This window comes from Bacillus cereus group sp. MYBK220-1, assembly GCF_051916445.1.
Taxonomy (GTDB): domain Bacteria; phylum Bacillota; class Bacilli; order Bacillales; family Bacillaceae_G; genus Bacillus_A; species Bacillus_A cereus.
The window spans coordinates 57,672-288,357 of the sequence record NZ_JBQAGQ010000003.1 but is presented as its reverse complement, the minus strand read 5'-3'; the positions used below and the strand labels follow the sequence as shown (position 1 = coordinate 288,357).

The following is a 230,686-nucleotide window of genomic DNA, read 5'->3' as shown; positions in this document are numbered from 1 at the left end:
CAATGCGATCAATCGCTTCCCAACTTAAATGATGTTCAATTCCTTCTACATCATTGTAAATTTTACTTTCATCCACACCGATAATACGCATAAATTGCTCTAGCAAGTCATGACGATATACGAGACGTTCTCCGATTTTTTTACCTTTTGTTGTTAATACAAGCCCTCTATATTTTTCATAAATTAGATATTCATCTTTGTCTAATTTTTGCACCATTTTTGTTACAGAGGATGGATGTACACTAAGCGCTTCAGCAATATCAGATACGCGGGCGTAACCCTTTTCATCAATCAACAAATAAATTTGTTCAATATAATCTTCCATACTAGGGGTAGGCATCGGTTTCCTCCATCCAAGTTCATTTTGCTTATTCCGTACGAAGCAATCAATAAAATGATACACCAGAAAGAATAACGTGACAAGTTGAAAACGAGCCTAAATATATAAAACAAAAAAGAATCTGTATTTGCATACAGACCCCCCTTAAGTAAAATATTGTATTTCTGCATTAGGAAAAAACTCATTTATATAACCTCTTATCGTTTCTTCCAATACTGCTGCATCATCCTTTTTATATACATATTTTCCGATGCCATATCGTCCCCATTTATACTTCCGCTTCTCTTCATCCATTTCAAGCTTCGTATTTGGATAACGCTCTTGAATAACCTTTTTCGCTGGTTTTGTAAAACGATGCTGAATTAATTCAAACGTTAAATTTGGTATCGTCATATCCTTCAGCGCATTGTACAGTCGCTCAAATAGTTCACGGTATCCTTCTTCCCATCCTTCATGCATATAAAGTGGCGCAACTATAAAACCAAGTGGATAACCCGCGCCTGCTACTTTACGAGCAGCTTCAATTCTTTCTTCAAACGGTGATGTCCCTGGTTCAAAATTTTTAATTACATACCGTGAATTAATACTAAACCTGAAACGCGTTTTCCCATTATGTTTTGCATCTAACAAATGATCAACGTGCGAATATTTCGTAACGAAACGCAAACGCCCATGCTCACTTTCTCCAATAAATTCAATCGCCCTCTTTAATGCATGTGTTAAATGATCAATCCCAACGATATCTGATGTACAAGCAGCTTCAAACCTTGTGATTTCAGGTGCTCTTTCATCCATATATTGCTGTGCCTTCTCAAATATTTCATCAAGATTCACATACACGCGAACGTAAGGCTTACTCCCAAGTGTCGTTTGCAAATAACAATAATGACAATGTCCCATACATCCTGTTGCAAGCGGAATTGCATATTCAGCTGACGGTTTTGAAGTATCAAACTTTAATGTCTTCCTCACCCCAACGACAAGCGTTGCTTTTGCATTACGATACTTTTGTAAATCATTTTCACCCGGCAAATTCCGAATTTGATTATGGGATGTCGTTTCACGAATTTCTAATCCCATCTTCGTAAACTTCTCATAAAGCTCTTTTCCAAGTGGATATTCAAGTGCCTTCGGTTCAAAGTACACGAGTTTTGGCATAAATGGTTTCATACGCTTCCCTCCTCTCGTTAGTATGGGAAACATTGAAAAATTAACACTCATTAAAGTTTTCCACTTCAGTAACTTGCGTTGCAAGTTACTGAATGTTATAATCCGGATAACAGCTACCTTGCAACGCAAGTTACCTGAGTAAAAGGTGGTGAAATCATGCACAGCCAAATGTTAAAAGGTGTACTAGAAGGTTGTATCCTATACATCATTTCACAAGAAGAAGTGTACGGATATGAACTGAGCACAAAATTAAATAAACATGGCTTTACATTCGTAAGCGAAGGAAGCATCTATCCGTTATTATTACGTATGCAAAAAGAAAAATTGATCGAAGGCACATTAAAAGCTTCCTCACTCGGTCCAAAGCGAAAATATTATCACATAACCGATAAAGGATTAGAACAACTTAAAGAATTTAAACAAAGCTGGGGAATGGTTTCTACTACGGTAAATAACTTATTACAGAGGGAGTGATAGGGATGAATGCACAAGACATGATTGAATTGAATAATAAAAAACGTGAGCTTCTAACTTCCGAAAACGAGGCTGCTTATGGTGATATGTTAGTATATCTTCGAATATCAAACGTACCCGAGCAACAAATAGAAGAACTGTTACTAGAAATATTAGATCACCTCATCGAAGCACAAGCAGAAAATAAAAACGCTTATGACATCTTCGGAGATAATTTACAATCTTATTGCGATGAACTTATATCAGCTTTACCAACTCAAACAAAGTTAGAAAAAGCCTCTTTAATTGGATTTTCTATTAGCTTACTTCTTGCTATACAGTTTGGCATAAATGCAATTATTTCATTTTTTATGTTTTTCTTTGAAAAAAACAATACATTATCAAGTCCGCCTTTTAGCATCCTTGGAACTACTTTGTCCGTTTCAATAATTATACTAGGTATACTATTTATTTTATATTTATTAAAGCGTTACTCCTTTAATCAGAAAATGAATTGGAAAAGAAGAATTCTATTTGGATTCGCATTTGCTACTCCATTTTGTTCCGCTGTATTCTTAAATATTTATTTCCAAAAGCAACCTTACCTCATTTATCATCTAAACTTTTGGCAAAATGCTTTAATTGCTATCTTATTTTTTATTTTATATAAATTACTATATAAAAAATCAAATTTTTAACAGCCCTTCAAAAGGCTGTTTTTTCTTCTGTCTAATTTTACAAATTGAAAAATTTCATAAAGAAAATAAGAAAAATGCAAAATAATTAAAGTTAATTGTTGACGTGATGCTTTTATTATCGGTATCATAAATCTTCGTGAGCAATTATTTTTCGTTATACGATTTTTTTATTATTACTGAATTTTTGAGAGGAGAAATTAGATGTCAGTTAAGAAGAAAACGCAAGTACGCACCGGCAAAATGGTACGTGAACTAATGTTAGCAGACGAAGATGTAAATGCTTCGCTAATTATGGTATATAGTGAAAACGGTGTAAACGCAGAAATTAAAATCGAGGGCTTAACGCCGAAATGTAACGAAGAATTATTTTTGAGCGGAAACGTGGATTGGAACAAGAGTGTTATTTATAAAATTGTTGATTTCACTGGAAACGCTGAAGTTGGTAAAGTTACATTAACAGCGATGAACAAAAACAATGTGTCTCTAGAAATTGAACGCGTTATGTGGAGTAAAGAAAATAAAGAAGCTGCCGAGCAAGAAGAAACACAGGTAGAAGCAGCACCGAAAAAAGAAGTAGTTGTAGAAGCTCCAAAAGCAATTACACCTGCTCCTAAGCCTGTTACGCGTGTGGAAACACCTGCTATGGCACCTAAGCCTACTCCGGTACCGACACCGAAGCCAGTAAGCGTAGAAGCAGCTGTAGAACTAGTTACTCCAGCGCCTGTGAAAAAAGCAGTCCCTACTCCAGTTACAAAGCAAGAGACAGCACCGGTTGCTCCTGCAAAACCGAAGCAGCCTGCTTTGACTGAAACAAATTCAAAACTACAAGAAAATTATGTTAAACTCGTGAAAAAGACAATTGAAGTTTGTCAAGATTACGAGCTTGGCATCGACATAGATGATTCTATTGAAAGCTTAAAAGAAGAACTACAAAGCCAAGGTATTAGCGTTACATTTGACAAAGAAATTATGGACGTTGTAAGTCGCCTTCGTTCTTTACAAGATAAAGGAATCAAAGTAGAAAAAGTACTTAATTTACTATAAAAAAATAAGAGGTGGCAATTGCCATCTCTTATTTTTTATAATTCCACTCATTACTTTCATACTTTTCTTTCGCTAACGTTTGAACTTCATGTAACTGTTCTTCTGTTAATTCATATGGAACAAGTTCTACATCCAATCCTTTTTCAAAGCCAACTTCAAACGCTTTAATTAACTGTTCTATCGTAAATGTACGGTCTGTTAATTCATTAATTGCTACTGCTTTAGAAGAGAACATACTCTTCATACGTTCCTTCACACGTTCATTTGGGAATAAAAATAGATCATATAGTTCATCTAAATCAATTTCTAATGGAATCGATCCATGCTGTAAAATAACACCTTTTTGACGTGTTTGAGCACTACCAGCAATTTTTCGTCCTTCCACTACAATTTCATACCAAGATGGTGCATCAAAACATACGCCTGAACGTGGATTTTTTAAATTTTCACGATCTGCTTCTGTTTTTGGAACTGCATAATAGGCTTCTAACCCTAATGCCTTAAAACCATCTAATAAACCTTGCGAGATAACACGATACGCTTCTGTAACTGTTTTCGGCATATTCGGATGATCTTCAGACACAATAACACTATACGTTAACTCTTTGTCATGTAGTACACCCCTGCCGCCTGTTTGACGACGAACGAATCCATATTTCTTTTCGTTAACTACATCCATATTAATATCTTTTTCAACACGTTGAAAATACCCAACTGTTAATGTTGGTACTTCCCATTCATAAAAACGAATTGTTGGTGGCATTTTCTTTTCACTTTGCCAATTTAATAAACATTCATCTAACGCCATATTAAATGCCGGTGAACATTGACCAGAGTTAATATAACACCATTTTTCTTTTCCCATCCTGCACCTCATATAACCAATTATTTTTCACATTCTCTAGTCTACCAAATTCGACAAAATTTGTGAAAGAATACGAAATTTCTTCTTATATGCAAATGAATCTGTTGCATAAATACATAAGGGCATTATAATATTGAAAGTAGGATAAGAAAAAAGGGAGCGATAGAATCGTGTCAACAACTTGGATTATTTTATTAGCCGTAATCGTAGCATTTATCGGCTACACTGTATGGATGTACTTCTATCAGAAAAAATTAATTAAAACTCTTACAGAAGAAGAATTTCGCGCTGGCTACCGTAAAGCACAGCTTATCGATATTCGTGAAGCAGACGAATATAACGCAGGGCATATTTTAGGTGCACGTAACATTCCGTTATCACAAATTCGCCTTCGCCATAAAGAACTTCGTCAAGATCAACCTGTTTACTTATATTGCCAAAGCGGATTCCGTACAGGTCGTGCAGCGCAATACTTAAAAAAACAAGGCTACAAAGATTTCTACCAATTACAAGGTGGATTTAAATCTTGGACAGGCAAAATTAAAAAGAAATAATAACATACAAAAAACTAGCTGAATAAATCAGCTAGTTTTTTCATTTCATCTTATTCGCAATGTATAATAAATTCTGCTTGATTACCTTTTCATCGTTCTCTTCTACATTCCGATACAGCAGCTGATATTCAATTCCTTTCTCTTTCCATATAAGCGTAGCAAATTCGTCACCACGTTCATAATCATCTTTATTTTTAAAATAAGCAGACGTTCCATTATTCAGTTTCATTTGTTCTTGAAATCGCTTCTCTTCCATAAGATCCGGAAAACTATAAGGAAAGTTCGCGACATTTAACTCAATATACTCATTTCTACCTGGCTCCTTCTGTTTATATTTAATCGTTAAGACAGCGTTCTTTTTCCCAAGCGTTCTTACTTCACCCTTCACATCACTTGTAATGTCGTACGGTAAAAACGTTGGAACTTTAAACTTCACCGGAAAATATTTTGGAAGTTCCTTTAGCGGAATAGGATCCGTAACACGATCCATAGCTCCTCCCGTTGTTCCCACAAAGTGTTTTTCTTCTTGCATCGTTTGCTGAAACGAACACGAACTAAGTACGAAACTAGAAAACACGAAACAAATGATTCTTTTTTTCAATTTGTTTCCGCCCTTTCATACCGCTCTCTTAACGAACGAAGCGTTGATATTCTCTTCATATTCGCTTTGTCACCAAACTCCACCTTTGAAAACTTTCCACGTTATTCTCACACATTTTGACAACACTTTTTGCAAACAAAAAAGACCCCTATCATTCTTACGCCCAAATGAAAAGGTTACGCGAATAAAAAGAAGTCTTATTAATACCATAGTTTGTGAAAAGCTTTTCAGGTCAAGATTTTTTCTTTCTTATTATTTTCCCTTTATAATAAGGGAAAGAGGTGATACATATGGCCAATATAAAACAAATTGCTAAAACTGCTGGTGTATCGATATCAACTGTTTCTCGTGTCCTGAATAATCACCCTTACGTAAAAGAAGAAAAGCGTAAGCGTGTTCTAGATGCTGTTGAAGAATTAAACTACGCAAAAAATATAAATGCTGTCCATTTAATAAGAGGGAAAACATATACAATTGGCGTTATGCTTCCTTTCATTAACCTCCCCTACTTCAGTACGATTATTGAAGGAATCGGAAACGAAGCGTTATTAGCTGGGTATCATATTAATTTATGTCAAACGAATTACGATAGCATTGAAGAAATTCGTGTTCTTGAAATGATGAAAATGAAACAATTTGATGGGATGATTATTTGCTCCCGAACGAGCTCTTGGGAACAAATCGAACCTTTTGCAAAATTTGCCCCTATTATTTCATGTGAAAAAATGAAGCATCCCCTCATTTCATCCATCTACGTAGATCATTATGAAGGTTTCCGTCTTGGTACTGCCTATTTACTAAGTAGAGGCCATGAAAAAATCGGAATTTGTTTAGCAAGAAAAACAAGTGTAAATTCCATGGAGCGCGAAAAAGCGTTCGCCGATACACTTCGTAACGAAGGCAAAACGTTGCATCCTGAATGGATTTTCCACCAATGCTATACAATGCAGGACGGAGCACAAATACTCCATCGTATTTTAAATATGAAAGATCGTCCAACGGCTATTTTCACAGCGAACGATCAAGTTGCAGCTGGTTTATTAACAGAGGCTCGAAAACATGGTATTCGAGTACCTGAAGACCTTGCTATCCTTGGATTTGATAATCATGAAATTTCAAAGGCATTAGAAATTTCCACAATTGAACATCCCGGTCTCGCAATGGGCTCACATGCTTTTTCTTTATTCCATAAGCAGATCCAAAGCGAGCAAATTGTCGGCAGTGCAAAAGAACTTTCATTCCATTTAATTGAGCGAGAGACTGTCTAAAAAGAGCGTTACTTATAACGCTCTTTCTCAGCTCTTCACCTATTGACTTTATATTTCCCATCTCATATAATGAACCTAACGAACGGTAGGTAGGGGATGAAAATGACAGCAAACCGCATTAAAGCTGTAGCACTTTCTCATTTCGCACGCTACGGCTATGAAGGAACTTCATTGGCAAATATTGCTCAAGAAGTTGGGATTAAAAAACCATCGATTTACGCACACTTTAAAGGAAAAGAAGAGCTATATTTCATATGCTTAGAATCTGCTCTTCAAAAAGATTTGCAGAGCTTCACAGGCGATATCGAAAGCTTTTCCAATTCGTCCACTGAAGAATTGCTTTTAAAATTATTAAAAGGGTATGCAAAACGATTTGGTGAAAGTGAAGAATCAATGTTTTGGTTACGAACTTCTTATTTTCCGCCTGATGCATTTCGCGAACAAATTATTAATAAAGCAAATGTACACATTGAAAACGTCGGAAAACTTTTATTCCCTGTATTTAAAAGAGCAAGCGAACAAGATGAGCTGCATAACATTGAAGTAAAAGACGCCTTAGAGGCTTTTCTATGCTTACTCGACGGTCTTATGGTTGAACTACTATACGCAGGTTTAAATCGTTTTGAGACACGTTTAGACGCTTCTTGGAAAGTATTTTGGCGCGGACTTTCAAACTGACGGATTGCTCCTTTGCAATGCGTCGTTTTTAAGCCCTTTACCTAACGACTGGTAGGAAGGAGAAATGACATATGGCATGGATTTATGTAATCATCGCTGGTATTATTGAAATATTTTGGGTGATTGGACTAAAAAAAGCAGAGGCACCACTTGAATGGGCTGGTGTTGCTCTATTAATTACAATTAGTTTCGTCTTATTATTTAGAGCTTATAAAGATTTACCTGTCGGCACTGTATACGCAGTCTTTACAGGAATCGGAGCTGGCGGAATCGTTCTTACAGAGATTTTCATCTTCGGAGAACCTTTCTCTATCGTAAAAGTTTTATTAATCGGTTTAATCTTCTTCGGAGTAATTGGTTTAAAACGAGTAACAGAAGAAAAAGAAGCGAAGGAGGCCGCATAAAATGGCTTGGGTATTTTTAATTCTAGCTGGTATTTGTGAAATTATTGGTGTACTCTTTATGAAAGTAGCCACTGAAAAGAAAGGCTGGGCACCAAAAGTTATTTTAATCGCTAACTTCGGCGTAAGCTTCTTCTTCTTATCTCTTGCGATGAACACATTACCGATGGGAACTGCTTACGCAATTTGGACTGGAATCGGAACTGCTGGAAGTGCACTTCTAGGCATTCTCATTTTCCGAGAATCAGCGGATTGGCGTCGTCTTGCTTTCTTAAGCTGTATTCTATGCGGCGCTGTTGGCTTAAAACTATTAAGCTAACGTGAGGTGAATGTCATGTGGAAAGAACAAGGAAAGAAAATATTAGCATGGATCACACTTGGTATCGTCATTCTATTACAAATAAGTTTTCATATAATAGAATCATTGTTTCATAAAGTATTATCCATTCTCACATTCCTTCCTAACATGACACTTGAAATTATATCGATTGTTTGGTCCATTATCGCCTCCATTGCAATCGTCATTATATGGAGTATCGCCAAACTATGGAATAAGTTATTTAAAAAGGACAGTATTTCTGAAAAAGAATAACTGTCCTTTTTTATATTCATTCAGACTTTCTGTAGAAGTTACATGTGATAAGACAAAACAGACCAATTATGGCAATACTTATACCACCCCCTTTATGTAAACTTGGAAATAACAGTGGTATATCCGAGTAAACATTTGCTAATATGAGGCCGATTGAAAATAAAAATATTCCTATTCTATATAACCATTTTCTTTTGTTCATCATTCTCCCCTCCTAACATTTTTCATATACTCCTTTCTTTTGGACATACTACCTAAAAAAGGAGTGGATAATATGCAAAATTCTATACATAAGCAAATTCTATTTTTATTTTTCCTATTTCTTATTCTCGTTATCGTTTTCAGCTTTATATTACATACTCCAAAAGATGTTGTACCGAGTAACCTCTCTGTTTATAAACTTTTACTTTCCTATTGTCGTTATTGAAGAAGGTGCCTTTTATAGGGCACCTTTTAAAATTCTCTCTTCTCATACAATTTCACTGAAACGAAGATAGATATTATAAACATGCATATTGAACTAATGAATAACACGCTGTTATATAGTTGAATTTGTTCTAGGTTGATTCCAAAGAAAATAGAAGAAACGGCCATAGGTGCTATTAATATAAAAATCGCAATAAAAATAGTTTTTTTATAGGCCAACCAAAACGATATCGGTAAAACAAAGCTTAAATACACTAAAATAAAGCTAATACTAGCAACCATTGTCGTTTCAATAAATTCAAATAGGTTAACCCCATTCTTCATTCCCATCGTAAAACAACCGACCATTACACTTATAAAAAGAATAATAATTGCTACTATATATTTTGCAAATACAATATGTTTTTTCAATATTGGTAAACTATTTACTATAACTTCACTCTCATTTTTACTATCTGCTTCAAATGTTTTTACTGTTGCCCCAACTGTAATAATTACTGACATAATTATGAACAGATTTTCCGTATCTGTTAAGGCCATATAAAAGAAAACAGGATACAGTATGTACCAAATTAAAAATTTCCATTGAATGATGAAATCTTTTAAAATTAGTTGCTTGATCATGTATTGCACCTCCTAATATGAAAATGTCCCTTCTATAACTCTGCCTGCTGAAACATTTTCATTGAGAGGAACATTGATATGAATATACTCACTAATACTCCAATACTAAGAACACCCATTGCTGGTGTAGCCTCTTGAGAGTGAAGTACTTTTAACATAATTGTTTTATCACCAAAAATATTGCACATAAGACCAATCATACCCATTAAAGGAAAAAGCATAATCAAATTCAAGACAGTAATAACTTTATATCCCCCAATGTAATTAGTCGGTATCGTTACTGCACAATAAATCAAAGTTGCTACTATCGCTGAAAACACTGCATATCCAGGCATGACTATATCCCTGTCCAATAAAATATTTCCTAATATTACGACTATAAAAGTTACACTTAAACCAGCCATAATAAATAATGTGCTTGAAATATATTTAGCTATAATTATCTCTTTTCTCGTTATAGGTAAACTCACTAATACTTTTTCCGCTTTACTTTTCTCGTCATAATAAAAAGAAATATATATAATCGTACTACATGTTATAAATATTCCTATTGCAATCCCCATTGGTTCGACGGAATTCTTAAAAATAGATAAAATAGGGATTAAAAAATAGAAAGGAAACATCTTCTTCTGTAAAAAAAACTCCTTCAAAATCAACTGTTGCATATGAATTCTCCTCTCTATAAATCACGCGTTTCATAAATTTTAATTGTAAGAAACATAGAAGCGATATAGGCACTAGCTAATATCATTCCTCCAACCGTAAATACACCAATATGTACTGGATTCATAATCCACTCACTGAATGAAGATGTTGTTTCATTCAGCCCATCACTAATAAATATCCAAAGAAGTACACCAATCCCCATTGCTGCCGCTGATACTATACTTCTCATGCCCTTTGATTTTGTACCATAATAACTAGGAAAAAATGTCGCCACAAATACTACAGAATAAATCACTCCACTTACCACTACATACCATGGAATTTCAATATAAAAATTAGGATGGTATACACCAATATCATCAATAACAGCAATACCTCTTAAAAGGAATACAATTATCATAGTTGAAACCATGGCACCGACAATAAATATTGCACAGGAAATATATCTAGCAATAATGATATCCTTCCGACTTACTGGTAAACTATTTATAATAATGTCACTTTTATTTCTTTCATCCATAAAGGTTAACGTCATAACGGAGGAGAGGGTTATAAATAGACAACTCATCGGAAATAAAAATTCACCACTTGGCTCTAACATAAAAAACAAAAGAGGCATAACAAAATTCACTAACCACATTACCCGAAAAAAGAACAAATCTTTATATACAAGCTGACGCATAAGCACCTCTTCCTTTCGCGGTGTAAACGATAATATCATCTAATGTAGGCTTTTCTAGTACAACCTCATTTCCAAACCAATCTATGATTGCTTGTTTATCATTCGCTAAACCTTCAAAACCAAACTTATTTTTTCGTAATCCAACAAATAGTTCTTTTCCTTCTCGGTCTAATAAATCATTACTTCCTTTTACGATTACGTAGTTCTCCATTAAGTCTTCTTTTTCACCAGTAAATATAATTTCTCCATCATTGATGAACGTAACATAATCTGCAATGCGCTCTAAATCTGTTGTAATGTGCGTTGAGAATAATACGGATACTTCATCTTCCATTACAATTTCTTGCAACATATCAAGTAATTCACTTCGAACAACTGGATCTAACCCTGCTGTCGGTTCGTCCATAATAATAAACTCTGCGTGGTGCGAAAGTGCGATGGCAATCGCAAATTTCATTTTCATTCCTTTTGATAATTCTTTAATTTTTTTATACTTCGGAACTTGCAATCTATGCATATACGATTGATACTGCTCTTCGTCCCACTTTTTATATAACGGTGCAATAATACGCTTCATTTGTTCACACGTTAAATCTTCGTAATAATGATTTTCATCATATACAAAGCCGATATTTTGTTTTATTTCCTTTTCAGCTTTCTTATTGTCCTTGCCAAAAATTTTTATATCTCCGTTATCTTTTTTAATTAAATTCATAATCATTTTGATTGTCGTACTTTTCCCGGCCCCATTCGGTCCGACAAACCCCATAATATATCCGCGTGGTAACGTAAAACTTATATTTTTCACTGCGAAACCTTCATAACTTTTACAAACATTTTTTAACTCTAACATCTCTCTCATTCCCCCTTATATAAAAACGCAATCATCTGCTGTAATTCTTCAAGTGAAAGCTGCAACGCTTTACTTTCATTCACAATCTCTTCCGCTTTACTTTCCAATAGGCGAAGCCTTTGTTCTTTTAATAGTTCATTATTTTTACGTGAAACATAAGTCCCCTTCCCAGCAACAGTTTCTATATATCCTTCTTTTTCAAGCTCCTCGTATGCACGCTTCGTTGTAATGACACTAATTTGTAATTCCTTCGCTAAGCTACGAATAGACGGTAATTGATCTCCACCCTTTAAACCGCCATTTAAAATAAGCTGGCTTAATTGTTTTCTTATTTGCACATAAATAGGGTCTTGGGAAGAATTCGAAATAATAATATTCATGTTTTCCTCCAGTGTGTGTATATACTGTATATACCTTATATATACAGTATATACACATCATCCTATTTTTGGCAAGAAAAAAAGACCAACATTTTCCTGTTGGTCTTTCGTATATGTATCACTTTTCAAAGCGATCTAACATCTCGTCTCTCATTCCGAAACTTACTACTGCAATTCCTATATACATAAACAGAAGGAATGCCGGATGAACCGTGTTGTACCAGCTGCTGTCAACGATTAAGTAAATCGTTAATGCGACAACAAGAACAAACGCTAAGATAAACATATAAAAGTGTCTTGTACTACCCATGATAAACTCCTCTCTTCTCACTTCACCATTCAACAGTTTATTTTATCGAATAATTCGATATGACTCAAGGTTAACTTTCTGTTATGTAATCAAGTTCCACCTTTACAATGTCCTCACATGCTATTGAAATGATTGTTCCTTGTTTATCAATCGCCGTCACTTCTCTATTATCCATTACACGATTTGCTACTCTTTCTAATACTTTCCCTTGGTCTCGATAGCAAAATTCTTTTACATCTTTAATTGTTTCTCCATTTTCTAAATGGTATACCATTCTATAACATCGATATCCCACACTTTCACCCCCGTCTTGTTCGTTTTTTCACATATACATAAAAATGAGTAATCTTTGCCTCATCACATCTTCTTAATTTCAATAAAATTCTAACAAAAATAAATACTTTTATCAAACCGACTTTTTCAACAAAACTACCTATAAAACTACAACTTTACACCATTAGGAAACAAAAAACATATTTTTTTAACATTTTCTTCACTATTTCTGCATAAAGTGAAACTTTAATCAGTGGGGATTTTTGTTCATCCCCACTGATTATTAGTTGAACCAATCGGGCATTAACGGACAGTTTATCTCCCACCTGGCTTCTTTGCACCAGCTAAGTTTTGAGTTGGGAGTTTACTGTCCGTTAATGCGGGACAAATTCTCCATACAAAAAAAGAACCCGCCTCAGCGAGTTCTTCCTTTGTTATTTTAATCAAACTTGTACAGGAGCTAGCTTCGCATAACGTAAAACTGGTTTACGTGCAGCCATCGTTTCGTCTAAACGTTTAATAACTGTCGTATGCGGTGCTTCTTGTACAACTTCTGGATTTTCTTCTACTTCTTTAGCGATTTGAATCATCTTATCAATGAAACCATCTAATGTTTCTTTTGATTCTGTTTCTGTCGGCTCAATCATAATACATTCTTCCACATTTAATGGGAAGTAAATTGTTGGTGGATGGTAACCGAAATCAAGCAGACGTTTTGCAATATCTAATGTACGTACACCAAGTTTCTTTTGACGACGACCTGATAATACAAATTCATGCTTACAATGTCTATCGAATGGAAGATCGTAGAATGGCGCTAATCTTCTCATCATATAGTTCGCATTTAATACAGCATACTCCGTTACTGCACGCAAGCCATCTGGACCCATAGAGCGAATATACGTGTATGCACGAACGTTAATTCCGAAGTTACCATAGAATGGTTTCACACGACCAATTGCTTCTGGACGGTCGTAGTTGAAGTGATAACCATTTTCCGTTTTCTCTAAAATCGGTTTTGGTAAGTACGGAATTAAATCAGCTTTCACACCTACTGGACCAGAACCTGGGCCACCACCGCCGTGAGGACCTGTAAATGTTTTATGAAGGTTTAAATGCACAACGTCAAATCCCATATCTCCTGGGCGTGCTTGGCTTAATACCGCATTTAAGTTTGCACCATCATAGTATAATTTACCGCCTGCATTATGGACGATTTCTGCCATTTCTAAAATATTTTCTTCGAATAGCCCTAATGTATTAGGATTTGTTAACATAAGTGCTGCTGTTTCTTCGTTTACAACACGTTTTAAGTCTTCTAAGTCAACAAGGCCATTTTCATTTGATTTTACTGTAATTGTTTCAAAACCAGCTACAGTTGCAGATGCTGGGTTCGTTCCGTGAGCAGAGTCAGGCACAATTACTTTCGTACGGTTAAAGTCACCATTCGCTTCATGGTATGCACGAATTAACATTAAACCTGTCCATTCTCCATGTGCACCAGCTGCTGGTTGTAAAGTAACAGTATCCATACCTGTAATTTCAATTAAATGCTCTTGTAAGTCGTACATTAATTCCATTGCACCTTGTACTGTCTTTTCATCTTGCAACGGATGAATATTTGCAAATCCTGCGAAACGAGCTACACTCTCATTAATTTTCGGATTATATTTCATCGTACAAGATCCAAGTGGATAGAATCCAGAATCAACACCGTGGTTACGGTTTGAAAGTGCTGTATAGTGGCGCATAATATCAAGTTCAGATACTTCTGGTAGCTCTGCATCTTCTACTCGAATATAATCGCTCTCAAACACATCTTCTAGTTTCACTTCTTCTACATCTAATTTGGGTAAGCTATATCCTATGCGTCCTTCTTTACTCACTTCAAAGATAAGTGCTTGATCTTGGTTCTTCATTGGATAGCCCCCATTTCGTTTACAAGTGTGTCAATTTCCTCTTTTGTACGAAGCTCAGTTACTGCTACAAGCATATGGTTTTCATGCTCTTTATAATCACGGCCTAGATCATAACCACCGATAATATTCTTTTGTAATAATGCATCGTTTACTTCTTTCACTGGACGTTTGCAATCTACAACAAACTCATTGAAGAATGGTCCAGCAAATGTTACTGTGAAGCCTTTCGCTTCAAATTGACGTTTTGCATATTGTGCTTTAGAAATATTTTGACGTGCCATTTCTTTCACACCTTGTTTACCAAGTGCCGTCATTGCAACAGAAGCTGCTAATGCATTTAACGCTTGGTTTGAACAAATATTAGACGTCGCTTTATCACGGCGAATATGCTGTTCACGTGCTTGTAACGTTAATACAAATCCACGTTTACCATCTGAATCTACAGTTTGTCCAACAAGACGTCCTGGAATTTTACGCATAAATGCTTTCGTTGTTGCAAAGTAACCACAGTGCGGTCCACCAAACTGCGTTGGAATACCGAATGGTTGTGCATCACCGATTACAATATCAGCACCAAATTTCCCTGGTGGTGTTAATGCGCCTAATGATAATGGATTTGAAGAAACGATAAATAATGATTTTTGTTGATGAACGATTTTTTCAATATCAGCTAATTTTTCAACTTGTCCGAAGAAGTTTGGATATTGAACGATTACACAAGCAACTGTATCATCTACTTCACTTTGTAATACGTCTAAATCTGTTACACCATCTTTATGATTAATTTCAACAACTTCAAGATTTTGACCTTTTGCATACGTTTCAAGTACTGCTCTTGATTCTGGATGAACCGCGCTAGATACAAGAATTTTCTTTTTGCGAGTATGGCCAGCTGCTAACATTGCCGCTTCAGCTAAAGCTGTACCCCCGTCATACATAGAAGAGTTTGCTACATCCATTCCTGTTAATTCACAAATCATTGTTTGGAATTCAAAGATTGCTTGTAATTCCCCTTGTGAAATTTCCGGTTGGTATGGTGTATAAGCTGTATAAAATTCTGAGCGAGAAATAACATGATCTACAATTACTGGAGCATAATGATCGTATACGCCTGCTCCTAAGAAAGAAGCGTATTCTTTTAAGTTAGCATTTTTACTAGCCATTTGAGATAGCTCTTTTAAAAGCTCTGGCTCTGATTTTGCTTCTTTAATTTTTAAATCCCCTTTAAAACGAACACTCTCTGGAATATCAGAGAATAATTCATCGATCGTTTGAACGCCGATCGTTTGTAACATTTCTTTTTTGTCTTCTTCTGTCATTGGAAGATAACGATGCAACATGAAATCTACCCCTCTCCCCGTTACTTTGAACGTTTGTAAAATGGTGTTGGAACAACTACTGCTTTGACGCGTTTATTACGAATTTCAATTTCTACTTCTGTATCAACTGCTGCGTATTTTACATCAATTAGTGCTAAACCAATGCTTTTCTTTAACGTTGGAGATTGTGTACCACTCGTTACTTCCCCAATTTTTTCTTCACCAATAAATACAGGGTAATGCGTACGAGGAATTCCACGTTCGATTACTTCGATGCCGACTAATTTACGAGGCGCACCGTTTTCTTTTTGCTCTTTTAACGTTGCTTTTCCAAAGAAGTCTGCTTCTTTATTTGTTTTTACCGCAAAGCCAATTCCAGCCTCAATCGGTGTAATATCTTTTGATAATTCTTGTCCATAAAGTGGTAATGTTGCTTCGAATCGAAGTGTATCACGAGCACCTAAACCACATGCTTTTAAGCCCTCTTCTGCTCCAACTTCAAGAAGTTTCTCCCAAAGTTTTGCAGCATCTTCACTCTTACAGTAAATTTCGAATCCATCTTCACCTGTGTAACCTGTACGAGATACAAGTGCTGGAATTCCGTCTACAAGAATATCGTTTTTAAATTTAAAGAACTTAATTTCTTTCAAATCTTCTGACACAACTTTTTGTAAAATGCCTTCTGCTTTTGGTCCTTGAATTGCAAGCTGTGCAACTTCACTAGAAACATTGACTACTGTCGTATCGCCAATTACATGACTTGCTAACCATTCGTAATCTTTCTCGATATTTGATGCATTGATTACTAATAAATAGTCTTCTTCACCACGTTTGTAGATTAATAAATCATCTACTGTACCACCATTTTCGTAGCACATAGCTGTATATTGTGCGCCCCCTACCTTTAAGGTAGATACGTCATTTGTAACAACACGTTGTAAAAATGCTAAACTATCTACACCTTTCACTTCAACTTCTCCCATATGAGACACATCGAACAAACCTGCAGCTGTACGTACAGCTTCGTGTTCTTCTTTAATGCTTGAAAATTGAACTGGTAATTCCCAACCACCGAAGTCGATTGTTTTCCCACCATACTTCGCGTATACATCAAATAACGGTGTACGTTGTAATGTAATCATGCTCTCTCCCCCTTATGCTTTGACAAATCAATAAAAGTTGCTTCCCTTTTCTAAACATTTTCATTCTGAAAAGATAGGATATACGGAATCTCATTATATTTTTTTATGAAAGCGTAAATAAAAAATCACTTTCTTGGATAAAATACGAAAGATTCCACACATTTCACACCATTATCCTAACATCATTCGCTATATTTCATCAATATTCTAGCATAAAAAATAATTTAGAATTTTTTATGTTAAAACACAATAAATACAGCTTTTGAGATTTAATACTTTATTATTGTCTATCATATAGCCTTTAATAACGATAATTATGCCTTCTTTTAAGGCAAATCATCATACATTAAAAAATAATTACTTTAGTTTATAAAAGGTGGGAGAGTTGTAATGAATGTCGATATTTCCGTAGATCGGACATGGCAAAACAATTTTTTAAATAGAATTGACGAAGATGGTCCTTGGACAAACTGGGATTTATATCACTTAGCTTATGAAACAGAAAAATCGTTACTTGTTCCTACTTTTGATGGACTACAAGCACCGAAACATTTATCCCATTTCACACCGCTTCCGCATCAATTAGAAGTCGCTCAAAATGTGATTGAACAAATGAACGGTAAAGCGATTCTAGCAGATGAAGTAGGCCTTGGAAAAACAATCGAAGCTGGACTTATTTTGAAAGAATACATGGTCCGCGGGCTCGTGAAAAAGGTACTTATACTTGTCCCAGCTTCTCTCGTATCACAATGGGCATACGAACTGAATACAAAGTTTTTCATTCCAGCTGTAGCCCAAAAGAAAAGCTATTCATGGGAACAAGCCGATGTGATTGTCTCCTCAATTGATACTGCAAAACGTTCACCGCATCGTGATATCGTTTTGAACTTAGAATATGACCTTATTATTATCGATGAAGCACATAAACTTAAAAATAATAAAACAAAAAACTATGAATTTGCACAGCGATTAAAAAAGAAATTTTGTTTATTACTAACCGCTACTCCTGTTCAAAATAAGATTGATGAAATTTTTAACCTTGTTTCTTTATTAAAACCAGGACATTTAGGCAATCAATCCAACTTTGAAGAATATTACGCTTCCAAAAATCGCTCAGCCGAATCAGATGAAGACTTAAAAGCTCTCATTAATAAAGTAATGGTGCGAAATAGACGACATAATACCGGTATCGATTGGCCGAAGAGACATGTACGTACAATTTTTGTTGAGTTTAATGAACAAGAACAAGCTCTATATAATGATATCGAAAATTGGCGAGGACAAGACGCCTTCACATCTGCTTTCTCATCGTTAACTTTAAAACGGGAAGCATGTAGTAGTCGTGAGGCTGTTTACTATTCATTGAAAAAGCATGTAGAAAAAAGACAGAAAGAAAACGAACATTATATAAAAGATCCACATATCGATGTGCTAATGGACAAAATTAATCATATTCCTTTCAACTCAAAAGCAAATAAAGCTCTTGAGCTTATAAAAGAAATTGACGATAAAGTCGTTATCTTCACAGAATATCGAGCGTCACAAATGTACTTACAATGGTTTTTACAACAACACGGTATTTCTTCCGTTCCATTCCGCGGCGGGTTTAAACGCGGGAAGAAAGATTGGATGAAGGAGCTTTTCCAAAACCACGCACAAGTATTAATTGCAACTGAAGCTGGTGGTGAAGGGATTAACTTACAGTTTTGTAGCCATATGATCAATTATGATTTGCCATGGAATCCAATGCGTCTTGAACAAAGAATCGGGCGTATTCACCGTCTCGGTCAAAAGAATGATGTTCATATTTATAACTTAGCTACAAAGCATACTGTTGAAGAACATATTCTGAAACTGTTATATGAAAAAATCAACTTATTCGAGCGTGTTATCGGTGAACTCGATGAAATTTTAACGAGAATTAATATGAAAAACATCGACGCGCACATTCAAGAAATTTTCGCGCAATCAAAAAGCGAAGGTGAAATTAGAATTAAGATGGAAAACTTAACATCTATTATCGACTTTGCGAAACGAAATGAAGCTGAGGTGCAGGGCTATGCAGCAACATGAAATTCATAATTACTTATACAATTTCTTTGAGGCGAATAACTGTGAAATTTTAGAACGTTCTCCTCATTTATTAGATGTACAGTTAACAATTGAGATGGATAAATTATTAATGAATCGCCCTTTTTATTGGCACTATCTTGAGAAAACAGGAGGCGTACCGAATCCGATGCGCCTTACTCTTATTACAAATCCAGAAAATGAAGAAAATGATGGTGAGCTTATTCACTACGGTTCACCACGTCTACATCAAATTTTCCAAACGACAAAAGAATTAGGCTCATACATACGTTTATATGAGGATGTAAGACATAATGGAGCAACACATACACCGCTCCACCCTTGGCTCGGTATTAATATAAAAGTTTCCTATCAATGTGATCGAAAAAAAGACATCCTTCACTCGATTGGTATTCATCTCATTTCTGGAACAATGATGGCAAACTTTCATGAAACATTAACAAACATTAAACTTACACCAAAAATACCTGATTTTTGTTTTACGCTCTCGCCCATCATTAAACCTCAAAGTGGTTTACAACGCATAGAAGACGCTTTAAAAAATATAATTGCAGAAGATGACCATACGTGGGCAAAAGAAGCAAGAGTGCGTTGGAATCATGATTTAGACCTTTTAAACCGTTTTTATGAAGAAAGTGACGAACTTCCTGAGAGCTATGAAATTGAAAAACAAGCTCTGCAAGAACAGTATGAACCACGTATTACAGTGCAAATTATTAACGGTGGACTCTTTTATGTTACCGCGAATCATTTTCTATCAAAATAAAGCTCCTTCTGCTTTAGAAGGAGCTTTATTTCGAGTTACTCTCTATCCTCATTACGCTCTTGTTGTTTTTGCTTTGCCATGCGTTTTTGATACGCACGATCCTTCGCGCTCACATGATTTGCATCAGTTGGAAGATTTTCTTTCGAACGTCCAATTCCATTGCTCATCTTTCCCACTCCTTTTTACGTTTTTCAGAATACATGTTTATTTTCAGCTAGAGTGACAATCCTTATACAAAAAAATAAGAGCAGCCATTGGCCACTCTTACTCGCTCACATATTTTTGAAACATATCATGGATGCCTTTATTTACTAGGTTCGAGATCTGCTCGTCAGATTTATTCGGATAACGATCACGCAATCTGATAGATGCCTTCACCATTAAATTTTCTAATACAGAACGGCCACCTTCTCCATAAATAATTTCAGCATATTTAACAAGCCTTCCATCCTCTACTGTTGCTGGATTATGATTGAAGAAAAATTTACTCATTGTCTCCACCTCTCTCTTTTGATAACGTTTACATTTATATAGATTATTTATGTTATTTATTTCACAATATTGTATGCATGTATATTTAATTAGTTTCATTATAAAGCAACATATCGATAGTAAATATGTGATTTTCCGTCCATTTTGTGAACAAATTAAAAATGAAAGCGTTTCCTTTATTATATACTAAAAAAACTTACTACGCTAGGGGCAATTTTTTTCAATCTACTAACCCCTCGAAAATTGATATATTTTTTCTTTTCCCATTAAACCCTTATACAATTTTCAGAAATTATATTATAAAATATATGTATGACTTAAGGAGGCTTTGTATGAATCAAAATAAAAAAGCTATATTAGATCTTGTCTTTTATCTCGTAATCCCATTCCTCATTTGGAAATTTGCAAAACCTTATATCGATCCTTATTACGCGATGTTACTTTCCTCTGTTCCGGGGATTATTTATACACTGTATACCTTTAAAAAAGAAAAACAGTTTAACGTGACAGGGTTCTTTATTTTAATTACACTCATTTCTAATACAACGGTAGATTTATTATCTGGGTCAGCTGAACGAATGTTGTGGAATGATGCATATTATCACATCGTACTCGGTATTATCGTCATCTGTACAATTTTCATAAAAAAACCACTCATGTTATATTTCGCTGCGGATATTGCAGCGCTGCAAGGCCATGACCGCGATAAAAGTCGTGAGCTTTATCGTGATAGTCGTATATATCCAGCACTGCAATATTTAACGTTATTTTTCGGGCTGCAATTTATATTAAAAAGCTTTTTAAAAATTTATTTCATCTCTGTTTTTGGTGTAGATGGCTATGGTGAAATGAGAGCGATTATGACCGCTGTAGGCTGGGGCATTTCTATTTGTATCGGAATAGGATTTGTATGGGTGAACAATAAAATACATGCCGTTACGGAAGAACAAGAATCCGTGCAGTAAATAAAAATCCCCTAGTGTAATACGACACTAGAGGATTTTTGGTTTGCTAAACATATGACTAAAATTCAACTTGATTTTTTTCTTTTACTTTTTACATTTCGGTAAAACAAAGCAGCACTCAGCGGCATAACACCAAACCACTTATTCATAAATGGCTCTTTTTCAGCACGGCGTTGTTCTTTCTTTTGTTTTCGATCTTCTTTTGGAGCATCCATATACGACACAAACTGCTGCGTCACAAAGCGAACATAATCATTAGTAGACATATTATCATCACCTCTACTTGATTAGTATGTCCACTTTTTTATACATTAATCTTTTCCTTTAATTCATTCATAATTTGCTTTACAGACTTATTCGTCGTATCAATATGTATATGAGCCTCTTCATAATAAGCTCGGCGTGATTCAAATTTCGTTACAAATGCATCTATATCTTTCTTTTGAAATAGTGGACGTGTCGTATCTTCACGAAGCCTTTCTGCAATTACATGCGGATCGCAATATAAATACACGACAGTTCCGTTCTCTTTCATCCACTTGCGATTTTCCGCTCGTTCAATAATTCCCCCACCAGTTGTAATAATGACATTATGGACTGGTAGCGCACGTAACATTTCGCTTTCATATTCCCGAAAAGCCATTTCGCCTTCTTCGGCAAAAATATTTCGAATTGCCTTCTCTTGCTTCTCTTCGATTTTTTGATCAGTATCTACAACATCCATTTGAAGTTCTTTACTTAACGCTTTTCCAATTGTTGTTTTCCCTGCTCCCATGTAGCCGGTTATATATATAGATTTCATTTTCTGTCCTCTCAATCGTCATTTATTAATTGTTATTATAACGAAAGATGCTACTTTGTTTAATAAAAAAACGTTTTGTTCTTATACTATGAAGAACAAAACGTAACACTCGCTTTTACTTATAAGTACCTCTTCTCACCCACTGCGTTGCAATCCATTTCTCACCTTTCGTTACAGGTGCTCCTCCGTGTAACGTAAGCTCATTTAGTGATTGATCTTGATAAAAATACTCAAAGTATACTGCCATTCCCTTTCTAGGGTGTACAGAAAGATTTAATTTCGGGAAGTATGTTTCCCCGCCTTCTTCTACATCATTTAAGTACATTACAAGCGTACTAATACGATTGTTAGCAGCTGATCTACTATGTTCCGCAAAATAATCATAGTGGGCTTTATATTGTTGATCCACTTCATAATTTAAAATGTGTAATCCTTCACCATGCGACGCAGGAACATTCATGATAGATGAAATTCGTTTTTCAATCTTTGAAGTAAGTTCATTGTCTTCCAAAAATGCACCGCTACTTGTTCGAATATCATTTACATCACGTGATGAACCAATTTTAGAACGCTCCATTTTATTTTTAGACATTTCAATCAATTCACCACACTCTTCATCACTTAGTACATTTGCTAATACGACAATAAGAGGTTCTTCGAATTTTGAAATAATGTGTATTTCTCTATCTTCTGTCATAATCGTATTTCCTTTATGATCAAAAATAGTTTGTTCCTTATTTTCACCTATTTGATTGTTGTTTGTCATTTCCCTATTCTCCCTAAAAATAATGATTGGATAGCATGAATATATCATATTCTTTCTACCTTTCTCTTTTTTGAGAAAATTTAAACTTTTAATCATTATATTTATCCATTTCTTCTAAAAAATCAATTCAATTTACAATAGAAAATCCTGGTTTATCTCCATATATTTCACATATTATCCTTCTATCCAATCCACTATTTTTCCATCCTTTTTTCTATACCGAAAACTCACCGTATAGAAAGCTTCCTGTTTGAGTGTGCACTGCAACGTAACGAGAATTAAATCATTTTCAAAGACATAATTTCCACTCGCTTCTCCCTTTTCATACTGAAAGAAAAATGTACCTTCTTTTTCTTTTTGCTGTAAATCTTTTTTTATATCTGTAATAGATCGGTTAAGTAATTCATCCAATAAAAACTTTTGTTCTATTTCTATATAAAAATTTTTATCTGTAAACAACATATTTGTTTCGTATATAAAAAAAGAAGTTAATAAAATAAGAAAGATAATAGTTCCAGGCATTGTAAATCCATTTTGCTTTCTCATACGTTTATTCCTATTTCGCTATATCGCATAACTACACCTTCATATATTTTCCCACTAGTATCTTTTACATTTATAATGAGTACATGAGGTGTTAGTTTGTAAGAAACTGTTCCAATATTTTGTAAAACAACTTCCCTCCCGCGCCTATTTACCTTTCTTATAAGACGACTATTCTCTTTTTCATACGATACTTCACTCCCATTACGCGATCGGAATCGTAAAATACTTTCTCCATTTTCAAATGCTAGCTGTTCTCCAGATGATACTTCACGAAACTCCAATTGCATTTGCCCTAAATACACATCCCACTCCCAATCATTTAATCCTTTTGACTGTTTATTTCCCATTTCAATGAAATGTAGGCGGGGAAGGAGCAAAAAAAATATTGATAATAGAAACAGACATACAATCATTTCTATTAATGAAAAACCAAATTCTAATTTATTTTTTCTCCTACATAAAAGCATTGTTCCATCATTCTGTCTTTCACATCTCTCCACATGGTACAAACTTCATTGCCTCCCCAATATGTGTAATACACAATTCCATTTATATTCTTTTCTATTATTCGCTTTTCTTCATTTCCATACATATATATAGCTGCTTCTTTTTTTAATAATCCAGATGCCTTATAACGAATTTGTATATTTTTTCTTTCTTGCATAACTAATACTGTTTGCGGTAGTAGTAAAGATACAGCCATCATTAAAACACTTAACGATACAATCATTTCAGCCATTATGGATCCTTTTTGACATTTCACGATACGTAAATCTCCCTCTTCCAAGCTGAAATACAATTTCATATTTATAATTTCTATACGAAATTATAATCGTACCACCTCTATTAATATTTCCACTTGGATTATATGTCATCGGATTTGGAAACGTATGCAAATCAATTTGTATATCTTCTTCATACTCTCGCTTGACGATATAATACTTTGTACCTGACTCTTTTATAGCATACATATTTCTATCTTTATGCCAACGTAATGTATAGTGCTTTTGACGGTTTATCGCTAATTGCTGCATATACAAAATATCATTTGAAAACTGCCTCAAAAATTGTTCAACTTTTTGTCGCTCGTATAAGGAATGCACGCTAAAATACGTAACTATACTTAATACAGAAATAGCAAATAAAACGAGTAACATTTCTAAAAAAGTAAACCCCTGTTGTTTCACAATGCCCTAATTGATACTGCGCCATCATCTGAAATATGAATAGATTCGCCATTCGGGCACTTATCAGTTGTAATATACTTTTCATCTGTCAGTTCTTTTAACGATGGAATTTTATTATGTTGTAATTGATATACTTGTATTTGCGCTTCTATAGCTTTCACGTAAGCTGCACACCCTTTTCCTTGGACCGATGAGCGCTGTGTAACTACATTCGGAATAATTAATAGTAATAATATAGTTATGACAACCATCACTAATAGCATCTCTAACAGAGTAAATCCTTCCTCATTCTGCATACAAATGCCCCCTAAATAGAATTCATCATTTGAAACATCGGCATAATCATCGCTAAATACATAAGGACAACGATTCCTCCAATACATGTAAATAAAATAGGCTGAATGATAACTAACATATGTTTAATTTTCCGTTCCATCTTTTCCATAATAAGATCGCTATAGTCACCTAATTCAATCCCTAAATTGCCGTTTGCTTGTCCATGCGTAATAACATAAGAAAGTTCTTTCTCGTAATACCCACTTTTAGCAATGATAGATTGTAACTGTTCTCCTCCAATTAATTGTCTTTCAATCCGGCTCGCTTCATATTTAAAGAACGGATGATATCTTTGCTCCATCATTATTGTTAAAGCTTCACATACTGATAGTCCACCATTTAATAAACCACTCAACTGAGTAGCAAAATAATGTGAATGCTTTAAAATAAGAAATGTTTTGATGAGGGGAATACGAAGCATAATTTTTACCTGTCTAATATGTGGAAGTTTCCTAAAATACAACATGTATAAAATACCTCCAATAATAACAGTTAAAATAGCGACTAAAATAATGTAAGGTAGCAGTTTTATTGCACTTAAAATTTTTTCTGTAAGTAGTGGTGTATTAGAACCGAACGAACTATAAACTATTTCAACCTGAGGTAATAAAATGAGTTTAAAAATAAAGAGCATGATTAGTAGAAAAAACATCAAAAACATAGGATACTGCATTATTTTCATCATGTCTCTCCTATACTTATCTTTCTTATAAAGAAGTGCACTTCCTTGTTGCAAAGCAAAAGAAATATCACCATGTTGCTCGGCATAAAATAAATAACTTAACATGTCCTGATGAAACTTTAACTGATGAAAAGAATCGTGTAGACTTTTCCCATCTTTTAACTCCTCAATCATGCGCTGCAATTGTACTTTCTTTTCTACAGGTAATTGAAACTGTAAAAATTCTAATGCTTGTAAAAGAGAGTAGCCTTTTTCTAATAATTCTCCTAAACGTTTCAACAATACTACTTGATCACTTAAACTCCAAGTTTTCTTAAACATAAACATCTTCTTCTAAAAAACCTAAAGCATATCCTTTTCGTATTGATGATTCTAAAGTCTCATGTTTGTAAGTAACACATTCTCCATCAGCTTCTTTAAGCGCTTGTTTTAACTCATATCCATATAGTAGCTCATAAATGCTAGCCTGCCTTACTTGCCTCATTGATTTACATAAAGTTGAGCACTTTCCTCTGCAAAACGGACACTTCAATTCGACAAGTCGCTGTGCAGCTACAGCCAATAAAGACTGTTCAATCTCTTGCCTCGTTATACCATAATCCATGAAACGAATGATTGCTCCTTTCGCATCATTCGTATGCAGCGTTGTCATTACTAAATGTCCTGTCAAACTTGCTCTTATAGCTATTTTTGCTGTTTCTTCATCACGGATTTCACCGACTAAAATAATATCTGGATCATGACGTAAAATAGCCTTTAATCCTGTTTCATATGTGAGACCCGCTTTTTCATTTATTTGAATTTGTAATACATCGTCACTTCTTTTTTCAACCGGATCTTCAAGTGTAATGATGCGACGTGTTTTCTTTTTTCTAATTACCTCTAATAATGCATACATTGTCGTCGTCTTCCCAGATCCAGTCGGTCCAGTAAACACAAGTAGCCCCTGTGAATAGCGTAAAAACGAGAGTAGTTTTGCTGCCGTACTTGGAAATAACGAAAGATGTGATAAGGGCTGAACAGATGCTTGTAAATGAAGACGAATAACAAGACTTTCTTGATATACTGTTGGAAGTGTGGAAAGGCGTAAATACACTTCTTGTCCATCAATTTGCAAATACAACGAACCATTCTGTGGCTTCCGTTTCTCGCCTATGTCCATAGATGCTAAAAATTTGAAATGTGAGACAAGTTTTTCTCCAAACTCCTTTTCAATACACTGTATCGTCATTAAATCTTTTCCTATACGTAGTTGCACCGCTACATCCTTCTGCCGGGGCACAATATGTAAATCTGACGCTTGTACCCTACACGCTTCTTTTAAAATTGCATTCGCAAAAATTTCAATCCCATTCATCACTTTTCCCTCCTCACTATGTATATAGCATGAAAACATGCGCAATAAAAATTTGGACTTTTGTATTTTCAATAGAGGAAAAAGGAAAAATATGTTTGTGAAATTATGAACAATTTCCGAATTATTGTCTGAAATTACCTATACTCATGTTTATCTGTATTATAATGTTATTATCTTGGATAAAGTGATAAAGGTGGAGATCCTCATGGAACAAGCTTTAAAAATTACAGGTGTATTATCTGACCCAACTCGTTATTACATTTATAAATATATTTCGCAAAAACATAGTTACGTAACGGTACAAGAAATTGCAGATGAGTTTGACATTCATCCAAACGTAGCGCGTTTACATTTATCTAAATTAGAAGATGTTCATATGCTAAAATCGGAAACGAAGAAAACTGGAAAAGGCGGACGACCGAGCAGATTGTATGTCTTATCTGAAGATGTTATCCAATTACAATTTCCATTCCGTGATTATCAATTGTTAGCAAGAATCGCATTTAATTCTTTACTTAGCCTTGGCGCTGCTGGTGAGAAAGCGCTATACGAAACAGGAAAACAATTCGGAGCTGAATTAATGCAACAACATATGCAACGTTTAAATGTGAGTGAAGATGCTTTAACAGTGGAACAAAAAGTTCAAATTGCAAAAGAAGCTTTCTCAACAGCTGGCTTATCACCTGCATTTGAATTAAGTGCAGATGGAACAAAAATTTTCTATGATGTACACAATTGTCCATTTAAAGAAGTTGCTGTTCATCATCCAACTGAAATTTGTAACATGCACGGAGATATGATGAAAGGAATTTTTGAAATCCTATTCCCTAACATGGAATTAACTCGAAATGATAGTCTATTAGATGGATGTAAATCTTGTAATTATAAACTAACAATTTAATTTTTCATATAAAAAGAAGCCAATAATAATTGGCTTCTTTTTATATGAACGAATATTTACAATAGTAAGAAAAATAAACTATAATGAGGTGAGGTTTACTTTTTTTAGAAAAGGAGGGAGATGGCATGGAGCGCATGTTTCGCGTTCTCGGCTTTTGGACTGGAATTTTCTCGGTCATGTTTTATGTAGGGGATATGCAACCGGCCGCACTACTATTTTTAGGACAAACAGGTTTCTTCGTACTTTTAAGCTATTTAAAATTAACAGAGCGTATGTATATATACGTATTTGGGGCATATTTAACTGTTTTCTTCATAGGATTTACATACTACACGACATTCTTACTTGTGCCTGGGGCTGGACATTAAAAGATGGCATTTTGCCATCTTTTTTTTAATTCCGGAATTTCCTAGTTGACTTATAGGTTTTATTACCTTATATTCTATATAACAGATTGGAATTAGGGGGAATCAACATGAATACACTGCTTGTCGGAATTAACGTTGCAGTCATGCTCATCTTAGTTGGCGTATTATATTATATGCAACGTAAGCATGTATCTTTTAATAAACGTGTATTTACCGCTTTAGGAGTCGGAATTTTATTCGGTCTTATATTACAATTTATTTATGAGCCAACTTCTAAAGTAATTATTGAATCAAATACTTGGTTTGGCTTAATCGGTAACGGTTATGTAAAATTACTTCAAATGATCGTTATGCCACTTATTTTAGTATCTATTATTTCAGCATTTACAAAATTACAGTTAACGAAAAATCTTGGTAAAATTAGTGGCCTTATTATCGGTATTTTAATTCTTACTACAGGAATCGCTGCAGCTGTCGGTATCGCTGCAAGTGCAGGATTTGATGTATCTGCAACAGGCCTACAACAAGGTGATGCAGAATCTGCTCGTCTGAAACTAGTTGAAGAAAGATTTACTTCTATTGAAAAGACAACAATTCCAGATAAATTATTAGAGCTATTGCCTACAAATCCGTTTCTTGATTTAACAGGCGCTCGTCCAACATCAACAATTTCTGTCGTAATATTTGCAGCCTTTATCGGCATTGCCTTTATAGGTGTAAAACGAAAATACCCAGAACAAGCAGAGCTATTTAAGAAAATGCTTGATGCTGTATATGCAATCGTAATGCGTATGGTAACATTAATTTTACGCCTTACTCCATACGGCGTATTAGCTCTTATGGCAAAAACAGTTGCTGGTAGCGATATAAATGCTATTTTAAAACTTGGTAACTTCGTGTTAGCCTCTTACGTAGCACTTATCGTAATGTTTATCATTCACTTATTATTAATTGCATTGTCTGGTTTAAATCCAATTCAATATTTGAAAAAAGTGTTCCCTGTACTAACTTTTGCATTCACATCTCGCTCTAGTGCTGGTGCGATGCCATTAAATATTGAAGCTCAAAAAGAAAAGCTTGGTATTTCCGAAGGAATTGCAAACTTCGCAGCTTCATTTGGGGTATCTATCGGACAAAACGGTTGCGCAGGTATTTATCCAGCAATGCTTGCAATGATGGTCGCTCCAACTGTAGGAATTGATCCATTACAACCACAATTTATTTTAACTTTAATCGCTGTTGTTGCTATTAGCTCATTCGGTGTTGCTGGAGTTGGTGGCGGCGCAACATTCGCAGCTTTAATCGTACTATCTACAATGAACTTACCAATCGGTATTGTTGCTCTAGTTATCTCGGTTGAGCCATTAATCGATATGGGGCGTACAGCTCTTAACGTAAGTGGCTCTATGACAGCAGGTCTTATTTCAAGTAAATGGCTTGGTGAATTAGATCAAGATACGTACAATCAAGATGATACAAAAACTGGTGAAATTGCTTCATAATGAAAAAAAGACGCTAACATACAATTGTCAGCGTCTTTTTTATTCCGTTCCCTCTTTATAGATTTTATCTTGAGAATTATCACTCTAAGTATTCTTCTAGTTGCTCTTTTAACTCTTCCTCAATCTCATAACAAGATTCATCAGCGAGTTCCCCTACTTTCTTACTCCCCAAAATGTTTGATTGAATTGGCATTCCTAAAAAGATTCTTTCACATTTCCAAATTGGAATATTGTGAAATCCAATCATCTCTTTTTCTTCATCTAATATAGCTATAGCAACTGATGAATAATAACCGACCTCAAAGGCATTCTCTTTTTCTCTTACAAATCCCATATCTAATTCCATGTGTTTTTTTATGTATAAATGCGAATACTCTTTATACAGTTTAAGTGATATTCGCTCTATTTCCTTCTCCATACATTGAATGTTCTCTTTTAACTCCAACGTAAACTCCTGTTCTTTATATTTCATTTTCGCCTCCTTAAACATAGAAAAAGAGAATACAATAACATATCCTCTTTCCTCAAATATATTTCATTATCTCACAGCCCGTCCTTTTCACAAATAACCATTTTGTTCGCACCATTTATGAAATTGTCCTACGTCTACTCCAACTAACACGATATCCTTTAGCTCTACATCAATGATTTGTTCTCCAATTACAATAGCAAACTGCGATGCTAATTTTGTCTCGTTTTTCTTTACAATTCCAATTTGGTTCCGATGCGGTCCATCTTTTATATATGCTTTTTGTCCTACAATATCAAAGTTCAAGATTCTCACCTCTTTTACTGCGCTCAAATTGGAAATACGATCTCCACCTCGGAAAATTTCCTTTCATTGCACTATTTCTCTATATATATGACAAAACAATAAAAGAGTCCTTCCTTCTTTACAATTATTTTTTCTTTGTTTCATTTTTGTGATTGAAACGTAAAGTTTATAATAAAATACACTTGGAAGCGCTTTCTATGTAATTTTTTATGTTATAATATATAAGTAGAACTTCGTAAAGAGGGTTAAAAAATGAATACAAAAATGATTAAAAAAGTAGTTGAAGCATTAAAAGTATATGGCTTTCAGGATGTATCATTCTGTGACAAAACGAAGCAATTTTTATTTCATAACGAAACCGATATTATGAGCGGCTATGCAGAAATAACATATAGTAGTCAATTTGAAAAATTCAACGTACAAATTCATCCAATTGAAACGCATCACCAAGCAGAGTTACAAGAGATTGAAAGACATATACAAGCTTGTATAAGAAAAGTGGAATATTTAAACGCACTTCTTACCGGGCAGACAAAACTAGATGATAAAATTATTATTATGTAAAAAAAGAACGTGATCCAATCACGTTCTTTTTTCATTATACGTTCATCTTTTCCTTTAGTTGTAATCCTGTAACAGATTCTAATACATCCATCGATTCTCCAAATGTCATATCAAAAATTGTCTTGTCCTCTATGTATGGAAACTGTCTGAAACGCTTTTCTAACACCTTCACAGCATCTGATGTAAAGTTTGCACTATCAATGCCAAATTCTGTTTCAAGAAGAACGATCCAATCTAACACATGAAAACCTAATCCATTGACGAATGAAATCAATTTTTCTTCTGGGTTTGAAGATAAGAATACTTGGCGTTCCATCTCACTAAAAAGTTCTTCTCCTAAGATTTCAGCTAACTCATCATCATGTTCACGTTCAACAAGTTCTTCGTAGCCGTAATCATCCACAAGCTCTTCTACTTCTTCACTATCCTGACAAAGCAATTGACTAAGAAGTGCCTCTTTCTTAAATTCACTATTTTGTACGACTTCTAAAAAGCTCGTTTCCCATCCATTTTCTAATTTCATATTATGTACTCCTTTATATACGTTTCTTATCATCACTGTACCCAAAAGATCACTTTTATAACCTTTTAGGTAGTTACTATTATTTCACATGATTCATAACATAAGATGCAAACTCAGCTACATCTCCTTCAAAAATATTTATTTCTGGCAAGTGATAGAACGTTGTTTGGAGCGGGTTTCCTGCATGATATACATATATCGTTTTCTCTAGTGCAATCGCCATTCCAAACTCTGTATGGCTCCCGTTTCCGCCATCTAATATAAGTAAAAATACATCCGCTTCTTTTACAGCATTTTGTTCTGCCTGACCAATTTCTCTTAATTGTTCTTCATTCGCTGCTCTTTCATTTTTGGTCCAATCATATGTATGGTGCCATCCTGCATGTTTCAGTTCATTTGCTACGGAACGTACAAGATGTTTATTTTGGAAACCTGAGGCGATATAAAAATTCATTTATATACACTCCTTCATTATGTATGGGGAAACTCCTTTTTAGCGTTATTTGTTATAGCTACAATAAAGAACAACTTCAAAAAAAATCCCCATCTTTAAAACTTATTTGCGTTTAAATGATGGGATGCTTCATGGTCTTCTTTTATTTTTTGTTTTTTATAACTTTCATCAGCTAACATTTCTAGTTCAGCTGTTATCTCTGACTTTTCAAGCTCTCTTTCTTGCGAAAATTTCCTTGAAATATAAACAATAACACTACCAACGTACAACACAAAGCATATAATAAGTGCAGTATTTTCATAGAGACTTAGCTCCAACACAGTCACTCCTAATCCATTCGTATTTTCACGCCTCATTAATTGGAATTTCCCTATTAACCCATTTGTTATCCCGCTATTTGAGGGCAGTAAGACTCCCTCCTCAAAATTCAGTAACAGTAAAGAAGTTAGATGTGGGATGCACCCAACTGATTAAAGTTTCACTTTATTGTAACATAAAAATATCAATTCTTGGAATCTTTCACCCTACTAAAAGAGGCATGATTGTTTCATCATGCCTCTGAAATATTTTGAATGATTGTTTTAATTGCTTCTTTTCCATTATATTTTTTTAGTGCTGTTTTATACTTCTCATTATTTTGACTTAATTCTTCGACATACTTTATAAGAGATTTTACATTTACATCTTCTTCATATAATACGGAGGCATATCCTTGTCTTTCAAAGGACTCTGCATTTAATATTTGATCTCCACGGCTTGCAAATTTCGATAATGGAATTAAAACCATCGGCTTTTGTAATGTTAAAAATTCAAAAATTGCGTTGGAGCCCGCGCGTGAAATAACAAAATCTGTTACCGCTAATATATCTGGCAGTTCTCCATGTACATATTCAAATTGTCTATATCCTTCTTTATTTTGTAAACTTTCATCAAGGTTACCTTTTCCGCAAAGGTGAACAATTTGATATTTTTTCAGAAGTTCTGGTAACGCGGATCGAACCGTTTCATTAATTTTTTTTGCGCCCAAACTTCCTCCCATGATTGTAATAACTGGCTTTTTACGTGAAAAGCCTAAAAATGCTAAACCTTTTTCACGATTTCCCTTTAGTACTTCTTCACGTACAGGAGATCCTGTATAAATTACTTTTTCTTTCGGTAAATGTTTCGCAGCTTCTTCAAATGTAACAAATATTTTCGAAGCAAAACGAAGCGCAATTTTGTTTGCTAGTCCTGGCGTCATATCAGATTCATGTAATAAAACTGGTACTCTATTTAGCCATCCGCCAATTACGACTGGTACAGATACGAAACCGCCTTTTGAAAAAATCACATCTGGTTTTAGTTTTCGAATTCTTACATACGCATCCATAACCCCCTTCATTACAAGAAAAGGATCTTTTATATTTTTTAAATCAAAATAACGACGTAGCTTTCCACTCGAAATACTATAGTAGGGAATGCCTTCCTTTTCTATAATCGTTTTCTCAATACCTTGGTGAGAACCAATATAAGAGATATCCCAGTTGTCTTCCTGTAAATATGGGATAATGGCTAAATTAGGTGTTACATGTCCTGCCGAACCGCCACCTGTAAAGACTATTTTCTTCATACGTCTCCCCCTTCTAGACTATAATACACTAAAATATCTTGCCTCAGGGTGAGAAAATACCATAGCCGTTACGGACGCTTCTGGCTCCATCATGAATCCTTCTGTTAATGAAATACCTATTTCCTCTGGATGAATTAAGCGAAATAGCTTTTCTTGATCTGCAAGTTCTGGACACGCCGGATAACCAAATGACACTCGTATTCCTCTATATTTCGTACGGAAACGTTCTTCCATCGTCAGTTCAGGTGAGTCCGGAATGCCCCAGCGGTCACGAATGAGCATATGTGTTTTTTCAGCAAGTCCTTCCGCTAATTCAAGCGCTAACGATTGAATGGCATGACTACGTAGGTAATCACCTTTCGCCTTCCACTCTTCAGCAATATCCCGAACTCCTTCCCCAACCGTAACAGATAAGAAAGCAACATAGTCCATCTCATCTCCTATTGGGCGCAAATAATCACCTAAAGTACGATAGGGAGCCTTTCCTTGTCTAGGGAATGTGAAACGCTCTATAACACGCGTATGATCTTCTGGATCATATATTACAATGTTTTGTCCGTCGCTTTGCGCTGGGAAAAATTGATACACTGCTTTCGGCTTTAACCAAGATTGTCCTTCCTGCAATAATTCATCTATTAAATCATTTAATTCATGTGCTCTCTTATCTCCCTCTTTCAAAAGCTTCTTCACATTTCCTTTTAATCCAAGGTGATGCCCAAGTAGCATTTGTCTATTCAGAAATGGTGCGAGATGAAGGGCGGGAACATCTCGTAATACAATTCGTTTTGTTGAATCAGGCACCATAACCTCTGATTTTGGTAATGGCTCAATTACTGCTGGAATTTCTACTTTCTTCTCCTCTTTTTTTACGATATGAAGATGACGTTCTTTTTTATCCTGCTTCATCTTCTCACGCTCTTCTTCTTTTTGAAGCTTATTAATAATATCGAGCCCCGTCATCGCATCACTCGCATAACAAACGAGTCCTTTATATGATGGTGAAATCCGATTATCTGTAAACTTTCTCGTTAACGCTGCACCACCTACAACAATGGGCACATCAATATTTGCCGCTTTTAAATCTTCAGCAGTCGTTACCATTTGTTGCGCTGATTTTACTAATAAACCTGAAAGGCCTATAATGTCCGGCTTCTTTTCTTGTACTTCTTGAACAATTCGATCCGAACGTACATTAATTCCTAAATTAATAATCTCATATCCGTTATTCGCTAAAATAATTTCAACGAGATTTTTCCCAATATCATGCACGTCACCTTTTACAGTTGCTAACAATACTTTCCCTTTTTTCGCACTATCACTAGATTCCATATGTGGCTCTAAATAGCTTACAGCGGCTTTCATACTTTCGGCACTTTGCAATACTTCAGCAACAATAAGTTCATTATTATTAAATAGTCGTCCTACCTCGTCCATCCCTGTCATAAGCGGACCGTTAATAATATCAAGAGGTTTTCTTCCTTCTTCAAGTGCAAGACTTAAATCCTCGTGTAATCCTTGTTTCGTACCTTCTACAATATAATTTGCTAGTCTTTCATCAAGCGTTAACGTTTCTTGCACAACGACATCTTTCTTTTTAGCAACTCGGTAAAAGTTTGTAAATTCTTCTAACGTCTCTTTCGTCGTTTCAAACAGTAATGCATCTGCAAGGCGTTTTTCTTCCTCTGGAATCGACGCATAGCGTTCTAATTTTTCCGTATTCACAATCGCGTAATCTAATCCTGCTTTCGTAGCATGGTATAAAAAAACTGAATTTAATACTTCACGTCCAGCCGGTGGTAAACCAAATGATATGTTACTTACACCTAAAATCGTTAAACACTCTGGTAACGCTTCTTTAATAAGGCGAATTCCTTCTATAGTCGCTGCCGCTGAGCCAATATATTCTTCATCACCTGTCCCTACTGGAAACACAAGTGCATCAAAAATAATATCTGACGGGCGTATCCCATACTTCTTTGTAAGTAATTCATAGCTTCTTTTCGCAATTTCTATCTTTCGTTCCGCACTAACCGCCATACCGTCTTCATCAATTGTTCCTACAACTATAGCGGCACCATACTTCTGAAGAAGCGGTGTCACTTTTTTAAATCGTTCTTCTCCATCTTCTAAATTAATTGAATTAATAACAGCTTTTCCTTGAATATAAGTAAGAGCTCGCTCCATCACATTTTCATCTGTTGAATCAATCATAATCGGTACTTTTAAAACTTTCGTAACTTCTGCTAAGAAGTTTTCCATATCTTCTATTTCATCGCGATCAGGATCTGCCATACAAATGTCAATAATATGAGCATTTTTCTTCACTTGCGCTCTTGCCACTTCAGCAGCCTCTTCAAATTTCCCTTCTGCTACTAAGCGTTTAAATTTACGTGACCCAATAACATTCGTTCTTTCACCTACAAATAACGGTCTCATAGACTCATCATATTGCAGTGCTTCTAATCCACTAATTCCATGTCCTTCTCTCTCATGATGGTCACGAGGCCTAAGAGATGCTAGCGCGGATTTCATTGCTTTTATATGTTCTGGTGTCGTGCCACAACAACCACCAATAATATTAACCCATCCTTCTTCAGCAAATCGCTTCACCTTTTCAGCAAGAGAAGATGGAGATTCATGGTAATGTCCATCTTCATCAGGAAGACCTGCATTTGGATAACAAGAAATGTAACACTCCGATAAATCAGATAGTGAACGAATATGGTCCCTCATAAACTCCGGACCAGTCGCACAGTTTAACCCAACAGATAATGGTTTCATATGTTCTACTGATAAATAAAAAGCTTCAATTGTTTGCCCAGCCAGAGTCGTTCCCATTGGCTCAATCGTTCCTGAAATCATAATAGGAACCGTTTTTTTCAGTTCTTCAAAAGCGGCTTGAATTCCAATATAAGCTGCTTTCACGTTACGCATATCTTGACTCGTCTCAACGAGTAATACATCAACTGCTCCTTTTAATAATCCTCGTGCCTGCCTTGTATAAGCCTCAATCAATTCTTCAAAAGTCACACCACCTGTAACACTAATTGCTTTCGTTGTTGGTCCCATCGCTCCCGCAACATATACTTCCTTCCCGCTTTCTTTAACAGCTTGCTTCGCCAAAAGTGCTGCCTTTTCATTTAGTTCTTCATCTAAATGAGACAGATCATAATCACTTAGTACAATATTCGTTGCCCCAAATGTATTTGTTTCAATAATATCCGCTCCAGCTTCAATATAAGCTTTATGAATCTTTAAAATAACGTCTGGTCTTGTTTCCACTAAATATTCATTACAGCCCTCGTACTCTTCTCCTCCGAAATCTTCAGCAGTTAAATCCTCTTGCTGAATCATTGTCCCCATTGCACCATCTAATATTAAAATGCTATTTTTTAATTTTTCTTCTATACACTTCATCAATTAATACCTTCTTTCACTTCTTGCTTTTCTCTTACATATTTAACAAGATGTTCTGTAATTTCATACTTTAAAAATGGTGTAATAAGATAAATACCATTAAAATATTTCATCGCTGCGTCGACCAATTCTTGTGAAATGCGGATCCCTTCCTCAATTGCTGCCTCTTTCGTTTCATGTCCATCCATTCTCTCTCTTATTTCTTCAGGAAGAGTAATACCCGGCACCTCAAAATGAAGAAAATCTGCATTCCGCTTACTTACTAACGGCATAATTCCAATAAAAATAGGTTGTTCCAAATGCTTTGTCGCTTCATACACTTCTTCAATTAACTTGATATCGTAAATTGGCTGAGTTAAAAAATACTCCGCTCCAGCATCTATTTTTCGTTCCATTCGCTTAACCGCTGCTTTTAAGTGCCTTACGTGAGGATTAAATGCGCCGCCTACAGAAAACCTTGTCGCCGGTCCAATTGATTTCCCTAAAATTGAACGTCCATCGTTCATTTCTTTAATCATTTTAATAAGCTCAATAGAGGATAAATCATATACAGAAGTGGCACCGGGAAAATCACCAACGCGCGCTGGATCACCAGTTAAAGCTAACACTTCTTCCATCCCTAACGCCGATAAACCTAACAAATGTGATTGTAGTCCAATGACGTTATGATCTCTACACGTTAAATGCGTCAATACTGGGATATCATGCTTCGTTAATAACGCACCCATCGCCATATTAGAAACACGAGGCGATGCTAATGAATTATCTGCTAGAGTAATAGCATCTGCTCCCGCTCTTTTTAACGCTCTTGCTCCTTCAAAAAAACGCTGTGTATCTAACGTTTTCGGTGGATCTAATTCCACTACAACTGTCGTTTGTTTTTTCGCTTTCTCTGCTAGAGTGACGTGAGCCTTCGAACGTTTCTCATGCGTATGAACGACTTTCGGCCTTTGAATCGTGTCTTTTTCTATTACAGGGGTAATATTCGCAACAGCGCGCTTCATACTTTGAATATGTTCTGGAGTCGTACCACAACAACCACCCAATAACCGAATACCTTGCTCAATAAATCTCGGTGTCATCGCTTCAAAATAAGCTGGGCTTCCCTCATATACGTAACGTCCATCCACATAATTCGGGAGGCCTGCATTTGGGTATGCTGATAAATAGCCATTTTGAGGAATCGATATCATTTTGAAAGCTTCCGTCATATGAAGCGGCCCTAGTTGACAATTCAACCCAACAACATTTGCACCGTAATCTATAAGTTGCTTTAATATTTCATTGACATCATTTCCATTTTGAGTCGTACCTGCTTCATGTAACGCTAATTGCGCAACAATTGGAATATTCGTTTGCTTACGCAATACTTTAACGGCATGAAGTAATTCAAATTCATCGTAAAAAGTTTCTAATAGTAATCCATCAACCTGTTCTTCTAGTAAAGCCCCTGCCTGTTCAAGTAACATAAACTCTCTTTCCATATCAGTCGTTGTAACAGCTCCGATATGTTTCATACCACCAATTGTTCCTAAAATTGCATTTTTATCTGTCACAGATGCTTTCGCCAGTTTTACTGCCGCTCTATTAATTTCTGTAACTTGATTTTCTAAACCATACATACGTAATTTCGCCTCATTTGCTCCATACGTATTCGTTTGAATTACATCTGCTCCAGCAGCTACATATTGTTTATGAATCGATATAATTAAGTCTGGATCAGATACATTCAATTCTTCAAAGCTACTTTGCAAACCATGTGAATGCAATAACGTCCCAACCGCACCATCACCTATTACAATTCCTTTTGATAATAAATCTAGTAATTTCACGACTCTCCCTCATTTCTATCAATATAAAAACCCCCTCTTCACTTTGAAGAGGGGGACATAATCGTTCCTCCTCTTATTATGCAAAACATTCGTTTTGCAGGTATTAGCACCGTTTCAAACATTTCGTTTGAAGGTTGCCGGGTTTCACAGGGCCTTTCCCTCCACCGCTCTCAATAAGAGTTGTCTTTATTATTTTATTTATGTAGCTAAAAGGAAATGCGTTCCCCTTTTAACAATGTTTGTTAATTTTTTAATAAATTTAGCATGCACAAAAGTAAAAGTCAATGACACTTGCGGAAAAATAAAAATTATTTAAAATAAAGTTGCAATTCAGTTATATTTTATTGTAAAGTTAAAAACATAATAAAAATTTCATACGAACATTCTTATCTAGAGAGGTAGAGGGACTGGCCCTGTGACGCCTCAGCAACCATTAACATTTTGTTAATAAGGTGCTAATTCCAGCAAATTGTGAAAGATTTGACAGATGAGAAGAAGACTCTATTCAAACCGAAAGCCTTCTTCTTAGAAGGCTTTTTTTATTTTATATTCACTTAATGTTTCAATTTAAAAAGGAGGAATTTTCACATGTCAACAATCGAAACAAAACTAGCACAAATCGGAAATCGCAGTGAAACTACAACTGGAACGGTTAATCCACCAGTTTATTTCTCAACCGCTTATCGTCACGAAGGAATTGGTAAATCTACTGGCTTTGACTATTCACGAACTGGCAATCCAACTCGCGGTCTTTTAGAACAGGCGATTGCAGACTTAGAATATGGCGAACAAGGTTATGCCTGTAGTTCAGGGATGGCGGCTGTTCTCCTCGTCCTTTCTCTATTCCGCTCTGGAGACGAACTTATTGTATCTGAAGATTTATACGGGGGAACGTATCGATTATTTTCTGAGCATGAAAAAAAGTGGAATGTTCGATGTAGATACGTAAATACACAGTCTATTAAACAAATTGAGCAAGCTATCACAACTGAAACGAAGGCTATTTTCATAGAAACTCCAACTAATCCATTAATGCAAGTTACTGATATTGCTGCTGTCGCAACTGTAGCGAAAAGGAACGGACTACTTCTTATTGTAGACAACACTTTCTACACACCTTATATACAGCAACCATTAACAGAAGGTGCTGACATTGTACTTCATAGCGCAACGAAATATTTAGGGGGACATAACGATGTACTAAGCGGGCTTGTCGTTGCAAAAGGAAAGGAACTTTGCGAGGAAATCGCTCATTATCATAATGCATCAGGTGCAGTTTTAAGCCCATTTGACTCATGGTTATTAATTCGCGGTATGAAAACGTTAGCGCTTCGCATGAGGCAACATGAAGAAAATGCGAAAGCAGTTGTTGCGTATTTAAATGATGAGGACGGGGTGACAGATGTATTTTATCCAGGAAGAGGTGGCATGATCTCATTCCGCCTTAAAGATGAAGCTTGGATTAATCCATTCTTACAATCTTTATCCTTAATTACATTTGCCGAAAGTCTTGGTGGTGTAGAAAGTTTAATGACTTATCCAGCAACGCAAACACATGCTGATATTCCTGAAGAAATTAGAACAGCAAACGGCGTATGCAATCGTCTTCTTCGATTCTCAGTTGGCATTGAAAATAGTAACGATTTAATTCAAGACTTAAAGCAAGCCATTAAACTCGTAAAAGAAGGTGTAAGAATATGAGCTATTCTATAGATACACTCTTACTACACAACCAATATAAACACGACTCGCAAACAGGCGCTGTGAACGTTCCTATTTATAATACATCAACTTTTCACCAGTTTGATGTAGATACGTTCGGAAAATATGACTATAGCAGGTCAGGAAATCCAACTCGTGAAGCTCTTGAAGATATCATTGCTTTATTAGAAGGCGGAACAAAAGGATTCGCCTTTGCATCAGGCATTGCAGCGATTTCCACTGCATTCCTCCTTCTTTCACAAGGTGATCACGTACTCATTTCAGAAGATGTGTACGGAGGCACTTACCGAGTGATAACTGAGGTACTCTCCCGTTACGGTGTTTCACATACATTTGTTGATATGACCAATTTAGAAGAAATAAAACAAAACATTAAACCAAATACAAAGCTCTTTTATGTAGAAACACCTTCTAACCCACTTTTAAAAGTGACAGATATTCGCGAGGTTTCTAAACTCGCAAAATCTATTGGCGCTCTTACTTTTGTTGATAATACATTTTTGACACCACTATTCCAAAAACCACTTGAACTTGGAGCTGATGTCGTTCTTCATAGTGCTACAAAATTTATTGCTGGTCATAGTGATGTTACTGCCGGATTAGCAGTAGTAAAAGATTCAGAACTCGCTCAAAAGCTTGGATTTTTACAAAATGCATTCGGTGCTATTTTAGGACCTCAAGATTGTTCTCTCGTACTTCGCGGTCTAAAAACATTGCATGTACGCCTCGAACATTCAGCTAAAAATGCCAATAAAATCGCACATTATTTACAAGAGCACTCTAAAGTAAAAAATGTCTATTATCCGGGATTACAAACTCATCTCGGATTTGATATTCAACAATCTCAAGCAACATCAGCTGGAGCGGTCTTATCGTTTACTTTGCAGTCAGAAGATGCACTCCGCAAATTTTTATCAAAAGTAAAATTACCTGTTTTTGCAGTTAGTTTAGGAGCTGTAGAGTCAATTCTTTCTTATCCAGCAAAAATGTCACATGCAGCACTGTCGCAAGAAGCTCGTGATAAAAGAGGAATCTCTAATTCATTACTTCGGTTATCAGTCGGTCTTGAAAATGTTAACGATTTAATATCCGATTTTGAAAATGCCCTTTCTTATGTAGAAGAACCTGTAAATGCATAGAGAAAAAGAAGATATGAGATTAGGTTTTCATATCTTCTTTTTATGCGGTTTAGTTATATTCATTTGAATTTCTTCTTTTCTTATAGTCCATAAAAAATAAAAGTATATCATCTATTTCTAAATAATGGATTAATTGATATATTAAGAAATAAAAAGGGGTGAAAATAATGGATACTTGTGCAGATATTTTAATCGTTATCGATTTACAAAATGGCGTATGTTATAGCGAGGAGCATTTATTTGATTTACAGAACTTACTAACAAAAGTAAATAAAAGAATTTCTTCATATAGAAAATTAAATAAACCAATCCTTTTTGTTCAACATTGTGATGATGATTTAGTACCCGAGAAAGAACTTTGGGCTATTCATACCGATCTAGATGTTCAAGAACAAGATTTTTTTGTAAGAAAAACACATGCAAATTCATTTTATAAAACAAACTTAAAAGAAATTTTAGATCAATTATCTGTAAATCGCATTGAATTTTGTGGCGCCCAAACAGAGTACTGTATGGATGCAACGATTAAGTTTGCCCACGGACTAGGATACGAAAACTTTATGGGACAGAAAACAACCTCTACGTTGAATAATCCTTTTATGTCCGCAAAAGAGACAATTGATTTTTATGAGAACATATGGAATCACAGATTTTTAACGTTGCTAAAAGATGAATTTTAGAATAAATGACTAATGACTTGATCATCCTAAGATTTATCAGCCGTAATCAAATATTTCATTATCACCATAAAGAAGCGAATGACATTCAGCTTCTTTTCTTTTAACCTGTTTTATATTCTATATATATCATTATAATTCCTTTGTCATATTATTTTAAAAATTTCGTATATTCATTTGAAAGAATAAGAAAATCATGATAAAATTGTGTTACAAATATATCTATATCTTTCAATTTTTAAAACGCATCGAAATTTTCACCCAAAAATGTCATTTTACAAAAACATGCTAATTTACCTATTTTATTTACATCCGGGTCTCTTTTCTTACAATTTCTTTACTTTAGGACTTTTTTTCTGCAACAACTATTTTCTTTTCTTTAAATTTTTGGTATGTATAGTATGGTATAATAGCTCACACGGAGGTGGAAAAGAACATGTTAGAAACCTTTCAAAAAGAATTAGAACTATATGAAAGTAATGCAGAATTATTAAAAGTGCTAGCTCATCCTGTTCGTTTATGTATCGTAAAAGGATTAATCGAGCGCGGTCCAAGCAACGTTTCTACAATGTATACTGGCTTAAACATGCCACAATCTACAATTTCACAGCATTTAGCAAAATTAAAAAGCGCTAAAATCGTTTCTAGTGAAAGAAAAGGATTGGAAATTTATTACAAAGTAGAGAATGAAACAATCATTCAACTCGTTCGTGTATTATTAGGTTAGGGACTAATAATCGCAGAAAAAGAACGTATTCTATATTTTTTATCTCATATCTTTAATATAAATATATATCATGAGAGGAAATATATAATACTACATAAGTCGTATTAAAAAACAAGACACAGTATATACTGTGTCTTGTTTTTTATATTGTTACATACTGATCCAAATGTAAATGTTGCATATCTTTTGTATGTATAACAACATCAAACGAACTCCCTACTCCTCCATTTAAAATCATAGAACGAACTGCTCGATTTTGTTTTTGCGTTTCAGAAAAAGGATTCGTATCTTGATGGCTCGTAAGCTGTTCTAATATCCCTGCAGCTAACAAGAACTCAGATTGTTTCTTATGCCATACTGCACTCATTCCTTGCATACTAAACATCTCCTTTAGCTCGTCCCAATGAACATGAGTAGTAAGATCCATTTCACCTGGATGCGCTAGTGGGTTACGCATTAGCTTATGCTGATAATATCCTCGCAAACTTCCTTCGCGGTGTGCTGGATGCATCCATTCTTCTTTTGTGTATCCGTAATCAACTGTAATACATATACCTTTTTGAAACCATTTCGAAATTTCTTTTATATACTCCTCCATAACAATTGGTACTTCAAAACGTTGCCCTTCAGCAATATGAATATTATATTTCAATAAATAGCGACCAATTCTTTTATTTAACGGCCTACATACTTCTGAAAGGTTTCCTTCCTCTGTATATGTAATACGTACTTCATACAATATACCATTTCTTTTCTCAATTACTTCAACAGGAAATGCATCAAACAACTCATTCGAAAAAAGAATTCCCTCGAAAGAATCTCCCATTTCACTATAGGAGGTATAGTACGATACATTAGAAAATGAGCCAAGTTGCTCCTGCTGTAATTTCCTATGAAAAGGGCTCACTTCAATCATTGAATAGTTTAAATTAATAAAGGTGTTTGGAGATAATTGCTTCCATTCTTGTAAAACATCATAGGCAAACTTCCCTGTTCCCCCACCAACCTCACAAATATTCGAAGCAACTTCACCATTTTCAACAAGACGAATAAAAAGTTTAGCAAAAGTTTTTGCAAAAACAGAGGATACATTGCTACTTGTAAAAAAATCCCCTTGTCTTCCAATCTTTTCACGTTCTTTCATATAATATCCATGCCCCTCCGTATACAATACAAGGTTCATATACGTACTATATGAAATTGAATAATCCTTTTCTTTCCCCATCCATTCTCTTAAAATGAGCTCCATTCCCATAATGACTCCTTATTGTAAAAACGGATTATTTTCTTTTTCAAAGCCAATGCTTGTTTCTGGACCATGTCCACATAACACCGCTGTTTCATCTGGTAATACAAATAATTTCTCTTCAATACTTCCAATTAATTCAGCAAAACTTCCACCAGGCAAATCTGTTCTTCCAATGCTCATTTGGAACAATACATCTCCTGAGAATACAGCATTCGCTTCTTTAGTATAATAAGAAATACTTCCTGGAGAATGTCCTGGTGTCTCAAAAATTTCAAAATTAAATGATCCAATTGTTAATGTACCTTCTGCATCAATAATATGATCCGCTGGTTTTGCTGTAATACTGCGGTTCATCATAAAAATTTGAGAGCCGTTTACAGTTGCATCTCCTAACCAATCTGCTTCTTCTTTATGTACGTACACAGGAATATGAAAAGCGTCTCTTACGGCATCAACAGCACCGATATGATCAAAGTGAGCATGTGTTAATAAAACAGCCAATGGTTTTAATTGTTTTTCTTGTAAATATGTAACGAGCTTTTCACCTTCATGACCAGGGTCAAAGATAATGCACTCTTTTTGATCGTTCATTAAAATATAAGCATTTGTTTGTAATGGGCCTAACGGCATTTGTATCCATTTCATATGAAAATCTCCTCCAGTTATTAAACTTACTTTTAATGATACAACATTTCTTTCTCTGAGGAAAAGAAAGGATGCTATCTCGACAATCATTTTTAAAACATGTACAATATAAAAGAGTAAATATTCCAAAAACTCATAATAAGAAATGGGTAGACAGAGGAGGATATTGTATGGGCCTTGTTATTATTTTTACACTTGTCACTCTGTTAGCTGTATTTGCTACGCTTAGAACACTTCGTGAAAAAAACTTTTTCGCGAGCGGCTTTGCAATTGCAACTGTACTCGTTTTCGGATGGTTTACGATCATGACTGTTCTATATAACGGGTATCCACCAGCAGCTTAATTCGTTTACACTTTATTCTTCATCGAGATTTTACACAAAAAGAGGAAGGGTTCCCCCTTCCTCTTTTCATATTTCACAACTTATATCATCTTCGCTTCGTATTTGTGCTTTTTTACAAGCCAAGCTCCTCCGATAACACCTGCATCATTACCAAGTGTTGCAATAGCTAACTTCGTGCTCTTTACAGCACGTGAGAAAGCGTATTGCTCGAAATAGCGTTGAATTGGTTCTAATAACGCATCTCCAGCTTTAGACACGCCTCCACCAATAACAATTTTCTCTGGGTTCAATGTACTAGAAAGGTTCGCTACAGCTAATCCTAAATAAGAAGCTACTTTTTCTACTACTTCACCTGCTAATTCATCACCTTGTCCAAGTGCTTCAAAGACATCTTTTGATGTAATACGTCCTTCTTCAGCTAACATAGAACGCAACATGCTCTCTTTATTAGTCTCTTGTATTTTTTGCATAGCAACACGTACAATACCTGTCGCAGATGCTACTGTTTCTAAGCAACCAGACTTCCCGCAATTACATGGGAAAGCATTTTCTGTAACGACTGTAATATGTCCAATCTCACCAGCAGCACCACTCACGCCGTGTACAATCTCACCATTGGCGATTACACCACCACCAACGCCCGTACCAAGTGTCATACAGATTAAATCTTTTGCACCTTCACCAGCACCTTTCCACATTTCACCAAGCGCTGCTAAGTTTGCATCATTATCAATAACAACAGGTAATCCTGTTTCTACTTCTAATAAATCTTTTAGCGGATAGTTTTTCCATCCTAAATTAACCGCTTCATAAATCATTCCAGACGCCACATGTACAGGACCAGGAGCTCCCATACCAATACCAATTAATTTGCTCTTCAATTCGCCTAATTCTTCTAGCTTTTTATCAATTGCTTTCGCAACATCAAGTGTAATATGTTTTCCTTGCTCACCTGTATTCGTAGGGATTTCCCACTTATGTAAAATTTCACCGTATACATTAATAAATGCTAATTTAATCGTTGTACCACCAAGGTCAACACCAACTAACCATTTCTCTTCCATGTTGCTTACCTACCTTTATCTAATTCTTATTTAGCTCTTTTTGAATTTCTTGCTTCAATAAAAATAAAGCTGTTTGATAGTCTTGTGGATCGATTAGCTGTGATTGATTTAATTCACGCAATTCATCTTGCATTAATTGTAAATCTGCAATTCGATCTCCCGTATAAATAATCGTACCAAATTTCTTTAGCAATTGCTGAATATCATAAATAGATACCATTTCATCACCCTCTATGCTCACTTACTATAAAAAATTATAATAAGAAAACGTTCACATATTTTATTATAATCAAGAAGAAAAAGTCTCGTCAATTTTTATTTGTCTATACAAGCTTATTTATAAGCAGTGTTCCTTTTTCTGTAATAATTTTTTCTATGTTTTTATCAAATGGCTCTACTGGAATGTGTTTTACCATTTGAAAATCATACGCTAATGACAGCGTTTTCCCTTTATAATGCACGAGATAACGATCATAATAGCCACCGCCGTACCCAATTCGCTCTCCTCGTTCTGTATAAGCTACGCCCGGCACAATTTGAAGATCAATTTCATCCATATTCACTTCTTCCGTAAGCCCAGGAATCGGTTCACGTAAATTCATATACACCGTTTCTAATTGATCAAAATTATTAATTTGCCGGAAGGACATCGTTCTAGTTCCTTTATTACACTTAGGAACTACAACTTTCTTTCCTTCTTCCCAAGCTTTTTCGATAATAGGATATGTATTCACTTCATTTTCCATTGAAAGAGTAATTCCAATTGTTTTAGCTTCAACCCACTCTTTTTGCGCATACAACGAAAATGCAATCTGTTCTGATAAAGTTGTATACTGTTCTTCTGATAAAGAATTCATGTGTTCTATTATTTGTTTACGTAAACGTACTTTCTCTGCTTTCACACATTCTCCCCCTTACAGTGACACTTTACTCTATGCTGATAGTGTATCACTTTTAACATAGGAATCGAATAAAAAAAAGAAACAGTAGGAAAATATTCCTACTGCTTACTTTGTTTCACGGTGTAACGTAGACTTCTTGTCACGCTTGCAATACTTTTTAAGCTCGATACGCTCAGCGTTGTTACGTTTATTTTTCTTTGAGATATAGTTACGATCTCCGCATTCTGTACATGCTAGAGTAATATTCACACGCATTCTTATTTCCCTCCAGTACTAATAACTTAAATCAGACTATACTATAATACCACTTTTAAAATAAAAATTCTACACCTTTTGATATTGTCTAATTTTTTCTATAAGATTTTTCATATTTTCCCTTGCTATTACTGGGTTTCTAGCATGTGAATACACCAAAAATTTTGGTTGTTTTGTGTCAGAAACGATATAAGACCACTCTTTTTCAGTATATTTGAACTGTACTCCTTCAAATATACCTTCTTCCTTCCTTTCTATATCATCCAATAATTTCCTCATAATTTCCCCTTTTTCATTCCATGAACATACCACTTCATCATAAAGTAAATAGAGCGGAGGTGATTGCTCTACTATGCTGAGAAACGTTTTTCCTTGCAATGCTATTAGCTCGAATAATTTTCCAATCCGATATAAAATATCTCGCTTCCACCTTACTTGAAACGACTTTCTTTCATCCTGCGTATAAAATAGAAGATAACATTCTCCTAACTTCAAAGACATTGGGTAAATATTTCCTGTCGATTCGAGTAAGAAATCTGGAATATCTACCTCTTCCAAATCTGTACCTTGGTAAATATTACTATGTTTATCGTATAACTCGAAATGATTTCCTTGCTCAGAAAACATAAGAGCCATATTCGCTTTACTTGATTTCATCAAAGCTTTCACATGATCTTTTTGTTCGCTTGCATAAATCCATGTAACTGTACAACCAAGTCTTTGCAGAAAGAGCATGAGTAAATGTTGCAACGTATCATTTCTCTTATTAATAAGAAGATGAAACTTCTGCATCTGTATTTTCTCGATATCAATATGCTCCAATATAACTTCTATATACTCATTCATAGAAACATGAACGAGCTTATTACGCCCCATTTCTTTCTCATGCACGTAATAAAACAATTCGGACATATATACTTGTTCTATCTCTTTTTGCTGCTTATACGTTAACGGCATGCCAGCTTGACCGTATAACTTTATAACAATCTCATTCTCATTCTCCACTTGAATGAAAACACCACCTGCACACTTCAACTGGTGAACACTATATTGAAAAAGTGACTCGTTCATTTCTTTACATTCCATCGTATGAATCCCTATACCATGAATAGCATGTAAAAATAAATTTTTATAAGAGGTTGTTTCTATATTTTCTTGACTTCCAATTAATATACTTTCTCCTTTTTTAAAAAGAGAACCATACGCCATCGCAATCTTCACGATAAACTGGGGAGTAATTTCAACATTCCCTCTTCCTACAATGCGGCTTTTTTGTAACCACCCTGCACTCATTTCACTCTCTTGAATACCAGCCGCTCCTACTATCGAATGACTATCAATCGCCTTATAAGGCCATAGTTTTCCTTTTTGCTTAATTACCGTACTTCTTCCGATATGACAGTGATCCGCTACAACACTTTTTTGAAACAGTGTAACATCATCTTCAACTATTGTACGCTCTCCTATTGTCGTTTCTAATAGTTCACAATACTTCCCAATGTGGGCATTTGCAAAAACAATACTTTTTTGAAGATGAGAATAATTTGAAACGATACTATTTTTCCCAATAATAGAATATGGCTCAATTACAGCTCCTGTACCAATCTTTGCTCCTTCTCCAATAAAAGAGGGGCCATGAATTTTCGTCCCTTTACCAATCGTCACCCCTTCTCCCATCCATACCATCGGTAATACTTCTGTATAAGGAATAGGTACTTGTAACTTTTTCGTTAACAAATCAAATTGTGCTTGTCGATATTGATTAAATGTGCCGATATCTAACCAATAACCTTCTGACAAATATGCGAATAACACATTTTTGTTTGCCAATAACGGAAACACATCATGACTGAAATCAAAAAATTGCCTAGGCGGTATGTAAGAAAAGATTTCTGGCTCCATAATATATATGCCTGTATTCACAACATTAGATACTACCTCATTCCAGCCCGGCTTTTCTATATATCGTGTAACCTCCTGGTCTTTATTCATTACAACCAATCCAAATGAGAGTGGATTTTCTACTTCTTTCACAAACATTGTTACCATTCTTTTCTTTTGTTCATGAAACCTAATTCCTTCTGATAATTGAAAGTCAGTTAATGCATCCCCGCTTATCACAACAAATGTTTCATCTAAAAATTGTTCTGCTTGTTTAATACTCCCTGCTGTGCCAAGCGGAGGAGAGTCTTCAAAATAATACAAGTTAACTCCCCATTTACTACCGTCACCAAAATATTGCTTAATGGTCGTACTCATATATTGAACAGTAATTGCAATTTCACGAATACCATGCTGGCGTAGTAACTCAATATTATATTCTAAAACTGGTTTTTCTAATAATGGTAACATCGGCTTTGGAGTATTACATGTTAATGGTCTAAGGCGCCTTCCTTTTCCTCCAGCTAAAATAACCCCCTTCATATACTTCAGCCTCCACTTATATAATGTTCAGTAACTCCATATACCATATGTATATTCCCTATCCCACATGAACTAGCAGCATAAACTTGATTAGTTAAACACATCCTCATTTAGAAGACTATATAATTAAATTTCTAACCTATAAAAACGTACATTTCAAACAACAAGAAAGCGCTTACTATAAATTGGTAAATAATACTTATTAACAACAAACATATATACTAATTTTTCCATTACATTATGATACATCTTATCATCATAAACTAAAGGAAACAACGAGCTTTTTTTGTCATGTTTTGACTAAAAAAAGCAGGTGATTTCTCATCACCTGCTTTTTTTCCTACTCATTCAATAAATAATGCTTTCCTTTTACCAAATAAAAGACATTTTCAGCAATATTTGTAATATGATCTGCTACACGCTCAATATATCTCGCGACAAATGATAATTGTGTAATTTGCGTAATTGCTTCTGGTTGTTCCGGAACTGAAGATATAAACTCACGAATTGCTTTTCCATATATTTCATCAACGGAATCATCCATTTCAGCAATTTGTTTCGCAAAAGTTAAATTTTCTTGTTCATATGCTTCTAACGCTAAATGCAACATCTCATTTGCAACCGCAAACATTTCATCTAGGTTGTGCAAACTAACAGCCACTTCTTTTTCCCCAAGACGAATTGTAGCCTTTGCAATATTAACAGCATGATCTGCAATGCGCTCTAAATCTGTCGCTGTTTTAATTGAAATAAAAATCCTTCTTAAGTCACTTGCTACAGGTTGCTGCTTCGTAATGAGCATAAGCGCAAGATCGTTTATTTCCTCTTCTAAATTATCCATGCGGTAATCACCATCAATGACCTCTAACGCTTTCTCTACATCCCTTGTATGCAGACCTTCCATAGCAATCAATAAAGCCGCATTTGCTAATTCTCCAAGCTCAATCACCTTTTGCTGTAACGCTTTTAAATCACCTTGAAACTGTTCTCTTACCATTTTTCTTCCCCCTCAATATTATGTGCCATTATATAAAAGTGAAACTTTAATCAACCCTCATCAATCGGGATTTGATAGGCAGCAAGATCCCCTCCCTAACTTCTTTGCATTCGCTAAATTTTAAGGTGGGGGTCTTACTGCCCGCAAATAGCGGGGTAAATCTCCTACATAGCCTCTTACGCTTGTAATAAACCTTAAGATAAGGAGAAGTATTACTTCTTTATTAACAGTAAGATAAAATAAGAAATGCCCTCTGTTAAGAGGGCATTTGCTCTTAGCTTTGAAACGATATCAACCAAAGCGACCTGTAATATAATCTTCTGTACGCTTATCTGAAGGAGTCGTAAATAATTTGTTTGTATCTGTATACTCCACAACTTCCCCGCTTAAGAAGAAAGCTGTTTTGTCTGAAATACGCGCTGCTTGTTGCATATTATGCGTTACGATAACAATACTAAAATCTTTCTTTAGCTCTTGAATCAATTCTTCTACTTTTAATGTTGAAATTGGGTCTAATGCCGATGTTGGCTCATCCATTAAAATAACGTCTGGCTCAATAGCTAAGCAGCGTGCGATGCATAGACGCTGTTGCTGTCCACCAGATAAACCGTATGCATTATCGTGCAAACGATCTTTTAACTCATCCCAAATCGCTGCTCCACGTAAACTTTTTTCAACAATTTCATCTAATGTCTTTTTGTCACGAATACCATGGATTTTTGGACCGTATGTTACATTCTCATAAATAGATTTTGGAAATGGATTTGGCTTTTGGAACACCATTCCTACATGCGTTCTTAATTCTTCAACTGGATATGATTTATCAAATATATTGCGTTCTCTATACTCAATTACACCTGTAGTTCGAACGATCGGTACTAACTCTACCATGCGATTTAATGTTTTTAAGTAAGTTGATTTACCACAGCCACTTGGACCGATAATGGCTGTAACTTCATTCTCATGAATACTTAAATTAATATCTTTTAAAGCATGGTCTTCCCCGTACCATAAATTTAAGTTTTTCGTATCAAATACTACCTTCTTTGGCGCAGTCTCGATTTTCTCTTCGTTTTTCACCTGTACATTTACTACTGTTGCTACCATTTGAATTCCCCTTTCATCCACTTCCAACTTATTTTCGATTTCGTAACCATAAAACAAATATATTGATAAATAGCAACAAACCTAACAAAACAATCATCCCAGCTGCTGCTACATACTGAAATTCTTCTTGTGGCCTACTCATCCAATTAAAAATTTGAATTGGTAGAACTGTAAATCTATCAAACATACTAAATGGAACATAATTTGCAAACGCAAGTGCCCCAATAACTAATAGTGGTGCAGCCTCTCCAATTGCTCTTGATATCGCTAACGTACAGCCCGTTATAATCCCTGGGAAAGCATATGGCAATACAATTTGATACATCGTTTGCCACTTCGTAGCACCTAATCCGTAAGAACCCTCTAATAAAACACTTGGTACTGATCGAATTGCTTCTTGACTCGCCACAACAACTGTTGGTAAAACGAGTAGACTCATCGTCAATGCTGCTGCAACTATACTCTCTCCTAAATGAAGAGCATATACAAAAATAGTTAAACCAAGCAATCCAAATACAACAGATGGTACTCCTGCTAACGTTTGATTATTAATCTCTATTATTTTTTTAAATAGAGATTCCTTCGCATATTGCTCTAAATAAAGTGCTGTTCCAACTCCAAATATAAAAGAAACAGGTATAACAATACTCATAAATAATATTGTCCCTGACAAAGCTGCAGCAATACCAGCTTCTTTCGGATTACGTGAAGCGAAATTTGTAAAGAAATCTATTGAAAGATAACTTATACCTTTTTCAACAATTTGAAACAGTAACAAAAACAAAATTACGATTGAAAATAAAATTGCTATATAAAATAACAATTTGTAAATTCGATCTTTTAAAAAGCGTGATGCCATATTTTTTTGTATTTTTTTATGATTCAACATTCGCATATTATGTCATCCTCCTAAAACGGCGCATAATTGACTGCGAAATGATGTTCATAATAAAGGTAAACAAAAATAACGTTGCGCCTACAGCATACATGCTGTAATACGTAATCGTTCCATGCGGAGCATCACCTAAACTTACTTGCACAATATAGGCTGTTAACGTTTGAATAGAATGTGTCGGATCAAGCGATACATTTGGTGTGGATCCTGCTGCAATTACAACAATCATCGTTTCACCAATCGCACGAGAAGCTGCTAATATAATTGCTGCCATAATCCCTGTAAAAGCGGACGGAAACACCACTTGTTTTACCATTTCAAACCGCGTCGCTCCGAGTGCTAATGAAGCTTCTTTCGTCCCTTTCGCCACAGCTCTCATCGCATCTTCAGATAGAGATGCAATTGTAGGCATCATCATAAATCCGATAACGATTCCTGGACTAATCGCATTAAAAAACTGTAAATCTGGTATAATCCTTTGTAAAAGCGGTGTAACAACTGTTAATGCAAAAAAACCATATACAATTGTCGGGATACCTGCTAATAGCTCTAACATCGGCTTTAATATTTTCCGTGCACTATTTGAAGCATATTCGCTTAAAAATACGGCACACGCTAAACCGATAGGAATTGCTACAAACATAGCAATTGCTGTTACAAGGAACGTTCCACATATAAGTGGTAATATACCGAATTTAGGGTCTTCAAAAAATGGTAACCATTCTTTCTCCGTCAAAAAGGAGTATAATGATATTTTTTGAAAAAACATGATTGTTTCATTAGAGAGCGTAAAAACAATGCCAAGTGTCGTCACAATAGAAACACTAGCAATTATTTTTAGTAATAAAGGTACTATTCGATTGATTCGCTGCGTTTTTTTTCTTTGTTTTGTATTTCTTTCAATCAAATGTTGTACAGAAAATGTAATTTGACTTTTGTCATTATGAGCCAAAGATGAAAACCCCTTTCCACCCTGACATTACCTTTTTATTTCTGTTAACATACGCAGCTGTTCATTGTATTTTTCTTTTTTTAATTTTACATACCCGACCTCTTCAGCGAGGTTACCGACATGCTGAATCATAAACTCAACATAGTTTGCTACATTCATTTTATTTCGGATAGATGCATTATTCACATAAGTAAGTAGCGGCCTAGATAACGGCTTATACTTACCTGATTGAATGGTCTCTTTCGTCGGAAATACACCATTTACTTTTATTGCTTTCACCTTATCTCGATTAGCCATATAATAAGCATATCCTACAAAAGCAATGGCATGTTTATCATTCATTACCCCTTGCATAATAACTTGATCATCTTCAGACAAAGAGACTTTTTTTACAATGCGATGATTTTGTAAGATGACATTTTGAAAATAATCATACGTACCAGAGTCTACGCCTGGTGCATAAAACTTCACTTGTTCACGTGGCCATGTTGAATGAATTTGTGACCATCGCTTCTCTCTTCCATCTTCACTCCAAAGTAGTCGTAACTCGTCTACTGACATATCGTCTACCCATGTATTATGGCGATTCACAACAATCGTAAGACCGTCGTTAGCAACCTCAAAAGGTGTGAACTGAATAGAGTTTTTCTTCATTTCATTTTTCTCGACTTGTTTCATTACTCTCGAAGCATTATTTATATCTACTTCTCCTTTACTGAAACGATTAAATCCTCCCCCAGTTCCAGAAATACTGATGGAAATTTTCACGTCTGGATGCACCTTTGTATATTCCTCCGCTACTGCTTCTATAATAGGAAAAACCGTTGAGGATCCATCAACTCTCACTTCTCCCGTATCATTTAAAGCAAATGCAGTAGACATTTCAAAACAGAGGAACCATATTGATAATACGAAAACTTTAATCGGTGTACGCATCCATTTCACGTGTTCTTCCTCCTAGAAGTAACCGGAAATAACAGGATTACAGATATAAGAATACTGCTAAACTATTAATTCGGTTTTAATTGTTTGTAAAAGTTTTGTAAAGTTCCACATAAATCAACATACGGTACAATTTTAATTCAGTAGTAGCTATTCATTTCCTCTGAAGATTTCCCTATAAAATATTTATCCCCTATCCCACCATATACAAGTATCATTTATACGGCCGCGTTTTTTTCAATGTTGTATACTTGTCCACATTTATTACACGATATGCATAAACCATAAAAAAAAGCACACTATCTTTTCAGATAGTGTGCTTTTTTACAACTTTTTTATTCATCATCTTGCTCTTTATTTTTATTGTCTTTATCATCTTTTGGAGCTTCACCATTTACTTCTTTGTTTTTCAAATCAAAGTAAGCGTCCATAATTTCACGACCAATATATCCATTAATACCAGTCTTATCATCATGTACCCACGGAACGACAACAGAGAATGCTACTTCTGGATCTTCAAGTGGCGCATAACCTACTAATGTTAAGTTATATGTTTCCACACGTTCACCGTTTGCCTTTCTACCAATCTCTTTATCTCCGCCATACACAGTTTGCGCGGTACCTGTCTTCCCTGCCGCTTTATATTTTGCACCTGTAAAGTATTTTGTAGCTGTACCACCTGAATCATTATAAACTTGTCTAAATCCTTCTTGAACACGTTTAATTTGCGATTCTGGCATATCAACACGATTTAATACTTTCGGTTCCATAGATTGAACAACTTTCCCAACTTCATCCGGTTTCACTGCCGGTTGACGAATTTCTTTTACAACTTGTGGTTGCATACGATATCCGCCATTGGCAATCGTCGAAATATATTGCGCTAATTGAAGCGGTGTATACGTATCATACTGTCCAATTGATAAATCTAGTAAGAAACCTGGTTGACTACTTCTACCCATCTGACCAGCAGATTCATTCGGTAAATCAATTCCTGTTTTTACACCAAGTCCAAACTGTCCGAAATAATAACGCATCGTATCAAATGCTTTTTGAGGTATATCTAACGTACCACCTCTCACATACTGAACACCGGCGATATTCATCGCTGTTTTAAACATATAAACGTTAGAAGACATTTTTAAAGCTGTAAGGTCATTAATGTATCCCATCGTTTTCCAAGACGACTTCGTAGGTGTACCTTTTAATTTAATTGGTTCATCCAATTGCACCGATCCTGGTTGAATCGCACCAGTTTGATATCCAGTAAGTACTGTTGCACCTTTTACAGTTGATCCCATCGGATAAGAACTTGTCATGGTACCTAATGCAAAGTCATTTACTTTCGTTTGACCATCTTCGTTAACTAATTGTTTCCCCGCCATAGATAAAACTTCGCCATTTTTTGGGTTCATCATTACAACGAATGCGCGATCTAAAAGAGGTTCGCTTCCTTTAAACCTCATTAAATTCTTCGCAAGAATATCTTCCACGCGCTTTTGTAATTCCATATCAATTGTTAAGTTCAGGTCATTACCACTTTGTCCTTTTGATACATTAATCGTTTCTAAAATATTACCGTTTTTATCTGTAACATTTCTAACTTCTGCTTTCGTACCGTGTAGGCTATCTTCATACTGTTGCTCAAGATAACTTTTTCCTACTCGGTCATTTCGATTATAATCACGAACAAGATAGTAATCTAGTCTTTCTCTAGGTAAACCTTCATCAGATGTCGACACCCCACCAAGTACACTTCGGAATAAATCATCGTACGTATATTTTCGATCCCAATCAACATTCGTATCTACACCTGGTAATGCTGCTAAGTTTTCACTAATAATCGAATATTCCTTTTCTGTAGCATCCTTTTTAATAACTTGAGGTGTCATTGCATATCCGCCATCCATCTTACTCTTAATCGCTAGTATTTCTAGATCTTTTGCGGATAATTGATTAACCTCTTCTTCTGTTACACGACTTCGCTGGCGCTCGTCTAATTCTTTATCATCAATTTTTTTATCTTTAAACTCTTGACGATCTTTATTCGTAATTTTTTCTTTAGCTTCCTCTTTATGCATAGCAAGCCAATAATCCTTTTTATCGCGATCCGTTAATTTATCTGTCGGTACTTCAATCAAATCTGCTAGCTTTTTCGCTGTTTCTAAGCGATCTTCTGCAGTTGATCCTTTCATTTTTGTAAATGTAATAGTACGAATGGCTACATTATCTACTACAGCTCGCCCATAACGGTCAAATATTTTCCCACGCGGTACAGGATTACTTATCGTTGAGTTTTCTTTCTTCTCCACTTCATTCTTATATTCTTCACCACGAACAATTTGTACATATCCGAGCCTTACAATAACCGCGGAGAACATTAAAAACACGCAGAAAAACAGCACGTTTAACCGAAAAGGAACGTGGGTCTTTTTCTTATTTTGCTTCTGTTTCTTGCTCATACAAACCCCCTCTACCAACAGCTATGTAATGTGAAAGGGACACCTTCATACAGGTGTCCTCACTGCTGTCTTACATCTTTTTCTATTCTAGCATAAAACAAACGAGAAGTTAACCTTCTGGTTCAGTTTGGTTTTGCGCGTTCCCTTGCGTTACAACACTTGCTTTACTCGCATTTCTCTCATCATATTTGACATTTTTAACTGCAAAATAAATAAGAAAATGTCCAGCACCTAAAATACATAATAAGTAAGGTAAACTTTTTTCAGGTGGAAAGAATAGTACAGCACATAAAAAACTTAAAATGGAACAGATTCTTCCGGCGTTTAACCACAGCTCCCGAACAACGACATATTCCACACGCCATTCTCTCGCATTTTTCGCTCTACCAATTACGTCATATGTCATTGATCCGTACGGAACAAGTAAAATAGGATATGCAATTGCAATACATGCCGCATAAATAAGTAATTTCGTGTATGTAACATTGAAAATAACTAAAAAGACGACAGCATATAAAATAATGCCTCCAAGTAAAATTGCTTTTTTTCGCCACTCCTTCTTTAACATACGAGCAACTAAGTAATAACATACAAAGGATACAGCAGAGTTCACTAAACTGTATTTCCCTAATGCAAACTCACTATTAGTTGCTAAATAAACATATACTGAAATGACAAAAATAAACGTTCCTTCTCTCAATCCTTGGAAAAAATGAGCTCGTGTAATCTTTCCCCAATTTTTATCAATCCGTCGTTCTTTCAATACTTGCACGATTTCATAACGCCCTTCACATTCTCTTTTAGATAAAAAGAAGCTTAAGACGACAGCAATTGCAAATAGAACTAATGAAAGAAAGAATATAACAGTATAGCCACTCCATTTCTCCATACGTGAAATTGTGTATCCTGCTGCTATCGGTCCAATCATTCCAGAGAAGGATGTAAGAAGTCCAAGAAACCCATTAAAGAAATCTCTTGTTTCTGGTTCTGTAATTTCAAATGTCAATAAGTTAAAAGCCAACCAGTAAAAACCGTATCCTACTCCTAAAAGAGCCCCCATTAATAAAATATACTGAGAAGCACTTTTCCCTGCTACTAAGACAACAATAAAAAAAATTGCGAGCGTCCCTACTCCTATTCGTAATAAAATCGAACGATCGATACGTTTCGCTAATTTTCCCCCTACAAGAAATGTGAGAGGCTGTAATACCACGCTGGCTAAATTATACAAGCCAAGATTCACATAATTTTGTGTTTGTTTCCATAAATAAATATTTACAAACGTATTCGATAAAGAAATTGCGAGCGTGTATAAACCTCCTATAAGGAGCAATAACACTAAATCCCGATTCACTTCAACGTCACCAATTATATGTTTCCATTTCATACACAACTCTCCTTTACTTCATGTTCTAGTCTTCCAAAGACAAGCCCAATTATGTAAAAGGAAAGCATAGAAAAAAGCTAGGAGCTCTCCCCTAGCTTTTTCTATATTATTACGATTATTTTGCTTCTTGGTAACGTTTTTCAGCAGCGTTCCAATCTACAACGTTCCAGAATGCGCCGATGTAGTCTGGACGACGGTTTTGGTAGTTTAAGTAGTAAGCATGCTCCCAAACATCTAAACCGATAACTGGAGTTTTACCTTCAGTTAAAGGAGAATCTTGGTTTGGAGTGCTTGTTACTTCTAACTCACCATTGTTTACTACTAACCAAGCCCAACCAGAACCGAAGCGAGTTGCGCCAGCTTTTGCGAATTCTTCTTTGAATGCATCGAAGCTACCGAATTTTGCTTCAATTGCAGTTGCAAGTTCACCTACAGGTTGTCCTCCGCCGTTTGGAGATAGGATTGTCCAGAAGAATGTATGGTTAGCATGTCCGCCACCATTGTTACGTACTGCTGTACGGATTGCTTCTGGTACTTCGTTTAAGTTTGCAACTAATTCTTCTACGCTTTTGTCAGCTAATTCTGCATGACCTTCTAAAGCAGCGTTTAAGTTTGTAATGTACGTGTTGTGATGTTTTGTATGATGGATGTTCATTGTTTCTTTGTCAAAGTGAGGCTCTAAAGCATCATACGCATAAGGTAAATTTGGTAATTCGTGTTTTGCCATTGTTATATTCCTCCCAGTTTATGTATTGCCACTTAAGTGACATACAACTTCATTCTACCCTAATTGCCATAGGGTGCAAACAAATAAATCACATTGTCTTGCTATCATTAAAGTAGCAAAATTCCCACTTCTTTTCAATTAAAATGCTCATATATTCCGTAAAAAAAGCTTCCTTCTACAAGGAAGCTTCCTGCTAACATAATAAACATGCGAAATGGATATGGACCCTGTAGGACTCGAACCTACGACCGGACGGTTATGAGCCGTCTGCTCTAACCAGCTGAGCTAAGGGTCCACAATTATGTATGTAACAACATATCAAATAAAGGAATTCCTATCGGATATGCTCTTTAAGAAATGTAAGATAAATTTACCATATAGAAAAGAAAAGTGTCAATTGTATTTTTCTTATTTAAAAGAAGAAAGTTAATAAAAGAAATTTAGTTATCTCCACTATATGTAAATATAATATATCTTGAGATTCTCTAGATTCCTACGTTACAATGATTTTATACATACATAAAGGAAGTGAATCTATGTCCATATTTACCCAATTCGTAAAAAGCATATACTCGCCTAAAGATATGGCGCTATTCCGTTTTCAAAAAATCGGTAAAACCATTTTGTATATTATGCTACTTTGCTTAATTACTACTATTCCAAGAACTTTTTTGTACGGTAGTTTTATCCAGGATGGTGTTGGCATGGTAAATCAAGTCATCGATAAAGATTTACCTGATTTTAAAATCGAAAATGGCGAACTAAAAGCTGATATTGATCAACCTATTGAAAAAGAAGAAGGAAATACACTTTTCGTATTTGATCCAAATTCAACAGACCTAGAAAAATATCAAAATAAAACAGGTTTATTTGTTTTAAAAGATAAAGTAGTCTCTATGGGAAATGGTCAAACACAAACGTATTCTTATAACGATTTGTTAGGTGCATCTCTTGAGAAAAAAGATCTACAAGAATTTATTTCTTTATTCGATAATATTTATCCAATTTTATTATTTGTTATTGGATTCTTAGTGTACCTATTCCAATTATTCATAACTTTTGTAGGCGTGACTTTACTTGCGTTCATCGGTTCTGCTATGAGCGGTCAACGTAAACTATCCTATAAACAAGTTTGGACACTAACTGCATACAGCTACACAATTCCAACAATCTTCTTTATGATTATGGATGCATGCAAGATTGTCGTACCTGGATCAACATTCATCTATATCGCAGTTGTTTTAATTGTTCTGTACTTAACAATTAAAGAAGTTCCAAAACCGAAAGAAAAATAAGAACGAAAAAAAATGCCTAAATAGGCATTTTTTTTTTGGACAAGCATATATTCCTAGCAAAGGAGTGAAGAATATGAAGAGATTAGGTATATTCCTATTCGTGCTTGTTCTCGGTTATATATTTTATTACGATATAAAAATCGGTACTTTACCGATGTTAAGTTCATATAAAAAAACAACTGCTGCTCAAACAATTAAAAAAGAAAACACAGACAGTCAACAAAATAAAGCGAACAAAACAGAAAAAGAAACGGATGTATCTTATAAAACAATTGAAGTAAAAACTGGTGAGACAGTTCTTTCTATTACAGAACAAATTAACAAGAAAAAAATTCCTTCCATAGAAAAAGTCATTGACGACTTTAAACAATTAAACAAAAGTACATCTGCTACAAAAATACAAATTGGAAAGTCTTATAAATTCCCGTTATATCAATAAGCTATCACTTAATCCTTGTCAATTACATAAAGGCGCTGATACAATAGTAAAAGTGAAACCGAGTACTTCGGTTTCTATAGCCCTATATCACGTATACTATCATTGATATGAGGGACTAAATAAGAAACTTCTTTTATAAGGAGAGCGATCTATTCGTGAATGAAATGACTCATCGTACAAAAACACGTCCAGTTAAAGTCGGTAATTTAACAATCGGCGGTAATAATGAATTAATTATACAAAGTATGACAACAACAAAAACACATGATGTTGAAGCAACAGTTGCTGAAATCAAGCGTTTAGAAGAAGCCGGCTGTCAAGTCGTCCGCGTTGCCGTTCCAGATGAACGCGCAGCAGATGCTATTGCTGATATAAAAAAACAAATCAACATTCCACTTGTTGCTGATATTCATTTTGATTATCGCCTTGCTTTAAAAGCAATTGAAGGTGGCATCGATAAAGTACGTATCAATCCAGGTAATATTGGTCGTCGCCATAAAGTAGAAGCTGTTGTAAATGCAGCAAAAGAGCGCGGTATTCCAATCCGTATCGGTGTAAACGCTGGTTCATTAGAGCGACACATTTTAGAAAAGTACGGGTACCCAACTGCAGATGGTATGGTTGAGAGCGCGCTACATCATATTAAAATTTTAGAGGACTTAGATTTCCACGATATTATCGTATCTATGAAAGCCTCTGATGTTAACTTAGCAATCGAAGCATACGAGAAAGCTGCTCGTGCTTTTGATTATCCATTACATTTAGGTATTACAGAATCTGGAACATTGTTTGCCGGAACTGTAAAAAGTGCTGCTGGTCTTGGAGCAATCTTAAATAAAGGCATCGGAAATACACTACGTATTTCATTAAGTGCTGATCCAGTTGAAGAGGTAAAAGTTGCTCGCGAATTATTAAAATCATTCGGTCTTGCGTCTAATGCAGCAACACTTATCTCTTGTCCAACTTGTGGTCGTATTGAAATCGATTTAATTAGCATTGCTAACGAAGTGGAAGAATACATCTCTACACTTCAAGTACCAATTAAAGTTGCAGTACTTGGTTGCGCTGTAAATGGCCCTGGTGAAGCTCGTGAAGCTGATATCGGTATTGCCGGTGCACGTGGAGAGGGATTATTATTCCGTAAAGGGCAAGTCGTTCGTAAAGTGCCAGAAGAAACAATGGTAGAAGAACTGAAAAAAGAAATTGACGTAATTGCTGCTGAAATGGCTGCTGAACGAGAAAAAGAAAAAGAGACACAAGAACAATAAAAAGAAGGTTGCCACAATATTTGTGAGCAACCTTCTTTTCTACGTAAAAAAGCTCGTCAGTTATATAACCGACGAGCTTTTACTTTGCACATTTTGGACAACGACCATATATTTCAAACTTATGACCCGTTACTTCATAACCGGTAAAATCTTTATTCATAAAATCCATTGGGCAGGAAGTAATCTCTTTCGTTCCCCCACAATCCAAACAAATAAAATGATGATGATGTTCCATAATAGAACAAGTAAAACGAAAATGTTTTTCACCATTTAATTCCGTTTGTTCTAAAACACCAATCTCAGCAAAAACTGTTAAGTTACGATAAATCGTATCAAAACTAAGCCCTGGATAATCGTCCTTCATATGCTCTAAAACGTCTTTCGCAGTTAAATAACGATTATGTGCTGCAAATAATCTGAGCATCTCTTCTCTTTTTCCAGTATGTTTGTATCCTTTTTCTTTCATTAGGCGTAAAGCTTCTGTTAGATTCATACCTATCCCTACTTTATGCAGTTTTTTTCTTCTTCCATAAAATCGCACCGATTAAAATAAGAACTGCTATCATAACAATTGTACCACCTGGCGCTAGATCAAGTTGATACGAAGCAAACATTCCACCAATTACTGCAATTTCACCAAATAAAATGGAAAAGAAAATTGTTTGTTTAAATCCTTTAGCAATACGAATACTTGCTGCAACTGGTAACGTCATTAATGATGATACAAGAAGAACTCCCACTACACGCATTGATACTGCAATGACAAGAGCAACTAATATAATGAAAATAAAGTGAATCCATTTCGCTCTTAAACCAGTTGATACTGCGTATTCCTCATCAAATGATAATAGAAACAGCTCTTTATATAATAAAATAATTGTCGCAACAACAACAATTGCTACAATCCCAATAATAATTAAATCTGTACTTGTTACAGCACTGACACTACCAAATAAATAACTAAATAAGTCTGTGTTAAATCCATTTGCAAGTGAAATGAAAATAACTCCAACCCCCATCCCTGCCGAAAGGATAATTGGAATTGCTAATTCTTGATAGTGCTTATATACAGTTCGTAACTTTTCGATTAGTAGCGCTCCACCAATCGAGAAAATCATCCCCATATATAAGGGGTTTAAAAATCCACCTGTAAAAATGGTTTTTTCAAGTAATAAACTTGCTGCAATACCCGATAACGTCACGTGACTTAATGCATCCGCAATAAGAGATAAACGACGAATAACAACAAACACACCAATTAGCGGTGCAACAAGTCCAATTAAAATACCAGCGTATAAAGAATTACGTAAAAAGTCATATTGTAAAAAATCTTGTATCATTATATCCTCCCGTGATGCTCATGTTCGTGTTCTAAACGATGAACATGATGTCCATATAAGACGGACATTTCTGCATCTTCTAACTCTCGGAACTTCTCTACATTTCCATGGAAATGTAGATGTTGGTTTAGGCATGCAACATGTGTTACTTTTTCAGTAACAGCTCCCATATCATGAGTAACAAGAATTAATGTGATCCCGAGCCTTTTGTTTAAATCCTCTAATATTTCGTAAAAACTTTCCACATTTTTCACATCGATTCCAACAGTAGGCTCGTCCAAAATAAGCAATTCAGGATCACTAACGAGCGCACGAGCAATAAATACACGCTGTTGCTGTCCACCAGAAAGCTCTCCAATGTTACGACCTTGAAACTCACTCATCCCTACATCAGCAATTGCTTTTTCTACCTTTTTCTTATCCTCTTTTGTGAAAAAGCGAAAAAGCCCTTTTTTCGAAACAAGTCCCATTGACACAACTTCAGAAACAGTTGCTGGAAAACCAGAATTGAAACTATTTGCCTTTTGGGATACATAACCAACTTTGTTCCATTCCTTAAACTTCTTACTATCAACGCCAAACACGCGAATGCTTCCTTCTTTTGGCTTTAAAACACCTAATAAACACTTAAGTAAAGTTGATTTACCTGAACCATTCGGTCCCACTAAACCTAAAAAAGCTCCCTTCGGAACTTGCAAATTAATATTTTCTAACACATTCCGATCTTCATATCGGAATGTTAAACCTTCAATTTCTAATATATTATTCATAGCATCTCACCTATTTTAATTCAGAATGATTCCGATTTATATCTATTTGAATTATAGTACAGCTTATTATAGTTGTAAACCAATCTGCCTAAAATATATCTATTTTTTCAAGAAACCTTACTATTATAACAAAAAGCAGAGAAAAATTCTCTGCTTCCGAAAAATATTCCTATAAACTTTTTAGTGAATAGCCGATTTAAACTTACCACCATTTGTCTCTTGCGTGCTCATAATCGTAACAAATGCATTTTCATCAATTTCATGCACAATTGATTTTAACTTCGTCACTTCTAGACGCGTTACAACTGCATAAATAACTTCTTTTTCTTTATCCGTGTAACCACCTTTCGCTACAAGCTTTGTAGTTCCACGGCCAAGACGATGCAAAATCGCGTTTGATACTTCCTCATATTGATCAGATACAATTAAAACCGCCTTCGTTTCATCTAGCCCTTGAATTACTGTATCGATCGTTTTAAATGCGATATAGTACGTCATAACAGAATACATCGCTTGTTCCACACCAAACACAAATGCTGCCCATGCAAAAATAAATAAGTTCACAAACATTACGAATTCACCAACAGAGAATGGTAATTTCTTCGTTAATAAAATCCCCATAATTTCAGTTCCATCTAGCGATCCACCATGACGAATTACAAGTCCTACACCAAGACCTAAAATAAGACCACCAAACACTGTCGCTAAAATAGGTTCTGTTGTAAATGGTGGTACCGCATGTAACGTTGACTCAATGAAAGCTAACGCTACAATACCAAATGTCGAAGATAACATAAATGTTTTTCCAATTTGCTTATAACCGGAATACATAAATGGGATATTGAGAACAACGACTAAAGTAGAAAAACTTAACCACCAAATGTTAGGAGTAAGATAATCTAATATAAGAGAAATACCAATAATTCCACCATCAATAATTTTATTTGGCATTAAAAATAGTTCAATTGCTACCGCCGCGCATGCTGCTCCAAAAATAATCATAACTAAACGATAAATGAGATGAATAACACTTTCTTTTCGATGTTGCTTTTGCTCCATAAGTCCTCCCTTTACTCTTTTTCTGTAGTTTTGTCCTTATATTATAACATACGCTTCTTTTCCTCATGAAAAAGAAACTCCACACGAATATGTACAAGCTATATGCTCATATATTTCGATAGAAGAACGCGTGAAGGAGGATAATAAGATGAACCTCATTAAACAAATTGTTAATAAAAAATTAAATCATATTTCTACAAAAGAGCTATTAAAATATAGCAAAGAATATGAAGTTCCCATTACAGCCGCACAAGCTGATCAAATCGTTTTACTTATGAAGGGTAAAAATATTAATATTTACGATAACAACGAGCGACTAGAGCTTTTAAAACAAATCGCAAAAGTAACTTCCCCTGCCACTGCCCAACAAGTAAATACATTATTTCAGCAACTACTAAAATAAGGAGGGGATTTCCCCCTCCTTATTGCGCTTTAATTTTTTCAAGAAGCCCTTCATCAAAAGTGCCGTTTTTCAGCATTTCGATTTCCAATTTGTATGGTGGCTTCTTATCTTTTTTATCTTCCCCTACATACGGTGTTTCAAGAATTTTTGGTACATGCATTAACTGTGGATGGTGTACAATGTGATGCAATGCTTTATACCCAATGTGACCAAATCCAATGTTTTCATGACGGTCTTTTCCTGCTCCGCGTACATTTTTACTATCATTAATATGAAGTACTTGTAAACGATCTATACCAACGATCTTATCAAATTCGTTTAATACGCCGTCAAAGTCATTTACAATATCATATCCTGCATCGTGCGTATGACACGTATCAAAGCATACAGATAGCTTTTCATTATATTTTACACCATCAATAATCTTTGCAATTTCTTCAAAGCTACGACCGCATTCTGTTCCTTTTCCTGCCATCGTCTCTAACGCAATGTTAACCGTCTGTTCTGGCGTTAATACTTCATTAAGCCCTTTAATAATTTGTTGAATACCAGCATCTGCTCCAGCACCAACGTGCGCTCCTGGGTGAAGAACAATTTGTTTCGCTACACCTAATGCCGATGTTCTTTCAATTTCCATGCGAAGAAAGTCTACGCCTAATTGGAATGTTTCTGGCTTCGTCGTATTCCCAACATTAATAATATACGGCGCATGGACGATAATTTCCTCAATTCCGTTCAGCTCCATATGTTTTCTTCCTGCTTCTATGTTCAATTCTTCAATTGGTTTTCTTCGTGTATTTTGCGGTGCACCTGTATAAATCATAAACGTTGTTGCACCGTATGAAACAGCCTCTTCACTTGCTGCTAATAACATTTTCTTACCACTCATGGAAACATGAGATCCAATCTTTAACATACAATCACCTCTTCAATATACAATAGATATAATGATAGCATAATTTGTAGAAATATGTAGTGAATTGTTTGTTCACAAAAGACGCACTACACAAATTCATATGACTATTTAGACAGACTATACTCTTCATTTAAATTAGCGGGATTAAAAAAAGATAAGGGAAACCCCTTATCTTTTTTTATTGCTATATTTTCTCTTCACTTTGTCACGTTCTGTTGCAAGTTTACGTTTATAGTTTGGTTTTACTTTTTTCGGTTTTTTAATAACTTTCGTTGCCATAACATCAAGTTCGTCATTTGGTTTTTTACGGCTCTTACGACGACGACGCTCACCTAAATCTGCCCACTCATCTCCACGTAAATCTACATGTTTAAACTCGATATGACGTTGTTTTTCTAAGCTATCTAACGCTTCTTCGTTTGCTGGATCATAAATCGTCACTGCAATACCAGAATGACCCGCACGTGCTGTTCTTCCAACGCGGTGAACGAAGAAATCTAAATCTGATGGTAGCTCATAGTTAATAACATGGCTAATCCCTTCAATATCAATACCACGTGCTGCTAAATCAGTCGCAACAATATATTGGAATTCAAGGTCACGAATTTGTTTCATCATTTTTTTACGATCACGTGGTGATAAATCCCCGTGAATTCGTCCAACTTTTAAGCCACGTTCCATTAATCCATCAGCAACTTGGTCTGCCATCTTTTTCGTATTCGTGAAAACAACTGCTAAATACGGTTTAAATTGAAGTAGCATTTTATGCACTAAATCAATTTTATTACGATGTTTAGAAGGCACTAAATAGTGTTCAATGTTTCCAGCTGCAACTTGTTTTGGATTGATATGAATATGCTCTGGATTCTCCATATATTTCTTCAAAAACGGTTTTAGTTTTTGAGGAATTGTTGCAGAGAAAACTAACATTTGCAAGTTTTTAGGCATGCGTGCTGCAATTTTGTCTACATCATGAATGAATCCCATATCAAGCATTAAGTCTGCTTCATCGACAATAATCGTATTTGCTTTATGAACAAATAACGCTTGTTCTTCAACTAAGTCTTTAATACGTCCTGGTGTCCCAACTACGATATGAGGTTGTTTTTTCAATTTCTCAATTGAACGTTGTTTATCAGTTCCACCAATTAAACAACGTGCTGTAATCATTTGGTCTTCCGCACAAAACTTTGTTAATTTCACGATTTCTTCGTAAATTTGTTGTGCTAACTCACGAGTAGGCGCTGTAATAACAAGTTGTACTTCTTCACGACTTGCATTAATTCTGTTTAATGTAGGAAGTAAGTATGCATGTGTTTTCCCAGAACCTGTTTGGGATTGTCCAATTACACTTACACCTTTTTTCACGACCGGGAAAATTTTCTGCTGAATTCCTGTCGGCTCTGTAAAGCGTAGTTCACGAACTGCATCTATTAAAAATGGTTTAAAATCATACTGTGTAAAAGTTTGTTGTGTCATAAGTTACACCTTCTTTCTAAAATTTCTACTGCGCGCACAAATCAGTCAAGTCTACATTATATCGAAATCTACAAGTAAAATCCATCTTTAGTTTAGGTTTTCACTTCAAAAACTAACCTTCTTCCCTTTTATTGCATATTGTATGTGTATATACCTAACTGAAGAAAGGAGGATTTCTCACATGTTTCCGAAATCCCCTACAAGGCAAATGTATCCGAATCCAGGGCAGCAACCTTATACACCATATCCAATTCCACAACTACCACCAATGGCACAAAAAAAGAAAGGTTTTCTTGCTAAGCTTTTTAAAAAACACGATCCAACCGAGCCGTTTATGCAAATGGTTCCACCTTACCGACAAATGGAAGGGCAACCAATGATGCATCAGCAACCACCGCAGCAATATCATCAGCAATATCCGCAGCAATACCAGCAACAATATCCGCAGCAACATCCACAATATCAACCATACATGCAGCAACATCCTGAGCAAATGATACCGCCTCAAATGTATGAATCAAATGAAACGCGCGGCGGCGCAACTACAACTACAACTACAACTGCGGCAACAGCAAGCAGTGGCATCGGCAGTTTTTTTTCGAACTTAATTTCGAATCCAACTAATATGATAAATAACATCGAAAAAGTATCCCAAGTCGTTCAATCTGTAGGTCCTGTCGTCGAACAGTATGGTCCTATTATGCGTAGTCTACCAAGCATTGTTAAAATCCTCACCTCTGGAAAAAGCACGGAAGAAAATCAAACGGAAAATGTAACAGAGCCAGTTGAGGTAGAAAGTCCGCCTCCTGCACCTCAAAAAAAGAAACGAAAACGAAAGAAAATAGTGATTGAACCTGTAATAGAAAAAGAGTTACCGAAAGAACCAGTTCAACAAACAGCAACAAAACCAAAACTATATGTGTAACAATCCTTTGTTTTCTATCCACTCCTCCTTTATAATGTAAAAGACTATGCACAAAAGTATCCCTTGTTTAGAAGGAGAGGATTACTCATATGAAAATTGTTAAAATTTCCCCTCGTGGTTATTGCTACGGTGTTGTCGATGCAATGGTAATTGCACGTAACGCCGCATTAGATAAATCATTGCCGAGACCCATTTATATTTTAGGTATGATTGTTCACAATAAACATGTTACAGACGCTTTTGAAGAAGATGGAATCATCACATTAGACGGTCCAAGTCGCTTAGAAATTTTAGATAAAATTGATTCTGGTACTGTTATTTTCACTGCACACGGTGTTTCTCCAGAAGTTAAACAACGCGCAAAAGAAAAAGGTTTAACAACAATCGATGCTACTTGCCCAGATGTTACCAAGACGCATGACCTTATCGAAGCTAAGAAAGCGGAAGGGTATCATGTCATTTATATCGGTAAAAAAAATCATCCAGAGCCAGAAGGCGCAGTTGGTATTGCACCTGACATCGTTCACCTTATCGAAAGAGCCGATGATTTAAAAACATTAGAAATCCCAACAGATAAAATTTTAGTAACAAATCAAACAACGATGAGCCAATGGGATGTTCAACATTTAATGGAGGACATTCAAAAAAAATTCCCAACAGCAGAATTCCATAAAGAAATTTGTTTAGCAACTCAAGTTCGCCAAGAAGCTGTCGCTAAACAAGCTGATGTTGCAGACTTAACAATTGTTGTTGGTGATCCGAAAAGTAACAATTCAAATCGCTTAGCACAAGTATCACAAGAAATCGCGGGTACAAAAGCATATCGCGTTGCTGATGTAAGCGAAATTCAATTAGAGTGGCTACAAGGTGTAGAAAACGTAGCTGTTACAGCAGGTGCTTCTACTCCAACGCCAATTACGAAAGAAGTTATCGCTTTCTTAGAGCAATATAACCCAATGAATCCCGCTACATGGGAAAGAGTTCGAAAAGTACCGTTACAAAAAATATTACCTCGCGTGAAAGTGAAAAAAGAACAATAATAAAAACCGTTGCTTGCATGAGCAACGGTTTTTATTTTTCTTATACAAATATAAATGGATCTGTATGTAACTGCGAAGCATGAATGTGTACATTGAGTTTCTTTGCATCCACTTTTTCTTGTAATTGCTTTTGTACACCTTGTTTCATTACTTTTTCAACATTATGTCCTGGGTCAACTATATTTAAACCGAGCATCATCGCATCATGAGCAACATGATAGTACATGTCACCAGTTACATATACATCTGCTCCTTTAAATTTCGCTTGGTTTATATATTTATTACCATCTCCACCAAGTACAGCTACTTTACGCACTTTATCGTCTAACTTACCGACAACTCTTGCGCCCTTCACGTCTAATGATTGTTTCACATGTTCTGCAAATTGACCAAGCGTCATTTCTTCTTGTAAGTATCCTATTTTTCCTAGGCCTAACGTTTCACCTTTATTATCAAGCGGATACACATCGTATGCTACTTCTTCATAAGGGTGCGCCGTTACCATTGCTTTAATCACTTTCCGCTGTAATGAAGCTGGAATAATCGTTTCGATTCGCACTTCTTCTACACGTTCTAACTGTCCAGTTTCCCCGATATAAGGATTTGTCCCCTCTTGAGGTACAAATGTGCCTGTACCCTCGCTACTAAACGTACAGTGGCTATAATTGCCGATATGACCAGCACCTGCGTCTCCTAATGCATTCCTTACTTCTTCTGCATGAGTGACTGGCACAAACACAACAACTTTTTTCATTTCTTCTGCATATGTCGGTGCCAAAACTTCTGTATTTTGCAATCCTAACGCCTCAGCAAGTAAATCATTTACCCCGCCCTTAGCAACATCCACATTTGTATGCGCTGCATAGATTGCAATATCATTTTTAATACACTTTTCAATAATTTTCCCATACGCCTTATCTGTATGAATCGCTTTTAACGGGTTAAAAATTAAAGGATGATGAGCAATAATGACATTTGCCCCTAATTGAATTGCTTCATCCACAACTTCTTCCGTTACATCTAACGCAATCAATACGTGCCGCACGGGTTTATTAAGCGCTCCAATCTGCAGGCCAATCTTATCTCCTTCCATCGCCAAATGCTTCGGATACATACTTTCAAATAAAGAAATAATTTCATGGCCATTTGGAATTTTACTCATGATAAAACCTCCCCTATCATTTTCATTTTCGCTTCTACTTCCCCACGCTTCGCTTTTGTTTCTTCAGAATCAGCTGCACGTTCTAACTGTTTTAAAATATTTTGGAAGTTTTTTAATTCTCCTTCCCATTTTTCAACGAAGGCTTCACTTTTTTCTGTTATTAAAAATGGTCCCATAAACAATTCAGCTTGTTTATTTTCAGAGTAAGGCGCTGCAACATTTCCTCGCTCCCCTACTAAAATTTCGTAAATTTTCCCATCTTCTTTTACGATTTTTTCATGGATAAGCTCCCAACCATTCTCAATAAACCATTCACGAATATGATGCGCTGCAATATTAGGCTGTAAAATTAAACGTGTTACACCTTCTAATTTTTCTTTACCACTTTCTAAAATGTCACGAATTAACGCTCCGCCCATTCCGGCAACCGTAATTACATCTACTTCTCCTGGTGCGATAACAGCTAATCCATTCCCTTTACGCACATCTACTTTATCTTGTAAACCACTTTCAGCTACAGTTGCTTGCGCAGAGCGAAATGGTCCATCTACGACCTCTCCTGCAACTGCTTTTGTAGCAATATTATTTATAATTGTATAACACGGTAAATACGCATGATCCGATCCAATATCAGCGACTGTAGATCCTACTGGTATTTCACGTACAACTTCTTCTAATCGTTTTGAAAGCTTTACTTCATTCATGTATTTCCATTACTCCTTCTCTTGTCAGTCTGTCTCCATGATAATGAATTTATAGTAGTTGTTGCAAGCCCATAACAACAATTCACTGCTCTATCATTCATCGTATTTTAGAAAATATAGAAAAACAAGCCCTTTGCATAAGCAAAAGGCTTGTCATACGGAACTTTATTTTTTCTTCGATAACCAATCAGCTACTTTAGCGGCTTGATCAGCTGGAACTATATTGGCAGGCATATTGCCTTTTCCTTTCGAAAGAATTTCTTTAATTTCATCCTTTGAAAGTTTCCCACCAATTTTTTGCAAGTTAGGTCCAACTGCCCCTTGTAACTGATCACCATGGCAGCTCGTACAGCTTTGCTTCACAATATCTTCTGGTTTTGATGCCGTTTGTGCTGGCTTCCCGCCATTTTTTGCATCAGCTAACTCTTTAGATTTATTTAGCCCCTGAAATGAAAATACAAACATAACGATAATACCCAATGCTGCAATAAGAGCGAACGGAATCAGCGGATTACGTTTCATATCTCTTCTCCCCCCTCTATATCCCTAAATAGTTAGATGATTCAGTCATTTCCATTGTACTTGAAAACGCTCTATCAGAAAAGAGTAAACTACCACTTGTTAAAAATATTCCATAAATTCAGTTTATTGTTTTTTATTGTCATATCGCTTATTATTTCGATAATTATTAACGTTTCTCATCATATTTTTCGCTTTTCTACATATATTTTTGTATAGAATAAACAAAATTAATCGAAAAATCGAAAAATGAGCATTTGCAAATCAAAAGACAATTCTGTAAAATAAATTACAAGAAATTGTAATCGTTGCCGACAACTAAATTTTAACAAAAATTAACAAAATAAAAAAGTTTACTTCACAATGGTGAAGTAAACTTAAAAAATAACCTATTCTAAGAAATCCTTAAGACGCTTACTACGGCTTGGATGTCTTAATTTGCGAAGTGCTTTTGCTTCAATTTGACGGATACGCTCTCTCGTTACGCCGAATACTTTCCCAACTTCTTCAAGCGTACGAGTTCGTCCATCATCTAAACCGAAACGAAGACGTAGAACATTTTCTTCACGATCTGTTAGCGTATCTAACACATCTTCTAATTGTTCTTTTAGCAATTCATAGGCTGCATGGTCCGCAGGCGATGTTGCTTCTTGGTCTTCAATAAAGTCACCTAAATGGGAGTCATCTTCTTCACCAATTGGTGTTTCAAGAGAAACTGGCTCCTGTGCAATTTTTAAGATTTCACGTACTTTTTCTGGAGCAAGATCCATTTCTTCACCAATCTCTTCAGGAGACGGTTCACGACCTAAATCTTGTAATAATTGGCGTTGTACACGAATTAACTTGTTAATCGTTTCAACCATATGAACTGGAATACGAATTGTTCGCGCTTGGTCTGCAATGGCACGTGTAATAGCTTGGCGAATCCACCAAGTTGCATACGTACTAAATTTGAAACCTTTACGATAATCGAACTTTTCAACAGCTTTAATTAGACCCATATTACCTTCTTGAATTAAGTCTAAGAAAAGCATACCACGGCCTACATAGCGCTTTGCAATACTTACTACAAGACGTAAATTTGCTTCTGCAAGACGACGTTTCGCTTCTTCATCGCCTTCTTCAATACGCGTTGCAAGTCGAATTTCTTCTTCTGCAGATAGTAAGTCTACACGACCAATTTCTTTTAAATACATACGAACAGGATCGTTGATTTTAACCCCTGGTGGTACACTTAAATCATTGAGGTCAAACTCTTCTTCTGTTTTTGAAATTTGGCGATTATTAGGGCCTTCTTCGTTGTCATTATCACCAACTAAGTCAATGCCTTGTTCACCTAAATATTCATAGTATTCATCCATTTGATCGGATTCAATTTCAAATCCATTCATGCGTTCTGCAATCTCTTCATATGTAAGAACGCCACGTTTTTTTCCGAGCTCAGTGAGTTGTTCTTTCACTTGCTCAAGGGTCATTTCAGTTTCAATTTGTTTAGAACGAGCTGGTTTGTCAGCCATCTGTTCCCCTCCTTACGCGAGATACAAACATTCATTATACTAAAACTTTATCAAAAAAGCTATTTTCTCGCTTTTTGATTTTGTAAATATGCTACATAATATTTAGCAGCCTCTACAGGATCTGTTTTTTCCATTTGTTTCACTTTAAAGATGATCTCCATCTTTTCAAGTTTTTCCTGATGCCGTCTAAGCGTCTCCAAATGGCCTTGTAACACTTCTTCTGTGTATTCTGGATTAATAAATTCATCCGTCGAAATATCAGTGATAATATTTTTCAACTTTTCATCAGAGAGCCAACTTAAAAATGTTCCGACTGAAGGTTCATTTCCCTTTTCATAATATGCGTATAGTTCATATAAAATCCCTTTATGTTCTTCTGTATGAAAATCTTCTATATGGGATTCCATACGAACAGCTACTTCTGCACTTTGCAACATATGGTAAATAATTTCTCTTTCCGCTCTTTCAAAACCTGTTAACTTCGGTTTTGTTTGAACGACTTGAGACGGTTTAGCAACCTGCTTTATTTGTTTTTGCTGTACCTTTTGTTCTTTGCGATATTGGTGCAATTGATTCAAAAGTGTTTCCATTGAATACGAAAATTCTTGCGATAATGACTTCAAATATGACTCTGCCTGCATCGCATCTTGTAACAACGATAACTCTTTTAAAACACTTTTCACATATTCTTCTTTGCCAGACTCATCTTGCAAATTTTTCCCTAAACGCAAATAATTTATTTTAAAACCAACAAAACTCACACTTGATTTCACAAGATTTTCAAAAGCAGTAGTCCCATATTGTTGCACATATTCATCAGGATCAAGCTTATCTGGCAAGGATGTGACTTTCACTTGGCAACCAACTTTTAGCAATAATTGCCCTGCTTTCATCGTCGCTTCTCGCCCTGCTTTATCACCATCATAGCAAAGAACAACAGTTTCAACGTTACGTCGCAGAAGTTTTGCTTGTTCTTCAGTTAAAGCTGTTCCCATTGTCGCAACAGCTTCTTCCACACCACTTTTTACCGCAGCTAGTACATCGGCATATCCTTCGAAAAGAACCACTTGCCCACGCTTTCTAATAAATGGTCTTGCTTGGTGGAAGTTATACAACAATTTACTTTTGTGAAAAATCGGTGTTTCAGGACTATTTAAATATTTCGGAGTGTCATCTCCTAACGCCCTTCCACTAAACGCTATCACCTTACCTTGTAACGTATAGATCGGGAACATAACTCTTCCACGGAAGCGATCATAATGACTACCATCCTTCTCACTTCTTATTAGAAGGCCAGCTTGTTCCATAGTAGACAGCGATAAACCTCTTTTTTGTAAAATTTTCGTCGCTGCATCCCAAGCAGGTGATGCATAACCAATTTCAAACTTCTCAATCATCTCTTTCGTAATACCACGGTTTAATAAATATGAAAGTGCTTCATTTCCCTCTTCCGTATTTACTAATAAATGATGATAATACTTTTTCAATAATTCATGAGCTTGTTGCATGATGACAGTGTCATCAGATATGTCTTCTTGTTGTCCTTGTCCTGATGTGTACTCTGCAACCGCAATTCCATTTCTTTCGCCTAGCTTTTGAACAGCCTCGGTAAACGCCAGTCCTTCCATTTTCATTAGAAAGGAAAATACATTTCCACCTTCTCCACATCCGAAGCAATGAAAAATTTGCTTATCAGATGAAACAGAGAATGAAGGAGAATTCTCACCATGAAATGGACAAAGGCCGAAATAGTTACGCCCCTGTTTTCTAAGTTGAACGTATTCACCAATGACTTCTACAATATCGGATGATGTCCGAATCTGTTCAACAACTTCTTCGGGAATTCTGTTCCCCATAACTCCATCTCCGTGTCGTATGTTGTATTCGATATAAATTAAAAAATTCCTTTATAATTCGACAATATTTTTCTAAACTTGTTAGAAAGTGTTGCCGATTACATTGTATAAACGATTTTGAACCTTTCCTATAGGTCCTTTATCTGCATAAATCGCATATACATACTTGCTATATAAAATTGTATACATTTGCTCATCTGTTACAAATGTATCTCTTAGAAACAATACATATACACCTTTTTACAAGAAGAGTAGCAAGCCACATATACTGTTTGATCTTGAGATCTGTAACTTTTTCATGTTGATCCATATAACAATCAACTCCATTTTGTTCAGTATCTACAATGATCCAATTGCCTTGCTATTTCCTTAAAGGATGAGCATATGATGCGACAAACAAAATTCCGACATGAAATTCCGCTCCAACTTGCACAATTTCAGCCTTCACGGGATATACATCTACACCAACTAATATGTTGTTGATGTTTTGCATATTTCTGTATTCTACATCCCTTCTGTGAATCCTTCCATAATGTGCGTTTTCTTGTATAGATTTTGTCGATTTAACGTAATTACATGTCTTTTTCGTAAATCCTATCCCTAGTTTATTCTGAAAAATTAAAGTCTAAACGTAAAATATAGGTTTTTATCACAATTTTTTATTATAATATATTTTCTTCAACTACGCTACATATCCCTTTATTTTTTCATCTTACATTTCAGGATGACAAACTCACACCTTGAATATACTAAAAGACAAAGGAGTATAAGTATAACCATTACACTACAATCTATTACAAAGTCCATAGGTACCATATTTCACACGAGCGAAAAAAGCACATTCACCTTTGGTAAATGTGCTAAAACATTTTTTGGTTTTGCACTGCATTCACAATAATATTTGCTGTTTCTTCAATCGCTTTATTCGATACATCGATTACTTGGCAATTTATTCTACTAATTACTTCCTCAAAGTGATCAATTTCTTCTTGAATACGATTAATATTTGCATATGTTGCTCCATCACTTAATCCAAGTGATTTTAATCGTTCTTTTCGAATATGATTTAACTTATCTGGCGTAATTTTCAAACCGAAACATTTTTCTTTTGCCACTTGATATAGTTCTTCAGGTGGGTCAACTTCTGGCACGAGTGGTACATTCGCAACTTTCAAGCGTTTGTTATGAGCTAAATATTGGGAAAGTGGTGTTTTTGATGTACGCGAAACACCGATCAACACGATATCTGCTTTTAAAATACCTCGTGCGTCTCTGCCGTCATCATATTTCACAGCAAACTCAATCGCTTCAATCTTTTTAAAGTATTCTTCATCTAACCTACGAACAACACCTGGCTCATATCTCGGCACTTGCCCCGTAATTTCTTCAATTTGATCAATAAGAGGGCCGATAATATCGTATGCCTCTACCCCTTCTTTTGCAGCCTCTGTTACTAAATACTGGCGCATATCAGGCTTAACTAACGTAAAACATATAAGTGCTTGATTACTCTTAGCAATCGAAATCACTTCTTTTAATGTCCCTGTATCTTCTACATACGGTACACGTCTAATATCAGGAGCAAACGGGAATTGCCCCATTGCTGCTCGAACAACCAAATCAGCCGTTTCCCCTACAGAGTCAGATACGACATATACGATTTTATTATCCATTACATTACCTCACTTTAAACAAATTACACTTATTCGTTATTTACTAAATTTACAAACGCACGTGTAATATTTGTTTTTGTAATTCGCCCAATCACTTCTAAACCTTGTTTCGTATCTTTTACAACTGGCATTGCATCAATCTGTCTTTCTATTAATTCCATCGCAATATCATATAAAGAATCCTCTCTACGACACATTGCAATGTTTGGCATCCTTGTCATGATAATATTAACCGGAAGAGAGGTTAAATCCTGCTTTCCTAAGCTCGCTCTTAATAAATCTTTACGAGACACAACACCAACTAATAGAGTCATCTGGTCTACAACGAACAATGTACCAACGTCCTCTAAAAACATCGTACAAATTGCATCGTATACGGAAACATTTTTATCAATTACAACCGGTCTAGATTGATAATCTTGTACTTTAATTTTCTTAACAGCTTCAGATAATAGCTGCCCCCCAGTTTTACCCGTATAAAAATAACCTACGCGTGGACGCGCTTCTAAATAACCAGCCATCGTTAAAATTGCTAAGTCTGGTCTTAGCGTCGCACGTGTTAGACCCAATTGTGCTGCAATTGATTCCCCTGTAATAGGACCGTGATCTTTTACAATCTGAATGATATGTTCTTGCCGTTTATTCAGCTCTATGATAATCACCACCTTTAATGCACAACGAAAAAAGTTATACTATCTCTTAAATATTATATACTAAATATGCTATTCGAAAAAGAAAGTATGTAAAAAGGACCGTATACGGCCCAAAATTATATTTGAAACTTATCAAGTTGTTCTAAAAAACGTCTTGATTTCAAATAAATTCCGCAATATTCATCATAATATGTATTCAATACTAAACGCATTTGTTTTTTTGTGCTATCCTTTACCGATACATTTCCGAGCCTATGTAAATCGAAATGGAAGAAAAGACGTAATAATTTATGAACAGCTTCTCCTACCGGTATACGATATGGGTCTTGCTCTGCATGACGTGAGCACAGAAAACCGCCTTCCCTAACGGAGAAGGCGACAAAGTCTGTTTCTTGATGACAAATCGCACATGTATCAAAGTACGGGCGCATCCCTAATACCGGAAGCATTTTCGTTTGATAAATTAATGATAATACTTCTGGATCAACACCCTCACACATATAATGCAACGTTTGATATAACATTTCAAATAAATACGGATTATGTTTTTTATCTTCTGTTGCTTTATCAGTTAACTCAACAATAAATGATGCATAAGCAGTTAAAAATATATCCTCGCGAATTTCTTTCATAGTTGAAATAATCTCGCCTTGTTGCAATGTTCCAAGCCCAGATCCCATTTGAATTAGAAAATGGCCATGTGTCATTAATTGCGACACAGATGCTAATCGGCTTTTCGGTTTTTTTGCCCCTCTTGCCATTGCACTTACCTTACCAAGTTCTCTTGAGAATATTGTAACAATCTTGTTCGTTTCTCCGTAATCTGTCGTACGGATAACGATGCCCTCAACTTTTTGAAACATGTTCGTCACCATCCAAGGTTTGAACAAAACGGGTCAAGAAATTGGAGAGTCTAGATGCGCTAGCTCCTCTTCATGTTGATCCATCTCATCGTTTACGTCTTTTTCCATTTCTTTCAAAAGCAAGTACGTTTCAATGCTTCCTGTTTTGGAGAAAAACTTCCAGGTAAAATCTAGCATAAGAATCCACCTTTCTCAATAAGCGTAGCCTATAAACCAATTTCCTTTGTTGTTATTAAATTGACCCATTTTGTCCATTTTCATGTGAGAAAAATTTTTCCTAATTTATCAAAGTTCATAAAAACCAATAATCAGTGGATGAACCAACCATCCACTGATTACAACTTTACTCTATTTTAGTACTCATCCTCGCGGAAACCTAGGTCACGAAGCTGAGACATTTTATTACGCCAATCTTTTTGCACTTTTACCCATACTTCTAAAAATACTTTAGAACCAAGTAGCGCTTCAATATCAAAACGAGCTCGCTTACCAACTTCTTTTAACATTTTTCCTTGTTTTCCGATGATGATTCCTTTTTGTGATGCACGTTCAACAACAATCGTTGCATTTATATAAACTGCCCCGCCCTCACGCTTTTGAATCGCATCGATAACAACAGCCACAGAATGCGGCACTTCTTCACGTGTTAAATGTAGTACTTTCTCACGAATAAGCTCTGCAATAATAAATCTCTCCGGATGATCCGTTACTTGATTATCTGGATAGTATTGTGGTCCTTCTGGTAAATACTTTTTAATTGTCCCAATTAAAGCGTCCACATTATTACCGTCTAACGCAGAAATTGGTACAATCTCTGCAAACTCATGTAGTTTACGATATTGATCAATTAACTCTAGTAATTGCTCTGGATGAAGTTGGTCAATTTTATTAATTACTAAAAATACTGGTTGTTTTGTTTCTTTTAATTTCTCAATGATGAATTCCTCACCACGACCAAATCCTTCAACTGCATTAACCATAAACAGAACGATATCAACTTCTTTTAATGTCGTTTGCGCCATCTTTACCATGAAGTCGCCTAATTTATGTTTAGGTTTATGTATTCCTGGTGTATCAATGAAAATAACTTGTGCATCATTTTCTGTATATACACCTTGAATTTTATTACGAGTCGTTTGTGGCTTATCACTCATAATAGCAATTTTCTGGCCGATAATACGGTTTAAAAATGTAGATTTTCCAACATTCGGTCTGCCAATAATAGAGACAAAACCTGATTTATAACCTTTTCTATTCATGTAAATCCTCCGCTAAAAATGCTCCTGGTAACAATTCTCCGACTGTCGTCTCTTGAACGTCACCATGTAAGTTTGATAAGTATACTTTCGTATCCTGTTTACATAATTCTACCATAACTTGTCGACATGCTCCACAAGGAGGTACTGGACGCTTTGTATCTGCTACAACCGCAATGGCTACAAATTCGTTATCTCCTTCAGAAACCGCCTTAAATAAAGCTGTTCTTTCAGCACAATTACATAAGCCATATGATGCATTCTCAACATTACATCCACGATACACTTTTCCATCGCGCGTTAATAATGCTGCACCTACTTGAAATTTAGAATATGGTACGTACGCTTGTTTACGCGCTTCGATTGCTTCTAGAATTAATTGTTTACTATTCATATTCCCGCATCCTTCCTGTTCACAGCTGAAGAGATACACTCTCTCATTAAAGGCCCTTACGGCACTTCCAAAGCTTAATAAAAGCTTCGGAATGCAACTATACCATATACGGTAAAAAGATAATAGCACCAATTATAACAGCTATAATTGCAAACAATAAAACCGCTCCTGCCGCAACATCCTTTGCAATTTTTGCAAACGGATGAATATCGGCAGTCGCTAAATCTACCGTTTTTTCCACAGCCGTATTTACCATCTCTAAACTCATTACACTCCCTATTACAATAAGTAATATCATCCACTCTATTTTCGTAATATGGAAATAAAAGCCGCAGCATATAACAATGACTGCGGCTAAATAATGGATTTTCATATTTCGTTCATGACGAAAACAAAAGAATATACCAGCTATAGCATATCTAAAACTATCTATAAGTTTTCCTTTTTTCATCGTCCTAATCCAAAAGCTTCTAAAATTTCTTTTTGTCTTCCGAACATTTCTTTTTCATCTTCTTCTGTCATGTGATCATAACCAAGTAAATGTAAAAAGCCATGTAACGCCAAAAATCCAAGTTCACGATCGAAAGAATGTCCGTACTCTTCAGCTTGCTCTTTCGCCCTTGGAATAGAGATAATAAGATCACCTAACATGCGCGGCATCTCTACACCAACAATTTCCATTTCTCCTTCTCCCATCTCTTCCATAGCAAAGGATATTACATCTGTAGGTTGATCTTTATCTCGGTAATCACGATTAATTTCTCTAATGCGCTCATTATCTACAAATGTCACCGATACCTCCGCACCAGCCTCGATATTTTCCATTTGAGCTGCTTTTTCTAACACTTCACGAATTAAACTCATATACTCTTCTTTTACTTCTTCTGTTTCATCAATAAAATCAATTAACAAACTCATTCTTTCTCCTTTTCTTCCGGAGGTTCCGGATATGTAATACGCGAATGGAAAATACCATTTAACGTTTCACACAACGTTTTTCCAACGATTTGTAGTTCCTTAAACGTCAAATCACATTCACTAAATTGACCGTCTTGCAGTCGATCTTTAATAATACTTTGCACCAAATTATTAATTTGTTCTGGCGTTGGGTGATTCATAGAACGTACCGCAGCTTCTACACTATCAGCAATACCAACAATTGCCGATTCTTTCGAAGTTGCTTTTGAACCTGGATAACGGAACATTTCTTCTGTATATTTTTCTTTATCTTCTTTAATAGCTTTATAATAAAAATATTTCAGTAACGTTGTACCGTGATGTTGCCCAGCGATATCAATAATTTCTTGTGGAATATGATATTCTTCGAGCATTCTTACTCCATCCGTTACGTGAGCAATTATAATATCTTTACTTGTTACAGGATCTAATTTATCATGCGGGTTTTCAATTCCCATTTGGTTTTCAATAAAGAATTGCGGTTGTACTGTTTTTCCTACATCATGATAATATGCCCCTACACGCGCTAATACACCATTTGCCCCGACTGCTTCACAAGCAGCCTCAGAAAGATTCGCTACCATTACACTATGATGATATGTCCCTGGCGCTTCTAACAAAATTCTGCGTAAAAGTGGATGATTTGGGCTTGATAATTCCATAAGCTTCATACTTGATACGATTCCAAGTCCACTTTCTAAATATGGTAAAATCCCCATAGCCAAAACGGATGATATAATCCCTGAAAGTGAAGCCATTAATAATTGCGTACCAATTTCAAGAGGCGAAAAATTCCCATTACGTAATAATAAGAGCGCCGCCAATACGACTACATTTAATACAGAAACGAGTATACCAGCTTGTAAAATCATTGTACGACGATTTTTTTCTCGCAAGAAAATACTAACCGATAACGAACTTAACAATACGTAAATCCCTACACTATAATTTAATGTACTCGTTACTCCTTCATTAAACATAATACTTCCGCATACAGAAAAAATCATACTCGTTAAAAAGACAAATCGATCACCAATCATTAGTTTTACAAGTATTGTTCCCATCGCAACTGGGACAACATATGCAATCCCTGCGTATTCAAGTTTTTGAAACAAACTAATGATTTTCATTAAGACGATTGTGATAGACAAAATTGTAATATACGCTAAAACATACGGTCTATCTTCTCTTTTTCTCTTTAAAAATAATTCAAATTGTTTATGCATAAAGTATAGTAACACACCAATGAGTACCGCTAATCCAACATAAGGTTGAAAGCCGTTCCCTTTTTCTAACAAACCAACTAATTTCAACTGATTATACACATCACTTGAAATTGTTTCACCTTCTCTAACAAGAACTTGTCCTTGAAGAATATAAACAGGTGGAACTAAATCTTCCTCTGCTTTTCTCTTCTCTTTCGTTAAGATTGGGTCATAAAAATAGTTAGCTGAAATTGCATATCTTCCTAGCGCCTTAATTGATTCTTTTAAACCATTATCAACATTAACACTATTCATCTCACTTACATATCGTTCTTTCGCATCTTTCAATTCGTCCATTTTAATATGCTCAGTCATGATACTATTAATCGCTGTGACCGCAGCATCTTTCGCTAATACTAATTGGCTCGGATCTGCATTAATCAAATTCAGTAAGTTTGAATCAGATAACTCTTTCGTTAAGTCAGCGGGTAGTTTCTTTTTTAACTTGTCCACTTTCTCAGCATCAGTCATCTTTTTTTGATCATCCGGTCCAACAGCTTTAATCTCTTGCACCACTTCATCCACTTTAGCAAAGACGTCATTCACAATATCAACTTTGTTTTGTTTATACTCACTTTTATATGTATATTGATCTTCAACTTTTGTAGCGGCTTCTTTTTTCTTTTTATCCGTTGTAACTTTATCTTCAATTTTTATAGGAGAATGGATTGTCTTTTTCGCAATAGAATACATATTAACATCTAATTGTTCTGGTTTTACATTATTCATAAGCGCAAAAAACAGCACTGCTCCTAACACAACGTAAGAAATCCAACTTAGTTTTTTCGAATGTTGTAAATTACGAAACCACTTAGAAATTTCTTGAGATCTTGACATGATTTCAATACCTTCTCCTCTCCAGAAATAAAGTGAAACTATTTATAGCTTTCATTTCTTCTACCAAACGATACTTTGAGGCAATATTTTATACACTAGTACCAATAGTTTATTTTCCTTATCTTTCATGATAGTAAAAAATATGACGTTCGCCAACCTTATCATACAAAAAGAAATGATCCTGACAAATAGGATCATTCCATTTTATCATATGCCTCAATAATACGTTGCACCAATGGATGTCTCACAACGTCCGTTTGTTCTAATGTAATAAATGACAGACCTGATACACCAGATAAAATATTAGCAGCTATAGATAGCCCTGATTTTACCCCTTTTGGCAAGTCTACTTGTGAAGGGTCCCCTGTAATAACCATTTTAGAACTAAAACCTAATCTTGTTAAAAACATTTTTATTTGAGCACCCGTTGTATTTTGAGCCTCATCTAAAATAACAAATGAATCATCAAGCGTACGCCCCCTCATATAAGCAAGCGGAGCTATTTCAATTACTCCTCGCTCCATCATACGCTGCGTATATTCTTGTCCAAGAATATCATGTAAAGCATCATATAACGGGCGTAAGTATGGATCTACCTTCTCTTTCAAATCCCCTGGTAAAAAACCTAAATTTTCTCCAGCTTCTACAGCAGGTCTTGTTAAAATAATTTTCTTTACATATCCTTGTTTTAAAGCCCTCACAGCCATTACTACAGCTAAATATGTTTTTCCAGTTCCTGCAGGCCCTATCCCAAAGACAATATCATTCTTCTTCATCGCATGAATATATCTTCTTTGCCCCATTGTTTTTACACGAATGGATTTACCTTTTGCAGTCTTGAAAATTTCTTCCTCATATAACTCTTCAAATTGAGCAATTTTCCCTTGTTGTGCAAGCTGAATCGCATACGCAACATCTCTCTCTGAAATTGATATACTTTTACGAATTACAACAAGTAATTGCTGTAAGATTTTTTCTACGAGTGCCACCGTTTCAACTGCCCCAGATACATGAACAGTTTCTCCTCTAGTTACGATCGATACATTCAGTTCTCGTTCAATTACTTTTAAATGCGCATCATTAACTCCAAAAAGAGCGATTGCTTCGTTAGCATTTTCCAATTGTTGGTTCATTTCTACTAATTGTTCTGCCATTACTCAGTCTCCTTGAATATCGGATTCGGATATTGGTTGTGGCTCTGCAATATTTTCAACCACAGTATAATGCAATGTGACTTTTAGTTGATCCGCCTCAACCTCTTTACTCAAAATCTTATCACTTACAATCATAGCATGTTCATCCAATTTTTTCTTTAGTTCTTTTTCGGCCATCTCCTTCGCTACTTTCAGCGCTTGCTTTTCTGTATATTCTCGATTCGCTTCTTCTTCTTCTCTCACAACATCTTTTTCATATGCAATCGGCAGTGTAAAACCAAATAATTTCACATCATGCTTTACACTTTCAGTACGAGAGCGTTTATACTTATCATGCTGAAATCCCCATATTTTTATTTTCGTATCCCCGAATTTAAGAAAATGTTCATTGTATACATTACCAGTATACACTTGGAATTGCGTCTTTAACGGGACATCCACCTTAGATGTATACCACGTTTCGCCATATACAATACCTTTCGCTGAAACAATCGTCGGACTTTCCTCATTACCATATATTCCCGATACGAGAATCTGTCCTTTTTCTACATGATCATTTTTCAGTACAACCGGCTTTCCAACTTCTACAAACGTTTTTGTAATAATCGCTTCTTTTTTTGCTACTAAATTTTGTGGCCTTTGTTCCTTTTCTTTCTTCGGTTCGTTTTTTTCAACAATTTTAAAATGATAAGTCGTTCCCCTTACTTCTAGTCCCGCCCAAGTAATGGCATTAATATTATCTGTCAAATGGCGTTGCACATCTTCTACATTCGGCATTTGAAATTGTAGTTTCCCTTTTTTAATACCCATTTTATCCAATTCTTTCATCAATATATATTCTGTTTCAGGTTTAGCTCCTGTAATTTCAATTTTCCAAACCATATTTGACATTGCAATCACACCAAAAAAGAAAATTAAAAAACCAATTAAAAATCCACTGTTTTTAATTAAACGTTTATTCCAAAAAGGAAAACCATAACGTCCAATAAAATATAATTTACATTCATTTTTTCTATAAATTGGTTTTATTTTTTTCACATCGCGTAACAACATACAAAAAACTAACGTTTCATCAGCTATCTTTTTAACATCCCAAACTAATAAATTCCTCCGTACACATTCATTAACAAACCGTTCCGCTCCTCTACCTTCAATTCGCACTTTTACATATCCAAGCCACTTTATAAACCATTTATTTTTCATTTACCACCTTCACTACCTTTCTAAAAGTAGATATACTACTTTTTATTTGAAGCATTAAAATAGCTCGTACTAAAATAAAACAGAGTAAAACTGTAATCAGTCTCTATCAACGGAACTTTTACAGGATAAAGAAGAAAAACTTCACAAATGGAAGTTTCACTTCAATCACCTTTTTTTTCATTTTCTAAAAATGTTACTTGCTCAATTATCCCCTCGAGTAAAAGCTCTTCTGGAAGAATCGTTTTAATAACAAAGGATTGTCCTTTAATTAATAATTGACCGTGTTTTAAAAGCAATCGCACTTCTTTATCTGAAAACACTAATAACCCCCGATGATTTTCTATATAAATATGTATTTGCCCAACAAGAGTAATCCGAGGTAGATCCATTAATACATCCACTGGTAGGTCTACTTGTTTTGTCAACCAATTTTTCATTTGTTCTAATTTCTTCATCTCGAAAGACCCCCTCTCATCCCATATATATGTATTTCTTCACAAGTGCCTATCGTGTTATAACGACTTCACTAACATAACTATATTCTGCAAGAGTTCATATCATGTTAATTAAAACAGTCGCTATATGAAATCATATTTGTCAGGACAATGATGGATCAGAGGATGTTACCTTTAATAATAGAAGTATTAATACAAGAATATGCGCCCCTACAGGATATCAGTACAAGTTACATTAAGAAATTGAGCCTAGCAAGAAGTTGGAAACTTGAAAAAACCTGTTACAATTCGTTCTGGACGTGACATACTGACCATAGAATAAGTAGTTGTCATTCATTAGACAAATGAGATAAAATCCGAAAAAGGAAATTGCTCCACTCTGAATTTTGCGGTGTAAGTAAGAATATTTTATAGGTGGTTGTTATATGAATTTCAAAAAAATATTAGGATTCATTAAAAAACAAAAAAATGAATTAATAAGCGAGGAAATACGAAAGGAAATTGGATTTAGTCAAGAAATTTTGAATGTTATAAAACAAGTTACTAACAGCAGCATCCAGCCCTTTTATGCAACTGATTCAAAATCTAAAATAGCCGGAGTCTCTTTCGTTACCTTTGAGGATTCTGCTGAACAGCAAGTTATAAAACTTCAATCTGAGGTTCAGAAACTTGGATACTTAGCTTTTATTTGCGAAAGAAGTTTTAGTCAAGGAAGTAAGAGTGAGTGTAGAATTGCAATTACACAAGGAAATGACCAATTTGATATCCTTACAATCCAACAAACAAATGGCGTTAATTACGAAGTTAGCAATATAGATGTTATTTTTAAACTAAGAAAATGGAATGATCGCTATCCTTTTATCATAATCGGTGCAGATCATGACTGGGTTGATGCCATTTTTAGCGCGTTACCTACAGACGAAGAAATGCAATCTTTCGCGCAAGAAATGTATGAATTTTGTCCAGATATAGTGGAACAAGGAACAGAAAGCATTGAGGAGTTAGTCGAAGAAATTAAGAAAACGAAAAAGCTTTTTTTATGGTGGGATTAATCATAACTAAGGCCGTTACCTTTTTTTACATACCAGAGGCGTTTCTATCACTTACAGAAACGCTTTTTAAGCAATATAGCGTTTTTCCTTAATAAGAACAATAAAAAAACGTCTCATACGAAATGAGACGTTTTTTTATGCTAATAGCTGGATAACCAGCTTATTCACAAGTGATCCGTCTGTTTTACCTTTTACTTTCGGCATAACAGCAGTCATCACCTTACCCATATCTGCTTTAGAAGTCGCACCAACTTCAGAAATAACTTGCTTGATTACATCAACTAGTTCTTCTTCAGTTAATTGCTCTGGCAAATATGCGCTTAAAATCTGAATTTCACTTTGCAGTTTATTAACAAGGTCTTCACGACCAGCTTTTTTAAATTCAAGGAGGGAGTCCTTATACTGTTTTACTTCACGAGCTAAAACTGTTATTTCCTCTTCTTCAGTAAGAGTATGTTGCAGTTTAATACCTTCATTTTGTAAAGCAGCCTTAACCATACGAATAACGGTTAATTTTTCTTTTTGTTTATTCTTCATCGCTTGTTTCATATCATCGTTTAAACGACCGAGAAGACTCATAACTTACACCCTCTCTTAGAATTTACGCTTTCTTGCCGCTTCAGATTTCTTCTTACGTTTTACACTTGGTTTTTCATAAAACTCGCGCTTTCTTGCTTCAGCAAGTGTACCAGTTTTAGAAACCGATCTTTTAAAACGGCGAAGTGCATCCTCCAAAGACTCGTTTTTACGAACGACTGTTTTTGACATTCTCTTTCCCTCCCTCCGAAACATCACACTTACATACTAACTTCAGCATGCAAAAAGAAACACTTCTTCAGCATGTCTTTTACGATTATAATACATTTTATCACTTCAGGTCAACTATTTGGCAGAATAAAAGAAGAATAGAAGCATTTCCTTTTCAAAAGTTATACAAATAGCTAGTATCCTTCTTTCATGAAGACAACTATATTTTTATCATTTCAACTTTTTTCATACAGGGATGCACGAAATGCCTCTCCACCTTCTAGTACTTAACCGCTTCAAATAAAGAAAGCATGCAAACCGTTTCCGGTTGCACGCTCTTTTTTATGCGCTTGCTGATTCTTTTTTCACATCATCTTCAAGAACACGAACAAATTGCGCTTCGTTATATGGATAACCAGCTTTCGTAATTTTCACTTTCACTAGCTTACCAATTAATTCTTCTGATCCTTCAAATACAATTTTCAAGTAGTTATCTGTATACCCTACATATAACCCTTCACGGTCGCCGTCTTTAAATTGCTCTTCTGGAATGATTTCAAGCACTTCACCTTCAAACGCTGATGCATATTCTTTCGCTAATTGATTAGATAGCTCAATTAAACGATGAACACGATCATTCTTCACATCTTCAGGAACTTGATCTTCCATGCGTGCTGCAGGTGTTCCTGTACGTTTTGAGTAAGGGAACACATGTAACTCAGAGAAGCGGTTCTCTTTAATGAAATTGTATGTTTCCATGAATTCTTCTTCTGTTTCACCTGGGAAACCAACGATTACGTCAGATGTAATCGCAAGGCCTGGTAACGCTTCTTTCAAACGATCTAAACGCTCTTGGAAGAATTCCATCGTATATTTACGACGCATACGTTTTAATACAGTATTAGAACCAGATTGCAACGGAATATGCAAGTGACGTACAACTACTTCAGATTTATCTAACACTTCAATTACTTCATCTGAAATTTGACTCGCTTCAATAGAAGAAATACGAAGACGTTTTAATCCGCCTACTTCCGCTTCCATATCACGAAGTAATCCAGCTAAGTTATAATCTTTTATGTCTTCGCCGTATCCACCTGTATGAATACCCGTTAATACGATTTCTTTATAGCCTGCATCCACTAATTGTTGCGCTTGTTTAATAACTTCTTTTCCATCACGAGAACGCATTAAACCGCGCGCCCAAGGAATGATACAGAATGTACAGAAGTTATTGCAACCCTCTTGTATTTTTAAAGACGCACGTGTACGATCCGTGAAATAAGGTACATCAAGTTCTTCGTACACACGTGTTTTCATAATATTGCGGACAGCATTAATTGGTTGACGCTCTTTACGGAATTCTTCGATGTAACCTAACATCTTTTCACGATCCTGTGTACCAACTACAATATCTACACCTGGAATCGCCATAATTTCAGCTGGAGATGTTTGTGCATAACATCCCGTTACGCAAATAACTGCATCTGGATTTTGACGCACAGCACGTCTGATTACTTGACGGCTTTTTTTGTCCCCAGTATTCGTTACTGTACATGTGTTAATAACATATACATCAGCTTTCTTTTCATATTCTGTTCTTTCATAACCACCTTGTTTAAACAATTGCCAAATGGCTTCTGTTTCATAGTGGTTTACTTTACAACCTAACGTATGGAACGCAACAGTTGACATTGATCATCACCCCATCAATTCAAAATGATACGAAGCAGCACTTAACGCGTATAACGGCGCCGTTTCTGTTCTTAAAATTCTTGGTCCTAAACTACATGGTACAAATTTATGTTCACGAAGCGCTGTAATCTCTTCCTCAGCTAAACCGCCTTCTGGGCCAAATACAATCAATAGCTTTTGACCTGGTTTCATTGTCGTTAAAGCTTTCGCAAAATTAGATTTCTCGCCTTGTTTTGCTTCCTCTTCGTAAGCAACAAGACAAGTATCATACTCACCACTCATTGAAAGCAATTGCTTAAATGATGCCGGAGCATGTACTTCTGGAATTTCACTTCTATGTGATTGTTCCGCAGCTTCTTTCACAATTTTTCTTAAACGCTCAACTTTTTTATCAGCTTTTTTCGCATCCCATTTTACGATAGAGCGAGATGCTTGAAATGGTAAGAATGCAGCTGCCCCAAGCTCAGTTCCTTTTTGAAAAATTAACTCTAGCTTGTCTCCTTTTGGCAGTCCACTTGCAATCGTCACGAAAACAGGAAGTTCACTTGACGCCTCTACCCATTCTACAATAGCCGTATTAATAAATTCACTGGTAATTTCATCAATTGAACATACTGCTGTTTTTCCATTTACACAGCAATAAATATGATCACCAGCTGACATACGCATCACTCTTGCGATATGATGTACGTCATCACCTACAATGCGAATACTTGTCTCATTTACATATTTCTCTTCTACAAAATAACGTTGCATATAATCACCTTAGTAGAGTTTCGTTCCTTTCGTAAGTCAACACTTACGAAAAGAACGAAACGTTATCATTTTTCATATAACAAACGGCAAGTCCCTCACCTTATAGTGAGAGACTCCCCTTTTCATTATAGACTAAAATCTATATTACGCATTTCGTGCAATAATTGCTACCCAATCTTCCATTCGTAACACTTCTTCAATTGTAAATCCAGCTTTTTCTAGCGCCTCAGAAATTACTTTTTCCTTCGCAGCAATAATGCCCGATGTAATAAATAATCCACCTGACTTCACAACTCTTGCTGCATCTTCAGGGAATAATAGAATAATTTCTGCTAATAAGTTAGCTACGATTAAATCAACTGGACCTTCAATACCTTCTAAAAGACTATTTTGTCCAACAGACACGATATCATCTGTTTTATTTAAACGTACATTCATTTCTGCACTTTCAACCGCAACCGGATCTAAATCATACGCTTGAACAGAAGACGCACCTAATTTTGCTGCTGCAATACTAAGTACACCAGAACCTGTTCCTACATCAATAATATTGTCACCTGGCTGTACTGTTTTTTCTAAAGCACGGATACACATCGTTGTTGTTGGATGAGTTCCTGTACCAAACGCCATACCCGGGTCTAATTCAATGATTTTTTCATCAGGAGAAGATGGTGTATATTCTTCCCAAGTCGGTACGATTGTGAATGTATCAGAAATTTGTACTGGATGGTAATATTTTTTCCAAGCAGTAGCCCAATCTTCTTCATTGACTTCGTTAACGGTAATATTTCCAGTACCAATTTCGATGTCGTAAGATGGAAGCACATCAATAGATGATTTTACACCTGCAATCGTTTCATGTAAAGAATCCGTTTGCGGGAAATACGCTTTTATTAATACACCTTCCGCCGGATATTCATCTGGGTTCAATGCATAAATTTCACCATATTGTTGCTCGCGCTCTTTCGTTAACTCCGCTGGATCCTCAATCGCAACTCCACTAGCACCAGCTTCATGTAAAATATGAGAGACAGCTTCTACTGCTTCTTCTGTTGTATGAATACTAATTTCTGACCATTTCACAATTTACCAACTCCATTTTTTATTTCCATTATTCCCCTTTGAAAGCACGTTTAAGCTTTCCGAATAAACTATCATCCTGCTCTTCTTGTCCTGCAAATTCACGTAATAAATCTTTTTGCTGTGAAGTCAATTTCGTCGGTACAACAACACGAACGACTACATATTGATCTCCTTGGCCGTATCCACGTACATTCGGAGCACCTTTTCCTTTTAAGCGGAATTCTGTTCCAGTTTGTGTTCCTGCTGGAATTTTCAGCTTCACTTTACCATGAACAGTAGGAACTTCCACTTCATCACCAAGCGCCATTTGCGCAAATGTTAATGGCATTTCGCAAATAATGTGATCTCCTTCACGCTCGAAGAATTCATGATTTCTTACATGAACGACAACATATAAGTCTCCTGCTGGTCCGCCATTTACGCCGGCTTCACCTTTTCCAGACACTCGAATTTGTTGACCATTATCGATACCCGCTGGAATTTTAACATTGATTTTTTTACGTTTACGAACTTTACCTGAACCGTGACATGTCGTACATTTTTCTTTAATAATTTGTCCAGTTCCTGAACAATGACCACAAGCTTGACGGTTTACGATACGACCAAACGGTGTGTTTTGTTCAACACTCACTTGACCAGAACCTGAACAATGTTTACATGTTTCTTTTGAAGTTCCTGGTTTTGCTCCACTACCTTTACATGTATCACATGGATCTTCTACTGGAATTTCCACATTTAATTCCTTACCAAAAATAGCTTCTTCAAAATCTAAAGTGACTTGATATTGTAAGTCAGCACCTTGGCGCGGAGCATTTGGATCACGACGTCTGCCGCCGCCACCGCCAAAGAAAGAACTAAATATATCTTCAAAACCGAAGCCACCGCCGAAGTCTCCTCCGCCGCCAAATCCACCGAATCCTTGATTTGCACCAGCATGACCAAATTGATCGTACTGCGCACGCTTTTGATCATCACTTAACACTTCATATGCTTCTTGTACTTCTTTAAACTTTTCAATTGCATTTTCTTCTTTGCTTACGTCTGGATGGTATTTTTTAGCCAAACGACGATACGCTTTTTTTATTTCATCTGTTGAAGCGCCCTTGCTAAGTCCAAGGACCTCATAATAGTCTCGTTTACTCATAAATTTACAACCCCCGAATCTTTCACATAAACGTAATTTTAACACCGAAAGAAAGTGCTTTGCAACAAAGTTTCCTCACTTACAGTATGCAAAGCGAAAAACTTAAGATCCTCACACATCGCTTCTCATTCGTGAAAAAAGCCAAAGTCAAGGCACGCTTGACTTTGACTTTTTGTCATCTTACTTATTATGTTTACAGTTGAATTACTTGTCTTCTTTTACTTCTTCAAACTCAGCGTCAACTACATTGTCTTTCTTCGCGCCAGCGTCTTGTGCACCTTGCGCACCTTCTGCTTGACCAGCAGCTGCTTGAGCTTGCTCGTATAATTTAACAGTTAATTGTTGTACGATTTCTTGTAAAGCATCTTTTTTCGCACGAATTTCTTCAAGCTCGTTTTTCTCAATTGCAGCTTGTAATGCTTCTTTCGCTTCTGTTGCTTTTGCAACTTCAGCTGCATCTACTTTACCTTCTAAATCTTTTACAACTTTGTCTGTTTGGAATACAAGTTGGTCAGCTTCGTTACGAAGTTCAACTTCTTCCTTACGTTTTTGGTCAGCGTCAGCATTTGCTTCCGCTTCTTGTACCATACGTTCTACTTCTTCATCAGAAAGACCTGAAGAAGATTGGATTGTAATAGCTTGCTCTTTGCTTGTTCCTAAGTCTTTCGCACGTACGTTAACGATACCGTTCGCATCAATATCGAATGTTACTTCGATTTGTGGAATACCACGTGGTGCTGGTGGAAGGTCAGTTAATTGGAAACGACCTAACGTTTTGTTGTCAGCTGACATTGGACGCTCACCTTGTAATACGTGAATGTCTACTGCTGGTTGATTATCAGCAGCTGTCGAGAATACTTGTGACTTACTTGTTGGAATTGTAGTGTTACGCTCAATTAATTTCGTGAACACGCCACCCATAGTTTCAATACCTAAAGAAAGTGGAGTTACGTCTAATAATAGAACGCCTTCTACATCTCCAGTAAGTACGCCACCTTGAACTGCAGCACCTAATGCTACAACTTCATCAGGGTTTACACCTTTATATGGCTCTTTACCAGTTTCACGTTTAATAGCTTCTTGTACAGCTGGGATACGAGTAGATCCACCAACAAGAATAACTTTATCTAATTCGCTTGGAGCAAAACCAGCGTCTTTTAATGCACGACGAGTTGGCTCTAATGTTCTTTCAACAAGACCTGCTGAAAGCTCTTCGAATTTCGCTCTTGTTAACGTTAATTCTAAGTGTAATGGACCAGCAGCTCCAGCACTAATGAATGGTAATGAAATTTGAGTTTGTGTTACACCAGAAAGATCTTTTTTCGCTTTTTCAGCTGCATCTTTCAAGCGTTGAAGCGCCATTTTATCTTGGCTTAAATCAATGTTATTTTCTTTTTTGAACTCAGCTACTAAGTGATCGATGATAACTTGGTCAAAGTCATCGCCACCAAGACGGTTGTCACCAGCAGTTGAAATAACTTCGAATGTGCCGTCTGCTAACTCAAGGATAGATACGTCAAATGTACCGCCACCTAAGTCATATACTAAGATTTTTTGTTCTTCGTCTTGTTTTTCTAAACCGTAAGCAAGTGCTGCTGCTGTTGGCTCGTTAATGATACGCTCAACTTCTAAACCAGCGATACGACCAGCATCTTTCGTTGCTTGACGCTCTGCATCGTTGAAGTATGCAGGTACTGTAATAACAGCTTTCGTTACTGTTTCACCTAAGTATGCTTCAGCAGAAGCTTTTAAGTTTTGTAAAATGATGGCAGAAATTTCTTGAGGTGTATAATCTTTACCTTCAACTTCTACTTTGTAGTCTGTACCCATATGACGTTTAACAGACATGATTGTATTTGGGTTTGTAATTGCTTGGCGCTTTGCAACTTCCCCAACTTGACGTTCTTCATTTTTGAAAGCTACAACAGAAGGTGTTGTACGGTTCCCTTCTGGATTTGGGATAACCTTTGGTTCTCCACCTTCCATAACAGCTACACAAGAGTTTGTTGTACCTAAGTCAATACCGATAATTTTACTCATGGCGAATCCTCCTAGTTTTATGTAAATTATTGATTTACTTTTACCATTGATGGGCGAATCACACGGTCTTTTAATTTATAACCTTTTTGGAATTCTTCCACAACCGCGTTTGATTCAAATTCACTATCTTCCACTTGCATAATAGCTTGGTGTTCATTAGGATCAAACTGTTTACCAACAGCTTCAATCACTTCCACACCTTCTTTAGTCAGCGCTTCTAACAATTGACGATGCACCATTTCCATACCTTGTAACAAGGATTTCGTTTGCTCATCAGTCGCTTCCACTTGCATTGCTCTTTCAAAATTATCAAGAGCTGGCAAGATGTCTGAAACTAGACTTTGTGCTCTATATTTTTCAGCAGCCTGTTTATCCATTTGGACACGGCGCTTATAATTTTCAAAATCAGCTTGTAGACGTAATGTGCGACCTTCCGTTTCCGTTAGTTTCGCTTGTAACTCATCTACTTTTTCTTGTAAAAGAGCAGCCTCACTTTTTTCTTCTACAGTTTCTTCACTGTTTTCTGGCGTGACAGCTTCTTCAACTTGCGCTTCTTTTACTTCTTCTACCACTTGTTCGTTACGCTCTTCCACAATATTCACCTCCTTAAAAGGTATTAGGTATCATGCATAGCATGATTACCTAAGCATTATATATTACACACAGCAATGAAAATTTCATCACTTGAGCGAATGTATTACTCTCATTTACTTTTTAAGCCCATCAGTAAATTGTCTCGTAAATAACTGTAACAAACTAATTACACGAGAGTATTGCATTCTCGTAGGACCTAAAATAGCAATTGTTCCAAGTTGCTCTTCGCCGATCGAATATGTTGCAGAAATTAAACTACAATCCTCCATAGCCGTCGAAGAGTTTTCCCTACCAATTTTCACTTGAATCCCGACTTGTTTATGACGCAAAATGTCATAAAATTCGGCTTCATTATCAATCATGGTAAGTAAAGATCTAACCTTTTGAATGTCATGGAACTCTGGCTGCGAAAGCATATTTGCTTTTCCTCCAAAGTATATCTTTTCCGATAACGGAACTTGAAATGTACCATCCAACATTTTTATTGCACTATCGTAATTATGAACATACCCACGTAAAACTGTAACAATTTCCTTAAAGATTTTATTATGAAGTTCTTCCATCGGTACGCCAGATAGCTTTTCATTTAAAATATTAACCATTTTTTCTAAATCTGATAAATCAACAGATTCCGGAACGGTAATCGTTTTACTTTGTACATGCCCTGTATCGGTTACAATAATAGCGACTGCAGTTTGACGATCAAGCGGCACAATTTGTACATTTTTAAGTTTATTTGTACTTAACTTCGGTCCAAGAACAATTGCCGTATAATTCGTAAGTTCTGATAAAATTTGAGCAGATTGCTGTGCAATTTTTTCCGCTTCAAAAATTCTTTCAGCAAATAAATCTTTAATTTGTACAATTTCAGCGTTCGGTAAGTTTTGCGGCGCTAAAAGATGGTCTACATAAAATCGGTAGCCTTTCTCAGAAGGAACACGTCCAGAAGAACTGTGCGTTTTTTCAATAAAGCCTAATTCTTCTAAGTCCGCCATTTCATTTCGAATAGTAGCTGAACTAAATGTGATTTCATCTTTTTTAGCCAACGTTCTAGACCCAACGGGCTGCGCTGATCCAATAAAGTCATCAATAATTGTTTGTAAAATTAAGAGCTGACGTTCCGTAAGCATCTCATCATCACCTCTGTTAGCACTCTTTGTCTTTGAGTGCTAAATCTATTAATAACTTACCAAAATTGACATTCAATTGTCAACGGAAACGTCACGAAATAATGAAACTTTTTCACGCCTATAGAACATTTAATTAGTCAATCAAAAATGATTGGAATACTTCATTCCCTAATAATTTTCCTTTTCGCGTTAAACGCACATGTCCATCTTCCTCTTCAAGCAATCCCTGCTCTTGGTTGCTTTGTAACTGCTTCGCGAAAACTTGATCCATCTCTACATTAAATTTATTGCGGAACGCCGTTTTAGAAACACCTTTTGTTTTTCGAAGCCCTAAGAACAGCTCTTCTTCCATTCTTTCTTTCTCCGTCACTTTGTGAACATCTAAATACGGAAATCCTGTTTCATCAATTTTATTAAAATATTGCTTCAGGGGACCAACATTTTGAATACGTTCTCCGTTCACATAACTATGAGCTCCAGCTCCAAATCCATAATACTCTTCATTATTCCAGTATGTGAGATTATGTCTACTTTTATTGTCACCTTTTGAGAAATTACTAATTTCATACTGGTTATAACCGTGTTTCTCCATTTCATCCATTACTATTTCATACATTTTCGCTTCATGGTCTTCACCCGGAAGACGTAATTTCCCTTTGTTCATTAAGTTATAAAACACTGTTTTTGGCTCCACAATTAATGAATATGCCGAGAAATGTTGTACACCAAGCGTAAAAGCAATATCTAATGTTTCTTTTACATCTTCTATCGTCTGTCCTGGCAAAGCATAAATAATATCTACATTAATATTTTTAAAGCCTACTTCCTGTGCCTCTCGAATCGCGAGGAATGCATCTTTCCTCGTATGCTTGCGCCCGATCTTCTCAAGAAGTTCATCACGGAACGTTTGCACACCAAAACTAATTCGATTTACTCCACCTTCTAGCAGTACATTTAGCTTCTCTTTCGGTAGATCTCCTGGATTCGCTTCAAATGTTAATTCACAATTCGGGGCGAACGGACGCAAATGACGATTAATAATCTCGAGTAATTTTTTTGTCTGTTCCATATTTAACGCTGTCGGAGTTCCCCCACCCACAAAAATCGTTTTCATACTATCAAATGGAACTTTTTGAACCGTATTTATTATTTCCTTCTCTAAATAATCTAAATATTGATCAACCGGTTGGCGTTCAATAAACACTTTATTAAAATCACAATAGTGACAAATGTGCTGACAAAACGGAATATGAATGTATGCAGCTTGTACCAAATATAACTCCTACCTTTCTAAAAAGAAAACCTCCGCACTCCGGAGGGTTCTCTACTTCTCTAACGTATTACGAATTTGTTCCATTCGCATTTTTCCCCAATCATACATCATTTCAACGATCGGTAAAAGTGACATGCCTAGTTCCGTCATATAATACTCAACGCGAGGAGGAATTTCGGGATATACTGTCCGATCAACAATCCCATCTTCCATTAACTCTTTTAATTGGTTCGACAAAACTTTATGAGAAATGCTTGGGAATAACCGTTGTAATTCACTGAAACGATGCGGCCCTTCCACACCAAGATGCCACAGTATCACAACTTTCCACTTTCCACTAATAATAGAAAGCGTCAATTCCTTTTCACAATTAAAATTACCATTTTGTATTTTATCTTGAATATCTTTTCGAATATTTTCGGACATTAACAATCTCCTAACTCTATATGAACTAAAAAGCTCTCTCATTATTGTAAATGAGAGCTGCTCAGATGTCTAAAAAGTAATTATACAGAAAAAAGAAGCCGCACAAACGACTTCTTTTTTATTTCAAATATTAGTTGTCATCCATTTTCAGTACAGCCATGAATGCCTCTTGCGGTACTTCTACAGAGCCAACAGACTTCATACGTTTTTTACCTTCTTTTTGCTTATCAAGAAGTTTACGCTTACGAGAAATGTCACCGCCGTAACATTTTGCAAGTACGTTTTTACGCATCGCTTTAATTGTAGAACGTGCTACAACTTTATTTCCGATAGTCGCCTGAATTGGCACTTCGAACTGTTGTCTCGGAATTAATTCTTTTAATTTCTCTACGATTACTTTACCACGGTCATACGCTGAATCACGGTGTACGATAAATGATAAAGCATCCACTTGTTCATTATTTAAAAGAATATCCATTTTCACAAGTTTAGATGGTTTATAGCCAATTAACTCGTAGTCAAATGATGCATACCCTTTCGTATTTGATTTCAATTGATCAAAGAAGTCATACACGATTTCTGATAACGGGATTTCATATGTTAATGTAACACGCGTTTCATCTAAATATTGCATATCAATAAACGTTCCACGTTTACCTTGGCAAATCTCCATTACAGCTCCAACATAGTCATTCGGAACCATAATTGAAGCCTTCACAAACGGCTCTTCTACACGATCGATAGACTGTGGATCTGGCATATTAGATGGGTTATCAACAATAACATCTTCACCGTTAGTTAAATAAACTTTATAAATAACGCTTGGCGCTGTTGTAATTAAGTCAATCTTAAATTCACGTTCAATACGTTCTTGAATGATTTCCATGTGAAGAAGTCCTAAGAAACCACAACGGAAACCAAATCCTAGCGCTTGAGATGTTTCTGGTTCAAACTCAAGGGCAGAATCGTTTAACTCTAATTTTTCTAATGCATCACGTAAATCGTTATAACGAGCAGAGTCAATTGGATACAGACCACAGAATACCATCGGGTTTAACTTACGGTAACCTGCTAACGGCTCTGCAGCTGGACGTTTCGCATGTGTAATCGTATCACCAACGCGTGTGTCACCAACATTTTTAATCGATGCTGCTAAGAAACCTACATCACCTACCGTTAACTCGTCACGTTGCGTAGTTTTCGGTGTAAATACACCTACTTCTGTTACTTCAAATTCTTTACCCGTTGCCATCATACGTACTTTATCGCCAACTTTTACTGTTCCATTTACAACACGGATATAAGCAATTACACCGCGGTATGGATCATATAAAGAGTCGAAAATCATACATTGTAACGGCTCTTCTGAATCACCCGCCGGAGCTGGTACTTTTTCAACAATTTGTTCTAAAATTTCTTCAATACCAATTCCAGCTTTCGCAGAAGCAAGTACCGCTTCTGATGCATCTAAACCAATTACATCTTCTACCTCTTGACGTACACGTTCTGGATCCGCACTTGGTAAGTCGATTTTATTAATAACTGGTAAAATTTCTAAATTATTATCAAGCGCTAAGTATACGTTTGCTAACGTTTGCGCTTCAATACCTTGCGCTGCATCTACTACAAGAATCGCGCCTTCACAAGCCGCTAAACTACGAGATACTTCGTACGTAAAGTCGACGTGTCCTGGTGTATCAATTAAATGAAGAATATACTCTTCACCATCTTTTGCTTTATAGTTTAATTGTACTGCGTTTAATTTGATTGTAATACCACGCTCACGCTCTAAATCCATAGAGTCAAGCAACTGAGCTTTCATTTCACGTTGTGTTAACGCGTTTGTTTTCTCTAAAATACGGTCTGCTAACGTTGATTTTCCGTGGTCAATATGAGCAATAATAGAGAAATTACGGATTTTGGACTGTCTTTTTGCTCTTTCTTCTTTATTCATCTATGTTCTCAACTCCTAATAGTCTCGCCAATATACACTAGCACTGATTATATCAATAGAGCAACAAAGATTCAATGAAAACTCGTGCTGCTTACGATACAAATCATTCTATCTATATCTTATGCGAATAAACCATAAGAGACAAACCCTTTTCAAATTTTAAAACGGCTGTCTTACAAACCAGTAAAACAACCGCCTCCCATGTTACTCTTAGCTAAAAATTCCTTTTATTTTCCCAACAACGATATCCGTTCCGAACTTCGTCATTTCATAAGCTACACTTGCTACTGCCATCCCAATTCCTTCTACAACATTAAAACTTCTTAAACGTTCTAACTGTTGTTGTTTTTCTGAGGCCGAAAACGAGCTACCCAAAATTTCTGATTCAGCACCTGTACTTTCTGTCCCTGTCATATGAGCTATTTGTTCATATGACAATTGCTGATAACCTTTCATACTTTTCAAACCATGATTAGCAAGTGCCACTCCTGCTATCATCATAAGTAAACATAAAGCCACACTACATATACACAAAAGCGTAAAGCGACTCAAACGATAATCATCTGTTCCCCTCAATGTGTATATGCTCCCGTATTATCTTGATCAATTTGATGATGCAGCGCCGCATTTAAACCACTCGCTATTACATTCGCCATATCCTCAATAAAAGTATCTACTTCTTTTGGGGTTACCATTAAATTATGACCAAGAGGAGATAGCACTTCATAAATCAGCCTTCTTTTTTCTTCTTCTTCCAACGTACCAACAGCACCTAAAAACATATTTCTGCTCTTTTCATCCGGCATATCTTCTTCTGTTAATTTTTTCTTTTCTCCAAATGAAAATCCCGCTGGTAACAAAGATCGTGAAGGTTTATTTCCTTCTTTCATCTCTCGGCCGAAATGTTTCAAAATAAAATCAATCGTATCACTTGTAATCGAAACAGCATCGACCACAGTCGGAACACCAATTGCGATAACAGGGATACCCAATGTGTCTTTACTTAGTTCTTTACGTTTATTCCCAACCCCCGATCCAGGATGGATTCCAGTATCAGAAATTTGTATCGTGCTATTTACTCGTTCAATGGAACGGGCAGCTAATGCATCAATTGCAATTACAAAGTCCGGGTTCGTCTTCTCAATAATCCCATAAATAACATCGCTCGTTTCGATCCCTGTAATTCCCATTACCCCCGGCCGAATTGCACTAACAGGCCTAAACCCTTCTTCTACACTTTCAGGCTGTAATTGAAACAAATGTCTCGTTACTAATACATTTTCTACAACTATCGGTCCAAGAGCATCTGGTGTTACATTCCAATTCCCAAGACCTACAATTAAACAGCTTGCTTCTTTTGTAACTCCAACCTCTTCTAAGAAACAAGAAAATTCTTTTGCAAAAATACGCTCCACTTTTTGTTGAAGTTCTGTATCTTGCTGACGTATCCCTTGTACTTCAAGTGTTAAATAATTTCCAGGTTTTTTCCCCATCGCTTCAGAGGCAGCTTCATCAATCGTTACTTTTGTAATTATAGTACCTTCTTCTTCTCTCTCTTTTACAATAACTCCCTGTATCCCTTTTTGTTCTTCTTGGCTTTCTTGCAACATTTGATGAGCTTCTACAGCAAGGTCAGTTCTAATGCTATATTTACTTAAATCTAATGGTTCTTTCATCGTATCTCCTCCGTAATTCATAGTAAATATCGTTAGATTTCCCAAAGTTATATAAGGTCATTCTTTCCTTTACGTGAAATTTCATGGATATACTATTGCAATTCTCTTCACCGTTTGATAGAATATCACTTGTTCTATGTAAGAATCGAGTCATTCGATTGCACCAGGGAGGTGAAAAGTATGGCAAACATCAAATCTGCTATCAAACGCGCTAAACTTAGCGAAGAGCGTCGTGCACATAACGCTTCTATCAAGTCTGACATGCGTTCTGCTGTTAAAACTGTAGAAGCTTTAGTTACTAATAACGATCTTGAAAATGCTAAAGAAGCTTTCAAAACTGCTTCTAAAAAACTTGACAAAGCAGCTCGTAAAGGTCTTATCCACCAAAACGCTGCAGCTCGTCAAAAATCTCGCTTAGCGAAACAAGTAAACGCGTAAGGCGTTTAAAAAACGATCCATTTGGATCGTTTTTTTATATACAAAAAAGTTCATGTACTTAGTACATGAACTTTTTTGTGTCATCACATATGATTTAATCGCATTAAGAAAAACTCGAGCACAAGTTTCTTATCCATCTTTCCCGTCTTCATACTATAATCAGCTTCCGCTAATTCTATAATCACTTTTTTTAATTCTTCAAAAGAGAAAAACTTCGTTTGATTCATTGCCAACTTCACGCGATACGGATGTACACCAATATGAGACGCAATTTGATTTTGTCCATAACCACGTTGCTGTAGCTCTTTCACTTGATACAACAAGCGGAATTGACTCACTAATAACGCAAGCAATTTAATCGGCTCTTCCTGCTGCGTAAATAATCCATCCAAAATTTGCATTGCACCTGCAATATCTTTTTTCACCACTTTTTCTGTCAAAGCGAATACATTTTGCTCAACGGATTTTGGCACAAGCTCTGCAACAAGTTTCGTCGTAATCTCTCCACCCATACCAACGTATAACGTTAACTTGTCCATTTCCTTCGCCAACATTGTTACATTACTTCCCACAAGCTCTAGCAACAAACTAACAGCCGCGTTATCAATATGCACATGCACTTCATCTGCACGAGCAACAATCCATTTCTGAACATCCTGTATTTGCATCGCATTTGCTTCTACTACATCTGCTGTTTTCTTTAATAGTTTTGTAATTTTTTTTCGCTCATCAAGTTTTTCGTAAGGCGCAACAAAAACAAGAATAGAAAATGGAGAAGGTTCACCAATGTATTCTTCTAAAATTTTTATATTTTGCTCTAACTTTTCTTTTTGCGAAGTCAAAAATAACGGTGATTTTATTAACAGTACTTTCCGTTCTCCGAAGAAAGGAAGCGTACGCGCATCCTCAACCACATCTTCTAAATACGCTTCTTCTAAATCGTATGTCACAACATTAAACTCTCGATCTTCTTCTTCAAGTGCTTCTGTCGTAATAAGCTTTATCGTTTCATTTATAAAAAAAGCTTCCGTTCCATATAGTAAATATAACGGAGCAAACTGTTTCTTTTTAATTTTTTTATGTATATCACTCATACTTTTTCCTACTCCCTAACTTGGCAATATATATTTATACTAATGCCCTAGCTTTTGTTTTACAAGTACAAAGGAACAGGCTTTATAACCCGTCCCTTTATTTATATTAAACGCCACGCAATAAGCCCCGGGTTTCTTATTGGTGTGCGGTAATCACCTTCCCTTTATTATTCGCAATAAAAATTTGAGTATAAGTGCCAACTGTTAACATGCTTGGAAACGAAAAACTCACATTACTTCATGATTTAAAAGTAGCAAAAAAGCTCGTTTTCTCTTCATATGGAAATTGTAGATTTTTTTCTGACAATATTTTATACTAAAGTGGAATGTTGGGGAGGGATTCTAAATGAATGATTTTGAACAAAACGTTCAAAGTAAACGCAATGACGCTATTGATTCAGGGGTAGGATTTATCGTCTCATTTGGTTTTTTCGCAACACTTTTCATCATTGCAACTGTTATTAAATTTATCGGTTCTTAAAGACTGCCACTTCATGGCAGTCTTCTCTTTTTCATCTATTATGTGTTTTATCATATGTGATTTTACTTTTAAAGGTTCCATTTTCCCCTTTAAAAACATAGGAAATAGCACCTTGCTTGTCCGTGCGCCATATCGCACTCCCCATCTTCTCAAAACGCTCTATCACTTCTTTATGCGGGTGTCCATACCTATTCTGCTTACCAACAGATATAATCGCTACACGAGGCTGCATGACGTTCAAAAAAGGCTCTATAGATGACGTATTACTCCCATGATGAGCAACTTTTAAAACATCCACTTGTAAATCTGGATATGCCTCTACTAAAATCTTTTCCCCTTCTTCTTCCAAATCGCCTGTAAATAGCCACTTCAACCCTCCAAATTTTGCCCATATTACAATTGAAGCGTTATTTTCGCTTTTTTCTTTTCCTTTTGGAGCTAAAACGAAAAATTCCGCTTCATTTACACTCCAACTCGCCCCTTCCCCCACTTCAGTTATTTTCATTTCCTTTTCTAATGCCTGTTTCTTGACTACTTTTTCTAATACTGCATCTTTTCCCTTTCGGCCAAATACCACTTCTTTTACAGGTATATATGATAATAATTCTTGTGCAGCACCTATATGATCTGCATCTCCATGCGTTACGATTAATTTATCAATTGTTTTAATACCTTCTTTTTGTAAAAAGGGTATTAAAACATCATTCCCAACAGAAAATTCATGCTTTTTTTGTTGCCATTCTTCCTTATTCACACGAAGCGTTCCACCTGTATCAATAAGATAAATCCCTTTATCATACGGAAGGCGAATTAATATTGCATCACCTTGTCCAACATCAATAAATGTTACACTTCCGCTTCCTCTAAAATATGGATATATATAATGACATGTGCTAATAAAAAGAAATACACTTGCAACTATACAAACTATTTTTTTCGGCGCTCTTCTTTCCCAAACCATCAATATGCTGACAATACTCGCGCAATATACAGCTACAAGATTGAGGGGCGTTTCCCCGAAGATAAGCTGGGTAAATGGTAAACTTTCACAATAACTTAGAAAATCATTAGACATACTCAAGCCTATTGATAATACATCGGCAAATCCTTTTGCGAGAAACGGGACAATTGGCATACACAGTAAAATAATAATGCTACATGGTAATACAATGATAGATAAAAACGGAACGTATAAGAGATTGAGGAGAATGCTATATGGAGAAAAATAACCAAAGTGATATAACAAAATCGGAGTACTAACGAGCTGTGAAATGATAGAAATATAAATAGAATTCCGGATTACTCCGTTGCTACTCCCTAACAATAACGGAGCAGACAAAAGTAAAGCGAAGCTACCTACAAAAGAAAACTGAAATCCAATATTAAAAACAAGATAAGGGTCATATATAAGCATGCATATAGCTGTTACACTTAAAGCATCTAAACTAGACAAACGAATCGAGCACATAAAAGCAATCAACATCAAAACTCCTGTTATAGAAGCTCTTATAACAGAGGGTGACGCCCCTGCTAAAACCATATACAAAGGAATACAAACGATAAGGCAAATTGTTGCTACCTCCCTTGTCACACCGCTTCTTAGCAAAATAAAATATACTATTACCATTAACAATACAATGTGCGAACCTGAAATTGCTAACAAATGTACAAGACCAAATTGTTGATATTGCTCTTCCACTTCAAACGTCATTTGTTGTCTATCACCAAATAGTAATGCATTCATAAAAGCACCTGATTGCTCTGGAAACATTTCTGTAACTTTCGAGATTGCTTGTTGCCTCAAAAGAAGAATCCATTGCGTAAGCGACAGTGATGTTTTATAGCATTCAGAAATATATGTAGCCTCAAATGTGAAATGAATATGTTGTTTGTATAAATAATCACGGTAATTAAAACCATGAAAATTCCGAGCTGTTTCCGGTTCTTTCCTCTCACCCTCGAATACACATGATATCCCTGCGTATAATTGTTGCATTTTTTTCTTTTCCAAAGCTGATTTTATTCTATAACTTAACTGCACTATATTTTTATTCTGATCTTCAAATTGAAAAGATAGGCGATCCCCATTAACAAGTGGTGTATTTTGTATAACCCCTCTTGTAACTCCATAGGACTCCCCTAGAGGCTTATTCCACGTTTGAACATAGGAAGTGTATATAACGCTACTAAAGCACGCTACAATACAAAAAATGAAGGTTTTACGCGAAGTGCGATATAAACAGAAGAAAACATTTAAAAAGAGGCAAAAAACTATCAATAAAAGTGACGAGGAAAAGGCAATTGCAATCCCTATTATAAACGAGATTGCAACATACCCCCATTGTTCTTGCAACTTATACTCACTCCTTATAGCATCATTTTTGCTTTCGTGAATACATGCTGTAATTCTTCCATTGATAAATTATCTTTTTCTAAAGACGCAAATAATTCTTTCAACTCTGTATAACGTTTTTGATCCTCTAATGCAGCAATATCATATTCTAGCGGAACGTGTTTCACTGTTACATTCGCTTGTTCAAATAACTCTATGGCGTATGGATGATTTTTATAATCCTGCGCATAATAAACCGCTGTAATACCACTTTGAATAATTGCCTTACAACATTGTAAACAAGGGAAATGCGTAACGTAAATTTCTGCTTCCTCTGTTTTCGCACCAAACTTGGCACATTGTAATAAAGCATTCATTTCGGCATGAATTGTCCGAACACAATGATTATCGATTACGTAACAACCATCATCTATACAATGTACGCCACCTTTAATTGAACCATTATATCCACCAGCAATAATTCGTTTATCGCGAACGATTGTCGCTCCTACCGCAAGCCTTGTACATGTACTACGCAAAGATAGTAGATGGCTTTGCGTCATAAAATATTGATCCCATGAAATTCGTTCCATATTTTTCACCTACTTTTTTGTCTACTTGTAGTGTAGCGAAAGAAGAAAAACTTCGTCAATCTTTTACGGAATAATAATTTGATCTTTTATCTTTTCAAGAGACTTCGCACCAATCCCATCAATCTCTAATAAATCTTCTATTTTCTGAAACGGACCATGTTCTTCTCGATATTTCAAAATACTTTCTGCCTTTCGAGAGCCAATCCCTGTAATTTTTTCTAGTTGTTCTTTCGCCGCTGTATTTATTCGAATCTTGCCATCTTCCTTAGAAGAAGTAAGCACCCCTTGTTCTGATTCATTTTTACTCGGTATATAAAGGAGCATTTGATCTTGTACAATTTGTGCTAAATTCACTTTTTTCATATCTACTTCTGATAAAAAACCACCAGCCTTTTGAACCGCATCCTTTACGCGATCTCCTTCCTTCATTTCATATACCCCTTCTTTACTAACCGCTCCTTTCACATCAATTATAATTGTTCTTTTCTGTTCCTTTGTATCCGATATTTTCGGTTTACCCTTTTTTTCGATTTCCTTCTCTTGTACATTCATTGTAATAGGCGTTCGTTCTACACTCTGATTCGTTTTCCAAAAAACAAGAAAAAGTAAAGTTCCAATAATAGCTACTAAACCTAACCACTTTTTCGGAAAATCCCACATCATTTTACACCTCTAATCATAAATTTATAACATCATTCATATTGTTTAGGAGAAAGCTGTTACGAAGGAGGGATGAAACTTTGAACATAGGAATTATAGGGACAGGAAACATGGGGAATATACTAATCGATGCATTTTTAGAAACCCGTGCTGTCAAACCTTCGTGCCTTACAATCATTAATCGGACGCCTGCAAAAGCATATCATATAAAAGAAAAATACCCTTCTGTTCATATAGCAAAAACAATCCCGGAAGTAATCGAACAATCACAACTTATTTTTATTTGTGTCAAGCCGATAGATATATACCCTATCCTAAAAAAATACGCTGAACATTTTTCTGATGAAACGTGCTTAGTTTCTATTACAAGTCCAATATCTCCATCACAATTAGAGACTCTCGTACCTTGCCACGTCGCGCGTATCATTCCAAGTATCACAAATCGCGCGCTCTCTGGCGCCTCACTATTTACATTTGGAGATAATTGCTCTGAAGAATGGCAACAAAAACTACTTCGTCTATTCAAAAACATTTCTACACCTCTTGTAATAGAAGAAGATATAACGCGCGTTTCATCTGATATAGCAAGTTGCGGTCCTGCTTTCTTTAGTTATTTACTACAATGCTTCATTAACGCTGCTGTAGATAAAACAAATATTACACACGAAGAGGCTACTACTTTAGTAAGTGAAATGGTCGTGGGGATGGGGAAATTACTTGAAAAAGAAATCTTCACATTACCTACCTTACAAGAAAAGGTTTGCGTGAAAGGCGGCGTTACTGGGGAAGGCATTCGGGTTTTAGAAGAGCACGTTGGAGATATGTTCCATAAGTTAATCGAGCGAACACATGAAAAATTTGATGAAGATTTAGAATGCGTTGATCAGCAATTCAATAAACACACATAATAAATACGTCATTTTCATTCCAAATCCTTTTTATAAATACTTACTTTTTTACAATACATTTTCACTTCAACTACTATTCCCGCACTTTACTCATACGATCTTCAGATTATGCTAGAACTAAAAATACATCTTCTTTATAAAACAAAAGCAACCTTCTCGGTTGCTTTTGTTTTATCCGTTTTTCTTCGCCATGAAGAAAATACGCTCTGTTTGTTCTGTAACTTCAAGTCGCTCAAAATCACCTGTTACACGAAGCACTGTAAAACCTGCTTCTTCAAGCCATTTCGTTAACTCTTCCACTTGATATGCACGTTGCACGTGACATTCGTCAAACCGATGGTACACATCTTCTTCCGGATCTTGAACAAAGAATGTTAAATCATGCTCTACACTATTTGATTCTTCACCAGGGAAGCAATTCCAAATAAGAGATATTTCTTCTCCATTCACTGTATACGTTTCATTTTGAAATACATGATGTATTTTATATAAAGAATGTACATCAAATAAAAACAAACCATCTTGACGTAAATGGTGAAATACTCTTCTAAATGTTTCTTGTACTCCATCTTCTTGCAATACATAATTTAATGAATCACAAAAGATGGTTACACAATCAAACTCACCTGGAACATCAAGCTCTCGCATGTCTTGTTGATAAAAAGGAATAAAGTATCCCTCTCCTCCTAGTTTTTGCTGAGCGACTGTTAACATTTCTTCTGAAAGATCGACACCTATTAAATCGTAACCCTTTTGCACAAGCGGCAGGGTTACATTACCCGTACCGCATGCTACATCAAGAATTTTTGCCTCTTTCATATCTGCCTGCTGTAAACTTTCCTCTGTAAATTCCACCCATTTATCATAAGGGACATCATTCATTAGTTCGTCGTACAACAATGCAAATTGTTCGTATTTCATTGGCCTAACTCTTCTGTAATATCTTCACGTGGCACATCGCCCCATAGACGCTCTAAATTATAGTGATTACGCTCATCTTTATGGAATACATGAGCAACTACATCTCCAAGATCAACTAATACCCAACGTGCTTCGTCAAACCCTTCCATACGTTGTACGTCGATTTGGAACTCATGTGCTTTTGATTTAATTTCACGTGCAATTGCTTGCACTTGTTTGTCTGAATTCCCGTGACAAATAATGAAATAATCTGCAATTGGTGAAATACCTTGCATATTTAGGACAACCATATCCTCTGCTCTCTTATCATCAGCTGCTTTTGCCGCTAATACTAATAAATCTTTATCGTTCATTTACTCATTTCCTCCTTGATAACTGCATTGTATGTTTGGAATGTTAATGGATAAATCGTCTGATCTTTTTCCATTAAAAATTGAATTGTTCTCTTTAACGCAAATAATAAAGCTTGATTTATATCCGTATATGCGAGTTTACGAGCCTCTTCCACTCCTGGAAACTTTCGCCCAGGTTCAATGTAATCAGCTACATAAATCACTTTATCTAACATCGTCATATTCTCATGACCACTTGTATGATATGTAATAGCTTGCAAAATTTCAGAATCCGTAATGCCTACTTCTTTTTCTACTAAGTATGCCCCAACAGGTGCATGCCATAACTCTTTGTTATAGCAAAGTAAATCTTTCGGCAAATCTTCACGTTTAATAATCTCTTCCATCTCTGAAATCGCTCTACATTTCGCATAATCATGGAATATAGCTGCCATCTCTGCTTTTTTTTCGTCCACACCGTATAACTTAGCAAGCTCAATCGCTGTCTCCATTACACCAATTGTGTGTATATAACGTTTTTCATGCATTTGTTGTTTGACAATATGCAGTGCATTCTCACGATTCATACAACCCATTCCTCTCGATATATACCTGTACTTTTTCGGGAAGTAAATATTTACACGTTTTCTTCTCCTTATATCTCTCACGTAATAAGGATGAAGAAACTGCAAATTCCGGAATTTCCACTGTAGTAATCTTATATGGTGTATGCAATGTATACCCAGGTCTTGCAACTCCAACAAACGTTACAAGATTAAGTAAAGCTTCAATGTTATACCACTTCGGTAAATACTCAACCATATCCCCACCAATAATAAAGTGAAACTGCACATCCGGATACTTCTTCGTCAATTGTAACATAGTGTCATACGTATAAGATGGGCCCTTCCTACTTAGCTCTTCTAAACAAATAGAAAAGTGCTCTTCTGCCTCAGTCGCGAGCTCTAACATATGTAAACGACTTTCTACACTTGTAATATTCCGCCCTTGTTTATGTGGCGGAATCTGGTTTGGCAAGAACCATACTTCTTCCAAGTTCAAAGCGTGATATACTTCATTTGCAATTAGCAAATGTCCATAGTGAGGCGGATCAAATGTACCGCCAATGATGCCAATTTTTCTCAAAAGAAACGCCCCTTCCTTTTACATACAGCAACTCTCCTCGGTTAGGAATGAAGAGAGTTGCTATTAATAAAAGTTCAATTGGTTTCGCTCTCTACATCATTACGCATAAACGATAAAAATAGCGCATGCTAGTCTTTTTATCGAGGAAGCTTAATTTGTTTATTTTCTCTTGATTCTTTGTATAAAACGATTGTGCTTCCAATTACTTGAACGATTTCAGCACGTGCACCTTTTGCAAGTTCTTCCGCAACCTCACGGCGATCAAATTCACAGTTTTGTAATACACTTACTTTAAATAACTCACGAGCTTCTAAAGTATCTGCGATTTGTTTAATCATATTTTCATTTACTCCGCCTTTTCCTACTTGAAAAATTGGTGTTAAATGATGTGCTTGTGCACGTAAAAATCTTTTTTGTTTTCCTGTTAACATATATGTTAGCCTCCAAGCTTTTCTATAACTAATTGTTTCATTCTCTCGATATTTGGCGTGCGTCCTGTCCACATTTCAAATGCAAGTGCTCCTTGATAAACAAACATATCAATACCATTTTGAATGATTGCACCTTGCTCTTTTGCCTCACATAAAATTTTCGTTTCAAATGGATTATAAATTATATCTGATACAATCGTTCCTTTTTTTAACGAACAAATTTGTAATGGCGTATGTTCTACGTGTGGATGCATACCTATCGTTGTCGTCTGAATGATAATATCATAATTTCCTTGTTCTTCTGTCGCTTTTTCTAACGACAAAGCAACAGAATTAACATCGGCCGTACGTGCAGCAATAAGTTCCTTTGCCTTATCTACTGTACGATTGGCTACATCAATCTCTTTTACACCTACATCAGCAAGAGAAAAATAAATAGCTCGGCTAGCACCACCTGAACCAAGTAACAAAATACGTTTCCCTTGAAGTGGTTCATTACTAATTGACTGCAACGCTCGAACAAAACCAATCCCGTCTGTATTATAGCCAATTAATCTTCCATCCTTATGAACCACTGTATTTACTGCACCGATTTTCCTTGCCAATGGGTCAATCTCATCCAAATACTCCATAATAGCAACCTTGTGCGGAGTTGTTACATTAAATCCTGAAATACCTAATGCTTTTAAACCTCTTACTGCTTCCCCTAGCAATTCCTCTTCAACAAGGAACGCATGATAATGGGCATCCATATTCAAGTGTTCAAATGCATCGTTATGCATAACGGGTGATAATGAATGTCCAATTGGATTTCCGATTACACCATATAATTGTTTCATAAATCCCTCTCCATATTAAATTAAAGATTTACGTAGTGAAACACTTACTCCTTTTGGTACGTGTGCAACAATTTTTGCTCCTGGTTCGTTCACAGTAACCCATCCTAATCCAGAGAATACAACATCCGTTTTAGGTTCACGAATATTAAATTCGTATTTCACTAGCTCAGGCATATTTGCTAATTCTTCTGGCGTTGGTGGGCTTAGTAAATCCCCGGCATGATTTTTATATAATTCATCTGCTTTCTCAAGCTTTGTACGATGGATTGTTAAGCGATTCGAGAAGTGACAAGTAAATGCACGACGACCACCACTTACATAATCAAAACGTGCCAATCCACTAAAGAATAACGTTTGTTCTTCATTTAATTGGAATACCATCGGCTTAATTTCTTTTGTTGGTGTAATAAGCTTTAAGCTTTGCTTTCCAACATAATGAGCCATTTGGTGGTGGTTAATAATACCTGGCGTATCATATAAAGAAGACTCTTCGTCCAATGGAATATCAATTAAATCAAGTGTTGTTCCTGGGAAATGAGATGTTGTAATTACATTTTCAGTCTCATCACTAAATTCTTTAATCATACGATTAATAAATGTCGATTTCCCTACATTCGTACATCCAACAACATAAACATCTTTGCCGCCGCGATAATACTCAATAGCATCTGCTAGTTCAGCGATTCCTTGTCCCTTCGCTGCACTAATTAAAAAGACATCTTCTGGTTTTAATCCTAGCTGCTTTGCACTATAGCGCATCCAATGTTTTACTTTATCATGTTTTACTGACTTTGGAATTAAATCAGCTTTATTTCCAACAAGTAATACTTTATTATTCCCTACGAAACGATGTAAGCCAGGTAACCAGCTACCATTAAAATCAAAAATATCTACAATTTTGACTACTAATGCATCTGATTTTCCAATTCCATTTAAAATGCGTAGGAAGTCATCATCTGTTAACGATACATCTTGAATTTCATTGTAATGCTTCAAGCGAAAACAACGTTGACAAATAACTTGTTCTTTCTCTAAAGATGAGGCAGGAGCATACCCCACTTCGTTTTTATTTTCTGTTTGAATTTCTACACCGCAACCAATACATTTAATTGTTTCAGTCAAACTTTATTCCTCCCAGTTAATTAAACCTTTTTTCTTCATATTTTTCATAATTCTTCGTTCAATTTTTCGATTAAAGCGCGTTACTAATCCGTCCGTTTGTGCTACCGGTACAACTAAAATTGTATGAAGGCCTACTCGGTTGCCACCAAGCACGTCCGTCAGTAACTGATCTCCAATTACTACAACTTCATCTGGCTGCAAACGCATCTCTTGTATCGCACGCTTAAATGCGCGAACAAATGGTTTACGTGCACTATGAATAAATGGAATACCTAATGGATCAGCAAAATCTTTTACACGTTGCTCATTATTATTTGAAACGACCGTTACTTGAATGCCTTGCTCTTTCATTTCCAAAAACCATTTTTCAAGTTGCGGTGTTGCATTGGGACGATCCCATTCAATTAAAGTGTTATCTAAGTCAGTAATAACACCTTTAATCCCACGTTTTTTTAAATCTTCTGGTTGAACATGATATACATTTTTCACATATTCATTTGGTAAAAATAGTTTCAATTTCTTTCACCTCTTTGAGGATTTTTCATAAAATTTTTCGACAACATTTTTCGATATATAACCTGTGGATAAAATTGTACACATTTTCCACATTAATTTTTCAGTTAATTTGGAATTTACTAACAAACTATACACACTTTATCCACCTAGGTATGTGGATAACCACTCGTTTGTGACTGTCATATTTTTTTGGTACATTAAATGCATCAACGAATCAATCCTTATATTATTAGGAGGTGACTCACCTTGAAAACAAAACATATGGAACAGTTATCCACTGAGTTACTCACTGAGTCTTATTATAAAGCAAAAGAACTAAAATTAAATCCCGACTTCATTTTACTTATAAAACAAGAAATCATTAGACGCTCATTAGAGGACAAGCTTGTCAAATCATCTTGATTACATATAAAGTGAAAGTTTAATCAGCCCTTACCAATTAAACAGTTAAAGGATAATTTATTGGATGCCCTGTAAAAAGAGCCATCCTACGATGGCTCTCGAATAAACAAGTACTCCCATCTAGGGGATTTCATCATTAAGTATCTTTGCCCATAACTCTTACTTACGGTTATAAAAGCTTTTCTTTATTTATGAGCTAAGCGAGTAGCTATTTTTTCACCAAGACGAAGCTCTTGTCCACTCTTTAATTCCTGCACTACTTCTATCATATCTTTTTCAAACAATAACACAACTGTTGAACCAAATGTAAAGTATGCCATTTCTTCACCTTTTTGAACAGTGTCTCTCTCATGCAAAAGCTCAATACTATTAACAAACATGGCCCCTACTTTTACAAGAGCCATATGCTCGCCATCACTGCTTACTTCTGTAACAGAACGATAATTTTTTGACAGTGGTTCTTTCCCGTATTCCATACCAGCTGCATTTACCGGATATGATTTTCTACCGAGTACAAATCTTTCAGTCACAGAACCAGAAAGCGGACTATGAATGCGATGATAATGACTTGGACTCAAATAAATTACCATATATGTACCGCCTGCATATCGCGTTGCACGTTCTTCATTACCTAGCATATCCACAATTGAATAGCGCTTTCCTTTAATATCAAATGTTTTTGTATCCTCAATAGGACCATGATCTGCAAAAACACCATCAACAGGACTAACGATACTCGATGCATCTGTATCAATACTACGCTTTCCTTCTTTTAGCTTACGCGTAAATAATTCATGCAATGTTCTATATTCCTTCAAACCCTTTTCCATCTCATCTTGATTAATTTGAAAAACTTTCGCATACGATGGAATAATGATAGAGCTCAAACGAGATTGTGCAAATTTACGTAATATATAAGAAGTAAAGCGACCATTTGTAAGTTCTATCATAAGTCGATATAATGTACGTCGCAAATTGCGAAACCCCCTAATCAGTCTATAACTTTAGTTTTCCCTTCTTTTCTTTCTATATCATATGTAAAATTGGTTCTTATTCCCACATATCATATAAAGCAGCCTTATTATATATACAGAAAACTAAGTATGGTATTATTCTTAAATTATTTAGCACCTTCTAATATTACAGATAGAATCCGTCATTTTCAACAGTGAACATGTATTTCTTCTTAGCATAACGCGTTTTCTTTTCTTATTTACAATAAGAAAAGCAGCCCATTTTAAATATGGCTGCTTCTAATACACTTTACTCTTTCGCTTTTTTCTCTTTCTCTGCCCTGACAAACTCGTGGAACATTTTCATTAAAGCACGCTTTTCAATCCGTGATACGTAGCTTCTAGAAATACCAAGCGCCTTAGCGATTTCCCGCTGTGTTTTCTCCTTATCTAGCCCAAGTCCAAAACGTTTCACAATCACTTCTTTTTCTCTTTCGTCTAAAATATCGATATACTCTTTAATTTTTTCTAACTCCATACTAAGCTGAATCATATCAATTACATCTTCAGACTCTGATTTTAATATATCAATAAGCGATATTTCATTGCCCTCTTTATCTTGCCCGATCGGATCATGAAGTGAAACATCTTTTTTCGTTTTCTTTAGTACACGTAAATGCATCAAAATTTCATTTTCAATACAGCGTGCTGCATACGTCGCAAGCTTCGTTCCCTTTCCTGCAGAATAGCTCTCGATCGCTTTAATGAGCCCAATCGTACCAATTGAAATTAAATCTTCTGCATCTTCTCCTGTGTTCTCAAATTTTTTAACGATATGAGCTACAAGCCGTAAATTATGTTCAATTAAAAGATTTCTCGCTTGAGCATCACCTTGCTCCATTAACTCTAAGTACTTTCTCTCATCATCTGATGATAACGGCTGCGGGAACGCATTATTCTTCACATAAGAAACAAAGACAAACACTTCTCGAACCATATATCCAATTGCGGCGAATAGACTCAAACCTTTCACCTCCGCCAAAATAGTGGTCTTTATTATGTGTATGTGGGCGTGAGGTTGTTTGTGTCTGTACAGTTTATTTATAAAACTCAACACTTCCAACATTTAAAATATTTTATTGTTATATTATAATTATATAAAATTGTTATTTATATATGAATATGCTATTAAAGGGGACATTATTCATGATTACATTAGAACGATTATTAAATGTAACAATTTATTTAGGGGTATTTTTACTTTTCATTTCGTTCATTACTTTTGTTATTAAAAGAGGGCCTGATTTATTATTTTTTCAATTTGGAATTTCTTTATTTTTTGGAGCTCAAATTATAACTGGAATAAAATTTTTTCATAACTATGGTTTCTCGTTTCACTCAAAACTAGAACTACTTATCTTTATTTTCTATGTAATTGGAATTATTACATGTATACTATTGTTCTTTCATTTTCAAAATCTGTATCGAATTTTTTTATTAATTTGTAGTTTTTTATTTTTAACTGGATCCAATTATTACTTTAAAGAAACATTAAATTTTAGTAAAAAAATTCCAAAGCAACATAAAACTTTTTTAAGTACACAAGAAGACTCTTTTCCAAAAGAAGTCCGTAAATTTTCAGAGGATTACAATAATATAATAAGGAATGACTTTTATGAAATACCGATGATTCCTACTGAATTACAGATTACAAGCAAAAAAGATTCTTCACATAGTACATCTTTCTTAGTTGAACTTCATAATAGCGAGAATGAAATTACTGATGACTCTGTACAATTAACTCCATCAGACCGTTTTTATGTGCTGTTAAATACACAAAAAACAAAAATATCAAAAATAGTATATGAAGGGCAGAATTTTTTCACATTTACAGTCACACTAAAGGCTCTTAATTTACAGCAAGAACCAGAAATTCATAATATGTTTTTAGAAATAGATAAACGTAGAGCGATGAATCTTCTTAATTTTGAAATTAAAGCCCATACTAAAGAATGGAAAGTAATATTTAAAAGTGATAGTTCTCATTCCAATCTTCCTATCACATTTACTTTTGAAAAGCGAACAGGCAAATTATAAAAATAAAAAGAGTTATTTTCTTTGAAAAATAACTCTTTTTATTTTACTTACTCCAAATCTTTCTCCCCGCTTGGGCATCAATATAACGAATTTCCCGACTACAATCAAAAGGTTCTTTATGTTTTTCATCTGTCGTTTGTTTGTACAGTAGTTTGTATTTCGTTTCCTCTGCATCATGATCTAAAAACCATTCTAATTTAACTCGGATAGCCGCTCTGTATATTTCTAACGCTTTTTCTTTTATTAATTTTGGTGTTGTTTCATATGTAAGTAATTTTTTTATAAAGTTGCTAGACTCCCCCGAGTAGTGCATAACAGCACCATTTTCTGCATTGATGTTGATCATAAATTGATTATACTCTGCCGGAATATCATTTATATATACAGAAAAGATAAATCTTTCAATCCCATCTTCTGCTTCTTCACGTTCCTCCCAAAGACGCAGATATTGTTTGATATCTGGAATAACTCGTTCTAAAAATTGAAGTGCTTTTTGTAAACATTCCTCTCTAGACAGTATTTGCTTTACTTCTTTATCATCTGTCAGTTTTATAAAACCAGTTAATTCATTGGTTAATTTATCAATTGTAACGCTAACTAAATTATTATATTTCAACATCGGTAAATGCTTTTTAAAGAATTCATTCATTAAATATGGATTCTTTTCTTCTTTCTGTTTTTGTAATTCCTCTTTCGGAACAAATTTCATCCTTATTTCATCATCATTTTCCGTCTCATCTACTTTTGTAAAACCTTCTTTATTCCAGTCAAATAATTCGAATATGTCACCTCGTTCGTTACCTTTTCTCGATTTTCCAACAGCTACAGCCGAAGGCAATTTATAATGATCTGGCTCATATAAATCTTTACCTGTACTTGCATCAATAAACGCATGACTAGGCTCTGGTTCATATACAAGATGGTACCCTTTTACTTCTTCCCCGCTTTCATACTCACATGAAGAGTATGTTAAATCTATAAATACAAGTCTCATATCTTGTCTAGCTTTCAAATTTTCTAAAACGATATTCTCCTCAACAATTTCACTTGGCCATAACGGTTTTTTCTCTATAGCTTTTTGTCCATTGTAATGAAATTGCACAACATTACCTGAAGGGTTCACTCGCACAACGCACCCTGTATTCGGCAATGGATAGCTATTCACTTCTTGCATATAATTTACTTCTTTCCAACCACGCCTGTCGTCCTTAACCGTTACATATGTATAGAATTCATATCCTTCTTTTGTATATTTTTTCAAGAACGCATTTGCAATCTCCCTTGCCTTCTTCTCCTCTATCGCTTCCTTACCACTTGAAAAAGAATTTTCATCATCTATCCTAAACTCAATTAAATTACCAGTATGTCTATTCAATGTAATTTGTATCGTTCTCTCCTGATCCTCTTTATGCTCCCACCATAATAGATGATACGGGTCATCAACCCCTTCTTGATCATCTACAACAAGACTATATTCATCTGGAATGTTAATAATATGAGCCACTCGCTCTTTTCTTTCTTTATCTTTTTGATTCATCATACCGCTCCCTTTATTACATTTTAAGGTAATTATAACAAACAAAACCAAAGAACTATAAAAAAAAGACTAGAGATATCTCTAGTCTTTTACTTCGTCTCACGATGTAACGTTACTCGCTTTAATCGTGGACAATATTTTTTTAGTTCGATGCGTTCTGGATTGTTTCGTTTATTTTTTTTAGAAATGTAATTACGATCGCCACACTCCGTACAAGCTAATGTAATATTTACACGCATATTTAATTCTCCTTTCTTTCAAAGATCGCAAATAAAACGTAATGATTACGATTTATATATTATAAAACTTCATTCTATTTGTCAATTGCAAAAACAAGAAGATTCCATTTAGAATCCCCTTGTTTTTTATAGTTAAATAAATTTTGTCCCGCATTAACGGCCAATAAGACCCCTACTGATTTAAAGTTTCACTTTATTAAAACGATTCGTATGTAACAAACTCACTAATCGGCTTTCGATATCCTCGTGGACGAGTTTTAGTCGTATCACTTTTTCCTATCGTAATCATTAAAACAGGTACTATATGCTCCGGCATATTTAATTCACTTTGTACTGCTTTTTCATCGAAACCAATCATTGGACATGTATCATAGCCATAATATTTAGCTGCGTACATAAAAGTCATCGCGCTTAACGAAGCATTTCTAATCGCTTCATCCTCCATGAAACGCTCTCCTTTTCCTTCATATAAACCTTTCGTTTTCCTAATTGTATCTTCATATTCACATTCATCAATCATCTTTAAAACTTTCATGCCGAAGTAAATATTTTCAACATTTTGGTATGCTTTTTTATCACCACAAACGAACACTACCGCTGATGCACTCGATACTTTATATTGACCGAAAGCTAATTCTTTTAATCTTTCTTTTCGCTCTTGATCACGAATTACAACATAATGTGTGTGCTGCAAATTATAGCAAGATGGAGAAAGCTTAGTTAACTCAAATATTTTTTTAAAATCCTCATCAGGGATTTCTATACCTTGTATAAATTTCATTGCAGAACGTCTAGCAATTGCTAATTCTTCAAAGTTCACCATATATCCTCCTCAATAACTATAAATTTAAATATACATTAATTTATACAAATAGATAAATCAAATAAAAACACTTTAAATCCGAATAATAATTATGATTAACAGCAAAAAAGACAAAAAGCTGAAACAATTAGTTCATACGAAATTCACACGAATCTATTACTATAGAAACTGTACATAGTGAACTTATTAACAATCACGTTTATTAATATAAAATCTTACTCGAAAGGAGTTGAAAGTATGAAAACTAAATATCGCTTTATGATCTCATCATTTGCTGCTTGCGCTTATATGATTTGGTATTTAGTATAATAACGACCTCACTTGCAAATAGGAAAAGGTGTGTATATAAATGGAATATAATCAATCAACAGTTAACTACTGGAAAGCTTTTGTATTACCATATACATTTGCTTTAGAAGAGTTAAAAACTAAATTTGAAATTATGAACCGGGAAGCTCAATTTCTAGAGGATTACAACCCGTTTGAACATATAAAAACAAGACTAAAACAACCTGAAAGTATTATTAAAAAACTAGAGCGCAAAAACTTATTACCAACAGTTGAAAATGCTCAAACACATTTACAAGATATTATTGGTATTCGTATTACATGTTGCTTCGTAGAAGATATCTATCATTTGAAAGAAGTCATTCAAAAACGCGAAGATATGGAAGTCATAGAAGTAAAAGATTATATCGCTAACCCAAAACGAAACGGATATAAAAGTTTACACATGATCATTAAATACCCTTTATCACTAAATTCTGGTACAAAAGATGTATTTGCAGAAATTCAGTTACGTACACTGGCAATGGACTTTTGGGCAAGTTTAGAACACAAACTTTATTATAAATATGAAGGGAAAATACCGGAGTATTTAAAAGATGAACTACATGATGCAGCAATGAAAGCTGAAGATCTGGATAATAAAATGGCCACAATTCGTCAAGATATTGATGATATTGAGGCATGTTCAAATCAAATTATGCTACCACTATAAAAAAAGGTTCTCGCCAATGAGAACCTTTTTTCTATCATTTTTGGGAAGTACGACTCCACACTTATTAAAGTTTCACTTTATTTTTTCTCTATCGTTCGAACCTCTTCAATCTTCCATTTATCATCTTCTTTCCCAAGAGCATACTGTACTTTCTTTTGAAGAGTGATACTGTCGTCTACTTCCTTTTCTTTCGTTTCAACAATAACATACCCTACTTTACTAACTTTCATATCTATATGTTCCAATTCAATTTTCTTATTTCCCTTTTGAAATGCGGCTTCTTTTTGTGTTTTTAAGTCTTCAGCACTAGGCATCTTCTTTGAAAATAACTCCATATGTTCTGCAAGATTTTTTTCATTCGTCGTTCGCACAAATGTATGAATAACATCTTGAATAGATCTCTCTTCTTCTTTTGTTATTTGTACCTTTTCCTCAGTTTTTTTAGTAGTAGATTTTTGTTCTACGTTATTCTCTTCTTGTTGACATCCAACTAGTAGTACTACAAACACTAGAAGGAATCTTAATTTCCTAAATAACTTTTTCATATTCCCAACTCCTAAAAAGAAAAGTGAGGCATTTCGCCTCACTTTCGCTCTTAATTAGCGTCTTCCTTTATTCGGATCGCCACCGCCAACAATATCAAAGACACGTTTCGCTATATTTGTATTCTCTTGAACTCCAGAGAACAAGTATTTACCTGGACCAAATGCATATACGTTCACATCTTCCCCTGTATGTCCACCCGTTGTCCAGCCTGTAACCGAGCGCTTATTGAAAATATCTTCAATTGCATTATCAATCTTTGTTACATCTTTTGACGGAGCTATATCATTTACAGCTTGAATTTCTTCTGGAGTTAATTGTAAATCAATATACTTTTTCAATGTTTCTTCTACATTTGCACCTTTTGCAATCTCATTTGCCATAAAGTCTGGTGTGCGCTTTGCAGCTTTAATTGGTTCTACTTTAAAGTTATACTCGCCATTGGCACCTAAAGATAAGCCACCAGTAGCGTGATCTGCCGTTGCAACAACTAACGTATTTTTATCTTTTTTCGCAAACTCAATCGCTGCTTTGAAAGCTTTTTCGAAGTCTTCCATTTCACTCATTGCACCAACAATATCATTATCATGTCCAGCCCAGTCGATTTGACTTCCTTCCACCATTAAGAAGAAACCATTTTTATTTTTGTTCAAACGCTCAATTGCTGCATTAGTCATTTCTTCTAATGAAGGTGTTTTCTCATTACGGTCAATCATTTTATCTAATCCACCTGGTGCAAATAAACCAAGAATTTGGTCATTTTTATCATTTAACAATTGATCTCGATCCGTTACATAGCTATAACCAGATTTCTTAAACTCTTCTGTAAGATTACGATCTTTTCTAACAAAGTTCTTTACGCCGCCGCCAAGCATAACATCTACTTTATGCTTCCCTTTAATTTTCTCATCAAAATAATCATTTGCAATTGCGTCCATATTTTTACGGCTAATGTCATGCGCACCGAAAGCAGCTGGTGTTGCATGTGTAATTTCAGAAGTTGCAACGAGTCCCGTTGATTTCCCTTTTTCTTTCGCTTGCTCAAGAACTGTTTTCACTTCCGCTTTATCATTATCAACTGCAATTGCAGCATTATATGTTTTAATCCCTGCTGACATAGCTGTTGCTGCCGATGCAGAGTCTGTAATATTTTCATGTTCATCTTCTGGGTATGTTTTTTGTGTTCCTACAAGATGCTTATCAAATTCTGTAGATTCCATTTCAAAGGTTTTTGGATTATCTTTCATATAACGGTGAGCCGTCATATATGAAGGACCCATACCATCCCCAATTAATACGATAACATTTTTAATCTTTGCATTGCTTCCGTTCTCATCTGCATTAACCTCACTAGAACGAGTAAAATTCCATGTTGCTACCGAAGTAACTGCTAATGATGCCACAACTGCAAATGGCCATGCTTTTTTCACAAACTTTTTCACTGTCTTGTCCCCCTAATTAGGTTATTCATTTCCCACTATCAAATTTAACGGAAGACTATTAAGAGAAAATTAGCTGTATGTAAATTTTTTGTTAACTTATGTAAATATCAGTTATAATTTGTATAACTTTGTCTTTTTGTATCAATCATCCCGCCCTTTACAATTTAAATATAAACAAGTTGGATTTCATTTAACGTAAATCTCTTTTTTACATTTTGACTCTATTTTTATGAAAATAAATAGAAATGCGGTGAGCCTTTATGAAAATAGTAAAGCTAAATGAGTCTTTTATTTTTGAATTACTTAATCTTTGCAAATCTGTTGGATGGTTACACGATGAAATTTTTATGAAAAAACAATTCGAAATGTATCTTTCTATCGGCACACTTGTAGGTTACATTCATGAGAACAAACTCATTGCGACTGGAGGAGTATTTCCCTTTACAAGTAACTTCGCTTCCATTGGTATGTTAATCGTTCACCCTAATTTTCAAGGACGCGGAATAGGGCGCATGTTGCTAAATCATTGCTTGGAACAAATTCATCCAAAACAACCCATTGCACTTATTGCGACAAAAGCTGGCGAACCTCTATACACATCATGCGGATTTCAAACAGCAACAACGATTCATCGTTTTGAAAAGCAAACTATTAAGACGTACCCTTCTCACTTACAACAAGTACAAGAAGAAGACCTTATATCTCTTACTTCTCTGGATCAAATTGCAACTGGTATGAATCGTTCTCTACTTTACTCTTTGCTATTACCAAGGGCTGTACACTCTTTTAAAATTGAAAGAAATAACTGTATAGAAGCTTTTTCATTATGCATACAAAAGGGCAATATATTATGTATCAATCCACTTATCGCCAAGCAAGCAGAAGATGCTATTCAATTATTAAAAAAGATATGTGAATGTTGGAATGGTATAGTACGAATTGATGTCCCACACTCACAATTTACATTTCGTAAATTTCTTCAAACAGAAAATTTCCAAGAAACGCTCCTTTCACCTCTTATGATAAAAAATGGTAGCCGACTTCCTGGAAATCGTAATATGCTATTTGCTATGATAGATACAGCGTTATGTTAGAAAGGAGACACCTAATTGAAGCGATTTAGCTATTTTATGGTAGGTTGTCTTACTCTTACACTATTAGTAGGATGTAGTGCAGCAGAAAAGCCAGTAGAACAAGTAAAACAAGTTAAAAATACAATTACAGCGAAACTAGCTACCGAGGAAAAAATGGTAGAAATAGATGGTCAAACCATTTACTTTAAAAAGATTGGTAATGAAAAACCACCTTTACTTATGATTCATGGCTTTGGAGGGTCATCAGATGGTTTTCAAAAGATTTACTCCGATTTAGCAAAAGATCATACAATTATTTCTGTAGATGCTTTAGGATTCGGGCGCTCATCTAAGCCAATGGATTTTTATTATTCTTTTCCAACTCATGCAAATTTGTATTATAAATTAATGAAAAAACTAGGGTATGATTCATTCGCAATACTGGGGCATTCCATGGGGGGAGAAATTTCTCTAAATTTAACATATTTATATCCTGAAGCAGTTACTCACCTTATTTTAACTGATGCTACAGGTGGCCCTCATACATTCGTTACTAAACAAGGCTCACCAAAACCACAATTGTCGACTGATTTAAATGCCGTTTCTTCTATTACAGATTATGATGAAAGCAAAGTGAAATTCAAACGTAATGATGAAGAGCATTATAATAAAATGAAATTATGGCCTAGACGTCTTAAAATTAATGCAAATGAAATAAAACAGCCAACTTTAATTATATGGGGCAGAAATGATAGTAGCGTTTCCTGGAAAGAAGGAGAAACGTATCATCAATTCTTAAAAAATAGCACTTTACATATTATTGAAAAAGGTTATCATGCACCATTTCGCCAAGAACCACAAGAATTTGTCGGGTATGTAAAAGATTTCTTTAAGAACAATCCGATCAAAGTTGAAAAATAACATAAACGGGTATCTCATTTTGAGATACCCGTTTTCATATATTAAGCAGCTTGCTTTTGGCGTTTTTGAGTTTTTGATCCTAATACTTTCGGGATAACAAAGCCATCCATTCCAAATTTCCCAGCGTTCATACCGGAAACAAGAACAAACATAGATAAGATAACCATCTCAGGGTTCACACCAATTGACCCACTAAACATATAGGAAAAGTTCATTACAAGACCAAAAAAGACCGCTGTTTTTGTTAAACAGCCTACAATTAAACCAATTCCGACTAAAATTTCCCCCCATGTTACAAGTGTATTAAACAAATCTACATTTGGAATTGCAAATTCTTGTAAGAATGATGCCCACCAAGATTGAACAGCCGGTTGTGCACCTTTAGATTTTTCAATTGCACCTTGCAAATAACCTGTTGCATCGAATCCTTTTCCTTGTAGTTTACCGATTCCAGCCATTAACCATGTGTAACCAAGATATACTCGAATTACTGCTAATACAAAAGAAACTGCTTTGTTTTCTCTTAAAAATTGAATAACCATATCTTCCTCCTAAAGTTGTAATTAAGTTAGTTACAGATAATATAATAACATTAGTTACTTATTTTTAAAATGTTAATTATGAATAATTCGTGACATGCGTATGAAACATTCAAAACTAACGTTTATATAGTAACTTCTATTACCTGTAAAAACTTGAACATATCATACCACAGATGATAATCATTTTCATTGAAAAAAATGTAAAAAAATTGTGAGTTAAATGTGAAACACGTTTATTCGAATATAGAATAAACGTGTTTCACACTAATTATAGAATCGAAATGTATGTGTCTCCTCATCAATTAAACTCGCTTCTTGAAACGCTTCTTCTAACGTTTTCCCATGGTTAATAACCCCATAAAATAAGCGTATAGTAAACATAAGTGCTGCATTTCCATCTACATAATCAATCGATCCAATATATGATTTCGCACCACTATGTAAAAAAGATTTTGCTAGATTTTGCTCCCCTAACGTGCACCCGCTATTTACAATATGTGTATTATGCAATTTTGCATATTCATAAATTTCTTCTGCACCAAAATACCCTCTCGGTTCATCTTGTTCATATACTTCTTCGCCTAACTCTTCCATGACAAACTTCCCTTCTTCACCATGAAAGCAAAAAATAATATAATTAACATCGTTAAATAAGTTCTTTCCAGAAAGAACTCCCACAAAATCTTTCGGTCTACCAATCCAATATGTCACAACCCTTGCACCAAAATATTCAAGAGATGCTCGGATTGATTGCGCCTCTAAATCCGAATTAAAACCAACTACTAATGCAATATTCAACATACAATCCCCATCCTATAATCAGCCCTTGTCAATCAGAATTTTCTGGGATAAATCCATTTCATATATACCCGTTTCTTTCAAAAAATCTGATCTAGTTAAAACGACTTTCTGTAAATATTGCCTATATGCTGTAATTGTTCCATCGTGGGATACAATGCAAATTCTTTCAACACTCAGTTCATAACACCAAAGAAGAAATTCATCTACTATTTGCTGAAAACTATTCTCTGAAATAGTGTTTATACCTTCCTTCCATAACTGATTATTTGAGCTTTTCTCTATCGAAAAATGCGGAAATAACTTTGTTATCATTCCCTGATCTACTATATAATCGCACGGTAATGTTCTCGCTTCTTCTCGATAAGGAAAAATACGCGGAGATACATATGGATGAACGATTTTTTGACAAGCAACTTTCGCACTCCATATTGTCGCCGTTTGCAAAGTTCTAAGTGTAGGACTAGCAATTAATATATCCGTCTCTTGTAATGGCACATTGCATTGAAGTAATTTAGCCTGATTCCTTCCTTCATCCGTCAATGGCGGATGAAGCACTTTTAAACTTGATGGCAAATCCCTTGTATGTTCTCCTTCCCCGTGCCGAACAAAGACGATTTTCATCCCCTTCCTCCTCTCATTATGAAATCCTCTTACATATTTCTTCCCTATCTCATACTTTATTCCTGCTATATGAAAACCAATATGTAAAAAACTTTTTACACAGAAAGGAGAATTACATATATGAAATGGATAATTGTCTTTATTGGAATGATTGTATGGGGATATATAAACGGCTTCTTTAGTAGTGATAAAACTGCTAATCCTTGGATTACAGATGATGAACGTGAAACAAAAATTAAGCAAAAAGCAATTACGGCAAGCTGGTCCGGTGTTTTTATGTTTTGTACCATTAGCCTCTTAAATAAATGGTTAGGTTTAAGCACAAACGATAAATCACCGTACTTACCAGACACTATCGCAGCTATTTTAAAAGAAAATGTAGAGTTACAAGTTTTACTCATGCTATTTGTTATGTATGGAATATTTTACTTACATTATCGAAGAAAATTAAGTGCCTAACTTCTAACTCATGATTATCCTCCTAAATGGTTATAGTAATCATGACAAAATGAAAGGAGAGATATAAACATGAGTAACTCGAATGAATTTTTAGATACACTACATGAAAAACAAGCAAAAGATGAACAAAATAGAAAGCGCCAAGGGAACGGAAACCCAGCGAAAAAAAAGCCAAATAAAACACATAAATAACAATTAAAACTGCCTAAAATGATCTTTTAGGCAGTTTTTTTATTCTTCTTTCACCGAGATAACATTTCCCCAATTCCATTTCTCATAATACCACGCTGGTACATCTATATTTTCAATCCACTTCTTTTCCTGCTTCCGATCTTTATGAGCAAGCCATACATCCGCTTTCTTACGGTCTGAACGTATCCAAATTAATTGATTACTCTTCTTCATGAAGATCGGGTGGTAATCCCCTTGCTTGTTCGTTTTCTTTGTGATTTGATGCTGTGCATTACTTGTACTATCGACCTCATATAAAGATGGTAGTGGCCTTTTTTCTGGTGGAGTTTCTATCCCTGCCTCTTTTGCTCGTGAAACGATAATTACTCTATCGTTCTTCCATACAAAATCCCAATCAACATATCCTTTCGGCGTAAATATGTTCTGCTGAAGTGCTGGCAATTCCTTTACTTTTAAATGTTTATTTTCTAATGCAACTCTTCCGCTCCCTTCAATATAAGCTAATATATTTTTTGATGGTGCCCATTGAAACCATTGTGCGTTTAATAACATTTGATCTACTTTTTCAAACCGACTGCCGTCTGCACGAACTAAGCAAAGCGTATTACTATCAGCTGACCATGAAGCTGTCGGTACTGCTAAAAATGAAATCCACTTTTGATCTGGTGACCACTTAAAGCCACTTGCTACTAGCGCTAGGAAATCATCGTGTTCATTTGGCAATGCATACAAATGCTTCATTTTGTGAGGATTCATATGTGCATCTTTTTGCACTTCATATAGCTGAGCCCCTGTCCATCCTGTTGGAAGTAAGTGCGCTTCAGAGGATACAAGAAAGTTCTTTCCATCGGGGTACCATGCATAATCCCCTACACCAGCCGATACATTTTCAAAATCTGCATTCTTTTTTTCTACATCAAATGTATTTAATGTACCTGTAAATATAAATGCAATTATATTTTCTGTTGGTGACCATTGATAATTCGATGCTTCTGAGTGAAACGGCGTAACTTTCTTTCCATCTTTCAGTCGATATAACTCAAGAATACTTTGTTTCTTCCCTTTTACATACGCTAGCCATTCCCCATCATATGACCACTTCGGCCCTGTTATGTACTCTCCTTTTGTAATCTGTATTTCTTTCCCATCAACTTTAATCCAAAGATTATGATGACGAATAAAAGCAACTTTCACACTATTATTTTCTGCACTAGTAATAGTGATAGAACATAAAAACATAAACAACACTACACTACTACTTACTATTAGCCTTTTCATACCATCACTCCATTTCCCTCATAGCATTCCTCACTTTATCCCTACAATATGTGAAAAATATCGATTCGACATAATCAGAAAAAATTTCCCAAGAAATTTCCAATCCATAGAGGATTGGTATGAATTATGTCGAAAGTATAGTTTAGCCAACATTTATATGTATAATTTCTAACTAAAATGTAAGATTTTATTTCTGAATATTGGCACTTTTTATTAGGGGGAGTATCAATGAAAAAAACTACATCTACACTATTAAGCATGGCGCTTGTCTTTTCTAGTTTTGGAGCTTTAAGTGCTCATGCTGAATCACTACAAAAGGAGAAGCAATTTAGTCCACAATTAAAAACAACGATTGAACAGTGGGGAGAACATAAAATCGCTCAAAATGTTGAAACGAAAACAACAAAAGAAATATCAGTAATTGTAGAATTACAACATGCACCTCTCGCTGCTCAAAGTAATATTCAGCATGCTCCAGATTTACAAAATAGTAATGCACAGTCTTATCATGCTGAGCTCAAAAAAGCACAAGAAGATACGACTAAGAAAATAAAAGAAAAAGCACCTGGTGCAAAAATTAAAGAAGTGTATAATACGTTATTTTCCGGATTCTCTATTTCAATTCCTGGAGATCAAATTACCTCTCTTGCCTCTTTACCTGAAGTAAAAGCAGTCTATCCGAACTTAACATATAAATTACATGAAACATCAAAAAGTGCTATTAACGAAGAAGCACCAAATATCGGTGGACCGACAATTGGTGCACCTGAAGCGTGGAATTTAAAAGATCCATTTGGCAAACCGCTTGATGGAAAAGGCATGAAAATAGCCATTATCGACTCTGGCGTAGACTATACACACCCTGACCTAAAGGCAAATTATATCGGTGGATATGACACGGTTGATGAAGATAACGATCCAATGGATGGTAACGTACATGGTACTCATGTAGCTGGAATTATTGCGGGTAACGGAAAAATTAAAGGCGTTGCTCCAAACGCTTCTATTCTAGCCTATCGTGTAATGAATGACGGTGGAACTGGTACAACAGATGATATTATCCAAGGAATTGAGCGAGCAATTCAAGATGGTGCGGATGTGTTAAACCTCTCCCTTGGGCAGGATTTAAATGTACCTGATCAGCCTGTAACATTAACGTTAGAACGAGCAGCGAAACTTGGTGTTACTGCTGTCGTTTCAAATGGAAATGACGGACCAAAACCTTGGTCTGTTGATGCTCCCGGTAACGCAAGTAGTGTCATTTCTGTTGGAGCATCTACGGTTTCTATCCCGTTTCCAACATTCCAAGTAACTGGTTCCAGCAAAACATATCAAGGGTTACCATTATCAAAATCCGATTTTCCAATAGAAAATGATTCTCCTCTTGTATATGTTGGTTATGGCAATCCAAGTGATTATGCAAAACAAGATGTGAAAGGGAAATTCGCACTTATTTTACAAGGTACTTCTAGTACATTAGTAAAAGCAGAACAAGCGAAGCAAGCTGGTGCACTTGGTGTGTTATTAATCTCTAGCGAAAAAGAAATTAATATGATGCCGGAATATTTTTCACGTGAACATCTAGCTGTCCCAGTAATGCAATTATCAAATACAAATGGGGAAGAATTAAAAACTTTAATTACAAAACGAAAGAAAAATATAAAAATTGGACAACCAAAGCAAACAGAACTTATCGGTAACTTTAGTTCAAGAGGACCATCACAAGGAAGTTGGCTAATAAAGCCTGATGTTGTTGCACCTGGAGTACAAATTACTAGTACAGTACCGCAAGGCGGCTATGAATCGCATAACGGAACAAGTATGGCTGCTCCGCAAGTAGCTGGAGCGGTTGCCCTCTTGCGTCAAATGCATCCTGATTGGACGACAGAACAATTGAAAGCGGCTCTTGCCAACAATGCCAAAACATTACATGATGTCAATGAAAATACATACCCTGTTATGGCACAAGGATCTGGTTTAATTAACATTCCGAAAGCAGCTCAAACAAATGTATTAGTAAAACCTAACAATGTCAGCTTCGGTCTTATTAAGCCCAATAGCGGAAAAGTAAAACTGACGCAAAATGTTACATTACAAAACCTTTCTAGTAAAAAGAAAAGTTTTTCAACTCGTGTGGAATTACTAGATGCAAACACAAAAACAAAAGTAAAAGCTTCTGTCCCTTCATCGATTAGCATTCAACCGAATAGTAGTACCGAAAAACCATTTACTATCACTGTAGATAGCTCACTACAACAAGGTGTGTATACTGGAAATGTATATGTAAAAGAACAAGGGGCAAAAGAAGAAATTCGAATTCCATTCACATTTAGTATCGATCCTAAAGATTATAAACGTATCGATGGACTTGAAATTATTAATTCTACTTTTAGCCCAAATGGCGACCACGTACTAGATGATAATCTCATCAACTACTATTTAGTTGCGCCTGTGGATGATATCACATTGCATGCAAATTTAGTTACGAAAGAACGTGTAACGTATCAAGGGATTATCCATCAAGCTAAAAATGCAACTCCTGGGTATAAACCTTTCAAATGGAATGGTACAAAAGCAGATGGCACTCCTTTAACTGATGGGCTATATCAAATTGAAGCAGTTGCTTCTAATTCTGGCGGGGAAACAAAGCAAACAGCTGCTGTATTTCTTGATCGAACTGCACCTAAGTTAACACACGAGGTTGACCAAGAAAATCTCGTAATTAGAGGAAAAGTTGATGATATTCTACTAGATTGGATGTCAGAATCTGGTTGGATAGCACCTGGTATTCCAGTGAGAATGCAATATGAAATTAACGGAAATGGTGTATGGGAACAGGCATTCCTGAACCCTTGGGAGAAAAGCTATGACATTTATTTCGATCGCACTCAATTACAAGAAGGAAAAAATACTATTCACATTGTAGCAACTGATGCAGCTGGCAATACCTCTAATTTAACTGTTAATTTAGAAGTGAAATAAAGTAAAATTTTAATCAGTGGAGATTTCGTTCATCCCCACTGATTATTAGCCTTCACCAATCGGGAGTTACGGGCAGTTAATCTCCCATCTCACTTCTTTGCTCCAACCGAATTTTGAGGTAGGAATTTTACTGCTCATTAACACGGGATAAAAAATTTTTGTTGACAATTTTTTTAATATAGTTTTATAATACAAAACATAGTTTAGTTGAACGAATTATATATCGGCTTTGAAGGAATACTAGTAGCGACTTATATCACTGTCTCAGAGAACTGATGGTTGGTGCGAATCAGTACATATACAAGCGTGAATTACAATTCTGGAGCTTCTTTCCCGTAATGCTTTTTATGCATGAAGAGAAAGACGGATCTTTCCGTTATCGTAAAGTGAGTGGTAAACAATTAGTTGTTTACAAATAGGGTGGTACCGCGATTTTTATCGTCCCTATCGGATTTTCCGATAGGGACTTTTTTGCGTCCATCCTCTTACACAATTTCATATATACGCGTTGAAAGAATCGCAGTAGTATCTTATATCCCTGTTACAGAGAGCTAATGGTCGGTGGAAATTAGCACATATATAAGTATGAATTACAATTCTGGAGCTTCTTTTTCGTAGTGCTTTTATGCATGAAGGAAAAGACGGAATTTTTCCGTTATCATTAATTGAGATGTAAGTATATTTTCACTTACAAATAGGGTGGTACCGCGATTCTTTCGCCCCTATCGGATTTTCCGATAGGGGCTTTTTCTATTTCTCACAGAAACAGATGTTAAATAATTCCGAATCTTATGATAAAATTTTATAAGCGCTTACAAATAATGAAGGGAGGTGATACAAGCTATACGAAATCGATATTCAATTTTATAGAAAAAAAGGAGGATGTCTAAATGACAAAGAAAACAGAAATTCCATCGCATTTAAAACCATTCGTATCCACACAACATTATGATCAATACACACCGGTGAATCACGCTGTGTGGCGTTACATTATGAGACAAAATCATAGCTTCTTAAAAGACGTTGCTCATCCAGCCTATGTGAACGGACTACAATCATCTGGTATTAATATAGATGCAATTCCAAAAGTAGAAGAAATGAATGAGTGTTTGGCACCAAGTGGCTGGGGCGCTGTAACGATTGACGGACTTATTCCCGGCGTAGCATTCTTCGATTTTCAAGGACACGGATTACTACCGATCGCAACAGATATTCGGAAAGTAGAAAATATCGAGTACACACCAGCTCCAGATATCGTACACGAAGCCGCAGGACACGCACCGATTTTACTTGATCCTACATATGCAAAATATGTGAAACGTTTTGGGCAAATTGGTGCAAAAGCTTTCTCTACAAAAGAAGAACATGATGCATTTGAAGCTGTTCGTACATTAACGATAGTGAAAGAAAGCCCTACTTCTACTCCTGATGAAGTTAAGGCTGCTGAAAATGCTGTAATTGAAAAACAAAACTTAGTTTCTGGTTTATCAGAAGCTGAACAAATTTCACGTCTTTTCTGGTGGACAGTAGAATATGGATTGATCGGAAATATAGATGATCCAAAGATATATGGTGCTGGTCTCCTTTCTTCTGTTGGCGAAAGCAAACATTGCTTAACAGACGCTGTAGAAAAGGTTCCATTTTCTATCGAAGCATGTATAGGGACAACTTATGACGTAACAAAAATGCAACCACAACTATTTGTTTGTGAATCCTTTGAAGAATTAACAGATGCGCTTGAAACATTTTCTAAAACAATGGCCTTTAAAACAGGTGGAAAAGAAGGTTTAGAAAAAGCAATTCGCTCTGAGAACTATGCAACAGCTGAGCTAAATAGCGGATTACAAATTACAGGTACATTTAGCGAGACAATTGAAAACGATGCAGGTGAATTAATTTACATGCGAACAAATTCGCCAACGGCATTAGCACTTCATAATAAACAGTTAGCGAATCATTCTACTTCTGTACACAGTGACGGATTTGGAACACCGATTGGATTACTCACTGAAAATATTGCATTAGAAAATTGTACAGACGAACAACTACAATCATTAGGAATTACAATTGGAACTATCGCTGAGTTTACTTTTGCAAGTGGTATTCATGTAAAAGGAACAGTAACAGATATTGTAAAAAACGATAAGAAAATTGCTCTTATTTCCTTTATCGATTGCACAGTTACTTATAACGCCCGCGTTTTATTTGATGCTTCATGGGGCGCATTTGATATGGCTGTTGGCTCACAAATCACTTCAGTATTCCCAGGTGCCGCAGATGCCGCAGCATTTTTCCCAATGGATGAAGAAGTTCACGAAATTCCTGCTCCACTTGTACTGAATGAACTTGAACGTATGTATCAAACAGTTCGAGATATTCGAAGTGAGGGGATTTTACACGACGCGCATATCGATCAATTAGTAGCAATTCAAGAAGTATTAAATAAATTTTATGCGAAAGAATGGTTACTGCGCCTTGAAGTATTAGAGTTACTTTTAGAGCATAACAAAGGGCATGAAACATCGGCAGCATTACTACATCAACTTTCTACTTTCACAACTGACGAAGCTGTAACACGCCTTATTAACAATGGTCTTGCGTTACTTCCAGTAAAGGATGTGAAAAATGATGCTAAGATTAACTGAAGAAGAAGTTCACGAAGAATTATTGAAGGTAGATAAATGGATGGTAAAAGATGAGAAATGGATTGAACGAAAATATATGTTTTCCGACTACTTAAAAGGAGTCGAATTTGTCTCTGAAGCCGCCAAACTATCAGAAGAACATAATCACCATCCATTTATCCTTATCCAGTATAAAGCAGTTATTATTACTTTGTCATCTTGGAATGCAAAAGGTTTAACGAAACTAGATTTTGAGCTTGCAAAACAATTTGATGAACTATTTTTACAAAACGAAAAAGCAATTATAAGAAAATAAAAGGAGAAGCCTTTTTAGGCTTCTCCTTTTATTTTGAAATGGATACAATGTCCAAATGGATCCTCGACTTGTAATATTCCATCTTTGTACGTAGCAATCTTGCCAATATTTTTTAAGCTTTCACATACTTGCTCTTTTTGTTTTTCATTCGCTAGTACAACTGTGAAATATTTCAAACCAACAGAACCTGGCATTTGCGGTGGTACCCCTTCACCTTGCCATGTATTTAAACCGATATGGTGATGATAACCACCTGCAGATACGAACAATGCTCCATTACGAGATGGAATCGTTACTTCAAAACCAAGACCATCAACATAGAAACGTTTCGCTTCCTCTAAATCAGCTACATGAAAATGAATATGCCCCATCACAGTACCAGCTGGAAAGCCATTCCATGTACTTCCTTGCTGTAATAATTCTTCACCAGCTAACGGGTTACTAACAAATGGGAGTTCTCCATTCTCATCACGCCAAACTTCTTTTTGTCGATCATGATAAATTTCAATCCCGTTTCCATCTGGATCAGCTAAATAAAGAGCTTCACTAAAGTAATGATCAGCTCCGCCATGTAGTGGATATACCATCTCTACAAGATGACGAAGAACATTCGCTAAATCCTGTCTACTTGGTAATAAAATTGCGTAATGATATAACCCTGTTCTTCCTCTTTGCTTCGGAAAAGCTTCTTTCTTTTCTTCAATGATAAGAAGTGGTTCATCATTTTCATTCCCAAATGTAACGACTGCTTCTTCTTCTCTTAGCACCTTCATACTTAGTACTTCCGTATAAAACTCTAGTGATTTCTTTACATTAGATACGTATAAATGAACAACATCAAGTGTTGTATCGGGATGAAGTTGAAAACTCATCTTGTTAGCCCCCCCATTTAAATTAGTTCTTCTTTGACATTTTTTCTTTTAAGAAATTATCTACAAAGCCATCAGCTTTTGCAACAAATAAGTATGCACCCATTGCTAATAATGCAAGTTCTAATTCGAAACCAGGATTTTTTCCATCTCCCAATAAACCAGCTGACCATTTCACTTTTACGATTGCTCCAACCATAACAAGTGCAAATAATAATCCAATATATCTTACACCTAAACCTAGAATTAATAATAGACCTCCAACTAATTCAAACGTTGCTACACCGTATGCAAGTCCTCCTGGTAAACCAATACTTGTAAACCATCCTGCAATATTGTCAATTCCTGATTGGAATTTTGTTAAACCGTGCATGAAGAATGTTACCCCTAACACGATACGAATAATTAAGTTACCAATATGTTGATTCATTTCATTCTCTCCTTTATAGTTTTCTTATACAAAACTTTTATTTACATTACAAAACATACACTAATTTTTTTTATTCGTCAATTCATTTTCACTGGGAAAAAATATATTTTTTTTGCTATGATACAAATAGTTGTTTACAAAAAGGAGCTTGATTTTATGAATATTGGTTCTGCAATACGTGAAATTCGTCAACGTAGAGGCATAACAATTGCACAAATTTGCGAGGGAACAGGTCTTTCTAAAGGATTTATGAGTCAGGTTGAAAATAATAAAACATCACCATCTATCTCAACTTTAGAAACGATCTCCAATTTTTTAAACGTTCCCCTTCCCTATTTATTGTTAGAGCAAAAAGATCGATTAAAAATTGTCAAAAAAGAAGAACGGAAATACAGTGTATACGGCAAAGATGAGCAAAGAATTGAACATGTTGCGGAGCAAGGGGGCCTTCGCCTATCTTTAGTAGAAATCCCTACTGGATTCCCGAAAGAAAATTCACCAAATGCCCATGAAGGGGAAGAATGTCACCTTGTATTACGCGGAAAATTAGAAGTTCAGCACGGTGAAGATATTGCAATTGTAGAAGAAGGTGATTCTTTCTCATGGAATGCATGCGTTCCTCATATTGTTCGTAATATAGGAGAAGAAACTGCATTATTACTCATCTCTAGTTATGCAGAAAATCGAAAACGTGTTTACTAAATAATAAAAAAGAAGCCTGTTAAACAGGCTTCTTTTTATCCCCTTATAATTCCATAACTTGTCCCAACTAGTACAGTCTTCTCATGCTGATTGCGATAAACTGACTCGATTGAAACTTTTTTATAGCCTTCCATTTGCTCAACATTTGTTAAAGTTAGTTCACAAGTGATCGTATCTCCTGTGAAAACTGGTCTAATAAACTCACTTACTAATTCTCTTGCTATGTAATGTAACTCTTCTCCCACTTTCGTCCCAATGCTAGCAGTCAATAAACCATGAACCATTAATCTTCCATTTTCATCGTATTCCACATGGTGTCTACCTTTATCACCGGTAATATTTGCAAATTCAAAAACTTCTTCCTCAGTAAATCTTCTTTCATATTTAAATACATCCCCAGCTTTTACACTCATTTTTATCCCCCTAATAATAAACAGAATTTTCTTTTATTTTATCATAAAACGAACCTCAATCCATTCTCTATTATCAAAAGTCTCAAAATTACCTCGCTATACTTTTTTACTTTCCATTCATTTATCGGTGACCATCTCTTTTTGCGACTTGATATCCATAATACGCACATGTTCCATTTCTCGATAGCTCTCTAACTTCAAATCCACAGCTTCTATAAAAATCAAAATTGTTCGCTGATGTATGCGCAAACCAATCACCGTGGGGAAGTTTTTGCAGGCAAAGAGCTACAAGCTTCTTACCTAATCCCTTCCCTCTATATTCACACTTCACAACTAAATTTACTATGTTCGCAATCATAATTCCATCAGAAATGACTCTAACCATCGCAATCATCTCTTCCTCATCCCAAATTGTGAAAGCCCATGTTGAATTTTCGAATGCTATCGTAAATTTTTCAATTTGCCAAGAAGGGATATTATCATTACTCCAACCGGCATCTTCAAATAAAGCTTTAATTGCATATGCTGGTACACTACTCGTTCCCTCACGAATAATAAGTCCATTATGATAAATGTACATGTAACCCCTCCCTTTATTTTCATATACCATTCTTCAAAAAATGCAATTTACCTTTAAAAAAGTAATTTTTTCATCCAACACGCTTAATAGAATAAACTAGAGCATCGATTCCATGAAATGACGTTGTTTTCTCGTAGCTGAGCCCAGTTTTTCTAGCAACAAATATTGAGGCGGGATGATTCGGATTAATAAGAGAAATTAATTTATTCATTCGTAATGCTTGGAAACCATAGTCACGAAATGCTGCCGCCGCTTCTTTTGCATACCCTTTTCCCCAATACTGAGGAAGTAACCAATAACCAATTTCAATTTCCTCTTTTCCATCTATTTTCTGCTTTACCAGCCCTGCATGACCAATTCTTGTTCCCGTTTCCTTTTCAATCAATACAAATAAACCGAGACCGTTTTTATAGCTAGGAATCACCCATTCCTCCAGACTTTTTTTACACTGCATATATGTTTTTAATGTCCCATTTCCAATATAACGCATTACCTTCTCGTTCCCCCATAGTGAAGCGTAGAACTGTAAATCATCCATTGTATATTTGCGAATTTGTAAACGTTCTGTATGAAACATGCTGGCACTCCTTTCCACTAATTTATTCTTCATTTCACGATCATGTTTTGTATGTATACAGTATGTTACTATTTATTATAAAGTGAAACTTTAATCAGTGGGGAATTTTGTTCACCCCACTGATTATTAGCCTTTACCAATCCGACGTTTACAGGCAGTGGATCTCCCGTCTAACTTCTTTTCTTTAACTGAATTTTTAGGCGAGAGTCTTACTGCCTGGAAAATAGCGGGATAAATGAACCAACGATAAAATACAGAATATTCATTCTAAATAACTAAAAAAAGCAGTAGACAAATATTGTCCACTGCATCCATATCATAACTAGCATAAAGAAAACTACAATTGAGGGGGGTGTAGGATTTTCAAATATACTAGATACTTATCCCGTTCTAACGGGCGGTAAACTTTCCAATTGTTTCAAGTGAAAAGTTTACCGCACATAGGAACTTCCTTCGTTCATTAAGATAGTATTGCTAAATAATCATATACACGCTTAGATTTCTCTCCACCCATTCGTGCATGTTGAAGAAGAGAAATACCATGAGGGCCAGATGCACGCAATGCTTCTGGTTGAGCTACTAAAATAGCTTGTACAACTTCTAATTCACCAAGCATAGCTGCTGCAAAAATATCCATCCGAGCACCCTTTTCTAGTAAATAAAGAGCAATATCTTTACGACCTACATGTGCCGATGCGCCTAACGCACTTTCCCAATCTGATCCACCCCAATTATAAGAGGCGTGAAGTAAGCTTGGTGATTCAACCAATAGCTCTTGTACTTTCTCTAAATCCCCGTGAGCTGCCATAACAAATTCTCTTACTAATTCCGTGGTAATACGCTCTTCTGTTTGCATCGCTCTTCTCCCCTTTTAGAAATTCGTTTCGGTGTAAAAAAAGGCTTGTCACTTCCTTGAAAAATATCTACATCTATGCCAAATACATGTTGAAACATTTCATGGCATAGTACTTCTTCTGGTATACCATCATACTGAATCTTTCCTCGCTTTAATACAAGTAAACGATCGCTATATTGAGCAGCTTGGTTAATGTCATGTAAAACCATTATAATTGTCATTCCAAACTCCTCATTTAATCGTTTCACAAGTTCCATTACTTCCAACTGGTGAACGATATCTAAAAAGGTTGTTGGTTCATCCAATAATAAGACATTTGTACGTTGCGCTAACGTCATCGCAATCCAAGCACGTTGCCGTTCCCCTCCTGATAAAGAATGTAAAAGACGATATTCATACCCTTCAAGATTTGTAACAGACAATGCCCAATCAACAATTTCTTCATCTTCTTTATTTAAGCGGCTACTCCATGATTTATGTGGACCTCTTCCGAACTCAATTAGTTCTTTCACTGTTAAATCTAATTGATGATCATGCATTTGCGGTAACATTGCTAATTGCTTCGCTACATCAACACTCTTCATCATATGAATATTTTTCCCATCTAAAATGATGTCCCCTTCGCTTTGTTTCAGTAGCCTTGCTATTAAACGAAGCAAAGTAGATTTTCCCGATCCATTCGGACCAATTAAACTAACGATTTCTCCAGCCTTAATATGTACATTCATATTTTGCATTTGAAATCTTTCAGAGTGTGCGTAAAACACTTTGTTAACGGAAATCACTTTGTTTTCCTCCTCTATGAATTAAATATAAGAAGAACGGACCACCTAAGAAGGACAGTAAAATACCAACAGGCAATTCGATTGGGTCAAACCAACTTCGAGCTATTGCATCCGCAAAAACAAGTAATACCCCGCCGCCAAGGCATGATAAAGGTAGCAAATATCTATAATCATTTCCAACTAATAAACGTAGCATATGTGGTACGACAAGACCGACAAATCCAATAAGACCAGACACACTTACTGCAATTCCAGCTAATAATGTACTTACTACGATTAAATAAAACCGACTTTTTTCCACATTATGTCCTAATAACTTTGCCATTTCATCTCCAAGCATTAACACTCGAATATGCTTAATACCAAAGAAAGCTAATATAATGGCGAATATTGCATAATAAATAATCATGTTTAAATGTGCCCAACTTACACCACCAATACCGCCCGCTAACCACGGTAACACCGATTGTACTTTGTCACTATGTAATAACATTAATGCTGACGTTGCTGCACCAATTAATGCATTGATCGACACCCCTACTAAGACGATTCTTGAAGGTGGTGCCCCTTTTTGCCATGATAAAGCATAAATAACCATCACTGTTATGAAAGCTCCTAAAAACGCCCCTAGTGGTAAAAAAGCTAGATGCTGTGGGAATAAAATCATGATGACAATTGCTACAAGGCCTGCTCCAGATGAAACTCCGATAATACCAGGATCTGCAAGAGGGTTTCTCATAACCCCTTGTAGCAGTGTACCAGATGCAGCTAAACATGTTCCTACTATAAACCCAATAAGCACTCTCGGTATGCGAAGATCCCATACAATTCGATGAACTGTCGAACCTTCCTCTTGTATACCTGTTAAAATATCTCGTATAGAAAAGGATAAACTTCCTGCGAAAAGACCGTACAAGAGACCTAGGATTGTTAATACAACTAAAGTAACTGCTATTATCCATCTTTTTTTCGCAAAAGGATGTTCCTTTTCTCTTACTACTTCACTACTTTCCATACGTATCATTTCCTTACATCTTGTATACTTTTATACATAAAATCCATTGCTTCTGTAACTTTTGTACCAGGATTAGATCCAAATAAATCAGGTGGCAAAATAACTACGCGGTTTTGTTTTACTGCCTCTAAATTTTTCCACGCTTCATTTTTCATCATTTCGCCTTCGAATGCTTTTTTCACACTTTTTGGATCTCCGTGTGTAATTAAATAAATCACATCTGGATTCGCCTCAATAATACGTTCTACACTTAGCTGTGCATATTGCGGATATTCTTTCGTTTCTGGAAAATCAGAAGCAATATTTTTTCCGCCTGTTTTTTCTAAAATATCACCTGATAAAGATGTTGGTAATGCCGCTAAATAAGTACCTGGTGCGCCATACACTAGCAATGCTTTCACATCGCTCTTTTTCTCATATTTCTTCATTTGATCATTCATTTTTTGATTAATTTCTTTTGCTTTATCTTCTTTCTTCATTACCGTTCCATATAATTCAATATTCTTTTGAATATCTTGTACAGAATTCGCAGAAGAAATGATAACTTGCGTTCCTTGTCCTTCAACCGTTGGCACATTCTTTTGGAATCCATTGTTAGCAACAAGTACATCGGGCTTTAAACTAGCAATTTGCTCAAAATTCGGTTGATGTGCATTCCCAATTACTTGTGCTTTCTTTAACTCCTCTGGAAGAGTTAATTTCGTATCCGGGCGACCTACTATTTTTCCACCTAAAGCATGAATAATATCCATGTCCCCCATACTTAATGTTGCAAAATTTTCTGGCACTTTATCGAATGTTACCTTTCTTCCTGATAGGTCGGTAATTTCGATTTTCTCTTTTCCTTTTTCTGTTTTGGTTGCAGACGCTTTTTCGTCCCCTTTGGCACTGCAACCTATTAACAAGAAAAAAATAGATAAAATCGCTGTAAATAGCGTAATAGATTTTTTCATCCCTTCACCTCTAATTGATAATGATAATCATTAACTACTATTCTACTTTAATTGATAAGGATTATCATTGTCAACACGAAACGCATACATTTTTCTACAAAAAACAAAAAGCGTGACAAAAAGATTTTTTCTTTTCGCCGCGCTCTAGTTAACAATATTATTCACATTCATTTTCCTCTAGCTGGTCACGCATCACTTTCACACGCTGAAAGAAAAAGAACGATAAACTTAAAAATATAACGATGCTCCCCATCATAACAAAAAATTGGATTGTCTCTTTTGCTCCATTCGGAATCAACAAGCCAACCATTAACAATGTACTTACAGCGAGAAGAATTTGTCCGAACCGAGTATAGTCTTCTATTTTTCCTTTTAATTCTTTCATTATATTCTCACTCCTCCATTTCACTGTATCATATTCTATGAAACTGAAAGACCAGTAAATACAGCCATTCTGGGAGATGTTTTCCAATAAAAAAAGAGCCGCTTTACTGCGGCTCTTTTGTAATCATTATTCACCTTTATATGCTTCCATATAAATTTCTTTCAGTTCTGAAATAAGCGGCAACTTTGGATTAGCAGTTGTACATTGATCTTCAAAAGCTCTTTCTGCTAATACTCCAACAACCTCTTCAAATTGCTCTTTATCTACTCCTTGTCCTGCAATACTCATATTAATATTTAAGCTTTTTCCAAGCTCAATAATTGCTTTGACGAGTGATTCCACCCCTTCTGCTGCCGAGCTTGCTGGAAGCCCGAGCATTCTCGCTATATGTGCATATCTTTCATCTGCCACAAAGTGCTCATATTTTGGGAACAATGCGTGTTTTCTTGGCTTAATAGCATTATAGCGGACTACATGCGGCATTAGAATGGCATTTGCGCGTCCGTGCGGAATATGGAATTCTGGTCCAATTTTATGTGCTAAGCTGTGATTAATACCGAGGAAAGCATTTGCAAATGCCATACCTGCAATTGCAGAAGCGTTATGCATTTTTTCTCTTGCTTCTTCATCATTTCCATCTTTATATGCTCTCGGTAAATATTTGAATACGAGATCAATAGCTTTTAATGCTAATCCATCTGTATAGTCATTTGCCATAACAGACACATACGCCTCAATTGCATGTGTTAAAACATCCATACCAGTATCTGCTGTTACATGTGGTGGTACTGTCATTACAAATTGCGGATCAACAATTGCTACATCTGGTGTTAATTCATAATCTGCAAGCGGATACTTTATATTATTTTTCTTATCTGTAATAACCGCAAATGGTGTCACTTCTGATCCCGTTCCTGATGTCGTTGGAATCGCAACAAACTGCGCCTTATTTCCTAATTCCGGATATTTACATGTACGTTTTCTTATATCTAAAAACTTCTGTTTAATGCCATAGAATGTCGTTTCTGGATGCTCATAGAATAACCACATTCCTTTTGCTGCATCCATAGCTGAACCACCACCAAGTGCGATAATTACATCTGGCTTAAAGCTTCTCATCATTTCCGCACCTTTAAAAACAGTTTCATCTGATGGATCTGGTTCGACCTCAAAGAAAACTTCAACTTTCACATCATTTGCATGCTTGTTTAAATAGTGCGCGACTGTATCGACATAGCCATGTTCAACCATTCCAGGGTCCGTTACAATAAATGCACGTGAAATGTTAGGTATATTTGCTAAATAAGCTGTAGCATGTTTTTCAAAATAAATTTTTGGTGGCAATTTGAACCACTGCATATTCTTTTTTCTATTTGCCAGCCTTTTTATATTTAATAAATGAGTGGCTGTTACATTTTGGGAAACTGAATTCTTTCCGTATGAACCACAACCAAGTGTAAGTGATGGAATAAATCCATTATATATATCACCTATTCCACCTTGTGATGAAGGTGCATTTACAATGAGACGGCAAGCTTTCATACGTAATCCAAATTGCTTTTGCACATCTTTATTTGTAGAATGGATAACTGCTGAATGTCCTAAACCACCGAGGTTCAACATTTCTTCGCAATATGTAAATCCTTCTTCTAATGAATTCGCCTTCACACAAGCTAATACTGGACTCAGTTTCTCACGAGATAACGGATATGCTGCTCCGATACCTTGAATTTCAGCTACAAGCATTTTTGTATGTTCAGGAACAGTAATCCCAACTAAATCGGCAATATACTGTGCTGATTTCCCTACAATATCACTATTTACTGCACATGTATTTTCATTTATAACAAGCTTTTCTAATTTTTTTCTTTCTTCTTCTGTTACAAAGTAACAATTGTTTTCAATCATTTCTGTTTTAACATCATCATAGATTTCTTTATCGACAATGATTGCTTGTTCCGATGCACAAATCATACCGTTATCAAATGTTTTCGATAAAATTAAATCATTAACAGCTCGTTTTACATGTGCTGATTTTTCTATATAACACGGTACATTACCAGGCCCAACGCCTAACGCTGGTTTTCCAGTAGAGTAAGCTGATTTCACCATACCAGCGCCTCCAGTTGCTAGAACGAGTGCTACACCATCATGGTTCATTAATTGTTTCGTCGCTTCAACAGACGGTCTTTCAATCCATTGAATACAGTGTTTTGGTGCACCAGCTTTCATCGCTGCATCATATACTGTTTTCGCCGCTGCCACAGAACATTTTTGTGCGGAAGGATGAAACGCGAAAATAATTGGATTTCTTGTTTTTATCGCAATTAACGCTTTAAACATTGTTGTCGACGTTGGATTCGTTACTGGCGTTACCCCAGCTACTACACCGACAGGTTCCGCGATTTCTATTATTTCTTCATGAGAATCTTCGTGAATAATTCCTACCGTTTTATCTTGCTTTATACTATGCCAAATATATTCAGTGGCAAAAATATTTTTAATGCATTTGTCTTCATATACACCACGGCCAGTTTCTTCAACTGCTAATTTTGCTAGCGGCATATGTTGATCAACACCTGCTAATGCCATTTCATGAACAATGTTGTCAATTTCCTCTTGTGTAAAACTTTCTAATGCTTGTAAAGCTTGTTGACCATTATTTACTAGTGTATCAATCATCTTTTTTACTTCCTGCATTTCATTTACAACTTTCTCTTTGACTACCATGTAAATTTCCTCCTATTCTACTATCACGGTCCTTATATGTCCCTATAGGTCAAAATAAGTCCCAATTAACATAAAAAAATAGAGATGCTTTCCTACATGAATTTCATTGTTTGTGAAATGTTTCACAAGTTTGTTCGTGAGTAACATTTCCTGAATTCAATATACATGAAATCATTTCGTTTGTGTATGTCTATTTTGTGAAATGTTTCACAAAATAATGTAATAAAAAAACGCACTGCTCTATATTAGCAGTGCGTTTTTTTATTATGCTAGCGCTTGTGCTAAATCTTCAATTAAATCTTCACCATCTTCAATACCGACAGAAATACGAATTAATGTATCTGTAATTCCTAATTCTTTGCGGCGATCAGCTGGGATTGATGCATGTGTCATTTGAGATGGAATAGAAATTAAACTTTCTACTGCTCCTAAACTTTCAGCCAGTGTAAAATACTGCAATTTCTCAAGTACTTTATTTAATGTCTCTTCACTATCTACATCAAATGAGATAATAGCACCAAAACCATTTGCTTGTTCTGTTGCTAATTCGTGGTTTTGATGTGATTCAAGACCTGGGTAATATACTTTATTTACTTTTGGATGATTATTTAAGAACTCAGCAATAGCGCGTGAATTCGTTTCATGTTCTTCCATACGAATTCCTAATGTTTTTAAACCACGAAGTAGTAAGAAGCTATCTTGCGGCCCAAGAATACCTCCTGTTGAGTTTTGTACAAAGTGAAGATCTTCTGCTAGTTGTGGGCTATTTACAACTACTAGACCTGCAACTACGTCACTATGACCTCCTAAATATTTCGTTGCACTATGAAGCACAATATCTGCTCCTAAAGAAATCGGCGACTGCCAATATGGCGTCATGAATGTGTTATCAATAATTGTTAATAAGTCTTTCTCTTTAGCAAGAGTAGATATTTTCTTAATATCAGTAATTTTTAGTAGTGGGTTCGTTGGTGTTTCCACATAAATTGCTTTCGTATTTGGACGAATCGCTTCTTTAACTTCCTCTAAGTTTGTTGTATCTACAAATGTATGCTCAATACCGAAACGGTTTAATACTTTCGTAATAACGCGGTATGTTCCGCCATAAACATCATCTGTTAAAATAACGTGGTCACCTTTTGAGAACAACATAATTGTCGCTGTAATAGCAGCCATTCCTGAACCAAATGCAAATCCAGCATGCCCATTTTCTAATACAGCAATCATTTCTTCTAAAGCTGCACGTGTTGGGTTACCTGTACGTGAATATTCATATCCTTGATGCTTACCAACTGCTTCTTGTTTGTACGTACTTGTTTGATAAATCGGTACGTTTACAGATCCAGTTGAAGGTTCTCCTATGCGAATACCATGAATTAACTTTGTCTTTGCTCTCATTTTTTATTCCCATCCTTTGTATATGTCTTTACTTAAATAGCGCTCACTGCTATCAGGAAAAATGGTTACAATATTTGTACCTTGTGCTGCCTTCTCTGCCTCAAGTAAGCTCGCATGAAATGCTGCTCCTGAAGAGCTCCCAACGAGAAGTCCTTCTTTTTGCGCTAATTCTTTCACTCGTAAAAATGCATTTCGATCAGAAATCGTATGAATTTCATCAAAATAAGATGTCTTCAAAAATGGCGGGATAAATTCCAGTCCAATTCCTTCGGTCTCATGTGAACCAGCCTTACCACCATTTAAAATAGATCCTTCTGGCTCTACGATAACTGTTTTAATATCTATATTTTTTTCTTTCAAATAAGATGCAGTCCCCATAAACGTACCGCCAGTTCCTGCTCCAGCAACAAATATGTTAATCTCTCCATTCAATGCGTCCCACAGTTCAGGTCCTAGTGTTTTAAAATATGCACGAGGATTTGCCTCATTTGCGAACTGACTTGGAGAGTATGAATTCGGTATTTCATTTACTAACTCTTTTGCTTTAGCAATTGCACCGGTCATTCCTTGCTCAGTCGGTGTATGCACGACCGTTGCACCTAGTGCTTTCATTAATTCTTGTTTTTCAATACTAAATTTCTCTGGTACACAAACAATAACACGTAAATCATGCTCTAATGCTGCAAGTGCCAGTCCAATACCAGTATTCCCAGCAGTCGGTTCAATAATTGTTCCACCCTGGGTAACAAGCCCTTTTTCTAGCGCATCTTCGATTAATTCTCTTCCTAAACGATCCTTAACGCTTCCGCCTGGGTTATAAAATTCAAGCTTTGCAAATAAACGGACCCCTTTCGGAAGTGAAAAACGAGTAATTTCTACAATTGGTGTATGACCAATTAACTCATGAACTCCACGATATACATTCATCGTGTTCTCCCCCTTGTTTGCCAATAAAGAAAAGGCAACTGTATGTATTTTCTTTATATGAGACAGTTGCCTTTTTGTTACATTACTTTAACTCTTCTAACACTTTTACGATAAAGTTTGTAGAATGAAGAGCTGCTTGATCTAAAAACTGATCAAATGAAACATTTGATTCTTTACCAGCAATATCAGAAAGTGCGCGAATGATAACAAACGGAATTTCATATTGGTGGCATACTTGTGCAACAGCTGCTGCTTCCATTTCTACCGCATAAAGATTTTCAAATTTATCACGGATGGCTGCAACGCGGTTCGGATCACTCATAAATGAATCCCCTGTTGCAATCATACCTTTTACAACTTGAATATTTTCTTCAGCCTGCATACATTTCTCAGCTAATGCAACTAACGCCTCATCAGCTTTAAATCCAGGCGGCATTCCTGGTACTTGACCATATTCATAGTTAAATGCTGTTACATCTACGTCATGGTGACGAACTTCAGTGGAAATAACTACATCACCAACGTTTAGAGAATGATGGAATCCACCAGCTGAGCCAGTATTAATTACTTTTTCAGGCTTATATTTTTCTAATAAAATTGTCGTTGACATCGCTGCGTTTACTTTACCAATACCAGACTTTAACAAGATTACTTCATGCCCTGCTAATAGCCCTTTCGTAAATTCACAACCTGCAACCGTTTCTGTCTCTGCTTGTTCTAATTTGTCACGTAAAATACGTACTTCTTCTTCCATTGCTCCAATTACAGCAATTCTCAATCTAATCCCTCTTTCTATTGCTTAGTTGCCTCCATTACCCAAACGAAATGATTTAATCTCGTGAACGTTACATGGAAGCCATTGTTTTCAAAAATAGTCTGCATAACTGGAATACGTGTATAGTATTCCGTTTGCAAATCGTTTGCTAACTGGTGGAAACCTCTTTCTTTTGCTGTTTCAACAGTTTTATCATATGCATCTTGATCTGCAAATATCGTATCAGCAAACACTATTTTACCACCTTTGTTTAGCAATTGACTATACTTCGCAATTGCTACATTTTTTTCATCATCTGTTAAATGATGAAATGCATAGGTGCTTACAATGGTATCAATTGAATTTGGAACTTCAAACGAAAGAAAATCACCCTCTGTAATTGAAAATTCTTTTGGCAATTTCTCTTTTGCAATCATGCGCATTTCACGCGACGGTTCTATACCGTAAACTGTGCGGCCAGCAAGTAATAATTTATTTGTTAAATTACCTGTACCGACACCAAATTCTAATACATTACCAAATGACTTGTTAACTACATCCTCTAGAATGTCCTCATAATGGGCGAAAACTTCTTTATATTGTATATCTTCGCCTTGTACAAATGAGTCGTACGTATGAGCCCACTCATCAAATAAACCATTAAATTCTGTACCCATAAAAATTCCCCTTTTTCTTATCGGTTTTATCAGTATGATATTCCCTCTTTCTAAAAATGTCAATTGAAATGTACATGGTATTTCCTTCTTTTCTTTGTTACACTATAGTTGATTACATAGGAGAGGGGCCGTCTTCATGTCATTTACCTTTGAAATGTTAGAAGATAAAGTAGAGTTTTTTGAAGCGGGAGACTTAGCTTCTTTAGAACGAAAAATTAGTGAACAAATTGATAATAATAAAGCACTTATGCTTGAAGTTCATCACATCTCTCATCAAATGGTTATGGATCCTGAAAGCAAAAGACCGTATTATAGCGCGGTTGTTCATTTTAAATTAAAGAAATTGCGTTAACAAAAAAGAGAAGCTCCTAAGGAGCTTCTCTTTTTTAGTTTAGAGTTTGAACAAGTACTGGTTTCCAGCCCTCATTGTCTACCCAATCAATATTTACGTAATATCTTTTCCCACTTTGCTTATCTTGAACATCACCATAAGCTTTGCTCTTTCCAGTTTTGTCTCTTCCAACAAAATGGAATACTAATTGCTCTTTCGGTATCTCAACACCTGCAGCAATTGCACTTTGCATCTCATTCCAATCTGATGACCCTTGTTTAAACGTCATCGCCGGTGATGAACCTTGTTCTGTTCCTACAGCTTTCCAAGAAGGTTTTGTGTAAGCCTCTTTTGCCTTAGATACAGTTTTTTCAGCTGATACTTTCTCGTTAGCTTTCGCTTCTTCTTCAGCTTTTTTCTGTTCTTCTTCAGCCTTTAGCTTCTCTTCTTCAGCTTTTTTCTTAGCTTCTGCTTGCTCTTGTTCTTTTTCTTTTTTCTTAGCAGATTCTTTATCTTCTGATTTTCCAGCTTTCTCATTCTTTGTTGTTTGTTGAGAGACTTTCTTATCAGTAGAAGATGCTTGCTCTTTCGTACTAGGAACGAACAATTGATATGCTACAATAGCTACTAATAGTAATACAATAGCGATTGCAATATTTAAAACACCGTTTTGACGACGTTTTTGTTGTTTCTGTTGGAATCTTGATCCTCCTGCCATTCTCCAAACCTCCATGCAGTTTTTCCTAATTGCTATTGTAACATTAAATCTAGAAAGGTTGAACATTTACAATGATATTTTCATGAAATGAAGACATTTCACTATAAATTGCAAGATTACTTTTCATTCTCCAATTGATAGATTGCTCCCACCATATCTTTAAAAATAGGTGTAACTTTATTCACTTTGCTATCAGTCTCTAGATCAACAACAACTAAAGCATATCTTGGATTCTCATACGGAAAATAACCTGCAAACCAGCGATTCACCCTCGTCCCTTTCCCCGTTTGCGCTGTCCCGGATTTTCCAGCGACACTTAGTGGCAACGAACGGAATGCCGTTCCTGTTCCTTTCTCCCTTGTTACAACGCCTCTTAATAACTCTTGTAATGTTTTCACTGTTTCATACGAAAGCTGTTTTCCATTTAACGTATGGCTCTCAAATGTAAAAAAATCCGCTCCATTTTTATATACTATTTTTTCAACAGCTTTCACTTCCATCTTTTCTCCATTCCTCGCAATCGTCGCCATCATATTGGCAATTGCTAGAGGTGATATACGTACATCTTTCTGTCCAATCGCTGTTTGTTCTACCGCTTTTTTATTACTTTTATTTTCTTCATTTCCCCAAATAGTAGTGCCTTTCTCTTCTGACATTTGCTCAAAATGAGGTGTATGAAATACAGAACCTTTCCATCCAACCTTTTCATTTGCTCCTAGAGCTGCTACGTATGTTTCTAACACCGTCCTATCCTTTTGTAATAGCTCGTTACCTAACTCGGAAAATGTCCTGTTACAGCTCCTAGCAAAGCTCTCTTTAAAGTTAAGTGTACCCATCCTAACTTGCGGGTCGTTTTCACCATATAAATCTTTATTACAGTTAAATGTCCGATTAAACAAATTTACTTTTTGATCAATGACTGCAGCTGCAACTACTGTTTTAAAAACAGAGCCTGGAAAATGTGGCGTTAACATTTGATTTTCAAGTGTAGTTTTATATAAATTCTCATCCCTTACTTGTAAAGACGGCTTACTAACCATCGCTAATATTTCATTTGTCTTTACATCAAGTAATACTAATCCCCCCTTCTTTATTTCATTTGCTTCAATCACTTCTTCTGCTTTTTGCTGCAACTCTTTATGTAAAGTAGTTTGAACCCTAACTGGATAAAACGGATTTCCTGGTGAAGTGTATTTCGCTTGCTTTCCGAAAATTGGTTCTCCTTGCCGATCTACTTGATATAATACTTTTGCCTCTCCATCAGTCAATAGAAATTCATCAAATGATTGCTGTAATCCTGAAATACCTATCGGCGTTTGTTTTGAAATTTTTTTCAATTCTCCATATCGCTTTTGAAACTCCCTTTCGTTCTCCCCTACATCACCAATTAAATGACTGATTTCTCCAGTTTGTTTTAATCGCACTTCAGCTGCTACAATACCTAATACATGTAATTCATTTACCTTCTCCATCTGCTCTCGTGTCACTCGAAATGGAGCAGTTTCTCCTTGTAGGGTAAATGCATTTTTGTTATTTTTCATTTGTCTTCTAATCTCTTGTCTCGACACACCAATGATATGCGCGATTTTCTCTAACATGTCATTTTTTATTTGTAAAAATGGAAAAATAATTAAAACAGGATATTTTTCCTCACCTATTTCTTTACCATTACGATCTATAAACTGCCCACGTCCATCGTCTACTGTAATGGATTGTGTGCGTTGCGTAACACTTTTTTCAATTAAATTTATTTTGCGATCAGTAAATGATTCTGTATCTATAATTTGAATTTGGATTAAACGACAAAGCAATACAAACATAACACTCATAAAACAAATTAAAACAATTGTAATTCTCCGTTTTATTTTCATAAAAAAACACCTCGTCTATTGTAGTTTAGACGAGGTACTATTTTATTTATACAAGCTCCAAAACAAAAATAGATATTATATAAAGCTATTATTGTTTTTTTGGCTTCTCTAAAAATTTCGTAAGAAGCGATTTAAATTCAGTTTCATTCACTCCAGTGTTTTTAGCAACTTCAATTACAGTAGTTGTTACATTAGCCGCTACTTTTAAATAGTCCTTACTGAAATTATCCATTTCATTTCTTTTTTCTTTTGCATTCTCAACTGTTACAGAATCAATACAAGTAATCATCTTATCTACAATATGTAAATAATTATTTTGTGCATCTATTATTTTTTGAATATCATCTTTATTACTTACTTTCGATTGTTTTAAATATGTATATGCTTGATTCACTTCATCTTTTAAAATTTTATCATTATTCTTCGCCTGTTCTTGTAACATATTCTTCATATCATCTATTGTTTTTTGATCCATCGAATCTCGCAATAAATAATCTGGATTCCCAATTGCGTAATCATACTTAATCGTTACATCTTGAAATATTTTCATGACAATTGCTAATTGATACGCTACATCAAAATCATTAAATTCCTTTTTATCTTGTGGATTTTCTAAGGCTTTTGAACTCTCAGTTGCTTTAATATCCTTTTTTTCTTCTTGCTTTACTTTTTCTCCCTTTGATGATGTAGTTTCTTCATTCGTTCCGCATGCAGCAAGTCCTAATATGGAGATACTACAAACCAATCCTGTAAAGATTTTATGTTTCATAATTAGCCCCTTTTCCCTTTTAAAACCTATGGTCTCTAATTATGATATCAAAGCTTAAAGTGTTTTTTTGACATTTTTTGTCGAATCACTCTAAGGTTTACACAATTTTTTTCATTCTACAGAAAAAAAAGATTCTCCCGATAGGAGAATCTTTTTTTATTTTACAGAGACAATCTCTACTTGCATTTCTCCGCCTGGTGTTTGGATTGTTACTTTCTCACCAATTTGCTTACCTAATAAGCTTTTTGCGATTGGAGAATCGTTAGAAATTCTTCCTTCGAATGGATCAGCTTCCGCGCTACCTACGATTGTATACGCTTCTTCATCTCCGTTTGGTAATTCTTTAAATGTTACTGTTTTACCTAATGTAACAACAGTAGATACTTCGCCAGTATCTTTAATGATAACTGCGTTACGAATCATATTTTCTAATTGTGTAATACGTCCTTCTACGAACGCTTGCTCATCTTTCGCTGCATCGTACTCAGAGTTCTCAGAAAGGTCCCCGAAGCTACGTGCGATTTTAATACGTTCTACTACTTCTTTACGTCTTACTGTTTTTAATTGCTCAAGTTCGTTCTCTAGTTTTTGCTTACCCTCTTGCGTCATAGGGTATGTTTTTTCTGTTGACATATTTTCCACTCCTTTTATATACCAATCCCCTGAAAAAAAGAGGAGTTCCATATGAAAACTCCTCCGCTTCCATTGTTAGCGGAGGTTTCTAGTACCCTTGCACTAGCGGAGTTGTCACATACAACCCCGTATTTCCAATTCTTCTTTATATAAAGAAGATATGTATGGAAAGTTGATATAAATATGCCCTCACCTATATATAGATGAGGTTGCATGTTTCATTGTATTCGATAAGAAGGGAAAAAATCCCTTCCTACCGTATATCTTTTACTATGCTATTACAAATTTACTTTTTGTTCAAGAATTGTTGCAATTTTTGTCACCATAATATCAATTGCAACGTGGTTTTGTCCACCTTCAGGGATAATAATATCCGCAAATTTCTTAGAAGGCTCAATAAATTGATTGTGCATTGGACGTACAACATTTACGTACTGATCAATAACTGAATCCATCGTACGACCGCGCTCTTTAATATCACGCTGCATGCGGCGCAGAATACGAAGGTCAGCATCCGTATCAACGAATAATTTAATGTCCATTAACTCGCAAAGACGTGGGTCTTCTAAAATAAGAATTCCTTCTAAAATAATTACATCTTTCGGCTCAACTGGAATAATTTCTTCTGAACGCGTATGCAATGTATAGTCATATACAGGCTTATCAATTTGCTCATATGCAAGCAACTGCTGCAAATGTTCAATTAACAGATCATTATCAAACGCAAGCGGATGATCATAATTTGTTTTTAAACGCTCTTCCATTGGTAAATGGCTTTGATCTTTGTAATAATAATCTTGCTCTAAGATTAAAATAGAATGACCTTTAAAATGGTCAAAAATCGCTTTCGTTACACTCGTTTTACCTGATCCCGAACCACCAGCAATTCCAATTACAACAGGCTTATTCGTCCCCATTCGACTATCACTCTTTCTTATTGAAGTATGCTTTTGCGCATCATATTATTCACATACACTCGTTGATCCACTTTGAATTTCACGATTTGCAACGGATGTCTCGCTGCATCTAATTCGTTTCCATCCTCATCCCAAATTTTCTCCACCGTTTGCGTAAAGTTTTCTATTTCTGGTCCAAAGAACTCCACTTCATGTCCTGGTTTGAAATGATTACGTTGCTCAATCGTTACGATGCCCGTTTCTTCATTATAATCTAACACTAAACCAGCAAAATCATACGTTGTTTTCTTACTATGATTTCCAAACATTTGCTCTTGATGTCCTGGAACCCCTTCAAAGAATGCAGGAGCTGTATCACGATTTGCACATTTATCAAGCTCATCTAACCATTCTTGTTTAAACTCAAAGTTATCTGGATCCGCACAATAAGCATCAATTACTTTACGATATACAGTTGCTACAGTCGCTACGTAATGGATTGATTTCATACGTCCTTCTACCTTTAAGCTATCGATTCCGATTTCAATCATTTTCGGAATGGATAAAATTAAATTTAAATCTTTTGGACTCATCGCAAAGTGAGCATCTCCTTCTTGGAATAGAGGAAGCTCTTTTGCATCTTTATGTTGTGATACTGTTTGAACTAAATCATAATCCCAGCGGCAAGATTGGCAACAACCACCACGATTAGAATCACGCGCTGTCATATGGTTACTTAATGTGCATCTTCCTGAATATGCGATACACATTGCACCATGTACGAATGCTTCAATTTCAATATCCACTTTTTCTTTAATTTCTTTCATTTCTTCATAGCTTGCTTCACGAGCTAATACAAGACGATGTAAACCTTCTTCTTTCCAATACTGTGCTGCTTTCCAGTTGGATAGTGATTGCTGTGTGCTTAAATGCACCTCAACAGAAGGCGCTACGCGTTTACAAGTCTCAATGATAAGCGGATCAGCAACGATAATTCCCGTTACGCCAGCTTTTTCAATCCCTTTTAAATATTCCTCTAGCCCGTCCATATTTTCATTATGCGCAAAGATATTTGTTGTTACGTATATTTTTGCTCCATACTTCTTTGCAAACTCAACGCCTTCTGCCATTTCTTCTAGCGTAAAGTTACCTGCATTCGAACGAAGACCAAATTCTTGTCCACCTAAATATACAGCATCTGCCCCGTAATGGATAGCTACTTTTAATTTTTCTAAGTTACCCGCAGGGATTAACAGTTCAGGTTTCTTCACAATAACACGTTTGCCATCGATCACTCGTGAAATTTCTTGTACAGTCATTTCCTACACCCTCCTCGTTTAGTAAACCGTTTCTTTAAAGAAGAATCCTGTATCTAACGGACGATTTACTGGTTGCATTTCTTCTATTTCTTTATATAGATCATCTTTCACGTCATAATATGCATCACGATCTTCTACGCATAAATCAATCGCTTGACGATATTTCTTCGTTACTTCAATAATGTATTCAGAGCTTTTTAGTACACCGTCGATTTTTAAGCTATCAACTTCAGCTTCGATTAGTTCCTCTAATTCATCGATGAAACAAATATCGTTGGGACTCATAATGTGAGTACCATTTTCATCTTCATAAATTGGATATTTATTGTTACGCTCTGGGTCATATAAGAACATATTCTCTTCATATTTTTTCTTTTCAATGTCAAGATTACGTCCTTGATACTCAAAGTAGTTTCCTACTAATGAACGCTTCGATTGGAACATACAAGTCATACCGTGAATTTGTACTTCTAGTTCCACTTCAGCATTTTCTTTTAAATCAACAATTTCATCTAAGCTCAGCTCACGAGCTAATACAGCGCGCTTCGCTCCTCTTTGTCCCCAGTAGTTACAAGTGAACCAGTTTGTTGCTGTCGTTTCTGTATTCCAGTGCAACTGCATATTTGGTGCTACTTCGCGAACAGCCATTAATACCGCTGGATCTCCGAAAACAATTGCATCTACATTTACTTCGTTTAAAAATGAAACGTAATCTGTTAATTCTTCTACTTTATCGTTGTGGAACATAGCGTTCATGGCTACGTATACTTTCACACCATTTTCATGTGCAATCTTCACAGCTTGTTTTACATCTTCACGTGAAAACTCTCCTGCTAAACGTAAACCAAACTTTTGCTCACCGATCATTACCGCATCTGCTCCTGCTTTCGCAAGTTGTTCGATATCCGCCACCGCTCTTGGCGTTACTAACAATTCAGGTTTCTTCATACCTTGGTCACCCTCTCTTTTTACTAACAGCTACTCCATCACCAATTGGGAAAATCGTTGTATCATATCCTTCATGGTTCATAAGCCACTCATTGTACGTCTTAATACGACGGATTAAACCACGTGTACGTCTGTTTTCAATTTTCTCTTTTGTCGTTACAAGACCGTGGTACATAACATTATCTGAAATAATTACGCCACCAGGATTTAATAACGGTTCATATAAGTCAAAAAAACGACGATACTGTCCTTTTGCTGCATCAATAAAAATAACGTCAAATGTCCCGTGTTCTTTTACTTGTTCACCTGTCTCTAACGCATCACCGTAAATAACTGAAATACGATCTGTTACTGGGGAACGTTCTATATATTCAAGTGCTTTTTCATATCGCTCACGATTGCGCTCAACTGTCACAATACGTGAATTTGGAATAGCTTGCATCATACGAATACTAGAATAACCGATTGCTGTTCCAAGTTCTAAAATGCTTTTCGGTCCAATTAAACGTAAAAATTGCAGCATAAATTCCATTCCAAGTCGATCCATAATCGGCACATGATTTTCTGTTGCATATTCTTCCATTTCAAGAATTAATTTATCTTTCGGATCAATAAATGATAATAGGTACTCGTTAACTGCATCCTCCATAAATGGTCCTCCTTATTTACATGGAGAAGTGCCTCTATGACGTCTTTTCACACATAGAATGCAATAAAAATACAAGCCAGCTTTATCCTTAGCTTGTACGTCCCGTTTTGATATTAAAAACGATTCTTCTGCCAGTTTTTAACCCGATATATTTTACCACAAAAAAGAGGGATGTGCGACTTTTTTCGCTATCCCTCCCCATTTCACTGTTTTTTCGTAATGTATTTTTGCTTTAATGCATTATGCTCTTCTAATGTTTTCGCATAGTACACTTCACCACTTGGTGCAGCTAAGAAATAATAATAATCTGTTTGCGCAGGTTCTAACGCAGCTTCTACTGAATGTTTACCAGAGTTTGCGATCGGCCCTACCGGCAATCCTTTTACAACATACGTATTGTACGGTGAGTTGACCTTTAAATCTTCGTATAATACACGTTGTTTATGCTTTCCAAGTGCATATAATACCGTTGGATCCGTTTGAAGCGGCATACCTTTTGCTAAACGATTATAAAAGACACTAGAGATCTTTTGACGATCTGTAAAACCAGTTGCCTCTTCTTCAATAAGTGAAGATAATGTTAAAAGCTGATGAACATCCCAATTCTTCGCTTTCATTTTCGCCTCATTTTGAACAATGATTGCATTTGTTTTCTCAAGCATTGGAATTACAATTTCTTCTAACGTTGTATCTTTCTTATAAAACGAATACGTTGCAGGATATAAATAACCTTCTAATGGGTATTTAATATTACTATCAAAGATTTTATCCGTTAATAACTTCGGATACTTTTGCTGCATTTTTTGAATAAATGCTTTATCGTTTAATTGACGCGTAACATCATCTTTATTCCACTTTAGTTCTGTCGCAATCGTTTCTGCAATTTCAGTTACTTGCGCCCCTTCTTTAATCGTCACTTTATAAAGAGCTGGACGATGCACGTTGCCAGCTGACATTTGTTCGATCACATCTTCAGCATTCATTGAAGGATTTAATAAATATGTACCTGCTTGTAAACTTTTCGATTTAGCCTTTGTATAAAAACTAAAAACTGTACCGTTTTTTACAGCGCCTTTTTCTTCTAAAATTTCTCCAATTTTACTTGTAGATGATCCTTTCGGAATTTCTACTTCAATCTCTTTTTTATTCCCGCTATCAACTGGTCCTAATGCGGATGAAATATACGCATAGACTGAACCACAAACTAAAAGCAGTGCAATAATCGAAAATAAAAAGATGCGTCTACGCTTCTTTTTCACTTGATTCTCTATCAAAACATTTCCTCCTTACTTAATTGTAGACCGTATGTACACCTTTCTATACAGCACGATGTAAAAACGCAACAAATTCACTTATCTTTTTTAATTGACACTTTATTTTTCTACAATCCGTCTCATTATACTACAAAGACTTACACAGTTTCGACAAAAAATCTTTCATTTTACATATAAATACAAAAAAAGATGGACTGTATGTCGTCCATCTTTTCAGTACTTATTATTCAGCTTCTTGCTCATCAGCAATAGTGTTAAACGTTTCTTGTACCATTTCCCACTCTTCTTCTGATTCGATTGGAAGTAAAACTCCGCCCTCTTCTTCATTTTGCTCATAAGCCATTGCATCATAAATTGGGTCTCCATCTTCATCTACTTCACCGATTGGAGAGAAGATTACGTATGATTTTTTACCAAATTTGTCAGCATCAAAAGTGAAAATAATTTCACATAAATGTTCGTTACCTTTTTCGTCTACAATTGTAATTTGACGTTCTTCCATTTTGGTCACCTCTTATTTTCTATCTAAAAATCCTTGTAAGATTACGACTGCAGCCATCTTATCGATTACTTGTTTTCGCTTCTTACGACTTACATCAGCTGAAATGAGTAGACGTTCCGCTGCCATTGTTGACAAACGCTCGTCCCACATTACAACGTCTAATTGTAACAGCTCTCGTAGGTTTTCTGCAAATTGTTGGCACGCTTCGCCACGTGGGCCAATTGTACCATTCATATTTTTAGGTAAACCTACTACTATTTTGTCCACATTGTACTGCTTTACTAACTCAGAAATACGATCAAAACCAAAGTGACCTCGTTCTTCGTTAATCTTAATTGTTTCTAATCCTTGTGCTGTCCAGCCCATTTCGTCGCTAATTGCAACTCCGACTGTTTTTGTACCTACATCTAAACCTAATATCCGCATAAACTACTCCTCACGATGATGTTTCAAGTAAGACTTCACAAGCTCTTCAATTAACTCATCACGTTCAAGCTTGCGAATGATGCTACGTGCATCTTTATGGCGAGGTATGTATGCTGGGTCTCCACTTAATAAATAACCGACGATTTGGTTAATCGGATTATAGCCTTTTTCTTGAAGTGCATCATACACAGTTAAAAGTACATCATTTACATGGACACTCTGTTTTTCATCTTGAATGCTAAACTTCATTGTTTTATCAAAACCGTCCATTTCAAGCACCTCACTTATATAGTAAGTATAGGGAGAAGAACTTCTCCTCTCCCTACCATTGTACACTACTATCTCTTTATTTTGAAACAGATTTAACGTACTCTTGTACAAATGCTAAAGCTTCTTCGACTTGAGCTGGGTTTTTACCGCCTGCTTGTGCCATATCAGGACGGCCACCACCGCCACCGCCGCAACGAGAAGCTACTTCTTTCACAAGTTTACCAGCATGGTAACCTTGGCTAATTAAGTCTTTCGTTACACCTGCTAGGATGTTTACTTTATCGTCATTAACAGACGCTAATACAACAACTGCTGACTCTAATTTATTTTTCAGATCATCCATCATCGTACGTAAGTTGTTCATATCTGCAACATTTACTTTCGCTGCTAATACATTCACACCATCAACTGTCATTACAGAATCAGTTAAGTTTCCAGCTTCGATATTGCTTAATTTCGCAGCAAGAGATTCATTTTCTTTTTGCAGTTGTTTCACTTCAGCAAATAGACCATCAACTCTTGTTAAAATATCTTTCGGATTTGTTTTCATTTTTCCTGCTGCTTCTTTTAATAAACCTACTTGATCGTTCATTAATTCGTATGCAGACTTACCAGTTACTGCTTCAATACGACGAGTTCCTGCACCAATACCAGACTCAGCAACGATTTTGAAAATACCGATAGAAGCTGTATTATCAACGTGACAACCACCACAAAGCTCTAAGCTGTAATCGCCAACTTGTACAACGCGTACAACATCTCCGTATTTTTCACCGAATAATGCCATTGCGCCCATTTCTTTCGCTTCTTCGATTGCTTTTTGAGAAATCTCAACATCAATACTTTCCCAAATTTTTTCGTTTACCATACGCTCAATTTTTTCTAATTCGTCAGCTTGTACTTGACCGAAGTGAGAGAAGTCAAAACGTAGACGTTCAGAAGTTACAAGAGAACCTGCTTGGTTAACGTGTGTTCCAAGTACGTCTTTTAATGCTTGGTGTAGTAAGTGAGTTGCTGTATGATTTTTTACAACGCTACTACGGTTTTTCGTATCGATAATAGCTTTTACAGCCGCATCTTTCGTTAATGTACCTTCTTCAACAACAACTTTATGCAAGTTTTGGCCGTTTGGTGCTTTTTGTACGTCTTTTACAAGAACTTTCACACCATCTGCAAGAAGGTAACCACGGTCTGCAATTTGTCCACCGCTCTCAGCATAGAATGGTGTTACATCAAGAATTAACTGTCCTTCTTCACCAGCTTGTAAGCTGTCTGTGTATTCGCCGTTTTTCACAAGTGCAACAACGTTACTTTCTGTTGCAACTGTACCGTAACCAACGAATTCGCTCGCTACTTTAATTTCTCCAAGGACACCACCTTGAACTTGCATAGAATCAACGTCTTGACGAGCAGCACGTGCACGCTCACGTTGTTTTTCCATTTCATTTTCAAAGCCTTCATGATCAACTGTCATGCCAGCTTCTTCTGCATATTCTTCTGTTAATTCAATTGGGAAACCGTATGTGTCATACAGACGGAACGCATCTACTCCAGAAATAACAGTTGTTTTTTCTTCTTTTGCTTTTGCAATTACTTCAGCTAAAATCGCTTCACCATCATGAAGTGTTTCATGGAAACGCTCTTCTTCGTTCTTCACAACTTTCGCAATGAAATCTTTCTTTTCAAGTACTTCTGGATAGAAGTCTTTCATTACTTCTCCAACAACCGGTACTAATTCAAACATAAATGGACGATTGATGTTTAATTTCTTCGAATAACGAACAGCGCGGCGTAATAAACGACGTAATACATAACCACGGCCTTCGTTAGATGGAAGAGCACCGTCACCAACAGCGAATGTTACTGTACGGATATGGTCAGCAATTACTTTGAATGCCATATCTTTTTCTAAATCGCCATTACGATATTTTTCACCAGAAATTGTTTCTGTTGCACCAATCATCGGCATGAATAGGTCTGTATCAAAGTTCGTAGGTACATCTTGAACGATAGATGTCATACGCTCTAGACCCATCCCTGTATCAATGTTTTTCTTAGGAAGTGGTGTATATGAACCGTCTGGATTATGGTTAAATTGAGAGAATACAAGGTTCCATACTTCTAAGTAACGCTCGTTTTCTCCGCCTGGATATAATTCTGGGTCACTAAAGTCATTACCGTAAGCTTCTCCGCGGTCATAGAAAATCTCTGTATTCGGTCCACTTGGTCCTTCACCGATATCCCAGAAGTTTTCTTCTAAGCGAATAATACGCTCTTTTGGAACGCCCATTTTCTCATTCCAAATTGTGAATGCTTCTTCATCTTCTGGATGGATTGTAACTGATAGTAATTCTTTATCGAATCCGATCCATTTGTCGCTCGTTAAGAATTCCCAAGCCCATGTAATTGCTTCTTCTTTGAAGTAATCACCAATTGAGAAGTTTCCTAACATTTCAAAGAATGTATGGTGACGAGCTGTTTTCCCTACGTTTTCAATATCGTTTGTACGAATTGATTTTTGAGCATTTGTAATACGTGGATTTTGTGGGATTACACGTCCATCAAAATATTTTTTTAATGTAGCTACACCACTATTAATCCATAAAAGAGATGGATCTTCATGCGGAACTAGTGATGCACTAGGTTCTACTGCATGTCCTTTTTCTTGGAAAAAGTCTAAAAACATTTGACGAATTTGTGCGCCTGTTAGTTGTTTCATTGTATTTTCCTCCTTAAATATAAAAAACTCCCGTCCCTATAAAAGGGACGAGAGTTAACTCGCGATACCACCCTAATTATGAATTGATTACAATAACAATCAATTCATCACCTCATGGTGCCGTAACGTGGCAAGACGGCAGTGATTAGCTGCTCTCAGGATTAGCTTTCTGTTACCCTTCATCTAAAGCTTCTTTCAGCCATATGGAAGCTTCTCTCTAGAAATGGACTGTAACGTACTTGTTCCGTCATTGATTTAATGTATTATATGACTAAATATAATAGAATTCTCTTAAGTTTGTCAATGTAGATAATCATTTATATTGTATTAATTGCTTATTTATCATAGGTATTCTACTATTCATTCTTAACAGCCTTTTCATATAGTATGCATTTATTAACAAATCGGAATCTCCTTATAAGAATGATTTATAAAAATTTCTAAATATTACTTTTTTTGCTATAATTAAATTATTGTTAATAAAATAAAGGAGCGATCACAATGACAACCTTACTTAGCAAAGCTAAAAACATATTAGCGACTGACGAAACGATATTATTTTACGCAGCATGTTCATTAGACATATTTATTTATCGTTCCGTCGCAAGGCCAGGATTGCTAATTTTAACGAACAAAAGACTATTCTTTTATGGGCCAGATGTAAGTAAGAATCCAATATTTGAAGAGTACTCTTTCGCAAAAATTTCTAATCTAAAAGAACAAAAGCGTCTTTTCAACAATCAAATTATATTTATGTATGATAACGAATGGAAAAAAATAAAACATATTCAAACAAATGATGTGAGCTCCCTCGTTCAAAAGATACACGAGCAGCTTTCTAAATAAATATATGATTAGCCCTCTATTTCTTACATAGAGGGCTTCTATACTTACACATCTTCTTTTTTCAAGAGCGGTCTCACATGAACAATGACAGTGCGAATAACTGCTAAAATCGGAACAGATATTAGTAACCCTACAATCCCAGCTACCTCTCCCCCAACTAGTAAGGCAAGCATAATAATAACGGGATGCATACGAAGTGACTTACCAACGATGTAAGGCGATAAAATGTTACTCTCCACAAATTGCAAAATCGCAATCGTGATCCCCGCCTTAATAAGTAAACTCGTTGATACTGTTGCTGCAATCATTAACGTCGGGATCGCTCCTAAAATAGGACCGAAGTATGGGATTATATCCGTTACCCCAATAATAATGCCAAGCAATAATGGATATTTCATACCGATAAACCAAAAAGAAAGAGCTGATACTCCCCCTAATACTAAACAAACAAATAACTGTCCTCGAATATAGCTTCCAAGTGACTTATCAATTTCTTTCGCAAGCATTTGCCCCGTACCTCGCCATTTACTTGGGACTAGTTTCCAAAAGATATGATAAAACTCACCATAATCTTTTAATATGTAAAATACAATGAACGGTATTAAGAAAATAATGAGCAATGAATCGAGTACACCACGAGCTGTACTCATCACTTTATTTAAAAGCGCTTGAATCTTCGTTTCCACACCCACAAAAAGTTGTTTCACCTTTTCATGAATGAACGAAGGGAAATTCGCTGTTTGTTCTGTAACGCCATCCATCCACGAATCGTACATCTTTGTAAACTGGGGAAATTGTTCATTAATCTCTTGTAACTGTTTAATAACGACTGGTGTTCCTTTATAAATCCCATAACCAATTCCGCCAAAGAAAAGGATATAAATGAGCAAAATGGCAAGTGTACGAGGCATCCCTTCCTTATGAATTTTTTCAATTAAAGGGTGCAATAAATACGCAATAAAACACGCGATAAGAAACGGCGTGATTGCTACTTTAAATACAAAAATAATCGGTGCCCATAGCGGCTTAATTTTTAAAAAGACGAGCAGACAAAGAAAAACAAGTAACAATAATCCTAAACGATATATCCAAATGATTTTAAGATTCTTCACATGAAAAACCTCCTCCACCTTTATTTTGAAAATAAATGGGGTAGGTTATGTGCGAAACTTTTAAAATCTTTTCATACGGACCATACTGTTTTTTAAAGACGTACATATAAATAACATAACAAGGACAACCACCCCTGAGAATACAGCATAAATTAATATAATCAGGAGGGCTAATTATGGTTTTATTTATGCTTGGATTATCAGCACTTTTTATGATTCTTGAATGGATTTGTATCGGGTTCGGTATTTGGAAGGGGTTCTTTATTCATTCCTCACGTAAAGAAAAAGCGAAGCAATTATGGCAGTATGGAATACTTGGCGTTGGCTGCTACGGTCTATCTTATCTTTTCTCAGAGATCGGACTTTTTTATTTGCATATGGGTGCATAAAAAAACTCCCTTGTCTACAAGGGAGTTTTTCAATTTATCGAAATGATTATAAGTAAGACTTAATCATCTTACGTGCTTTTTTCATATTGCGTTTTGAAAATACATCTTGTTTACGAGCATATTGATATGCTGCAGCTCCAACACCTAATGCGATTAATGAATTGCGTAGATTCAAAGTAAATCCCCCTTTTCGTTATCCGATCGTTCTTTCATTCTCATCAAATAAATCATCAAGAGAGCTTAATGAACCATCTTCCTCAACTTGATGTGTATGGATTTTCCCCTTTGAAACCGATAATTCGATATAACAATTCCAGCAATAAAATTGGTTGACACCTATTTTTCCAATGTCTTTCCCTTTGCAATTTGGACAAATGAACATATGGCTTTCATCTCCTTACAGTCTCCCAGATTCTATTCGCCATTATGTCCAAACTGCATTCATTTATACATTACTGGAGCCTTTCAACGCTATGCGTTTGAAAGTTTCACTATATAATTTCACCTTGTTACATGAAATCATACGGTGAAATGTTTTCCACGTCCATTTCCTCGCCATTAACTGTGACCATCTGTACTTCTCCTTGTGATTCTTGCAAGCGACTAGCTAAAGTTGTTTGACGCATTGCATCATCAAGGCGATTTACACCAGATTGGAAAGCTGCTTCCTCCCCGCAAATAATAAGGAACTTCTTACTTCTTGTAATACCCGTGTAAATTAAATTACGACGTAACATACGGTTGTAACTTTTCACGATTGGCATAATAACAATCGGAAATTCACTACCTTGTGATTTATGAATGGAACAACAATATGCATGCGTAATTTGATTTAAATCGGGCTTCGTATACGTTACCTCAATTCCATCAAATGAAACGATAATCATATCTTGTTGCTCAACGTTCTCTTTCGCATAAAACACCGAAACAATTTCCCCAATATCACCATTAAACACTTGGCTCTCCGGCTGATTCACGAGTTGCAGTACTTTATCGCCTCTTCGGTACACAACATCACCGTAAGCAATTTCTTTACTCTTTTCCCTCTTCGGATTAAATACTTGTTGCAGCGCTTCGTTTAATACATTAATACCAGCAGGCCCGCGGTACATCGGTGCTAATACTTGAACATCCCTTGCACTAAAGCCTTTTGTTTTAGCATTTTCGCAAACTTTTTTCACAACCTCAACAATTTGAGCCCCTGTACAGCTGATAAACGAACGATCTTTTTTGTTTTGCGCTAAATCTGGTGGTAGAGTTCCATTTTTTATCGCATGGGCAAGTTGAATGACTGATGAGCCTTCCGCTTGACGATAAATTTCAGTAAGCTTCACTGTCGGAACTGCGCCTGCATTTAATAAATCTTTTAATACTTGTCCAGGTCCTACAGATGGCAACTGATCTTCATCACCTACAACGATAACTTGAATATTCGTCGGCAACGACTTAAATAGCTGATTTGCAAGCCAAATATCAACCATTGAGAATTCATCGATAATAAGGAGCTTACCTTGGACAGGATCCGTTTCATTACGCTGGAAAGATCCTTCTGGCGTCCAACCAAGTAAACGGTGAATTGTGCAAGCTGGAAGTCCTGTCGATTCACTCATCCGCTTCGCTGCTCTTCCTGTTGGAGCTGTTAATAGTATTGGAAATGGATTATCATCACTGTATTCATTCGGATTTAACGATAATCCGTGAAGTGACGCATACATTTCAACAATCCCTTTAATAACTGTTGTTTTCCCTGTTCCTGGTCCACCTGTCAATAACATCATCGGTTTATGAAGTGCCGTTTGAATTGCTTCTTGCTGAAACGGTGCATATTGTACGTTCAGTTGTTCTTCAATTTCACCTAACGTTTTTAACACTTCCGCTTCTGGAAATGAAGGTGTTTCTTCTTGATTCATAAGCCTGCGAATAGACTTTACAACACCTTTTTCAGAGTAGAATAACGTCGCTAAATACACTCGTTCTTCTTCTATGATGACTTTCCCTTCACTTTGCATCGTTTCAATACAACCTATAATATCTTCCTCAGTCACTCTTCCTTCTTGATTGTTTAAAAGTGACATCGTTTCTCTTACAAGTTGATCTTTCCTCATATAAACATGACCAAGTTGTAATGAGACATTCTCTAATGTGTAAAAACATCCCGCTCGTACACGGTCGTCATGATTACCCGATATCCCTAACGCACGCCCTATATCATCCGCTCTTCCAAAACCAATCCCGTCCACTTCTTCAATAAGTTGATACGGATTATTACGAATCACTTCTAATGTCATCTCTTTATATTGCTGGTAAATCTTAATAGAAAGTTTCGTTCCAAAACCGTAGCCATTTAAAAAGCTCATTACTTTCTCTAATCCTTGATGTTCAACAATTGTCTCATATATTTCCTGAGCCTTTTGTTTATTAACAACACCATTTAATGCCTCAGGGTCATCCATAATTTTAGAAATAGCATGTTCTCCGAGATGGTCCACAATTTTTTCAGCTGTACGCTTTCCTATCCCTTTAAATAAATCACTCGCTAAATATTGCACCATACCTGCTTTTGTTTGCGGCAATTCTTTTTTAAATGTTTCAACCATATATTGTTTTCCATACTTTGGATGGTCCTTAAAATGACCAGTCAATGTAAACACTTCATCTTCATGCATGCGGGGAAAATGACCGTTTATCATTACTTTCTTTTCGTCATACGTTTCATTCGTTTCAATGACTTTCATACTGACAACGGAATAGAGGTTTTCTTCATTGTGGAAAATGGTATGAAGAACTTGCGCTTTTATAAACTTTTTCTCTTCCTCAAACAAATCCATTGCATGTTGATTTCCCATCTTTCCTCTCCTTTCCGATATTTTCACTTTAATGAGCAGTACATCCCCCACCTTTTTAGATGAGGGATAACTACCCATTAAACTATATTTTTATCTTATTCAGCTTCTTGCTCTAATAAACGAACGCCATTACCCGCTAAAAAGTGATCTGGCTGAATTTCAGTTGCTTTCTTAAATAAAGCGAGAGCCTTCTCATTATTTTCCTCAAATACGTACGCAACACCTAAATTGTAATACGCATCTGCATGCTCTTCATCCATTTCTAATACCTTTTCAAAATAAGGTTTCGCCTCTTGAACATGTTCTAATCGCGCGAAGCAAAGTCCGCACTGGAATACAGCTTCTACATCGTTTTCATCTAATTCTGTTGCTCTTTGTAAGAATGGTAGTGCAAGACGATCATTTCCAAGCTGTACATGTGTGATACCTAACATAAATGTTACATCAGCTGATTGTAATCCAGCTTGCATTGCTTGTTCAAATACAGCTTTCGCCTCAGTAAATTGCTCTTGGCCATAATATACATTTCCTAAACCATAATAGGCAGCTGCAGATTTATCATCTAACTCTAGTGCGCGTTTATAAAATAAAATCGCTCGCTCGCTATCACCTAATACGTCTAATAAATTTGCAAAATTAATGTATCCAAGCGCATCTTTCGGATTTTCTTCGATTGCTTCTGTAAAATTTTTAGCTGCTTCTTCCCAGTTTCCTTCTTGCATATATTGAATACCTGTTTCAAGTTTGTTTGACATGTCCTTCACCTCTACAACAAATTATAACAAAGAATGTATTTTCCAAGCGAACGAAAATTCGCTTTATGTAAAAGAAACCTCTAACCGCTAATCGGCAGAGGCTTCTCGTTTATCCTAAATAATCCAATTTCTTACCACTACGGTATACTTCATCAATTGTAGCACCGCCTAAGCACTCATCTCCATCATAGAAAACGACTGCTTGTCCTGGTGTAATTGCACGAATTGGCTCATCACAAAGAATACGAACTGTATTTTCATCAACGATTTGAACCGTTACTTTATTGTCTTCTTGACGATAACGGAATTTCGCCGTGCACTTAAATTCTGTTTCTTTTTCTTTGTTACTTACCCATCCTACATTCGTAGCAATAACTTCATCACCATATAGAAGTTCGTTATGGAATCCTTGATCAACATATAAAATGTTTTCTTTTAGATTTTTCCCAACAGCAAACCATGGATCACCATTACCACCAATTCCAAGGCCATGACGTTGTCCAATTGTATAATACATTAAACCGTCATGCTTCCCTTTCACTTCACCAGATAATGTTTGCATTACACCTGGTTGTGCCGGTAAGTAGTTACTTAAGAAATCTTTAAAGTTACGCTCACCAATGAAGCAAATACCTGTACTATCTTTTTTCGCCGCTGTCGCTAAGCCAGCTTCTTTCGCCATTTCACGAATTTGCGGTTTCTTTAATTCACCTAACGGGAACATTGTTTTTGATAATTGCTCTTGGCTTAATTGATTTAAGAAATATGTTTGATCTTTATTGTCATCAACGCCGCGAAGCATTTTATATTCGCCGTCCATATAAGCAACGCGTGCATAATGGCCTGTTGCCACATAATCCGCACCAAGCGCAATTGCATGCTCTAAAAATGCTTTAAATTTAATTTCTTTATTACACATTACATCTGGGTTTGGTGTACGACCAGCTCGATACTCATCTAAGAAGTACGTAAATACTTTATCCCAGTATTGTTTTTCAAAGTTTACTGCATAATACGGAATACCAATTTGGTTACACACTTCAATTACATCATTGTAATCTTCTGTTGCTGTGCAGACACCATTCTCATCTGTATCATCCCAGTTTTTCATAAAAATTCCGATTACATCATAACCTTGCTCTTTTAATAAAAGTGCTGCTACAGATGAATCGACGCCACCGGACATTCCGATGACAACGCGTGTTTCGTGAGGTAGTTTGTTCATCATGTCACCTCCCATGCTAATTTTGTGTTAATCGCTTCACGATTTTCACTGTTTCGTACGCCGCTTTTTCAATTTGCTCTTTCGTATTTCCAAGTCCAAAACTAAAGCGTACGGATGAACGTATTTGATCGGAGTCTTTTCCAAACATCGCTACTAATACATGTGATGGATCAATCGAACCAGCTGTACAAGCAGAACCGCTTGATACTGCAATGCCAGCAAGGTCTAAGTTCACAAGAAATGGTTCAATGTTCATTCCTGTAAAACTTACATTAAGTACATGCGGTAAGCGATGTTCTAAGTTTCCGTTTACCTCGAAAGTAATGCCTTCATTTTTGAAGACAGATACCATTATATCTTTAAACTCTTCATATTGGGCATTTTTTTGCTCACGAGTTTTTTCAGCTATAAGAATTGCATGCTGAAGCCCAGCAATACTAGGCACATTTTCCGTACCAGCACGGCGTTTTCTTTCTTGCTCTCCGCCTATTAATAACGGTTCAAATTTCACATTTGCACCAGCGTATAAGAACCCTACACCTTTTGGCCCATTAATTTTATGTGCTGAAATTGATAATAAATCAATTCCAAACTCTTTCACATTAATTTCTACTAAACCGTAAGCTTGTACCGCATCTGTATGGAAATAAGCTTGATGATCTTTTAGCAGCTTTCCTATTTCCACAATTGGTTGCATTGTCCCTACTTCATTATTCCCAAACATAACAGATACAAGAATCGTCTCTTCTGTTAATGCCTTTTGTATGTCAGAAACTTGAATGCGCCCTGTTTCATCGACAGGTAAATATGTCACTTCAAACCCTTCACGCTCTAACAATTCGCACGTATGCAAAATCGCATGATGTTCAATTTGCGTCGTTATTATGTGGTTACCTTTATGACGGTTCGCACGTGCTACACCTATAAGCGCTAAATTATCAGCTTCTGTACCACCGCTCGTAAATATAATTTCATTCGGATTCGCATGAATGCTGCGTGCACACACTCGTCTCGCCTCATCTACTGCATGGCGCGTTTGACGTCCATAAAAGTGAATACTAGACGGGTTCCCGAATATTTCTGTCATATATGGAATCATCTTTTCGACCACTTCTGGGTGAGTCGGAGATGTCGCAGCATGATCTAAGTAAATGCGTTCCATTAAATCTCCTTCTTTCCAAATCGTTTCACAAGGAATTAAATGTAAAACATATAGCCCCCGTGATTTTCTTCCTCATAACGTACTAAATCTTCTAACGTTGTACTATCTAACACTTCTTGTACCGCATCACGAACACGCATCCATAACTGGCGTTGTGCTGGTTCTTCTTCTTCTATCATTTCTACAACACTAATCGGCCCCTCTAATACACGGATTACATCCCCAGCTGTAATGTTAGCCGGTTGATCTGATAGTACATATCCGCCATATGCTCCGCGTGTACTCTTTACTAGACGCGCGTTACGAAGTGGTGAAATTAATTGCTCTAAGTAATGTTCCGATAAGTCATGTGCCTGCGCAATTGATTTTAATGAAATCGGACCTTCACCAAACTTTTTTGCAAGATCGATCATAATTGTTAAGCCGTAGCGGCCTTTCGTTGAAATCTTCATCTATTTTGCACCTCTTTTCAAATTTTCACTTCTATTGGTTATATCTTATTTATAAAAGAACACAATTTAAAATCCTATGAAATTATAGCATAATATAGTATTATAAGAAATTTCAACTTGTGTATCAAAATGATAACATAAAATCACATTGAAAAACTCGGAAATTATTACAATTGAAAGAAAAATGAAAATATTCGTATTCATTTTTCCCATAAAACAGCATCCTATTTCAAATTCCGTAGAAAAAAATGATACGATAGAACGAGATTATATATTAAGGGAGACGGTCCAAATGAAACAACCACTCGCACATCGAATGCGCCCTACAAATATTCAAGAAATTATTGGGCAACAACATTTAGTTGGTGAAGGAAAGATTTTATGGCGAATGGTCCAAGCCAATCATTTTCAATCTATGATTTTATACGGTCCTCCAGGTACAGGAAAAACATCCATTGCCAGTGCAATTGCAGGAAGTACCGGTACCCCGTTTCGTCTATTGAACGCTGTTACTCACAATAAAAAAGATATGGAAGTTGTCGTACAAGAAGCGAAGATGCATCGACACCTCGTTTTAATTTTAGATGAAGTTCACCGTCTAGATAAAGCAAAGCAAGACTTTCTATTACCTCACTTAGAAAGCGGACTTCTTACTTTAATTGGTGCTACGACAAGTAATCCATTCCATGCAATAAACTCCGCTATTCGAAGCAGGTGTCAAATTTTCGAATTACACGCACTAACAGAAGAAGATATTTTAATTGGGTTAAAAAGAGCTTTAGAAGATAAAGAAAAAGGCCTTGGAGAATATGCAGTAACGGTAACAGATGAAGCACTACATCACTTTGCAAACGCCTCTGGTGGTGATATGCGTTCCGCTTATAACGCACTTGAACTTGCTGTATTATCTAGCTTTACTACAGACGATCAAGCGGCTGAAATCACACTCGAGATTGCAGAAGAATGCTTACAAAAGAAGAGCTTCGTCCACGACAAAGGCGGCGATGCTCATTATGATGTATTATCAGCATTTCAAAAATCAGTGCGCGGAAGTGATGTAAATGCAGCACTCCATTATTTAGCACGCCTTATTGAAGCAGGTGATTTACAAAGCATTGGCAGACGCCTTCTTATTATGGCTTATGAAGATATTGGACTTGCTAGCCCACAAGCTGGACCACGTACACTAGCTGCAATTGAATCAGCTGAACGAGTTGGATTCCCAGAAGCACGCATCCCACTTGCAAATGCCGTTATCGAGCTATGCTTATCACCAAAATCAAATTCAGCTTATAAAGCACTTGATGCTGCATTACACGATTTACGCAACGGTCAAACAGGTGACATTCCAAGCCATTTAAAAGATAGTCATTACAAAGGCGCAGAATCACTTGGAAGAGGCATTGGATATTTATATCCGCACGACCATCCAAACGGCTGGGTAAGGCAACAATACTTACCTGATAAAATAAAAAGCAAGCAATATTATAAACCGAAAACGACAGGAAAATTTGAGCAAGCACTTTCTACTGTTTATGAAAGATTACAAACTTCGAATAAAACGAAAAATAAAGGGTAACATAAACGAAAACGTCACCATTATGGAGGCTTCGCTTATGAAAACACGTCAAGATGCATGGACAAAAGAAGATGATCTCCTTTTAGCAGAAACTGTTTTGCGACATATTCGCAGCGGAAGTACACAAATAAAAGCGTTTGATGAAGTTGGCGACGCTTTAAACCGCACTTCCGCAGCTTGTGGCTTTAGATGGAATGCTGAAGTAAGACCGAATTACGAAGATGCGGTGCAGCTTGCAAAAAAACAACGTAAAGAATTAAAACGTTCTGAAGCTAATATAGAAAAAGATCGGTTCACGAAAACGAAACAACTCGTAATTGACGCCGATTTTTCAGAAGATATTACGTCAAGTAAACAAGATCTTACAATGCAAAATGTCATTTCATTTTTACAAAATTTAGAACATAACAATCCTTCACTTGCAAAGTTGCAAACTGAAAATGATGTATTACAAGCTCAACTCACCTCTCTGCAAAAAACGAATCATGAACTTGAAACGAAATTAGCAGTACTCACAAAAAAACAACAAGCAATCGAAGAAGATTACGCGATGCTTGTTCGAATTATGGATCGTGCTCGAAAACTTGTTTCAGTCGAAGAGCAAGAAGAGCAAATTGCCCCAATTTTCAAAACCGATCAAAATGGGAATTTAGATATTATTTATTCTGCAGAGAATTAAAAACAGGGATGTCACTTTTTTAACCGAGTGACATCCCTGTTTGTTTTCGGTGAACCATATATAGATATCGGTAAATGAAATTATATTAACGGTTTTTCGAATATATCTATCACAACTTGCAATATATCAACGATTTTTCAAATTTATCTATCACAACTTGCAATATATCAACGATTCAATAAAGGATATCGATTTAACGACAAAGATTGACAATAACATTCCTCCTTGTCATACAAGGAAACTCCTACAACAGATTAGATATTTTTTACTAAAATGTTATTATAAACATATACCTTTAAAGGGAGATGGTTGCTATTTCATTAATAATCTTCAAAATAACTCTTGGCCTTCTCGTCCTAACTTTAGCTCTTTTCACCATTAACAGTCTAAAAAAGACATCCGCCTATAAATCAGATAAATATGATTATTGCTTACTAACCTTACTTACATTTGAACTAGTAGTGATGCAAATATTCATATTTCTTTAATACATATAAAAAAGCATATATCCAAAATGGATATATGCTTTTCTTTTATTCTTGCCCTACACGTTTCACTTCTACGTTTTTAATGCGTTCACGTACAACGTGACTTGCCATAATTAAGCCTGCCACAGATGGTACGAATGCATTTGATGAAGGCGGTAGTTTCGCCTTACGAATTTTTGCATTCTCGTCTGGTACAATTTCTTTACGTACTTCTTCACGAATTACGATTGGGTTTTCGTCAGAGAAGACAACTTTTACACCTTTTTTAATACCCTCTTTACGAAGCTTCGTACGAATGACTTTCGCAATTGGATCTGTATGTGTTTTAGAGATGTCCGCAATACGGAAACGAGTTGGGTCCATTTTATTTGCTGCACCCATACTTGAGATAATTTTAATTTTACGACGTAAACATTGTTTAATTAAATGAATTTTGAACGTAATCGTATCAGATGCATCCACTACGAAGTCTAAACCGTACTTAAAGAACTCTTCATATGTTTCATCTGTATAAAACATTTCTAGTCCAATTACTTCACACTCTGGGTTAATGTCCGCGATACGCTCTTTCATTAATTCTACTTTTGAACGTCCTACAGTAGATACTAAAGCGTGAATTTGACGGTTTACGTTTGTAATATCTACAACGTCTTTATCAACTAATACGAGACGTCCTACGCCAGAACGTGCTAACGCTTCAGCTGCAAAAGAACCTACGCCGCCAATTCCTAAAATACCGACTGTACTATTTTTTAATATTTCAAGTCCTTCTTTACCAAAGGCTAATTCATTACGTGAAAATTGATGTAACATTCAGCTCTACACTCCTATTACAAAAATGGTCTACCATGTATTCTAGCGTTTTTCCGACTATTTGTATAGAAAAAGTTATAGAATTCCTAAAAATACATATTTCGAGAATGAAAACATAGACCAGAATTTTATTTCTTCCTAAATACACGTTTAAAAAGGAGGATTTAGATAACCGAGCAGATTGAGGCGCTGAAGCCAGGAGGAGCGCAGTGTAGAAATACTACTCGAGCACCGGACTGGCGAGGCAACGATGAGATGCGACAGTTATCTAAACCGGACTTTTTAAACAACCTCTCAAAAAAAGTCTAGACGGTTATAGTATAACCATCTAGACCCTATTCTTACTTCTCTTCTTTCAAGCTTAATTTTAAGTTCAGTTCTTCAAGCTGCGCTTCTGCAACTGGGCTTGGAGCTTCTGTTAATAAGCAGCTTGCGCTTGCTGTTTTCGGGAATGCAATTGTATCACGAAGGTTCGTACGGCCTGCAAGTAACATAACAAGACGATCTAAACCTAATGCGATTCCGCCGTGTGGTGGTGTACCGTATTCGAATGCTTCTAATAAGAATCCGAATTGCTCTTGCGCTTCTTCTTGTGAGAATCCAAGTGCTTTGAACATTTTTTCTTGTACGTCACGCTCGTAAATACGAAGTGATCCACCACCAAGCTCATAACCGTTTAATACAAGGTCATATGCTTGTGCACGTGCTTTTTCTGGTGCTGTTTCTAGTAACTCAACGTCTTCACGGAATGGCATTGTGAATGGGTGGTGAGCTGCGAAGTAACGATCTGCATCTTCATCGTACTCAAGTAGTGGCCAATCAGTTACCCATAGGAAGTTAAATTTACTTTCATCAATTAACTCAAGCTCTTTACCTAGACGTAAACGAAGTGCGCCTAAGCTATCTGCAACAACGCTCTTCTTATCTGCTACGAATAGTAATAAGTCGCCAGCAGTAGCTTCTAATGTGCTCATTAACACATTTGCATCTTCTTCACCGAAGAATTTCGCAATCGGTCCTTTTAGTCCGTCTTCTTCAACTTTAAGCCAAGCTAGACCTTTTGCACCGTATACTTTCACGAATTCAGTTAATGCATCGATGTCTTTACGAGAATATTTACTTGCAGCACCTTTTGCATTAATTGCTTTTACTTGTCCGCCGCTTTCTACAGCACTTGTAAATACTTTAAAGCCACAACCTGCAGCAAACTCAGATAAGTCTGTTAGTTCCATTTCAAAGCGTGTATCTGGCTTATCAGAACCGTAGCGAGCCATTGCATCAGCATATTTCATACGAGGGAATGGTGCACTCACTTCTACACCTTTTGCATCCTTCATAACTTTCGTCATCATACGCTCCATCATATCTAAAATTTCATCTTGTGTTAAGAATGAAGCTTCGATATCGATTTGCGTGAATTCTGGTTGACGATCCGCACGTAAATCTTCATCACGGAAACAACGTGCTACTTGATAGTAACGCTCAAATCCGCCGACCATAAGAAGCTGTTTAAATAACTGTGGTGACTGTGGTAATGCATAGAATTCACCATCATGTACACGACTTGGCACTAAATAGTCACGAGCTCCTTCTGGCGTGCTTTTCGTTAAAATTGGTGTTTCTACTTCTAAGAACTCTTCTGTATCTAAGAAGTTACGAATTGTTTTTGTTACGTCGTGACGCATTTTGAATGTGTTGAACATTACAGGACGACGTAAGTCTAAATAACGATATTTTAAACGCACATCTTCTGATGCATCTGTATCATCAGCAATGATAATTGGCGTTGTTTTCGCTGCATTTAGTACATTTACTTTTGTTGCTTGTACTTCAATACGACCAGTTGCCATATTGTCATTAATTGCGCCTTCACCACGTTCAACAACTGTACCTTCTACGTGTAATACGTATTCGCTACGAATTGTTTCTGCTACTTCTAACGCTTCTTTTGATGTTTCTGGGTTAAATACAACTTGTACGATACCTGTACGGTCACGTAAATCGATAAAGATTAATCCACCTAAGTCACGGCGTTTTTGTACCCAACCTTTTAATTGAACTGTTTGTCCAACAGCTTCTACTGTTACTTTTCCACATGCATGTGTTCTTTCAGCCACTGTAAGTTCCCCCTATATTAATTTCTCTGCTACGTATGAAGCAAATACATCTAACGCTACTTCTTCTTGTTCACCTGTTGCCATATCTTTTAAGTTAATGATGCCTTTATCTAGCTCATCTTCTCCTAATACAGCTACAAATTTCGCCTTTAGACGATCTGCTGATTTAAATTGTGCTTTCATTTTGCGATCTAAATAATCTTTTTCAACTGACAATCCAGCTTTACGAAGATCGAACGCAACTTTTGCAGCATGGTCTTTCGCTTTTTCGCCAAGCGCTACAACGTAACAATCAATGCTATGTTCAAGTGGTAATTCAATGTTTTCAGCTTTTAGCGCCATAATTAAACGTTCAATACTCATTGCAAAACCGATACCTGGCATTTCTGGTCCACCGATTTCTTGTACAAGTCCGTTATAACGGCCACCACCGCTTAATGTAGTGATCGCACCGAAACCTTCTGCCTCACTCATAATTTCAAAAACAGTGTGTTGATAGTAGTCTAAACCACGCACTAAGTTCGGATCTTTTTCAAATGGAACATCCATCATCGTTAATAGTTCTTGAACTTTGTCATAGTATACTGCTGAATCTTCGTTTAAGTATTCTGTAATAGATGGTGCTGTTCCCATTAATTCATGGTTACGGTCCTTCTTACAGTCTAAAATTCGAAGTGGGTTCTTTTCTAAGCGAGATTGACAGTCAGAACAGAATTCGCCGATACGTGGCTCAAAGTGTGCGATTAATGCATCACGGTGTGCTTGACGGCTCGCTGCGTCACCTAAACTGTTTAATACAACTTTAATATTTTTTAAGCCCATGCCGCGGTAAAATTCAACAGCAAGTGCAATTACTTCTGCATCAATTGCAGGGTCATTACTGCCGATTGCTTCGATACCGAATTGTACGAATTGACGATAGCGACCTGCTTGTGGTCTTTCATAACGGAACATTTGACCGATATAGTATAATTTCGTTGGTTGTGTCGCATCACCAAACATTTTATTTTCAACGTAAGAACGTACAACAGGTGCAGTACCTTCTGGACGTAATGTTAAGCTACGCTCTCCACGATCTTGGAATGAGTACATTTCTTTTTGTACGATATCTGTCGTATCACCAACACCGCGTAAAAATAGCTCAGTGTGTTCAAAGATTGGTGTACGAATTTCTTTATAATTGTAACGACGGCAAATTTCGCGTGCTTGCCCTTCGATATACTGCCATAACTCAACAGTGCCTGGAAGAATATCTTGCGTTCCGCGTGGGATTTGAATAGACATATTCAGTTCCTCCTCAAATTGTTTTAATCTTAATAAAAATAAAAAAACTCCCGCCTCTACTGTTTAAACAGTAGGGACGAGAGTATTATACCCGTGGTGCCACCCTAATTGAAGCACGTATGCTTCCACTTTTTTAATAACGCTTAAATATGCGTTCATCCCTACTAAGCATATATGCCGTTCAAGTTGAAACCTCTAGAGTGTCATTCAATCAGTCATCATGCAGAAATGTTTTCAGCCTAAGACATTCCTTCTCTTTCCATGTGTGTCTCATTTACTCTTCTCTATCAACGGTTATATTCATATGTAAATATAAAATTACTATACGTTTGTTAAGTAGGATTGTCAAGTGCTCTAAGAACGTTCAATCTGCTTCTTTAAACGCTTTACATCTTGAAGAGAAATCCCAAACTCCGAAGCAAGCTCCATTGAAGTATTGTTTTGCTCTTTTGAAATAAAATCATGAAAATTCACGTTAAACAGTTGATTTGCACCATTTGTAACAGAATGCCCTTTTTCATTCATACGCATACGTATATCCCTCACATTCAATATGGATGTTTTACTTTTTATTGTTCCATATTGATGAGAGAGTTATACATAACCGAAACTGCTATTGATTCCAAATAAATGAACAAAACATACAACAATGTATAAAAAAGAGAGGATTATATAACCCTCTCTTTTTTATGAACACTATTTACTTTCTACAATTAAGGTCACCGGACCATCATTGATTAAAGAAACGTCCATCATTGCTCCAAACTTCCCTGTTTCCACATGTAATCCTTGTTTACGAACTTCTTCATTAAAGAAATCGTATAAACGCTCTGCATAATCAGGTTTCGCAGCATCCATAAAGTTTGGACGTCTGCCCTTGCGGCAATCTCCGTATAATGTGAATTGCGAAATAGATAGAACTTGTCCTTCTACATCAAGTACAGAATGATTCATCTTTCCGCTCTCATCTTCAAAAATACGTAAGTTTGCAATTTTTTCCGCAATGTAAGTTGCATCTTTTTCTGTATCTTCGTGCGTAATGCCAACTAGTAATGTTAAACCGAACGGAATTTGTCCTACGATCTCACCGTCTACTGTGACAGACGCTTTCTTTGATCGTTGTAAAACAACTCTCATCTTTCTACACTCCCTATTAATGCATCATGCGTCGTACTGCATAAATTTCTGGAACGCGTTTAATGCGTTCTACTACTTTTTTCAAGTGTTGTAAGTTACGAATCGAGATTGACATATTAATTGTTGCCATCTTATTACGGTCACTTCTACCAGAAACAGCTGAAATGTATGTTTTCGTCTCTGTAACAGCTTGCAGTACTTCATTTAATAAACCGCGGCGATCGTAACCTGAAATTTCAATATCAACGTTATACTCAATTTCTTTTTCAGGGCTACCTTCCCACTCTACCTCTAATAATCGTTCTACAGCTTCTTCTGTATGAACATTTACACAATCACGGCGGTGAATTGATACACCTCGGCCTTTCGTAATATACCCAACGATATCATCGCCCGGAACTGGGTTACAGCATTTCGATAAACGGATTAATAAATTATCAGCACCGCTTACCTTTACACCAGAATCCCATTTTCGAATTTTCATCGGTTTACGGACTTCTTTAACTTCAACAATTTCTTCTTCTTCGCGTTGTTTGCGGAACTTGTCCGTTAGTCGCGTAACAATTTGCGAAGCTGTAATTCCGCTATATCCAACTGCTGCAAACATATCTTCTTCATTTGCAAAGTTAAATTTCTCAGCGACGCGTTTTAAGTTATCCGGCGCCAATACTTCTTTCATCTCATACTCTAGACCACGTACTTCCTTTTCAACAAGTTCACGGCCTTTTTCAATATTTTCGTCTCTACGTTGTTTCTTAAAGAATTGACGAATTTTATTTTTCGCATGAGATGTTTGAGCAAGTTTTACCCAATCCTGGCTTGGGCCATATGAATGTTTCGACGTTAAAATTTCAATGATGTCGCCTGTTTTTAATTTATAATCCAGCGTCACCATTTTCCCATTTACTTTTGCACCAATTGTTTTATTCCCAATTTCCGAATGGACACGATACGCGAAATCAATTGGAACAGATCCAAGTGGTAATTCCATTACATCGCCTTTCGGTGTAAAGACGAATACCATGTCAGAGAATAAATCAATTTTTAATGACTCCATAAATTCTTCTGCATTAGAAGCTTCATTTTGCCATTCTAATATTTGACGGAACCATGTGAGTTTCTTCTCTAATGTACCTGTTGTTTCTGCTGTTTTTCCTTCTTTGTATGCCCAGTGTGCCGCGATCCCAAATTCTGCAATTTCATGCATTTCTTTCGTACGAATTTGCACTTCAAGTGGATCACCTTTCGGTCCAATTACAGTCGTATGAAGAGATTGATATAGATTTGCTTTTGGCATTGCAATATAATCTTTAAAACGACCTGGCATCGGCTTCCAGCACGTATGAATAATTCCAAGCACCGCATAACAATCTTTAATACTATTTACAACGACACGTACAGCTAATAAATCGTAAATTTCATTGAACTGCTTATTTTGCAGTGCCATTTTACGATAAATACTGTAAATATGTTTCGGTCTTCCAGAAATCTCAGGTTGAATTGCAACTTCTTTTAATTTCTCACGAATACCAGTCATTACTTCGTCTAAATATTCTTCACGTTCTGCACGTTTACGCTTCATTAAATTTACAATACGATAATATTGTTGTGGATTTAAATAGCGAAGTGACGTATCCTCTAGCTCCCATTTAATAGTACTAATTCCGAGTCTATGTGCCAAAGGTGCAAAGATTTCTAACGTTTCATTCGCTATGCGACGCTGCTTCTCTTGAGGCAAATGTTTCAATGTACGCATATTATGAAGACGATCAGCTAGTTTAATTAAAATAACTCGAATATCTTGAGCCATTGCAATAAACATTTTGCGATGGTTTTCTGCTTGTTGTTGTTCGTGAGATTTATATTTGATCTTCCCAAGCTTTGTAACGCCATCAACAAGCATAGCAATTTCTTTGTTAAATTCCCGTTCAATATCTTCTAACGTAATCTCTGTATCTTCCACTACATCATGTAAGAAACCTGCTGATACCGTAGCTGGATCCATGTGTAAATCAACTAAAATACCTGCAACTTGAATCGGATGAATAATATACGGTTCACCCGATTTTCTATATTGTTCGCTATGCGCATCACGTGCATATTCATAGGCACGTGCCACTAGCTCAATATCTTCATCCGCTAAATATTGACTTGCTTTCTCGAGTACCTGTTCAGCTGTTAGTACCTGCTCATTTGCCATCGAATCACCTTTTATTGAAAATTGACTTTATCTTTATTTAATAGAATAAATTATATTCTATCATTATAACCCAATGATTGTGAATTGTGAAAAGGAAAAGATTTTACTGACATTTCACCATAATTTTTTGTTCAATTATACAAAAGTACCCGCTCCTCTCCAAGAGATTCACGGGTACTTTTTATCACCGTAGTTTTACCTATATAGTGATTAGTATTTTTCTAATACTAATACATCGTAACCATCTAACATTTTACGACCATCTAAGTAAGTAAGTTCTACTAAGAATGCAATTCCTGCTACAACTCCGCCTAGCTCTTCAACTAACTTAATTGTCGCTTCGATTGTTCCACCTGTAGCTAATAGATCATCTGTAATTAATACGCGCTGACCTGGCTTAATTGCATCTTTATGGATTGTTAAAACATCTTTACCATATTCTTTACCGTAGTCAACTGTAATTACTTCACGTGGTAATTTTCCTAATTTACGAACTGGCGCAAATCCTACTTCTAACGCATAAGAAACTGGGCAACCGATAATGAAACCACGAGCTTCTGGTCCTACTACAACATCGATATCTCTTTCTTTTGCGTACTCAACGATTGCGTCTGTTGCTGCTTTGTATGCTTTACCGTCATTCATTAAAGGTGTAATGTCTTTAAACACAATACCTTCTTTCGGATAATCCGGTACAATTGCGATATGTTGCTTGAAATCCATATTTCTGAATCCTCCTCAGATCTAAAAGGTTTGTAAATACAAATCCTTTACCCTAACTGTTCTACTTCTTTATGATTACGAATCGTTTCAAACCATGTATATAGTTGCTGATATGTGCTATAAACCAATTCTTTTTCTAATTGTAAGTGGTTCATTTTCTCACGATATGTGTTCGATTCAATTAAATCACGCTTTTGTTTTTTGTCTGCCATAAAAATGACGCCATCTTTTATTGTAACAAATTCTAACTCAAAAAACACCTGTGTCATGAAATTTACTGTATCTTTTGACCAACCTTTATGACGACATAGTTGTTCTCCATATTGTCTTAAAGAAAATGGTGTTTTTTGGCTTAAGAAAGAATAGTACCATTTAAAGTGTTCTCTCGTCGGAACTGTACTAAATAAGTGGTTATTCTCTTGATAAAATAGCGTATAAATTCGCGCTGGGAATCCTACCTTAAATAGCTCACGTAATTCATCTGTTCCTTTTGGTAAATCAAGTAACACGATATATTGATCATCTAAATGCGTTACTTCTGAAGCATGCATGAGCTTTTCTTTATAGCTCTCTAAAGAAAATTTATTCAATACCTCTTCAGAAAAATACACCATTGTTATTTTTTCTTTCGGAAGTTCTGCTAAATTTGCTTCTGCATTACGCATACTACGCCAATCAAATAATTGCCACGCCTCTACAGCAATATCTTGTACCATTAATTGTGGCTTCTTAAAATTATTCCATTCATTGATGGATGCTTCTCCTATTACAGATACTTTTGCAACTGGAGAGATTTCTTTCGCATATGCACCAAAACCAAATCCAATTGTATCCAGTGTTGCTTGTCCATCACGAAGAGCCATTTTTAAATGAGAGCCATCTGATCCGATCGCGCGAATACTTTCTAACTCTGCATCTTTCACTGCAATACGTGGTTTCGGATTTCCAACACCAAACGGGGCTAGTTTTTGCATATCTTCAATTGCCGCTAGTGTTACATCCTCTACTTTACAAAAAACATCAACTGCTGTAATTGGAATAAAATCTTCTTCTGTTAAAATTGCATCTGCTTGTTCATTTAAGCGGCGACGTAATTCATCTACATCATTCATATGTAGCGTCATTCCCGCTGCCATCGGATGCCCTCCAAAGTGTGGCAATAACTCTCTACAATCTGATAAATTTGCAAACAAATCAAATCCTGCAATACTACGCGCTGAGCCTTTTGCTGTTTCTTTTATAGGATCAATGCATAATACAATAGTCGGACGATAAAAACGTTCAACTAATTTAGAAGCGACAATCCCAATTACACCCGGATTCCAACCTTCTTTTGCAAGTACTAACACTTTGTTTTCTTCTGGCGGAAAGTTATTTTCAACTTCAGCGATAGCCTCTTCTGTAATTTGCTTTACAATATCTTTTCGCAGTTTGTTCAGCTCATCAATTTCTTCGGCCAACTCTTTCGCTTCCTCAGGATCATCTGATAATAAAAGGTGTACAGCCGGCGTTGCATCTTCTAAACGCCCGACCGCATTAATACGCGGTGCAATTGAGAAGCCAATACTCTCTTCTGTAATTTCACTTTGCGAAACGTTAGCAACTTTAAACAATGCCTTTAAACCAATATTTTTCGTCATACGCATATGTTTTAAACCGCGTTTCACTAGCAACCTATTTTCACCATGAAGTGACACTAAATCAGCTACTGTACCGATTACTGCAATCTCTAATAAATGTTCTGGTACACGGCCTAATAGTGCATGCGCAACTTTAAACGCAACACCTACACCAGCTAAATAGTGAAACGGATATACACCGCCATCTAATTTCGGATGTATAATCGCAAGTGCTTCTGGCAATTCTGGCGGTGGCTCATGGTGATCTGTAATAATTAGATCTATTCCAAGCTCTTTCGCTACATTCGCTTCATGTACTGCTGCGATGCCAGTGTCGACAGTAATAATCAGTGAGAACCCTGCGCTATGCGCCCAACGAAACGCTTCTTCGTTCGGCCCATACCCTTCTGTAAAACGATTTGGAATATAAAATTCTACTTCTGCACCTAATTCTTGAAGAGCAAGATATAAAACTGTCGTACTACTTACTCCGTCCGCATCGTAATCACCAAATATTAATATTTGCTCTCCATTTTGAATCGCCTTATTTACACGTTCTACCGTTCTATCCATTCCTTCTAATAAAAATGGATCATGAAATTCTTGATTTTCTGTATTTAAAAAATCTAAAATCTTATCTTCTGTATCGAGTCCTCTACCGAGGAATAACGAAACGACAAGTGGCGATAACTGTAATTTACTTGCTAATTCACTCACTCGCTCGTCATTATATTCTTTTTCTTTCCAACGCGTCTTCGGTTGTAACACGAAATCACCCCTTAACCTGTTCATTATACAAGACAGATTAAGGGGTGACAATATAATGCAAACTACGATGCAATATCTATATACTAAAATGTTAATGATGTTTAATTTGGAGAATACGGATTTATATGTACGAATACATTTTGTACATTATCTTGTTTCATAAGTATTTCTTTCACATGTTTTCCAATACGGTGTCCTTCTTCTACAGTAATGTATGGATCTACAGACACTTTAATATCGACAATAACATAATGACCATGCTCCCGTGCATATAAAGAACCAATTTTTTTCACACCATCTACTTGAAGAACTGCTTCTCTAAGCGGAATAACATCCTCCTCATGAAGAACATGGTCAAGCGTTGCATGAATTGCTTCCGCTCCAATGCTCCACGCCATTTTTACAACAAGAAGTGAAACAACTAATCCTGCAATTGGATCAGCGTATACAAGCCAGTCTATACCAAGCTTACCACCGATTATAGCTGCACAAATACCGATTAAAGCTGCAATTGAAGAAAATACATCCGAACGGTGCTCATATGCATTTGCAATAATTGCATCACTGTTTACTCTTTTCCCTAATCGGAATTTATATTGAAACATTCCTTCTTTCACGACGATTGAAAGAACAACAGCAAATATCGTAATTCCTTTCGGCGGTTCTAGTTCTTGCGAAAAAGCTTTTATAGACGAAATCGCGATTTCAAGTCCCACGATAAATAATAATACCGCTACAATAATCGCTGAAATCGATTCCGCTTTACCATGACCATACGGATGATCCTCATCAGGTGGCTGCTTTGCCGCTCGCAATCCAAAAAGTACAGCTAGCGAACCAATTACATCTGATGCAGAATGCACGGCATCCGCTAACAGTGCTTTACTGTTCCCAATATAACCAATTACCGCCTTTACAATCGCTAATATAATATTACCAACGATCCCGACAATAGCACCAAACTCGGCCTGTTTAAAACGTTCATCTTTTTCCATAATTAAAATCCCTTCTTTTCTTAACCTATCTTTTTATTTTAACAAAAACAGCGATAACACCACCACTTTCTTCCATCTTCTTCCCATCAAAAAGTTGCTATCTTATTGTATCCACAAACGAAAAAAGAGATGCCTCATAAAGAGACATCATCTTTTCTATACTTGCGGTTCAGATTCTACTTTCTCAACCTTCTTCTTGTTTTTCCCCTTTTTCAAACGACGGTTTTCAAGCATTAACCAAATTTGAGAGGCAACGAAAACAGAAGAGTACGTACCTACAACTAGTCCAACAAGTAACGCAAACGAGAAGTTACGTAGTGACTCACTACCGAAGATAAGCAGTGCAATTACTGGGAATAACACTGTTAATACGGTGTTAATCGAACGACCAAGCGTTTGGCGAATACTTGCATTTACGATTTCTTCTAGATCTTTTATATCGCGCACTCGTTTTTTCTGTTTGTATAATTCACGGTTTCTATCAAATGTAACAATCGAGTCATTAATAGAATAACCGATGATTGTTAGTACTGCGGCAATAAACGTTAAGTCTACCTCTAGTTGGAAAATACTAAACATAACAATCATAACGAATGCGTCATGTAATAATGCAAGTACTGCAGATAACGCATACGTAAAGCGGAAACGAATACTTACGTATAAAATGATAACCGCAGAAGCAATTAATACTGCGATAAATGCATTTCGTGCAATTTCTTTACCGATTGTCGGTGAAACTGTACTTACGTTTGGATCTGTACCATATTTATCGTGGAAGAATGTTTTTGTTTTCGCAATTTCATCTTTTGATAAAACACCTAATGTACGAACTGCGAAACCTTTATTGTCATCTCCAGTCGGTACAATATTTTCTTCCTTCACATCAATGTTCAATTCTTTAAAATCTTTATGAACATCAGACACAGTAACGGCTTGTTTTGATTGCAAGTCGATACGTGTACCACTCGCAAAGTCAATACCAAGGTTCAATTTGAAAATTGGTAAGATAATTGCTCCTGCAATTACAACTACAATCGAGAAAATAAGGAATTTATGACCGATATTTACGAAATTAATACGATCAAATCTCGTTGGCGGATGTACTACACCTTTTGTTAATGGAATAATATCCTTTTGTTTCACACCAAAATATCCTGGTTTTTTATCAAAGTAACGGCTCTTTACAAGTAGACCTAGTAAGAAACGAGTACCGAATACGTTCGTAATGAAACCGACTAAAATACTTACGATTAAACTTGTTGCGAATCCTTTTACAGAGCTATTACCATAAACGAATAACACACCAGCTGCTGCAAGAGTCGTAACGTTTGCATCTAAAATTGTTGCTAATGAACGATGGTTACCAGCACGGAATGCCGACATCATTGACTTACCAATTTTCAGCTCTTCTTTCAGTCTCTCGTACGTAATAATATTCGCATCAACTGCGATACCTACTCCGAGCACTAACGCTGCAATACCTGGCAACGTAAGAACTGCATGCATCCAGTTAAAGACAAGTAATGTAACGAAAATGTATAAACCTAACATAATAACCGCTACAAGTCCTGGTAAACGGTAGAATACAAGCATAAATAAGAAGATAAGAGCGATACCAATCGCACTAGCGAAAATCGTTTGCTCTAACGCTTGTTGACCAAATTTCGCTCCAACAGATGTTGAATACATTTCTTTTAAATCAACAGGAAGTGCACCTGCATTTAATAAAGATGAAAGTTGTTTCGCACTTTCAACTGTGAAGTTTCCACCTACAATAGATACCTCAGCTTGGTTAAATACTTGGCTTACTGTTGCCGCTGATAAGAACTTCGGATTCGGTTTTGCAGATTCTGCTTTATACGAATCTTTTCCTTCTTCAAAGTCCAGCCAAATTACCATTAAATTCGTTGGTGGTGGCATTTTTGAAATCTTTTCAGTTACTGCACGGAATTTTTCAGCGCTTTTCAGTGTAAGACCTACGCTCGCACGGCCTTGCTCATCAAATGTTTGCTTCGCTCCGCCGCCTTTTAAATCCGTTCCATCCATAAGAAGGTTATCATCCACATCACGGAATGTTAATTTCGCTTGTGTTGATAACATTTCACGTGCTTTTTGCTGATCTTGTACACCAGCAAGCTGTACACGAATTCGATCTTGCCCTTCGATTTGAATGTTCGGCTCACTTACACCGAGAACATTGACACGATTTTCAAGAGCACCTACTGTACTTACAAGTACGTCTCGATCGATTTTATCACCTTTTTTGGCTGGTTTTACTTCATACAGAATTTCAAAACCACCGCGAAGGTCTAGTCCTAGACTAATTCCTTTTGCTATGTCTTTTCCTGCCGCACCAATTACTCCACCGATTAATAAGACGATGAGGAAAAAGGCGGCAATTCTCGTACCACGCTTTGCCATATGTACCCTCTTTCTGCTACTAACACTTTCAATAAATCTTTTACGATTCACTGCTATACGTGTGCATACGCCTAGTTAGTAGACTTCCTTTCTATAATTTTTGCTAGCTCATCACTAGCTGTATAGGTAAGCTTTTACACTCCCTACACTTTCATCATTTATTTTCCTCTTCACTACCTCCTTTATATATAATCTTAGACACAATTATTTCCTCTTTATCAATACATATCATTATACTGCAAAAGGAAGAACAAACCAATTGCAGTCGGTTATTTATTTTCATACTCATCAAATGACCAAAGTGGCGCTTGGTAAGCTTCAACAGTTAAATATGTCATATATTCATTAGTACTTACTGTTAATACGTCATTAACTAATTCATACAATCTAACATCGCTGTCTATCTTCTTCCACTTTTTCACTTTAAGAAACTTCCAAATGTCATCATCTGTCACTCGGTCGTAACCGAACATTTGAAACTCTTCTACTTTACTTTCTAAAACGACTTGTAACTGTCCGCGGTATGATTCTACCAAAGCCTCTCTATCTAACATCTATAACATCTCCTTCTTATTTCAGCACGAAAAAGTCGCTTTAATCCCGCTCTAATGGACAGCAATAACTACTTTCAAGAGCACTATCACACTTCACTCTCTTAAATGCTTGTCATTCTTGTCTCGTACGTGCATATAAATTATTGTAAATCATTCCATTGATTTTGAGAAGGTAGGAGAAGAACATGACGAGACAAAGCTTTTTAAAAGGCGCATTTATTTTAATGATAGCCGGCTTTATTACAAAAATACTCGGCTTTATCAACCGCATAGTAATGGCACGTATTTTAGGAGAAGAAGGCGTTGGTCTTTATATGATGGCCGTTCCTACATTCATTTTAGCAATTACATTGACACAAATTGGTCTTCCTGTCGCCATCGCAAAATTTGTAGCAGAAGCGGAAGCTGTGAACGATAAACAAAGAGTTAAAAAAATATTAACCGTATCACTAGCTGTTACATCCGTTATTAGTATCATTTTAACAATCGGAATTATGTTCCTCACACCTATTTTAGCAAAAACATTATTAACCGACGAAAGAACGTACTATCCATTAATGGCCATTTTGCCTGTTGTTCCCGTTATTGCTGTTTCTTCTGTTTTGCGTGGTTACTTTCAAGGGAAACAAAACATGAAACCTAGCGCTTATGCGCAAGTTCTAGAACAAGTCGTCCGCATTACCATTATCGCTATATGCATTCAATTATTTTTACCTTACGGCATAGAATATGCTGCAGCCGGCGCTATGTTATCAGCTGTTCTCGGTGAAGTTGCATCCTTATTATTTTTACTCACGTTATTTCAGCGAGAAAAACATTTATCAATACGCTCTGGATTTTTTACTACTGTAAAGGAAAGCAAAGGGACATTTTATTCTCTGATGGATATTGCCCTTCCAACTACAGGAAGTCGTTTAATCGGCTCCGTTTCATATTTTTTTGAACCTATTGTCGTTATGCAAAGCTTAGCAATCGCTGGTGTCGCTGCTTCTGTTGCAACCCAGCAATACGGTATATTAAACGGTTATGCATTCCCGCTCCTATCACTACCCGCCTTTATTACATACGCTCTCTCTACAGCGCTCGTTCCTTCTATTAGTGAAGCAATGGCAAAAAGACAACATAAATTAGTAGAGCACCGTTTACAACAAGCACTTCGAATTTCATTAATTACCGGCGGATGGTCTGTCGTTATATTATACGTATTCGCTTCTCCTGTTTTAACTCTTATGTATGGATCAGACAGCGCAACAGCATTCATTCAACTTCTTGCGCCTTGCTTTTTATTTCATTATTTCCAAAGTCCACTTACCTCTGTTTTGCAAGCTTTAAACTTAGCAAGAGCCGCCATGATGAATACATTTATTGGTGCCATCGTGAAATTAATCGTTATTTTTGTACTAGCATCAAGGCCAGAGTTTCAAATGATGGGGGTTGCACTTGCTATTGCTGCAAATATTGTAACAGTAACATTTCTTCACTACGCTACTGTTTTAAAAAAGATTACATTTACCATTTACGCAAAAGACTATATTTTCGGCGGACTTGCCATCGGTATCGCAGGCGCCTTCGGTTTTTATCTTCATAAATATATTATTTTCTCTCATTCCCTTGGCATACAAACATTATGGGAAATCACTTTAACAACAATTGTTTATATCGTACTTCTCTTCACTTTCAAACTCATTCGAAAAGAAGAGTTAAGTCGTCTCCCTATCATTCGTAAGCTTTCATTTTTGAAATAAGGTGAAACGTTAATCAGTGGGGTAATCTCCACTGATTATTAGTTATACTAATCATTCTTACTCTTCCAAAGGATAAGTCTCTAATTTTCTTTTACATCAACAAAAAATTGTCCATTTTGAAAACTACAGTATAAAATTTGTGTTATATCGTTATAACCTAAGTTTTTTAATTTCTCAATAAGCCATTCATCTGTATGCTCAATCATTTGTAAATGACTAGATTGAATTTCTCCATCAATAATAAGAGGAAGCGTAAACTGCAATGTATCTTGTTTATTTTTTTGTTTTTGAAAGACAGATAACTTCCCAGACGGTTCCAAAATAGCATATTCTACATCCCGAATATCTCCAACTCCTTGTTCCCTTAATTGCATCATTAAATCATCAATATTATATCGTTGGTTTCTCATCTTTTTTTCATCAATCTTTCCCGCATTAATAATAATTGCTGGTTCACCTTCTATTAAATGCCGAAATCGTTGAAACTTTAATGAAATGACTGACAAAATGATTTGTATGCACATAAGAAAAGTCATCGGAACTAATTGATGCCAAAGTGATTTATCGGTATTTTCAATTGCTACTACAGCCATTTCTCCAAGCATAATAAATACGACTAAATCTAATACACTTAGCTCTCCTATCTCACGTTTACCCATAAGACGAAAAATAATTAAGATGATGATATACAAAAGCATTGTCCGTCCAATTACCGATATCCATTCCATTTCTACATCTCCTTTTTTACGTATAGACTCCCCTATAAAAAAGAAACTAGTCTAACTTGAGCAAAAGGAAAATATGCTTGTATTAAAAAGGGGGAATGCATAAATGGATGGAACGAAAAAATTATCAACTGCAATTGGCTTCGGTATTGTTACGCTACTAATTCTCGCATCTATTACTAGTATGATTATGGCTCTTTTATTAAAGTTTACGAATATAAATGAAGGGACATTAACCGTTACTATTTTTATACTCGCTCTTTTATCTATGCTTATGTCTGGATTTACTGCCGGCAAAAAGGCTCAAGGAAAAGGTTGGCTAGTAGGTTTCACAACAGGGCTCACGTTCACTATACTCGTCTTTCTAGTTAACTATTTAGGCTTTTCTCAAACCTTATCGAACTCACAATTACTATATCAATTAGCATTAATGGGGGCGAGTACACTCGGTGGTATTTTCGGTGTAAATATGTCAAAGCAAAGTAACTAAAAAAGGCCCTGCACATTTCATGCAGGGCCTTCCACATTAGTTTTTCACAACTTCACGAATCGCATTGCGATCGAAAGTTAAGTGTGAACCACCAGATTTAATAACGATTTTTGTCTCATCTACTGATTCGATTGTACCGTGTAAACCACCGATTGTTACGATAGCATCACCTTTTGCTAACTCACTTTGCATTTGAGCAACTGCTTTTTGACGTTTTTGTTGCGGGCGAATTAATAAGAAATAGAAAATCGCAAACATCGCAACGATCATAACGATATTCATCATACCTGCATTCATCTTTTGTTCCTCCTTTTAAATTATGTATTAGAAGTTTTTAGCATTCGGTTTATTAAAGCCATACTGTTCAAAGAACTCTTCGCGGAAATCGCCAAGACGGTCTTCACGAATAGCTTGTCTCACCTGCTCCATTAAGTTTAACAGAAAATGAAGGTTGTGATAAGACGTTAAACGAATTCCGAACGTTTCATCACATTTCATTAAGTGACGAATGTACGCACGTGAGTAGTTTTTACATGTGTAGCAATCACAGTTTGGATCAAGCGGACCGAAGTCTCTTGCGAATTTCGCATTTTTTACAACGAGTCGACCTTCACTTGTCATACATGTACCATTTCGAGCGATACGAGTTGGAAGTACACAGTCAAACATATCAATACCACGAATTGCGCCATCGATTAACGAGTCAGGAGAACCTACACCCATTAAGTAACGAGGCTTATTATCTGGAAGAAGTGGTGTTGTAAACTCAAGAACACGGTTCATAATATCTTTCGGTTCACCAACAGATAAACCACCTACAGCGTAACCAGGGAAGTCCATTGAAACAAGATCTTTCGCACTTTGACGACGAAGCTCTTCGTACTCCCCGCCCTGTACAATACCGAATAAACCTTGATCTTGCGGACGTTCATGCGCTTTTAAGCAACGTTCTGCCCAGCGGCTCGTACGCTCTACAGATTTCTTCATATATTCAAAAGTAGCTGGGAATGGTGGACACTCATCAAATGCCATCATAATATCTGAACCTAATGCATTTTGGATTTCCATCGCTTTTTCTGGTGATAAGAATAATTTATCTCCATTTAAGTGATTACGGAAGTGAACGCCTTCCTCTTCAATACGACGGAAGTCACTTAAACTGAATACTTGGAAACCACCAGAGTCTGTTAAGATTGCACGATCCCAGTTCATAAATTTATGCAAGCCGCCTGCTTCACGAATAATTTCATGACCTGGACGTAGCCATAAATGATACGTATTACTTAAAATAATGCCAGAATCCATTGCTTTTAATTCTTCTGGTGACATTGTCTTAACTGTTGCAAGTGTACCAACTGGCATAAATGTTGGTGTATCAAATGAACCGTGCGGCGTATGCACACGACCTAAACGGGCACCCGTTTGTTTACATGTCTTAATAAATTCATAACGAATTGCTGTCATAACTTACTCCTTTTATTTGTTTCTCATTTTAGCGTGAGATGCAACGAACATTGCATCACCGAAGCTAAAGAAACGATATTTTTCTTTTACTGCTTCATTATAAGCATGAAGTACATTATCTCTATTTGCAAATGCACTTACAAGCATAATTAATGTTGATTTCGGTAAATGGAAGTTTGTAATTAAACCATCAATTGCTTTAAATTCATATCCCGGATACATGAAAATATCTGTCCATCCAGAAGCGGCGCAGAGCTTACCGTCATGATCTGTTGCAATTGTTTCTAACGTACGAGTTGATGTCGTACCTACAGTAATAATACGTCCACCATTCTCTTTCACACGATTTAATAATGCCGCTGTCTCTTCAGACATATGATAATATTCTGCGTGCATATGGTGTTCTTCAATCGTGTCTGCAGAAACTGGTCTAAATGTTCCAAGTCCTACGTGAAGTGTAATGAATGCTAACTGAACGCCTTTTTGCTTTAACTTCTCAAGTAACTCTTCTGTAAAGTGAAGTCCCGCAGTCGGCGCTGCTGCTGAACCGATTTCTTTCGCATATACTGTTTGATAGCGATCGCGATCTTCCAGCGTCTCTTTAATATATGGAGGAAGCGGCATTTCCCCAAGTTCATCTAAAATTTCATAGAAGATGCCATCATATGAAAATTCAAGCTGGCGTCCACCTTGATCTGCAGTTCCTGTGCAAGTTGCTTTTAATTTCCCTTCGCCAAAAGAGATAACAGTTCCTTCTTTTACACGTTTCGCTGGCTTTACAAGCGTTTCCCACTTATCACCTTCTTCTTGTTTTAAAAGAAGTACTTCAATGTGCGCGCCTGTATCTTCTTTCACACCGTGCAAACGAGCAGGCATAACTTTCGTTTCATTTAAAACTAAGCAATCCCCCTCATGTAAGTAAGAAAGAATGTCCGTAAAATGTTTATGCTCAATATCACCTGTTTCACGGTCTAACACCATTAATCTTGATGTTTCACGATCTTCTAACGGGACTTGTGCAATAAGTTCTTCTGGTAAATGAAAATCAAACAGATTTATATCCATAGCTATATCCACCTATTTCTTATTTAAATCGATTTATTATATACATAATAAAAGATAGTACAATACTTAACACAATACATGTAATGATAGGAAAATAAAAGGTAACGTTTCCTTTTTTCACAAAAATATCGCCTGGAAGCCTGCCAATGAACTTCCAAGCTAATCCAACAACGATGAGTAAGATTCCCGCTGTAATAAGCATTTTGGGCATCTCCATCATACTTTTGGCATCTCCATTCCGAAATGCCCATACGCAAGCGGCGTTACAATTCGGCCCCTTGGCGTTCGTTGTAAAAAGCCAATTTGTAATAAATACGGCTCATACACATCTTCAATCGTATGAGATTCTTCTCCAATTGTTGCTGAAACCGTTTCTAATCCAACTGGACCACCACGGAATTTCTCAATAATACCAAGCAGTAATTTATGATCAATATGATCTAGACCTAATTTATCTACTTGCAGTAGCTCTAATGCCATTTGCGTAATTTCCATCGTAACCGTTCCGTTACCACGAACTTGCGCGAAATCACGTACACGTCTTAAAAGACGATTCGCAATACGAGGTGTACCACGAGCACGTCTTGCAATTTCTAATGCAGCTAACGAATCGATTTCAACTTCAAATACTTCTGCTGTACGTTCAACAATCGCAGAAAGCTGATCTACTGTGTAGTACTCTAACCTTGAAAGTACACCGAAGCGGTCACGAAGCGGTGCCGATAATGCTCCAGCACGTGTTGTTGCTCCAACTAATGTAAATGGCGGTAAATCTAGGCGTACAGAACGTGCTGAAGGCCCTTTTCCAATTACGATATCAAGGCAAAAGTCTTCCATCGCAGGATACAATACTTCTTCAATTGATCTATGCAAACGATGAATTTCATCAATAAATAATACATCCCCTGGCTGAAGCGCTGTTAATACAGCAGCTAAATCTCCTGGTCTTTCAATTGCGGGACCTGAAGTTGTTCTAACATTAACGCCCATCTCATTGGCAATAATATTCGCAAGCGTCGTTTTACCAAGACCTGGTGGTCCATATAAAAGCACGTGATCTAACGTTTCTTCACGCATTTTCGCCGCTTCAATAAATACTTCTAAATTATGTTTTGCTTTATCTTGGCCAATATACTGACGGAGCGTCTGTGGCCGTAATGAATATTCTAAATCCGCATCTTCATATGCAGATTCCCCTGAAAGGAGACGTTCGTCCATTATACTCACCTCTTACCATTTAGTAAAAGACTAAGTGCCTTTTTAATATACTGATCCGTCGTTAATGATTCTTTTAATAACTCTGGTACAACACGAGAAACTTCGCGTTCTGCGTATCCAAGTGCGCGCAGAGCTTCCAGTGCCTCATCAAGCTCAGCTGATGAACCTTTCTTCTCATCAAAACGTTCTGTGTCTGAGAATAAATCAACAAATGCATCTGGTACGACATCTGCTAGTTTTCCTTTTAAATCTAAAATCATTTGGCGTGCTGTTTTCTTTCCGACGCCTGGGAATTTCACTAAAAACTTCTCATCTTCATGCTCAATCGCTTGAACGACCTGTCCTGTTTGACCAGAAGCTAAAATTGCAAGAGCTCCTTTTGGCCCAATGCCAGACACGCCTAACAACTTTGTAAATAATAAACGCTCTTCACGTGTTTTAAACCCGTAAAGTGCCATAATATCTTCTCTTACATAATGATATGTATAGACACGGATTTCTTGCTTACTTCTTTGAAATACATACGGATTCGGTGTGAAAATTTGATAACCAATTCCATTATGATCAATTACGACATATTCCGGCCCTACATACTCCACGTAACCTGTAACATATTCAAACAAAATACGATCTCTCCCTCTTAAATCATGTATTCCATTTTAACATATTTAATGATAGAAAAGCGAGACTACCCCAACAAATGTTCCCCACTTGAAACTTCTGTTATTTTCCATTGACAGAAAGGTTAAAGCACCTTAATATACAGAAGTCGATAATGATTATCAATACTAATTAAAGGGGGTTACATCAGGATGAAACGTAAGCTATTTATTTTATTTACTATTATGCTCGTTGTTCTTTCTATCGTTGGCTGTTCTTCTCAAAAAGAAGAATCGAAGGCAAAAGAACAACCGAAAACAAAAGTTGTAAAACATGCTAAAGGTGAAGCTACAATTCCAGTAAATCCAAAGAGAATTGTTGACTTATCTGGATCAACAGAAGAACTATTACTTCTTGGACACAAACCTGTTGGTACAGCAAATACATATAAAGATAAAATCCAAAATCACTTAACAGACAAGTTAGATGGAGTAAAAGCAGTAGGTTGGTACTGGGCACCTAAAGTTGATTTAGAAGCTGTTACTGCTTTAAAACCAGACTTAATTATTTTAAACAACCGTCAATTAAAAATTTATGATCAACTAGAAAAGGTTGCACCTACAGTTGTTCTAGAAACAAACTTAGAAGACTGGCGTGGTAAGTTTAAAGAAGTAGGTAAGCTATTTGACGAAGAGAAGAAAGCAGACAAATGGATTGCAGACTACGATAAGAAAGCAGACTCTTTATCTAAAAAAATTAAAGAGAAAACAAAAGATGAGAACTTTATGTTCGTTGCAGTTACACCACAAAACTTCCGTGTATACGGTAGCTTCGGATACGGTGACATCATCTTTAATGACTTAAAACTTCCAGCAACAAAAGGTACGGATTTAAAACAAACGATGGCGCAAGTATCACTAGAAGGTCTAGTTGCATTCCAGCCTGACCAAATGTTTATTGTAAACTTCGGCGGCGAAGCTGATAAAGTTTACGAAGACTACAAAAACAGTGCCGTTTGGAAAGACAATAAAGCAGTTAAAAATAATCACGTATATGAAGTATCAAATGAAGTCTTCAATACGAAAGCATTCAATCCAATCGGAAAAGATATGCTAATTGATGAAATCGCAAAAGAAATTTTAGCTAAAAACAAATAAGAAAAAAAAGCAGCTCACCATGAGCTGCTTTTTTTCTTACTTTGAACTGCGTATTGCTTCATTTTTTCAATCGTCTTCACAAAACCTTCTTTTGATTTAATACGAATGCCACGTTTCAATTTCGCACGTTCATAGCTCTCAAGCTTTTTCATATCAATTTGAAAGAAAGAATGGATCGCATTATCACTTTTCGGTACACCTTTGAAAATTTGTAATATCCCTTCCTCTGAAACACCAAAATACCCGCTCGTTTTCAATAACGGAGAAATATCATCAACTTTCTTTTGCAATACAATTTGTACATCATCACGATCAACGAGCTGCCATTCTTTATACTGCTGTAAAAACTTTTCTAAATCCGTCACTTTTTCTGTAAGTATTTCTTCGCTTACTTCGCCATCAACATACATACGCTCTAATAAAATTGTAACCTCAGGTTCTTTTTTCGTTACTTCTGGTACTGGCCCTTCCGCCTTCACATTCGTTTCATAAACGAAACAAAACATCATAACGAAAGCTTGCATCGCAATCAGTATCCATTTCATTTCCGTTCACCTCTTTTAGGCAAAATCAAACTTTCATTAGTAGTTTTTCCGGAAATGGGGGTTTTATCCACATTACATTTCTTTCGAAAAATAAAAAAATACAGATTAGGATTTACCTCATCTGTATGTATCATTTACTTTTATATAAAATGAAAGACGCCTGCAAAGCAGGCGTCTTGATGCGTTTACGGCGAGAGACCAGGCGACCACATTCGCGTGTTTAGCACTTAAGCATATCTCTCGTCTTACGTAAATTAGCTCATCGCTTTGCTAATATAACATTAATAAAGTATAAGTGCAACATGTTTATAAAAATATTTTATTTCCTCTGTTATCCAAATGAACAATATGTAAATTATAAATTGATAATTGCAACATATATGTTACAATTAATATAACAGCGAAATCATCATAAAACAGGAGATGGATATTATGAAAAAAATAAAGGATGAACGTCTCATTCTGCAAACATTAAAAAACGTGCGTATCGCCTTTCTTTTTCAGTCACTTGGTATAATTGGAATTTTAAGCTACATCGGATTCACTGAAGGAATGGATCAAATTACGAAATCTCCATTGTGGCTATTATTTATGTTTACAAGTATTTTACTTGCTTATTTACAGTTAAGTGTTTCAATCGATGTAGAAGAAGGCGAAAAGGAAATACAGTTAACTCCTTATTACAAACTTGTCTTCCACTCCCTTATTGTAGGAATCGTTACGGCTATTATTTATATTATTTTCAGTCCAGAAAGACCACTGTTTGAAGCTATTTTAACAGGTAGTATTCTTTTCATATGCTTTTTAGTTTCTTATTCCGTTAGTTATTTTATTAAAAAACGTCGCTTACAAGACAACGATGAATAAAGAGGAAGGGCTATCCCTTCCTCTTTTGTTTTGTTATCGCACTGTACCAGTTAAACCGTAACGAATGTCTCGGAACATATTCACTATGTCACGATTAAAATCGTTTGTAACTGTACCGTTACGTAGACGCGTACTCATTGCATCGACACGAGTAAACATATCATTTCTTACAGAAACATATACGTTTCTGTTTCCAACTTCATTTGAAACCGCTTGACGAATTTCGTTCGCCATCGCCGTTTCATTTGTCACTGTGTTACGTGGTTTTACCGCAATCGCTACATCGTTTCCATATACAACTGTAGACACACGGTCTACGTTATTCATACGTTTCACACGATTTGTTATTCTTTCAGCTGTTTTACCATCATTGTTAATGTATGAATTGTTCATTGTAATATTACGAGTTGGATGCGGATTAGCAATTTGTCCATTGTAATTTACATCTCGATAATAATTGTATCCTGTATCGTTACGACCATTTCTATATGTTACATAATCTGTATAACGATCATTACGTGTCACATTATCACGATACTGGTGTGTATCATTATAAGATGTACGCTCGTAATTGTAGTTACGTCCATCCATTGCATTGTTATCTTTCGGTGTACCACATGCAGCTAATGCACTGGTAACTAACAAAGAAGCAGCAATCACTTTTACTTTCGTATTCAATACAAAAACCCCCTCTGTTAGAATGAGCTTCTCTACTGAAAAGCTCCCTCTTATGATGAGTAACCGAGAAGGTTTTTACACTGTTAATATTTCACTAGGAATTTTCTAGCACTTCATAAAAAAACTTCATTTTCTTAATTAACAGGAATGCAAAAAAGGCGGGAATACTCCCGCCTTTTTAAACTTCTTCTTCGTCCTCTTCTTCTGAAACGGGCTCTCCAAATACATTCGGTGGATCTGGTTGATAATACATCGTTCCTGGCTGTGGTGCATATGCAGACTGAGTTGGTTGATAATATAAAGGATTCGCATATTGCGGACCGCCTGGTTGTGGACTATATAGTCTACTTTCTCCTCCGCATCCACAATCTTCCTCACCCTGCACAAGCGGTGGCATATTATTATCCATTGGCATCATATTCGGGTTTGGCATAGACGTATATTGCGGTCCAAACGGCGCTCCTTGCTGATATGGCATTTGATATGGATTTGGTTGTTGATAATACGGATTCGGCGGCATCATGGGCTGTTGATACGGCATTTGATAGGGCATCATATTGGGTGGTTGATTGTTATCCATGATTGGCATCATATTAGGCATTTGATTGTTATCCATAATTGGCATTATATTCGGCATTTGATTGTTATCCATAATTGGCATTATATTCGGCATTTGATTGTTATCCATAATCGGCATCATATTCAGCATTTGATTGTTATCCATGATTGGCATCATATTCGGCATTTGATTGTTATCCATGATTGGCATCATATTCGGCATTTGATTGTTATCCATGATCGGCATTATATTCGGCGGCTGGTTGTTATCCATAATTGGCATTATATTCGGTGGCTGGTTGTTATCCATAATTGGCATTATATTCGGTGGCTGGTTGTTATCCATGATTGGCATTTGAATATTTGGCATTTGAATATTTGGCGGTATGACTTGTGGAATAACTACATTTTCTTTCGATACATTTGGCGATACTATATTCCCTACATTCTCTTTCTTCACTTGTGGTGACACTATATTCCCTACATTTTCTTTCTTTACCTGAGGCGATACTATATTTCCTACATTTTCTTTCTTCACTTGTGGCGATATTATATTCCCTACATTTTCTTTCTTCACTTGCGGCGATACTATATTTCCTACATTTTCTTTCTTCACTTGCGGCGATACTATATTTCCTACATTTTCTTTCTTCACTTGCGGCGATACTATATTCCCTACATTTTCTTTCTTCACTTGCGGCGATACTATATTGTTTTTTTTCGTTTGCGGAGAAATGATATTGTTAGGTTTCATTTTACTAATTTGAGGAGCAATTAACTCGCTTCCTTTTTTTATTACATCTGAAATTTTATATTCTTTTTTCGGTTTTATTGGTGGTTGTGGCGGCTGCGGTAATACATTTACCGAAAACTTCGTGTTTTCTTTTTCCGCCGGTTTTTGTTTTTCTATCACAGGTGGTTTTTGAATAACAGACGGTTTTTCAACTGGTTTTTCTTTTTGAATTGGCTGTTCTTTTTGCACTTCTTTTTGCGGTTTCACCTGTACCTCTTTTTGCGGCTTTACCTGTATCTCCTTCTGTGGTTTCACCTGTACTTCTTTTTGCGGCTTTACCTGCATCTCCTTCTGCGGTTTTACTTGCACTTCTTTTTGTGTTTGTTGCATAGCTGGCTGCTGTGTAATTGGTGCTGATTGATACGTAACTTCTTCTTCATCTTCTATTCCAAGCGGAGTTGGTGTTGCTGCAAATTCTTTTTGCTGCACTTCTTTTACGTATTGCTTTGGAGGCGCTGAACCTGCTCCAGCCTGTTGTTTCATGTGAACACTCTTGGATGGCACTTTAATTTTCATACCTGGCATAATTAAATCTGGATTACTAAGTTGTGTATTTGTTTTTTTCAACGTGTCAAAATCCACTCCGTACTTTTTCGCAATTTTCCAAAGGGTATCCCCTTTTTGCACGATATGAATTTTCAAATTTTCCCCCTCCTGTATAACTTATCTATAAGTAACAAATCTCATGAAGTAACTCTTTCTAAATAACATTAACTTCTTTTCACTTTTATCACTTCTTCGATTTTCAATATCATTCGAAGCGGAATAAGCATAAAGAACCACAATGATTTCTTCAAAACAATGTATGCCCATTTCGTTCCCGTTATGATTATATGTATGAAAAAAAGCAACGGGAATACCGTTGCTTTACACACGCTCTAACATACGATTTAATGCAAAAACCGCTTCTGTCGTTACTTGTTTATCTACGCTAATAACGTTAATTTCTTCTCCTCTTTCTATCGTTTCAAGTGCCCATAATAAGTGAGGCAGATCAATTCGGTTCATCGTTAAGCACGGACACATAAATGGATTAAGTGAAACAATTTCTTTATCTGGATGTTGCTGAATAATTCGGTTCACTAAATTCATTTCTGTACCAATCGCCCATTTGCTACCAGATGGCGCTGATTCAATCATATCAATAATATATTTCGTTGAGCCTGCATAATCTGAAGCAGCTACAACTTCATAGCAACATTCTGGATGTACAATAATATTCATATCCGGATGATTTTTTCGTACACTCTCAATATTCTTCATTGTAAAATTTTGATGAACAGAACAATGTCCTTTCCATAAAATCACTTGAATTTCTTCTATATCCCCATCGTACTCTAATGAATCTGTGTGTGGGTCCCATACTGCCATTTTATCTAACGGGATACCTAAATCGTGCGCTGTATTTCTCCCTAAATGTTGGTCTGGTAAAAAGACGAGACGTTCTTTTTGAGTAAACGCCCAAGATACCATTTGCTTTGCATTAGAAGAAGTTACTGTTGCTCCTCCGTTACGACCACAAAACGCTTTAATTGCAGCTGTAGAGTTCACATATGTTAACGGAATCATCGTATCTCCAAATAATTTCGTGAGCTCTTTCCATGCTCTTTCTGTTTGTTCAATATCTGCCATATCCGCCATCGAACAACCTGCACGCATATCTGGTAAGATGACAACTTGATCATCTGTAGTTAACATATCTGCTGTTTCCGCCATAAAGTGCACCCCGCAAAACACAATATATTTTGCATCTTTATTGCTCGCTGCAACTTGCGCAAGCTGAAGTGAATCCCCTGCTGCATCTGAAAATTGTACCACTTCATCTTTTTGATAATGATGCCCTGGAATGAATAACATTTTCCCCATTTTCTCTTTAATTTCACGAACACGCTTTTCCATATCTTCCGTTGACATTGTGTAATAACGCTCTGGTAACATCGTTTCAATTGGCTGTACTTGTTCTAAAATACTCATATACGTTTCTCCCCCTCTAAGCCACTTTCCTTACTCTTCAATATTGAAACTAATATCAAGTGCTTTCACTGAATGTGTTAACGCTCCAAGTGAAATATAATCTACCCCTGTTTTTCCGTATTTCGATAAATCTTCAATTGTGATGCCTCCTGAAGCTTCCGTAACGATGGCACTTGGTACAATCTTTGAAAACTCCCGGATTTCATCTGGCGTACGATTATCGAACATAATAATATCCGCACCAGCAGCGACAGCCTCTCTCACCTGTTCCTCAGTTTCTGTTTCCACTTCTACTTTCACCATATGTCCTAACTTTTCTTTCACTGATGTAACAGCTTTTGTAATAGAACCAGCAAAAGCAATATGATTGTCTTTAATCATGACACCATCATATAAACCGAAGCGATGATTAAATCCACCGCCGCACACGACTGCATACTTATCAAACATACGCAGTCCTGGCATCGTTTTTCGCGTATCACAAATACGAGTATAGCTACTATCTAAAGCAAGAACCGCTTTACGCGTCATCGTCGCTATTCCACTCATACGCTGAATAACGTTTAATATAACGCGCTCTGCTGTTAATAACGATGCGATTGGACCTTGCACTGTTGCAATAATTTCTCCTTTTTCTACAAGATCCCCATCTTTTTTATGAAGCTCTATTTCAATTCTCTCATCAATTAATTTAAATCCTGATTCAATTACTAAACATCCTGCAAAGACCCCTGTATCCTTCGCAAGAAACGTTCCTTTCGAAAGCAAGTTATCTGGAAAAATAAGCTGAGATGTTACATCTCTTTCTCCTATATCTTCTAAAAAAAATCGGTTTAATGCTTCTTTAACTTTTATCGTGTTCATAAAGCCTCTCTTCCCCTCATCACACAAGTTGTCGTTTTCTCTTTACTCGAACAATCTCTTTCTTTCCTATATTTCTATCTGGATAATCACTCCGGTAATGCCCGCCAATACTTTCTTCTCTTTGCAAGGCTGACACAACTATAAGCTCACAAACCGTTAACATATTAATAAGCGTTATCTCTTCATTCGTAAGAACATCATGTTGTAATATCATATTTCGAACACCATACTTACTAAGCCATCTCTTCGCATAAGATAAACTTTGCTCTGTTCGCACAATCCCAACATATTTCATCATGCATTTTTGTATTTCTTCTTTCGTCGGTAAATGATTCAGAACGATAAACTTTGCTTCCTTTTCGGCTAGCATGTTCACCTTTTCTTTTGTCTCTCTAGATAAAATGTGTCGTCCGATTCTTTTTCCAAACACAAGACCTTCTAATAATGAATTACTCGCTAATCTATTTGCACCATGAACCCCGTTACAAGCTACTTCACCGACTGCGTATAAGTTCGGAATAGACGTCTCTCCATCACAGTTCGTTTTCACGCCGCCCATGTGAAAATGAGTACCAGGCACGACTGGAATAAGTTTTTTATTTATATCGACTCCATTTGTTTTACATATCGATGACACGGTCGGAAAGCGTTGTTCAAAGTTTTGAATCATTTCGATGTTTAAGTACACTTTTTCACCCGCAAGTAGCTGTTCATGAATAGCCCTTGCGACTACATCACGAGGCGCTAAATCCTGTTCGGAATGTATATCCATCATAAAACGCTGCCCTTTTCCATTTATAAGGACAGCTCCTTCTCCGCGAACAGCTTCGGACACAAGACCAGAACAACGCCCACCCGCGTATAACATCGTCGGATGAAATTGTATAAACTCTAAATCTACAAGCTCTCCGCCTGCACGGTACACCATTGCAAGTCCATCGCCTGTAATCGTCTCATCATTAGAAGTAAAGGCGTATAAACCGCCAATACCGCCTGAAGCTAACACCGTATAATCTGCATTGTAACGTTTCAATTCTCCTTTATTGTTGCGAGTTAAAGCCCCAACACATTTATCTTTTTCTATAATAAAATCGAGCACCATTTCCTGTTCCACTACCGTAACGTATGGAGCTACTTCTTGAATAAGATGCTCTAATAAATTCTTTCCTGTTGCATCGCCACCTGCATGTAAAATACGACGTTTTCGATGCGCTCCTTCTTTTCCAAGATGAGGACCTGTTTCATCTCCATCAAATTTCATTCCATTTTCAATAAGGTTATTAATTTCTTTCGGTCCTTCCTCGACTAAATAACGGACCACTTCTTCATTGTTATAATGACACCCTGCTACTAGCGTATCTTCAAAATGATCATTAGGATTGTCGTATGTAGCTACCGCTGCGGCAATTCCACCTTGAGCTAAATGTGTATTATTATTACGTTTCGTCTCCTTTGTGATAATAATCACATTCTTTTCGTGACAAATCTCTTTTGCAACACGAAGTGCCGCAACGCCACTTCCAATAATTAAGACATCTGCGCTTGGCATAATTGTTGCCTCCTACTTTACACTTTTTCAACTGTCTTGACACCTATATTTACATAGTTTTAAAATAATGACAAGAGTTTTTTTATAATTCTTATTTTCACTACCATTTAAAAAGTAAAAGAAATGTAACTCTTACTAGAGAGAGGAACTTACATGATGATATATCTTGACTATGCAGCTACTACACCTATGAGCGAGGAAGCGTTACAAACATATATGAAAGCAGCATCGCAATACTTCGGAAATGAACAAAGTTTACATGATATTGGAGGAACGGCTTCTTCTTTATTACAAGTTTGCCGAAAAACATTTGCGGAAATGATTGGAGGAAAAGAACAAGGAATATTTTTCACAAGTGGTGGATCGGAATCGAACTATCTTGCAATCCAATCACTTCTAAATGCCCGAAATAAGAAGCATATTATTACGACACCTATGGAACATGCATCCATTCGAAGTTATTTTCAATCCCTAAAATCAAAAGGCTATACGATCACTGAAATTCCTGTTGATAAAAATGGACTCATTTGTTTAGTAGATTTAGAGGCAGCTATTACGGAAGATACTGTGCTAGCAAGTATACAGCATGGAAACTCTGAAATCGGAACCGTTCAAAACATTACAGAAATCGGGGCACTTTTAAAAAAATATAATGTTTTATTTCATACGGATTGTGTGCAAACGTTTGGTAAACTGCCTATCCATGTTTTTGAGATGGGGATTGATAGTCTTTCTGTTTCAGCACATAAAATATACGGACCAAAAGGTGTCGGCGCTTGCTACATAAATCCGCAAACTCGCTGGGAACAAGTATTTCCAGGAACTTCTCACGAAAAAGGATTTCGCCCAGGTACAGTGAACGTTCCCGGCATCTCATCTTTTTTAACAGCTGCTGAAAATATATTAAAAACTCAATGGGAAGAAAGTTTACGTTTTAAAGAGTTACGATCCTACTTTTTAGAGCAAATACAAACACTTCCGCTAGAAATTGAAGTAGAAGGTCATTCTACTTCTTGTTTACCACATATTGTTGGGGTTACAATAAAAGGAATAGAAGGTCAATATACTATGCTAGAATGTAATCGCCATGGTATCGCCATTTCCACCGGAAGTGCTTGCCAAGTCGGTAAACAAGAACCTTCGAAAACTATGCTTGCAATTGGAAAAACGTATGAAGAGGCAAAACAATATGTCCGCTTCTCTTTCGGACAACAAACAACGAAAGATCAAATTGATACTACTATTCATGCACTACACACAATTGGAAATCAATTTTATAGAGGTGTTAAATCATAATGAAACAAAATGAACAAAAAAAGATTTTAGGTGAAGAAAGACGACAGCTTATCCTCCAGTGGCTTCTTGCTGCAAATGAACCGTTATCGGGGAATGAACTATCGAAAAAGACGAACGTAAGTAGACAAGTTATCGTGCAAGATATTTCCTTGCTTAAAGCACGAAACGAACCAATTATTGCGACTGCTCAAGGTTATTTATATTTAAAGCCACAAGAGAAGCAACAAACTTTCGAACGCGTAATTGTATGCCAACATAAACCAGCAGAAGTACGTCAGGAACTTACAATGCTTGTTGACCATGGCGTTACGATTAAAGACGTAAAAGTTGAGCATCCTGTATACGGTGACTTAACAGCCTCCATTATGGTAAGCAATCGCTTTGATGTAGAGCAATATTTACAAAAAATCGAAAACACAAATGCTTCCTATCTTTCACAACTAACAGATGGTATTCACTTACATACAATCGAGGCAGATTCTAAAGAAAAATTAGATGCTGCTTGTGAGGCACTGGATAAAGCAGGATTTCTCGTTTATTAATGTAAAGCACAGAGTTTTTATCATTCTCTGTGCTTTTTTAATGCTATAATATTGTAATCAATCGTAAAGGAGATCAAATATGGGAATTGAACTCGTTCACTTTAGCATTGGCAAACCGAAACAAATGAAATATAGCGAAGATAAAGAAATGATTACCGGTATATGTAAAGAACTTACCGAAGAAGCTTTCCTATCAAAAGATGGCTTCCTTGGTGATGATGTAGCAGATTTAAAACACCACGGTGGACCTGATCGCGCAGTTTGTGTGTACTCACACGAGCATTACGCACTATGGGAAAAAGAATTTCAAACAACACTTCCAGCTTCCGCATTTGGCGAAAACATTACCGTAACAAATATGTTAGAGCATGATGTTTGCATCGGAGATACATACAAATTAGGTGAAGCGATTATTCAAGTGACACAAGCGCGCGTACCTTGTAGCACAATTTCAAAACGCCTTGGCATCCCTGGCATACTGCCGCGTATTGTAGCAACTGGATTTACTGGCTACCTATGCCGCGTTCTTCAAGAAGGTACTGTACGTAAAGATTCAAAAATTACATTACTAGAACGTCCATCAAGCAATGTTTCTGTTTTATTCTCTAACGAAATTTATTTTCATAATAGAAAAGATAAAGATGGCATCGAGAAGATTCTTGCTGTTCCAGAACTAGCTGATATTTGGCGTGGTCAATTAGAAGATCGTCTTGCGAAGTTAAAATAAAGAATCCCACCTTCTGCAGGTGGGATTTTATTAATCTATTAAAAAATATATTAGGCAATGAAATGATATTGACGATTAGACAAATACCAACATTCCATCTACATCTTACAACCAATAAGAAGAATAACTCCCCAGCACAGTAACAGAAAAACCGAGTGCTTCAAGTTCCATCGTTACGCCTGGCAATAATACGTCATCGTATGCTTTATCGACATCGATTAAGAAAAAGTAATTTCCAAGACCTGTTTTCATCGGACGCGATTCGATTTTTGATAAGTTTAATTTTCTCCATGCGAAAGCTGATAACACTTGATATAGGGCACCTGCATAATCTGCAGGTAACGTTATCATAAGCGTCGTTTTCTCTCCGCGGTTCTCTCCGTTATTCGGGAGTACTGCTTTCTTTTTCTTATGGAGTACTAAGAAACGTGTGTGATTATTTTTATGCGTATGAATACTACGTCTCACAATTGTTAATCCGTATTTTTCTGCAGCCGCTTCATTTGCAATAGCGGCAATTTTCTCTTCAGGATGTTCTTTCACATATTGTGCAGCAGCACTTGTAGATGTCATATCTCGAACAGTTACTCCTTTTAATTCTTCATTTAAAAATTTATGGCACTGTGCAATGGCATGCGGATGAGAATGCACTGCATATACTTCATCCCACACTTCTGCATACTGCGGATGTACAAGTAAATGCTGCTGAATTGGTACTGTAATTTCTCCTACAATGGAAAGTGGCTGCTCATGTACAAGGTAATCAACCGTTATATTCACTGAACCTTCTATTGCATTTTCTAACGGTACAACTGCGAAGTCTACATTTTCATTTGCAGCTGCATCTATACAATCTGGAATCGTTCGATACGGTACATGCTCTGCTTCCGGAAAAAAACGACTCACCGCCATATTTGTAAATGTTGCTTCTGGTCCTAAATATCCTACTCGAATCATCGTCTTTTCCCCTCTTTTTCGTTTTCTTACTGTTATACCATACTTTTTTATATTCTTCTATGTAAATTTCGAATTTTTAAAAAAGACTAGCATTCGCTAGTCTAAATGTTTCTTATACTCTCTTTGAGCGAAGAAGAAATAAATGATACATGCTGCGATATAAAACAGAATGAACAAACCTACTTTTCTTAATGATCCATCCATAAAAAGCGTATTATGAAACGTATATAATGCAACTGCACTATGCATACTCCCTACTATAATTGGCGCAAAAAATAGCATACATAATTGCCAACGAGAAATTTTCCATACTTCTTCCTTCGTCATTCCAAGTTTAGAGAGTGCACCATACTGCTTTCGGTCCGATGCAATATTATGGAACCATTTAAAATACACGATACTACATGAAGTGAGAAAGAATAATATACTAATAAATGAGCCTACAAATAGAGTAATATCGCCGCCTTCTTTCATATTTACATACAACTCCATATTGCTTCGAAATGCATTATTATTATCTTGTTTTATATGTCTTCGTAAATCTTCATTTAATTTCTTCGTCTTTTCGATATTTGATAATGTGTAGCCTCTATATATCATTTTTTCAGAATCAGGAACCTGATTTGCTATACTGTCAAAATCTTCATCATTCATAACGAAGAACAGACCATTAATGTACGAAGGGTGATGGTTAAATTGAACCCCTTCTTTCTGACCGTTAAATACGAATTGATATGGTTGATTCATTACTTGCAATTGAATCTCTTTTTGATTATACACATTCGAATTATTGTATTTATTATAATAAACGAGTGTCACTGTACCTTTTTTAGGACGATACGTTTTCTGTTTTTGTTTCCTTGCTTCTTGGTTATATTCACTTTCTTTTATAAGCGGTACTATTGTTGTTTCTCCCTTATTAGACTGAAAGGATGCATAAACTCCAACAAAACTCATATATTGAAAATCATCATACTCATATTGATGCAGTAATTTTTCAACCGCACCTTCCTCAAAGACTTCATGAGTAGAAATACCTTTTTCTATGTACGAAAACGAGTGTACCCCTCCAGTTCGCCACATATCTTGCATGCTAGAAAAATATAAGAACACCGTACCTGTTGCTGTAACTACAAACGTCGTTGCCATAGACATCAGAAAGAAAAAGCGACCATTTTCCTTCATTCGATGTGACAATTGATTCACAATAAATAAATACGGATATGTATACATAATCTTTTTATTTCGCTTTATCATTTCTAACACTTGGGTAGCTCCATGTGTAAAAGAAAAGTACGTTCCAAAAAAGACAAGTATAGACACAGGGAAAAAGTATATTGCTATCGTAGTCATCGTCACTTGTAGCGCCAACGCATACCCGCCCACTAAACAAGCAAAACCGAATAAACAAAGCCACTTTGATGTTTTCTTCTCTTTTTTATCTGTTCGAAATTCTTTCAATAACCGAATGATTTTTATATTCCATATACGTAAAGCACTTATAAAAGATAACAAAATAAAAACGACCATATATGTAATAAATGTTACACCAATCGCCCTTACGTCAAATATGACAGGGAGTTCTTTCGGAAGCCCCAGTAACATACTAAATACCATAAAAAAGAGTTTTAAAAATATCATACCGAGCACAATACCGAAAATATTCGCGAAGACCCCGATTAAAATTTGTTCGGTCATAATCATTCCTATTACGTTAGATTTCGTTGCTCCCATTAACATATATAACCCTAATTCTTTCTTACGTGCTTCTATGAAAATAGAAGTAGAGTACAAAATAAATATGACGAAAAAAGAAATGATTATAACATTACATATGATAAGTCCCCAACGTACGTTTTGATACCACATCGTCTCTTGCATATACGGATGCACAATGACAGACATATATGCGTAAGAAGCAAATATCGCAAAACAACTACTTAAGAAAAACACTTTATAATTACGCCAATTCCCTTTTATATTTTGCAGCGCTAGTTGCCAAATGTTCATCTATCGTCCTCCTGTAACTTACTACATAGGCAAAAAGCTAGAGGTTCCCCTAGCTTTTTACGTGTTTTAAATATCCTCTTTGCGCGATCATAAAGTAAATGGCAGAAGCTAAAATGTATGCTCCAATTACAAGCCCACCTGATTTCCATAAATCAATATAAAGCATTTTCCCTAACGTATGAAGAGCAACTCCACTATGAATGGAACCGATTAAAATTGGGATAAAGAAGATAACTCCCATTTGTCGAATCGCAATTTTGCGAATTTCTTTATCTGTCATACCGATTCTCTTTAACGATTTAAATTGAATACGATCTTGTTCTTTATCGTTAAACCATTTAAAGTATGTCATACTACAAGCGAAGAAGAAGAACAGTACCGCTACGAAGAAACCGATGAACATTGTAATTGCTCCACCTTCTCTTATATCCTTATACGCAAACACTGAATTTCTCAATTCCCCTTGCTTTTCTGGTGCAATTTCATTTTTCAAATCTAATACAAGATCTTCTGTACTTTTCCAATCCTCGATATAATAACCGTAATATTTCGTCTTTTCTTCATCTGGTACGAGTTTTGCATATTTCTCAAAATCTTGATCATTTACAATAAGATATTCACTATCATTAAAAACAGAATACTGCGTTGGACTATTTAATTGAACAGACTGCTTTTGCCCGTTAATTGTAAATTCATACGGTTTCGTACGATCTATCTTCATCAGTTCATTTGACATATCAACCATAACCATCGTTGCACTACCTGGTGCATTATGAACTTCTGTAGGTTGCTCTCTCTTTTGTTTGCGCACTTCTGCATTATATTCTTTTTCTGAAATAATCGTCATCGGTACTTCATGTTCACTATTAAACAACGTTATTTTCTGTGTTGCCTGTAGTTTAACGTAGGTTACTTTTCGCGCATCTTCAAACCCGTGTCTCTTCACAAGCTCCTGTACCTTTTCTTCATTAATAAGATTATGCGTATTTAACCCCTTTTCCTCATATGAAATAGCATGTGGTGTAAGTTCTACCGTTTTCGCACTCATATTTTCAAAATATACGTACAGTGTACCTACTGCTGAAGATACTACCGCCGTAATAATAGAAATTACAAATAGAAAACGAGCATTATCTTTCATTTTATAAATAAGATTGCTAAGGACGAACATATTTGGGTACGTATAAAAAGATTGTTTTCGTTTTTGTAATGCTTTTAATACGACTGTACTTCCTTGTGTAAATAGTAAATACGTTCCGCCAATTGTCAGTCCTACCACCGGTAAAAAGAGAATAATAAAATTCAGAAACGTTACTTGGAAGCTAAGTACATATGCAACAATAATACATCCTATACCAACTACACATAACCATGTAAATGCAAACGGCTCTACTTTTTGCTTTCTAGCTTCTCTTAATAAATCAATAATTTGCAAGCGTCCTACTGTCCAAACGCTAAACAATGATAGGATTAAAAATAGGATAAAGTATACGGCAGCTGTAATAAGAACTGCTTTACTATTCCAAACAAGTGGAAGTGTCTTATCTATTTTCAATAATACGCTTAACGCTTGGAAAAATAATTTTGAACAAAGCATTCCAACCCCAATACCAATTACAATTGCAATACTACCTAACATCAGTTGCTCTAATATAATCATTCGGCCGAGCTGCGATTTCGTTCCGCCTATTAATGTTAGTAGACCAAACTCTTTTTTTCTTGCTCGTAAAAACGTTGAATTTGCATATAAAATAAAGAGTGCCGAGAAGATGACCACAATATAATTCATCGATTCTAATCCTTTTGTGATCATCTTTCTCATACTAATATTACCGCTTACGACATCTGGATGATAAATAAAAGAAGCATACATGAAAAATACGACAATCGATAAACAACTACTTATAAGAAACGCTTTATAGTTACGCCAATTTCCTTTTACGTTATTAAGCGCGAGCTGGCGAAAGTTCATGATATTCTCCTCCTAGCATCGCAAGTACGTCCAGAATTTCTTGGAAAAAGGCTTGTTTCGTTCTTCCTTTATGTATTTCCGAGAAAATTTCCCCATCGCGTATGAAAAGGATACGTTCACAATAACTAGCCGCTACTGGATCGTGCGTAACCATTGCAATCGTTACTTTCTTTTGCTCGTGTAAATCTTGCAGAGCGCCCATTAGCGATTTCGCTGACTTCGAGTCTAAGTTTCCAGTTGGCTCATCTGCTAAAATTAACGTCGGTTCATGAATGATTGCTCTCGCTGCTGCTGCACGTTGTTGTTGTCCCCCAGATACTTCGTATACTTTTTTATTTAAAATTTCTTCGATATTTAAAAACTTCGCAATTTCCAGTACTTTCGCATCGATTTCATTTACAGATTTCTTCGCCATTACAAGTGGTAAAATAATATTTTCTTTAATGGATAACGTATCAAGTAAATTAAAATCTTGAAAGATGAACCCTAAATGTGTACGGCGAAACTCCGCTAATTTTGCAGCACGCATTTGATTAATTTCTTCACCATTTACAAGCACATGACCTGAAGTTTGCTTATCAATTGTTGCTAATAAATTTAAAAGCGTCGTTTTCCCGCTTCCTGAAGGACCCATAATCCCTACAAATTCGCCTTCTTCTATTTTAAAATTTATATCGTTTAAAGCAGTCGTCGCTACTGAACCTTTTGATTGGTACACCTTCGTTAATCCTTTTACTTCAAGAACACTCATTTCTAATCCCCCTACGTGTTTTCTTCTTACATTTACTATAAGAAAAATAAGAAAAAGAAACGAGTGATTTCCCTTACAAAACGTTTTGTTATCTTACAGTTTTGTCATTTTTCTCATCAGTGTATGATATTCTTCATCTTTTGCAAATTGGAACGTGAATGTTGTCCCTTCTCCTTCAGCCGATTGGACATACATTCCATGATGTAAATTATCGCAAATTTCCTTCGTAATATATAAACCCATTCCAGTCGCTTCTCTCGTTTTACGGCCATTTACCCCCGTAAAGAATGGATCAAATATGCGCTTTACATCTTGCTCTGGAATACCGATTCCATTGTCCTTAATATGTAATAACACCTTTTGGTCTTTCTCTTCAATTTGAAATTGAATTTCTTTTTTCTCTGCCGCTGAAATTTTTGTATACTTAATTGCGTTTACAACAATTTGACCTATAGCAATACTTAGCCATTTTCTATCAGAGGCAACCATACAAGTATCTTCTTCAAACATCACTTTCGGAAATACAGACGATTGAATGAAGGATTTCCGATTTTCATTAATAATACCTCGCACGACATCTATAACATTTACTACTTCTACCTTATAATCTTTCGCAAACTGCTCTAGTCTTGCCATATGTAACGCTAAATCTAAACCATTTAGTATACGGTTATTTTCTTCACGAATACTTTCAACTGTTGCTCTTGCCTCACGATGCTCTTTGCCAAACTTTTGCAGCAATAATTCAATAACAGATACTGGTGTTTTCATTTGGTGAATCCATTGGTTCATAAATATCATTTGCTGTTGCTCTTTCGCATGCTGTTTATGAACTTCATTCATATATTGCTGTCTTAATAACGTAAAAGATTCAACGACCATTTCTTGATCTGATGTATAAGATTCATCAATAAGTAAAGAGTCATGTAATGTATTTCCACCAGTAACATACTTTTCGATCCTCTTTAAAAACACACTCCGTTTTCGGTAATCGTAAATGAGGTATACAGTAAACACAACTGTTCCTAATAAAAGTCCATATAACCACGTACTCCAATCAATGGATTTCTTTTCTAAAAGACTTTGCAACTGTAAAACGAGCCCAAATAAACAAAGGCTAACAATGTAAGAAAGAATTAAAGAAAAGCGGTCCATGAGGTAATTTTTAACCTTCATGCCCTTCGCCCCACTCCGTAAGAAGCGCATAACCATATCCACGTTTCGTTACAATTGCATTTTTAATGCCTAACTCCTCTAGTTTCTTCCTTACACGTTTTACATTTACGGTTAATGTATTATCATCCACAAATGCTACTTCATCCCATAGAGCTTCTAACAGTTCTTCGCGCGTTACATATTGATTCACCTGTTTCATTAAACACTCCAATAAGTAAAACTCATTTTTTGTCAGTTCAGTTTGTTGTCCTTGCCACTCAACAATATGCTGAGACGGGAATAACAACAGTCCATTTACACCTAAACAATCACTCTCAGCAGCAGAGGCATACTCTCCGTAGCCACGGCGAAGCGCACTCTTCACCTTTGCCATTACGATATCTAAATGGAATGGCTTCGTAATATAATCATCGCCGCCATTTTCAATCGCCATTACTTGATCCATTTCCCCTGTTCTTGCAGAAACAAAAATAATCGGCGCATTAGATACAGTACGAATTTGACGACACCAATAAAAACCGTCAAAGTACGGTAAATTAATATCAAGTAACACAAGATGAGGATTTATTTTTACAAACTCATCTTTTATATGACGTAAATCACTTGCTCTAAATGATTGATAGCCATACCTTTCTAAATGCTCCTCTAATATTCCCGCAATTTTCTCATCGTCTTCTACAATTAATATTTTATACATGTTCTTTTTCTCCCCATAAAAGAATTCTTCTACATTTACTCCTTTTTCCATTATAAATTGAAAATTTAATTAGTGGGGATTTTTTCCTATATAAATCCGATTTTTACGATATAAAAAAAGACTGCCGTATTTCGGCAGTCTTAATCGATAAATTCAAATTCATATTCAAGAATTTTTACAATATCTCCGTCTTTTGCACCACGTGCACGAAGCGCTTCATCAATACCCATTCCGCGCATTTGACGAGCGAAACGACGTATAGATTCATCACGTGAGAAGTCTGTCATCTTGAATGTTTTCTCGATATCGTAACCAGAGATAACAAACGTGCCATCACTTTCACGTGTAATTTCAAATTTAACACCTTCAGTATCAAATTTGTACATTACACTTGTATCAGACTCATCCGCAACTTCATGTATTGGGAATTCTGGTGTTGTTTCTATTAAGTTTGCTACTTCAAACAGTAAGTCACGAACACCTTGTCTTGTTACAGCTGAGATTGGGAAGATTTTTACTTCGTCTCCCACTTTCTCTTTAAATGCTTGTAAGTTTTCTTCTGCATCTGGCATATCCATTTTGTTTGCAACAACAACTTGTGGACGCTCAGTTAAGCGAAGATTGTATTCTTTCAATTCATTATTAATCGTTACGTAATCTTCATATGGATCACGGCCTTCTAAACCAGACATATCAATAACATGCACGATTACACGTGTACGCTCAATATGACGTAAGAATTGGTGTCCAAGTCCAACGCCAGCATGTGCGCCTTCAATTAGTCCTGGAAGGTCAGCCATAACGAAGCTGCGGTTATCACCAGTTTCAACAACACCAAGATTCGGAACGATTGTTGTGAAGTGATACTCTGCAATTTTCGGACGCGCTGATGATACAACAGATAATAATGTAGATTTACCTACACTTGGGAATCCAACAAGTCCAACGTCTGCTAGTACTTTAAGTTCTAGAATGACATCACGCTCTTGACCTGGTTCCCCGTTCTCAGCGATTTCTGGCGCTGGGTTCGTAGCTGTTGCGAAACGTGAGTTACCACGGCCACCACGGCCACCTTTTGCAATTACAGCAGTTTGTCCATGCGTTACTAAATCGGCAAGAATTTGACCAGTTTTTTCATCTTTTACTACTGTTCCTGGCGGAACCTTTACAAGTAAATCTTCAGATTTACGTCCGTGCTGACCTTTACTCATTCCGTGCTGACCGCGATCAGCTTTGAAATGACGTTGGTAGCGGAAGTCCATTAATGTACGTAAGCCTTCCTCAACTACGAAAACAACATCTGCACCTTTACCGCCGTCGCCACCTGCTGGGCCACCTTTAGGAACATACTTCTCACGACGATACGCAACCATACCGTTACCACCGTCGCCGCCTTTTACATATATCTTGACCTGATCTACAAACATTATTTCACCACACTTTTTTCAATTGGTTGTAATATAACTGAGACTTCTTCGTCTCGCACTGTATAAGAAATGGAATACCATTTATTGTTTTGGGTCGCAAGCCAATTCTGTAGTTCTTCTACACTCGTTAGCTTACCACGAAAATCAAAAAAGAAACGAGCATTCTCCGCGTCACATTCAATTGTGATACAAACATAATTTTCAACATATACGTCTAAACTATGCTGAAGCATTGAGAAAAATTGATTCGTCCATGTACATACAGTCTCATCCAAGTGAGATAAGTTATGTAATTTCCCTAATACTTCGTACTCCAATAAGCACGGCTGCTGTTTCCAATTATATGTTAAAATCCACTCTGAAAATAAAGGCATTGATAGCCCCATCAGATTGGATTCTTGTCTCGCTTCTTGGACAAAACGATCGATGAGACTATGAATTTCTTCCACTTTTCCAAGTGAAAGGTTTCCTTTCACCATCTGCATACGATTGAGCCAATCATGTCTTGAATGGCGCAATGCATCTATAATTGTCCATTTTTCATTCATTTAGATACCCCTTAATATAGAAAAACTCTAACCTGCACTCAGGTTAGAGTTTTCCGTGAGTTCTTATGCTTCTTGAGCAACAGGATATACGCTCACTTGTTTGCGGTCACGGCCAAGACGCTCAAAGCGTACTACGCCGTCAACTTTCGCGTATAAAGTGTCATCGCCACCACGACCAACGTTAACACCTGGATAAATTTTTGTACCGCGTTGACGGTAAAGAATTGAACCACCTGAAACCGTTTGACCATCTGCGCGTTTAGCACCAAGACGTTTTGACTGAGAGTCACGACCGTTCTTTGTACTACCTACACCTTTCTTAGATGCGAAAAACTGAAGATCTAATCTTAACATACGTTACACCTCCTGCACTTTTTCTATTAAACGGATATACTTTCCGTAATCAAGTTCGATCGTCTTAAGCGAAACAACTAATCCTTCTAAAAGGGTTTGTGCTTTTTCTGCTGCATGAACGTCTAAATCATTAGGCAATTCATACGTTAAGAATCCGCCATCACTTCCGAGTTCAATAGTTGCTTGCACATTACAAAGTTCTTCCACTGCATTTATAGAACCAAACACAACCGCTGTAGTTCCAGCACAGACAAGGTCTTGTCCATGTGGCGCATAATCGGCATGTCCAGTCATTTTAAATGATTGGATACTTCCTAATTTCGTGCGACTTATCGTAATTTTAATCATGTTAACCAGAATTAAGCGTTGATAGCTTCAACAACTAGCTTAGTGTAAGGTTGACGATGACCTTGTTTCTTACGATTGTTCTTTTTCGCTTTGTATTTGAAAACGATAATTTTCTTAGCGCGACCTTGTTTTTCAACTTTCGCAGTAACTGTTGCACCTTCTACAACTGGGCTACCAACTTTAACGTTTTCGCCACCAACGAAAAGAACTTTGTCAAAAGTAACAGTTTCACCAGCTTCAACATCTAATTTTTCAATGTAGATTGCTTGACCAGCTTCAACTTTAATTTGTTTTCCACCTGTTTCGATAATTGCGTACATACTTGCACCTCCTCTTAATTACTAAGACTCGCCAAAAACGAGGTAGACATAAATGCCTTTAGGGAACCTGTCTTGTGCGGTTGTAGCATATAGCCGTTTAGGTGCTATAAACTATAACATAAAGATGTTACCATAATTCATTGAGTATTGTCAATGAATCTTCTACTAACTATTTTTTCCGTTCTACAATTTCTTTTTTACTTCCAAAACGGATAATAGCGTACTTTTCGATAATATCATCTTTGAAATAAATTTCAAATGGAATATTTTTTTGTAATTCTTTTTGCAAAAATTGTTTTTGCAGTTCTTTAGGCGCAGCGATTAATACCGCTTCATCTTCTATATTGCCATATGTGATTAGTTCTCTCTCTAACTCATACGCAATTGTTTCATGCGACATCACATAACCCGTCGCTTTGCAAGATACACACTCTTCTAGTAATACGTCACGTAAAGAATGTTTTTTACGTTTTCGTGTCATCTCCAAAATTCCTAACTCAGTAAATCCAAGTATTCTTGTATAAGTACGATCATCTTTCATAGCAGCTATGAGACATTCTCTTACCTTTTCTTTATCTTCTCTTTTTTTCATATTAATAAAATCAATTAATATCATACCACCAATATCACGAAGTCTTAATTGGCGTGCAATTTCTTCAGCGGCTAGCTCATTTGTGCGAAGTACTGTATCTTGTAAATTTTGTTTTCCCGTAAACTTGCCCGTATTCACATCAATTACAGTCATCGTCTCCATTTGTTCTACAATTAAATAAGCACCATTTGGAAGCCACACAATTTTTTGGAGTGCTTTCTCAATCTCACGCTCTATTCCAAAATGGTTAAACATCGAAGACTTTTCATTATAAAAAGATACTTTTTCTTTTCCAACTTTGTCTTCTAATTCCTTTACTATACTTCTTGTATCTACAACTACTTTTTCAATTGTTTCAATTGGGTTCTCTTGAAATACACGATCTAAAAAGGTCGCCGGTCGATGAAGTAATAACGGCGCCTTTCCTTGGCCCTCTTTTCTTTTTAACTCTTCATACAACTGTTGTAACCCTTGCATTTCAGCTTGTATTTCTTCAATTGCTCCTTTTTCAGAAGCAGAACGGAAAATGTATCCCCCCGTTCCCTCTATTTCAATTTGGAGTAACTGTTGTCTTCTTTTATTATTTTTTATTTTTCGAGAAACAGCGCGCATCTCATCAAACGGCATATAAACGACATATTTCCCGGTAAATTCTATATTCGCTGTCAATTTAGGCCCTTTCGTATCAATTGCCTCTTTCACAACTTGTACGAGTATCGCTTGCCCTTCATGTATACGATAAGAAGATGGTACATCATCGTATGAAAGGTAAGCATGTTTTTCTAAACCGATGTTTACAAAAGCTGCATTCATTCCAGCAATTGTTCTTACGACACGTCCAACATAAATATGCCCAACAATCTCTTGCTCTTCATTACGTTTCCATAAAAACTCAACAATTTTTTTCTTCTCTTCAATTGCAACGCGCTTTTCCGAACCAGCGTAATTCACATATAACGTTTTCAAAATTATTTCCTCACTTTATAATCTTCTTTGCTTTTACAATAATAAAAGGTTAGTGCTATCGTCAACACTAACCGATTAATTCTTCAACTGATGAAGTTGTTCGTTTTTCAGTAAAATATGCATAGAGCAATTCATTTTCATCCAATGTGTAATGCTCTTTATATTTTCCACGGACGATAATAGAATGCTTATATCCTCTACGAAATTTTGTGAAGATCGTATATAAACGATCTTCCGTTTGCACTTCAATAGGTGCAATCTTTTCGATTCCTCTTTTGTTTCCATAATAACGTTCTAATAAAAAACGCATAAATGCATACCGTCTTTGTTTCCACTCTTGATATAATGACACTGCTAAAAATATGAGTAGTACCCACATCATAATATTGTTACTATTCCAGAGTAACTGCCATCCTAATATTACACCAAAAAAAACACATGACAATTGCATCATCTTTTCATGTGCTTGTAAATAAGGGAAACGATATGATAGTATATTAAACAATACTTTCCCGCCATCTAACGGCCAAATAGGAAGTAAATTAAATGCTAAAATAATTATATTATTCCACATGAAGAAATAATATAAATCTGCATTTAGCCAACCAGCTTTGAACAACATATAACCTACCAGCATCATCCAAACATGTTGAATCGGTCCTGCAATTACGACAACAAGTTCCTCTTTCAATGACTTATTACCATGTTCCTCAAGCTCGGCAACGCCACCAAACGGCAAAAGCTGAATTCTTTTTATACGCCAATTATAGTGTGCTGCTGCAAAAGCATGCCCAAGTTCATGAATAAGAACAATACAAAATAACAGTAGTAACTCTTTAAAACGCGCAGTAAAAATACCAATGACAATAATAACCCAAAATAATGGATGCACGGAAATTTTCGTTAAAACGTCCCTATATTTAATCAAATGATATCACCTGGATCGGATCAATAAATTTCTCATTCTTTTTTATCGCGAAATAAAACTTTCCATTTTTATCATTTGTATCATTACTCACCGTTCCAATTTTTTGTTTCTTTGAAACGTAATCATATAATTTCACTGACATATCGTTTAAGTTTGCATACCATGACTCCGTACCATCTGCATGTTGAATTTGAACTGTATTTCCAAGTTCCTCTTTCTTGCCTGCAAAAACAACTAACCCTTCATTTACTGACTCCACTTTTGCATTTGTAGCTGTTTGGACAAATACACCTTGGCCATTTTTTTGAAACCCTTGCATTACTTTTCCAGAAGCAGGAATTGCATAATCTTTTTGCTGAATACTTCCTTCTTTTTTCTCGTTCGGCGAATAGAATACAAGCGGTTTTCCAAATTGCTTTTCGTACCATTTCGCTACAGTAGCAAACTGAAATTCCTCTTTCATCACTTTTTCTGTAACAGCTTTAGCTCCATTGAATGAAGAAGGAGCATTCTTATATAAAATAGCAACCGAAAGAACTAATATTGCTGATAATAAAACTTTGAAGAAAAAGACTTCCTTTCGAAATAAGGGATGCATTTCCTTTTCTCCATCTTCAATAAATACTGCTTCACTATCAAAATTCCCTCCGTTAAAATACTGCTCTTCCTCCATCCTTTCTTGCTCGGCCTTCCTTTTTGCAATCCGCTTTTTAATTTCTTCTACGCGTCTATTCTTCATACTGTCTCCTTTCTTTCGTTAAGCTAATTTCATTTAGAAACAGTTGTATACAGTTTGTACATATGTATGAGCTAAGAAAGAAAGATATTCGTGTGAAGAAAAAAGAAAGCACCTCGCATATGTGCGAAGTGCTCTTAACGGATTCCAAAGAAGTTTTTCACCTTTGCAAATACCGATACCTTTTCTTGTTCAAATGCTTGTAATGGTACATTCTCACCTAACAAGCGTCTTGCAATATTACGATAAGCCAACGCTGCTTTTCCGCTTGGTTGCAACGCCACAGGTTCACCTGTATTTGTAGCTCGAATAACTTCATCGTCATCTTCGACAACACCAAGAAGCTCGATTGACAATGTACGTACAATTTCATCAACATCTAACATATCCTGTTCATGAAGCATATGACTACGTACACGGTTAATAACAAGTTTGGGTGGTTCAATATCCTCTTTTTCTAAAAGCCCAATAATACGATCCGCATCGCGCATTGAGGATACTTCTGGAGTCGTAACAACGATTGCTTTATCCGCACCAGCTACCGCATTTTTAAATCCCTGCTCAATCCCCGCAGGACAATCAATTAATATGTAATCATAATCTTGACGTAATACTTGTATTAATTCATCCATTTGTTCAGGTGTTACCGCTGATTTATCACTCGTTTGTGCTGCAGGTAATAAATAAAGATCATCAAAACGTTTGTCTTTAATAAGAGCCTGAGGTAAACGGCAACGCCCTTCAACGACATCAACAAGATCAAATACAATACGATTTTCCAGCCCCATTACTACGTCTAAATTTCGAAGACCGATATCTGTGTCAATTAAGCACACTTTCTTTCCAGATAACGCTAGGGCCGTACCAATGTTCGCAGATGTAGTAGTTTTACCTACTCCGCCTTTTCCAGATGTAATTACTATTGCCTCTCCCACAGCTATACAATTCCCCTTTCTAACTTTGTTAAATTAGGTCTAAGATGAGTGAGAAGTTGCAGGCGATCGACAACAATGTGATTGTTCTCATTAATATACGCACATTCTGCCGCCTCCGCTCCGTCTTCTTTCTCTTCCGGAGCCCGCATTGCCACATCACTAATTCGAAGTTGCATCGGGTTCATAACAGATGCAGCGATTACAGCATCCGAATCCCCATAATACCCAGCATGTGCAATTCCTCTTAATGATCCTACGACAAAAATATTCCCCCCAGCGATAACCGTTCCGCCTGGATTAACATCTCCAATTAACAACAAATTTCCTTTTACATGTAAAACTTGTCCAGAGCGAACAATTTTGGAAATAGGGACAATTTCTGTTTCTTCTTTCCAAGCTATTGCTTCTGCTTTAGTGATAACATCACTTTCAATTGAATCCACAACAAGATTCTTTTTATTACGAATTAACGTACGAATCTCTTCTTGTTGGACTTCTGTTAAATAACGATTTCCTACTTTCACATGCACTTCAATTAAAGAGCGCCCATCACCATCGTAGTAATGTGTAGAAAGTTTTTCGTCTAATTCCATCAATAATTCTGAGAATGAACAACAATCATCTAAATGAAGCGTTATCCCATCTTTTGTCCCTTTTATCGTTACATTTTGTTGCTTTTTTTCTTCCACTAAAGTTCACCCCACCGATTCAATTCGACATAAAATTAGAAAATCCTTTTTTCTTTTTCTTCCATCGCTTTTGAAAGACGCACTATATATCGTCTCAGTGGGAAACAAACTATCAATAAGAAAATAGCATTTAACAATAAAGTAGAAAGGAGACGATCTGTGAAAAAGACATACGCTGGCATATGAGTACGTCCTAATAAAGTTAAGAATCCATACACATAATACTCTAGTGCTACAACGCTAGCTAATATGATAGAAACAACAATAAATAAATTCAATTGTAGTACTTTCATCACACTATATACTAAATAAGCTAAAATCGGATAAGCAAAAATATATATCCCGACAAGTTCTGTGTATACGGTATCAAATAAGAAGCCAAATAATAGTCCGTAATAAATCCCTTGGACCGGACTATAATACACTGTAATAAAACATAAGACGATTATAAAGAAATGCGGTGCTGCTATGCTGTCTTTCCAAAACACATCCGTTGGAACAACAGTAGCAAACATATTTTCAAATAGAAACACAAAAAGGAGCAAAAGAGGAAGAGCTGCTCTTTTTAATATCTTCATCATCTCTTCTTCTCCTCCTATTCTAATGACGCTGAAGGTGTTGCACGTTTAGCAACCGTAATATGCTCTACGTCATTTAAATCAGCGGCAGGTTTTACATAAGCTGTTTTTGTTAAGCCATATGCATCCGGCTGAACTTCAACGATTTTTCCAATTACAAGACCTTTCGGGAAAATATCACCCAGTCCAGATGTTACAACTAGTTGATCTTTCTCTACCGGTGCATCAGAGCCAATCTTTGTGAAAAGAAGTAATTGCTTTTCTTTGTCATAACCTTCAATCAATCCAAAGATTTTCTCTTGCCCTTGTACAATAGCAGAAACGCGATTTGTTCGGCTCATAGAACTTAGTAATTCTACTGATGATGTAAATTGAGATACACTTTTCACTCTTCCAACTAACCCTTGTGAAGTTACTACAGCCATATCTTTTTTAATTCCTTGCTGTGCCCCTTTATCAATTCCAATTAAATCGTACCATTTATCTGGATTACGAGAAACAACAGTAGCTGGAATTTCAGTATACCCGCTATTTAACTCTTTTTTACCAGTTAGTTCTTGTAACTTCTTGTTATCATCTTCTAATTGTTTTACTTTCCCTGATAGACCTGCATAATTATCTAATTTTGCTTTTAATTCTTTATTCTCTTCATACGTGCGCTTTACATCCTCTACATTTTCGAAGAATCCAGCTACGTATTTCGCTGGCTTTTGGAATACACGTTCTACAACACCGACAGTATCTTTAACAAACTGCTCTGGCCATGTTAAACTGTTCCGTTCTTTCAATGAGATTCCAATCAATGCCACGAGAAGAATAATACTAACCAACAAAACAATTAATCTTTTGTTTAAGAAAAACTGTGGCACGTTCACACCCTCTTAATTTCACTGATTTTTATTTTGCAATATTATCGAGCAGCAGTTTTGAAAAGATCGATATTGTCTAATGCTTTACCTGTTCCAATTGCTACGCAATCTAATGGATCTTCTGCAACAAGAACTGGCATTTTCGTTTCTTCACTAATTACTTTATCTAAATTACGTAGTAATGCCCCGCCACCTGTTAATACGATACCGCGGTCCATAATATCAGCCGCTAATTCAGGTGGGGTTTTTTCTAACGTATTTTTAACTGATTCTACAATCGCATCTACTGTATCTTTTAATGCATCTGCAATTTCTTCTGGCTGAATTAGTACTGTTTTTGGTAAACCACTTACTAAATCACGACCGCGAATTTCCATAGGCTCGATACCTTCTGGCTCGCCTGCAGAACCAATTTCTAATTTTAATGCTTCAGCTGTTCTTTCACCGATCATTAAGTTATAGCTTTTCTTAATGTACTGAATGATTGAATCGTCCATATCATCACCAGCAACACGGACTGACTGGCTTGTTACAATACCACCTAGAGAAATAATTGCAACTTCTGTTGTACCGCCACCGATATCAACAACCATACTACCAGTTGGTTCCCAAACAGGTAAGTTTGCACCAATTGCTGCTGCAAATGGCTCTTCGATAGGATAAGCATCACGAGCACCCGCTTGACGAGTCGCATCGATTACTGCACGTCTTTCTACAGCTGTAATACCAGATGGTACACATACCATTACATACGGCTTACGTGAGAAGAAACCGTTTGATTTTTGAGCTTGTTGAATGTAATATTTCATCATTGTTGCAGTTGTTTCATAATCAGCAATTACACCGTCTTTCATCGGGCGAAGTGCCACAACGTTCCCTGGTGTACGACCAATCATTTGTTTTGCATCGCTACCTACAGCAACGATTTGTTTCGTATCAGTTTGTAACGCAACTACTGAAGGTTCACGTAAAACTACACCTTTTCCTTTTACATATACAAGCGTGTTCGCAGTTCCTAAGTCTATTCCAAGATCGCGAGTAAATCCACCAAATCCAAACATATTATTTATCTTCCTTTCTTGTTTTCACGGACTCATTTTTTCTTACTTTATATTATAAAAACAGTACGTTTTTTATATCTTTATCCTTTTTGTAGATAAATTTCTACAAAAAACTCATAAATCACATTATAAAACAAAATAAGTAAAAAGCATAGTCTTAAATATGACCTTTTTCCTTTAAACTCACGAATTTATGGTCACCTATTATAATATGATCAAGCACTTCAATTCCGATAATCTGGCCGCATTCTACTAAGCGTTTTGTTACTGCAATATCTTCACGGCTCGGCGTGGGATCTCCTGAGGGATGGTTATGAAGACATATGATAGAGGCTGCTGCACGACGGAAGGCTTCTTTAAAAACTTCCCTCGGGTGTACAATTGACGTGTTTAAACTTCCAATAAAGATCGTTTGCCTATGTATAACTTGATTTTTTGTATTTAAATATAAACAAACAAAATGCTCTTGTTGTAAAAAACGCATTTCTTCCATCATGTATTTCGCACAATCTTCTGGACTTCGAATACTATATCTATTTTGATATTCTAAACGTACCATTCTTCTGCCTAGTTCAAAGGCTGCCATAAGTTGCGATGCCTTTGAAATCCCAATACCATGTATACTAATTAGCTCTTCTAATGTTGCATCTTTCAACATACGTAAGCCATCAAATTGATGTAAAATTTTATCTGACAACTTTAAAACTGTTTCTTCTTTAGAACCTGTTCTGAGTAACACTGCGAGAAGCTCTCGATTTGATAAACTTCCAGCACCTTCTAACAATAAACGCTCCCGTGGCTGTTCTTCTCTTACAACATCACGAATACCGTTCATCTCTCCACCCCTTTATTTGTTCTCTCAAAGAAAACCCCATGCAATTTTACGCATGGGTTACATCAATATCAAATTGTTTTAATTCCCGAACGAGACGTGCAATTGGTAAGCCAACTACACTATAGTAGTCCCCTTGAATATTTTGAACGAAAATAGATCCTTTACCTTGAATCCCATAACTACCGGCTTTATCAAGAGGTTCTTTCGACGCGACGTATGTATCAATTTCCTCTTCTGTTAACTCCCAAAATGTAACTTCTGTACGCTCATAAAAAGTAACCGTTTTTTCTTTTGCTATAATCGCAACACCTGTATACACTTCATGTGTTTTCCCTGATAGTAATTGTAACATTTCTTTCGCCTCATCCTCATTAGAAGGCTTACCAAGAATACGCGACTCATATGTAACAATTGTATCTGCACCTAACACAATGTGATCACTATTATTTTCTGCCACCGCTGATGCTTTTTGCAAGGCAAGCGACATTACAATATCAGAAGGCGATGAATATGCACCAATTGTTTCCTCTACTTCACTTACAACGATTTCAAATGGCACACTAGCTAACTCAAGCAATTCCTTCCTCCGAGGTGACCCTGAAGCTAAAATTATTTTTCTCATATTTTCTCCTTCCTTTCTCACATGAAGCAGAACAATTTATATTAATCGTATCAAAGGAATAGTTTGCCCACAAATGAAAGAAATATTAATTTCTCTAACTAAAATAACACTTCTTTATTGCATACGATTATATTCCTGTCATAGAGAAAGCACTTTGCTCTAAATTCAAAAGAAAAGAAAGAAGTACATGTACTTCTTTCTTACTCATTTTATTATCCTATCATTTCACTTTCTACGAAACAATTTTTTCATACGAGAGTAAACCATCAATAATAACTTGATTTAATTTCGCCAAAGATTCCTTATCCATCTTCCCATCTTTTACTGTTTGTACAGCTACCGACGTATACATATACAGTTTCTTTGCTTCTTCTTGTTTCATACTTTTCCCTTCTTTTTCAACCTTTTTCCATTCTTTTTCAATTGCTTCTATATCTTTTGCGCTGCTTTTTCCACCAACTTGTACGCTAGAAGCATATTTTGCTAAATGAGTGTATAATGGCTGCACTTTTGTTAAAAATGTTCCTACTTCTTTATCATCTTTCAGCAATGCTTTATCTGTTATATCCCAGTTCTTTTTTAAAACGGGGACACCATCATTTTTATACTTAGTCATTAATTGATTTATAGACTGTTCATCGCTAGCAATACCAACAACTATTGCATACTTATCACCGCTTGGTCTCAAAGCACCAATGCCCCCATTGCCTTTCCATTCTTCAAGAGCTGCCTGTCCCTTTTCTTCAGAAGAATAAAGCCCCCCTTGAACAAAAAATAATTTCATCGGATCCAATGCCGTTCCTGCCTGTGCTTTTTGTTTTTCTTCTTTCGGTGCTGGTGTTTGTTCTGCCGTTCCACCCACCTTTGATTCTCCATTTCCAGTCGGCCTTGAAGCTGTCACTTCACTTCCTCCTGTCGTTCCTTGTCCAGTAAGTAAATGAAGCATCCCCATTCCAAACGCCGTACCGATAATGATTGCAGTTGCAACGATTACAATTAATGTATTACTCCACTTCTTTCGGTATTTTTCCACAGACATTGATTTCGCTTTTTGAAACGGAACAACATTTTTCGGTCGTTCACTTTCTACTACCATCCATTCAAATTCATCTTTCTTTTTTTCCTCATACTTCGCTTCTGTTCCATTCACTTTCACTGAGATCGTTCGTGATTGCTTGTCCATACACTCACACCTCACCTCTTATCGTTGTCCGCATCATATCATATTCATTTCATAAAAAAACGAGATATTTGTCAGAGGAATTCGCCAAATAACCCTATATATTTATCTTATATGTATGCATTTGACTTCATTTGTAGAACAAAAAAACTAGATAGCAAAGACTATCTAGTTTTTCTCGCGAATATATTTTCGTACTTCAGAAATGAAATAAAGAGAACCTGTTATGATAAAAACATCATTTTCTGCTATCATTTCAACTTTTGTATCAATTGCCTCTTTCCAATTTTCAAAAACTAATTTTGATTCTTTCTGTGAATATGATGCAAGCTTATCAGCAGAAATAGCACGATCAAAGGCGAATGTTGTAAAAATAATTTCATCTGCAATGGTTTCTAATTGGCCTACCATGTTATGTAATTGTTTATCACCAAGGGCAGTAAATAACACTATTACATTTTTATCTTTGTAATGCGCTTCTACTGTTTTCACAAGGCTTTCGATACCTTCTGGATTATGAGCACCATCTATAATAATATCTGGATTACTTTGCAGTTTTTCAAAGCGCCCCACCCAATACGCTTCCTGTAATCCAGTTCTTATTTCTTCTTCCTCAATTAAAAATGATAAGTATGTTTTTACATACATGACTGCCATAAGCGCAAGTGCTGCGTTTCCTACTTGGTGGCTGCCTTTCATTGTGATTCGCACATCTTCAAAAGAGGCGAAAGGACAAGTGAAATCGAACTGTTCTCCATCTTCACTAGACTGTTTATGTAATGCTGTAAAATGGTTGTCCATCTCGTATAAGTTTGCATGATTTTCCTTTGCAACATTTTGAATAACTTGCAAAGCTTCTTCATCTTGTACACCAGTAATTACCGGTACGCCAGACTTAATAATCCCCGCCTTTTCATATGCAATTTCTCCTAGTGTATTTCCTAAAATATGCATATGATCGTGACCGATATTCGTAATAATCGTGAGAACAGGGTGTATAACATTGGTAGAATCAAAACGTCCACCAAGCCCTGTTTCAAATAAAACAACATCACAGAAATTGAATTTGCCGAAATAGCAAATCGCCATAACAGTAATAATTTCAAACTCTGTCGCTTCCCCTAAATCCGTTTCATCTAGTTTTTCCACGACTGGTTTTAACAGCTTTACAAGTTCAGTAATCTCTTCGTTTGCAATTGGTGTTCCATTCACACTAATGCGTTCATTAAATGATTCGATGTAAGGAGAGGTAAACGTCCCTACCTTATATTTCGCGCCTTCTAACATGTAACGCATATATGTTAACGTTGAACCTTTTCCATTTGTACCAGCAAGATGAACACATTTTATATGACGCTCTGGATTTCCAAGTTCTTCTAACATCCATCTCATTCTTTCTAATCCTGGCTTAATTCCAAATTTCAATCGGCTATGGATCCACCCTATCGCTTCTTCGTATGTATGTATCACGTATGTTTTTCCCCTTTCAAAAGACAACTTTCATAGTTCTATTATACGCAAAGAAAAGAGACTCACCAATATAGTGAGTCTCTAAAAACATTTTTACTTTTCAAGATCTGCTAGACGTTGACGAACTGCTTCGCGTTTTTCTAGGTAATCTTGCTCTTTCGCACGCTCTCCTTCAATAACCGCTGCAGGAGCTTTCGCTACGAAACCTTGGTTAGAAAGTTTCTTCTGTACACGTTCTACTTCTTTATCGAACTTCTCAAGTTCTTTCTCAAGACGAGCTCTCTCTTCATCAAGATTGATAAGATCAGCTAACGGTAAGAATAACTCTGCACCTGATACGATTGCAGTCATTGCCTTTTCTGGCGCTTGTAAGTCTGTTTGAATTGTTAATTCGCTTGGGTTACAGAAACGCTCAATGTAAGAGCTATTTTTCGTAAGTTGAGCAAGTACAGCCTCATCTTTTGCTTTAATTTGCATTTGAACTTTTTTGCTCATTGGCGTATTTACTTCTGCACGGATGTTACGAACAGAGCGAATGATATCAACTAGAAGGTGCATTTCTGCCGCAGCCTCCGTATCTTGTAAATCTTCGCGAACTGTTGGCCACGCAGCTACTGTAATAGACTCGCCTTCATGCGGTAAATGTTGCCAAATTTTCTCTGTTACGAATGGCATGAATGGGTGTAATAGACGCATTGTTTGATCTAATACGTAAGCTAAAATAGAACGAGTTGTTTTCTTAGCTGCTTCATCTTCACCGTATAGTGGAAGTTTCGCCATTTCAATATACCAATCACAGAAATCGTCCCAAATGAAGTTGTATAATGA

The 230,686-nt window shown here is 36.1% G+C and carries 249 protein-coding genes, 1 tRNA gene, 1 pseudogene, 2 riboswitches and 5 other annotated features (2 of these 258 only partly in view); of the genes and pseudogenes, 55 read left to right on the top strand and 196 right to left on the bottom strand.

What is annotated here, in order from left to right; translation table 11 throughout:
• On the bottom strand, positions 1 to 340 hold the 5' portion of the coding sequence (gene mntR / locus ACTFRU_RS15200) for a transcriptional regulator MntR (protein WP_001143084.1). The gene continues 89 nt to the left of window position 1, outside the view; the window shows 340 of its 429 coding nt (coding positions 1–340); its start codon is at positions 338 to 340; its stop codon lies beyond the left edge, outside the window.
• A 144-nt stretch (positions 341 to 484) separates the two neighbouring features.
• Positions 485 to 1,510 (bottom strand): spore photoproduct lyase, encoded by a 1,026-nt coding sequence (gene splB / locus ACTFRU_RS15195; RefSeq protein ID WP_000802121.1) that lies wholly within the window; start codon positions 1,508 to 1,510, stop codon positions 485 to 487.
• 156 nt (positions 1,511 to 1,666) lie between these two features.
• Between splB and ACTFRU_RS15190 the strand changes: the two genes are divergently transcribed.
• The 3 genes from ACTFRU_RS15190 to ACTFRU_RS15180 all read left to right on the top strand — a co-directional run bounded on the left by ACTFRU_RS15190 (position 1,667) and on the right by ACTFRU_RS15180 (position 3,705).
• The gene (locus tag ACTFRU_RS15190; protein ID WP_000556079.1) at positions 1,667 to 1,984 is read left to right on the top strand and encodes a PadR family transcriptional regulator; all 318 of its coding nucleotides are present in this window, start codon (positions 1,667 to 1,669) and stop codon (positions 1,982 to 1,984) included.
• 5 nt (positions 1,985 to 1,989) lie between these two features.
• Positions 1,990 to 2,661, top strand: coding sequence for a DUF1129 family protein (locus ACTFRU_RS15185; protein ID WP_440037707.1), 672 nt, complete (start codon positions 1,990 to 1,992; stop codon positions 2,659 to 2,661).
• 201 nt (positions 2,662 to 2,862) lie between these two features.
• Complete coding sequence (locus ACTFRU_RS15180) at positions 2,863 to 3,705, top strand: hypothetical protein (RefSeq protein ID WP_000111900.1); 843 nt, start codon at positions 2,863 to 2,865, stop codon at positions 3,703 to 3,705.
• Positions 3,706 to 3,733: 28 nt separating this feature from the next.
• Here ACTFRU_RS15180 and ACTFRU_RS15175 read toward each other — a convergent pair whose 3' ends face one another.
• Positions 3,734 to 4,570, bottom strand: a complete 837-nt coding sequence (locus tag ACTFRU_RS15175; RefSeq protein ID WP_000514081.1) for a lipoate--protein ligase family protein — start codon at positions 4,568 to 4,570, stop codon at positions 3,734 to 3,736.
• Positions 4,571 to 4,740: 170 nt separating this feature from the next.
• Between ACTFRU_RS15175 and ACTFRU_RS15170 the strand changes: the two genes are divergently transcribed.
• Positions 4,741 to 5,124 carry a rhodanese-like domain-containing protein gene (locus tag ACTFRU_RS15170; protein WP_000108653.1) on the top strand — a complete coding sequence of 128 codons (384 nt, stop codon included), beginning with the start codon at positions 4,741 to 4,743 and terminating at the stop codon, positions 5,122 to 5,124.
• Positions 5,125 to 5,164: 40 nt separating this feature from the next.
• Here ACTFRU_RS15170 and ACTFRU_RS15165 read toward each other — a convergent pair whose 3' ends face one another.
• Positions 5,165 to 5,701 (bottom strand): hypothetical protein, encoded by a 537-nt coding sequence (locus ACTFRU_RS15165; RefSeq protein ID WP_033695179.1) that lies wholly within the window; start codon positions 5,699 to 5,701, stop codon positions 5,165 to 5,167.
• A gap of 314 nt (positions 5,702 to 6,015) precedes the next feature.
• Here ACTFRU_RS15165 and ACTFRU_RS15160 point away from each other — a divergent pair, with 314 nt between their 5' ends.
• From ACTFRU_RS15160 to ACTFRU_RS15140, 5 genes are all read left to right on the top strand, one after another.
• The gene (locus ACTFRU_RS15160) at positions 6,016 to 6,993 is read left to right on the top strand and encodes a LacI family DNA-binding transcriptional regulator (RefSeq protein ID WP_324655957.1); all 978 of its coding nucleotides are present in this window, start codon (positions 6,016 to 6,018) and stop codon (positions 6,991 to 6,993) included.
• A gap of 96 nt (positions 6,994 to 7,089) precedes the next feature.
• The gene (locus ACTFRU_RS15155; protein WP_002005730.1) at positions 7,090 to 7,671 is read left to right on the top strand and encodes a TetR/AcrR family transcriptional regulator; all 582 of its coding nucleotides are present in this window, start codon (positions 7,090 to 7,092) and stop codon (positions 7,669 to 7,671) included.
• A 71-nt stretch (positions 7,672 to 7,742) separates the two neighbouring features.
• The gene (locus tag ACTFRU_RS15150) at positions 7,743 to 8,075 is read left to right on the top strand and encodes a DMT family transporter (RefSeq protein ID WP_000312339.1); all 333 of its coding nucleotides are present in this window, start codon (positions 7,743 to 7,745) and stop codon (positions 8,073 to 8,075) included.
• Between the two features lies 1 nt (position 8,076).
• Entirely contained in the window at positions 8,077 to 8,391 is a 315-nt protein-coding gene (locus ACTFRU_RS15145; protein WP_000312623.1) for a DMT family transporter, read from the top strand.
• Positions 8,392 to 8,406: 15 nt separating this feature from the next.
• Positions 8,407 to 8,664: a DUF3975 family protein gene (locus tag ACTFRU_RS15140; RefSeq protein ID WP_440037706.1), complete on the top strand. Its 258-nt coding sequence runs from the start codon at positions 8,407 to 8,409 to the stop codon at positions 8,662 to 8,664.
• Positions 8,665 to 8,680: 16 nt separating this feature from the next.
• On the opposite strand, the gene ACTFRU_RS15135 is transcribed toward ACTFRU_RS15140, so the two are convergent.
• From ACTFRU_RS15135 to gcvT, 11 genes are all read right to left on the bottom strand, one after another.
• Positions 8,681 to 8,869 (bottom strand): hypothetical protein, encoded by a 189-nt coding sequence (locus ACTFRU_RS15135; RefSeq protein WP_440037705.1) that lies wholly within the window; start codon positions 8,867 to 8,869, stop codon positions 8,681 to 8,683.
• 248 nt (positions 8,870 to 9,117) lie between these two features.
• Positions 9,118 to 9,714, bottom strand: a complete 597-nt coding sequence (locus tag ACTFRU_RS15130) for an ABC-2 transporter permease (protein ID WP_006921547.1) — start codon at positions 9,712 to 9,714, stop codon at positions 9,118 to 9,120.
• 32 nt (positions 9,715 to 9,746) lie between these two features.
• Entirely contained in the window at positions 9,747 to 10,379 is a 633-nt protein-coding gene (locus ACTFRU_RS15125) for an ABC-2 transporter permease (RefSeq protein WP_001186554.1), read from the bottom strand.
• Between the two features lie 14 nt (positions 10,380 to 10,393).
• A complete protein-coding gene (locus ACTFRU_RS15120; protein WP_001249566.1) occupies positions 10,394 to 11,062 on the bottom strand; it encodes an ABC-2 transporter permease in 669 nt (222 codons plus the stop codon).
• Positions 11,043 to 11,915, bottom strand: a complete 873-nt coding sequence (locus ACTFRU_RS15115; protein WP_000891306.1) for an ABC transporter ATP-binding protein — start codon at positions 11,913 to 11,915, stop codon at positions 11,043 to 11,045. Before ACTFRU_RS15115 ends, ACTFRU_RS15120 begins: the two co-directional genes overlap by 20 nt.
• 5 nt (positions 11,916 to 11,920) lie before the next feature.
• Positions 11,921 to 12,295: a GntR family transcriptional regulator gene (locus tag ACTFRU_RS15110; RefSeq protein WP_001021353.1), complete on the bottom strand. Its 375-nt coding sequence runs from the start codon at positions 12,293 to 12,295 to the stop codon at positions 11,921 to 11,923.
• Positions 12,296 to 12,413: 118 nt separating this feature from the next.
• Positions 12,414 to 12,605 carry a hypothetical protein gene (locus ACTFRU_RS15105; protein WP_000535933.1) on the bottom strand — a complete coding sequence of 64 codons (192 nt, stop codon included), beginning with the start codon at positions 12,603 to 12,605 and terminating at the stop codon, positions 12,414 to 12,416.
• 70 nt (positions 12,606 to 12,675) lie between these two features.
• The gene (locus ACTFRU_RS15100; protein ID WP_000262496.1) at positions 12,676 to 12,879 is read right to left on the bottom strand and encodes a DUF3929 family protein; all 204 of its coding nucleotides are present in this window, start codon (positions 12,877 to 12,879) and stop codon (positions 12,676 to 12,678) included.
• 442 nt (positions 12,880 to 13,321) lie between these two features.
• On the bottom strand, positions 13,322 to 14,797 hold the full coding sequence (gcvPB, locus tag ACTFRU_RS15095; RefSeq protein WP_046392993.1) for an aminomethyl-transferring glycine dehydrogenase subunit 2: 1,476 nt from the start codon (positions 14,795 to 14,797) through the stop codon (positions 13,322 to 13,324).
• Entirely contained in the window at positions 14,794 to 16,137 is a 1,344-nt protein-coding gene (gene gcvPA, locus ACTFRU_RS15090; RefSeq protein ID WP_000903240.1) for an aminomethyl-transferring glycine dehydrogenase subunit 1, read from the bottom strand. The genes gcvPB and gcvPA overlap by 4 nt, the downstream gene beginning before the upstream one ends.
• A gap of 20 nt (positions 16,138 to 16,157) precedes the next feature.
• Positions 16,158 to 17,258, bottom strand: coding sequence for a glycine cleavage system aminomethyltransferase GcvT (gcvT, locus tag ACTFRU_RS15085; protein WP_000631777.1), 1,101 nt, complete (start codon positions 17,256 to 17,258; stop codon positions 16,158 to 16,160).
• Between the two features lie 390 nt (positions 17,259 to 17,648).
• Between gcvT and ACTFRU_RS15080 the strand changes: the two genes are divergently transcribed.
• Entirely contained in the window at positions 17,649 to 19,331 is a 1,683-nt protein-coding gene (locus ACTFRU_RS15080) for a DEAD/DEAH box helicase (protein ID WP_001100037.1), read from the top strand.
• The gene (locus ACTFRU_RS15075) at positions 19,318 to 20,115 is read left to right on the top strand and encodes a YqhG family protein (protein WP_001183964.1); all 798 of its coding nucleotides are present in this window, start codon (positions 19,318 to 19,320) and stop codon (positions 20,113 to 20,115) included. The genes ACTFRU_RS15080 and ACTFRU_RS15075 overlap by 14 nt, the downstream gene beginning before the upstream one ends.
• Positions 20,116 to 20,150: 35 nt before the next feature.
• Here ACTFRU_RS15075 and ACTFRU_RS15070 read toward each other — a convergent pair whose 3' ends face one another.
• Together ACTFRU_RS15070 and ACTFRU_RS15065 are read right to left on the bottom strand one after the other, a co-directional pair.
• Complete coding sequence (locus ACTFRU_RS15070) at positions 20,151 to 20,282, bottom strand: hypothetical protein (RefSeq protein ID WP_000064668.1); 132 nt, start codon at positions 20,280 to 20,282, stop codon at positions 20,151 to 20,153.
• A 97-nt stretch (positions 20,283 to 20,379) separates the two neighbouring features.
• Positions 20,380 to 20,607: a hypothetical protein gene (locus tag ACTFRU_RS15065; protein WP_000032702.1), complete on the bottom strand. Its 228-nt coding sequence runs from the start codon at positions 20,605 to 20,607 to the stop codon at positions 20,380 to 20,382.
• Between the two features lie 73 nt (positions 20,608 to 20,680).
• Between ACTFRU_RS15065 and ACTFRU_RS15060 the strand changes: the two genes are divergently transcribed.
• Positions 20,681 to 20,797 carry a hypothetical protein gene (locus tag ACTFRU_RS15060; protein WP_001987222.1) on the top strand — a complete coding sequence of 39 codons (117 nt, stop codon included), beginning with the start codon at positions 20,681 to 20,683 and terminating at the stop codon, positions 20,795 to 20,797.
• 142 nt (positions 20,798 to 20,939) lie between these two features.
• On the top strand, positions 20,940 to 21,572 hold the full coding sequence (locus ACTFRU_RS15055) for a VC0807 family protein (protein ID WP_001073111.1): 633 nt from the start codon (positions 20,940 to 20,942) through the stop codon (positions 21,570 to 21,572).
• Positions 21,573 to 21,637: 65 nt separating this feature from the next.
• Here the strand turns inward: ACTFRU_RS15055 and ACTFRU_RS15050 are convergent, their stop codons facing one another.
• From ACTFRU_RS15050 to comGA, 10 genes are all read right to left on the bottom strand, one after another.
• Positions 21,638 to 21,838, bottom strand: coding sequence for a YqzE family protein (locus ACTFRU_RS15050; protein WP_000106083.1), 201 nt, complete (start codon positions 21,836 to 21,838; stop codon positions 21,638 to 21,640).
• Between the two features lie 38 nt (positions 21,839 to 21,876).
• Positions 21,877 to 22,374: a shikimate kinase AroK gene (gene aroK / locus ACTFRU_RS15045; RefSeq protein ID WP_000836653.1), complete on the bottom strand. Its 498-nt coding sequence runs from the start codon at positions 22,372 to 22,374 to the stop codon at positions 21,877 to 21,879.
• A gap of 115 nt (positions 22,375 to 22,489) precedes the next feature.
• Positions 22,490 to 23,140, bottom strand: a complete 651-nt coding sequence (locus ACTFRU_RS15040) for a 2OG-Fe(II) oxygenase (RefSeq protein WP_113303575.1) — start codon at positions 23,138 to 23,140, stop codon at positions 22,490 to 22,492.
• Between the two features lie 174 nt (positions 23,141 to 23,314).
• Entirely contained in the window at positions 23,315 to 23,686 is a 372-nt protein-coding gene (gene comGG / locus ACTFRU_RS15035; RefSeq protein WP_001231318.1) for a competence type IV pilus minor pilin ComGG, read from the bottom strand.
• The gene (gene comGF / locus ACTFRU_RS15030; protein WP_033692316.1) at positions 23,683 to 24,153 is read right to left on the bottom strand and encodes a competence type IV pilus minor pilin ComGF; all 471 of its coding nucleotides are present in this window, start codon (positions 24,151 to 24,153) and stop codon (positions 23,683 to 23,685) included. Before comGF ends, comGG begins: the two co-directional genes overlap by 4 nt.
• Positions 24,123 to 24,425 carry a hypothetical protein gene (locus ACTFRU_RS15025; protein WP_000829464.1) on the bottom strand — a complete coding sequence of 101 codons (303 nt, stop codon included), beginning with the start codon at positions 24,423 to 24,425 and terminating at the stop codon, positions 24,123 to 24,125. The genes comGF and ACTFRU_RS15025 overlap by 31 nt, the downstream gene beginning before the upstream one ends.
• The gene (comGD, locus tag ACTFRU_RS15020; RefSeq protein WP_000813141.1) at positions 24,418 to 24,873 is read right to left on the bottom strand and encodes a competence type IV pilus minor pilin ComGD; all 456 of its coding nucleotides are present in this window, start codon (positions 24,871 to 24,873) and stop codon (positions 24,418 to 24,420) included. The genes ACTFRU_RS15025 and comGD overlap by 8 nt, the downstream gene beginning before the upstream one ends.
• Positions 24,870 to 25,169 carry a competence type IV pilus major pilin ComGC gene (comGC, locus tag ACTFRU_RS15015; protein WP_001178684.1) on the bottom strand — a complete coding sequence of 100 codons (300 nt, stop codon included), beginning with the start codon at positions 25,167 to 25,169 and terminating at the stop codon, positions 24,870 to 24,872. The genes comGD and comGC overlap by 4 nt, the downstream gene beginning before the upstream one ends.
• Before the next feature lie 11 nt (positions 25,170 to 25,180).
• Positions 25,181 to 26,218, bottom strand: a complete 1,038-nt coding sequence (comGB, locus tag ACTFRU_RS15010; protein ID WP_016123380.1) for a competence type IV pilus assembly protein ComGB — start codon at positions 26,216 to 26,218, stop codon at positions 25,181 to 25,183.
• Complete coding sequence (gene comGA / locus ACTFRU_RS15005) at positions 26,205 to 27,248, bottom strand: competence type IV pilus ATPase ComGA (RefSeq protein ID WP_440037704.1); 1,044 nt, start codon at positions 27,246 to 27,248, stop codon at positions 26,205 to 26,207. The genes comGB and comGA overlap by 14 nt, the downstream gene beginning before the upstream one ends.
• 205 nt (positions 27,249 to 27,453) lie before the next feature.
• Between comGA and ACTFRU_RS15000 the strand changes: the two genes are divergently transcribed.
• The 3 genes from ACTFRU_RS15000 to ACTFRU_RS14990 all read left to right on the top strand — a co-directional run bounded on the left by ACTFRU_RS15000 (position 27,454) and on the right by ACTFRU_RS14990 (position 30,019).
• Positions 27,454 to 28,149, top strand: coding sequence for a helix-turn-helix transcriptional regulator (locus tag ACTFRU_RS15000; RefSeq protein ID WP_000434125.1), 696 nt, complete (start codon positions 27,454 to 27,456; stop codon positions 28,147 to 28,149).
• A 125-nt stretch (positions 28,150 to 28,274) separates the two neighbouring features.
• Positions 28,275 to 28,517 carry a DUF2626 domain-containing protein gene (locus ACTFRU_RS14995; protein ID WP_000440716.1) on the top strand — a complete coding sequence of 81 codons (243 nt, stop codon included), beginning with the start codon at positions 28,275 to 28,277 and terminating at the stop codon, positions 28,515 to 28,517.
• A 107-nt stretch (positions 28,518 to 28,624) separates the two neighbouring features.
• Positions 28,625 to 30,019, top strand: a complete 1,395-nt coding sequence (locus ACTFRU_RS14990) for an L-cystine transporter (protein WP_001094344.1) — start codon at positions 28,625 to 28,627, stop codon at positions 30,017 to 30,019.
• A 79-nt stretch (positions 30,020 to 30,098) separates the two neighbouring features.
• On the opposite strand, the gene ACTFRU_RS14985 is transcribed toward ACTFRU_RS14990, so the two are convergent.
• Both ACTFRU_RS14985 and ACTFRU_RS14980 read right to left on the bottom strand, forming a co-directional pair.
• A complete protein-coding gene (locus ACTFRU_RS14985) occupies positions 30,099 to 30,491 on the bottom strand; it encodes a hypothetical protein (protein WP_324655962.1) in 393 nt (130 codons plus the stop codon).
• Between the two features lie 87 nt (positions 30,492 to 30,578).
• Positions 30,579 to 30,794 carry a DUF3912 family protein gene (locus ACTFRU_RS14980; protein WP_049107956.1) on the bottom strand — a complete coding sequence of 72 codons (216 nt, stop codon included), beginning with the start codon at positions 30,792 to 30,794 and terminating at the stop codon, positions 30,579 to 30,581.
• 252 nt (positions 30,795 to 31,046) lie between these two features.
• Here ACTFRU_RS14980 and ACTFRU_RS14975 point away from each other — a divergent pair, with 252 nt between their 5' ends.
• Positions 31,047 to 31,358 carry a hypothetical protein gene (locus tag ACTFRU_RS14975; RefSeq protein ID WP_049107957.1) on the top strand — a complete coding sequence of 104 codons (312 nt, stop codon included), beginning with the start codon at positions 31,047 to 31,049 and terminating at the stop codon, positions 31,356 to 31,358.
• A 34-nt stretch (positions 31,359 to 31,392) separates the two neighbouring features.
• On the opposite strand, the gene ACTFRU_RS14970 is transcribed toward ACTFRU_RS14975, so the two are convergent.
• From ACTFRU_RS14970 to ACTFRU_RS14945, 6 genes are all read right to left on the bottom strand, one after another.
• Positions 31,393 to 31,881, bottom strand: coding sequence for a hypothetical protein (locus tag ACTFRU_RS14970; RefSeq protein ID WP_000764267.1), 489 nt, complete (start codon positions 31,879 to 31,881; stop codon positions 31,393 to 31,395).
• Between the two features lie 79 nt (positions 31,882 to 31,960).
• A complete protein-coding gene (locus ACTFRU_RS14965) occupies positions 31,961 to 32,335 on the bottom strand; it encodes a nucleoside 2-deoxyribosyltransferase (RefSeq protein ID WP_001012345.1) in 375 nt (124 codons plus the stop codon).
• 95 nt (positions 32,336 to 32,430) lie between these two features.
• On the bottom strand, positions 32,431 to 32,691 hold the full coding sequence (locus ACTFRU_RS14960; protein WP_001250699.1) for a DUF3966 domain-containing protein: 261 nt from the start codon (positions 32,689 to 32,691) through the stop codon (positions 32,431 to 32,433).
• A gap of 194 nt (positions 32,692 to 32,885) precedes the next feature.
• Positions 32,886 to 33,944, bottom strand: a complete 1,059-nt coding sequence (gene murG / locus ACTFRU_RS14955) for an undecaprenyldiphospho-muramoylpentapeptide beta-N-acetylglucosaminyltransferase (RefSeq protein WP_000724779.1) — start codon at positions 33,942 to 33,944, stop codon at positions 32,886 to 32,888.
• An 18-nt stretch (positions 33,945 to 33,962) separates the two neighbouring features.
• Positions 33,963 to 37,361 (bottom strand): methionine synthase, encoded by a 3,399-nt coding sequence (gene metH / locus ACTFRU_RS14950; protein ID WP_000649674.1) that lies wholly within the window; start codon positions 37,359 to 37,361, stop codon positions 33,963 to 33,965.
• Positions 37,361 to 39,193, bottom strand: a complete 1,833-nt coding sequence (locus tag ACTFRU_RS14945) for a bifunctional homocysteine S-methyltransferase/methylenetetrahydrofolate reductase (RefSeq protein ID WP_000770352.1) — start codon at positions 39,191 to 39,193, stop codon at positions 37,361 to 37,363. The genes metH and ACTFRU_RS14945 overlap by 1 nt, the downstream gene beginning before the upstream one ends.
• A gap of 70 nt (positions 39,194 to 39,263) precedes the next feature.
• A riboswitch (SAM riboswitch) is annotated at positions 39,264 to 39,373 on the bottom strand.
• Between the two features lie 203 nt (positions 39,374 to 39,576).
• Positions 39,577 to 39,687, top strand: a riboswitch (SAM riboswitch).
• Positions 39,688 to 39,781: 94 nt separating this feature from the next.
• On the opposite strand from ACTFRU_RS14945, the gene metI reads away from it, so the two are divergent.
• The 4 genes from metI to ACTFRU_RS14925 all read left to right on the top strand — a co-directional run bounded on the left by metI (position 39,782) and on the right by ACTFRU_RS14925 (position 43,458).
• Positions 39,782 to 40,894 carry a cystathionine gamma-synthase/O-acetylhomoserine thiolyase gene (metI, locus tag ACTFRU_RS14940; RefSeq protein WP_000103897.1) on the top strand — a complete coding sequence of 371 codons (1,113 nt, stop codon included), beginning with the start codon at positions 39,782 to 39,784 and terminating at the stop codon, positions 40,892 to 40,894.
• Positions 40,891 to 42,054 carry a cystathionine beta-lyase gene (gene metC / locus ACTFRU_RS14935; RefSeq protein ID WP_000122299.1) on the top strand — a complete coding sequence of 388 codons (1,164 nt, stop codon included), beginning with the start codon at positions 40,891 to 40,893 and terminating at the stop codon, positions 42,052 to 42,054. The genes metI and metC overlap by 4 nt, the downstream gene beginning before the upstream one ends.
• Positions 42,055 to 42,221: 167 nt before the next feature.
• The gene (locus tag ACTFRU_RS14930; RefSeq protein ID WP_000379157.1) at positions 42,222 to 42,734 is read left to right on the top strand and encodes a cysteine hydrolase family protein; all 513 of its coding nucleotides are present in this window, start codon (positions 42,222 to 42,224) and stop codon (positions 42,732 to 42,734) included.
• Positions 42,735 to 43,167: 433 nt separating this feature from the next.
• The gene (locus ACTFRU_RS14925) at positions 43,168 to 43,458 is read left to right on the top strand and encodes an ArsR/SmtB family transcription factor (RefSeq protein ID WP_000894377.1); all 291 of its coding nucleotides are present in this window, start codon (positions 43,168 to 43,170) and stop codon (positions 43,456 to 43,458) included.
• 142 nt (positions 43,459 to 43,600) lie between these two features.
• Here the strand turns inward: ACTFRU_RS14925 and ACTFRU_RS14920 are convergent, their stop codons facing one another.
• Together ACTFRU_RS14920 and ACTFRU_RS14915 are read right to left on the bottom strand one after the other, a co-directional pair.
• The gene (locus ACTFRU_RS14920; RefSeq protein ID WP_000525152.1) at positions 43,601 to 44,713 is read right to left on the bottom strand and encodes a class I SAM-dependent methyltransferase; all 1,113 of its coding nucleotides are present in this window, start codon (positions 44,711 to 44,713) and stop codon (positions 43,601 to 43,603) included.
• A gap of 9 nt (positions 44,714 to 44,722) precedes the next feature.
• On the bottom strand, positions 44,723 to 45,352 hold the full coding sequence (locus ACTFRU_RS14915) for an MBL fold metallo-hydrolase (protein WP_000871236.1): 630 nt from the start codon (positions 45,350 to 45,352) through the stop codon (positions 44,723 to 44,725).
• A gap of 170 nt (positions 45,353 to 45,522) precedes the next feature.
• Here ACTFRU_RS14915 and ACTFRU_RS14910 point away from each other — a divergent pair, with 170 nt between their 5' ends.
• On the top strand, positions 45,523 to 45,696 hold the full coding sequence (locus tag ACTFRU_RS14910; protein ID WP_000524852.1) for a DUF2759 domain-containing protein: 174 nt from the start codon (positions 45,523 to 45,525) through the stop codon (positions 45,694 to 45,696).
• Positions 45,697 to 45,776: 80 nt separating this feature from the next.
• Here the strand turns inward: ACTFRU_RS14910 and glcK are convergent, their stop codons facing one another.
• The 14 genes from glcK to ACTFRU_RS14840 all read right to left on the bottom strand — a co-directional run bounded on the left by glcK (position 45,777) and on the right by ACTFRU_RS14840 (position 60,105).
• The gene (gene glcK / locus ACTFRU_RS14905) at positions 45,777 to 46,760 is read right to left on the bottom strand and encodes a glucokinase (protein ID WP_000391701.1); all 984 of its coding nucleotides are present in this window, start codon (positions 46,758 to 46,760) and stop codon (positions 45,777 to 45,779) included.
• A gap of 19 nt (positions 46,761 to 46,779) precedes the next feature.
• A complete protein-coding gene (locus ACTFRU_RS14900) occupies positions 46,780 to 46,980 on the bottom strand; it encodes a YqgQ family protein (protein ID WP_000253699.1) in 201 nt (66 codons plus the stop codon).
• Positions 46,981 to 47,083: 103 nt separating this feature from the next.
• On the bottom strand, positions 47,084 to 47,662 hold the full coding sequence (locus tag ACTFRU_RS14895; RefSeq protein WP_000642750.1) for a 5-formyltetrahydrofolate cyclo-ligase: 579 nt from the start codon (positions 47,660 to 47,662) through the stop codon (positions 47,084 to 47,086).
• Positions 47,663 to 47,767: 105 nt separating this feature from the next.
• Positions 47,768 to 47,917: a 50S ribosomal protein L33 gene (gene rpmG, locus ACTFRU_RS14890; RefSeq protein ID WP_001265616.1), complete on the bottom strand. Its 150-nt coding sequence runs from the start codon at positions 47,915 to 47,917 to the stop codon at positions 47,768 to 47,770.
• A 69-nt stretch (positions 47,918 to 47,986) separates the two neighbouring features.
• Positions 47,987 to 50,341: a sugar phosphate nucleotidyltransferase gene (locus ACTFRU_RS14885; protein WP_440037703.1), complete on the bottom strand. Its 2,355-nt coding sequence runs from the start codon at positions 50,339 to 50,341 to the stop codon at positions 47,987 to 47,989.
• 340 nt (positions 50,342 to 50,681) lie between these two features.
• Positions 50,682 to 51,338 (bottom strand): phosphate signaling complex protein PhoU, encoded by a 657-nt coding sequence (gene phoU, locus ACTFRU_RS14880; protein ID WP_000251240.1) that lies wholly within the window; start codon positions 51,336 to 51,338, stop codon positions 50,682 to 50,684.
• Between the two features lie 291 nt (positions 51,339 to 51,629).
• Positions 51,630 to 52,445, bottom strand: coding sequence for a phosphate ABC transporter ATP-binding protein (gene pstB, locus ACTFRU_RS14875; protein WP_000226686.1), 816 nt, complete (start codon positions 52,443 to 52,445; stop codon positions 51,630 to 51,632).
• 28 nt (positions 52,446 to 52,473) lie between these two features.
• Positions 52,474 to 53,340, bottom strand: a complete 867-nt coding sequence (pstA, locus tag ACTFRU_RS14870; protein ID WP_001242557.1) for a phosphate ABC transporter permease PstA — start codon at positions 53,338 to 53,340, stop codon at positions 52,474 to 52,476.
• 1 nt (position 53,341) lies between these two features.
• Complete coding sequence (gene pstC, locus ACTFRU_RS14865; protein WP_000940918.1) at positions 53,342 to 54,292, bottom strand: phosphate ABC transporter permease subunit PstC; 951 nt, start codon at positions 54,290 to 54,292, stop codon at positions 53,342 to 53,344.
• 27 nt (positions 54,293 to 54,319) lie between these two features.
• Positions 54,320 to 55,237 (bottom strand): PstS family phosphate ABC transporter substrate-binding protein, encoded by a 918-nt coding sequence (locus ACTFRU_RS14860; RefSeq protein ID WP_006927031.1) that lies wholly within the window; start codon positions 55,235 to 55,237, stop codon positions 54,320 to 54,322.
• Between the two features lie 332 nt (positions 55,238 to 55,569).
• Positions 55,570 to 57,696, bottom strand: coding sequence for a peptidoglycan D,D-transpeptidase FtsI family protein (locus ACTFRU_RS14855; RefSeq protein ID WP_000038977.1), 2,127 nt, complete (start codon positions 57,694 to 57,696; stop codon positions 55,570 to 55,572).
• Between the two features lie 109 nt (positions 57,697 to 57,805).
• Positions 57,806 to 59,083: an MFS transporter gene (locus tag ACTFRU_RS14850; protein ID WP_006927033.1), complete on the bottom strand. Its 1,278-nt coding sequence runs from the start codon at positions 59,081 to 59,083 to the stop codon at positions 57,806 to 57,808.
• Positions 59,084 to 59,198: 115 nt separating this feature from the next.
• Complete coding sequence (sodA, locus tag ACTFRU_RS14845) at positions 59,199 to 59,810, bottom strand: superoxide dismutase [Mn] (protein ID WP_001052031.1); 612 nt, start codon at positions 59,808 to 59,810, stop codon at positions 59,199 to 59,201.
• A gap of 221 nt (positions 59,811 to 60,031) precedes the next feature.
• Positions 60,032 to 60,105 (bottom strand) — tRNA-Ile (locus tag ACTFRU_RS14840).
• 241 nt (positions 60,106 to 60,346) lie between these two features.
• Here ACTFRU_RS14840 and yqgB point away from each other — a divergent pair.
• The 3 genes from yqgB to ispG all read left to right on the top strand — a co-directional run bounded on the left by yqgB (position 60,347) and on the right by ispG (position 62,812).
• Positions 60,347 to 61,105 (top strand): protein YqgB, encoded by a 759-nt coding sequence (yqgB, locus tag ACTFRU_RS14835; protein ID WP_000021897.1) that lies wholly within the window; start codon positions 60,347 to 60,349, stop codon positions 61,103 to 61,105.
• A 73-nt stretch (positions 61,106 to 61,178) separates the two neighbouring features.
• A complete protein-coding gene (gene yqfZ, locus ACTFRU_RS14830) occupies positions 61,179 to 61,544 on the top strand; it encodes a protein YqfZ (RefSeq protein ID WP_000825414.1) in 366 nt (121 codons plus the stop codon).
• 164 nt (positions 61,545 to 61,708) lie between these two features.
• Positions 61,709 to 62,812 (top strand): flavodoxin-dependent (E)-4-hydroxy-3-methylbut-2-enyl-diphosphate synthase, encoded by a 1,104-nt coding sequence (gene ispG, locus ACTFRU_RS14825; protein ID WP_153577907.1) that lies wholly within the window; start codon positions 61,709 to 61,711, stop codon positions 62,810 to 62,812.
• 79 nt (positions 62,813 to 62,891) lie between these two features.
• Here ispG and ACTFRU_RS14820 read toward each other — a convergent pair whose 3' ends face one another.
• From ACTFRU_RS14820 to ACTFRU_RS14805, 4 genes are all read right to left on the bottom strand, one after another.
• Positions 62,892 to 63,305 carry a Fur family transcriptional regulator gene (locus ACTFRU_RS14820; protein ID WP_001054516.1) on the bottom strand — a complete coding sequence of 138 codons (414 nt, stop codon included), beginning with the start codon at positions 63,303 to 63,305 and terminating at the stop codon, positions 62,892 to 62,894.
• 13 nt (positions 63,306 to 63,318) lie between these two features.
• Complete coding sequence (locus ACTFRU_RS14815) at positions 63,319 to 64,152, bottom strand: metal ABC transporter permease (protein ID WP_000613815.1); 834 nt, start codon at positions 64,150 to 64,152, stop codon at positions 63,319 to 63,321.
• Positions 64,152 to 64,922: a metal ABC transporter ATP-binding protein gene (locus tag ACTFRU_RS14810; protein WP_001059662.1), complete on the bottom strand. Its 771-nt coding sequence runs from the start codon at positions 64,920 to 64,922 to the stop codon at positions 64,152 to 64,154. The genes ACTFRU_RS14815 and ACTFRU_RS14810 overlap by 1 nt, the downstream gene beginning before the upstream one ends.
• 180 nt (positions 64,923 to 65,102) lie before the next feature.
• On the bottom strand, positions 65,103 to 65,981 hold the full coding sequence (locus ACTFRU_RS14805) for a YitT family protein (protein ID WP_000435963.1): 879 nt from the start codon (positions 65,979 to 65,981) through the stop codon (positions 65,103 to 65,105).
• Between the two features lie 148 nt (positions 65,982 to 66,129).
• Here ACTFRU_RS14805 and ACTFRU_RS14800 point away from each other — a divergent pair, with 148 nt between their 5' ends.
• Entirely contained in the window at positions 66,130 to 66,384 is a 255-nt protein-coding gene (locus ACTFRU_RS14800) for a DUF2624 domain-containing protein (RefSeq protein WP_001048954.1), read from the top strand.
• Positions 66,385 to 66,403: 19 nt separating this feature from the next.
• Here the strand turns inward: ACTFRU_RS14800 and ACTFRU_RS14795 are convergent, their stop codons facing one another.
• Together ACTFRU_RS14795 and ACTFRU_RS14790 are read right to left on the bottom strand one after the other, a co-directional pair.
• Complete coding sequence (locus tag ACTFRU_RS14795; RefSeq protein ID WP_000912460.1) at positions 66,404 to 67,300, bottom strand: deoxyribonuclease IV; 897 nt, start codon at positions 67,298 to 67,300, stop codon at positions 66,404 to 66,406.
• Between the two features lie 168 nt (positions 67,301 to 67,468).
• Positions 67,469 to 68,779, bottom strand: a complete 1,311-nt coding sequence (locus ACTFRU_RS14790) for a DEAD/DEAH box helicase (RefSeq protein WP_000194017.1) — start codon at positions 68,777 to 68,779, stop codon at positions 67,469 to 67,471.
• Between the two features lie 181 nt (positions 68,780 to 68,960).
• Between ACTFRU_RS14790 and ACTFRU_RS14785 the strand changes: the two genes are divergently transcribed.
• Together ACTFRU_RS14785 and ACTFRU_RS14780 are read left to right on the top strand one after the other, a co-directional pair.
• Entirely contained in the window at positions 68,961 to 69,704 is a 744-nt protein-coding gene (locus ACTFRU_RS14785) for a YqfQ family protein (RefSeq protein ID WP_440037702.1), read from the top strand.
• Positions 69,705 to 69,793: 89 nt separating this feature from the next.
• Entirely contained in the window at positions 69,794 to 70,744 is a 951-nt protein-coding gene (locus tag ACTFRU_RS14780; protein WP_000706662.1) for a 4-hydroxy-3-methylbut-2-enyl diphosphate reductase, read from the top strand.
• Between the two features lie 40 nt (positions 70,745 to 70,784).
• Here the strand turns inward: ACTFRU_RS14780 and ACTFRU_RS14775 are convergent, their stop codons facing one another.
• The 18 genes from ACTFRU_RS14775 to yqfC form a co-directional block, all read right to left on the bottom strand.
• Positions 70,785 to 71,906, bottom strand: coding sequence for a Nif3-like dinuclear metal center hexameric protein (locus ACTFRU_RS14775; protein WP_000036243.1), 1,122 nt, complete (start codon positions 71,904 to 71,906; stop codon positions 70,785 to 70,787).
• On the bottom strand, positions 71,903 to 72,610 hold the full coding sequence (locus ACTFRU_RS14770) for a tRNA (adenine(22)-N(1))-methyltransferase (RefSeq protein WP_001006542.1): 708 nt from the start codon (positions 72,608 to 72,610) through the stop codon (positions 71,903 to 71,905). Before ACTFRU_RS14770 ends, ACTFRU_RS14775 begins: the two co-directional genes overlap by 4 nt.
• 165 nt (positions 72,611 to 72,775) lie before the next feature.
• Positions 72,776 to 73,132, bottom strand: coding sequence for a cytochrome c550 (cccA, locus tag ACTFRU_RS14765; protein ID WP_000828141.1), 357 nt, complete (start codon positions 73,130 to 73,132; stop codon positions 72,776 to 72,778).
• 386 nt (positions 73,133 to 73,518) lie between these two features.
• The gene (gene rpoD, locus ACTFRU_RS14760) at positions 73,519 to 74,646 is read right to left on the bottom strand and encodes an RNA polymerase sigma factor RpoD (RefSeq protein WP_000764065.1); all 1,128 of its coding nucleotides are present in this window, start codon (positions 74,644 to 74,646) and stop codon (positions 73,519 to 73,521) included.
• Between the two features lie 59 nt (positions 74,647 to 74,705).
• Positions 74,706 to 76,502, bottom strand: coding sequence for a DNA primase (dnaG, locus tag ACTFRU_RS14755; protein WP_000528223.1), 1,797 nt, complete (start codon positions 76,500 to 76,502; stop codon positions 74,706 to 74,708).
• An 81-nt stretch (positions 76,503 to 76,583) separates the two neighbouring features.
• Positions 76,584 to 76,727 carry a hypothetical protein gene (locus tag ACTFRU_RS14750; RefSeq protein WP_000479733.1) on the bottom strand — a complete coding sequence of 48 codons (144 nt, stop codon included), beginning with the start codon at positions 76,725 to 76,727 and terminating at the stop codon, positions 76,584 to 76,586.
• 635 nt (positions 76,728 to 77,362) lie between these two features.
• Complete coding sequence (locus ACTFRU_RS14745; protein WP_000368945.1) at positions 77,363 to 78,175, bottom strand: pyruvate, water dikinase regulatory protein; 813 nt, start codon at positions 78,173 to 78,175, stop codon at positions 77,363 to 77,365.
• A gap of 29 nt (positions 78,176 to 78,204) precedes the next feature.
• On the bottom strand, positions 78,205 to 78,837 hold the full coding sequence (locus ACTFRU_RS14740) for a helix-turn-helix transcriptional regulator (RefSeq protein ID WP_000583756.1): 633 nt from the start codon (positions 78,835 to 78,837) through the stop codon (positions 78,205 to 78,207).
• Positions 78,838 to 78,944: 107 nt separating this feature from the next.
• Entirely contained in the window at positions 78,945 to 79,691 is a 747-nt protein-coding gene (gene recO / locus ACTFRU_RS14735; RefSeq protein WP_000487009.1) for a DNA repair protein RecO, read from the bottom strand.
• A gap of 33 nt (positions 79,692 to 79,724) precedes the next feature.
• On the bottom strand, positions 79,725 to 79,868 hold the full coding sequence (locus ACTFRU_RS14730; protein WP_000883924.1) for a YqzL family protein: 144 nt from the start codon (positions 79,866 to 79,868) through the stop codon (positions 79,725 to 79,727).
• Positions 79,869 to 80,044: 176 nt separating this feature from the next.
• Positions 80,045 to 80,950: a GTPase Era gene (era, locus tag ACTFRU_RS14725; RefSeq protein WP_001080229.1), complete on the bottom strand. Its 906-nt coding sequence runs from the start codon at positions 80,948 to 80,950 to the stop codon at positions 80,045 to 80,047.
• Positions 80,943 to 81,341: a cytidine deaminase gene (locus tag ACTFRU_RS14720; protein ID WP_001086283.1), complete on the bottom strand. Its 399-nt coding sequence runs from the start codon at positions 81,339 to 81,341 to the stop codon at positions 80,943 to 80,945. Before ACTFRU_RS14720 ends, era begins: the two co-directional genes overlap by 8 nt.
• 97 nt (positions 81,342 to 81,438) lie before the next feature.
• Entirely contained in the window at positions 81,439 to 81,792 is a 354-nt protein-coding gene (locus ACTFRU_RS14715; RefSeq protein ID WP_016123384.1) for a diacylglycerol kinase family protein, read from the bottom strand.
• A complete protein-coding gene (gene ybeY, locus ACTFRU_RS14710; RefSeq protein WP_025709775.1) occupies positions 81,789 to 82,259 on the bottom strand; it encodes an rRNA maturation RNase YbeY in 471 nt (156 codons plus the stop codon). Before ybeY ends, ACTFRU_RS14715 begins: the two co-directional genes overlap by 4 nt.
• The gene (locus tag ACTFRU_RS14705; protein ID WP_000091509.1) at positions 82,256 to 84,400 is read right to left on the bottom strand and encodes an HD family phosphohydrolase; all 2,145 of its coding nucleotides are present in this window, start codon (positions 84,398 to 84,400) and stop codon (positions 82,256 to 82,258) included. The genes ybeY and ACTFRU_RS14705 overlap by 4 nt, the downstream gene beginning before the upstream one ends.
• Before the next feature lie 194 nt (positions 84,401 to 84,594).
• Positions 84,595 to 85,554, bottom strand: a complete 960-nt coding sequence (locus tag ACTFRU_RS14700) for a PhoH family protein (RefSeq protein WP_000840501.1) — start codon at positions 85,552 to 85,554, stop codon at positions 84,595 to 84,597.
• Positions 85,555 to 85,557: 3 nt separating this feature from the next.
• Entirely contained in the window at positions 85,558 to 86,757 is a 1,200-nt protein-coding gene (gene yqfD / locus ACTFRU_RS14695; RefSeq protein ID WP_000792498.1) for a sporulation protein YqfD, read from the bottom strand.
• A gap of 161 nt (positions 86,758 to 86,918) precedes the next feature.
• Positions 86,919 to 87,212 (bottom strand): sporulation protein YqfC, encoded by a 294-nt coding sequence (gene yqfC / locus ACTFRU_RS14690; protein ID WP_000732269.1) that lies wholly within the window; start codon positions 87,210 to 87,212, stop codon positions 86,919 to 86,921.
• Between the two features lie 425 nt (positions 87,213 to 87,637).
• Here yqfC and ACTFRU_RS14685 point away from each other — a divergent pair, with 425 nt between their 5' ends.
• Positions 87,638 to 88,264 (top strand): DUF4253 domain-containing protein, encoded by a 627-nt coding sequence (locus ACTFRU_RS14685; protein ID WP_001009615.1) that lies wholly within the window; start codon positions 87,638 to 87,640, stop codon positions 88,262 to 88,264.
• A gap of 135 nt (positions 88,265 to 88,399) precedes the next feature.
• Here the strand turns inward: ACTFRU_RS14685 and ACTFRU_RS14680 are convergent, their stop codons facing one another.
• The 14 genes from ACTFRU_RS14680 to gpr all read right to left on the bottom strand — a co-directional run bounded on the left by ACTFRU_RS14680 (position 88,400) and on the right by gpr (position 102,782).
• Entirely contained in the window at positions 88,400 to 88,843 is a 444-nt protein-coding gene (locus tag ACTFRU_RS14680) for a GatB/YqeY domain-containing protein (protein ID WP_000054562.1), read from the bottom strand.
• Positions 88,844 to 88,858: 15 nt separating this feature from the next.
• The gene (gene rpsU / locus ACTFRU_RS14675; RefSeq protein WP_000048061.1) at positions 88,859 to 89,032 is read right to left on the bottom strand and encodes a 30S ribosomal protein S21; all 174 of its coding nucleotides are present in this window, start codon (positions 89,030 to 89,032) and stop codon (positions 88,859 to 88,861) included.
• 321 nt (positions 89,033 to 89,353) lie between these two features.
• Positions 89,354 to 90,706 (bottom strand): tRNA (N(6)-L-threonylcarbamoyladenosine(37)-C(2))-methylthiotransferase MtaB, encoded by a 1,353-nt coding sequence (gene mtaB / locus ACTFRU_RS14670; protein WP_000108679.1) that lies wholly within the window; start codon positions 90,704 to 90,706, stop codon positions 89,354 to 89,356.
• 6 nt (positions 90,707 to 90,712) lie between these two features.
• Positions 90,713 to 91,462 (bottom strand): 16S rRNA (uracil(1498)-N(3))-methyltransferase, encoded by a 750-nt coding sequence (locus ACTFRU_RS14665; protein ID WP_001190156.1) that lies wholly within the window; start codon positions 91,460 to 91,462, stop codon positions 90,713 to 90,715.
• A gap of 144 nt (positions 91,463 to 91,606) precedes the next feature.
• Entirely contained in the window at positions 91,607 to 92,545 is a 939-nt protein-coding gene (gene prmA / locus ACTFRU_RS14660) for a 50S ribosomal protein L11 methyltransferase (protein ID WP_000872101.1), read from the bottom strand.
• 28 nt (positions 92,546 to 92,573) lie between these two features.
• The gene (gene dnaJ / locus ACTFRU_RS14655; protein WP_000043947.1) at positions 92,574 to 93,689 is read right to left on the bottom strand and encodes a chaperone protein DnaJ; all 1,116 of its coding nucleotides are present in this window, start codon (positions 93,687 to 93,689) and stop codon (positions 92,574 to 92,576) included.
• Between the two features lie 204 nt (positions 93,690 to 93,893).
• Positions 93,894 to 95,729 (bottom strand): chaperone protein DnaK, encoded by a 1,836-nt coding sequence (dnaK, locus tag ACTFRU_RS14650; RefSeq protein ID WP_000034700.1) that lies wholly within the window; start codon positions 95,727 to 95,729, stop codon positions 93,894 to 93,896.
• 26 nt (positions 95,730 to 95,755) lie between these two features.
• Positions 95,756 to 96,322 (bottom strand): nucleotide exchange factor GrpE, encoded by a 567-nt coding sequence (grpE, locus tag ACTFRU_RS14645; protein WP_000392711.1) that lies wholly within the window; start codon positions 96,320 to 96,322, stop codon positions 95,756 to 95,758.
• A gap of 114 nt (positions 96,323 to 96,436) precedes the next feature.
• Complete coding sequence (hrcA, locus tag ACTFRU_RS14640; RefSeq protein ID WP_000954941.1) at positions 96,437 to 97,453, bottom strand: heat-inducible transcriptional repressor HrcA; 1,017 nt, start codon at positions 97,451 to 97,453, stop codon at positions 96,437 to 96,439.
• A gap of 133 nt (positions 97,454 to 97,586) precedes the next feature.
• Positions 97,587 to 98,726 carry a radical SAM family heme chaperone HemW gene (hemW, locus tag ACTFRU_RS14635; RefSeq protein ID WP_086389505.1) on the bottom strand — a complete coding sequence of 380 codons (1,140 nt, stop codon included), beginning with the start codon at positions 98,724 to 98,726 and terminating at the stop codon, positions 97,587 to 97,589.
• Positions 98,727 to 98,777: 51 nt separating this feature from the next.
• The gene (locus ACTFRU_RS14630; RefSeq protein ID WP_001293539.1) at positions 98,778 to 99,152 is read right to left on the bottom strand and encodes a winged helix-turn-helix transcriptional regulator; all 375 of its coding nucleotides are present in this window, start codon (positions 99,150 to 99,152) and stop codon (positions 98,778 to 98,780) included.
• Between the two features lie 130 nt (positions 99,153 to 99,282).
• Positions 99,283 to 101,106 (bottom strand): elongation factor 4, encoded by a 1,824-nt coding sequence (gene lepA, locus ACTFRU_RS14625; RefSeq protein WP_001030949.1) that lies wholly within the window; start codon positions 101,104 to 101,106, stop codon positions 99,283 to 99,285.
• Between the two features lie 210 nt (positions 101,107 to 101,316).
• Positions 101,317 to 101,682 (bottom strand): YqxA family protein, encoded by a 366-nt coding sequence (locus ACTFRU_RS14620; protein ID WP_001215037.1) that lies wholly within the window; start codon positions 101,680 to 101,682, stop codon positions 101,317 to 101,319.
• Positions 101,679 to 102,782, bottom strand: a complete 1,104-nt coding sequence (gene gpr / locus ACTFRU_RS14615; protein WP_000662616.1) for a GPR endopeptidase — start codon at positions 102,780 to 102,782, stop codon at positions 101,679 to 101,681. The genes ACTFRU_RS14620 and gpr overlap by 4 nt, the downstream gene beginning before the upstream one ends.
• Before the next feature lie 180 nt (positions 102,783 to 102,962).
• Between gpr and rpsT the strand changes: the two genes are divergently transcribed.
• Positions 102,963 to 103,220 carry a 30S ribosomal protein S20 gene (gene rpsT / locus ACTFRU_RS14610; protein ID WP_001274011.1) on the top strand — a complete coding sequence of 86 codons (258 nt, stop codon included), beginning with the start codon at positions 102,963 to 102,965 and terminating at the stop codon, positions 103,218 to 103,220.
• 83 nt (positions 103,221 to 103,303) lie between these two features.
• Here the strand turns inward: rpsT and holA are convergent, their stop codons facing one another.
• On the bottom strand, positions 103,304 to 104,314 hold the full coding sequence (holA, locus tag ACTFRU_RS14605) for a DNA polymerase III subunit delta (protein WP_001279916.1): 1,011 nt from the start codon (positions 104,312 to 104,314) through the stop codon (positions 103,304 to 103,306).
• 346 nt (positions 104,315 to 104,660) lie between these two features.
• On the opposite strand from holA, the gene ACTFRU_RS14600 reads away from it, so the two are divergent.
• Entirely contained in the window at positions 104,661 to 104,795 is a 135-nt protein-coding gene (locus ACTFRU_RS14600) for a YqzM family protein (protein WP_000997609.1), read from the top strand.
• A 31-nt stretch (positions 104,796 to 104,826) separates the two neighbouring features.
• On the opposite strand, the gene ACTFRU_RS14595 is transcribed toward ACTFRU_RS14600, so the two are convergent.
• From ACTFRU_RS14595 to ACTFRU_RS14585, 3 genes are all read right to left on the bottom strand, one after another.
• On the bottom strand, positions 104,827 to 107,148 hold the full coding sequence (locus ACTFRU_RS14595; RefSeq protein WP_001157832.1) for a DNA internalization-related competence protein ComEC/Rec2: 2,322 nt from the start codon (positions 107,146 to 107,148) through the stop codon (positions 104,827 to 104,829).
• A gap of 14 nt (positions 107,149 to 107,162) precedes the next feature.
• The gene (locus ACTFRU_RS14590; protein WP_000439769.1) at positions 107,163 to 107,720 is read right to left on the bottom strand and encodes a ComE operon protein 2; all 558 of its coding nucleotides are present in this window, start codon (positions 107,718 to 107,720) and stop codon (positions 107,163 to 107,165) included.
• A 63-nt stretch (positions 107,721 to 107,783) separates the two neighbouring features.
• Positions 107,784 to 108,383 (bottom strand): helix-hairpin-helix domain-containing protein, encoded by a 600-nt coding sequence (locus ACTFRU_RS14585; protein ID WP_000989937.1) that lies wholly within the window; start codon positions 108,381 to 108,383, stop codon positions 107,784 to 107,786.
• A 77-nt stretch (positions 108,384 to 108,460) separates the two neighbouring features.
• Here ACTFRU_RS14585 and comER point away from each other — a divergent pair, with 77 nt between their 5' ends.
• Positions 108,461 to 109,288 (top strand): late competence protein ComER, encoded by an 828-nt coding sequence (gene comER / locus ACTFRU_RS14580; protein WP_001020554.1) that lies wholly within the window; start codon positions 108,461 to 108,463, stop codon positions 109,286 to 109,288.
• A gap of 171 nt (positions 109,289 to 109,459) precedes the next feature.
• Here comER and ACTFRU_RS14575 read toward each other — a convergent pair whose 3' ends face one another.
• The 8 genes from ACTFRU_RS14575 to ACTFRU_RS14540 all read right to left on the bottom strand — a co-directional run bounded on the left by ACTFRU_RS14575 (position 109,460) and on the right by ACTFRU_RS14540 (position 114,595).
• Positions 109,460 to 110,209 carry a class I SAM-dependent methyltransferase gene (locus ACTFRU_RS14575; RefSeq protein ID WP_000873069.1) on the bottom strand — a complete coding sequence of 250 codons (750 nt, stop codon included), beginning with the start codon at positions 110,207 to 110,209 and terminating at the stop codon, positions 109,460 to 109,462.
• Complete coding sequence (rsfS, locus tag ACTFRU_RS14570; RefSeq protein ID WP_000998173.1) at positions 110,206 to 110,562, bottom strand: ribosome silencing factor; 357 nt, start codon at positions 110,560 to 110,562, stop codon at positions 110,206 to 110,208. Before rsfS ends, ACTFRU_RS14575 begins: the two co-directional genes overlap by 4 nt.
• A complete protein-coding gene (yqeK, locus tag ACTFRU_RS14565; RefSeq protein ID WP_001078477.1) occupies positions 110,559 to 111,128 on the bottom strand; it encodes a bis(5'-nucleosyl)-tetraphosphatase (symmetrical) YqeK in 570 nt (189 codons plus the stop codon). The genes rsfS and yqeK overlap by 4 nt, the downstream gene beginning before the upstream one ends.
• Positions 111,118 to 111,687 carry a nicotinate-nucleotide adenylyltransferase gene (gene nadD / locus ACTFRU_RS14560; RefSeq protein ID WP_001226048.1) on the bottom strand — a complete coding sequence of 190 codons (570 nt, stop codon included), beginning with the start codon at positions 111,685 to 111,687 and terminating at the stop codon, positions 111,118 to 111,120. The genes yqeK and nadD overlap by 11 nt, the downstream gene beginning before the upstream one ends.
• A 137-nt stretch (positions 111,688 to 111,824) precedes the next feature.
• On the bottom strand, positions 111,825 to 112,118 hold the full coding sequence (gene yhbY / locus ACTFRU_RS14555; protein WP_000955224.1) for a ribosome assembly RNA-binding protein YhbY: 294 nt from the start codon (positions 112,116 to 112,118) through the stop codon (positions 111,825 to 111,827).
• A 5-nt stretch (positions 112,119 to 112,123) separates the two neighbouring features.
• Positions 112,124 to 112,957, bottom strand: a complete 834-nt coding sequence (aroE, locus tag ACTFRU_RS14550; protein ID WP_000812076.1) for a shikimate dehydrogenase — start codon at positions 112,955 to 112,957, stop codon at positions 112,124 to 112,126.
• Between the two features lie 15 nt (positions 112,958 to 112,972).
• A complete protein-coding gene (gene yqeH / locus ACTFRU_RS14545) occupies positions 112,973 to 114,079 on the bottom strand; it encodes a ribosome biogenesis GTPase YqeH (protein ID WP_000140799.1) in 1,107 nt (368 codons plus the stop codon).
• 3 nt (positions 114,080 to 114,082) lie between these two features.
• Positions 114,083 to 114,595, bottom strand: coding sequence for a YqeG family HAD IIIA-type phosphatase (locus tag ACTFRU_RS14540; protein WP_000765314.1), 513 nt, complete (start codon positions 114,593 to 114,595; stop codon positions 114,083 to 114,085).
• A gap of 246 nt (positions 114,596 to 114,841) precedes the next feature.
• On the opposite strand from ACTFRU_RS14540, the gene ACTFRU_RS14535 reads away from it, so the two are divergent.
• Positions 114,842 to 114,997 carry a sporulation histidine kinase inhibitor Sda gene (locus ACTFRU_RS14535; RefSeq protein WP_000850094.1) on the top strand — a complete coding sequence of 52 codons (156 nt, stop codon included), beginning with the start codon at positions 114,842 to 114,844 and terminating at the stop codon, positions 114,995 to 114,997.
• A gap of 185 nt (positions 114,998 to 115,182) precedes the next feature.
• On the opposite strand, the gene ACTFRU_RS14530 is transcribed toward ACTFRU_RS14535, so the two are convergent.
• Positions 115,183 to 115,971, bottom strand: a complete 789-nt coding sequence (locus tag ACTFRU_RS14530; RefSeq protein WP_001255000.1) for a phosphatidylserine decarboxylase — start codon at positions 115,969 to 115,971, stop codon at positions 115,183 to 115,185.
• A 289-nt stretch (positions 115,972 to 116,260) separates the two neighbouring features.
• Complete coding sequence (gene sigK / locus ACTFRU_RS14525) at positions 116,261 to 116,974, bottom strand: RNA polymerase sporulation sigma factor SigK (protein WP_000051382.1); 714 nt, start codon at positions 116,972 to 116,974, stop codon at positions 116,261 to 116,263.
• 152 nt (positions 116,975 to 117,126) lie between these two features.
• Here sigK and ACTFRU_RS14520 point away from each other — a divergent pair, with 152 nt between their 5' ends.
• Positions 117,127 to 118,047, top strand: a complete 921-nt coding sequence (locus ACTFRU_RS14520; protein WP_002024823.1) for a hypothetical protein — start codon at positions 117,127 to 117,129, stop codon at positions 118,045 to 118,047.
• 43 nt (positions 118,048 to 118,090) lie between these two features.
• On the opposite strand, the gene ACTFRU_RS14515 is transcribed toward ACTFRU_RS14520, so the two are convergent.
• The 3 genes from ACTFRU_RS14515 to ACTFRU_RS14505 form a co-directional block, all read right to left on the bottom strand.
• On the bottom strand, positions 118,091 to 119,584 hold the full coding sequence (locus ACTFRU_RS14515) for a YcdB/YcdC domain-containing protein (protein ID WP_001072094.1): 1,494 nt from the start codon (positions 119,582 to 119,584) through the stop codon (positions 118,091 to 118,093).
• A gap of 89 nt (positions 119,585 to 119,673) precedes the next feature.
• Entirely contained in the window at positions 119,674 to 119,823 is a 150-nt protein-coding gene (gene rpmG, locus ACTFRU_RS14510) for a 50S ribosomal protein L33 (RefSeq protein WP_001265617.1), read from the bottom strand.
• A 196-nt stretch (positions 119,824 to 120,019) separates the two neighbouring features.
• Complete coding sequence (locus ACTFRU_RS14505) at positions 120,020 to 120,646, bottom strand: nitroreductase family protein (RefSeq protein ID WP_000245977.1); 627 nt, start codon at positions 120,644 to 120,646, stop codon at positions 120,020 to 120,022.
• Positions 120,647 to 120,995: 349 nt separating this feature from the next.
• Here ACTFRU_RS14505 and ACTFRU_RS14500 point away from each other — a divergent pair, with 349 nt between their 5' ends.
• On the top strand, positions 120,996 to 121,646 hold the full coding sequence (locus ACTFRU_RS14500; RefSeq protein WP_000456219.1) for a GTP pyrophosphokinase: 651 nt from the start codon (positions 120,996 to 120,998) through the stop codon (positions 121,644 to 121,646).
• Between the two features lie 77 nt (positions 121,647 to 121,723).
• Here ACTFRU_RS14500 and ACTFRU_RS14495 read toward each other — a convergent pair whose 3' ends face one another.
• Positions 121,724 to 122,191: a hypothetical protein gene (locus ACTFRU_RS14495; protein WP_000732795.1), complete on the bottom strand. Its 468-nt coding sequence runs from the start codon at positions 122,189 to 122,191 to the stop codon at positions 121,724 to 121,726.
• Positions 122,192 to 122,245: 54 nt separating this feature from the next.
• The gene (locus ACTFRU_RS14490; RefSeq protein ID WP_000714913.1) at positions 122,246 to 123,631 is read right to left on the bottom strand and encodes an alkaline phosphatase; all 1,386 of its coding nucleotides are present in this window, start codon (positions 123,629 to 123,631) and stop codon (positions 122,246 to 122,248) included.
• Positions 123,632 to 123,891: 260 nt separating this feature from the next.
• Between ACTFRU_RS14490 and ACTFRU_RS14485 the strand changes: the two genes are divergently transcribed.
• On the top strand, positions 123,892 to 124,725 hold the full coding sequence (locus tag ACTFRU_RS14485) for a GNAT family N-acetyltransferase (protein WP_000706693.1): 834 nt from the start codon (positions 123,892 to 123,894) through the stop codon (positions 124,723 to 124,725).
• 15 nt (positions 124,726 to 124,740) lie between these two features.
• Entirely contained in the window at positions 124,741 to 125,625 is an 885-nt protein-coding gene (locus tag ACTFRU_RS14480) for an alpha/beta fold hydrolase (protein WP_000819814.1), read from the top strand.
• A 41-nt stretch (positions 125,626 to 125,666) separates the two neighbouring features.
• Here ACTFRU_RS14480 and ACTFRU_RS14475 read toward each other — a convergent pair whose 3' ends face one another.
• The 3 genes from ACTFRU_RS14475 to ACTFRU_RS14465 form a co-directional block, all read right to left on the bottom strand.
• The gene (locus ACTFRU_RS14475; RefSeq protein ID WP_000236612.1) at positions 125,667 to 126,167 is read right to left on the bottom strand and encodes a DoxX family protein; all 501 of its coding nucleotides are present in this window, start codon (positions 126,165 to 126,167) and stop codon (positions 125,667 to 125,669) included.
• A gap of 264 nt (positions 126,168 to 126,431) precedes the next feature.
• Complete coding sequence (locus tag ACTFRU_RS14470) at positions 126,432 to 126,968, bottom strand: hypothetical protein (protein WP_000931932.1); 537 nt, start codon at positions 126,966 to 126,968, stop codon at positions 126,432 to 126,434.
• Positions 126,969 to 126,986: 18 nt separating this feature from the next.
• Entirely contained in the window at positions 126,987 to 127,589 is a 603-nt protein-coding gene (locus ACTFRU_RS14465) for a histidine phosphatase family protein (protein WP_000706239.1), read from the bottom strand.
• A gap of 120 nt (positions 127,590 to 127,709) precedes the next feature.
• On the opposite strand from ACTFRU_RS14465, the gene ACTFRU_RS14460 reads away from it, so the two are divergent.
• Entirely contained in the window at positions 127,710 to 128,048 is a 339-nt protein-coding gene (locus tag ACTFRU_RS14460; RefSeq protein WP_000871150.1) for a hypothetical protein, read from the top strand.
• A gap of 69 nt (positions 128,049 to 128,117) precedes the next feature.
• The gene (locus ACTFRU_RS14455; RefSeq protein ID WP_000071866.1) at positions 128,118 to 128,240 is read left to right on the top strand and encodes a DUF4023 domain-containing protein; all 123 of its coding nucleotides are present in this window, start codon (positions 128,118 to 128,120) and stop codon (positions 128,238 to 128,240) included.
• A 39-nt stretch (positions 128,241 to 128,279) separates the two neighbouring features.
• Here ACTFRU_RS14455 and ACTFRU_RS14450 read toward each other — a convergent pair whose 3' ends face one another.
• A complete protein-coding gene (locus ACTFRU_RS14450; protein ID WP_000825732.1) occupies positions 128,280 to 129,518 on the bottom strand; it encodes a TolB family protein in 1,239 nt (412 codons plus the stop codon).
• A 228-nt stretch (positions 129,519 to 129,746) separates the two neighbouring features.
• On the opposite strand from ACTFRU_RS14450, the gene ACTFRU_RS14445 reads away from it, so the two are divergent.
• The 3 genes from ACTFRU_RS14445 (at position 129,747) to ACTFRU_RS14435 (ending at position 135,440) form a co-directional block, all read left to right on the top strand.
• Entirely contained in the window at positions 129,747 to 132,500 is a 2,754-nt protein-coding gene (locus ACTFRU_RS14445) for a S8 family peptidase (protein ID WP_086389507.1), read from the top strand.
• Between the two features lie 220 nt (positions 132,501 to 132,720).
• Positions 132,721 to 132,949, top strand: a binding site (T-box leader).
• A 50-nt stretch (positions 132,950 to 132,999) separates the two neighbouring features.
• Positions 133,000 to 133,227, top strand: a binding site (T-box leader).
• 163 nt (positions 133,228 to 133,390) lie between these two features.
• Positions 133,391 to 135,145 carry an aromatic amino acid hydroxylase gene (locus ACTFRU_RS14440; protein WP_000163188.1) on the top strand — a complete coding sequence of 585 codons (1,755 nt, stop codon included), beginning with the start codon at positions 133,391 to 133,393 and terminating at the stop codon, positions 135,143 to 135,145.
• The gene (locus ACTFRU_RS14435) at positions 135,126 to 135,440 is read left to right on the top strand and encodes a 4a-hydroxytetrahydrobiopterin dehydratase (protein WP_000979537.1); all 315 of its coding nucleotides are present in this window, start codon (positions 135,126 to 135,128) and stop codon (positions 135,438 to 135,440) included. The genes ACTFRU_RS14440 and ACTFRU_RS14435 overlap by 20 nt, the downstream gene beginning before the upstream one ends.
• A 14-nt stretch (positions 135,441 to 135,454) precedes the next feature.
• Here the strand turns inward: ACTFRU_RS14435 and ACTFRU_RS14430 are convergent, their stop codons facing one another.
• Together ACTFRU_RS14430 and ACTFRU_RS14425 are read right to left on the bottom strand one after the other, a co-directional pair.
• Positions 135,455 to 136,312, bottom strand: coding sequence for a VOC family protein (locus tag ACTFRU_RS14430; protein ID WP_000009849.1), 858 nt, complete (start codon positions 136,310 to 136,312; stop codon positions 135,455 to 135,457).
• 22 nt (positions 136,313 to 136,334) lie between these two features.
• Positions 136,335 to 136,739 (bottom strand): DoxX family protein, encoded by a 405-nt coding sequence (locus ACTFRU_RS14425; protein ID WP_001071553.1) that lies wholly within the window; start codon positions 136,737 to 136,739, stop codon positions 136,335 to 136,337.
• A 156-nt stretch (positions 136,740 to 136,895) separates the two neighbouring features.
• Between ACTFRU_RS14425 and ACTFRU_RS14420 the strand changes: the two genes are divergently transcribed.
• Positions 136,896 to 137,441 carry a helix-turn-helix domain-containing protein gene (locus tag ACTFRU_RS14420; RefSeq protein ID WP_001020693.1) on the top strand — a complete coding sequence of 182 codons (546 nt, stop codon included), beginning with the start codon at positions 136,896 to 136,898 and terminating at the stop codon, positions 137,439 to 137,441.
• Positions 137,442 to 137,476: 35 nt separating this feature from the next.
• On the opposite strand, the gene ACTFRU_RS14415 is transcribed toward ACTFRU_RS14420, so the two are convergent.
• From ACTFRU_RS14415 to ACTFRU_RS14355, 13 genes are all read right to left on the bottom strand, one after another.
• Positions 137,477 to 137,854 carry a MaoC/PaaZ C-terminal domain-containing protein gene (locus ACTFRU_RS14415; RefSeq protein WP_000111564.1) on the bottom strand — a complete coding sequence of 126 codons (378 nt, stop codon included), beginning with the start codon at positions 137,852 to 137,854 and terminating at the stop codon, positions 137,477 to 137,479.
• Between the two features lie 121 nt (positions 137,855 to 137,975).
• On the bottom strand, positions 137,976 to 138,434 hold the full coding sequence (locus ACTFRU_RS14410; RefSeq protein ID WP_000276126.1) for a GNAT family N-acetyltransferase: 459 nt from the start codon (positions 138,432 to 138,434) through the stop codon (positions 137,976 to 137,978).
• A gap of 70 nt (positions 138,435 to 138,504) precedes the next feature.
• Positions 138,505 to 139,044, bottom strand: coding sequence for a GNAT family N-acetyltransferase (locus ACTFRU_RS14405; protein WP_004408018.1), 540 nt, complete (start codon positions 139,042 to 139,044; stop codon positions 138,505 to 138,507).
• A gap of 427 nt (positions 139,045 to 139,471) precedes the next feature.
• Entirely contained in the window at positions 139,472 to 139,867 is a 396-nt protein-coding gene (locus ACTFRU_RS14400) for an ankyrin repeat domain-containing protein (protein ID WP_001192766.1), read from the bottom strand.
• Positions 139,834 to 140,652, bottom strand: coding sequence for an ABC transporter ATP-binding protein (locus ACTFRU_RS14395; protein ID WP_049107970.1), 819 nt, complete (start codon positions 140,650 to 140,652; stop codon positions 139,834 to 139,836). Before ACTFRU_RS14395 ends, ACTFRU_RS14400 begins: the two co-directional genes overlap by 34 nt.
• Positions 140,639 to 141,667 carry a FecCD family ABC transporter permease gene (locus ACTFRU_RS14390; protein ID WP_440037701.1) on the bottom strand — a complete coding sequence of 343 codons (1,029 nt, stop codon included), beginning with the start codon at positions 141,665 to 141,667 and terminating at the stop codon, positions 140,639 to 140,641. The genes ACTFRU_RS14395 and ACTFRU_RS14390 overlap by 14 nt, the downstream gene beginning before the upstream one ends.
• A 5-nt stretch (positions 141,668 to 141,672) precedes the next feature.
• Positions 141,673 to 142,620: an ABC transporter substrate-binding protein gene (locus ACTFRU_RS14385; protein WP_000748452.1), complete on the bottom strand. Its 948-nt coding sequence runs from the start codon at positions 142,618 to 142,620 to the stop codon at positions 141,673 to 141,675.
• Between the two features lie 157 nt (positions 142,621 to 142,777).
• A complete protein-coding gene (locus ACTFRU_RS14380; protein WP_000661263.1) occupies positions 142,778 to 143,005 on the bottom strand; it encodes a YrhC family protein in 228 nt (75 codons plus the stop codon).
• Positions 143,006 to 143,131: 126 nt separating this feature from the next.
• Entirely contained in the window at positions 143,132 to 145,735 is a 2,604-nt protein-coding gene (gene adhE / locus ACTFRU_RS14375; protein WP_000260507.1) for a bifunctional acetaldehyde-CoA/alcohol dehydrogenase, read from the bottom strand.
• Between the two features lie 264 nt (positions 145,736 to 145,999).
• Positions 146,000 to 147,133 (bottom strand): bifunctional cystathionine gamma-lyase/homocysteine desulfhydrase, encoded by a 1,134-nt coding sequence (locus ACTFRU_RS14370; RefSeq protein WP_001201917.1) that lies wholly within the window; start codon positions 147,131 to 147,133, stop codon positions 146,000 to 146,002.
• Between the two features lie 3 nt (positions 147,134 to 147,136).
• Complete coding sequence (locus ACTFRU_RS14365) at positions 147,137 to 148,060, bottom strand: O-acetylserine dependent cystathionine beta-synthase (RefSeq protein ID WP_049107972.1); 924 nt, start codon at positions 148,058 to 148,060, stop codon at positions 147,137 to 147,139.
• 82 nt (positions 148,061 to 148,142) lie between these two features.
• Positions 148,143 to 148,838 (bottom strand): 5'-methylthioadenosine/S-adenosylhomocysteine nucleosidase, encoded by a 696-nt coding sequence (gene mtnN, locus ACTFRU_RS14360; RefSeq protein ID WP_001217024.1) that lies wholly within the window; start codon positions 148,836 to 148,838, stop codon positions 148,143 to 148,145.
• Between the two features lie 14 nt (positions 148,839 to 148,852).
• Entirely contained in the window at positions 148,853 to 149,491 is a 639-nt protein-coding gene (locus tag ACTFRU_RS14355) for a class I SAM-dependent DNA methyltransferase (RefSeq protein WP_000536320.1), read from the bottom strand.
• Positions 149,492 to 149,627: 136 nt separating this feature from the next.
• Here ACTFRU_RS14355 and ACTFRU_RS14350 point away from each other — a divergent pair, with 136 nt between their 5' ends.
• Positions 149,628 to 149,843, top strand: a complete 216-nt coding sequence (locus ACTFRU_RS14350; protein ID WP_000010984.1) for a YrzA family protein — start codon at positions 149,628 to 149,630, stop codon at positions 149,841 to 149,843.
• A gap of 34 nt (positions 149,844 to 149,877) precedes the next feature.
• On the opposite strand, the gene ACTFRU_RS14345 is transcribed toward ACTFRU_RS14350, so the two are convergent.
• The 13 genes from ACTFRU_RS14345 to alaS all read right to left on the bottom strand — a co-directional run bounded on the left by ACTFRU_RS14345 (position 149,878) and on the right by alaS (position 162,816).
• Positions 149,878 to 150,540 (bottom strand): YrrS family protein, encoded by a 663-nt coding sequence (locus tag ACTFRU_RS14345; protein WP_000897098.1) that lies wholly within the window; start codon positions 150,538 to 150,540, stop codon positions 149,878 to 149,880.
• 116 nt (positions 150,541 to 150,656) lie between these two features.
• Positions 150,657 to 152,411: a peptidoglycan D,D-transpeptidase FtsI family protein gene (locus ACTFRU_RS14340; RefSeq protein WP_000695153.1), complete on the bottom strand. Its 1,755-nt coding sequence runs from the start codon at positions 152,409 to 152,411 to the stop codon at positions 150,657 to 150,659.
• A gap of 88 nt (positions 152,412 to 152,499) precedes the next feature.
• Positions 152,500 to 153,180, bottom strand: a complete 681-nt coding sequence (locus ACTFRU_RS14335; RefSeq protein ID WP_000680877.1) for a hypothetical protein — start codon at positions 153,178 to 153,180, stop codon at positions 152,500 to 152,502.
• 156 nt (positions 153,181 to 153,336) lie between these two features.
• Complete coding sequence (gene greA, locus ACTFRU_RS14330) at positions 153,337 to 153,813, bottom strand: transcription elongation factor GreA (protein WP_000102591.1); 477 nt, start codon at positions 153,811 to 153,813, stop codon at positions 153,337 to 153,339.
• Positions 153,814 to 154,091: 278 nt separating this feature from the next.
• The gene (udk, locus tag ACTFRU_RS14325) at positions 154,092 to 154,730 is read right to left on the bottom strand and encodes a uridine kinase (RefSeq protein WP_000537078.1); all 639 of its coding nucleotides are present in this window, start codon (positions 154,728 to 154,730) and stop codon (positions 154,092 to 154,094) included.
• A 17-nt stretch (positions 154,731 to 154,747) separates the two neighbouring features.
• A complete protein-coding gene (locus ACTFRU_RS14320) occupies positions 154,748 to 156,028 on the bottom strand; it encodes a peptidase U32 family protein (RefSeq protein ID WP_000217974.1) in 1,281 nt (426 codons plus the stop codon).
• An 18-nt stretch (positions 156,029 to 156,046) separates the two neighbouring features.
• Positions 156,047 to 156,976, bottom strand: a complete 930-nt coding sequence (locus ACTFRU_RS14315; RefSeq protein WP_000742806.1) for a peptidase U32 family protein — start codon at positions 156,974 to 156,976, stop codon at positions 156,047 to 156,049.
• A gap of 7 nt (positions 156,977 to 156,983) precedes the next feature.
• On the bottom strand, positions 156,984 to 157,625 hold the full coding sequence (locus tag ACTFRU_RS14310; RefSeq protein WP_000389102.1) for an O-methyltransferase: 642 nt from the start codon (positions 157,623 to 157,625) through the stop codon (positions 156,984 to 156,986).
• Between the two features lie 203 nt (positions 157,626 to 157,828).
• Positions 157,829 to 158,899 (bottom strand): endolytic transglycosylase MltG, encoded by a 1,071-nt coding sequence (gene mltG, locus ACTFRU_RS14305; protein WP_000572131.1) that lies wholly within the window; start codon positions 158,897 to 158,899, stop codon positions 157,829 to 157,831.
• Between the two features lie 223 nt (positions 158,900 to 159,122).
• Positions 159,123 to 159,401, bottom strand: coding sequence for a DUF1292 domain-containing protein (locus tag ACTFRU_RS14300; protein ID WP_000392730.1), 279 nt, complete (start codon positions 159,399 to 159,401; stop codon positions 159,123 to 159,125).
• Positions 159,402 to 159,413: 12 nt separating this feature from the next.
• Positions 159,414 to 159,827, bottom strand: coding sequence for a Holliday junction resolvase RuvX (gene ruvX, locus ACTFRU_RS14295; RefSeq protein WP_001221192.1), 414 nt, complete (start codon positions 159,825 to 159,827; stop codon positions 159,414 to 159,416).
• A gap of 3 nt (positions 159,828 to 159,830) precedes the next feature.
• Complete coding sequence (locus ACTFRU_RS14290) at positions 159,831 to 160,097, bottom strand: IreB family regulatory phosphoprotein (protein ID WP_000348590.1); 267 nt, start codon at positions 160,095 to 160,097, stop codon at positions 159,831 to 159,833.
• Between the two features lie 76 nt (positions 160,098 to 160,173).
• Positions 160,174 to 162,816: an alanine--tRNA ligase gene (gene alaS / locus ACTFRU_RS14285; protein WP_000811825.1), complete on the bottom strand. Its 2,643-nt coding sequence runs from the start codon at positions 162,814 to 162,816 to the stop codon at positions 160,174 to 160,176.
• Between the two features lie 40 nt (positions 162,817 to 162,856).
• Positions 162,857 to 163,076: a binding site (T-box leader), on the bottom strand.
• Between the two features lie 241 nt (positions 163,077 to 163,317).
• Here alaS and ACTFRU_RS14280 point away from each other — a divergent pair.
• On the top strand, positions 163,318 to 163,662 hold the full coding sequence (locus ACTFRU_RS14280) for a PH domain-containing protein (RefSeq protein WP_000209578.1): 345 nt from the start codon (positions 163,318 to 163,320) through the stop codon (positions 163,660 to 163,662).
• 44 nt (positions 163,663 to 163,706) lie between these two features.
• Here ACTFRU_RS14280 and ACTFRU_RS14275 read toward each other — a convergent pair whose 3' ends face one another.
• A complete protein-coding gene (locus ACTFRU_RS14275; protein WP_000793128.1) occupies positions 163,707 to 164,774 on the bottom strand; it encodes an AI-2E family transporter in 1,068 nt (355 codons plus the stop codon).
• A gap of 176 nt (positions 164,775 to 164,950) precedes the next feature.
• On the opposite strand from ACTFRU_RS14275, the gene ACTFRU_RS14270 reads away from it, so the two are divergent.
• Entirely contained in the window at positions 164,951 to 165,163 is a 213-nt protein-coding gene (locus tag ACTFRU_RS14270; RefSeq protein ID WP_000242535.1) for a hypothetical protein, read from the top strand.
• A gap of 46 nt (positions 165,164 to 165,209) precedes the next feature.
• Here the strand turns inward: ACTFRU_RS14270 and ACTFRU_RS14265 are convergent, their stop codons facing one another.
• From ACTFRU_RS14265 to cymR, 7 genes are all read right to left on the bottom strand, one after another.
• The gene (locus ACTFRU_RS14265; protein WP_001053553.1) at positions 165,210 to 165,338 is read right to left on the bottom strand and encodes a YrzQ family protein; all 129 of its coding nucleotides are present in this window, start codon (positions 165,336 to 165,338) and stop codon (positions 165,210 to 165,212) included.
• Between the two features lie 18 nt (positions 165,339 to 165,356).
• Complete coding sequence (locus tag ACTFRU_RS14260; protein ID WP_000469281.1) at positions 165,357 to 165,545, bottom strand: hypothetical protein; 189 nt, start codon at positions 165,543 to 165,545, stop codon at positions 165,357 to 165,359.
• A gap of 127 nt (positions 165,546 to 165,672) precedes the next feature.
• Positions 165,673 to 168,009 carry an SF1B family DNA helicase RecD2 gene (gene recD2, locus ACTFRU_RS14255; protein ID WP_000528082.1) on the bottom strand — a complete coding sequence of 779 codons (2,337 nt, stop codon included), beginning with the start codon at positions 168,007 to 168,009 and terminating at the stop codon, positions 165,673 to 165,675.
• A 95-nt stretch (positions 168,010 to 168,104) separates the two neighbouring features.
• Positions 168,105 to 168,764 carry a tetratricopeptide repeat protein gene (locus ACTFRU_RS14250; RefSeq protein WP_000066409.1) on the bottom strand — a complete coding sequence of 220 codons (660 nt, stop codon included), beginning with the start codon at positions 168,762 to 168,764 and terminating at the stop codon, positions 168,105 to 168,107.
• Between the two features lie 109 nt (positions 168,765 to 168,873).
• Positions 168,874 to 169,989 carry a tRNA 2-thiouridine(34) synthase MnmA gene (gene mnmA, locus ACTFRU_RS14245; protein WP_001038010.1) on the bottom strand — a complete coding sequence of 372 codons (1,116 nt, stop codon included), beginning with the start codon at positions 169,987 to 169,989 and terminating at the stop codon, positions 168,874 to 168,876.
• Between the two features lie 16 nt (positions 169,990 to 170,005).
• On the bottom strand, positions 170,006 to 171,151 hold the full coding sequence (locus ACTFRU_RS14240) for a cysteine desulfurase family protein (protein ID WP_000439882.1): 1,146 nt from the start codon (positions 171,149 to 171,151) through the stop codon (positions 170,006 to 170,008).
• Between the two features lie 35 nt (positions 171,152 to 171,186).
• The gene (cymR, locus tag ACTFRU_RS14235; protein WP_000704116.1) at positions 171,187 to 171,603 is read right to left on the bottom strand and encodes a cysteine metabolism transcriptional regulator CymR; all 417 of its coding nucleotides are present in this window, start codon (positions 171,601 to 171,603) and stop codon (positions 171,187 to 171,189) included.
• A gap of 292 nt (positions 171,604 to 171,895) precedes the next feature.
• Between cymR and ACTFRU_RS14230 the strand changes: the two genes are divergently transcribed.
• Positions 171,896 to 173,182: a replication-associated recombination protein A gene (locus tag ACTFRU_RS14230; protein WP_000812943.1), complete on the top strand. Its 1,287-nt coding sequence runs from the start codon at positions 171,896 to 171,898 to the stop codon at positions 173,180 to 173,182.
• A gap of 37 nt (positions 173,183 to 173,219) precedes the next feature.
• Positions 173,220 to 173,861, top strand: coding sequence for an RsfA family transcriptional regulator (locus ACTFRU_RS14225; protein WP_000857710.1), 642 nt, complete (start codon positions 173,220 to 173,222; stop codon positions 173,859 to 173,861).
• A 533-nt stretch (positions 173,862 to 174,394) separates the two neighbouring features.
• Here ACTFRU_RS14225 and ACTFRU_RS14220 read toward each other — a convergent pair.
• From ACTFRU_RS14220 to ACTFRU_RS14170, 11 genes are all read right to left on the bottom strand, one after another.
• Entirely contained in the window at positions 174,395 to 175,162 is a 768-nt protein-coding gene (locus ACTFRU_RS14220) for a tRNA threonylcarbamoyladenosine dehydratase (protein WP_000903179.1), read from the bottom strand.
• A 341-nt stretch (positions 175,163 to 175,503) separates the two neighbouring features.
• Entirely contained in the window at positions 175,504 to 177,279 is a 1,776-nt protein-coding gene (aspS, locus tag ACTFRU_RS14215) for an aspartate--tRNA ligase (protein ID WP_000840898.1), read from the bottom strand.
• A gap of 12 nt (positions 177,280 to 177,291) precedes the next feature.
• A complete protein-coding gene (gene hisS, locus ACTFRU_RS14210) occupies positions 177,292 to 178,563 on the bottom strand; it encodes a histidine--tRNA ligase (RefSeq protein ID WP_000027084.1) in 1,272 nt (423 codons plus the stop codon).
• Between the two features lie 69 nt (positions 178,564 to 178,632).
• Positions 178,633 to 178,863: a binding site (T-box leader), on the bottom strand.
• A 54-nt stretch (positions 178,864 to 178,917) separates the two neighbouring features.
• Entirely contained in the window at positions 178,918 to 179,094 is a 177-nt protein-coding gene (locus tag ACTFRU_RS14205; protein ID WP_001242605.1) for a hypothetical protein, read from the bottom strand.
• A 165-nt stretch (positions 179,095 to 179,259) separates the two neighbouring features.
• A complete protein-coding gene (locus tag ACTFRU_RS14200) occupies positions 179,260 to 179,700 on the bottom strand; it encodes a D-tyrosyl-tRNA(Tyr) deacylase (protein ID WP_001266965.1) in 441 nt (146 codons plus the stop codon).
• 16 nt (positions 179,701 to 179,716) lie between these two features.
• Positions 179,717 to 181,900: a GTP diphosphokinase gene (gene relA, locus ACTFRU_RS14195; protein ID WP_001262795.1), complete on the bottom strand. Its 2,184-nt coding sequence runs from the start codon at positions 181,898 to 181,900 to the stop codon at positions 179,717 to 179,719.
• Between the two features lie 210 nt (positions 181,901 to 182,110).
• The gene (locus tag ACTFRU_RS14190) at positions 182,111 to 182,623 is read right to left on the bottom strand and encodes an adenine phosphoribosyltransferase (RefSeq protein ID WP_000346215.1); all 513 of its coding nucleotides are present in this window, start codon (positions 182,621 to 182,623) and stop codon (positions 182,111 to 182,113) included.
• Between the two features lie 47 nt (positions 182,624 to 182,670).
• Positions 182,671 to 185,010, bottom strand: a complete 2,340-nt coding sequence (gene recJ, locus ACTFRU_RS14185) for a single-stranded-DNA-specific exonuclease RecJ (protein ID WP_006926735.1) — start codon at positions 185,008 to 185,010, stop codon at positions 182,671 to 182,673.
• Positions 185,011 to 185,111: 101 nt separating this feature from the next.
• Positions 185,112 to 186,005, bottom strand: a complete 894-nt coding sequence (locus tag ACTFRU_RS14180; RefSeq protein WP_000409743.1) for a cation diffusion facilitator family transporter — start codon at positions 186,003 to 186,005, stop codon at positions 185,112 to 185,114.
• A 156-nt stretch (positions 186,006 to 186,161) separates the two neighbouring features.
• Positions 186,162 to 188,426: a protein translocase subunit SecDF gene (gene secDF, locus ACTFRU_RS14175; protein ID WP_086389511.1), complete on the bottom strand. Its 2,265-nt coding sequence runs from the start codon at positions 188,424 to 188,426 to the stop codon at positions 186,162 to 186,164.
• Positions 188,427 to 188,695: 269 nt separating this feature from the next.
• The gene (locus ACTFRU_RS14170; protein ID WP_000886979.1) at positions 188,696 to 188,980 is read right to left on the bottom strand and encodes a post-transcriptional regulator; all 285 of its coding nucleotides are present in this window, start codon (positions 188,978 to 188,980) and stop codon (positions 188,696 to 188,698) included.
• Between the two features lie 185 nt (positions 188,981 to 189,165).
• Between ACTFRU_RS14170 and spoVB the strand changes: the two genes are divergently transcribed.
• Positions 189,166 to 190,725 (top strand): stage V sporulation protein B, encoded by a 1,560-nt coding sequence (gene spoVB, locus ACTFRU_RS14165; protein ID WP_000198301.1) that lies wholly within the window; start codon positions 189,166 to 189,168, stop codon positions 190,723 to 190,725.
• A gap of 80 nt (positions 190,726 to 190,805) precedes the next feature.
• On the opposite strand, the gene ACTFRU_RS14160 is transcribed toward spoVB, so the two are convergent.
• Positions 190,806 to 191,453, bottom strand: coding sequence for a DUF421 domain-containing protein (locus ACTFRU_RS14160; protein ID WP_000454838.1), 648 nt, complete (start codon positions 191,451 to 191,453; stop codon positions 190,806 to 190,808).
• A gap of 103 nt (positions 191,454 to 191,556) precedes the next feature.
• Here ACTFRU_RS14160 and ACTFRU_RS14155 point away from each other — a divergent pair, with 103 nt between their 5' ends.
• The gene (locus ACTFRU_RS14155) at positions 191,557 to 191,940 is read left to right on the top strand and encodes a TIGR04086 family membrane protein (RefSeq protein ID WP_000349148.1); all 384 of its coding nucleotides are present in this window, start codon (positions 191,557 to 191,559) and stop codon (positions 191,938 to 191,940) included.
• A gap of 36 nt (positions 191,941 to 191,976) precedes the next feature.
• On the opposite strand, the gene yajC is transcribed toward ACTFRU_RS14155, so the two are convergent.
• Genes yajC through ruvA form a run of 6 tightly spaced genes read right to left on the bottom strand, consistent with a single transcriptional unit; the run spans position 191,977 to position 196,310 of the window.
• Positions 191,977 to 192,237 carry a preprotein translocase subunit YajC gene (gene yajC, locus ACTFRU_RS14150; protein WP_000991115.1) on the bottom strand — a complete coding sequence of 87 codons (261 nt, stop codon included), beginning with the start codon at positions 192,235 to 192,237 and terminating at the stop codon, positions 191,977 to 191,979.
• Positions 192,238 to 192,264: 27 nt separating this feature from the next.
• Positions 192,265 to 193,404, bottom strand: coding sequence for a tRNA guanosine(34) transglycosylase Tgt (gene tgt, locus ACTFRU_RS14145; protein ID WP_000125365.1), 1,140 nt, complete (start codon positions 193,402 to 193,404; stop codon positions 192,265 to 192,267).
• 12 nt (positions 193,405 to 193,416) lie between these two features.
• Positions 193,417 to 194,469 (bottom strand): tRNA preQ1(34) S-adenosylmethionine ribosyltransferase-isomerase QueA, encoded by a 1,053-nt coding sequence (queA, locus tag ACTFRU_RS14140; protein ID WP_000354014.1) that lies wholly within the window; start codon positions 194,467 to 194,469, stop codon positions 193,417 to 193,419.
• Positions 194,470 to 194,488: 19 nt separating this feature from the next.
• Positions 194,489 to 194,689 (bottom strand): DUF2905 domain-containing protein, encoded by a 201-nt coding sequence (locus ACTFRU_RS14135; protein WP_000970410.1) that lies wholly within the window; start codon positions 194,687 to 194,689, stop codon positions 194,489 to 194,491.
• Positions 194,686 to 195,687, bottom strand: coding sequence for a Holliday junction branch migration DNA helicase RuvB (gene ruvB, locus ACTFRU_RS14130; protein ID WP_016123397.1), 1,002 nt, complete (start codon positions 195,685 to 195,687; stop codon positions 194,686 to 194,688). The genes ACTFRU_RS14135 and ruvB overlap by 4 nt, the downstream gene beginning before the upstream one ends.
• Before the next feature lie 5 nt (positions 195,688 to 195,692).
• A complete protein-coding gene (ruvA, locus tag ACTFRU_RS14125) occupies positions 195,693 to 196,310 on the bottom strand; it encodes a Holliday junction DNA helicase RuvA (RefSeq protein WP_000464511.1) in 618 nt (205 codons plus the stop codon).
• Between the two features lie 189 nt (positions 196,311 to 196,499).
• Here ruvA and ACTFRU_RS14120 point away from each other — a divergent pair, with 189 nt between their 5' ends.
• Positions 196,500 to 197,444, top strand: a complete 945-nt coding sequence (locus ACTFRU_RS14120; protein ID WP_000823606.1) for an iron-hydroxamate ABC transporter substrate-binding protein — start codon at positions 196,500 to 196,502, stop codon at positions 197,442 to 197,444.
• Positions 197,445 to 197,458: 14 nt separating this feature from the next.
• Here the strand turns inward: ACTFRU_RS14120 and ACTFRU_RS14115 are convergent, their stop codons facing one another.
• Entirely contained in the window at positions 197,459 to 197,989 is a 531-nt protein-coding gene (locus ACTFRU_RS14115) for a BofC C-terminal domain-containing protein (protein WP_000871175.1), read from the bottom strand.
• Between the two features lie 432 nt (positions 197,990 to 198,421).
• Here ACTFRU_RS14115 and ACTFRU_RS14110 point away from each other — a divergent pair, with 432 nt between their 5' ends.
• Positions 198,422 to 198,856 carry a hypothetical protein gene (locus ACTFRU_RS14110; protein WP_000721250.1) on the top strand — a complete coding sequence of 145 codons (435 nt, stop codon included), beginning with the start codon at positions 198,422 to 198,424 and terminating at the stop codon, positions 198,854 to 198,856.
• Between the two features lie 33 nt (positions 198,857 to 198,889).
• Here the strand turns inward: ACTFRU_RS14110 and ACTFRU_RS14105 are convergent, their stop codons facing one another.
• The 5 genes and pseudogenes from ACTFRU_RS14105 to nadB form a co-directional block, all read right to left on the bottom strand.
• Positions 198,890 to 199,534 (bottom strand): YhcN/YlaJ family sporulation lipoprotein, encoded by a 645-nt coding sequence (locus ACTFRU_RS14105; RefSeq protein ID WP_001093537.1) that lies wholly within the window; start codon positions 199,532 to 199,534, stop codon positions 198,890 to 198,892.
• A 1,836-nt stretch (positions 199,535 to 201,370) separates the two neighbouring features.
• Positions 201,371 to 201,527, bottom strand: a pseudogene (safA, locus tag ACTFRU_RS14100) (SafA/ExsA family spore coat assembly protein); the annotation flags it as partial.
• Between the two features lie 225 nt (positions 201,528 to 201,752).
• Entirely contained in the window at positions 201,753 to 202,859 is a 1,107-nt protein-coding gene (gene nadA / locus ACTFRU_RS14095) for a quinolinate synthase NadA (RefSeq protein WP_000025336.1), read from the bottom strand.
• A gap of 30 nt (positions 202,860 to 202,889) precedes the next feature.
• A complete protein-coding gene (gene nadC / locus ACTFRU_RS14090) occupies positions 202,890 to 203,723 on the bottom strand; it encodes a carboxylating nicotinate-nucleotide diphosphorylase (protein ID WP_001092209.1) in 834 nt (277 codons plus the stop codon).
• Between the two features lie 19 nt (positions 203,724 to 203,742).
• Positions 203,743 to 205,272 (bottom strand): L-aspartate oxidase, encoded by a 1,530-nt coding sequence (gene nadB, locus ACTFRU_RS14085; protein ID WP_001138531.1) that lies wholly within the window; start codon positions 205,270 to 205,272, stop codon positions 203,743 to 203,745.
• Between the two features lie 153 nt (positions 205,273 to 205,425).
• Here nadB and ACTFRU_RS14080 point away from each other — a divergent pair, with 153 nt between their 5' ends.
• The 3 genes from ACTFRU_RS14080 (at position 205,426) to ACTFRU_RS14070 (ending at position 207,837) form a co-directional block, all read left to right on the top strand.
• The gene (locus tag ACTFRU_RS14080; RefSeq protein WP_440037700.1) at positions 205,426 to 206,568 is read left to right on the top strand and encodes an IscS subfamily cysteine desulfurase; all 1,143 of its coding nucleotides are present in this window, start codon (positions 205,426 to 205,428) and stop codon (positions 206,566 to 206,568) included.
• On the top strand, positions 206,568 to 207,110 hold the full coding sequence (locus tag ACTFRU_RS14075; RefSeq protein WP_000812275.1) for a transcription repressor NadR: 543 nt from the start codon (positions 206,568 to 206,570) through the stop codon (positions 207,108 to 207,110). The genes ACTFRU_RS14080 and ACTFRU_RS14075 overlap by 1 nt, the downstream gene beginning before the upstream one ends.
• Before the next feature lie 79 nt (positions 207,111 to 207,189).
• Entirely contained in the window at positions 207,190 to 207,837 is a 648-nt protein-coding gene (locus ACTFRU_RS14070; RefSeq protein ID WP_000510698.1) for an MOSC domain-containing protein, read from the top strand.
• Between the two features lie 105 nt (positions 207,838 to 207,942).
• On the opposite strand, the gene pheA is transcribed toward ACTFRU_RS14070, so the two are convergent.
• The 24 genes from pheA to ACTFRU_RS13950 all read right to left on the bottom strand — a co-directional run.
• Positions 207,943 to 208,794 (bottom strand): prephenate dehydratase, encoded by an 852-nt coding sequence (pheA, locus tag ACTFRU_RS14065; protein ID WP_000621701.1) that lies wholly within the window; start codon positions 208,792 to 208,794, stop codon positions 207,943 to 207,945.
• Positions 208,795 to 208,890: 96 nt separating this feature from the next.
• Positions 208,891 to 210,804 carry an ABC transporter permease gene (locus ACTFRU_RS14060; RefSeq protein WP_086389516.1) on the bottom strand — a complete coding sequence of 638 codons (1,914 nt, stop codon included), beginning with the start codon at positions 210,802 to 210,804 and terminating at the stop codon, positions 208,891 to 208,893.
• Between the two features lie 49 nt (positions 210,805 to 210,853).
• Positions 210,854 to 212,776 (bottom strand): ABC transporter permease, encoded by a 1,923-nt coding sequence (locus ACTFRU_RS14055; RefSeq protein WP_086389517.1) that lies wholly within the window; start codon positions 212,774 to 212,776, stop codon positions 210,854 to 210,856.
• Positions 212,751 to 213,527, bottom strand: coding sequence for an ABC transporter ATP-binding protein (locus tag ACTFRU_RS14050; protein WP_000114529.1), 777 nt, complete (start codon positions 213,525 to 213,527; stop codon positions 212,751 to 212,753). The genes ACTFRU_RS14055 and ACTFRU_RS14050 overlap by 26 nt, the downstream gene beginning before the upstream one ends.
• A 93-nt stretch (positions 213,528 to 213,620) precedes the next feature.
• Positions 213,621 to 214,703 carry a HAMP domain-containing histidine kinase gene (locus tag ACTFRU_RS14045; protein WP_086389518.1) on the bottom strand — a complete coding sequence of 361 codons (1,083 nt, stop codon included), beginning with the start codon at positions 214,701 to 214,703 and terminating at the stop codon, positions 213,621 to 213,623.
• Complete coding sequence (locus tag ACTFRU_RS14040; protein ID WP_002082113.1) at positions 214,693 to 215,400, bottom strand: response regulator transcription factor; 708 nt, start codon at positions 215,398 to 215,400, stop codon at positions 214,693 to 214,695. The genes ACTFRU_RS14045 and ACTFRU_RS14040 overlap by 11 nt, the downstream gene beginning before the upstream one ends.
• Before the next feature lie 140 nt (positions 215,401 to 215,540).
• Complete coding sequence (gene obgE / locus ACTFRU_RS14035) at positions 215,541 to 216,827, bottom strand: GTPase ObgE (RefSeq protein ID WP_000497127.1); 1,287 nt, start codon at positions 216,825 to 216,827, stop codon at positions 215,541 to 215,543.
• A complete protein-coding gene (locus ACTFRU_RS14030) occupies positions 216,827 to 217,375 on the bottom strand; it encodes a sporulation initiation phosphotransferase B (RefSeq protein WP_001003587.1) in 549 nt (182 codons plus the stop codon). Before ACTFRU_RS14030 ends, obgE begins: the two co-directional genes overlap by 1 nt.
• Before the next feature lie 63 nt (positions 217,376 to 217,438).
• Complete coding sequence (rpmA, locus tag ACTFRU_RS14025; protein WP_000944957.1) at positions 217,439 to 217,729, bottom strand: 50S ribosomal protein L27; 291 nt, start codon at positions 217,727 to 217,729, stop codon at positions 217,439 to 217,441.
• 3 nt (positions 217,730 to 217,732) lie between these two features.
• Positions 217,733 to 218,077, bottom strand: a complete 345-nt coding sequence (locus ACTFRU_RS14020; RefSeq protein WP_001973720.1) for a ribosomal-processing cysteine protease Prp — start codon at positions 218,075 to 218,077, stop codon at positions 217,733 to 217,735.
• 11 nt (positions 218,078 to 218,088) lie between these two features.
• Positions 218,089 to 218,397, bottom strand: a complete 309-nt coding sequence (gene rplU, locus ACTFRU_RS14015) for a 50S ribosomal protein L21 (RefSeq protein WP_000270907.1) — start codon at positions 218,395 to 218,397, stop codon at positions 218,089 to 218,091.
• 14 nt (positions 218,398 to 218,411) lie between these two features.
• Positions 218,412 to 218,489, bottom strand: a sequence feature (ribosomal protein L21 leader region).
• 77 nt (positions 218,490 to 218,566) lie between these two features.
• On the bottom strand, positions 218,567 to 219,955 hold the full coding sequence (locus ACTFRU_RS14010; RefSeq protein ID WP_086389519.1) for an Rne/Rng family ribonuclease: 1,389 nt from the start codon (positions 219,953 to 219,955) through the stop codon (positions 218,567 to 218,569).
• Positions 219,956 to 220,022: 67 nt separating this feature from the next.
• Positions 220,023 to 220,883 (bottom strand): stage IV sporulation intramembrane metalloprotease SpoIVFB, encoded by an 861-nt coding sequence (spoIVFB, locus tag ACTFRU_RS14005; RefSeq protein ID WP_086412193.1) that lies wholly within the window; start codon positions 220,881 to 220,883, stop codon positions 220,023 to 220,025.
• Positions 220,876 to 221,622 (bottom strand): stage IV sporulation protein SpoIVFA, encoded by a 747-nt coding sequence (gene spoIVFA / locus ACTFRU_RS14000; RefSeq protein ID WP_000797471.1) that lies wholly within the window; start codon positions 221,620 to 221,622, stop codon positions 220,876 to 220,878. Before spoIVFA ends, spoIVFB begins: the two co-directional genes overlap by 8 nt.
• 134 nt (positions 221,623 to 221,756) lie before the next feature.
• Positions 221,757 to 222,554, bottom strand: coding sequence for a septum site-determining protein MinD (gene minD, locus ACTFRU_RS13995; RefSeq protein ID WP_000503309.1), 798 nt, complete (start codon positions 222,552 to 222,554; stop codon positions 221,757 to 221,759).
• Positions 222,555 to 222,556: 2 nt separating this feature from the next.
• On the bottom strand, positions 222,557 to 223,243 hold the full coding sequence (gene minC / locus ACTFRU_RS13990) for a septum site-determining protein MinC (protein WP_000391521.1): 687 nt from the start codon (positions 223,241 to 223,243) through the stop codon (positions 222,557 to 222,559).
• Positions 223,244 to 223,278: 35 nt separating this feature from the next.
• Positions 223,279 to 223,824: a rod shape-determining protein MreD gene (mreD, locus tag ACTFRU_RS13985; RefSeq protein WP_000975766.1), complete on the bottom strand. Its 546-nt coding sequence runs from the start codon at positions 223,822 to 223,824 to the stop codon at positions 223,279 to 223,281.
• Between the two features lie 14 nt (positions 223,825 to 223,838).
• A complete protein-coding gene (mreC, locus tag ACTFRU_RS13980; protein WP_086412194.1) occupies positions 223,839 to 224,690 on the bottom strand; it encodes a rod shape-determining protein MreC in 852 nt (283 codons plus the stop codon).
• A 41-nt stretch (positions 224,691 to 224,731) separates the two neighbouring features.
• On the bottom strand, positions 224,732 to 225,751 hold the full coding sequence (gene mreB, locus ACTFRU_RS13975; RefSeq protein ID WP_000466736.1) for a cell shape-determining protein MreB: 1,020 nt from the start codon (positions 225,749 to 225,751) through the stop codon (positions 224,732 to 224,734).
• 157 nt (positions 225,752 to 225,908) lie between these two features.
• Positions 225,909 to 226,586 carry a RadC family protein gene (gene radC, locus ACTFRU_RS13970; protein ID WP_001013390.1) on the bottom strand — a complete coding sequence of 226 codons (678 nt, stop codon included), beginning with the start codon at positions 226,584 to 226,586 and terminating at the stop codon, positions 225,909 to 225,911.
• Between the two features lie 46 nt (positions 226,587 to 226,632).
• Positions 226,633 to 227,208, bottom strand: a complete 576-nt coding sequence (locus tag ACTFRU_RS13965; RefSeq protein ID WP_001226291.1) for a Maf family protein — start codon at positions 227,206 to 227,208, stop codon at positions 226,633 to 226,635.
• Between the two features lie 232 nt (positions 227,209 to 227,440).
• Positions 227,441 to 228,391, bottom strand: a complete 951-nt coding sequence (locus ACTFRU_RS13960) for a stage II sporulation protein B (protein ID WP_086412559.1) — start codon at positions 228,389 to 228,391, stop codon at positions 227,441 to 227,443.
• Between the two features lie 165 nt (positions 228,392 to 228,556).
• Positions 228,557 to 229,858: a bifunctional folylpolyglutamate synthase/dihydrofolate synthase gene (locus tag ACTFRU_RS13955; protein ID WP_440037699.1), complete on the bottom strand. Its 1,302-nt coding sequence runs from the start codon at positions 229,856 to 229,858 to the stop codon at positions 228,557 to 228,559.
• Positions 229,859 to 229,951: 93 nt separating this feature from the next.
• Positions 229,952 to 230,686, bottom strand: the 3' portion of a protein-coding gene (locus ACTFRU_RS13950; protein ID WP_000072250.1) for a valine--tRNA ligase. 1,911 nt of this gene lie beyond the right edge of the window; the window shows 735 of its 2,646 coding nt (coding positions 1,912–2,646); its start codon lies off the right edge, out of view — the gene reads right to left on this strand; it ends in the stop codon at positions 229,952 to 229,954.

What these genes read in the sequence shown, in the direction of transcription:
- splB (WP_000802121.1), bottom strand. Translation starts at nt 1,510, where the DNA reads ATGAAACCATTTATGCCAAAACTCGTGTACTTTGAACCGAAGGCACTT.
- ACTFRU_RS15190 (WP_000556079.1), top strand. Translation starts at nt 1,667, where the DNA reads ATGCACAGCCAAATGTTAAAAGGTGTACTAGAAGGTTGTATCCTATAC.
- ACTFRU_RS15185 (WP_440037707.1), top strand. Translation starts at nt 1,990, where the DNA reads ATGAATGCACAAGACATGATTGAATTGAATAATAAAAAACGTGAGCTT.
- ACTFRU_RS15180 (WP_000111900.1), top strand. Translation starts at nt 2,863, where the DNA reads ATGTCAGTTAAGAAGAAAACGCAAGTACGCACCGGCAAAATGGTACGT.
- ACTFRU_RS15175 (WP_000514081.1), bottom strand. Translation starts at nt 4,570, where the DNA reads ATGGGAAAAGAAAAATGGTGTTATATTAACTCTGGTCAATGTTCACCG.
- ACTFRU_RS15160 (WP_324655957.1), top strand. Translation starts at nt 6,016, where the DNA reads ATGGCCAATATAAAACAAATTGCTAAAACTGCTGGTGTATCGATATCA.
- ACTFRU_RS15155 (WP_002005730.1), top strand. Translation starts at nt 7,090, where the DNA reads ATGAAAATGACAGCAAACCGCATTAAAGCTGTAGCACTTTCTCATTTC.
- ACTFRU_RS15150 (WP_000312339.1), top strand. Translation starts at nt 7,743, where the DNA reads ATGGCATGGATTTATGTAATCATCGCTGGTATTATTGAAATATTTTGG.
- ACTFRU_RS15145 (WP_000312623.1), top strand. Translation starts at nt 8,077, where the DNA reads ATGGCTTGGGTATTTTTAATTCTAGCTGGTATTTGTGAAATTATTGGT.
- ACTFRU_RS15140 (WP_440037706.1), top strand. Translation starts at nt 8,407, where the DNA reads ATGTGGAAAGAACAAGGAAAGAAAATATTAGCATGGATCACACTTGGT.
- ACTFRU_RS15135 (WP_440037705.1), bottom strand. Translation starts at nt 8,869, where the DNA reads ATGATGAACAAAAGAAAATGGTTATATAGAATAGGAATATTTTTATTT.
- ACTFRU_RS15130 (WP_006921547.1), bottom strand. Translation starts at nt 9,714, where the DNA reads ATGATCAAGCAACTAATTTTAAAAGATTTCATCATTCAATGGAAATTT.
- ACTFRU_RS15125 (WP_001186554.1), bottom strand. Translation starts at nt 10,379, where the DNA reads ATGCAACAGTTGATTTTGAAGGAGTTTTTTTTACAGAAGAAGATGTTT.
- ACTFRU_RS15120 (WP_001249566.1), bottom strand. Translation starts at nt 11,062, where the DNA reads ATGCGTCAGCTTGTATATAAAGATTTGTTCTTTTTTCGGGTAATGTGG.
- ACTFRU_RS15115 (WP_000891306.1), bottom strand. Translation starts at nt 11,915, where the DNA reads ATGTTAGAGTTAAAAAATGTTTGTAAAAGTTATGAAGGTTTCGCAGTG.
- ACTFRU_RS15110 (WP_001021353.1), bottom strand. Translation starts at nt 12,295, where the DNA reads ATGAATATTATTATTTCGAATTCTTCCCAAGACCCTATTTATGTGCAA.
- ACTFRU_RS15105 (WP_000535933.1), bottom strand. Translation starts at nt 12,605, where the DNA reads ATGGGTAGTACAAGACACTTTTATATGTTTATCTTAGCGTTTGTTCTT.
- ACTFRU_RS15100 (WP_000262496.1), bottom strand. Translation starts at nt 12,879, where the DNA reads ATGGTATACCATTTAGAAAATGGAGAAACAATTAAAGATGTAAAAGAA.
- gcvPB (WP_046392993.1), bottom strand. Translation starts at nt 14,797, where the DNA reads ATGAAGAACCAAGATCAAGCACTTATCTTTGAAGTGAGTAAAGAAGGA.
- gcvPA (WP_000903240.1), bottom strand. Translation starts at nt 16,137, where the DNA reads ATGTTGCATCGTTATCTTCCAATGACAGAAGAAGACAAAAAAGAAATG.
- gcvT (WP_000631777.1), bottom strand. Translation starts at nt 17,258, where the DNA reads ATGATTACATTACAACGTACACCGTTATTTGATGTATACGCGAAGTAT.
- ACTFRU_RS15080 (WP_001100037.1), top strand. Translation starts at nt 17,649, where the DNA reads ATGAATGTCGATATTTCCGTAGATCGGACATGGCAAAACAATTTTTTA.
- ACTFRU_RS15075 (WP_001183964.1), top strand. Translation starts at nt 19,318, where the DNA reads ATGCAGCAACATGAAATTCATAATTACTTATACAATTTCTTTGAGGCG.
- ACTFRU_RS15070 (WP_000064668.1), bottom strand. Translation starts at nt 20,282, where the DNA reads ATGAGCAATGGAATTGGACGTTCGAAAGAAAATCTTCCAACTGATGCA.
- ACTFRU_RS15065 (WP_000032702.1), bottom strand. Translation starts at nt 20,607, where the DNA reads ATGAGTAAATTTTTCTTCAATCATAATCCAGCAACAGTAGAGGATGGA.
- ACTFRU_RS15060 (WP_001987222.1), top strand. Translation starts at nt 20,681, where the DNA reads ATGCATGTATATTTAATTAGTTTCATTATAAAGCAACATATCGATAGT.
- ACTFRU_RS15055 (WP_001073111.1), top strand. Translation starts at nt 20,940, where the DNA reads ATGAATCAAAATAAAAAAGCTATATTAGATCTTGTCTTTTATCTCGTA.
- ACTFRU_RS15050 (WP_000106083.1), bottom strand. Translation starts at nt 21,838, where the DNA reads ATGTCTACTAATGATTATGTTCGCTTTGTGACGCAGCAGTTTGTGTCG.
- aroK (WP_000836653.1), bottom strand. Translation starts at nt 22,374, where the DNA reads ATGAAATCTATATATATAACCGGCTACATGGGAGCAGGGAAAACAACA.
- ACTFRU_RS15040 (WP_113303575.1), bottom strand. Translation starts at nt 23,140, where the DNA reads ATGACAAACAACAATCAAATAGGTGAAAATAAGGAACAAACTATTTTT.
- comGG (WP_001231318.1), bottom strand. Translation starts at nt 23,686, where the DNA reads ATGAGAAAGCAAAATGGATTTACAATGCCTGGAACTATTATCTTTCTT.
- comGF (WP_033692316.1), bottom strand. Translation starts at nt 24,153, where the DNA reads ATGCTTTTATGTAGGAGAAAAAATAAATTAGAATTTGGTTTTTCATTA.
- ACTFRU_RS15025 (WP_000829464.1), bottom strand. Translation starts at nt 24,425, where the DNA reads ATGGCTGAAATGATTGTATCGTTAAGTGTTTTAATGATGGCTGTATCT.
- comGC (WP_001178684.1), bottom strand. Translation starts at nt 25,169, where the DNA reads ATGCAGAATGAGGAAGGATTTACTCTGTTAGAGATGCTATTAGTGATG.
- comGB (WP_016123380.1), bottom strand. Translation starts at nt 26,218, where the DNA reads ATGTTTATGTTTAAGAAAACTTGGAGTTTAAGTGATCAAGTAGTATTG.
- comGA (WP_440037704.1), bottom strand. Translation starts at nt 27,248, where the DNA reads ATGAATGGGATTGAAATTTTTGCGAATGCAATTTTAAAAGAAGCGTGT.
- ACTFRU_RS15000 (WP_000434125.1), top strand. Translation starts at nt 27,454, where the DNA reads ATGGAACAAGCTTTAAAAATTACAGGTGTATTATCTGACCCAACTCGT.
- ACTFRU_RS14995 (WP_000440716.1), top strand. Translation starts at nt 28,275, where the DNA reads ATGGAGCGCATGTTTCGCGTTCTCGGCTTTTGGACTGGAATTTTCTCG.
- ACTFRU_RS14990 (WP_001094344.1), top strand. Translation starts at nt 28,625, where the DNA reads ATGAATACACTGCTTGTCGGAATTAACGTTGCAGTCATGCTCATCTTA.
- ACTFRU_RS14985 (WP_324655962.1), bottom strand. Translation starts at nt 30,491, where the DNA reads ATGAAATATAAAGAACAGGAGTTTACGTTGGAGTTAAAAGAGAACATT.
- ACTFRU_RS14975 (WP_049107957.1), top strand. Translation starts at nt 31,047, where the DNA reads ATGAATACAAAAATGATTAAAAAAGTAGTTGAAGCATTAAAAGTATAT.
- ACTFRU_RS14970 (WP_000764267.1), bottom strand. Translation starts at nt 31,881, where the DNA reads ATGAAATTAGAAAATGGATGGGAAACGAGCTTTTTAGAAGTCGTACAA.
- ACTFRU_RS14965 (WP_001012345.1), bottom strand. Translation starts at nt 32,335, where the DNA reads ATGAATTTTTATATCGCCTCAGGTTTCCAAAATAAACATCTTGTACGT.
- ACTFRU_RS14960 (WP_001250699.1), bottom strand. Translation starts at nt 32,691, where the DNA reads ATGAGGCGTGAAAATACGAATGGATTAGGAGTGACTGTGTTGGAGCTA.
- murG (WP_000724779.1), bottom strand. Translation starts at nt 33,944, where the DNA reads ATGAAGAAAATAGTCTTTACAGGTGGCGGTTCGGCAGGACATGTAACA.
- metH (WP_000649674.1), bottom strand. Translation starts at nt 37,361, where the DNA reads ATGAAGTGTATAGAAGAAAAATTAAAAAATAGCATTTTAATATTAGAT.
- metI (WP_000103897.1), top strand. Translation starts at nt 39,782, where the DNA reads ATGTCAACAATCGAAACAAAACTAGCACAAATCGGAAATCGCAGTGAA.
- metC (WP_000122299.1), top strand. Translation starts at nt 40,891, where the DNA reads ATGAGCTATTCTATAGATACACTCTTACTACACAACCAATATAAACAC.
- ACTFRU_RS14930 (WP_000379157.1), top strand. Translation starts at nt 42,222, where the DNA reads ATGGATACTTGTGCAGATATTTTAATCGTTATCGATTTACAAAATGGC.
- ACTFRU_RS14925 (WP_000894377.1), top strand. Translation starts at nt 43,168, where the DNA reads ATGTTAGAAACCTTTCAAAAAGAATTAGAACTATATGAAAGTAATGCA.
- ACTFRU_RS14920 (WP_000525152.1), bottom strand. Translation starts at nt 44,713, where the DNA reads ATGGGAATGGAGCTCATTTTAAGAGAATGGATGGGGAAAGAAAAGGAT.
- ACTFRU_RS14915 (WP_000871236.1), bottom strand. Translation starts at nt 45,352, where the DNA reads ATGAAATGGATACAAATGCCGTTAGGCCCATTACAAACAAATGCTTAT.
- ACTFRU_RS14910 (WP_000524852.1), top strand. Translation starts at nt 45,523, where the DNA reads ATGGGCCTTGTTATTATTTTTACACTTGTCACTCTGTTAGCTGTATTT.
- glcK (WP_000391701.1), bottom strand. Translation starts at nt 46,760, where the DNA reads ATGGAAGAGAAATGGTTAGTTGGTGTTGACCTTGGTGGTACAACGATT.
- ACTFRU_RS14900 (WP_000253699.1), bottom strand. Translation starts at nt 46,980, where the DNA reads ATGGTATCTATTTATGATATTCAGCAATTGCTAAAGAAATTTGGTACG.
- rpmG (WP_001265616.1), bottom strand. Translation starts at nt 47,917, where the DNA reads ATGCGTGTGAATATTACTCTAGCATGTACAGAATGCGGAGATCGTAAC.
- ACTFRU_RS14885 (WP_440037703.1), bottom strand. Translation starts at nt 50,341, where the DNA reads ATGAAGGGGGTTATTTTAGCTGGAGGAAAAGGAAGGCGCCTTAGACCA.
- phoU (WP_000251240.1), bottom strand. Translation starts at nt 51,338, where the DNA reads ATGGTAAGAGAACAGTTTCAAGGTGATTTAAAAGCGTTACAGCAAAAG.
- pstB (WP_000226686.1), bottom strand. Translation starts at nt 52,445, where the DNA reads ATGGTAGCAACAGTAGTAAATGTACAGGTGAAAAACGAAGAGAAAATC.
- pstA (WP_001242557.1), bottom strand. Translation starts at nt 53,340, where the DNA reads ATGCGAATGTTGAATCATAAAAAAATACAAAAAAATATGGCATCACGC.
- ACTFRU_RS14855 (WP_000038977.1), bottom strand. Translation starts at nt 57,696, where the DNA reads ATGAGCAAGAAACAGAAGCAAAATAAGAAAAAGACCCACGTTCCTTTT.
- ACTFRU_RS14850 (WP_006927033.1), bottom strand. Translation starts at nt 59,083, where the DNA reads ATGAAATGGAAACATATAATTGGTGACGTTGAAGTGAATCGGGATTTA.
- sodA (WP_001052031.1), bottom strand. Translation starts at nt 59,810, where the DNA reads ATGGCAAAACACGAATTACCAAATTTACCTTATGCGTATGATGCTTTA.
- yqgB (WP_000021897.1), top strand. Translation starts at nt 60,347, where the DNA reads ATGTCCATATTTACCCAATTCGTAAAAAGCATATACTCGCCTAAAGAT.
- yqfZ (WP_000825414.1), top strand. Translation starts at nt 61,179, where the DNA reads ATGAAGAGATTAGGTATATTCCTATTCGTGCTTGTTCTCGGTTATATA.
- ispG (WP_153577907.1), top strand. Translation starts at nt 61,709, where the DNA reads ATGACTCATCGTACAAAAACACGTCCAGTTAAAGTCGGTAATTTAACA.
- ACTFRU_RS14820 (WP_001054516.1), bottom strand. Translation starts at nt 63,305, where the DNA reads ATGAATCTAACAGAAGCTTTACGCCTAATGAAAGAAAAAGGATACAAA.
- ACTFRU_RS14815 (WP_000613815.1), bottom strand. Translation starts at nt 64,152, where the DNA reads ATGATACAAGATTTTTTACAATATGACTTTTTACGTAATTCTTTATAC.
- ACTFRU_RS14810 (WP_001059662.1), bottom strand. Translation starts at nt 64,922, where the DNA reads ATGAATAATATATTAGAAATTGAAGGTTTAACATTCCGATATGAAGAT.
- ACTFRU_RS14805 (WP_000435963.1), bottom strand. Translation starts at nt 65,981, where the DNA reads ATGGAGCAAAAGCAACATCGAAAAGAAAGTGTTATTCATCTCATTTAT.
- ACTFRU_RS14800 (WP_001048954.1), top strand. Translation starts at nt 66,130, where the DNA reads ATGAACCTCATTAAACAAATTGTTAATAAAAAATTAAATCATATTTCT.
- ACTFRU_RS14795 (WP_000912460.1), bottom strand. Translation starts at nt 67,300, where the DNA reads ATGTTAAAGATTGGATCTCATGTTTCCATGAGTGGTAAGAAAATGTTA.
- ACTFRU_RS14790 (WP_000194017.1), bottom strand. Translation starts at nt 68,779, where the DNA reads ATGACACAACAAACTTTTACACAGTATGATTTTAAACCATTTTTAATA.
- ACTFRU_RS14785 (WP_440037702.1), top strand. Translation starts at nt 68,961, where the DNA reads ATGTTTCCGAAATCCCCTACAAGGCAAATGTATCCGAATCCAGGGCAG.
- ACTFRU_RS14780 (WP_000706662.1), top strand. Translation starts at nt 69,794, where the DNA reads ATGAAAATTGTTAAAATTTCCCCTCGTGGTTATTGCTACGGTGTTGTC.
- ACTFRU_RS14775 (WP_000036243.1), bottom strand. Translation starts at nt 71,906, where the DNA reads ATGAGTAAAATTCCAAATGGCCATGAAATTATTTCTTTATTTGAAAGT.
- ACTFRU_RS14770 (WP_001006542.1), bottom strand. Translation starts at nt 72,610, where the DNA reads ATGAATGAAGTAAAGCTTTCAAAACGATTAGAAGAAGTTGTACGTGAA.
- cccA (WP_000828141.1), bottom strand. Translation starts at nt 73,132, where the DNA reads ATGAAACGTAATCCGCTGATTCCGTTCGCTCTTATTGCAGCATTGGGT.
- rpoD (WP_000764065.1), bottom strand. Translation starts at nt 74,646, where the DNA reads ATGGCTGACAAACCAGCTCGTTCTAAACAAATTGAAACTGAAATGACC.
- dnaG (WP_000528223.1), bottom strand. Translation starts at nt 76,502, where the DNA reads ATGGGGAACAGAATTCCCGAAGAAGTTGTTGAACAGATTCGGACATCA.
- ACTFRU_RS14745 (WP_000368945.1), bottom strand. Translation starts at nt 78,175, where the DNA reads ATGGATAATAAAATCGTATATGTCGTATCTGACTCTGTAGGGGAAACG.
- recO (WP_000487009.1), bottom strand. Translation starts at nt 79,691, where the DNA reads ATGTTTCAAAAAGTTGAGGGCATCGTTATCCGTACGACAGATTACGGA.
- ACTFRU_RS14730 (WP_000883924.1), bottom strand. Translation starts at nt 79,868, where the DNA reads ATGCTAGATTTTACCTGGAAGTTTTTCTCCAAAACAGGAAGCATTGAA.
- era (WP_001080229.1), bottom strand. Translation starts at nt 80,950, where the DNA reads ATGAATAGAAAAGGTTATAAATCAGGTTTTGTCTCTATTATTGGCAGA.
- ACTFRU_RS14720 (WP_001086283.1), bottom strand. Translation starts at nt 81,341, where the DNA reads ATGAATAGTAAACAATTAATTCTAGAAGCAATCGAAGCGCGTAAACAA.
- ACTFRU_RS14715 (WP_016123384.1), bottom strand. Translation starts at nt 81,792, where the DNA reads ATGAAAAAAGGAAAACTTATAGATAGTTTTAGATATGCTATAGCTGGT.
- ybeY (WP_025709775.1), bottom strand. Translation starts at nt 82,259, where the DNA reads ATGAGTTTGTTAATTGATTTTATTGATGAAACAGAAGAAGTAAAAGAA.
- ACTFRU_RS14705 (WP_000091509.1), bottom strand. Translation starts at nt 84,400, where the DNA reads ATGTCAAGATCTCAAGAAATTTCTAAGTGGTTTCGTAATTTACAACAT.
- ACTFRU_RS14700 (WP_000840501.1), bottom strand. Translation starts at nt 85,554, where the DNA reads ATGGCAGAACAATTAGTAGAAATGAACCAACAATTGGAAAATGCTAAC.
- yqfD (WP_000792498.1), bottom strand. Translation starts at nt 86,757, where the DNA reads ATGAAAAATAAATGGTTTATAAAGTGGCTTGGATATGTAAAAGTGCGA.
- yqfC (WP_000732269.1), bottom strand. Translation starts at nt 87,212, where the DNA reads ATGAAGAAATTAGAACAAATGAAAAATTGGTTGACAAAACAAGTAGAC.
- ACTFRU_RS14685 (WP_001009615.1), top strand. Translation starts at nt 87,638, where the DNA reads ATGAATTTCAAAAAAATATTAGGATTCATTAAAAAACAAAAAAATGAA.
- ACTFRU_RS14680 (WP_000054562.1), bottom strand. Translation starts at nt 88,843, where the DNA reads ATGAGTCTTCTCGGTCGTTTAAACGATGATATGAAACAAGCGATGAAG.
- rpsU (WP_000048061.1), bottom strand. Translation starts at nt 89,032, where the DNA reads ATGTCAAAAACAGTCGTTCGTAAAAACGAGTCTTTGGAGGATGCACTT.
- mtaB (WP_000108679.1), bottom strand. Translation starts at nt 90,706, where the DNA reads ATGTCAACTGTTGCGTTCCATACGTTAGGTTGTAAAGTAAACCACTAT.
- ACTFRU_RS14665 (WP_001190156.1), bottom strand. Translation starts at nt 91,462, where the DNA reads ATGCAACGTTATTTTGTAGAAGAGAAATATGTAAATGAGACAAGTATT.
- dnaJ (WP_000043947.1), bottom strand. Translation starts at nt 93,689, where the DNA reads ATGAGTAAACGAGACTATTATGAGGTCCTTGGACTTAGCAAGGGCGCT.
- dnaK (WP_000034700.1), bottom strand. Translation starts at nt 95,729, where the DNA reads ATGAGTAAAATTATCGGTATTGACTTAGGTACAACAAACTCTTGTGTA.
- hrcA (WP_000954941.1), bottom strand. Translation starts at nt 97,453, where the DNA reads ATGCTTACGGAACGTCAGCTCTTAATTTTACAAACAATTATTGATGAC.
- ACTFRU_RS14630 (WP_001293539.1), bottom strand. Translation starts at nt 99,152, where the DNA reads ATGTCCGAAAATATTCGAAAAGATATTCAAGATAAAATACAAAATGGT.
- lepA (WP_001030949.1), bottom strand. Translation starts at nt 101,106, where the DNA reads ATGAATAAAGAAGAAAGAGCAAAAAGACAGTCCAAAATCCGTAATTTC.
- gpr (WP_000662616.1), bottom strand. Translation starts at nt 102,782, where the DNA reads ATGAAAGAACCATTAGATTTAAGTAAATATAGCATTAGAACTGACCTT.
- rpsT (WP_001274011.1), top strand. Translation starts at nt 102,963, where the DNA reads ATGGCAAACATCAAATCTGCTATCAAACGCGCTAAACTTAGCGAAGAG.
- holA (WP_001279916.1), bottom strand. Translation starts at nt 104,314, where the DNA reads ATGAGTGATATACATAAAAAAATTAAAAAGAAACAGTTTGCTCCGTTA.
- ACTFRU_RS14600 (WP_000997609.1), top strand. Translation starts at nt 104,661, where the DNA reads ATGAATGATTTTGAACAAAACGTTCAAAGTAAACGCAATGACGCTATT.
- ACTFRU_RS14590 (WP_000439769.1), bottom strand. Translation starts at nt 107,720, where the DNA reads ATGGAACGAATTTCATGGGATCAATATTTTATGACGCAAAGCCATCTA.
- ACTFRU_RS14585 (WP_000989937.1), bottom strand. Translation starts at nt 108,383, where the DNA reads ATGATGTGGGATTTTCCGAAAAAGTGGTTAGGTTTAGTAGCTATTATT.
- ACTFRU_RS14575 (WP_000873069.1), bottom strand. Translation starts at nt 110,209, where the DNA reads ATGAAATACGAACAATTTGCATTGTTGTACGACGAACTAATGAATGAT.
- rsfS (WP_000998173.1), bottom strand. Translation starts at nt 110,562, where the DNA reads ATGAACGATAAAGATTTATTAGTATTAGCGGCAAAAGCAGCTGATGAT.
- yqeK (WP_001078477.1), bottom strand. Translation starts at nt 111,128, where the DNA reads ATGAATCGTGAGAATGCACTGCATATTGTCAAACAACAAATGCATGAA.
- yhbY (WP_000955224.1), bottom strand. Translation starts at nt 112,118, where the DNA reads ATGTTAACAGGAAAACAAAAAAGATTTTTACGTGCACAAGCACATCAT.
- aroE (WP_000812076.1), bottom strand. Translation starts at nt 112,957, where the DNA reads ATGAAACAATTATATGGTGTAATCGGAAATCCAATTGGACATTCATTA.
- ACTFRU_RS14520 (WP_002024823.1), top strand. Translation starts at nt 117,127, where the DNA reads ATGAATATGCTATTAAAGGGGACATTATTCATGATTACATTAGAACGA.
- ACTFRU_RS14515 (WP_001072094.1), bottom strand. Translation starts at nt 119,584, where the DNA reads ATGAATCAAAAAGATAAAGAAAGAAAAGAGCGAGTGGCTCATATTATT.
- rpmG (WP_001265617.1), bottom strand. Translation starts at nt 119,823, where the DNA reads ATGCGTGTAAATATTACATTAGCTTGTACGGAGTGTGGCGATCGTAAT.
- ACTFRU_RS14505 (WP_000245977.1), bottom strand. Translation starts at nt 120,646, where the DNA reads ATGGTGAACTTTGAAGAATTAGCAATTGCTAGACGTTCTGCAATGAAA.
- ACTFRU_RS14500 (WP_000456219.1), top strand. Translation starts at nt 120,996, where the DNA reads ATGGAATATAATCAATCAACAGTTAACTACTGGAAAGCTTTTGTATTA.
- ACTFRU_RS14495 (WP_000732795.1), bottom strand. Translation starts at nt 122,191, where the DNA reads ATGAAAAAGTTATTTAGGAAATTAAGATTCCTTCTAGTGTTTGTAGTA.
- ACTFRU_RS14485 (WP_000706693.1), top strand. Translation starts at nt 123,892, where the DNA reads ATGAAAATAGTAAAGCTAAATGAGTCTTTTATTTTTGAATTACTTAAT.
- ACTFRU_RS14475 (WP_000236612.1), bottom strand. Translation starts at nt 126,167, where the DNA reads ATGGTTATTCAATTTTTAAGAGAAAACAAAGCAGTTTCTTTTGTATTA.
- ACTFRU_RS14470 (WP_000931932.1), bottom strand. Translation starts at nt 126,968, where the DNA reads ATGTTGAATATTGCATTAGTAGTTGGTTTTAATTCGGATTTAGAGGCG.
- ACTFRU_RS14465 (WP_000706239.1), bottom strand. Translation starts at nt 127,589, where the DNA reads ATGAAAATCGTCTTTGTTCGGCACGGGGAAGGAGAACATACAAGGGAT.
- ACTFRU_RS14460 (WP_000871150.1), top strand. Translation starts at nt 127,710, where the DNA reads ATGAAATGGATAATTGTCTTTATTGGAATGATTGTATGGGGATATATA.
- ACTFRU_RS14455 (WP_000071866.1), top strand. Translation starts at nt 128,118, where the DNA reads ATGAGTAACTCGAATGAATTTTTAGATACACTACATGAAAAACAAGCA.
- ACTFRU_RS14450 (WP_000825732.1), bottom strand. Translation starts at nt 129,518, where the DNA reads ATGAAAAGGCTAATAGTAAGTAGTAGTGTAGTGTTGTTTATGTTTTTA.
- ACTFRU_RS14445 (WP_086389507.1), top strand. Translation starts at nt 129,747, where the DNA reads ATGAAAAAAACTACATCTACACTATTAAGCATGGCGCTTGTCTTTTCT.
- ACTFRU_RS14440 (WP_000163188.1), top strand. Translation starts at nt 133,391, where the DNA reads ATGACAAAGAAAACAGAAATTCCATCGCATTTAAAACCATTCGTATCC.
- ACTFRU_RS14435 (WP_000979537.1), top strand. Translation starts at nt 135,126, where the DNA reads ATGATGCTAAGATTAACTGAAGAAGAAGTTCACGAAGAATTATTGAAG.
- ACTFRU_RS14430 (WP_000009849.1), bottom strand. Translation starts at nt 136,312, where the DNA reads ATGAGTTTTCAACTTCATCCCGATACAACACTTGATGTTGTTCATTTA.
- ACTFRU_RS14425 (WP_001071553.1), bottom strand. Translation starts at nt 136,739, where the DNA reads ATGAATCAACATATTGGTAACTTAATTATTCGTATCGTGTTAGGGGTA.
- ACTFRU_RS14420 (WP_001020693.1), top strand. Translation starts at nt 136,896, where the DNA reads ATGAATATTGGTTCTGCAATACGTGAAATTCGTCAACGTAGAGGCATA.
- ACTFRU_RS14415 (WP_000111564.1), bottom strand. Translation starts at nt 137,854, where the DNA reads ATGAGTGTAAAAGCTGGGGATGTATTTAAATATGAAAGAAGATTTACT.
- ACTFRU_RS14410 (WP_000276126.1), bottom strand. Translation starts at nt 138,434, where the DNA reads ATGTACATTTATCATAATGGACTTATTATTCGTGAGGGAACGAGTAGT.
- ACTFRU_RS14405 (WP_004408018.1), bottom strand. Translation starts at nt 139,044, where the DNA reads ATGAAGAATAAATTAGTGGAAAGGAGTGCCAGCATGTTTCATACAGAA.
- ACTFRU_RS14400 (WP_001192766.1), bottom strand. Translation starts at nt 139,867, where the DNA reads ATGCAAACAGAAGAGCGTATTACCACGGAATTAGTAAGAGAATTTGTT.
- ACTFRU_RS14390 (WP_440037701.1), bottom strand. Translation starts at nt 141,667, where the DNA reads ATGGAAAGTAGTGAAGTAGTAAGAGAAAAGGAACATCCTTTTGCGAAA.
- ACTFRU_RS14385 (WP_000748452.1), bottom strand. Translation starts at nt 142,620, where the DNA reads ATGAAAAAATCTATTACGCTATTTACAGCGATTTTATCTATTTTTTTC.
- ACTFRU_RS14380 (WP_000661263.1), bottom strand. Translation starts at nt 143,005, where the DNA reads ATGAAAGAATTAAAAGGAAAAATAGAAGACTATACTCGGTTCGGACAA.
- adhE (WP_000260507.1), bottom strand. Translation starts at nt 145,735, where the DNA reads ATGGTAGTCAAAGAGAAAGTTGTAAATGAAATGCAGGAAGTAAAAAAG.
- ACTFRU_RS14370 (WP_001201917.1), bottom strand. Translation starts at nt 147,133, where the DNA reads ATGAGAGCAAAGACAAAGTTAATTCATGGTATTCGCATAGGAGAACCT.
- ACTFRU_RS14365 (WP_049107972.1), bottom strand. Translation starts at nt 148,060, where the DNA reads ATGAATGTATATCGTGGAGTTCATGAGTTAATTGGTCATACACCAATT.
- ACTFRU_RS14355 (WP_000536320.1), bottom strand. Translation starts at nt 149,491, where the DNA reads ATGGGTACAGAATTTAATGGTTTATTTGATGAGTGGGCTCATACGTAC.
- ACTFRU_RS14350 (WP_000010984.1), top strand. Translation starts at nt 149,628, where the DNA reads ATGTCATTTACCTTTGAAATGTTAGAAGATAAAGTAGAGTTTTTTGAA.
- ACTFRU_RS14345 (WP_000897098.1), bottom strand. Translation starts at nt 150,540, where the DNA reads ATGGCAGGAGGATCAAGATTCCAACAGAAACAACAAAAACGTCGTCAA.
- ACTFRU_RS14340 (WP_000695153.1), bottom strand. Translation starts at nt 152,411, where the DNA reads ATGAAAATAAAACGGAGAATTACAATTGTTTTAATTTGTTTTATGAGT.
- ACTFRU_RS14335 (WP_000680877.1), bottom strand. Translation starts at nt 153,180, where the DNA reads ATGAAACATAAAATCTTTACAGGATTGGTTTGTAGTATCTCCATATTA.
- greA (WP_000102591.1), bottom strand. Translation starts at nt 153,813, where the DNA reads ATGTCAACAGAAAAAACATACCCTATGACGCAAGAGGGTAAGCAAAAA.
- udk (WP_000537078.1), bottom strand. Translation starts at nt 154,730, where the DNA reads ATGGGGACGAATAAGCCTGTTGTAATTGGAATTGCTGGTGGTTCGGGA.
- ACTFRU_RS14320 (WP_000217974.1), bottom strand. Translation starts at nt 156,028, where the DNA reads ATGACTGTACAAGAAATTTCACGAGTGATCGATGGCAAACGTGTTATT.
- ACTFRU_RS14315 (WP_000742806.1), bottom strand. Translation starts at nt 156,976, where the DNA reads ATGAAGAAACCTGAATTGTTAGTAACGCCAAGAGCGGTGGCGGATATC.
- ACTFRU_RS14310 (WP_000389102.1), bottom strand. Translation starts at nt 157,625, where the DNA reads ATGGAGGATGCAGTTAACGAGTACCTATTATCATTTATTGATCCGAAA.
- ACTFRU_RS14300 (WP_000392730.1), bottom strand. Translation starts at nt 159,401, where the DNA reads ATGGAAGAACGTCAAATTACAATTGTAGACGAAAAAGGTAACGAACAT.
- ruvX (WP_001221192.1), bottom strand. Translation starts at nt 159,827, where the DNA reads ATGCGGATATTAGGTTTAGATGTAGGTACAAAAACAGTCGGAGTTGCA.
- ACTFRU_RS14290 (WP_000348590.1), bottom strand. Translation starts at nt 160,097, where the DNA reads ATGGACGGTTTTGATAAAACAATGAAGTTTAGCATTCAAGATGAAAAA.
- alaS (WP_000811825.1), bottom strand. Translation starts at nt 162,816, where the DNA reads ATGAAACAACTAACAGGCGCACAAATTCGTCAAATGTTTTTAGACTTT.
- ACTFRU_RS14280 (WP_000209578.1), top strand. Translation starts at nt 163,318, where the DNA reads ATGACAACCTTACTTAGCAAAGCTAAAAACATATTAGCGACTGACGAA.
- ACTFRU_RS14270 (WP_000242535.1), top strand. Translation starts at nt 164,951, where the DNA reads ATGGTTTTATTTATGCTTGGATTATCAGCACTTTTTATGATTCTTGAA.
- ACTFRU_RS14260 (WP_000469281.1), bottom strand. Translation starts at nt 165,545, where the DNA reads ATGTTCATTTGTCCAAATTGCAAAGGGAAAGACATTGGAAAAATAGGT.
- recD2 (WP_000528082.1), bottom strand. Translation starts at nt 168,009, where the DNA reads ATGGGAAATCAACATGCAATGGATTTGTTTGAGGAAGAGAAAAAGTTT.
- ACTFRU_RS14250 (WP_000066409.1), bottom strand. Translation starts at nt 168,764, where the DNA reads ATGTCAAACAAACTTGAAACAGGTATTCAATATATGCAAGAAGGAAAC.
- mnmA (WP_001038010.1), bottom strand. Translation starts at nt 169,989, where the DNA reads ATGAACAAACTACCTCACGAAACACGCGTTGTCATCGGAATGTCCGGT.
- ACTFRU_RS14240 (WP_000439882.1), bottom strand. Translation starts at nt 171,151, where the DNA reads ATGGAACGCATTTACTTAGATCATGCTGCGACATCTCCGACTCACCCA.
- cymR (WP_000704116.1), bottom strand. Translation starts at nt 171,603, where the DNA reads ATGAAGATTTCAACGAAAGGCCGCTACGGCTTAACAATTATGATCGAT.
- ACTFRU_RS14230 (WP_000812943.1), top strand. Translation starts at nt 171,896, where the DNA reads ATGAAACAACCACTCGCACATCGAATGCGCCCTACAAATATTCAAGAA.
- ACTFRU_RS14225 (WP_000857710.1), top strand. Translation starts at nt 173,220, where the DNA reads ATGAAAACACGTCAAGATGCATGGACAAAAGAAGATGATCTCCTTTTA.
- ACTFRU_RS14220 (WP_000903179.1), bottom strand. Translation starts at nt 175,162, where the DNA reads ATGTTACATCAATTTTCACGTAATGAATTAGCCTTTGGTAAAGAAGGA.
- hisS (WP_000027084.1), bottom strand. Translation starts at nt 178,563, where the DNA reads ATGTCTATTCAAATCCCACGCGGAACGCAAGATATTCTTCCAGGCACT.
- ACTFRU_RS14205 (WP_001242605.1), bottom strand. Translation starts at nt 179,094, where the DNA reads ATGCGTATGAATGAAAAAGGGCATTCTGTTACAAATGGTGCAAATCAA.
- ACTFRU_RS14200 (WP_001266965.1), bottom strand. Translation starts at nt 179,700, where the DNA reads ATGAGAGTTGTTTTACAACGATCAAAGAAAGCGTCTGTCACAGTAGAC.
- relA (WP_001262795.1), bottom strand. Translation starts at nt 181,900, where the DNA reads ATGGCAAATGAGCAGGTACTAACAGCTGAACAGGTACTCGAGAAAGCA.
- ACTFRU_RS14190 (WP_000346215.1), bottom strand. Translation starts at nt 182,623, where the DNA reads ATGGATTTCAAGCAACATATCGCAATTGTACCGGATTATCCGAAAGAA.
- ACTFRU_RS14180 (WP_000409743.1), bottom strand. Translation starts at nt 186,005, where the DNA reads ATGGAAAAAGATGAACGTTTTAAACAGGCCGAGTTTGGTGCTATTGTC.
- secDF (WP_086389511.1), bottom strand. Translation starts at nt 188,426, where the DNA reads ATGGCAAAGCGTGGTACGAGAATTGCCGCCTTTTTCCTCATCGTCTTA.
- ACTFRU_RS14170 (WP_000886979.1), bottom strand. Translation starts at nt 188,980, where the DNA reads ATGTTAGATAGAGAGGCTTTGGTAGAATCATACCGCGGACAGTTACAA.
- spoVB (WP_000198301.1), top strand. Translation starts at nt 189,166, where the DNA reads ATGACGAGACAAAGCTTTTTAAAAGGCGCATTTATTTTAATGATAGCC.
- ACTFRU_RS14160 (WP_000454838.1), bottom strand. Translation starts at nt 191,453, where the DNA reads ATGGAATGGATATCGGTAATTGGACGGACAATGCTTTTGTATATCATC.
- ACTFRU_RS14155 (WP_000349148.1), top strand. Translation starts at nt 191,557, where the DNA reads ATGGATGGAACGAAAAAATTATCAACTGCAATTGGCTTCGGTATTGTT.
- yajC (WP_000991115.1), bottom strand. Translation starts at nt 192,237, where the DNA reads ATGAATGCAGGTATGATGAATATCGTTATGATCGTTGCGATGTTTGCG.
- tgt (WP_000125365.1), bottom strand. Translation starts at nt 193,404, where the DNA reads ATGACAGCAATTCGTTATGAATTTATTAAGACATGTAAACAAACGGGT.
- queA (WP_000354014.1), bottom strand. Translation starts at nt 194,469, where the DNA reads ATGGATATAAATCTGTTTGATTTTCATTTACCAGAAGAACTTATTGCA.
- ACTFRU_RS14135 (WP_000970410.1), bottom strand. Translation starts at nt 194,689, where the DNA reads ATGATGGAGATGCCCAAAATGCTTATTACAGCGGGAATCTTACTCATC.
- ruvB (WP_016123397.1), bottom strand. Translation starts at nt 195,687, where the DNA reads ATGGACGAACGTCTCCTTTCAGGGGAATCTGCATATGAAGATGCGGAT.
- ACTFRU_RS14120 (WP_000823606.1), top strand. Translation starts at nt 196,500, where the DNA reads ATGAAACGTAAGCTATTTATTTTATTTACTATTATGCTCGTTGTTCTT.
- ACTFRU_RS14115 (WP_000871175.1), bottom strand. Translation starts at nt 197,989, where the DNA reads ATGAAATGGATACTGATTGCGATGCAAGCTTTCGTTATGATGTTTTGT.
- ACTFRU_RS14110 (WP_000721250.1), top strand. Translation starts at nt 198,422, where the DNA reads ATGAAAAAAATAAAGGATGAACGTCTCATTCTGCAAACATTAAAAAAC.
- nadA (WP_000025336.1), bottom strand. Translation starts at nt 202,859, where the DNA reads ATGAGTATTTTAGAACAAGTACAGCCAATTGAAACGATGTTACCAGAG.
- nadC (WP_001092209.1), bottom strand. Translation starts at nt 203,723, where the DNA reads ATGAACACGATAAAAGTTAAAGAAGCATTAAACCGATTTTTTTTAGAA.
- nadB (WP_001138531.1), bottom strand. Translation starts at nt 205,272, where the DNA reads ATGCCAAGCGCAGATGTCTTAATTATTGGAAGTGGCGTTGCGGCACTT.
- ACTFRU_RS14080 (WP_440037700.1), top strand. Translation starts at nt 205,426, where the DNA reads ATGATGATATATCTTGACTATGCAGCTACTACACCTATGAGCGAGGAA.
- ACTFRU_RS14075 (WP_000812275.1), top strand. Translation starts at nt 206,568, where the DNA reads ATGAAACAAAATGAACAAAAAAAGATTTTAGGTGAAGAAAGACGACAG.
- ACTFRU_RS14070 (WP_000510698.1), top strand. Translation starts at nt 207,190, where the DNA reads ATGGGAATTGAACTCGTTCACTTTAGCATTGGCAAACCGAAACAAATG.
- pheA (WP_000621701.1), bottom strand. Translation starts at nt 208,794, where the DNA reads ATGATTCGAGTAGGATATTTAGGACCAGAAGCAACATTTACAAATATG.
- ACTFRU_RS14060 (WP_086389516.1), bottom strand. Translation starts at nt 210,804, where the DNA reads ATGAACATTTGGCAACTAGCGCTGCAAAATATAAAAGGGAATTGGCGT.
- ACTFRU_RS14055 (WP_086389517.1), bottom strand. Translation starts at nt 212,776, where the DNA reads ATGAACTTTCGCCAGCTCGCGCTTAATAACGTAAAAGGAAATTGGCGT.
- ACTFRU_RS14050 (WP_000114529.1), bottom strand. Translation starts at nt 213,527, where the DNA reads ATGAGTGTTCTTGAAGTAAAAGGATTAACGAAGGTGTACCAATCAAAA.
- ACTFRU_RS14045 (WP_086389518.1), bottom strand. Translation starts at nt 214,703, where the DNA reads ATGAAGGTTAAAAATTACCTCATGGACCGCTTTTCTTTAATTCTTTCT.
- ACTFRU_RS14040 (WP_002082113.1), bottom strand. Translation starts at nt 215,400, where the DNA reads ATGTATAAAATATTAATTGTAGAAGACGATGAGAAAATTGCGGGAATA.
- obgE (WP_000497127.1), bottom strand. Translation starts at nt 216,827, where the DNA reads ATGTTTGTAGATCAGGTCAAGATATATGTAAAAGGCGGCGACGGTGGT.
- ACTFRU_RS14030 (WP_001003587.1), bottom strand. Translation starts at nt 217,375, where the DNA reads ATGAATGAAAAATGGACAATTATAGATGCATTGCGCCATTCAAGACAT.
- rpmA (WP_000944957.1), bottom strand. Translation starts at nt 217,729, where the DNA reads ATGTTAAGATTAGATCTTCAGTTTTTCGCATCTAAGAAAGGTGTAGGT.
- ACTFRU_RS14020 (WP_001973720.1), bottom strand. Translation starts at nt 218,077, where the DNA reads ATGATTAAAATTACGATAAGTCGCACGAAATTAGGAAGTATCCAATCA.
- rplU (WP_000270907.1), bottom strand. Translation starts at nt 218,397, where the DNA reads ATGTACGCAATTATCGAAACAGGTGGAAAACAAATTAAAGTTGAAGCT.
- spoIVFA (WP_000797471.1), bottom strand. Translation starts at nt 221,622, where the DNA reads ATGAAGAATAGACGCGTAGAAGAAATTAAAAAGCGGATTGCAAAAAGG.
- mreD (WP_000975766.1), bottom strand. Translation starts at nt 223,824, where the DNA reads ATGATGAAGATATTAAAAAGAGCAGCTCTTCCTCTTTTGCTCCTTTTT.
- mreB (WP_000466736.1), bottom strand. Translation starts at nt 225,751, where the DNA reads ATGTTTGGATTTGGTGGATTTACTCGCGATCTTGGAATAGACTTAGGA.
- radC (WP_001013390.1), bottom strand. Translation starts at nt 226,586, where the DNA reads ATGAACGGTATTCGTGATGTTGTAAGAGAAGAACAGCCACGGGAGCGT.
- ACTFRU_RS13965 (WP_001226291.1), bottom strand. Translation starts at nt 227,208, where the DNA reads ATGAGAAAAATAATTTTAGCTTCAGGGTCACCTCGGAGGAAGGAATTG.
- ACTFRU_RS13960 (WP_086412559.1), bottom strand. Translation starts at nt 228,391, where the DNA reads ATGGACAAGCAATCACGAACGATCTCAGTGAAAGTGAATGGAACAGAA.